We start from the raw sequence: 167,137 nt of genomic DNA, 5'->3' as shown, positions 1-167,137 counted from the left end.
TTCTCCAACTTGATAGCATGTCAGGATGAATTCCGTATTTATTCGCGACCATCTTAACTGTATCTGTGGTGTCTAACGACTCTTGAACAACTTTTATTTTAAATTCGAGGGAATGTTTACGATATGGTTTTACTTTCATGATTACTGACTCCAAAAAGGTGTCTACTTTTATGGAGTCAGATCAATCAGACGATAGATATTAGATTTCAGAGGTCAGATCATTTAGTGGTTAGAGGTTAATTTTTAGCTATTAACCACTTGCTTTATCCCACCCCAAAATAAAATCTTGTTCACCTAGCACCTAGCACCTAGCACCTAGCACCTAGCACCTAGCACCTAGCACCTAGCACCTAGCACCTAGCACCTAGCACCTAGCACCTCGCTATTAACTTCTCGTTTCTCACATCTAATGTTATATTTAATCTAATTTAAGGATTTTTATAATTTTAACTCGGAATAGTTTATGTCTAAGCTGAATGTCTTTTTAGGTAGTGCAATAGCGCTAAGCTCACCACTTGTTTATGCAGATCAAATTAACTCTCATCAATCTTTTGCTGGTTACACCGGTTTAATCAATACCCCAAATGCTGAAGTACAAAAAAAAGGATTAGTTGGTTTTGGTTATAATAATCAGCTCGATTTGAGAGGCGCAGAGTATATAGATGGCCACAACTTTATTGTAAGTGTTGGATTATTCGAAGGTTTAGAAGTGAGCGGTTTGATTGCTTCAGAGACTATGCATGATAAATTTTTTGATCCAGATACATCATGGCAGTTAAGAGACTTATCTTTTAATGCTAAGTATCAAATTCCATACATTCCAGAAGATTGGTTCAATTTAGCTGTTGGTACTAAAGATGTTGGGGGAGACGTTAATCAATATGAGACATATTATGCTGTGGCATCAAAAGAATTATGGAACTTTAGATTTTCTGCAGGTATCGCAAAAAGCAAACGTCCTCATGGCGAGATGGATGGCGTATTTGGTGGTATAGAGTATCAAGTTTTTGATTGGTTTAGTTTGCAAGCAGAGCATGATGCAGAGGCATTTAATGCCGGTGCTAAAGTGACTATTCCTAAAAAGTGGCTGTATGATATTGGTGAAATAACCTTTACTAGCCGCTTTTATAGTAATACAGATTACTCAGAACAAGACACCTATTGGGGCGTTAACTTTAGTATGCCGCTTTCGAGTGAAGATAAACAAAATTATAAAAAAGTTGAAGCAGCCCCTTATGTAGCCCCGGTTGCTACAAAGCCAATAGCTAAAATCAATGACCATGGCATTGGTTTTATTCAAACAGCTATGGCGCCAGAATTGGCTGAACAAGCAAAAGCTCTCACGGCTACAAGTTTAAAAAAATCACCCATACAAACTTCGCAAAAACTTTCAAGCTCAAGCTTAAATAGCCAAGTAATCGAATTAAAAGAAGCGTTAATAAACGATGGCTTTGAAAATGTAGTGGTTGGCTACAACCTCAATACCGTATTCGTAAACTTTGAAAACTCGGTATTTAACCGTAACGACATCGATGCCATTGGTGTTGTACTTGGCCGTATTGCTGAAAGTGTAACTAACGAAAGTACGCACTTTAACGTACAGCTTTCTAAAACAGATATTCCTTTAATTGCAATTCAGGGCAAGGTTGATAATTATCGCTTATTTATCGAAAAAGGTGTAAGCCCTGATTTAAATGTACAGCAGGGCAAAGCGAGTATTCCTGAAGGTGTAGTATGGGCCGGTAAGGCAGAGGCTAGCCCTTACTTTAAACCGCGCTTAACTTTAAGCCCAGCTTTATCTAATACTTATGCAACAGAGTTTGGAGTATTTGACTACTCTGTAGGCTTGCGTGCCGAGCTTGACGTGCCGCTTTGGCAAGGTGGTGGCATAAAAGTTACCGGCCAAACTATTTTAGATGAAAGCAGTGACTTTGAAGATAACGGTGTATTTGATAATTACAGCCTAGATGAAGGTATTGTAAATGCAATGCTGCACCAAACCTTTGCACTGCCGTATGGCTTTTATAACCAAACGCAGATCGGTTTTTTTAAAGACTACTTTGATTACAAAGCTATTATTAACGAAACGGCTTGGTTAAGCCCTGAGGGTCGCCATAAAGTAAGTGCTAAAATCGCTTATTTTGATTATGCAGATTACCGCGCATCACGTGAGTACGAAACACTTACATACCAGTACAACTGGGTAGAGCAAGATATCACCCTACATGCTACGGCTGGTAAGTATTTTTATGGTGACAGTGGTGTAAAACTTGAAAGTCGCTTTTGGTTTGGTGATAGCTACATAGCTGTATTCTATGAAAATACCGATGCTCAAAAAGCAGGGGTTGGCTTGAGTATCCCACTTACACCTCGCAAAGATATGAAAGTCACACCGTTTGGCCAGTTAAAAGGCCGCGATATATGGCGTATTGGCTTATCAACACAAATAGGCACGTATAATACTCTTGTATTTAACCAAGGTTACGCTCCTTCTACACAAGTCTCTTTAGACAATACAATGTTTAAACGTGGTCGTTTAACTTCGAGCTATATTTATAGCAACCTAGCGCGAATGAAAGAAGCGTATGAGAGTTATAAATAGTAGCGACTCGCAGTAGCGGGGGCGAGAAGCGAAAAACGAGAATCGAGAAGCGAGAAGCGAGAAGCGAGATTCGAAATACGAGATACTAGATTCGAGATTCGAGTCAGATACTGATGCCAAGGAGTGGCTATGTACTACGAGAGATTAGATGTATGGAAAAGATCTTTTCAATTAAGTCTTTTAGTTTATAGAAGTTTTTATTTACTCAAAGATTTTAGTTTAAAAGATCAAATGTGTCGCTGCTCGGTTTCAATTCCAAGTAACATCGCTGAAGGGTATGAGCGCTTTTCTAAAAAAGAAAGAGCTCATTTCCTTTTTATAGCTAAAGGCTCCGTCGGTGAACTCAAAACACAAGTTATGCTTGCTTTTGAGTTGGGTTACTTGCATAAGGAAAACTACTTACTCATAACAAATGAGTGTGAAGAAATTGGTAAAATGCTAGGTAAATTAATGTACTTACATAAAAATAATTAATTTACCCTTGTATACTCGCAACTCGCAACTCGCAACTCGCAACTCGCAACTCGCAACTCGCAACTCGCAACTCGCAACTCGCAACTCGCAACTCGCAACTCGCAACTCACTAACCACTAACCACTATTTCTACTCTTTCGCCTAACTCAGCTTTAAGCTTTTCTGCTAGTGCTTGTTTGGCTTGCTTATCGCCGTGGACGATTTTGATTAAACTTGGCTTTTTGCGCATACCGGTGACAAATCTGGTTAATCCTTTTTGATCTGCATGGGCGCTGTAGCCGCTGATGGTATGAATTTGCGCTTTAATCATTACTTTTTGATTATCGATAAATACATAGCCGCCGCGTGGGCCGTATTTTTGAATTTCTCGGCCTAATGTTCCTTGCCCTTGGTAGCCAACAAAAATGACATCGGTTGTTTTGTCGGGCAAAAACCGCTCTAGGTAATTAACTATTCTGCCGCCATTACACATACCGCTAGCAGCAATGATTATTGCTGGCTGTTGTTTAGAGGTTAAAAAGTTAATCAGGGCAAGATGTTCTTGGTGGCTATCAATAGTGTGTAGTTGGTTGAAGTCGAGCGGGTGGCGACCTTGTTTTACGCGTTTTTTTGCTTCGTTATCCCACAGCGCTTTAAAGTGTAAATATTCATTTGTGAAATTAGCAGCCATTGGCGAATCTACAATAATTTGCAGTTTATGCCACATAGAGCGTTTGCTTGCAGAGTGAATAAGCTGTTCAAACTCATAGAGTAGCTCTTGAGTTCGGCCAATGCTAAAAGCGGGTATAAGTACCACGCCATTATCACTTATGGCACGTTCTATAACCTTTTTAAGTATGGCTACACGCTCTTTACGACCTTGATGGTTTTTATCACCATAGGTTGACTCAATAACTAATGTATCGGCGCGGTAAGGCGGTTTTGGCGTTGGTAATAATGGCGTGTTAGGTGCACCTAAATCACCAGAAAATACCACTCTATGCGTATTTGGCTTTTTACCTAGCTCAATTTCAACATAGGCAGAGCCTAAAATGTGCCCGGCGCGTTGCAGGCGAATTTTATATAAGGGTTTTTGATTGCTTGAGGCTACTTTTTCGCGGTTAAAGCCCATTCCTACGGGAATGCAGTACCATGTGTTGAAATCAAGAGAGACAATCTGTTGTTTTAGTAACTTTAAGCAGGTGCGGAGCATTGCTTCATCGCGAGTTACACCCACTTTTAAGGCATCTTCAATCACCATAGGCAATAGCTTGGCGGTGGCAACCGAGGTAAAAATAGGCCCCTTGAAACCTGCAGCAAGTAAGTAGGGTATGCGACCAACATGATCTATATGGCAATGTGTAACAATCAGCGCTTTTACCGTTGATATATCAAACTCAATAGCTAGGTCTTGTTTACTATCTTCTCCTTGAAATAGCCCACAATCAACAAGTACAGAATTTGTGTCATCAATAAATAGCTGGTGGCAAGACCCTGTTACGCCTTTCACCGCTCCGTGGTGTTTTATATGCATAATAATCTCCTGATTTTAAGGCTAGATATTATTTAAGTGGTTAGATTTTAGAAGTTAGATATCAGTTGATCGAGAGGATGGTTTTATTTTTTGTGTAATTAAACAAAGAACTTGCTACACATGAAATGTATTTTACTTTGTACTAACCACTAACCACTAACCACTAACCACTAACCACTAACCACTAACCACTAACCACTAACCACTAACCACTAACCACTAACCACTAACCACTGTATTTTTACCCTTTATTTATCTCTAATATCGCTTTTAACGTATGTTCCTTTTCAAGAATATCGCGATATAAAGCAAACTGGTTGCGTGCGCGTTCTAGGTTATGGTTTGCATGTTTGGTGGCAAAGTAATTATCGCCATCAATAAAGTCTGTTAAAAAGCGCAGGCCAATCATAAAGGTCATGACCTTGGTACCTAACCAAAAGCTTTCTTTTTCGGCGTCGGTGATCACATCTTGTAGTGGTTCAACATAACCTTTAACGATGGCGGCGAAGATTTCTTCACGAACACGCACATTACTTAGGTTGGTAGAGTCTTCTTGCTCAGGTGAGCAGAAGGTACGCACCATATCGCCAAAATCAAATAACCAATAACCAGGCATACAGGTATCTAGGTCGATGACTGCTTTTGCATCATCAGATTGCGTGCAAAATAGCATGTTGTTGATTTTTGTGTCGTTATGGCATGGCCTTAAAGGAATGTTTCCTTCAAGTTGTTTTAACTCATCAACTAAAGATTGTTGAGCTAAACAAAAGTCGATGTCGTCTTGGCAAAGGGCCACACGATTTACAGGATCTTTTTCGATTACCTCTTTAAAGGCGTCAAAGCGCATCGCTAAGTTATGAAAATCTGGGATCACATGATGCAGCTGATCAGCCTGAAAATCTTGTAGTGCTAGCGCGAATTGTCCAAATGCATTGGCTGCAGTTTGTGCTTGCGAGATAGTTGCTACTACATCTTCACTATAACTGCCGCCAATAAATTCGAGTGCACGCCAAACACCTTGATCGCATTCAACTAAAAAGTCGCTTTCGATAGTTGGAACATGACGAATAATTTCGAGGTTGTATTCACCATTGTCGTGTTTTTCACTAAGGTGCTGCTCAATTAGTCGTGCATTTTCAACTAGGTGCTCAGGATTAGGAAACACATCGGTATTTAACTTTTGCACAACCAAGGCGTTTTCTTCTGATTTAAGTAACATGGTTGTGTTGATGTGGCCATTGCCAATTGGCTTTAGCGTTACGTTATCTGTGCTTAAGCCAAAGTGCTCAGAAAGATAAGTTGCAACAGGATTCGACTTCATTAATTTTCCATTACTTATTTTTTGCAAGAAGAGGCAAGGGTTAATCGTTTTGCTTACGACGTAACTGACATAAAGTGTGTGCTATTGCATCCAATTCAGCTTTGTAGGTCACGCCATACCATGGCTCTTGTGCAGTATAAACGGTTACAGCTTGGCGGTTATCTTGAATCGCGAGTTGTATCTCATTTGGTAAATAATACTCTTTCGTGACACCGTTGTCAGTATTTTCTAAAAACTCAATAAAACCTGTTTCTAAGTCATTAAATAAACTAGGTGTTATTCCCCAAAAGCTCATAGAACCTAGGGCATCATCGGCAATTTGTAATCTCTCACCATGTGGATTGTTGCCTTTTAAAACATTATTTTCGAGTTTAATATCTAGGTACTCGACCACATCGGTTAAATGCTGGTGGCTATCAACAGAGCATACACCACGATTTACACCACCTTCTTCGGATAGGGTATCTTTTATTGGGTAGCCTACCATCGCCCAATTGCTATGCTGTTTGAAGTGCTCACTAACAATTGCATAAGAGGACTCGCCATAATAATCATCGGCGGTAATGACAATAGCAGGGTTATTTACATAGGGTTTTGCGCAAAGTAATGCATGACCTGTACCCCATGGTTTTAGGCGTTCAGCGGCTAGGTGCTCATAGCCATTTGGCACAGCACTAATTTCTTGCTCGACTAGAATTACTTCGAGCGACTCAGGTAGGCGCGGTAAAATCGTCGCTTCAAACTCAGCACGAATTTTTTTATTAATGATGATCACCGCTTGGCTCACACCCGCTTTAACCGCATCATGAATACTAAGCTCCATGATGGTACAGCCCAGCCCTGGTATTTCGGCAATTTGTTTGTTTCCGCCAAAGCGGCTACCCAGCCCGCCAGCCAATACAATTAAAGTAAGAGAGTGTTGAGTCATCGTGCAAGTTAAATAAAAAACAAAGGAAAAGTGTACCAGAAACAATCACGGGGGAGGAAGAGAAGCTTAAAGCTATAAGCTGTAAGTTTTGAGTTGAGCGTTATTGTTTGTAGGCCTTACCCAAAGGCCTAACTCGTAGGAGGTACTTTAGTGCCGAAAATTTAAGGAGCCATCAGCTTTCAGGCGTCAGTTTTGAGCCGAACGGTGTTGTTTGTTGGTTATTTAATGATTTCCGGTTTGGTGTTGAATGTTAGACGCGCCAAGCAAGCGTGACGCCTACGATAACTCGCACCTCGCACCTCGCACCTCGTATCTCGTATCTCGTATCTCGTCCCTCGAACCTAATAGCTTCATATTTACGTAGGTGGTATATTCTCTTTGTGGTGATTAACCTTTTTAGGTAGACGATTAATGGCAAAAGATAGATACGCGCCAAAAGCTGTTGGCGATATTATGGCGGGCTTGAGTGGTCGCTTGGCATCTTATGCTGGTAAAACCCAAGGCTTGTCTTCTCAACAAACGATTCTTGATGACTTTTTAGGTGAAACGCTTTCGAAAAAATGCCGAGTAAGTAATTACCGTGATGGTACTTTGATGATCGAAGCGGTTTCGGCACCGATTGCACTGCGTTTAAATTACTTAAAAATGGATATGCTCTCGCATTTTCGTGCCGCTGGCATGGTAGAGCTTGGGCAAATTAAAATTACCGCAAACCCACAAGCAACTCAGCGCTTATCGGCAACAAATAAGCCAGAACAAAAGCCGGTTTCTAAACGTCAAATGAGTGAACAAACAGCCGATTACCTCAGCGCCATCGCCGCAGACGCCCCTCCATCTTTAAAAGCCAAGTTAGAACGTTTAGCACAACATGGGCGCAAAAATAAATAAAGTCGTCAGTTTTTAGCCGAGCGGTGTGGTTTATGAGCCTACCCCGTAGGAGGTACTTTAGTGCCGAAATTTAAGGAGCCGTCAGCTTTCAGCCGTCAGACGTCAGCCGAACTGTGGGGGGGGGATGGTGTTGAGTTTTCCTCAGCAATAAAACTCTGTAGGAGGCGTTTTAACGCCGAATATCTTTGTTTTATTCACGGCTAAAGCCGCTCCTACGTTCTGATGAAGGCGTGAAATTTATTTCGCGCGGAGGTTTTATAACAGGAGATAAACTTCAGAAGTCGGATTTTTAGTAGTTAGAATTCAGAAATTAGATATCAGTTGATCTAGAGGGTGGTTTTATTTTTTGTGTAATTAAACAAAGAACTTGCTACACATGAATTGTATTTTACTTTGCACTAACCACTAACCACTAACCACTAACCACTAACCACTAACCACTAACCTGCTTTTTTCTTCCCTGATCTTGATTTTATTTCGATTGTCGCCATATCTATTCAGTAATCTTGTTTTCACCCTTTATATGGAGTTAGATCAAAGATTATGGCTGATTTTTAAATTTTCTTGCTGAAAATCCATATCTTCATAAACAGAAGGTTTGATGTTGCGCAGACTCTGGTATGATAGCGCACGAAATAAGCGGTGTTTTGAACAGCGTACTGATAAATTGTTAATTAATATGCCCTACATCATGAGCATAAGCGCATATTAATTATCAATTGAAGAAAGTGGGTTAGCTAATGACTAGCTAACAAAGAATACATTGTAACGGTTTTATCATGATATCTAATTTATTTACCAAGATTTTTGGTAGTCGCAATGACCGCACTATTAAAAACCTAAGAAAGACGGTCGCTCTAATTAATGCGCTTGAAAAGCAATTAGAAGCGCTTTCTGATGAAGATTTAAAAGCAAAAACAGCTGAATTTAGAGAGCGTTACGATAACGGACAAAGCCTAGATGACATTTTACCAGAAGCATTTGCTGTGGTACGTGAAGCATCTAAGCGTGTAAACGGCATGCGTCACTTCGACGTACAGCTACTTGGTGGTATGGTTTTACATCAAGGTCGCATTGCAGAAATGCGTACCGGTGAAGGTAAAACACTAACAGCAACATTACCTGCATACCTTCGTGGTTTAACAGGTAAAGGTGTTCACGTAATTACCGTGAACGACTACCTTGCAAAACGTGACGCCGAAACTAACCGCCCATTATTTGAGTTCTTAGGCCTAACAGTAGGCTGTAACGTACCAGGCATGATGCCGCAGCAAAAGAAAATCGCTTACGCTGCCGACATCACTTACGGTACTAATAACGAATTTGGCTTTGATTATCTGCGCGATAACATGGCATTTAGCATTGAAGAGCGTGTACAACGCCCACTTTACTACGCCGTAGTGGATGAGGTGGATTCAATCCTAATCGATGAAGCGCGTACGCCGCTTATTATCTCAGGCCCAGCTGAAGATAGCTCTGAACTTTACATCGAAATCAACAAAATTGTGCCTGATCTAGAGCTACAAGAAAAAGAAGATGAAGAAGGCGTTGAAGGTGACGGCGATTACACTATCGATGAAAAGTCTAAGCAAGTTCACCTTACAGAGCGCGGCCAAGTTAAAGTTGAAGAGCTACTAATTGAGCGCGGCTTAATTCAAGAAGGTGATTCACTTTACTCAGCTTCAAGCATAACATTATTAAGCCATGTGTATGCGGCACTTCGTGCTCACAAGCTTTATCAAAAAGACGTTGACTACGTTGTTAAAGAAAACGAAGTTATCATCGTTGATGAGCACACAGGCCGTACAATGGAAGGTCGTCGTTGGTCAGAAGGTTTACACCAAGCTGTTGAAGCAAAAGAAGGTGTACGCATTCAAAACGAAAACCAAACATTGGCATCAATCACATTCCAAAACTACTTCCGTTTATACGACACACTAGCGGGTATGACAGGTACAGCAGACACAGAAGCGTTTGAGTTCCAGTCTATCTATGGCCTAGACACTGTAGTAATGCCAACTAACAAACCGATGATCCGTGACGATCGTGCAGACCTTGTATACCTAACGCAAGAAGAAAAGTACGAAGCAATTCTTGCTGATATCAAAGATTGTCAAGAACGTGGTCAACCGGTACTCGTTGGTACTATTTCTATCGAAAGTTCTGAGTACTTATCGCAGTTCTTACGTAAAGAAAAAATTAAGCACAACGTACTTAATGCTAAGTTCCACGCACAAGAAGCAGATATTGTTGCCGATGCCGGTTTACCTGGCACAGTAACCATTGCAACTAACATGGCTGGTCGTGGTACCGATATCGTGTTAGGTGGTAACTGGAACAGCGAAGTTGAAAAGCTAGAAAACCCAACTGATGAACAAATCAAAGCGATTAAAGATGAGTGGCAAAAACGTCACGATGCAGTAATCGAAGCGGGTGGTCTACACATTATTGGTACTGAGCGTCACGAATCTCGTCGTATCGATAACCAGCTACGTGGTCGTTCTGGTCGTCAAGGTGATGCGGGTTCAAGCCGTTTCTACTTATCAATGGACGACGCGCTAATGCGTATCTTCGCTGGTGAGCGCATGACTAACATGATGCGTAAACTAGGTATGCAACGCGGTGAAGCAATTGAGCACCCTTGGGTTAACCGCGCAATCGAAAACGCACAACGTAAAGTTGAAGCACGTAACTTCGACGTTCGTAAGCAATTACTTGAGTACGATGACGTAGCAAACGACCAACGTCGTGTTGTTTACTCGCAACGTAACGAGCTACTTGAAGAAGGCGATATTTCAGAAACTATCACTGCAATTCGCGGCGATGTGCTAAATGGTGTGATTGACCAATTCATTGCACCGCAAAGCCTTGCTGAGATGTGGGATATCCCAGGTCTTGAAGAACGCTTAAAACAAGATTTCTTAATCGAGCTGCCAATTTCACAATGGCTAGCTGACGATAGCAAACTATACGAAGAGAAACTTCGTGAGCGTATCGAAGAAGCGGTTGAGCAAGCATACAAGCAAAAAGAAGAGATGGTAGGCGAGTCTGTACTACGTCAATTCGAAAAAGCGATTATGCTACAAAGCCTAGACCAACATTGGAAAGATCACTTAGCTGCGATGGACCACCTTCGTCAAGGTATCCACTTACGTGGTTACGCACAGAAGAATCCTAAGCAAGAGTACAAGCGCGAGTCGTTCGAGCTATTCTCTGAAATGCTAGAGAACTTAAAAGTCGACGTTGTGGGTATTTTAAGTAAAGTACAAGTTCGCGCTGAAGAAGATGTTGAGAAAGTTGAAGAGCAACATCGTCGTAGCGAAAATGCACCACGTGAATACCAACACGAAGAAGCTGAGCATATCGGTGGCGAAACACCAGAAGGTGCTGTAGTAACACAACGTGCAGAGCCAAAAGTAGGCCGTAACGAGCCGTGCCCTTGTGGTTCAGGTAATAAATATAAGCAGTGTTGCGGTAAATTAAAATAACCAAAACACGGTGATAAAAAGCGACGCTTGCGTCGCTTTTTTTATGATTAAGGAAACAACAAATGACTAAAAAAGTAGTGCATGTTGCTGTTGGCGTTATTTATAAAGATCAGCAGTTATTTATTTGTAAGCGCCCAGATGACAAACACCAAGGCGGCTTATGGGAATTCCCAGGCGGCAAAGTAGAGCTGGGCGAAAGCGTATTTGCTGCGCTACAGCGCGAGCTGTTAGAAGAAGTAAACCTAACCGTAAACGCCAGTGAAGAGCTGATGGTTATCGAACATGACTATGGCGATAAATGCGTACGTTTAGATGTCCACATTGTTGATGATTTCACAGGCACAGCTCATGGCGCTGAAGGCCAACAAGGTAAATGGGTCGCACTTAGCGAGCTTGATGATTACAGCTTCCCAGCCGCGAATGTTGAGATTATCGAAAAGATAAAACAGAGGTATGAGCTGTAAGCTTTAAGCTATAAGTTTCTAGCCGAGTGGCATTGTTTGCGGGTTCTTTATTAATTTGCAGACTTGGTGATGAATGTAAGACGCGCCAAGCAAGCGTGACGCCTACGCTGATGTAGGCGTGAAATTTATTTCGCGCGCTGGTTATATAATAGAGGTTAGTTTTTAGTAGTTAGATTTCAGAAGTCAGATCAGATCAAGAGGGTGGTTTTATTTTTTGTGTAATTAAACCAAAGAACTTGCTACACATGAATTGTATTTTACTTTGTTCTAACCACTAACCACTAACCACTAACCACTTAATCTCCCCCTCCCATCGCTCAAAAATGCGGCTTATCTTGTTTTGATAAGAATTGTTACATATTCGGTTTTATTGTTTTGCTTGAGCGGTTTATTATGGTGAAAGCGAAAAACTAATGATTAATTATGTTTGCTAGTTTTTCGATAAATACATCAAAAAATAATTAGTACGGGACTCCCATGAAAAACGTAACACTTACCGCGGCAAGTATTGCACTAGCCCTCGGTCTTGTTGGTTGTGGTGAAAAAGAACAAGAAACTAAAGCACCAGCAACTGCGACCGTAACTGAAGCAAAAGCTCCTTTAAATTCAGGCATTGAATTGGCGAACATGGACAAGTCTGTTCGCGCACAAGATGACTTTTACTATCACGTAAACGGCGAATGGTTAGAGAAAACAGAAATTCCAGGTGATAAATCAAACTACGGTTCATTCACTCAGCTTTACGATGATTCGCAAAAAGCGATGAAAGAAGTACTAGAAAAAGCAGCGGCTAATAAAGACGTTAAGCCAGGCTCTGATGAAGCTAAACTAGCTGCATTCTACAACAGCTACATGGACGAAGCAGGCCGTGAAGCGGCAGGTATCAAGCCATTAACACCAGTGCTAGAAAGCGTTGATGCAGTTAAGAACAAGTCAGATCTTGTTGCTTTAATGGCTGAACTTCGCATTAAAGGCGGTAGCTTACCGTTTGGTTGGTACGTAAACAACGACGCGAAAAACTCTAGCGAAAACGCGATGTATGTTTATCAGTCTGGTCTAGGTTTACCAGATCGCGACTACTACCTAAAAGATGAAGAAAAATTCACAAAAATTCGTGAAGCTTACCAAGCATACGTAACAGCTATCTTAAGCAAAGCCGGTGTAGCAGATGCAGAGTCTGCGGCTAAAGCAATTATTGATCTTGAAATAAGCATTGCTGATGCGCAGTGGAGCCGTGTTGAGAGCCGTGATGCGACTAAATCTTACAATAAGATGAGCGTTGCAGATGCTAACAAACTTACTGGCGACTTTGATTTTACAGCTTACCTTGATGCATCTGGTATCAAAACTGAAGATGTAATCATTCGCCAACCTAGCTACTTAGAAAAATTCGCAGGTATCTACAACGATACAGACTTAGCAACGTGGCAGAACTACCTTAAGTTCCACTTTGTTAGTAACTACGCTCGCTTATTAGATAAAGAGCTAGTAGATCTTAACTTTGATTTCTACAGCACAACACTTCGTGGTGTAACAGAGCAATCTCCACTTTGGAAAAAAGCGGTTGATGCATCAAATGGTGTATTAGGCGAAATTCTAGGTAAAGTATACGTTAAAGAAAACTTCCCACCTGAAGCAAAAGCGCGCATGGAAGAGTTAGTAGATAACGTAATCAAAGGTTATGCAGTTGCGATTGAAAACCTTGAGTGGATGAGCCCAGAAACAAAAATTGCTGCTAAAGAAAAGCTTGATAAGTTCACACCAAAAATTGGTTACCCAGATAAATGGAAAGACTACTCAGCACTTGAAGTGAAAGGTGATGACTTAGTAGGTAACTACATTCGCCACAGCGAGTGGGAATATGCCGATATGACTGCAAAACTAGGTAAGCCAGTTGACCGTTCTGAGTGGCACATGACACCACAAACAGTAAACGCTTACTACAACCCAGTGAACAACGAAATCGTATTCCCAGCGGCTATCTTACAACCGCCATTCTTCAACCTTGAAGCTGATGATGCCGTTAACTACGGTGCAATCGGTGCGGTAATCGGCCACGAATTAGGTCACGGCTTTGATGACCAAGGTGCGAAGTATGATGGTGATGGTAACTTACGTAACTGGTGGAGCGAATCAGACCTTAAACAGTTTGAAGAGCGCACAGGTCAGTTAGTTGCTCAATATAACGAGTACAAACCATTTGAAGATGCAAGCGTCAATGGTCAGCTTACATTAGGTGAAAACATTGGTGATTTAGGCGGCTTAACTGTTGCTTACACTGCTTATCAATTATCACTTGGTGATGAAAAAGCACCTATCATTGATGGTTACACAGGTGATCAGCGTTTCTTCATGGGTTGGTCGCAAATTTGGCGTCGCAAATATCGTGACGAAGAGTTACGTAACCGCCTAATGACAGACCCTCATTCACCAAGCCATTACCGTGTAATCGGTATTCTTTCAAACATGCCAGAATTCTATCAGGCATTTGATGTGAAAGAAGGCGACAAGATGTATATCAAACCAGAAGATCGCGTAAAAATCTGGTAATTGATTATCGATTTTAAAAAGGCTCTGAGTGAACGCTCAGAGCCTTTTTTGTTTGAAGCTGTCAGCTTTGACGTAGGAGGCGCTTTAACGCCGAAATAATAGATGGTTGTTGTGTGCGATGTTCACGGCTAAAGCCGTTCCTACGGGATTGTAGGAGGTGTTTTAACGCCGAAATTATAGATAATTGTTGTGCGTGATGTTTACGGCTAAACCCGTTCATACGGGGTTGTAGGAGGTGTTTTAACGCCGAAATGATATGGTGATAATTGTGCGTGATGTTCACGGCTAAAGCCGTTCCTACGGGGTTGTAGGAGGCGTTTTAACGCCGAAATTATAGATAATTGTTGTGCGTGATGTTCACGGCTAAAGCCGTTCCTACGGGATTGTAGGAGGTGTTTTAACGCCGAAATATTTAGGTGATTATTATACGTGATGTTCACGGCTAAAGCCGTTCCTACGGGGTTGTAGGAGGCGTTTTAACGCCGAACATGTTTATCTTTTTCCCAGCTAAAGCGGTTCATACGAGGGTTTAACTTGATTCTTATACGTCTTTGTCTAGATTTAAAATAATAAATGGAGGGTTATGGATGACCGCACATTATCAAAATCTAAGAAAGCATAGGGTATCAATCCCATTTCATTATTACTCTGTCACCACTTCAACGCTTGATAGAAACTGTTATTTCTCTGACTTTAATAATGCACGAGTTTTAATTAACACTCTAAAGGCTATTGAAGAAATTAAAGCTAAAACTATCTGTTTTGTGGTAATGCCTGATCACCTACACTGGTTATTTCAATTACAAGATAAAGTACCTTTAGCTCGATTGATTCAAGAGGTCAAAGGGAAGAGTTCATATCTCATAAACAAGGCAACATGCTCTAAACGAAAAATTTGGCAGCCAGGATATTATGATTCCTTAATAAGGAACGAAGAACATTTACTTGGAGTATCGAGGTACATCATCGCAAACCCATTGAGGGCTGGAATTGTTAAAAGTGTGCGTGATTACCCTTTTTGGGATTGTATCTATCTATAGGTAAACTCTTCACGGCTAAAGCCGTTCCTACGAGGTTGTAGGAGGCGTTTTAACGCCGAAATATTTAGGTGATTATTGTACGTGATGTTCACGGCTAAAGCCGTTCCTACGAGGTTGTAGGAGGCGTTTTAACGCCGAAATATTCAGGTGATTATTGAGCGTGATGTTCACGGTTAAAGCCGTTCCTACGGGGTTGTAGGTGGGTTTTTAGACCGTAATGGTAGATGATTGTTGTGCGTGATGTTCACGGCTAAAGCCGTTCCTACGGGGTTGTAGGAGGTGTTTTAACGCCGAAATGATTATTAAAAAGCCGCAAAATATTCATTAAGCGGCTTTCTGTATATAAATCAAAGCATAATCGCATCTTTTAGATACTGGAATAACTCTTTGTAATTTTTGGCTGGCTTTTCTGCTTTCACTTCTTTTGCGGCGCTGCGCACTAATTGGCGCATTTTTTGGCGCTCAAGAGAAGGGTATTGATCAATTGTTGAATTGATCAGGTCGTCACCTTGTTTAATCAAATCATCGCGCAGGGTTTCGATTTTGTTCATCAAAACGTCGGCTTGATTGTTTTTGTTAAGCATGATGTCGATCATCGCTTGGATTTCATCAACGTTTTCTGTGGTACGTAATACTTTTGCGATGTAGTTTAAGTTACGACGGTAAGCATCGCTCTTATCACTTACTTTATCAGAAACAACTAACGCTTCTTTTAAATCGTGATTAAGCGGTAAACGATCGCGTTGCTTTTTCGGCATTTTTGCAATTTCAGCACCCAGACCATGATATTGCATGGCTTCACGTTTTAATTCGCTTTTTGATACGTAAATAATTTCTTCTTCGATAAGTGGCTTTTTCTTCTTCGCCATAAGGATGCTCATTCAGTAAACTTAACTATTCGCTATTATACGCCATTTAGTTAATGATTAATATTAGCTGATGCAGGTCTCGCAGTGTGTTAGCATTCGTTACACTATAAAAAATATCAGAACCTAGGACACACAAGATGAAAGATCCTATTTATCAACACATTTCTGAAGTGAAAGACGCTGTAAGCGAAGTACTGGAGCATGCAAAAAAATTGGGTGCAACAGCAGCAGAAGCGGCGATGTCGAGCACGTCAGGTTTGTCTGTCAGCACGCGCATGGGCGAAGTTGAAACAATAGAGTTTAACCAAGACGGTGGCTTAGGTATCAGTGTTTATGTGGGTAATAACAAAGGCTCTGCTTCAACAGCCGATTTAAACCCTAAAACATTACGTACAGTGGTCGAAAAAGCCATTGATATTGCAAAGTTCACCTCTGACGACCCATTCAATGGTATCGCTGATAAGGAGTTACTTGAATTTGCACCGCAAGATTTAGATTTATACCACCCGTGGGAAGTTAGCCCTGAGCAAGGTGTGGAGTTTTGTCATCAAGCAGAGCAAGCGGCGTTAAATGCCGATGAGCGCATTGTAAATTCAGATGGTGCGAGTTTTTCATCTCACCAAGGTTTACGTGTTTATGGTAACAGCCATGGCATGATTGCAGGTTACCCGCGTACGCGTCACAGCATTAGCACGATGGTGATTGGTAAAGAAGGCGAGCAAATGCAGCGCGACTCGGCTTATACCATCGCACGCCATAAAGATGATTTAAACGACGCTGCAAAAGTAGGCCTCGAAGCAGCAACCGAAACCTTGGCTAAACTTAACAGCCAAAAGCTCGGTACCATGAAAGTGCCAGTGATTTTTAGAGCTGATATTGCGAACTCATTATTCGGCCATTTAGTGTCGGCGATTGGTGGCGGTGCGCTTTATCGTAAGTCGAGCTTCTTGCTTGATAGCTTAGGCACTAAAGTATTCAGCGATTGTGTGAATATCTCTGAGCGCCCACATTTATTAAAAGGTTTAGCGTCTTCGCCGTTTGATGCTGAAGGTTTAAAAACCGTAGATCGTGAAATTATTCAAGGCGGTGAACTACAAACTTACCTATTAGCAAGCTATGCAGCACGCAAACTGTCTATGGCACCAACGGGTCATGCTGGTGGTATTCATAACTGGCTAGTTGAACAAACCCATGCCGATTTAAAAGCACTTTTAAAAACCATGGGCACAGGCTTATTAGTAACTGAGCTTATGGGCCAAGGTGTGAACACGGTAACCGGTGACTACTCACGTGGTGCAGCGGGTTTTTGGGTTGAGAATGGCGAAATCCAATACCCAGTCAGTGAAATCACGATTGCTGGTAACTTAAAAGATATGTTTAAGGCCGTTGTGGGCTTAGGTGGAGACATCGAGCGCCGTGGCGGTATTCAAACAGGCTCTGTATTGATTGAACAAATGCAGGTTGCTGGTAGTTAATTCATAAATAACGAATCATTTTTTAAAAGCCTCACTTTAGTGGGGCTTTTTTATTTGAAAAAGTACTTTACCTAAACTTAACTTGAGGTTTTATCTTGGTGGCAGTTTAAAAATAAAAAGGAAAACTACCATGTATTTAGAGCACGTAAACCTTGTTGTTAGTAATGTTGATGCCATGCTGCACTTTTATAAAGCAGCATTCCCGCACTGGCGTGTGCGTAGTCAAGGCGATAGCAAATGGTCGGGCAAACCGCGCAAGTGGCTGCACTTTGGTGATGATTACCAATATCTTGCATTAAGCGATAATGGTGAAGCTGAAAACCGTGATTTAGCAGGCCACCAAGTAGGCCTTGCTCATTTTGCTTATGTGACAAACGATATTAATGCTGTAGTTGAGCGTCTTGTTTCGGCTGGTTATGAAATTGATAAACACGGCCCAGAAAACCCCTATCGTAAAAATGTATATTTCATCGACCCCGCAGGTTTTGAAGTTGAGTTTGTAGAGTATTTTAGTGATATCCCGAGTGAGAGGAATAATGACTTGTAGCTAGAGCTGTCAGCTTTGCAGTTTTGAGCCGAATTGCGTTGTTTTTTGGTCAGGCATTGATTGATGGAATTGTGTTGTATGTAAGACGCGCCAAGCAAGCGTGACGCCTACGGTTGATGTAGGCGTGAAATTTATTTCGCGCGTTATCTTATTATATTGCGCGATATAAAATCGCGGCTACGGTAACTAGCACCTAGCACCTAGCACCTAGCACCTAGCACCTAGCACCTAGCACCTAGCACCTAGCACCTCGCAACTTTACTGCACCTTATTCATCTCCTTCCAACTGGCTTTTAGGCTGTTGGCAAAGCTGATGAACTTTTCTTTCATGGTACGTTTAACTGAAATCTCGACTGAGCCTAGCCATACATTACCTTCAATAGTGATGGTTGGGCCTTGGCCTTTATTTAAGGCAACTGATTTATTCTCTACGCTGCCAATTACGCTAAATAATTTAGATACCACATTAACATGTTCTGGCACGTAGATTTCGTCGTTACCTAAAATACAGTTCACATAAATGGTGACGTGCTGATGTTGGAAAATTGCTTCGCTAAAGTCGAGTTCGATTGAACCTAGGCAGTTTGTTAGGTGAATTTCTTTTGGTACTACCCATTGGCCGCTGCGCTCATTTGAACCCAAAATACTCCTAAGCTGCAGGCTTTCGTTGTCGCTGCTGTTGCTGTAGTGAGGTTTAAATTGCGCATGCTTATGCGATTTGTAATCAATATCTGCTTTTAGTTCTAAATCAGCAACCAGTTCAACCAGTACTTCGTTGCTAGTGGCTGCCATTGCTTGGTCTAGTCGGCGTTCAAATGCTTCGGCTGAAATAACAGCATGACTGTAGTTATAAATGAGTTGATCAATAACTTCTTCTCTTACTTGATCGATTGGGCGATCTTCAAGTTTAACGGCCATGGTAGTTCCCTGTTGTGATTTTAAAGGTGATTTTTTAGTTATTAATTACGAAGCAAGCCTTAGGCCAAAGTTTATTTTTATATAAATCAATGGTTTGTATTTTTGTGCTAATAAGCAACTTAGTTAAATTAACCACAGATTAATAAAATCAGCAACTAAATGGTTATTTTTGCAACATCGTGAACTTCTTACCGAGCAGCTTGTAAATCTTTACCTAAATGAATATAAATAGCCGCTGAATAAGCTATTAACTTACTGAAAGTAAACAAGTAAATAGTTGGCATTATAGTCGCATTAGTAAAAGTGTCTTTAATCAAAAGGAGAAAGATTATGAACACTTTTAACAAATCTATGATTGCCGCTTTAGTAATTGGTGCAACTAGCATGTCAGCTCAGGCAAGCAGCTGGGAAAATGAAAGTAAAGATGCTTGGATTGATGGTAAGGCAGAAACTGTGCTTCTTATGAACACAAACCTTAACAACTTTGACATCAACACTGATGTAACGAATGGCAAGGTTGTACTTACAGGTAAAGTTGATAGCGAATTAGATAAAGAGCTTGCTGAAGAGCTAGTTCTTAGCCTAGACGGTGTTAGCTCTGTTGATAACGAACTAACTGTTGTTAAAAACATGAAAGCTAAGCACATGAAATCAGACAAAGCTGATTCAGCAGAAAGCGACTTAACCGACGCAAAAATTAGTACTGTGATCACGACACGTTATTTATTTAGCTCAGAAGTAGGTGGTACAGACATCGATGTTGATACTGACATGGGTGTGGTAACGCTAAAAGGTACTGTTGAGTCTGATGCGGAAAAGCAATTAGCGGTAAGCATTGCTGAAAATGCTGAAGATGTTCGCAAAGTAATCGATGAATTAACGATTGTTGCTGAATAATAGCAAGCCCTATATAGCCCAGCTTTGGCTGGGCTTATCTTTTTCAAGGAGTGAGTCATGGATTTAATACGTATTATTTTATCGGTTTTAATTCCACCTCTCGGCGTATTTTTACAGGTAGGTTTAGGTGCGCAGTTCTGGATTAATATTCTTTTAACCTTATTAGGGTACATTCCAGGTTTGATTCATGCTGTGTATATCATCGCTAAGCGATAATCACCGCATTAATCTACAAGGATGGGTAATGGAGCACAGCATGGAGCTGCTGTAGGAGTAACGGACGATAAACCGCAAGGAGTTTACAGTATGGATAATGTAACTACGCACAAAGGACAGCAAGGAAGTAACAAGGCGTTATGGAGTAGCGCACAATGGCAACGCTTTATGGATAAAGTGAATGGAGATGACAGCAAGGAATAAGCTTAGGCAGGAGCCAAACAGGATGAAGCTAGCGTAAGGAGGAGACTATATGGAACAAGTACAAACGCAACCAACACAAGGATTGACCGACAAAGGAGTTGCTTTATGGAATAAGCAACAGTGGCACGAATTTATGGAACACGCGAAAGCGGTTGCGCCACGACTAACAGGGAAGGCTGACGATAAAAACCCGATGTCATCTTCAGGTGACATCGGGTTTTTAACTACTTCAGCAATTTATCTTTATAACTTAAATTGATTCACCGTCTTATTTAAAGCGGCTGCCAATTCATTCAAATCACGTGCTTCATCCGCCAATTCATGGGCATGATCCGCAGTGCTATTCACTAAGTGATTAATTGCTGCCAAGCTATTGTTGATATCTTCTGCAACCACAGTTTGCTGCTCAGTCGAAGTCGCAATTTGATGACTTTGATCTTGCACATTTGTCACAGATTGCGCGATATCTTGTAGAGCTTGCAATACAATTTGTGTTTGCTCAACTGAGCCTTCAGCACGCTCTTGACCTTGTTGCATCATAGTCGATGCTTGTTGGGCAATTTGCTGTAAACGGCTGATCATGTTGCGAATATCATCAGTAGATTCTTGCGTTCTGCTTGCCAGTGAACGAACTTCATCAGCAACAACCGCGAAACCTCGGCCTTGCTCACCCGCGCGGGCTGCTTCAATTGCCGCGTTCAGTGCCAGTAAGTTAGTTTGCTCAGCAATTGAGTTGATAACATCAACTACCGCACCGATATTGCCACTTTCTTGTTCAAGACCCGCAACCACTTTAGACGCTTCACCAATATGGCTTGCAAGGGCGGTCATGACTGACTGAGCTTGAGTAGAACGTTTCGTACCGTCAACGGTAATGGTTTGTACTTCTTCAGCGGCATTATTAGTGTGCTGGGCATTACGCGAGATTTCCATCACTGTAGACGCCATTTCGGTTACCGCCGCACTAACACTATCAACTTGCTGCTTTTCTTGCTGAATTTCATCGTTGGTTTTTTGCGATACAATTTTCAACTGGCTTGCAGCTTGGCTTAGTTGCTCAGCCTGCGCAGCAGTATTAAGCATCATTGCACGAAGTTTATCGATGAAGGTATTCATGTGATGAGCAAGTTGGCCCACTTCATCATTACTCTTGATTTCGATTTTCTGTGTTAAATCGCCATCACCTGATGCGATATCACGCATGATGTAAGTTAGCTTAGTCAGCGGCTTGGTGATCATTTGCGTGGCCCAGAAGATCATCGCAATGATAATCGCAAGAATAATGATCACTGAGGTTGTGGTTGTCATCACTGCATCATTTACTGGTTCATCAATCATACTTGTTGGAATTAAAATACCCACGTACCAATCAAGGTAAGGGGTTTCTAGCTCAAGGCGGTTGTATACAACGTAATATTGCTCACCTTTGAAAGTAACAAAGCTGCTGCCATCTTTTTGGCTTTTCATCGCGCGGTTTAATTCGCTAAAGCCTGATGTGTCGCTAAATTGTTTTTCGAGGGCATCTAGGCCTTCTTTGCCATTTGGACCTTCGTCAGTCACAGATAGCTTGTGGCCAGTGCGCTTAGATAAGTGCACTACCTTTTGATTGCCATCAAGTAAGAAACCAAAGCCTTGGCCATTAAAGCGAATTTCTTCAACCATGTCGTTGATGTTGTTTAGCTGTAAATCAACACCACCAAAACCAACAAGTTTATTTTGTTTGTTATAAACAGGCTGTTGTACAACTGCAGAGGCATTACCTGTGGTTAAATCCACAGAAATTGGGCCTACATAGAGTTTGTTGATCTTTAAAGCATCTTGCCACCAACCACGTTTGTAAGCGTAGTAAGGTTGGCCGTTATAATGAGTGGTTCGCTCGTTTTCTTTAAAGTACTCACCTGTTGTTGCAGATGCAAAGAAGGCAGATAAGATGTTGTCATCGTTGCCACTGATACGCACAAAATCTTGATTAACACTGTCGTATCCAGGTTGGTTATCAAGGCTTTGATCACGTTCAGTCCAATTGTCGAACCAATTCACTAAATGCGGATTTGTAATGAAGGTTTGAACCACTTTACCGTATTTGGCAAAGTAACCTTGCATTGAAAGTCGTTCACTCTGTAAATAGCTGTCGGCTTCGCGTTGAATAGCTTGGCGCGATAGGTCAGCAATATGGCTAACAAAAAAACTAGACGCGATGATCAGTAGTACACTTATCGTCCCGCCGATGAGTAGTAATATTTTTTTACGTAAAGAGAGGTTATTTAACATAGATGCACGTGTTTTTATTATCGGGTAGAGTTATCTATCTAATCATATTTGCACCCAAATCGCTATACCGTTAAGCGAACGTTAATAATAAATACTGTGAGGTTGTTGGATAAATGAGTAATGAAAATAATAAACTGGTCGTTTTAGGTGCAGGTTGGCTTGGCAGTGCGCTTTGTGTTGAGGCAAAATCATTAGCATGGCAAGTGCTGGGTACACACCGTAGTAGCGAGCACGAACATGACTTTCAGCGCCAGTTTGCGCTTGAAGGCGATGTGCTCAAACACGATGTTTCACTTGAAGATGCATGGTGGGTTTGTGCAATTCCACCGCGTAGTCGCAGCTCAGAAAGTAATTATTTAGCCACTTTGCAAGCAGGACTTGAGCTTGCCAAGCAACTAAATTGTAAAGGCTTTATTTTATGTTCTTCGACGGGTGTTTACCCTGCTGATAATGGTCATTATGACGAAAGTACAGTAATTAATTGCCAATCAGCGCGCCAGCAACTGCTATTTGATGCTGAGCAGTTAGCGCTAAATGCCGGTGGTAAAGTATTGCGTTTGGCGGGCCTTGTTGGTCCTGGGCGCGACCCGGGTAAGTTTGTTGCAGGTAAAGAGCTTTCTAGCTCAAGTCAGCAAGTGGTAAACATGGTTCAGCAACAAGATGTGATAGCGGCGATTTTTTCTGTAATTGAAAACTGGTCAAGCGCGAGCAGCATTTATAATGTGGTCAATCCGGCGCATCCTACAAAAGCAGATTATTACCAGCAAAAATGTACTGAGCAAGGCAATCAGCCTCCAACATTTACTAGCCATGATAAAGGCGAGCGTCTCATTAATGGCTCGGCGATTGAGTCACTTAATTTTCGATACCAAATGCCTATTTAGTTATTTTTTAAAAGTTAGGTGGCCGCCTAGTCGGTATTTACTGCCCGGTGAGACTAAGCGCGCAAAACTAACAATACCTTGCGATGACCAGGTTCGGCGGATCACTTGTAAGCATGGCTCTTCGTTGTACAGGTTGAGCCATTCACACATTTCTTGATTGGGCATTATCGCTTCAACCGTGTGGCGAGCCTCAGTGAGCGGGGCGTTTTGCGATAAGTATTCATGGGGTGTTAGGCTGTGAAAATCTTGTTGTAAGTAGTCTTTAGCAAGAGCGGGGTTCACAAAGCGTTCTTCAACTTGCAGAGGTTGCTCGTTTTCATTGTGCACAATTACACTTCTATAAACATGGCTGTCGACCTCGACACCCAAAGCAATCGCGATGGGGGCAATAGCGCTGATTGATTCCATCACTAAAATCGTACAACTGTAATTACTGTTTCGCGCTCTAACTTCATCGGCAATGTTTTTGATTTCTAGTAACGAAGATTGTGATTTGAAGCTGGCAACAAAAGTACCTTGGCCTTGGCTGCGGGTTAAGATACCGGCATCGGTTAACTCACTGAGTGCACGCCTAGCCGTCATACGGCTTACTTGAAATTGACTGGTAAGTTCGTTTTCTGAAGGGACACGGTCGTTTTCTTGCCATTCTCCCGATTGAATGTTTTTCAGAATAAACTCTTTAATTTGCGCAAACTTAGGGACACTCATTTTGGGATGTATATGTAGTAAGTAAATAGTATGTTTGAAGGTGACATAATTCCCTTGTATATACAAGGTGAGTTGATAAACTTTAAGCAAATTTAAATTTAGGCTCATACTGAGCCTTTAGCAAGCATCAAGATAGGTGAAAAATGCACACAACCAACAATGATCAAGCGCTCTGGGATTTACTGATCACAGATGCCAATATCGCCACAATGGATCCTGCTGTTGATGCACCATACGGCGCCATTGAAAATGCAGCGATTGCCGTTAAAGATGGCAAAATTGCCTGGTTAGGTGCACAAACCGATTTACCTAAATTTGACGCGTTAGCAACGCCAACTGTATCTGCAAAAGGGCAGTGGTTAACACCAGGGTTGATTGATTGTCACACTCACTTAGTGTTTGCCGGTAGCCGCGCAGAAGAGTTCGAGCAGCGTTTGCAAGGTGTTAGCTACGAACAAATCGCTGCAAACGGTGGCGGTATTGCAAGCACCGTACGTGCAACTCGCGAAGCCGACCACGAAACACTGTTTGTTAGTGCTAAAGAGCGCTTAAATGCTTTATACGCAGAAGGCGTGACGACGGTAGAGGTTAAATCTGGCTATGGTCTTGATTGCGAAAACGAAATTAAACTTCTCGAAGTAGCTCGTTTACTCGGTGAGAATCACCCGGTTGATGTTAAAACCACGTTTTTAGGTGCTCATGCATTACCGCCTGAATATAAAGGCCGTAGTGATGAATACATAGAGCTTGTTTGCGGTGAGATGCTTGACCGTGTTGTTGAAGCTGATTTAGCTGATGCCGTTGATGCTTTTTGTGAAAACGTAGGCTTTAGCAACGAGCAAACTCGCCGTGTGTTTGAAGCGGCTAAAAAGCACAACTTACCGGTTAAGTTGCACGCTGAGCAGTTATCTAATCAACATGGTGCAGAGCTTGTTGCCGAATTTAATGGCTTATCGGCAGATCATATTGAACACTTAGATGAAGCTGGCATTCAAGCAATGGCCAAAGCGGGCACTGCAGCGGTATTGTTGCCAGGTGCATTTTACTTTTTACGCGAAACAAAGTATCCGCCAATTGAACTACTGCAGCAGTACCAAGTTCCGATCGCCATTTCAACAGACTTCAACCCTGGAACTTCACCATTATGTTCATTGCATTTAATGATGAATATGGCGTGCACTATTTTCCGTATGACACCAGAGCAAGCATTAGCTGGCGTAACACGAAACGCTGCGGGTGCGTTAGGTCTTGACGATCGTGGTGTGTTAAAAGTGGGGGCTCGTGCTGATATTGCTCATTGGCAAATATCCCACCCAGCACAATTAAGTTACCAATTCGGCGTAAATAAACTGTTAAATCTGTGGATTTTGGGTAGACTTAGTTAGATAAGTTTTATTACGCAGTTTGGATTAGATGTCATTGATTTTTAGTTTAGCGAGTAGTAGCACGCAACTCGTAAATTTAACAAGTGATGTAGTGCCAGTGTTTTTAGCTGGTAGCGTTTTTATGGCAATGATCTGTGCCCTGTGCGTAACCCAAAACCCTATTTTAAGACTAAGCCTAGTCGTTAATGGCGTACTAGGTTTAGCTATTTTAAGCTTAGGATTACCTTGGCTGGTGATCTTACTTGCTTTAGCTTTATCTTTTCATTTATGGCAAGCATTTCGCACCACTAATTGGCTTGCCATAATATTGAGTGTCTCTGCCGCAATTTCGTTCGCGGTTTTATACTCAGCCCACCTATTACTCGACACAGCCTTATACTGGCTTGTTTTCTCGGTAGTTATTTTATCTATTTCAGGCTTTTTTAATTACGAAGAGCCCGAAGAAGATGAGCAGGTTGAAGTAGAACCGCTCCATAACGATGATTTAGATGCTGCTCCACTTACTGGTTTACCAGACCGTAATGCACTTAGAAATAGCTTTGTGGCATGGACTGAAGAGCACTCAGCAAACTGTGCATTAGTGATGATCCGCCTTGAAGGCTTTAACGATGTTAACCAGCATATTGGTCGTGACTTTGGTGATTTATTATTAGCGCAATCGGCCACACGTATTAAACAGCAGCTCAGTGTTGATGCTGTGCTAAGTATGGTAAGTAACACCGTAAATACTGAAAAATTAGCGCATTTAGGGGGCTTAAACTTTGCGTTTATTTGCTCTCTTGAAGAGCAAAAGCATCTTCATGAGCAGCTGATCAGCCAAATTAGGCAAGTCACATTAAAGCCATTCAACGTTGCTAATTGTACGATTGAAGTAAAAGTGCGCGCCAGTTACGTGAACTGTGACGAACCAGAATACAGCTTCGAGAACTTAATTTCATTTGCCAACCTTGCCCTTGACTCTAACCCAGATCGAGAAATTGTGCCTTATCACCCGCAAATGATGATCGAGCAACTAGAGCAACAAGCACGCCTACGCGAATTAGCTCACTTAGATTTTGCCAGCGAACTTGAGCTTTATTTTCAGCCGGTTATTCGTAATAGCGACGAGCAAATTGAGTTTTTAGAATTGCTGCTACGTTGGCAGCATCCAAAACAAGGCATTCTTTCGGCTAACAAATTTATTGATGATATTCGTGTCGCTGGCCTAAGTTACCCTGTAGCAGCGTATGTTATTGAGCGAGCGGCTGAGCTTGCCATGGCGCTTCGTATGGAAGGCATTGAACTGCCACTTAGTATTAACGTGTTTGGTCCAGAAATGCTGCACGAAGAGTTCATTGAATTTGTTGACCGCATTATGACTGAACACCGCTTAGAGCCGGGCGATTTAATCATTGAATGCCCGCTCGATCTATTTATGAGCTTAGATGACCAAGGTAAAGCTATGGTCGCAAGGCTAAATAGTATTGGTATTAAGCTGTGTATTGATGGCTTTGGTGACACGCCAATTTGGCTTGCTAAGCTGCCTAATCTTAATGTTGAGTATATTAAAGTGGCTGCTTCACTAACTGCTGATTTTGCCCATCAAAGCCAAGTTCGTAGCCTAGTCTCTGGCATGGTGGATATGCATAATCAAAATAATGCCAAGGTGATTTGTGAAGGGGTAGAAACCCTAGAGCAACTTAAGTTTGTTAAGTCGTTGAATACCTACGCCGCCCAGGGTTATTACTTTAATTACCCGCTTAGCAGCGTAGGCATGATGTCGTGGTTAAAACAGTGGCGGTTAGAGCATCAGGGGTAAGTTAAAGCCGTCAGCCGTCAGCCGTCAGCTATCAGATTGAACGTTAACGAGTTGCTTGACTCGTTACATCGCGTTTTATCTCGAATCTTGCTTCTAATTTAAGGGTCGCGGCATAAAGCCGCTGCTACAGGTAGGCGTGAAACTTGTTTCGCGCGTCTGACCGCTGAAGGCTGAGAACTGACCGCTCCCATGTGTTGAATATCGCTACGTTCGACCCGACCCCACAAAAACCAGTCGTTACATCGCTTCTTTCTAACTTACCTCTCTCGCCTGCAAATACGCATTCACTAGGGCAGTGATTATTTGGCCTGCGTCATTCATGCCTGCTTCTAAACCAACCGGGTGTTGTGATGGTGCGCCTTCGCATAAGTGAAGGTAGCGAGCAGTTGTTTGGCTAGCTGCTAAATGCACAAAATGTTCTGCATCACTTACACTAAAGCCACAGTTGGTGTAAGCACTAACCGGCATTAGTGAGATGCTGTCTAGGTCGACTTCGACTCCAAGCGGTGCATTATCAAACTGCGCTAATGCGTGATTACATGCCGAAGATAAATCGACTTTACGACGTACTTGAATATCTTGGTAACTATCAAACGTGAAGTTTGCGCTTGTCAGGGCATCCATAATCGCTTGGTTATTTTTAAATTCGTGTAATCCCATCACATGATAGTCAGCAAGGTGATTTTCGCTGTACGCATATCTAAAACCATTACCGCTATGACGGCCTTCACACTCTCTGAAATCAGCATGAGGGTCTAAGTTGATAGCGTTGACTGGTTTACCATATTGCTTACTAAGGGCACGTAAAATACCTAAGCAGTTGTTATGGCCGCCACCGATTACAATTGGCTCAAGGCCAGCTGCAAAAATCATTGCAAGCACTTGCTCAACGCGGGTGTCTATATCAGCGCATAATTCACGTAGTTTGGCTAAGTCAGCGTCATTTTTATTATCAAGGTCAGCAGCCTGTTGGTTTAAGTCATCAAGGGCAACTTCGCCGAGTAGCAACACACGCTCATGATTTAAAAACTGATTATGAGTTTGGTTTAAAAAGCGTTTTAAAAATGCTTGCCACGCTTGCCCTGAGCCACCGTTACCTAAGTTAGCGCGAGGGCCAATATCTTCACATACGCCAACTAAAACATAGCGAATACCGAAGTGTTTTGCATCGATGAGTGCTTGTGGGGCGTTAACTTGAGTGTCGAGAAGGGCAAGGGCTTGCCAAGCTTTAAGTTCGTTAGCGCGGCGGACACATAAGTGCTTTACCGCCGCTTCATCATAAATTTTAAGGTAGTTTGTCACCGAGATTAGTCTTCTATTATTTCTAACTCTAATTCTTCAGCAGATAATATAATACCGGTGCTATCAGCGTAAACAAAGTCGTCATCAAAGAAAGAAACGCCTGCGAAGTTAACGCCTATGCCGTCTTCACCTGCACCTTCACTATCGGCAGCAACAGGAATAGAGGCAATTGCTTGAATGCCTAAGTCTAGCTCTTCAAGTTCATCAACATGACGAATTGCACCGTAAACAATAATGCCTTGCCAGTTGTTTTCTAATGCGATTTCAGCCAGCTCAATATCAATTAGGGCGCGTCGGGTAGAACCACCACCATCAATCAATAACACGCTGTCGGTGCCATCGGTTGATAAAATTTCGCGGATCAGCTCGTTATTTTCAAAGCATTTAACGGTTTTTACTCGACCACTAAAGCTTGGGCGTCCACCAAAATTGATAAACATTGGTTCGAGCACATCAACCACATCTGCAAAGTGGTCGCATAAATCAGAAGTGCTGTAATCCATTTTTTCATCCTCTAAAGAGACTGTCTGTTTAGTACTCAGTATACCCTGATACAACTCAATAACAACGACTTAATAGCGGATTATTGGTTTAAATCAAAGGAATTTCGCCATCGCAACATTAGTGTCTCAAAAGCGTCACCTAATTGTTATTTTTAGCGCCTAAGCTGAGATGAGTATAAAAATTAGACGCAAAGTATGACAAGGAGCTCACCATGGCAAACAACATACTTACTAAATTGGCAAAAGTGGATGAACAGCTGTTTTTGAGTGTATTCAATGACGCTTCGCCAATTTGGCTTAGAAGATCAGCGCTCGGGTTTTCGAAAAGCGGCGATGGCGGGCTATACGTGGTGTTGTTTCTTGGCTTTTGGTGGTTCACCGAGCAGCTGCACTTTCAACAACTGGCGATGAGTATATTGGTGGGCTTTGCCATTGAGCGGCCTATTTACTTTTTAGCTAAAAAGCGCATCGCGCGGGTTAGACCCTGCGACTGTTTAGTGCAAGGCGCGTATTTGGTGCCGAGCGACCAATTTAGCTTACCGTCGGGGCATAGTGCAGGGGCATTCGTGGTAGCGACGATTTTGACTATCTATTTTCCGGAATTTGCTGTGCTGTGGCTGATGTGGGCATCAGGGGTGGCGGCATCGAGAGTGATTATTGGTGTGCATTACCCCGCTGATGTGGTGATTGGTGCAGTGATGGGTTCAAGTTGTGCAGTATTAGCTGTAATGGTGGTGGGATCTATATGAGAATTTTGTACGGTATTCAAGGCACGGGTAATGGCCATATTACTCGAGCACGAGTAATGGCAACGACCTTTAAAGCATTAGGAGTGAATGTTGACTATGTGTTTTCAGGTCGTAAGGAGCAAGACTACTTTGATATGGATGACTTTGCCGATTACCGAGCTTTTCGAGGTTTGTCGTTTACCAGTAAGTCGGGGCAAGTTGATAGCTTTAAAACGTTGAAAAATGCGCGCCCTTTGCAGCTTATTAAAGATATAAAAAATCTTGATTTACGTCACTATGACTTGGTGTTTAATGACTTTGAGCCAATCACAGCATGGGCTGCTAAACAGCAAGGTATCCCAGTTATAGGCATGAGCCATCAAGCGGCGTTTTTATCTGATAAAGTGCCGATGTTTGGCCGAGCTTTTTTTCGTCGTGCCCTAATCCGTAATTATGCGCCAGCGAGTGTTTATTTAGGGGTGCATTGGCAGCCTTATGCAGAAAACATCATTCCGCCATTTATTGCAAGTCATCATCATGATAACCCGGTGATGGTCGAAAATAAGGTGTTGGTGTATCTACCTTTTGAGAATCTAGACAGTGTGGTCGACTACCTCAAAGACTTTCCTGAGCGTGAGTTTTACTGTTATCACCCAGATGCGCAGGACTGTTCAATCGGTAATATTCACCTTCGAGCGCCGTCACGCGTTGGGTTTTTAAATGATTTGGCCAATGCTGGAGGTGTAATTGGTAACGCCGGATTTGAACTTGCAAGTGAAGCGTTACAATTAGGTAAAAAGCTATTGCTAAAACCACTTGGAAAACAATTTGAGCAGGGGATTAATGCACAGACGCTATTGTCGATGGGTGCAGCCCATGTGATGAGCTATTTAAACCCCAATGCGATGGATGATTGGTTGCAATCGCCACAGAACAAAAAACTGAATTTTCCGAGTGATCCAGCACCTTTGGTTGATTGGTTGCAAAAAAAACAATGGGAAAAGCTGGATAAATTGCATAAACATCTATGGCAACAGGTTGATTTAGAACAAAAACTGATTGTTTAAAAGTACCTTATATTGGAAAATGCGCGGCAAGTTTAACCACTTTTTATTAGCTGCTTTAAATAGTTTAGCTATACTTTAACTGCATGTTTCTATAAGGCACTTTGAATGAATGTATTACAAAACTTAACTATTAAGCGTCGTTTACAGTTAAACGCGCTCGTTGTTGGTCTTGCAATGATTGTGATGCTGTGTGTAATTATCTTTGAGTCGCGCATGATGCTAAAGCTCAACGAAACAATTCAAAATGCGGAGGAGCTCGACATTCATGAACTTGCGATGCGTAAACATGAAAAAAACTTTTTGTTTTACAAAGATGTCGATAGCCTCGAGCTTTTTGAAAAAGAGTATTCGCAGCTAAAAAATAAAATGGCGCGACTAGATGAGTTAGTGAAAGATTTGTCGATGGACTCATCTAAGCTAAATGAATTTAGACGTCTTGCGAAAACTTATTACGATGACTTCAATGAAGTTGTGGTACTACAAAAGAAAATAGGTTTACACCCTAAAGATGCACTTTATGGTGATTTACGTGGTGCGGTGCATCAAGTAGAAACATTATTAAGTGAGCGAGAAAACTATAAATTACTGGCTTTAATGCTACAGCTTCGCCGTGCAGAAAAAGACTTTATGCTGCGCTTTGATTTAAAGTATATGGGCAAGTTTGATGATTTAGTTGCTAGCTTTAGATCAGAGATTAAAAACGCAGGGTTCGATGCAAATTACGAAAACCAATTGCTTAGTTTGCTTGCGACTTATCAAAGTAAATTTAAAGCCTTAGTTGATGCACAAGTTACCTTGGGCCTTGATTTAGAATCAGGGGCTCTCGGTGAGATGAAACGCAGTGTTGAGCTTAGTGATGCTATTGTTAATCAGTTAACTACACAAACTAAAGAGTTTGTAGAATCGAGTGCTGCTAGTGCACAGTTGATTGCCATTCTTGTGTTTATAATTGCGAGCATTTTAGTGATGTTATTAGTTTACTTTACTAGCCGCTCAATTATTCAGCCTATCGAACGTGTGTACCACACGATTAACGAGATTCGTCGCAATAACGACTTAAGCATGTCGATTACTCAATCAGGTAAAGATGAAATCACCACAATGACGGTCGACTTTAATAGTTTGATCAGTGATTTTAAAAAGTTAATTTACGAGGTAAATACAGCGTTAAGTACTCTTAACGTGGCAACAGAACATTTATCTGAAACGACAGCAGCAACTAGCTCAGGTATGCAAGAGCAGCTTCACGAAGCTGATATGGTTGCCACAGCAGCCACCGAAATGCAGGCGACGATTCAAGATATCTCACACAATACTGAAGCTGCAGCGAAAAAAGCTGAGTCGACTAACTTAAGCGCACAACAAGGCCGCTCTGAGGTTGAATCTACTGTGGTGCAAATAAATCACTTATCTGATTCACTCGGTAATGCGTCAAGCGTGGTTTCGCAGTTAGAAAAAGACGCTGAAACCATTGGCTCTGTACTTGATGTTATTCGTGGCATTGCTGAGCAAACAAACTTACTGGCACTCAATGCGGCAATTGAAGCGGCGCGTGCTGGTGAACAAGGCCGTGGCTTTGCGGTAGTCGCAGATGAAGTTCGCTCACTTGCGCAGCGTACCCAAGATTCAACACAAGAGATCGAGAGCATTATTTCGACCTTACAAGGGCGTACGCAAGAAGTGGTGAGCATTATGCAGCAATGTCGTACGCAAGGTGGCGAAAGTGCAGCACAGGCAAGTAAAGCCGGTGAGTTACTACGCTCAATCACCGAAGATGTACAAACCATAATGGATATGAGTACTCACATTGCCACCGCAATTGATGAGCAAAGCCAAGTGGCTTCTGAGGTGAATAAAAACGTGGTACGTATTCGTGATATCGCTCAAGAAGCATCGGGTCACGCGGCGACTAATGCGCAAACCAGCGAAGAGGTGTCTGAGCAAGCACGTGTGCTCTACCAGGCAATCGATAAGTTTAAAGTTTAATAATTACTTTATACTTTATAATATAAAAAAAGCGCGGTGACGGTGTTGTCATCGCGCTTTTTTATTGTTTGGGTGTGTATACCGCGACAAGGTTAATACCAGTCCGCTTAATTAAGTAGTCTATTTTGAGGCAATAAAACCTCGTTGATAACAAGGCAAAAATTTCGTTATTTAGTTGTTCTAAATGAGAAATTTTTAACGCAGTTAGCGACAGGTTTAATCCCTCAAAATGATTAAGTATTATTGCGGGTTGGTATTAAGGCACAAACTTAATAGGCACGCTGTCTTTGCTTGCTTCGTGTTCAGAGACTCTTGTTTGGTATTGCTGCCAAAGCTCATCATGGTTAGCTTGCAGCTCACTTAAATAGTGCCAGCTGAATAAACCGCTATTATGATTATCGCTAAACACCAGTCGAATCGCATAATGACCAACCGGCTCAATCTTGCTAATTCCTACTCGTTGCTTACCAAGTACTAGTTTCATAGGTTCATTGCCATGACCTTGTACTTCAGCAGAAGGTGAGTGAACACGCAAAAATTCAGCACTAAATTGAGCAATAGTCTGGTCATCAAAATGAACATCTAATACTTTGCTAACGCTGTGATAATGCACTTTAGTGACTTCTTTCATGTGAGCCTCGAATCTACGATTTATAAACTAAAAAGCCTCCAACAGGAGGCTTTTAATTATAACGCTAATTTGTTGATTAAAGAATGAAGCGACTTAAGTCTTCATCTTCAACAAGTGCACCTAAATGCTGCTCAACGTAATTGGCATCAATTGTTAGTGTTGAACCTGCTTTTTCTGAAGCATCAAATGAAATTTCTTCCATTAGTTTTTCCATCACTGTGTGCAAGCGACGGGCACCGATGTTTTCGGTTTTCTCATTTACTTGCCAAGCTGCTTTTGCGATACGTTCAATGGCATCATCAGTAAACTCAACGTCAACTTGCTCTGTTTTTAACAGCTCACGTTGTTGCTCAGTTAATGAAGCATGAGGCTCAGTTAAGATACGTTTAAAGTCATCAGCACTTAGCGCTTCAAGCTCAACGCGAATTGGTAAACGGCCTTGCAGCTCTGGGATCATGTCTGATGGTTTAGACATTTGGAATGCGCCAGATGCGATAAATAACATGTGGTCAGTTTTAACCATGCCATGTTTAGTGCTTACTGTTGAACCTTCGATTAATGGTAGTAAGTCGCGCTGTACACCTTCGCGGCTAACATCTGGGCCAGATGCTTCACCACGTTTACAGATTTTATCGATCTCATCGATAAACACGATACCGTTTTGTTCAACTGCGAAGATAGCTTGCTCTTTTAACTCTTCAGGGTTAACAAGTTTTGCTGCTTCTTCTTCAACTAATAGCTTGAACGCTTCTTTGATTTTTAGCTTACGGTTGCTGCGCTTATCGCCACCCATGTTTTGGAACATGCTCTGAAGCTGGTTGGTCATTTCTTCCATACCAGGAGGAGCCATGATCTCAACATTTGGCTGAGCTTGTGCAACATCGATATCAATTTCTTTATCGTCTAACTGACCTTCACGTAATTTTTTACGGAAAGATTGGCGAGTAGAAGAGTTCTCTTCTGTTTTTGACTCACCAAAGGTATCGCGTGCTGGTGGTAAAAGAGCATCTAAAATACGCTCTTCTGCCGCTTCTTCAGCGCGATGTTTGAATTTTTTGGTTTGCTGTTCACGCGTCATTTTAATTGAGATATCAACTAAATCACGGATGATCGTTTCAACTTCTTTACCAACATAGCCCACTTCGGTGAACTTTGTTGCTTCAACTTTAATAAAAGGCGCATTAGCAAGTTTAGCTAGGCGGCGAGCAATTTCAGTTTTACCCACACCTGTTGGGCCAATCATTAAAATGTTTTTTGGTGTTACTTCACTACGTAAATCATCGCTCAGTTGCATACGGCGCCAGCGGTTACGTAGCGCGATTGAAACTGCTTTTTTAGCTTTAGCTTGGCCAATAATATGTTGATCAAGCTCGTGAACGATTTCTCTTGGCGTCATCTCAGACATGGCAGTTCCTATTACAATTCTTCAATAGTTTGGAAATTATTCGTGAATACGCAGATGTTGCCTGCAATAGTAAGGCTTTTCTCTACAATGTCACGTGCACTTAGGTCGGTGTTTTCTAGTAGCGCTGTGGCTGCTGATTGCGCGAAGTTACCACCACTGCCAATCGCAATTAGGTCGTTTTCTGGCTGCACAACATCACCGTTACCTGTGATAATTAATGAAGCAGTTTCGTCTGCAACTGCTAATAGTGCTTCGAGCTTTCTAAGTGCACGATCACTACGCCAATCTTTGGCCATTTCTACGGCAGCTTTGGTTAAGTTGCCTTGGTGCATTTCTAGTTTGCTTTCAAATCGTTCGAAAAGGGTGAAGGCATCAGCTGTACCGCCAGCGAAACCAGCGATTACTTTGCCATTATAAAGACGTCGAACTTTGCGGGCGTTGCCCTTCATTACGGTGTTACCAAGTGAAACTTGGCCGTCGCCACCAATAACGACCTTGTCGTCGCGGCGTACACTTACAATAGTGGTCATGATTATTCCTCATCATCGAGCGGCAAGGCCGCTCGTAAAAAGCGATTGATGAGGTGTTTATATGGGTGAATGAACTAAAATCAAGTCCAAAGCCAAATTCCGCAGCCCATTATTTTGATGCGTTTAAGTTTATTCTTGTCACTTTCGGCTAAACGTTTGGTTTCGTATGGGCCTAAGCGCACTTTATACCAAACACCATTGCTGCCTTGTGTTTTCTTAACTTCGGCCACTAAGCCGGCAAAAGCGATTTTAGCTTTTAATGTTTGTGCTTGCTCTAATGTTCTAAAAGAGCCGCATTGCATTACATATGGACCTTTTTGTTCAATCTCTTTTACTTCAACCTGAACTTCGTGCTCTTTAATTTCTTTGATAAATTCAGGTGTCTTAGGTGGTGGAATAACTACTTCTTCTTTTTTAGTCGGGTTTGCTTGCTGCTCTACTAACTCAGGATCAGCATTATGTTTGATATACCATAGGCCGTAACCAAACCCGCCTACTAAGATAAGCGCAATTAAAACAAGAATAATAGGGAAGGGCTTTTTCGCCGGGGCTTGTTTTTTATTATTTCGATTTGCTGGTTTTTTATTTATGTAATCGTGTTGTGCCATGACTCTTAATTGGCCTTTAAATCATATCTATAGGATCAACATCTAAGCTCCAACGCACCTTTTGCGCTAATTTACTGGTACTTATATAGTCGACCATTTGCGCTAAATATTGGTGTAAGTGGGAGCGTTCCTGCGCCTGAATATGTAACTGAAAGCGATATTTACCTGCTACACGTTCCAGTGGTGCAGGTATCGGACCGAGCAATTGTATACCAGATACGTTCTGGACAGGAACCAAATCAGTTAAAAAATCCATCACTTGATTTATGTTATGTCCTTCGGCACGAACCATAGCCATATTTGTGATTGGCGGAAGCTGTGCGTCTTCTCGCTCTGTCAGTGCGTAACGGGCAAAATCTTGGTAACCATTATTAACTAAGTCTTGCAGTAGCGGGTGCTCAGGAAAGTGAGTTTGCAATAATACTTGCCCAGGTTCACCACTGCGACCAGCACGGCCTGCCACTTGCGTAACAAGTTGCGCTAAATGCTCTGTGGCGCGAAAGTCACACGAATATAATCCACTGTCGACATCTAGGATTAAAACAAGGCTAACATCGGCAAAGTGGTGGCCTTTTGCCAACATTTGCGTGCCAACTAAGATACGCGCACCGCCTTGGTTAATATCATCAAGGGCTTTTTCTAAGCTGCCTTTACGACGTGTTGAATCTCGGTCAATACGACTAATCGGAATGTCAGGGAAGGTTTGTGTTAAAAATTCTTCGATTTGTTCAGTGCCTTTGCCATTTGGAAAAATCTGCGTGCTGCCGCAATCGGGGCATTGATGGGGCACCTGATGTTGTTCACCACAGTGGTGACAAATCATCTGGCCAATGGCTTTATGAAAGGTTGCACTGGTGCTACAACGTGAGCACTCACTTAGCCAACCACACTCATGGCATATAAGGGTAGGCGAAAAACCACGACGGTTTAAAAACACCATCACTTGCTTGCCACGTTCTAAATGCTGGCGCATATAGGCAAGGCTAGCATGGGCAATCCCCGCCTGCTCAGGCTGACCTTTCATGTCCATTAATTGGAACTGGTTATCAGCACTGGTTTGGGCGCGTTCAGTGAGGCTCAACAGCTGATATTTGTTATTAATTGCTTTATGTAAGGTCTCAAGTGCTGGTGTGGCACTACCTAAAACCAGCGGAATATTATGCTGGTATGCCCTATAAGCGGCTAAATCTCTAGCATGATAGCGCAATGTATCTTGTTGTTTAAACGAGCTGTCGTGCTCTTCATCAACGATGATCATGCCAAGAGATAAAAAGGGTAAGAAAATACTCGAACGTGTGCCGATCACTATAGCGCAGCTGCCTTTTTCACAAAAACGCCAAGTTTGTAAGCGTTCGTTATCTGTCAGTGCTGAGTGCCATAGCATAATTGGTGTATCAGGAAAGCGACGACGAAAACGGTTGACTGTTTGAGGTGTTAAGCCAATTTCAGGCACTAATACTAAGGCTTGCTGACCTTTTTTTAGCACTTCTTCTAGGCATTGCAAATACACTTCGGTTTTACCACTTCCGGTAACTCCTTCAAGCAAAAAGCTGGTAAAGCCACAAGCTTGGTTAATGCTGGTGCAGGCAACTGCTTGCTCTTTATTAAGCACCGGCTTGCTACCAACAGTCGGCGCGCGTTGCTGCCATTGGTTATCATGTTCAATAAACTGAGTGATCAGTTCTTTATCGAGCAGACTGTCGATGGTTTTTTTGGTAAATCCGAGTGCTTTTAATTCTGTAACTGATGATTTGCCCGATTCGGCTAGCTGCTTTAATAAATTTAACTGGGTTTTTGCTTTCAGCGACGGCAGCTTTGCACCTTTATCGGTCAGCTCAACCATGTTAATGCTGGTTTTATCTGGGCATTCGCCTTGCCTTAATGCAGCCGGAAGTGCCGTATGAATGGTCTCGCCCAATGGGTAACAGTAGTAGCGTGCTGTGAATTTTAGTAATGCTAAATGTTGCTCAGATAAAACAGGCGTGTCGTCTATAACATCAATAATCGGCTTGATTTTGTCAGCAGGAACATCGGTTGATGTTTTAAGAGCCAAGACCACGGCAACCTTTTTTTGACTACCAAATGGCACGCGAACCCGCATACCAGGCTTTAACTCAGGGCTATGCAGCAGCTGTTCAACTTTATAATCGAAGGTACGCTGTAAAGGGACTTTTATGGCAACTTCTACAAAGTGCATAACAACTCAACTGAAACAAAGATAGAAAGATAATGTACTAAAATTACTGTTAAAAACCTACCAACAAATACTGAACAACAGCCCACTTGATTATTTTTTTAGCGAAAGATGCATTTAAAGCTTGTCGCAAGGTCACTTGAGCTATAAAATACGCGGCCTATTAATTGTATTAACTGCGTATGGTGCCAGACTTCGGGTTTGGAGAGCGATACGGCCTTAACTAGAGGTTCCCTATGAAAGAAGGTATTCACCCTAAGTACGAAGCTATCACTGCAACTTGTTCATGTGGTAACAAATTCGAAACTAGCTCAACTCTTTGTAAAGACATCCACTTAGACGTATGTTCTGAGTGTCACCCGTTTTACACTGGTAAGCAAAAGATTTTAGACACTGGCGGCCGTGTTGATCGTTTCAACAAGCGCTTCGGTGCACTTAGCAGCAAGAAGTAATCTCTGCTGTTTAGTTAAAAAAAGCACCTTAGGGTGCTTTTTTTATGCCTAAAATTCACAAAACTCATTATTAACACTGCCACTTACTTATCATCTTCACTTATGTATCTTGCATAACTATTTCTGGTTGTTATGCCCATTATGTCGCTAATTTTGCAGACAAAGTGCCATCCCTTGGCTATATTCTTTTTTTGTATAAACTTTCATAAAAGTTATTAAAAATAATAAATTTAAATAACTTTGTGAGTAAATGCTGTGAACTTCGTTGAAATGGCTATTTTGGGCTAATTTCGGCTAATTGCAGTGTACGTGCGTATAAAATACAAAAACACGTGCTTAAAAGGTCATAAATAGGTGAATTTTTATGTCTGATTAATCGCAACTATGCGCAGAAATTGTTGGGAAATCCTTTAAAATTAAGCGATATAGCATATAACAGGATAGACCTGATAATACTTGGAATTTTTATACATTACAGGTATCGTACTGATGCAAGCTCTCTCACTTTTTAACTTTTTGCAGGATACTATCGCGTTATGTCAGATTTTCGTGAACAAGCATTACATTACCACGCTCACCCCGTTCCAGGTAAAATTAGTGTTGAACTAACCAAGCCAGCCGAAACGGTTAACGATCTCGCTTTAGCTTATAGCCCAGGTGTGGCTGAACCAGTCCGTGAAATTGCTGCTGATCCAGCAAATGCCTATAAATACACAGGCAAAGGTAACATGGTTGCGGTTATTTCAAACGGTACCGCAATTTTAGGTTTAGGTAACTTAGGTCCGCTTGCATCAAAACCTGTAATGGAAGGTAAAGCGTTACTATTCAAACGTTTTGCTGGCCTTGACTCAATTGATATTGAAGTTAAACACCGCACAACAGAAGATTTCATTAATACGGTTGCTAACATCGCTGATACGTTTGGTGGTATCAACCTTGAAGACATTAAAGCGCCAGAGTGTTTTGAAATCGAAAAAGCGCTTATCGAGCGCTGTGATATTCCAGTTTTCCACGATGACCAACATGGTACAGCTATTGTGACTGCTGCTGGTATGCTTAACGCTCTTGAAGTGCAAGGTAAAGACATCGAAGATGCCATCATCGTATGTTTAGGTGCCGGTGCTGCTGCTGTTGCTTGTATGGAGCTTTTAATTAAATGTGGCGCACTACGTGAACATATTTATATGCTTGACCGTAAAGGTGTGATCCATACACGTCGTGATGACTTAAACGAGTATAAGCAATTATTTGCTAACAATACCGATAAGCGTACATTACAAGATGTTATTGCTGATGCTGACGTATTCGTTGGTGTATCAGGTCCTAACCTATTAGCTGCAGATGATCTTAAGCTGATGGCAGATAAGCCAGTCGTGTTTGCATGCTCAAACCCAGACCCTGAGATTGCTCCAGAAGTTGCACACAGTGCGCGTAAAGATTTAATTATGGCAACGGGTCGTTCAGATTTCCCTAACCAAGTAAATAACGTGCTTTGTTTCCCATTCATTTTCCGTGGTGCGTTAGATGTTCGTGCAACGGCAATTAATGATGAAATGAAAATTGCTGCAGTTCACGCGATTCGTGGTATCGCGAAAGAGCCTGTACCAAGTGAAGTATTAAAAGCGGCTGGTGTTGAGTCACTTGAGTTTGGTGCCGAGTACATCATTCCTAAGCCAATGGACCCGCGTTTATTACCACGTATTGCACGTGCTGTTGCTGAAGCAGCAGTAGAGTCGGGCGTGGCGCAAATCGACATGCCAGAAGATTACATGCGTTAAATTTAATTAGTTATAACGCGCAATAAAAAACTCAGCCTAGGCTGAGTTTTTTTATATCTGCGATTATCGGCGGTGATCCGATGGCCGAAATACTTATTCTGAATCAAGTACTGGGATATCTAACCCCATTTCTTGCATAATTTTTTTAACTTCTTCAGGTACCTTTTCAGGGTTGTCTTTACGTAGGTCGTCATCATTTGGTAATGGTTGACCTGTAAAAGCATGTAAGAAAGCTTCACACAATAACTCACTGTTCGTCGCATGACGCAGGTTATTGATCTGGCGGCGTGTACGCTCGTCAGTTAATACTTTTAATACGTTAAGTGGGATCGATACGGTAATCTTTTTTACTTGTTCTGATTTTTTACCGTGTTCTGCATATGGGTGAATGTATTCACCGTTCCATTTAGCCATAAGTTGTTTCGTTGCCTCGGTTGTCAGTGATTTACGCCTTATTCACAGCGCAAGATGCGGAAATTCTATCTCTTTAAAAAAGATAGTCAAATACTAGTTATTTAGCCATCTAGTGGTGTAAATGTATAAACTTCTATGTGTGAGCCATAAATGCTTTGACTTCTCATATTTGATCATCTAACCTTTTAGACGTCTAAACATCCAATTTAAGAATAGGTGATGAAATGAGCGAAAAAAATAAAGCGACGATTGCTGTTCGTCACGGCATCGAAGCCGATAAACATCATGGTGCGGTTGTACCACCAATTTACTTATCAACCACCTATTCGTTTGCTGATTTTGATACTAAGCGCCAGTATGACTATGGTCGCAGCGGTAATCCAAATCGCGATATCTTAGCTGAAACCTTAGCAGAGCTTGAAGGTGGTGCTAGAGGTATTATAACTGCAACAGGTATGTCTGCAGTGCATTTAGCCACTCAGCTATTAAACAGTGACGATACGTTAGTGATCCCACATGACTGTTATGGCGGTAGTTATCGTTTATTCACCTCGCTTGAAAAACGTGGCCTGTTAAAACTAAAAGTTTTGGATTTAACTAAAACTGAAAATCTCCAAGAAATTTTAGCGATTAAACCTAAGTTGATTTGGATTGAAACGCCAAGTAACCCAATCTTGCGTTTAACAGATATTAAAGCAATCACTAGCATTGCTAAGCAGTGCGGTGCTTTGGTTGCGGCTGACAACACCTTCTTATCACCTGCATTACAAAACCCAATTGAGTTTGGTGTTGATATTGTTGTGCACTCAACCACTAAATACATCAATGGTCACTCTGATGTAGTGGGCGGTGCAGTGATTGCTGCAACACAAGAGCTAGGCGATGAGCTTGCTTGGTGGGCGAATAATATCGGTATTACTGGTGCACCATTTGACAGCTACTTAACGCTTCGTGGTTTACGTACTTTAAATGTACGTTTAAAGCAGCACCAAGAAAATGCCTTTGCCATTGCTGAGTATTTAGAGAGTTCACCTTATGTAAGCCAAGTTTACTACCCAGGCCTTGCTTCTCACCCACAACATGAGCTTGCTAAAGCACAGCAACGTGGTTTTGGTGGCATGGTGAGCTTTGATATTAAAGGCGACATTAACGATGCTGCTACGTTTTTAACTAGCCTTAAAGATTTTAGCCTTGCTGAGTCGTTAGGTGGGGTAGAAAGCTTGATTTGTCACCCTGCAACAATGACCCACGCAGGCATGGAGCCTAAAGCGCGCCTTGAAGCCGGTGTGGGCGATACGTTGATCCGTATTTCTGTAGGCATTGAAGACGTAAAAGATCTCATTGCAGATTTAGACCGTGTTTTCAATTTAGTAAAACCAGGTCAAGGCCAGCAAGTTACAAAAGCTGAAGCTAAGCAAACACAGCAAGATACACAGCAAAACGCGTCATTTAAGTTAACGCCAGCACATACGGCATTGTGGTAGAAGAAATGGTAAATATTGTTCATAAATTTGGTGGCTCAAGCTTAAGCTCGGCAGATCGTTACCATGCGGTAGCGAACATTGTTCTTGCTAATACTGAGCAGGGCGATTGCGTAGTTGTGTCGGCATCGGGTAAAACAACCGATACCTTAGTAAAGCTTTGGCAAAGTTACCAGCAGCAAGATAGCCAGGCTGTTAGCGATATTCTATTGCTTATTGATAACAATCAACGGGCTTTAATTGAGCAGCTACTTACAGGTCAGAATAAACAACAGGCTTTGGCACAGTTAAAAGATGAACTTGCCGTATTAAATGAATTAATTAGTCAGCAGCAGTTACTTGAAGCACCTTTACTTGCTCATGGTGAAGTGTGGTCGGCGCGGTTATTGGCCGCTTACCTAAATCAGTTAGGTGTTGATGCGCAAGATGTTGATGCAAGGCAGTTATTTACTCTAAATGATGGTCAGCTTTTACATCAAAAAAACCAACAGCAATGCAGTGATGCGATTAGCAGAAAACATATCAACGTAGTAACGGGTTTTATAGCTGCAGATTGCCAAGGTAATACGGTGACATTAGGCCGCAATGGCAGTGATTACAGTGCCACCTTGTTAGCGAGTTATACTTTTGCTAAGCAAGTGTCTATCTGGACAGACACACAAGGTGTATTTAGTACTGACCCTCGTAAAGTTAAAAATGCAGTTAAGTATGCCAAGGTGTGCCGCGAGCAAGCTAACTTATTAGCGCGTTTAGGTAACCCAGTATTGCATGCAAAAACCTTGTCGCCGTTAAAAGACACAGAAATTAAATTGGTGGTAAGAAGTAGTTTTGATTGTGATGCAACGCCAACCGAAGTAGTAAAAGAAGGTTACAGTAAAGCAAAGCGTTTTATTACTACCTTGGATAACATCGATTTATTACGGGTTGATAAACTAAGCAGTGGTGAAGTCGGTGAACTTAGTCAGTTAATTCAACACAGCCTGCACCACTTTACTAAAGATGGCGATACTTACTTATTAGTGCCAGGTCAAAGCACTCATCAAGTTGTAAGCCATTTAGCGGGCCGTGCAAATATTGTCGAGTCTAATTTAAGTGGTTGTGCAGTGGTTGCACCGACGGCTGATGTAATAGCGCTGACAGAGCAAGCGACAGCACTTTTAAAAGAGCAAAGCATTCATCCGCGTTTTGTACAACAAGACGATAACTATGTGTTGATCTTAAACGATCAGGCAATTGATAGTGATGTTTTAACCCTTCTACATGACAAGCTGGTAAACAAAGGTCAAGAGCTGGCTATTATTGTTGCTGGCCTTGGTAATGTAGGCGAAGTGTTCTTATCGCAACTACAAGCTCAGTTTGCTCGTTTATCTGCTCAGTACAAAGTAAAAGTAGTAGCTCTTTTACGCTCTAAACAAATGCTTTTTAGTGCCAGTGGTTTAAATACCGAAACATGGCAAGAGCAGTGGCACAATGAAGCGCAAAGCTACGATAAAGCTGAACTATTAGCACGTATCAATGAGCTAGATTATGAGCACAAAGTGGTGATTGATATCACTGCCAGTGAGGCTTTTAGCCAGTTGTATCCTGATTTTGTAGAGCTTAACTGTCATTTGATCAGTGCAAACAAATATGCGGGCACTGCAGAAAATAGCTGGTATCAAAACCTACGCACTAATTTGGCTGAGCGAAACTTGTTGTGGCGTTATAACACCAGTGTGGGCGCAGGATTACCGATTAACTTTGCTTTAGCTGATTTACAAAATAGCGGTGACAGTATTAACCGTATTGAAGGGGTATTCTCGGGTACTTTATCGTGGTTATGTAGCAGTTACGATGGTAGCGTGCCGTTTTCAGATTTAGTGCTTCAAGCTCAGCAAATGGGCTATACAGAGCCAGATCCTCGTGAAGATTTATCTGGACGTGATATGCAGCGTAAACTGCTAATTTTAGCGCGTGATCTAGGCCTAGATTTAGAGCTAGATGATATTGCTTTAACACCTCTGATGCCTGAACAGCTTGCAGTAGGAAGCTGGCAAGATTTTCTTGCAAACAAACAGCTACTCGATGAATTTATGACAGAAAAAGCAGCCCAAGCTGCGGCAGAAGACAAAGTGGTGCGCTACACCGGTGCTATCACACTCGTTGATGGTAAGATTCAGGCTCAAGTTGGTTTAGTCAATGTTGGCAAAGATGATGTATTAGCAAGCCTTAAACCGGGCGATAACATCTTTGTGATCAATTCGCAGTGGTATACAGATAATGCATTGGTGATCCAAGGCCCAGGAGCGGGTAAAGAAGTCACTGCCGCTGGGGTGCACTCAGACCTATATTGGCTGGTAAATAACCTAAAGTAATTTTGCTGATCTTAGTTTAAATAGCTAAGCAAAAAGCGCCCCAAGGGCGCTTTTTTATTGTTTCAAAATAGCAATTCACTTATTTAGAACAACTCTTCCTCTGTGCTGAGCTTTTCTTCAAATACGTCTGTTGGTTGATCAAGTACGTACTTGGTTGGTGCTGTTCCTTTAATGAAGTACTCAAAACGACTGGTATAGTCATTCTTATGGCTTAAAAGACCTGTTGCTAAGTCGATACGAACCGATACCAAACCTTCAGGAGGCTCAATAGGTGATTCAGGCATGCCATCAAGGGCTGCACGCATAAAGTCGACCCATGCAGGTTGCGCGGTTTTAGCACCAGATTCTGCACCAGAGATTTGTGACTTATCAAGGTTACTATTGTAGGTCGAGCGGCCAAGGGCTTTTCCTGGGTTATCAAAACCAACCCATACCGAGGTCATCACATTGCGGTTAAAGCCACTGAACCAGGTATCAACCGAGTCATTGGTGGTACCTGTTTTACCTGCTAGATCACGACGGTCAAGCGCCTGTGCACGCCAGCCTGTTCCACTCCAGCCGGTTTTGTGAGTCCAGCTGCCACCACCCCAAATTGCGCTATGCATAGCTTGTGAAATTAAGAATGCATTTTGCTTTGAAATGATACGCGGAGCACAACGTGGCGTGCTCACACTTTGTGCTTGATCCAATTGGTTATCATCTAATGATGCAAACTCTGGTGTAACAACTTGCTCTGGTTCATCACAGGCCAGTTCTGGCTCTGCTTTGAATAACACATTACCAGCAGAATCCTGAATTTCAGAAATAAAGTAAGGGGTAATTAAGTGGCCGCCATTGGCGAAAGTACTCATCCCGCGAGCTAGTTCAAGAGGAGTGATTGAGGCACTACCCAGGGCTAATGACTCGCTACGATTAATATCGCTATTTGAAAAGCCAAACTTAAGTAAGTGATCTGCAGTGCGTTCAAGGCCAACACCCCGTAACAGACGCACAGAAATTACGTTTTTCGATTGAGCTAATGCACGGCGAATACGGATTGGGCCATTATAAACAGCAGGGCTGTTCTTAGGTCGCCATGCCACACCTTGGCTTTTATCCCATTGGTTGATTGGCGCATCGTTAAGAATTGAAGCGAGTGTGTAGCCGTTTTCAAGTGCTGCTGAATAAATAAATGGCTTGATGTTTGAACCAACTTGGCGCTTTGCTTGAACTGCGCGATTGTATTGGCTTTGTTCAAAGCTGTAACCACCGACAATGGCTTTAATACGACCATCTTGTGGGTCGAGTGAAACAAGAGCGCTAGATGCTTCTGGCACTTGGCTAAGAATGTAGCTTTCATCTGCATTTTTACGCAGCCAAATTTGCGCTCCCGCTGATAAAATTTCAGTAGCCGTTTTTGGTGCGAAACTTTGACGGTAACGGGTAATATATTTGCGTGCCCATTTTAGACCATCCCACTCGACTGTCACTTGTTCGCCGCTTTTTAATAGCACATCAATTGATTGCTCAGCGACATTAGTTACAACACCAGCTAATAATGGACCAAACTCTTTGACATCTTTTAATTTAGATAAGATCTCTTCTTGGCTAAGTGGACTTTCGTTTTCACTGTCCCATAACTGAGCCGTCGCACCACGGTAGCCATGACGCATGTCGTAAGCGTGTAGGTTATCAACAATGGCATCTTGTGCAGCTTGCTGAATATTTGAATCAACACTGGTGTAAACTTTGAAACCAGTATTGTAAGCACGCTCATGACCATAGCGCTCAACCATTTCAGCACGCACCATCTCAGAGATATAAGGGGCGTACACTTCAATTTCTGCACCATGGAATTTAGCTGTAATTGGCGCATTGATAGCCTCTTCGTATTCATCCTGTGTAATATACTTTTCGGTATACATACGGCCTAGTACAACGTTGCGACGTGCCTTTGCGCGTACTGGGTTGCGAATAGGGTTAAGGGCTGAAGGAGCTTTAGGTAAGCCAGCGATCATCGCCATTTGCGCTAAAGTAAGCTCATTGAGGTCTTTGCCGTAGTAAACTTGTGCTGCTGCACCAATACCAAAAGCTCGGTTACCTAATTCAATTTTATTTAAATATAATTCGAGGATTTCGTCTTTACTTAATATACTTTCAATATGTAAAGCGATGAAGATCTCTTTGACCTTACGAATGTATGCTTTTTCTCTAGTTAAGAAGAAGTTACGGGCAAGCTGCATGGTTATAGTACTTGCGCCTTGTTTCTTTTCGCCTGTAGATATGAGTACAATGGCTGAACGTACGATACCAATTGGATCAATACCAATATGCTCGTAAAAACGGTTATCTTCTGTTGCTAAAATTGCATCGATTAATGGTTGGGGGATTTGATCTATTGTAACGGGAATGCGGCGTTTTTCACCGAATTGGTTAATCAATAATCCATCACGTGAGAATACCTGCATAGGTGTCTGTAATTGAACGTCTTTTAGAACCTGTACGCTAGGAATATCAGGTTTAACGTAATAGTATAGACCAACTAAAGTGATTAGTCCTAAAAATGAGCAGATGATAATAAATTGTAAAGTTCGCTTTAATAAAATCACTTATATTTTCCCTAAATGGACTCCCAATTAGAATCGGAGACTGCTAGTATATATTGATTAAAAAATGAATAATATTTTTTCAGATAAAAATTATAACTTGTTTATTATTAAAACAAAGGCCAAGTTGCAAACATGCTAAGTCAGCTATTTAAAAAGCCTTCATCTATGATGGTAGGAATCGACATCGGATCGCACTGTATAAAAGCAGTGTTGTTGCAAGAGACAGACGCAGGTTTGCGGCTTGAAGCGTTAGCTATTGAACCTATGCCTAAAGGCGCTATGTCTGAGCGTTCTATTCAAGACATAGAGGCGATAGGTAATGTTATCGCTAAACTAAAAAGAAAAATTCCTAAATCAGTGCAAACCGCAGCAGTAGCTGTTTCAGGTCAAACTGTAATTACGAAAGTGATTTTTATGGATGTATCATTAACAGATGCTGAATTAGAGTCACAAATTGCCATCGAAGCTGATAGTTTAATCCCATACCCACTTGATGAAGTAAATATCGATTTTGAAAAACTTGCCATCAATGAAGCTGATCCAAGTAAAGTGAATGTTCTGCTCTCTGCTGCGCGAACTGAAAGTGTGCAAGCGCGAGTTGGTGCTCTTGAAACAGCCAACTTAAAAGCTGCGGTTGTCGATGTAGAAACTTATGCGCTAAGTCGAGCAATGGATGTGTATTATCAACAATTACCTAGTGATGCATACAATAAATGTGTCGCTGTGGTTGATATTGGTGCTGTGCTGATGCTTGTTAGCGTTGTACAAGAAGGTGAAACAATTTACACCCGTGACCAAGTATTTGGTGGCGACCAGTATACCAATAGCATTGTTGCGTATTACAACAAAAGCTTTGATGAAGCTGAAATTGGTAAAACTACAGGTGACTTACCACCAAATTATACCTTCGAAGTTTTAGCCCCATTCCAAACTTCATTGTTACAACAAGTTCGTCGAGCAGTGCAGATGTTCTTAACAACCAGTGGTAAAGATCAAGTTGATTACATTGTTCTGACTGGCGGCACAGCCATGATCGAAGGCTTAGATAGGCTCCTAATTGAAGAGCTAGGCATTCACACCGTTGTTGCTGAACCATTTGCTAACATTGAAATTTCGCCAAAGATTGATCGCAATATGCTGCAGCGTCACCGCACTCAATTTGCGATAGCCACAGGATTGGCATTAAGGAGCTTTTCATCATGCCACATATAAATCTGCTGCCTTGGCGCGAACAACAAAGAAAAGACTCACAAAATAAGTTTGTCACTGTGTTGTTTGGTGTTGTTGTCGTTAGCTTCTTAAGTATGTATTTACTAAGTTCTTTTTATGGCGGATTACGCGATGGGCAAAATGTAAAAAATAACTTTTTGAATACAGAAATCGCTTTATTGAACCAACGTATTCGTGAAATTAACGAACTTGATAAGAAAAAAGAAAACTTACAACAGCGTATGCGTCTAATCGAAGAGCTACAAAGTAACCGTAACCTAGGTACACAAATCATGGATGAAGTCGCCAAGATTGTTCCTGCTGGGGTTTATTTAACGAAACTTGAACGTCGTGATGACCGCATTCATGTAATTGGTCGCAGTGAATCAAATAACCGTTTATCTACCATGCTGCGTCAAGTTCAAAGCTCGTATTTATTAGAACGACCTATTATGCAAGGTATTGTCGCAGGTGAACAAACCTCAAGATTATTGAGTGACTTTAATATGGATTTTTACGTTAAACCATTTGATCAGATAGGTGAGGCACGCAATGAACCTTGATATCAAAGCGTTAACTGACATAGATTGGAATGAAATTGAGCTTGAAAACATGGGCGATTGGCCTATTGCTGTTAAAGCTCTGTGCTGTGCGTTTGTGGCTGCGCTGGTTTTATACTTTAGTTACAGCTTATTAGTTTCTGACGAAATCGCCAGTTATCACAGTGCCGTAGCCAAAGAAACCGAGCTACGTCAAACATACAAAGCAAAATATGCTATTGCGAGTAATTTAGAGATTTATCGCCAGCAAATGGTTGAGATGGAAGATAAGTTCTCGCAGCTTTTAAAACGCTTACCAACCTCGAACGAGACACCTGGTTTGTTAGACGACTTATCTTACGTTGGTACTACTAGTGGTTTGACGTTTTTGAAAATTGGCTGGTTACCTGAAGTTGAAAAAGAGTTTTATACAGAGCTGCCAATTAAAATTGAAGTCGTCGGGACGTACCATGAATTTGGTGAATTTGTTGGTAAAGTTGCTCAGTTACCGCGAATTGTAAGTTTGCATGACTTTACAATCCAAACTCTCGGCAATAATGAACTCACTTTTAGTGTTGTTGCTAAGACTTATCGTTATGAAGGGGGCACTAAAAAATGAAAAAGCTTCCCTTAATTATTGCGATGACACTTGTACTTAGCGCGTGTAATGATGATACTTCAGAACAAAAAGAGTTTATTGATCAAGTTAAAGCAAGTACAACACCTAAAGTTGAACCGATTCCTGAGATCACTAAGTTCGAGCACTTTGCTTATAATGCCGGAAAATTACGTAGTCCATTTGTGGCGCCTAAACCGGAAATTATTCAGAGCAATTTAGTGCAAGTTAAAAACTGCTTACACCCAGACCCTGATCGTGTTCGTCAACCACTTGAAAAGTACCCGCTAGATAACCTTGTTATGCAAGGAACTATTGGCCGTGTTGGTAATACGTGGGCGCTGATAAAAGCAGCAGACGATACGCTTTATCGAGTTACTGTAGGTAATTATATTGGTTTGTATCATGGTGAAATTAAACAAGTGCACGACAATTATATAGAATTATTAGAATTAATCCCGGATGGGGCTGGTTGTTGGAAAGAGCGCCTGACTAAGCTGGAAATGTTAGAGGCGGAAACAAATGGTGCAAGTTAATCTTATGAAAGGTAAAAAGAAGATGCATAAAGGAATGGCTTGGTTAAAACACATGCATAAATTCATGTTAGCTGCATTAGCCTTAATTTTGACGCAGACAGCAATCGCTGCCCCTTTACTGTATGACGTACGTTATAACCCGCTAATGAAAGGCGAAACACAATTACAGCTAGTATTTGATGAAGCGCTGACATTTGAACCAAAAGTTCAGGTGTATAACGCCCCAGCTCGTATTGAAATGCTTTTCAGCAATGTAGGTGTTGATAATGAAGTGCGTGATGTGCCTGTTAACCAAGCAGGTATCCAGCATGTAACCAGTACTTTGACCGCAGACGGTTTAAAAGTTGTTGTAACGTTAGATAAGCTAAAAATTTATAAAACAATGGCGAAAGACAATATCGTTACTTTGCATGTTTCAGATAACCCAATCGCAACGGATGATTCCGCGGATGGACTGACAGCGTCTAGCAACTTTATTAATACAGTACAGTCGATTGATTTTCGCCGTGGTGAGAAGGGCGAAGCACGTCTTTTAGTTTTCTTACAAGATACGCAAGCAGCAATTGATGTTCATGAGAGTGGCGGCAAAATTATTGCTGAGTTCCACCACACTGATATTTTAGACGACTTATTGTATCAATTAGATGTGATGGATTTTGGTACGGTTGTCAGTAACATCGAAACCTTCAAAGAAGGTAATATGACGCGCATTGTGGTTGAACCAAATGCAGCATTTAAGTTTACTCACCAACAAATTGAAAATATCTTTACGCTAACTGTTGAAAAAGATGATACACAGCGTGCCTACCTCGAAGGCGGTATTGAATATCAAGGTCGCCCAATGAGCCTTAACTTCCAAGATATTCCAATTCGCTCTGTGCTACAGATTATTGCGGGCTATAATGAGTTTAACTTAGTAACCAGTGACTCAGTTACAGGCAATATTACATTGCGTTTAGATGGTGTTCCTTGGGATCAGGCACTTGATGTTGTGCTTAAAATTAAAGGTCTTGATAAGCGCATGGACGGTACTATTTTGATGGTTGCACCATCAGAAGAGCTTGCCGCACGTGAAGCTAAAGAGCTTAAGGCAAAACAGCAAGTTGAGGATTTAGAGCCACTTTACAGTGAATATATCCGCCTTAACTATGCTAAAGCTGAAGAGTTTGCTGACTTATTGAAAACAGACACCAACAGCATTATTTCTGCGCGAGGCAGTGTGTCTGTTGATAAACGTACTAATACCTTACTTATCAAAGATACAGCGAAAAGCATCGAAAGCGTGCGCCGTATGGTGGAAACCTTAGATATTCCTGTTAAGCAAGTGGTGATTGAATCACGCATGGTAACAGTGAATGATAACGTGCAAGAAGACTTAGGTGTGCGCTGGGGTATCAGCGATGTAGGTAGCGACGGTGCTATCTCTGGCACATTAGAGGGCGCTGGTGGCATGTTTGGTGCTGGCTCTTACGATAATATCCCAAGTATTTCTGACCGCTTAAATGTTAACTTACCGGTTTCTAGCCCTGCGGGTAGTATTGGTGTTCAAGTAGCTAAATTAGCTAACGGCACAATATTAGACTTAGAGTTAAGTGCCCTTGAAGAAGAGAACCGTGGTGAGATTATCGCAAGTCCTCGTATTACGACGGCCAACCAGCAAAAAGCACGTATTGAGCAAGGTACTGAGATCCCTTACGTTGAAGCAGCGTCAAGTGGTGCAACGACAGTAACCTTCAAAAAAGCAGTATTGAGCTTAGAAGTAACGCCACATATCACCCCTGATAACAAAGTGATTTTAGACCTAGTTATTACGCAAGATACACGTGGTGATACGGTACAAACACCAACGGGTTCTGCTGTGGCAATTAATACCCAAGAGATCCAAACTCAGGTATTAGTAGAAAACGGCCAAACTGTGGTGCTTGGTGGTATCTTCCAACAGCAAATCGTTAACTCAACTAAGAAAGTACCTCTGTTAGGTGATATTCCATACCTTGGTGCGTTGTTCAAAAGTACGAGTGAATTTAACGAGAAGAAAGAGCTGTTAATCTTTGTAACGCCAAAAATTCAAATCGAATAAGTGATTTTTTCTTAAGCAACGAGCAATTAGCATGTTTAATTGCTCGTTATCTGGCTTTTTATGCTAATTGACTTGAAATACCCAAGCAATTACTGAGATAATCCCCTCCTTAATTTTGGGGCCAGGTCGTTAGGCGGGGTTTTATTTCAAATTTTAGAGTTCGTTTGTACTAAAAAGATATGGCTGAGAAACGTAATATATTTCTAGTGGGCCCTATGGGGGCTGGCAAAAGCACAATTGGTCGTCACATTGCTGACCAATTACACCTTGAATTTTTCGATTCAGATCAAGAGATCGAGCGTCGTACTGGAGCAGACATTGCTTGGGTATTCGATCTTGAGGGTGAAGAGGGCTTTCGACTTCGTGAAGAAACTGTAATTTCAGACCTAACTGAGATGCAAGGTATTGTTCTTGCAACTGGCGGTGGTTCTGTGATCAGTAAAGAAGTGCGTAACAAGCTATCTGCTCGCGGTATCGTTGTATACCTAGAGACACCAATCGAAAAGCAAGTTGCACGCACGCAGCGCGACAAGCGTCGCCCATTATTGCAAACAGAAGAAGCACCGCGTGATGTATTAGAACGCTTAGCTGAAGAACGCGAACCGTTATACAAAGAAGTTGCTGATTTTGTTGTCCGCACTGATGAGCAAAGCGCGAAAGTTGTTGCTAATCAAATCATCGAGAAATTAGATTTTTAAAAACCAATAATAAAAAGGAAACTAGCTATGCTTGAATTAACAGTTAATTTGGACGAGCGAAGTTATCCTATTTATATTGGTCAATCTGCTCTTAAAGAGACTGGTCGGCTACGCGAGCACATCGGCGATTGTCGACCTATCATTATCACCAACGACACCATTGCACCTTTATATCTTGATGATGTAATGACGTCGTTGGCTGATCTTAACCCGTTATCTTTTACCATCCCTGATGGCGAACAATATAAATCACTTGAGTGGTTTGAAAAGATATCGGCGTTCTTACTTGAACATAACTGTGGTCGTGATACTTGCCTTATTGCCTTAGGTGGCGGTGTAGTGGGTGATCTCACTGGTTTTGTTGCTGCATGTTATCAGCGTGGCGTGCCTTTTATTCAAGTACCAACTACCTTGCTTTCGCAAGTGGACTCATCGGTTGGTGGTAAAACGGCAGTAAACCATCCACTTGGTAAAAACATGATTGGTGCGTTTTACCAACCACAAGCCGTGTTTATCGATACGCAATCACTTCATACTTTACCTGAGCGTGAATTCGCAGCAGGTATGGCTGAAGTAATTAAATACGGCCTCATTTACGACACCGAATTATTTGCCTACCTAGAGCAAAATATCGCTAACCTTAAATCACTTGATGAGCAAACATTACAGCATGTGATTTACCGTTGTTGTGAAATCAAAGCCTTGATTGTTGCACAAGATGAAAAAGAAGCAGGGTTACGCGCCTTACTTAACCTAGGGCACACCTTTGGTCATGCTATCGAAGCACAAATGGGTTACGGTAATTGGCTACACGGCGAAGCCGTTGCCGCAGGTATGGTGCTGGCAGCACGCCTTGCACATACCCGTGATGACTTAACTGCTGCAGAAGTTGAACGCATTGTTAAATTGATTGCTGAGTATGATTTACCAGTCGATATTCCTGCAGAAATGACAAGCGAGCAGTTTTTAACGCATATGCGTAAAGATAAGAAAAACAAAAAAGGCACTATTCGCTTTATTCTTCCTACCCAATTTGGTCAATGTGCGCTGGTAAGTGATGTTACTGATCAGCAGGTTTGTGATTTAATAGCGCGCTAATGCAATCGCAAATATTGCCTAGCCGTGCTGCGCTAGTTGATCGAATCGCTCTGCAGTTTGAATATGGGCAAAATCTAATTTGCTTACTTGGCCCGTCAGGCCTTGGTAAAAGCTATTTATTAGAAACCTTCATTACTGATAAATACCTCGACTTTAATAAAGCGTTTGTTCAGTTGTCGGGAAAAATGACTGATCAGCAGTTTATGACTGAACTGTTAGAACAAAGCTTTAGCAACCCGCTAATTGATCATTCTTTAAGTTTGTCTGAAAACTTCTATCAACTCTACAAGCAACAGCCTTGTGGTGATTGTTTATGGGTGATTGATGGAGGGCGTCATTTATCTGAAGAGCTAATTCAGCAATTAGAAATTCTTGCCAAGCAAAGCCCGAGCACGTTATACATATTGATTGCATCACAATCGGTCGGCCAGTTTAGCCAAGCGGTCGAAATTCACCTTGAAGCGCTTAACTTGAGCGAAAGTAAGCAACTTATGCGTTGGTTTTTCGATAACCTCCCTGTTGAAGAAGACCCAGTTTTTCGCACCTTTTTACAAGAAGCGCATGGTAACCCTGCCTTATTGCTAGCTTGGCAGCCTGAACAGCAAACTGCGGATATTCGCGCACCCGAGAAAAGCTATAAACTGCTTTATTTAATTTTGCTCTTAATCACAACCATGCTGTTGATCATTGGCTTTTTATATAAAGCAGATATGACCGCGTGGTGGAAAGCACATTACCAACAAGATACAACAAGCTCTGTGGCAACAGCACTGCCTGCAGAAGCAGTAATAAATAGTCCTGTAGCAAGCAAAGAGCCAGTTCCAGAACAATCTCAAGATGAGCTTCAAGCCCAGCAGCCAGTTGCGACTAATGACAACACGACTCAGGCAGCCGAGATGCCAGTTGATGGCTCTGACAGTAAAGACCATGACAATGAAAGTCATAACAATAACGTGGCTGCGATTGTTGATAGCCTTTTGCCAGCAGAGCCAGTTACAAAAGAGACTGAGCAACCAATGGCAGATGAAGTTGTAGCAGCCATCATCAGCGATGCTGAGCAAGCTGAGTCTGCAATTGAAGCAGAGCAGCCATTAGCAGGGAATGCGTGGTATTTGTCTCAGCCAGACGACAATTTTGTAATCCAATTACTAGCGGTTACTAAGCAAGAGATCAGTGATAAGTTTATTAATGAAAATGGCTTGCAAGAGCAGGTAAATACTTACCAAAGCTTACGGAGCGGTAAGCCGTGGTGGATTGTCACTTATGGCAGTTATGCCACACTGAATGATGCTAAGAAGGGCGTAACAACACTTTCTGATAATGTGCGTAAAAATCAGCCGTTTTATAAAAAAATAAGTAAAATTAAACAAGAAATCGCTTCACTAAATCAGTAAATTAAAACTGATTAGTGTAAAATCGCGCAACACCGAATTGAAGTTAAGAGCAGATGCAGCAAAAGACCAGAGCCTTCCTTAAATGGGCGGGTGGAAAATACAGCCTAGTTGAAGATATTCGTACCCGCTTAAAGCAAGCGAGTATGGATGCTGACACCTTAGTTGAACCTTTCGTTGGTGCTGGCTCTGTATTCCTAAATACTGATTTTAAGCATTATATTTTAAATGATATTAATGCGGATCTGATCAACCTGTACACCGAGCTAAAGCGCACGCCTGACGAATTTATTAGCGATGCAAAAAAACTATTTGTAGAGCTCAATAACCATCCTGAAGCCTATTATGAGTACCGTGTTCAGTTTAATCAGAGTAGCGATGTGTATGAGCGCGCAATTTTATTCTTATACATGAATCGTCATGGTTATAACGGTTTGTGCCGCTACAATCTTAAAGGTATTTTTAACGTTCCTTTTGGTAAATATAAGCGCCCGTATTTTCCTGAAAAAGAAATGCACTTCTTTGCTCAAAAAGCCCAGCAAGCCACCTTTACGTGTTTAGGCTATGATGAGGTCTTTAAGCTTATTCCTAATAACGCGGTTGTGTATTGCGATCCACCTTATGTGCCTTTGAGTAAAACAGCTTCATTTACTTCTTACGCTAAAGGCGGTTTCAATTTAGATGATCAAGCTAACTTGGCGAATTTAGCTGAGCAGGCTGCATTCGAAAATAACACGCCGGTACTTATTTCTAACCACGATACGGTGTGGACTCGTAAGATCTACAGCCAAGCATCACTGGATGAAATTCAGGTAAAGCGCACGATTAGCCCGAAGGGCGGTTCACGCAATAAAGTGAATGAGCTAATGGCTATGTATTTAGCACCAAAGAAACGGTGAAATAAATCGCTGCTACAAACAGGCTGAATAAAACGAGGGCAATGACGATAATAGTACTGAGCGAATGCTCTTTAAAGTCAGCTTGACGCTTATTTTCTGATTGCACACCAAAAAATGCCGCAAAGACACTTTGTAATGCACTAATGAATTTGTTCATGCGATTTAGAACTTAGAACCTAAACCGCTAACTTTCTTTGACTCTTCACTACTTGTTAATAACTCAAGTAAATCAAGATAATGGAACTGAGCGCTGCGGCTATCACCCGTTAACCAAGAAAACCATCCTGTTTCTTGTTCTGCTTTCATACATTGAGCAGAAGATGATGATGTGTTAAGCGTATTGCATGAGCAGCCAGACGCCGCTGCTAAAAAGTCGTCTTCATCAGCAGATGAAAAAGATACAAACGCAGCAACCGTAAGTGCGGACGCGATTAAGATCCCTATTTTAAAAGCACGCATGAGAATAACCCTTGTTTGTGTTATTTAGACAAGCATACATAACAATTGCTCAAATAACAAACTTAATTACGGCTGAATTAAATAAAAATTTAATAAAATTAGTCTTTTAAAGTAAATTTTATGTTTATATTTTGTTTCATTTAAATGCATTTATGCAAGCAGCTGAATAGAACGATTGTTCAATTTTTGATTAAATTTACATTAATTCAATAAGCTAAAAGGATTAGCCTTGAGTAATAGCGTTTTAACAGTTAGCTGTGGTGTTTTAATCAGCTGTCGATTGGGTTACATTATGCGCTCTTCTTGCAGTCGCAAATTATGATGGAATCTCTCATGTTGGAAACATTACAAAAGTATTTAATAGCCCCTTCTATTTTATCTGCTGACTTTGCCCGTTTAGGTGAAGATGTTGATCGTGTACTCGCAAGTGGGGCAGATGTTGTACATTTTGATGTGATGGATAACCATTATGTGCCAAACCTAACCTTTGGCCCAATGATTTGTAAAGCACTGCGCGATTACGGTATTACAGCCCCGATAGATGTGCATCTTATGGTTAAGCCTGTCGATCGCCTAATTCCCGACTTTGCTGAAGCAGGCGCTTCTATTATTAGCTTTCATCCAGAAGCTAGCGAACATATTGACCGTACCTTGCAACTTATAAAAGACAGTGGTTGCCAAGCAGGGCTTGTATTTAATCCTGCAACCAGCCTTAGCTACCTTGAGCACGTGCTCGATAAAGTTGATGTAGTGCTATTAATGTCGGTTAACCCTGGCTTTGGCGGCCAAAGCTTTATTCCTCATACCCTAGAAAAACTTCGTCAAGCGCGTAAAATTATTGATGACTCAGGTCGCAATATTCGTTTAGAAGTTGATGGTGGCGTTGGTGTTGATAACATTGCTGAAATTGCAGAAGCGGGCGCTGATATGTTTGTTTCAGGCTCAGCGATTTTCAATCAACCAGATTACAAAGCTGTTATCGATGCGATGCGCAGCGAGCTTGCAAAGGTTGAGTCATGAAATACGATGCGGCATTTTTCGATTTAGATGGCACCTTAGTCGACAGTGTTTACGATTTATACATTGCGATGAATCTGACTCTTACTGACCTCGCATTTCCGGTTGTTACACAAAAGCTAGTTGAGAGCTGGGTAGGTAATGGCATAGAAACACTTGTAAAGCGTGGTTTGAGTGGCGATATGCAAATCAGTGAGCATTTAGATGAAGCCCTTACTGAGCGTGCAATTAATTTGTTTTATCAGCACTATGACCAAGTTGTAGGTGACTACAGTGCGCTTTATCAACATGTAGAAACCGGGCTTGCTGCACTTGCTGGTATTCCTAAAGTGGTGATCACCAATAAGGCACGTCGTTTTACCGAAAAGCTACTTGATAAGCTTTCACTGACTAGTCATTTTCAGTTGATTGTATGTGGTGATGATATGGCAAAGAAACCATCACCTGAGCCTTTACTATTTGCTTGTCAGCAATTAGATGTCAGCCCAGCCAAAGCGGTTATGATAGGCGACTCAAAAAGTGATATTTTGGCAGCAAAAGCTGCTAAGGTTGACGTTGTCGCACTCGGTTATGGCTATAACCAAGGTGAAAACCTCACTGATTTCAATCCAGAGTACCTCTGCGAGAATTTCTTAGATATAATACCCGTTCTTACCCAAAGGTAAGTGCATTTTAATTTCGTCTTTTTAGTTTAGTAAAAATATAAAGGAACATCATGAGTAAACCAGTAGTGTTAAGTGGCATTCAGCCAACCGGTGGTATGACAATAGGCAACTATGTTGGCGCTATTAACCAGTGGCTTAAGCTACAGGAAGACCACGAAAGTTTCTTTATGTTAGTAGATTTACACGCCATTACTGTACGCCAAGATCCTGAGCAGCTACGCTCGCGCGTGCTGGACGGTATTGCGCTTTATGCTGCATGCGGTATCGACCCTGAGAAAGCTGCGTTATTCGTACAATCTCAAGTGCCAGAACATGCACAGCTTAGTTGGGTTTTAAACTGTTACGCGCAAATGGGTGAGCTTAACCGTATGACGCAGTTTAAAGATAAGTCTTCTAAGCATGCTAATAATGTTAATGTGGGCTTATTCTCTTACCCTGTACTGCAAGCTGCAGACATCTTGTTATACCAAGCAGATCAAGTGCCAGTGGGTGAAGATCAAAAGCAACACCTTGAATTGACACGTGATATCGCAACACGTTTTAACAACCTATACGGTGACGTGTTCAAATTACCTGAGCCTTACATTCCTGAGTTTGGCGCGCGTGTAATGAGCTTACAAGATCCGCTGAAGAAAATGTCTAAATCAGATGAAAATCCAAACGGTTACATCATGTTATTAGATGAGCCGAAGAAGATTGAAAAGAAACTGAAAAAAGCAGTAACCGATTCAGACGAACAAGCTCGTATCTACTTTGATCGTGAAGAAAAACCAGGTGTATCTAACCTACTTACTTTATTATCAGTTGCAACTAAGCGCTCAATTGAAGACTTAGTGCCTGAATATGAAGACAAAATGTATGGTCACCTGAAAAAAGACACTGCAGCAGCTGTTGTTAATATGATTGAGCCAATCCAAACACGCTTTAAAGAAATTCGCGAAGATCAGTCACTACTTGATAGCATTATGAAGTCAGGTGCTGAAAAAGCGAGTATCCGTGCTGAAAAAACATTAAAAGCAGTCTACGATGCGGTAGGTTTTATTCCTCGCCCGTAAGCTTGCACAAATTATTGAAATAAAAATACCGCTTTAAAGCGGTATTTTTTTTATTAAAAACTCAGCACAATTAAAACAGTAAACAAGCAGATAAGTGCGGCAGCGGTTTTGTCTGTTTTTTCCATTTTCTTACTCCTCATCAGCGCTCAACTGTGCAATCACGTAGCCTTTACTTTCTAACAAGGCTAATAGGCTATCTTCACCGGCCAAATGAGCAGCGCCAACAAGTACCAACTCTTTTTGCTGATCAGTAAAGTAATCCTCAATATGATTAAGCCAATTCAAATTACGTTGCTTAATGAGTATTTGGTAGGTGAGGGGATCATGTTGTTTTAATGGCATGATAGTTAGCTCATTCATTGCCTGCATATCGCCATTGCGCCATGCATCAAGCATTGCACTGTAAAGCGCTTGGTAACTTGATACTTGAGCTAACTGTGACTGAATAAAGGCATCTTCGTCTTGGCTGCCTAACTGCTTAAAAAGGTGTAATTGAAATGCCAAGGTCTCAAGATAAGCTAATTCTTTGCTGTCTTGTTGGGCTCGCTTTGCGAAATAGCTATCAACTCCTTCACCGAAAAGCTGTTGTTTTTGTAGCTCTAGCGACATCATCAGCAAGCTCACCATAAAAGGGCGAAAGCTGTCGAGTTCGCTAAGTTGCATATCGTATTGAGTAAGCTGTGCTTCTAATTGTTTTTTTACTGTTGCAGAGAGCTTACTACTTAATGTTTCACCAGTTTCGTAACTCAGTGCTTTAAGCATAGTAAGTTGTGCTGAGCTATTACTTGGCGCTGGCATATCGGCTTCAAGTACTAGGGTATCGGCTTGTTTATAAGCTTGATTAAATTCGGCCGGTAGCGGTAGTTCCTTGGGCGGTAAAACATGAATTGACCCCGCAATGTATATAAATTCATCACCTTTACTTACCTGCCAAACGGCACTTTTTGCAGTACAAATACTCGTTGTTAACAAGCATGATGCAGCAATTGTTGAGAGCAGTAATTGAGTTAGTTGTTTCATTCTTTTAGCCAGTTAATTGAAAAAGCTTGCCCAATGTTCTGGGCAAGCAGAGCATTACTTGTTGAGCTTAAGCTCAATTTGGTGATCTATTTTATTGTTCATTTGCTCAATAGAGGCTTCGATAGATGTCTCTAATTGCTGGTTTAGTTTTTGATTACCTTCTTCGCTATTAAGCAAGGTATTAGGTGCTGTAATAACGATTGCACTTACTGCTAGTATCGACATCATTTTTAAAACTGAATTGCTCATAATGTAATTCCCTTAATTGGTTTATTGGTTATATCAACGAAGCAAAGTTGGTTGGTAGCCCGTTGATGGAAACTACAATAGCGAGGAAAGTTGATAGAGTCGCTTATCTAGTTCTAAGCGATTTATATATAAGGTTTTAAAATATTAATTTATTTATTTTCAATATCTTAAGTGTAATCCTTATGAGAGGGAATAAGGTTTTAAATCATTTTATTTTTGTGTTTTTGCCTATTGATGATAATTTGAATCTAGCAAATAGGAACTTGGAGGTTTTGTTATGGGCTTTAAAGTAAAACATTATGCGGCTAAAACAGTGGCTGCGAATAGCTCATTGGAATGGGAGCTAATTTTAACCGAACTGATTATTGGTAGCCTTTGCGCTGCATTCGCTAAGATCGGCTATGATGCTGCTATGTTACTTATTTTTATACCTAATTTAGTAATCGCCTTAGTTTGCTTTGGTTTTATTGGGCTTTCGGTATTTCATTTTATAAGAGAAAAACGCAGTAAACCAAGCGAGTAGTGTTGATTGCTACGCTATTTTTCTACTGGGGTAACACCTGGCGAGTCACACGCAATCACTTCAAATCGATAGCCATATTCGGCATGGTGATCTGGGGTCACTTGCACTATTTCATAATCATTCAGCTCAACGGCTTTACTGTTTTTTGCTTTTAAACAGCGTGAATAGCTATCGGCTTCAAAGCTGTAAGCAAACATCGCAATTAAACGTTTGCTACGCTCAAAGTAACCTTTGGTATCTAGAAACTGACGAAGGTTTTCGGCGGTTTCGCTGTCACCTTCTATATTGACGTCTTGGCTTGGAGCAAAGCTTTCTTCACTACTAGGAAGTTGTTGCTCGAGCTTCTCACCGAGTTGTTCGACTGCTTTTTGCTGTTCTTCACCAGATTCTTTGGCAATAACTTTGCTATCCAAAAAGGTGCTAACCATATTGTCGAGTACTTCTTCAGGAGGCTGATCGTCGATAAACGAAATCAGGTTAATAAATACCACTGATGCTAAAACAAAGCGTACGATGGCAGTTAACAGTGGTGAGTAGCTTTGGCTTATAAATTTAATTCGCTCAGAGCCAAAGGGTTTTATCAGTAATAAAACAAAAATATAGAAAGGTAAAAAAAGTTGAAATAACAGTAAAGTACCTAGGGTTATTCCCATTGCCCAAGGTGGTAAATATAACAGGGTGGCAAAGTTATGAGTGTAGTTAAAATGACTAGCTGAGACATGAGTTACATCATTAACAATGCCGCTTGCACCGGCCAACACAAAATTAGCGATACTGGCGTAGAAGATTAAGATCAGTGCTTTGCCGGCAAGCGAGTGCCAAAGTTGGTTAAACTTGGGCCAAAATTCAATAACAAGCGCAATAATGGTGATGGTGGCACTTAACCAGCCCGATTGCAGAACAATCAGGCTGCTTAATGCTAAAAGATAGAGCTTTTGTGCGGTACTTAAGTTAAACCAAATGGCTTGTAATCGTTCAACCAGCCTCGTTTTATGAGGCTGCCAGCTACGTTGCTGTTGTTGAAACTGTTTATTAGCGCGCCATTTTGCAATTTTTAAATACCTACGCACGCAATATCCTTTTTATAGTAGTGGTTTTAAGTACCTTCCTGTGTGCGAGCGCTCACACTCGGCAACGTCTTCAGGTGTACCTGAAATTAAAATTTCACCACCGCCTGAGCCACCTTCTGGGCCTAAATCGACAATCCAGTCTGCGGTTTTGATCACATCAAGGTTATGCTCAATAACAACTATGGTATTACCGTGATCGCGTAAGCGGTGAAGTACTACTAATAATTGCTGAATATCAGCAAAGTGTAAACCCGTAGTTGGTTCATCAAGGATATATAAGGTTTTACCGGTATCGCGTTTTGAAAGTTCACGAGCTAGTTTCACACGCTGTGCTTCACCACCAGAGAGGGTAGTAGCAGCTTGACCTAAGCGAATATACGACAAGCCTACATCCATTAAGGTTTGCAGTTTACGTGCAATAGCCGGAATTTTATCAAAGTAGTCACGGGCATCTTCTACGGTCATTTCGAGTACTTGGTGAATGTTTTTACCTTTGTATTGTACTTCGAGGGTTTCACGGTTGTAGCGCTGACCTTTACATACATCACAAGGTACATATACATCAGGTAAAAAGTGCATTTCTACCTTGATTACGCCATCACCTTGGCAAGCCTCACAACGACCACCTTTAACGTTAAAGCTAAAGCGACCGACCTTATAGCCACGTGAACGGGCTTCTTGAGTACCCGCAAATAGCTCTCGAATACCGGTAAAAATGCCAGTGTAAGTTGCAGGGTTTGAACGTGGAGTACGGCCAATCGGGCTTTGGTCAATATCAATCACTTTATCAAAATGATCTAGGCCTTGAATTGACTTATACGGAGCCGCTTCTGCGGTAGTTGCGCCATTTAATTCTGTATGAGCCAGCTTAAATAAAGTGTCATTGATAAGCGTCGATTTACCTGAGCCTGATACACCTGTGATACAGGTCATTAAGCCAAATGGAATACGTAAATCAACGTTCTTTAAGTTGTTACCTGTGGCACCAAATAACTCAAGCCATTTGTCGGTAGTTTGATGGCGAGCCTCTGGTACTTCAATTTTCTTTTCGCCAGAGAGGTACTGACCTGTGATTGAATCTTTGCTAGCTAGAATATCGTCATGAGTACCTTGTGCAATAACATGGCCGCCATGAACACCGGCACCCGGGCCGATATCGATGATATGGTCTGCAGCGCGAATGGCATCTTCGTCATGCTCAACCACAATGACCGTGTTGCCTAAATCGCGTAAGTGAATAAGGGTTTTTAGTAGGCGGTCGTTATCGCGTTGGTGCAAACCAATTGAAGGCTCATCCAGTACGTACATAACACCAACAAGACCTGCACCAATTTGACTTGCTAAACGAATACGCTGCGCTTCACCACCAGACAGGGTATCAGCACTTCGCTCAAGCGATAAATAATTAAGGCCTACATTAATTAAGAAAGATAAACGGTCACGAATTTCTTTAAGAATTTTTTCGGCAATTTGTGCGCGTTGACCGGTTAGGTTCAAACCATCAAAAAATGCCATGCTTTCGCCAATACTCATCGTGGTGATAGCTGGTAGGTTTGTTTGGCCAATAAATACGTGGCGAGCTTCTTCACGTAGGCGCGAGCCATGGCAGCTCGGACACGCTTGGCTTGTTTGGTATTTAGCAAGCTCTTCGCGAACAGAGTTTGACTCAGTTTCGCGATAGCGGCGATTCATATTATTTAAAACGCCTTCAAACTCATGGTTACGCGTAATTAAGTCGCCACGGTCATTGCGGTAATTAAAGGCAATTTTAGTTTTACCTGAACCTTCAAGAATCACCTTTTGCGCATCTTTTCCAAGCTCTTGGAAAGGCACTTCTAGGTCAAACTTATAATGTTCTGCGACAGCTTGCAGCATTTGGAAGTAATAAAAGCTGCGTTTGTCCCAGCCTTTAATTGCACCACCCGATAAGCTTAGCTCTGGATTTTGCACAACACGATTTGGATCAAAATACTGACGCACACCTAAACCATCACAGCTTTGACACGCACCCGCCGGGTTATTGAACGAGAATAAACGCGGCTCAAGTTCACTCATGGCATAGCCACAAGTAGGGCAGGCAAAATTAGCAGAAAACAGCATGTCTTCATTGAGTGAATCGTCCATTGCTGCTACATGGGCAATACCACCTGATAGCTCAAGGGCTGTTTCGAATGATTCAGCTAAGCGCTGTTGTTGGCCATCTTTAACTTTAAAGCGGTCAACCACGACCTCGATAGTATGCTTTTTATGAAGCTCAAGGGTCGGTGGATCTGATAAGTCACATACTTCGCCATCGATACGGGCGCGAATAAAACCTTGGCTTGCGAGTTGCTCAAGTAGCTTAACATGCTCACCTTTACGATCTTTTACCACAGGTGCTAATAGCATTAGCTTACTACCTTCTGGTAGAGCTAAAACCGTGTCGACCATTTGGCTGATAGTTTGTGCTGCTAGCGGTAAGTCGTGAGTAGGACAGCGTGGCTCACCTACACGGGCAAATAATAAACGAAGGTAATCGTAAATCTCGGTAATAGTACCGACCGTTGAACGCGGGTTATGTGACGTTGATTTCTGTTCGATAGAGATAGCTGGCGATAAACCTTCGATGTGATCAACATCGGGTTTTTCCATTAGCGATAAGAACTGTCTTGCATACGCTGACAGTGATTCAACATAACGACGTTGCCCTTCTGCATACAAAGTATCAAACGCTAAAGACGATTTCCCTGAACCAGATAGGCCAGTGATAACTATCAGCTTATCACGGGGAATGGTTAGGCTGATGTCTTTTAAATTGTGCGTACGGGCGCCTCGGACTTCAATGTTTTCCATGCTATCTCGTTTTATTACCTAATTATTTTTTCAGTATCTCATAATACGCGATAAGATTAATCCTTGATCAAAGAAAAAATCATCACTTACAGGTGATTATTTAGTTTTCGCTTGTGGTAGAATCCACGCTCAAATTTTAATAGACAGCAAGATCAGTAATTCATGACAGCATCTTCACTCAACTCTCGAGAAAAACGCGCAGCCGTTTCGTTGGCGAGCGTCTTTGCATTCCGTATGCTTGGCCTATTTATGCTGATGCCAGTATTGGCGATTTATGGTCAGCAATTAGAAGGGTTTTCGCCGCTTTGGATTGGCTTTGCTATTGGTGCTTATGGTTTAACGCAAGCCGTGCTGCAAATCCCTATGGGTTGGTTGTCTGATAAAATTGGTCGTAAAAAAGTGATTATTGGTGGCCTTTGTGTGTTTGCACTTGGCTCTGTTATTGCTGCAACCGCTGAGTCTGTGCAAATGGTTACGCTTGGGCGTGCACTACAAGGCATGGGGGCGATTGCCAGTGCCTTATTGGCGCTTGCTTCTGATTTAAGCCGTGATGAACAGCGTCCGAAAGTTATGGCCGTTATTGGTATGTGTATTGGTATGAGCTTTGCCGTTGCTATGCTACTAGGGCCAATTGTTGCTGCATCGTGGGGAGTTGCTGGGGTATTTTGGCTTACTGCAGGACTGGCCATTTTAGGTATTTTAATCGTGTTGTTTTTGGTGCCAAATGCTGTCAATAAGGCGCCAAAAGGTGACACACTTGCTACCCTTGATGATATTAAGCAACTGATTAAACATCCACAATTAGCACGCCTTGATTTTGGCGTGATGCTGCTTCATCTTACATTAACTACCGTATTTGTAGCCTTACCTGGCCAGCTGATAAAAGATGGCTTAGTCGCAGACCATCATTGGTATTTATATATCCCTGTGCTGTTTTTAGCGTTTTTCTTGATGGCACCAATGATGATTGTGGCGATTCGTAAAGAAAAAGAAAAACAAGCCTTTATTGGCTCAATCGCGCTGCTTGTTTTAAGTATGCTAGCGATGTCGTTATGGGTTGATTCGGTGATTGGCATCGGTATTTGTATGTTGGTTTACTTTATTGCTTTTAACTTTTTAGAAGCAACCATGCCTGCACTTGTTTCGCGTATTGCCCCTGCAAACCAGAAAGGTTCTGCGATGGGAGTATTTTCATCTACGCAGTTTTTTGGTGCCTTTTTAGGTGGTTTATTAGGGGGTTACGTTGCTCAAGCATTAAGTGCGCAAGCAGTGTTTGCGGCGGCGGCACTTGTTGGGGTAATATGGCTTATCCTTGCTTGGAATATGCAAGTCCCACCAAGAAGTAAAATAATTAGCTTAATGACTGAATTAAGTTCAGAGCAGCAGGCACAAGCGCTTGCTTCTCGTCTTGTTGCTTTACCGGGCGTAATTGAAGCAACGGTTGTCTGTGATGAAAATCGCAGCTATTTAAAGATTAATGATAAAGAATTTGACCTAGACCAAGCACGCAAAGTGGCTGGTTTAATCTAACGTTTTATAGGAGAAGTTCCATGGCACGCGGTGTGAACAAAGTTATCTTGGTTGGTAATTTAGGCCAAGATCCAGAAGTACGTTATATGCCTAATGGCAATGGCGTAGCGAATATCAGCATTGCTACGACAGATAGCTGGAAAGATAAAAACACAGGGCAAATGCAAGAGCGTACTGAATGGCACCGTGTCGTGTTGTTTGGCAAACTAGCAGAAGTTGCTGGTGAGTACCTTCGTAAAGGTTCACAAGTGTACATTGAAGGTCGTTTACAAACGCGTAAATGGACTGACCAATCAGGCCAAGAAAAATACACTACAGAAATCGTGGTAGACATGGGCGGTCAAATGCAAATGTTAGGCGGTCGTGGTGAGCAGCAAGGTGGTGGCTATCAAGGTGGTCAATCACAAGGCGGTTACCAAGGTGGTCAACAACAAGGTGGCGGTTACGGCGGTGGTGCACAGCAATCACAAAGTAATAATAGCTATGCTCCACAGCAACAGTCTGCGCCAGCACAGCAGCAACAGCGTCCACAACAGCAATCTGCACCACAACAACAAAGCAATAACCAATATGGTGGCGGTTATGGTCAGCAGCAAAGCAGCGCACCTCAACAAGGCGGTTTTGCTCCTAAACCACAAAATGCACCACAAGGCGGCGCATCAAACCCAATGGAACCACCAATCGACTTTGATGACGATATTCCGTTCTAGCCCTTACTAAAGAGAGTATTTTGTTAAAGCTTGCTCTTTAATTAAGTAAAATCAATGTATAAAAGAAAAGTTTGCATGACTATTTAAAATAGTTTGTAAACTTTTTTTTTATTAGAGCGAAGTTTTATACATACCAAGAGTTCTGTTAATTCTTAGGGTGTTTATTCCAAATACCTTAAATCAAAAAGCCAAGTTATTTGTTTCAGCTATTCTAAAAATTAGTTGAGTCACAAACCATTAGCTGGATAACTCCAGAAATGATTATATTTCCTTTAATTGTGCTTAATATTGAAATAGAGGGTTATCCTCTTTGACTTCAATTCGAACGCTAAATATAGAGTGATCATACATTGTAATTACTGATAGTTTTAGTTTATCGTCACCTTTTACACTATTATTAGTATGAGTAACTGAGATAGAATATTTTAAAAACCAGAAGGTGCAACCCTCTATTCTGAAAATAGATTTGGGGTAGCCAAAGGATTGTTAGAAGGTATTGCTTCACATATGCTAGTGAACTAGAGAGTGTCCTAAATTTATGAAAGCTATTACTTTTTGAAGCGTTATTCCATCTTGTAGGTAGACCGCTTTCCTGTATCTGTTTCAATTATAAAACTGTCAGGGCATAAATCAGTAAAGTTTATGTAAGTCTTCACCCCAAAGTGAGGGCTTCCTTATGAAAAATAAGCAAGCCTCGATCGTAATGGGTGAAATATTACATATTGTACCTACTAAGCTTAGCTTCTTTGAGTTTTCACCCCAAAGTGAACGGTTTTTTGTTTGAAAAGCAGTCAAATTGCGATCGTAATAGGGGGAATTATTACAGATTGTACCTACTAAGCTTAGTTTCTTTGAGTTTTCACCCCAAAGTGAACGGTTTTATGTTCAAAAAGCAATCAAAGTGCGATCGTAATGGGGAGAATTATTAAAAATTGTATCTACTGAGCTTCGTTTTTGAGTTTTCACCCCAAAGTGAACGGTTTTGTGTTTAAAAAGTGAACAAAGCGCGATCGTAATGGGGGGAATTATTAAAAACTGTACCTACTGAGCTTCGTTTTTTGAGTTTTCACCCCAAAGTGAACGGTTTTCTGTTTAAAAAGAAATCAAAATGCGATCGTAATGGGGTCAATTATTACATATTGTATTACTGAGCTTCGTTTCTTTTAGTTTTCACCCCAAAGTGAACGGTTCTCTGTTTGAAAAGTAATCAAAGTGCGATCCTAATGGGGGGCATTATTACATATTGTATTACTGAACTTAGTTTCTTTGAGTTTTCACCCCAAAGTGAACGGTTTTCTGTTCGAAAAGCAATCAAACTGCGATCATAATGGGGTGAATTATTACATAGTGTACTTCTAAGCTTGATTTCTTTGAAACCTCCCCCAGAAGTGAGTTAGTTTGCGTCTAAAAAGCAACCAGAGTGAGATCATAATGGGGGGAAGTTAGGTGTTGATGTAGGAGGTTAAGAGCGCACTGATGTGAATAAGTCTTAACTTGATCTGTAAGATTCGATTAACAGGTTTAAATCAAATCTGACAGTCGCATATGTGCCAGAAGCGGACCTTCACACGTAACTCGTTTGTGCCCCTTTTCGAGTTAGCAAATTGGTTTTGCCCCAAAACGAGCTAACGAAAATGCTTAAAAATCAATTAATAATAGCCCAGGTAAGCGGCTTCTAAACGTGTAAAAAATATAATTGCTTATTAAGGCTAATTTAGGTGTAATGAATACATAAAAAGCGCTGAGCAATGCAGGGAAAGCTTACATAACACTCGTTAAGCTGATTAAATTAGCTAGGCAAGTGAGAGCCACCAAAAAGCGAATCCCCATAGCATAAACAACACCAACTCTGACACACCGAGCAGGTAGCGGCTCAGTCCAACAAGCGATTATGCAACACAAACTGCGTGTCGCATAAATACTAAAATGTTAGATGAGCCCGACAGTAGAATCATCGAGAAGGGAAAGGGAAGAGAGATGACCAACATCGTTTCAAAAAATACTCATACAGAGTTAATTGATCCGCAAGCCCAGCGGGTTGTGGACTTTCTAGAGCAAATAGGACTTCCTGCTGACAACATCATAGCGGAACAGTCCGAGCGTTCAATTATTGGGCAGAACCTTCCTGCTTATATCGAGTCTTTGCCTCCTGAAGTAAAAAGAGATGCACGCTACCTCTCCAAATTTGTTGTGGGAGCGGGGTTTGGCCTTTTTGACTATTCCTTGAATGCCATATGGAATGAAGTGGTTTTAGATTTGCGTAAAAAGGCAATAACTTATGGAATCGATATTTTCTTCGATTCTGCTGTTGGCGGAGGTAAAAACAGGGAGTTCTATAAAACCGAAGATGATCTTGGCTCTTTGAAAGATGCAGTTCTTCTTGATACTTGCCGGAAACTAGAGCTAATTTCTGATACTACCTATAAAAAGCTTAAGCATATATTGGATATGAGAAATGATATTGGCATCTCTCATCCAACAAATTACACGATTAACGCTTTTGAATTGCTGGGCTGGCTGCAAACCTGCATACAGGACGTTTTAAATGATCGGCCTACTGAAGCAGCGTTACAAGTCCAGGCTTTTATCAAAAATCTTAAATCTCACAATGCACCAATCGATGCGGCTACGCATCGCCAGATTGAAACCAAAATATCTGAGCTACCTAGTCATCACCTTGCAAGTATTCTCAGAACCACGTTTGGTATTTATGTTGCTCCGGAAACTGATCCACAGGTTAGGAAAAATATATCTGTTATAGCGCCAGCTATCTGGGCAAATTGTGTAGATGAGCCAAAGTATAAACTTGGGATTATCCTAGAGGGCTACAACACAAATCTTCATCGTGAAAAATACGGTCTTGGGGAGCAATTCTTTCAAGTCGTAGGTGGAAATCCGTTTAGATCACCTAATGAAAGAGCTATAAACGTAGATACGCTGCTTGATCAGCTTCTTGAAAAACATGATGGATGGGACAACTTTCATCATGAGGCGCCAGTCGCTGATTCGGTTGCATCTTATATACAAGAACAGAATGATATTCTTCCAAACAATGCTGAAAAGTTAGTCAAAGTCATCATGATGTGCAGAATTGGTCGAGGTGTCACCTACTGCAGCGGCGTTTCGCCTAGAGGTAAAGATTACTATGACCATATATTATCTCAGCTTGGGGACAAATACGCTCCTCACGCCATGGCAATTCTCACGCATTATGAAATACAGCGTAAGTTAGGCTCTTCGGTTTGCAGAATTCAGGCAAAGCAAGCATTGGAAATTATTAAGCAAAGTGTAGTAAATGCTCGACTAATTGAATGCTTGGACTATTTGATTTCAAAAATAGAAAACAACGGGAAATGCGTTCTGGATAGCGAATTCAAAAAGCTTTCAGCGCAATATATCAGCTGGTAATCATCTAACAAGCGCAAGCACTCGGAAAAACTACGCTGCGCTTCGTTTTCCGGTGTTGCGGGCGTTATGTTTTTAATTAAGTACTCCGTGCTGTAAAGTGCTGTTCAGTTATTAAATTTGAGGTTCTTCATTATGAGTGACGATAAAGGTTTTGGCTCTTTGGCTTGGCAAGCATATAAAAAGTATTCTGGGCTTGGTCCTATACTAGATTTAGCTGAAGCTTCTGCTAAGTCAGCGGCAGCGGCGATGGAGTCAAATGATGAAAATGAGCTTGGGCATGAAGCTATCAAACAAGAACTTCAAGCTCGAATTAATCAAGCAAATGCTCGAACTCAGCAAGAAATAGCTATTGCTCGTCGTATAGAGGAGGCTGATGAAGTTGAGATCGAAGAGTATTATGGGGTTGATGCGTCAGGTAATGTAGGGCTAAACGCAAAAGATGACTCAATATCATTAGGTTTGTCAGGAGAGGGGCGTAAAGTCACAAAACGTGTATATAAATTCAAGCGTACAGCAAACTCCTCAATAGATAAGTTTGAGTCTCAAGACTAAACATAACAAAGCGTTTAAGATAGATTCCCAACGCATGGCATTTTTCATTCCATCGTTGGGTTTTGTGTTTACGGTGGTATGGTTAGTGGTGGCGTTGCCACGACTTAACGCGGCGTTACCAAATAAATACTCTAAAACGTCTTTGTCCAGAAACGAGCTAGGACGACTGTCCGCTCCTCACTCGCGTAGCTGCCTGTCAGATAAGATGTAAATTAATTCATCAAAACTGTGAGAGCAGGTATAAGCTACTACAACTGATGTATAGTCAGTATCGCCTGAGACTTTAAAGAATATATAGTTTGTTCTATTAATTCTCTACCACGGATTGAGCCTATAAATGAACGAGGTGTTTGATCATTAAACTGTGTATGCACTTTATCTAACCACTCGTTCCATTCTTTCAAATCAGCAAAATACTCCATAGCTATTGTTGTTAACCTTGCGATTTCAACTGCATTTTCGGATAGTTGTTTATTCAGTCGAGCATCGCTATTAGAAATCAACTTTCTTTTTGTCGTATTTAAAGCTCTCGTTATTAGATCAATATCGCATTCTATCGCATTAGCAAATTTAAATAGATCATTAGTTGTGACGCCCATGTGTATGAAATTAATCACTTCAAGAGGGCTTGATTTTTTTGTCACTCTTGCATTTGATATGACTTTCATGAAGTCGTAATTACTAATTTTAGATTTACGGTTTGTCATTTTTACGGATCTCATATGTGGGCACTTTGTGGTTAAAATATAGGCTCACACTTTAAAATTTCAATAAGTATATTGTCACTAAAAATAAACTACGGCAATGATGTGGGGATTTATTTTTCTCTAACGCTTTATTTTATTATTCTTTTTTGTTATTTGCTTTTTCTCTTTAATAGCTGAGTGTTATTAATGAGCGTTTTTTGTATTTATAACATTTAAAGATATGTTTTGTATCAATGGTTTAATGTTGTTAATAATATCTTTTTTTTGCATTAATTATAATCCTTTTTTTAGGTGTTTAAAATGTGATTTTTATGTGTTGAATAAATCGTAAAATGCATTACTGTATAAAAAGAAAATGTAAATTTAAAAGGAGTAGACCATGTTGAAGAAAATAGAGTTAAGTACAAAAAAAGCATTATAAATTGTATGAAATCAAAACTATCTGTTGCTGCAAATGGAGAGAGGTTAGCTATCTTGTTAGAAGCTAATGGATTGCCATTGCTTTATCCAAATTTATTTATTACAGCAATATACAGAAATGATGATCAGTCATCAGGTTCTTGTAAAAAAGCACTGGAGCACATTACATATTTTTACGAAATAATCAAAGGCCTTAAAATTGATATTGAAAGAAGGTGCGAGAGCGGAAGCTTCTTATCACTGCAAGAAATAAAAAAAATTTCTTACTTCGCTGGCATCACTCAAAAAGCTGCTAGAGCAAAGTTAATAAATGAAAGCAGCACTATTTCTATAAATTCTCACAAACCTAAACTGTTAGAAACAGCCAGACATGTAATTAGAGTTGAAAAGCAAGAAGATACAGTATCTTGGCAAACTAGATACAATAGACTTACTGTTTTCGGGAGATATGTTAATTGGCTTGAGAAGTATCATTACCCTTACCAAGGCAATGAAAGTGAAGAGTATTTCTTTGATGAACGACCGGGAAAGAGTGAAGGGTTAACTTACTGTGAGATTCACGAACAACTGTCATTTAAGTCCCTGAATAAAGATCAGAGAAATATATTTTTAGATAGAATTCGACCAGACTACCCGGACTCACCTTGGAATAATGAAGGTGTACGATATCGCAATTACGCGTTAGCAATGACTTTATATGTTTTGGGGATAAGAATTGGTGAGTCGCTTAATATCAAGTTAGAAGATTTGATTGTAAGAAAAGGTAAAAATTATTTACTAGTAAAACGAAACGCTGGTGATTTAGATGATCCACGTATAAAGCAGCCAAAAGTTAAAACAAATAGTCGAGCATTAGCTCTTTCACCTCAGCTTAAAAGCATATTAGACACTTACATTCTTGAACATCGTTCATACGTTCAAGGTGCAGCTCATTGTCCTTTTTTATTCATGTCACATAGAACAAGAAATAATGAAGTTTTACCTCTCTCTATTAGTGGTGCTGAAAAAGTATTTAGAGAGTTTGCTCAGGTAATGGGTTTTCATCTATATCCGCATTGTTTGAGACATACATGGAATGACAGATACAGTGAATCAGCAGATAAGTTGATTGCGCAAGGTAAAACGACTGAAGAAAAAACAGAAGCTGATCGATGCCATTTAATGGGCTGGGCCAAAGGTTCGACAATGTCACTTGTATATTCTTCTCGTTATGACACAAAGAGAACTATGCAACATGCATTACATCTTCAAGATGAAGATTTTGAATTAAAAGAGAGCATCGCTTACGACAATGATGTGCCAATGTAATAATAGGTGAGGCTGATATGGGACAGGAAAAATTACCTCATAGTTTTGATAGCTGGTCAAAACAAGAAACTAAATATGATGAAGACTGCCTGAGAACATCATTTGCTGGATTCGAATTTAGTATTTTAGAATCTAAATGGGTTTTAGACTCTGAAACAACAATAAATGTTACATTTGTCCAAAGCTTTCCCCCGGAATACAGAAAAGCAATATTAGAGACATTGACTTATTTTGCTGAATATCGCTCAGCTAAATACACTTCTTCAATGTCATTTCTTCTCCGTAAATATATAAAGGGCAGTACTTCTTTGTGTTTGAATGGATTATTAAGTTTTAAAGTTGGCTGTCCAGAGCGAAGTAAAAATGATTACCTTAGCCGGTTGAGGTGCTTCTTTAGACAAGCAGAATATCTTGGCTTTGATGTGCCGAGAGAATTTATGAAAGAAATTAATTCATGGGTGCTCGCAGGATCAGAAAAAGGCATCCCTGTCTTAACACAAGATCCTGAAACAGGCCCGTTCAGTGAGTTAGAGTTTCGAGCAATTAAGTCAAATTTAGATCATAAATATGCTGAAGGAGTTATTTCAGATAGAGAATATTCTCTTGCGCAACTGTTTGCAGCCACTTTTCGACGACCTATTAATTTAAAGCAATTGAAAGTTAAAGACCTTATTACTAGCTCAAAAGCGCTAATCACTAAACAACCGATCTATCAACTAAATATTCCGAGGGCAAAAGGGAAAGGAAGGAAATTCCGAAGCCAATTCAAAGCTTTCGCATTAGTTCAAAGTATTGGTCAAGTAATTTGTCAGCATATTGAAACAGCTACTAAAGAGTTGGAAAAAAAGATAGGTAGAGAGCTACTACTTGAAGAAGTCAAAGAACTACCAATGTTTTTTAACGAGCAAGTTGCAGAGGAGCTTAAATCGCTAAAAGGTAATCAGGTGATGGCATATTTAAGCTCAGAGTTACCACACATGAAACGAAGTGACTTAACATTTGAACTCAGAACTACAATTGAGCGCCTTAGAATTATCTCTGAGCGAACAGGTCAGCCACTGAAAGTGAGTGGATATCGGTTTCGATATTCCGGAGGAACCAGAGCAGCAGAAGCTGGAGCTGGCTTGGTAACAATTGCTGAATTATTAGACCATACTGACACCCAGCATGCTGGGGTCTATATTGCCAACTCTTCCGAGTTAGGTGAGCAAATCTCAAAAATAATGAATAACCCTTTAGCTCGCTATGCTAGTGCATTTTTAGGTAAAGTAGTAACTAATGAACAAGAGGCATGTAAAGAAAATCCAAATGCTTCACGGATTCCGTGTAGGGATAAAGAATGTGATGTAGGCAGCTGTGGTAGCAGTAGCTTTTGTACTGATTATGCGCCAGTTGCTTGTTATTTGTGCCCCAAGTTCAGGCCTTGGAGAGATGCACCACATCACCTTGTTTTGAGTTGGTTGATAGAAGAAAGAGAAAGACTTTCAAATACCGTTGATGGCGCAAAAGTAGCAGCAATAAACGACAGTGCCATACTAGCTGTCGCACAAGTTATCAAAATATGCGAAGAGGAAAAAGGTAATGGTTGAAGACAACATATTGCTTTTCATTCCTAAGCATGAAAATGAGTATCGAAAGAATATTACAGACTTTGTTGAGCTTGTTACAAAGGCTCCCGAACCAAATGAAGAAATGGATTATCAATCATTTTATTGGCCCAAAATTGGGAATTTTACAAAGTTAGGTGTTGGCAGTAAAAATCGTGAAACAGAAAACAGGTTGCACGAATCTATAGTGCCATTTGCTAAGGCCTACATCAAATATCAGCAGATTAAAAGTGGAGCTTCAATGTATGCACATCTTTACGCGATACGATCTATTGAAGCTGCATGCATAAAGACCTATCAGACAGTCAATATTGAAAAACTACTACCAAAAGATTTTGATAATGCTGCGCGGGAGGCGAAGAATAAACTAGGTGAAGGCGCAGCTTACCAAGCAGCAATAAAACTCAATACTTTGAGGGTTTTTCTGATAGAGCATAAGATGATCAGACCCTTTGATTGGAAAAGCCCTTTTAGCAAACCTAGGGATAAAAAAGAGCAAACTGGTGAAGCTGGTCAAGCTTATCGTGAACATAAGATGCCGGACGAAGATGCGATAATGGGGATGGCTGAAATATTTTCCAAAGATGTATTGCAATTATCACAGAGAGATATCTTTACGACATCAACTTTTAGCTTGTTAATGTCAGCACCAGAAAGAGGCTCTGAACCACTTTATTTAAAAGCAGATTGCCTCGATATTCGTAGTAAAAAAAGCGAGTCAAAATACAGCCGTCATAGTAATGCAACTCTACCTCAAGCCGACGGTTCTGAGTTATTGATTAGTGATAAAGCAAAGATGGCAGAGAATGAGGCACAGACAGAAGAGCAAATCGGAATCCGTTGGTTCTCGGGGAAAGGATATGGCCACGAAAACAAGTGGATTCCTAGTGTTATGAATCTTGTTGTAAAAACAGCGGTTTCAAGACTACAAAAACTTTCTGATGGAGCAAGAGCCTTTGCAAAACTACTTGAAGAGTCTGACTGTTTTCCAAGGCATTCTTTGTGTCCAAATGTAGATGAAAATGTGTTATTAACCAAAGATCAAGCTATAGCAGCATTGGGGTTAGATACTTCTCACCTTGATAAAAAACAGTCGCAAACCTCTGGTAATCAATTATTAAGAAGAAAAGGTATTGAACGAAAAGATTATGTCGTGACGTTAAATGATTTGAATAAAATTGTACGTGACAATTTGCCCTCTGGTTGGCCATACATTCCTTTTAAAAAAGGTAAGGGCAAAGTAAAAATTAAATGGTCAGAGTCTCTCTATGCTGCTTTTGCAAATCAATACGATAAAGCAAGAGCCACTATCTATACAGAATTATGGATCCCTGATATCACAACACTTAATGAGGATCTAAAACCTACAAAGAAAAAAAATAGGACTACAGGAGAGCTATCGACAGGAACTCAATCTGTGTTTGTTAGGCATGATATAAAGGGTGTTGAATTGAGAACTCATCAACCTCGACACTTGTTAGATACAATTGCTTCTGTCAATGGCATGAGCGATACACTTCGCTCAAAATGGGCCGGGAGGGCTGATCCAAAACATAACAGATATTACGATCACACTACAGAAGAAGAGTATAATCACGATTGGTTAGAAGAGCAGTCTTCTCAAAATATTGTTAAGTCAGATGAATTAAGAGCATTGTTCAAAGTTCAAATTGCTCGAGGGGATAGTAGAACTTTACAAGAGTATAATACCCTTACAAGCCTTGCAATTCATGTTACTGAATTTGGAGAGTGTAAGCATTCGTATATTGATCAACCATGCCTCAAGCACCGAGATTGTATCAATTGTAATGAACATATCTGTGAAAAAGGCAATAAAGAGAAGTTGGCACGCCTTGAGGCAAAGCTAAAACGAGAAAGAGTTCTGCTGAAAGGAGATAAAAAAGCTGTTGATGAAAATGTTAATGGTGCTTTGCAATGGTATGAAAGAAGGCTTATAACAGTTACAAGATGTGAAGAACTAATAAAGTGGCTAAAAGACCCGAGCGTCAAGAGTGGGGATAGAATCAAACTATCCGATGTTGAGGACATTTCTCATCTAGATAGAGCTCTAGATGCAAACGGTAAAAAGCGGCTTCCTAAAATTGAAAATTTTAAAAGACTGCTTGCTGCCCAAGAAGAAGTAGCTGCTGTAGAGCTCATAAGCGTTGAAGAAATGTTATCTGAAAAATCATCACAAAAAACAGGGGAGCAAGAGAATGACCCAAATGATGAGCTGAAGTTTAATGATTTCATATTGGATGATCTATAAGCATGGCTAAGCATCTTACTGATGGTGATATTAAGAATATTGTTGAACACTTAGATGAGTGGGATCTTACCGTAAGGCTGACGTGGGACAAATTATGTAAAGAACTCCACAGCTCATTAGATATCAGTCATACAAGACAAACTTTACAAAAATATTCACGAATCAAAGAGGCGTATAAGAGTGTAAAGAAGCATGCATCAGGTAAAAAGCCTAGAAAGAAGAGAGCGTTACCAAGCTCACTGGCTGTAGCTGCTGTAAAGATAGAAAAGTTGGAAAGGGAGAATCAACGCCTCAATAAGGAAAATGATAGGTTGTTAGAACAGTTCTTGGTCTGGCAGTACAACGCACACATCCATGGTATGAAGTTGGCTCAACTCAATCAGCCATTACCGGAAAAACTAAATAACTAAGCAAAAGCAGTGTAAATAAAATGACCGTTTTATTTGCACCCAGCCAACTACACACCCAATACTATAATTTGCTTGTTTTAAGGTAAACAACCCGTAAAGTAATCTATGTAAAGTAAACCTACCTTTATTTTAGGATTTCGATGAAAATCGGCTATGCAAGAGTAAGCACTGACGAACAATCTGAAAGCGCTCAGTTAGATGCTTTGAAGGCGGCAGGTTGTGAGCGAATTTTTCAAGAAAAATGTAGTGGAAAATCAAAACAACGCCCGGAACTTGAACGTATGATTGATACGATAAGAGCTGATGATGTTGTTATAGTGCAACGCCTTGATAGACTTGGGCGAAGCCTGAAGGACTTAATCGAACTACTTGATGGTTTTAATTCTGAGCAAGTGCAGTTTATTAGTCTTAATGAAAACATTGATACCAGAACTGCTGTTGGCGAATTAGCGTTTCACATGATTGGCTCTATTGCTCAATTTGAGCGTAGGCTAATATCAGAGCGAACTAAGGCAGGTTTAGAAGCTGCAAGAGCTAGAGGCCGTAAAGGTGGCAGAAAACAAAAGCTAACTGCTTCTGATATCAAGAAGGCACAAGCCATGCTGCTTGATCCAGATATGACCAAAGCAGAAGTGGCAAAGCATTTTGATGTAAGCAGGCCAACATTAAATAAATCCCTTAAAGCATACACTTTGCGATAAAATGTAAAGAAGTTCATAAGATTAATGAAGGTTATCAAATAGGCTTTTACCTCTTCGATATGGAATCTTAATGAGTGTTTGTGTAAATTAACAGTTAAATCTACATCCATAAAAATAAGTTAGGAATAGGACTTCAATAATATGATAAACGGTATTAACTTCACCCATTACAGGAAGCTACAGGAATTAGAGCTAAAATTCACAAGTGGAGTCAATGCAATATCGGGGGAAAATGGGACATGTAAAAGTTCTATTTTACATATTATTGGTAATTCCTATCAAAGAATTAAGCAAACTAATCCAAATGTAGATACTAAACTTCTTAATGTTATTAAAAATATTAATCAAACAGTAAACCCTAAAATTGAGTCACTAACGAAAGGCGACAAACAGTACAACGACCCAGCTAAAGGGATAAAAGGTAAACTTTACACTGTAAAATATGATGATTATGAATGTGATTTTAGAAGACATAATGCAAAACAAGGTGAGAGTAGATATAGGTTAATTCCGACATATCCCCAAGGACAAAAACAAAGTTTGGAAGAGAGAGCTGTAATATATCTAGGTTTAACCAGAATAGTGCCAGTTGGGGAATTAGAAGATAGTACAAAAAATATTAAGAATAACTTGCCAAGTCAATATCAAGAAGAATTGGTTGAACTGTATAGTAAACTAATAGGTATTAATATTGATAATTTAGGTACTGAAAAAACAAATGATATAAAAGTTAGAAGTAATTTCACTACAACACATGAGGGAATTGATTCAAATACAATTTCAGCGGGTGAAGACAATGTATTCATAATTTTAACAGCTCTTACTTGTTTGAAATGGTTATTTGAAACGACGGAGCATGGCAGTACACTTTTAATAGACGAAATTGATGCAACTCTACATCCGTCTCTTCAATATAAACTTGTTTCAATTATAGAAGAATACTCTCTGAATTATAACATCCAAGTTTTCTTCACTACCCATAGTCTTTACCTTTTAGAAAAACTCTTAAAGAGGAAGCAGAATGTTCTGTATTTAACGAATAGTGCTGGCAACAAGGTTAGGCTTATGGAAGATCCTGATATCTACCGCATTAATATGTTTTTGAAAAGTGAGTTACGAAAAGAAGCACTTTCAGATAAAAAGATAGCTATCTTTACTGAAGATGCAGAAGCTAGAATTCTATTAACGGAAATATTTAATAATTTGGCTGAACATTGTGGTGATTTTGCAAAGATACAGCATTACTTTCATCTTGTTGATATTAATTTAGGCTCTGATAGCTTAAGAGATCTTTTTAAAGACAGGTTTCTTAATAAGACAACCCTTAAATCAATATGCATACTAGATGGTGATAAAACGGACACTGCTAATAACAAGGATGGCAGAATTTTATCTTTACCAGAAGAAGGTTCCCCGGAGCAAATCGTATTCAAACATCTAGTAAAGATGAGCGAAGATCCAATACTAACAGGAGATTTTTGGGAACAGCATCAGGTTGAGATGGAAGGGTTTAGCTTTACTTGGCTTCAGAATGAAGAGTTAATTAGCAAAGCTAATGCATTGCTTGCCTCTTATGATCGGGAAAAAGCAAAAAAACTTTTTAATCAATATTTGGACTTTTTTATTCTTATATTCCGACATTGGTTGATTAATAACCGAGAAACTCCCATCTATAGAAAATTTCTTAGAGCACTGAATATAGCTTTTAAAGCAACTGCGACTGAAAATGGCATAAATCCTCATCTTTGGAATCTGGGCAATGTTCGCAGTCAATGATAAAATAGTCGATGCGACTATCTTCAATTTAACTAAGGAAAACAGTGTCTATTTATAACTCACCTTTACGCTACCCAGGTGGTAAGACTAAGTTGGTCGCTTATGTCTTAGAGACACTTGAGATAAATGAATTGATAGGTGGTACTTACGTTGAGCCGTTTGCTGGCGGTGCTGGCATTGCTTGGTATTTGTTGCTCAATGATAAAGTTAAACATGTATGTATAAATGATATTAACCCTTCTATTTACGCTTTTTGGCATTGCGTTCTGCACTCTACAGAAGAGTTAACCCAACGTATCATCGATACCCCAGTGACAATTGAGGAATGGTTTAAGCAAAAGCAAGTTCAAGAGTGTGGTGAGGACTCTTCAATATTGGATTTAGGGTTTTCTACTTTTTTCCTAAATCGCACTAATCGCTCGGGTATTATTAAAGGTGGGGTTATGGGAGGAAAAAACCAAGATGGTAAATACAAATTAGATTGTCGATATAACAAAGAAAAATTAATCCAGCAAATAGAGTCAATTTCATCACTTAGTGATAAAGTTACATTAACAAAAAAAGATGCCAGAGAATTTCTGATTGAAGATATTAAAAAAATAGAAGGAAAATGTTTAATTAATATTGACCCACCTTATTATTTAAAAGGAAAAGGGTTATATCAAAATTTCTTTGAACATCATGACCATTGTGAACTTTGTGATGTAATTCGAACTTTAAATCGTCCTTGGATTGTTACTTACGATAATGCTCCTGAGATTAATGAAATCTATAGAGATCTCAAGCCTTCATCTTTTGATTTAACTTATACAGCTCAAGTCAAAAGGAAAGGAAGTGAAGTGATAATCTACTCACCAAGGCTTAATAAGAGTCCTCTAAATCCAAACATATCACTAAAAGAACTAAAAAAAGTAAAGCGTCTTCAGGCTTAAGTTATCAATATAGAGACTTAAATGCTCTAACTGTACCGAGTCTAGACACTAAATTGCTTCCTTGCTCGCCATAAAGAGTTTTGCCTTCTTAAGATAAATTAGTGTCCGCATACGCTCAATTATTGTCCTAAATAAGTTTAAAATAGGTTGTAACTTTACAGGAAATTTTACAAATATATGTTGATTTATATTAGGTTTCTAATTTAAGTTCTTGTTTTTATTTGGTAATTATCAAAGTTTACATTACTTATTACTATCCTTCTTAAGAGAAACCGTTCTAATTGCTGATATAGCAGAACTGTGTAATTAGTTTTTAAGAAGCCCTGCAATAGCGGGGCTTTTTTATTTGCGAAAGTTAATGCTTTACCTAAAGCAAGTTGATAGGCCGAATTGGCTATATTCAAAAGCTGGTCTAAGTTTATAGAACCTTAATTCCACAACTTTATTATTAACTATGCAGCTTTTAAGGAAGATTAGTTTTCAACAGGCGCTTGCAGCGGTTATCGCTTTTGCTTTGGTTGTGATGTTTGCAGCGTCTTATACTGTTATCAATGAGTCGCTTGTTAGAAAAAGCACAGTTGAGAAAGATGCTGTATATATACGTGAAGCTTTAATGATTGATGAGATAGCTCACGAAACGGCTGTTGAACGAGGCTTAACGGCGGGCCTAATTGGCTCTGGCTATAGTCAAAATAAAGACCGTGTTGCACAGCAGCGTGTAGTGGTCGACAAAGCATTTGATAAATTTGCCCGTTACACTCAACAGCATAAGGTTTCATCAACACTATTCAATGCGGTGTTAGCAAAACATAAGAAAATCACAGAGCTGAGAGAGAATGTCGACAAGAAGCAAGGCAAACAAGCGTTTGTGGTTTATTCTGATTCAAACAAGTTTATGCTCGATGTTGCCAACAGACGAGTCTCACAGGTCAAACAAAGTGAGGCAATCGCTTCAGGTCTTGCAATAGTCGAAATGTCTTTATTGAAGGAAAGGCTTGGGCAAGTAAGAGGTAAAGTGAATGGTGTCTTATCTTCCAAGTCTATTTCTGAGAGTAATCAAGTCTTAGTCAGTAGCTATTTTCACAATATTGAAGAAACCTTGTTTTTGCTTTCTTTAACACTTACAGGTGATGCTGATAAAAAGTGGCTAGCAGAATTGACCAACTCGCAAACTTATCAAGATGTAAAAAGCATCGTAGAAAAGCTAAATCAAGAAAGTGGTGAGTTATCTTTAAGCTATCCAACACCATCAGATTGGTTTGCTCAGTCCACTGAGCTAATAGGCAAGGTCCGTAAGCATATTCTAAATAAGCAGCAAGCTTTAGAGTCGCTGATTGAGCAAAGTCGCAGCAGTGCAAATGCTAAGGTTTATGCCACAAGTGCCTTTGTCATTATTCTTATAGGTTTGTTCTTTGCGTTTGGGTTATTCGTTATTAAGTCGCTGGCGAGAAAAGTAACTAGGGTTAGAGATGTGATTAGCACTATTGCTACCAGCCATGATTTAGCGGTGAGAATTAACGATGATTCTAGTGATGAAATTGGTGCAATCTCCAGAAGCGTTGATGAGCTCGTCGATGCGCTTACCGATTTAATTAGGCAAGTTCAGCAAGCAAATAACACCAGCGAATCCAGTGTTCGGTCATTAATCACATTTGCTAAAGAGCTATCTGAGCGTGTTGAAAATATTAATTCAACGACCGCAACATTGCATGATAATTTCTCTAGGCTTTATAGCCAAATTGAGCAAATAGCAGTATCTGCAGAAGAAAGCTCTAAAAACACCATTAAGGCGAATGATCTATCTGCAAGTACTAAACAAATTATTGGTAGGAATAAAGCAAGTATTAGCTCGTTGTCAGAGTTAATCCAGCAAGCCCATGAACAATCAGATGCCCTAAGTGCTAAAACAAACAGTATTCAATCTGTACTCGATACGATTTCGAGCATTGCAGAGCAAACTAATTTACTTGCATTGAATGCGGCAATAGAAGCTGCTCGGGCAGGGGAGCAAGGCCGTGGCTTTGCCGTTGTAGCCGATGAGGTTCGTGGTTTAGCTACACGTAGCCAAGACTCTACATCTGAAATATCTTCAGTACTTGATGATATAAAACAGCAGGTTCAGCAGTTGCAGGTGTATATGGAAAATACCTCTGACTCAACGCAAATGGTCAGTGATAATAGTGAACAAGCGTTATCGAATATAGATACCTTAACAGCGAATATTGCTGATGTGAGTAGCCAAACAAATACGGTATCTGATGCAATTGAATCGCAAAGTCAGCTTGCTGAAGAAGCGAGCAAAGCAAGCGAAAATATCACTTCAAACATGCATGATGTTCAAAACGAGTTAGCGTTACTTGAGAAGTTAATTACAGATTTAGAAAATGCACAGCAAAGAACATCCGATGCCCTAAATGTGTTTAAAGTTGATTAGCAACTGTGTTGATTTGGAGAAGCTTTAGCACTGCAAACTTTCTTACTACTCTTTAAGTAGCAGTTTGTCGGTTACAAAATAATTCTCATTAACTGTTTTTGCTAGGTGTTTAAAATTAAAAAACTTTTGACAGCGCTGGTTCTAGGATATTTCTGATATTGCTTTAAATCGCCCCGCAGCCTTGTATTTATAGGGTTCTTGAACAACACTTTGTATATGTTTAAGCAACTAACCTGTGAAATGAAACGAGACTTAGCTTCACAAATAAAGCAACCGGTGGCCATCTATGTGGCGGCCGCTTTTTTGCTGTTAGTTGTTTTTAATATTTTCTTAAGTGATGTGTTGCACGACAAAGTTCATCGCACCGGTACTGAGCTTGCCAAACAAGTGTATGAATTAAACCTCGACCCGATTGCCTCGCAAGATATTATTGCTACCTTAGTTAAAAGCCAAGGCTTTGCAATGAGCGCTAGTGATGTACCACATAACTTTGCAAACTTTATCGACTTAGAGCAAGAGGTGTTTAGCTATAAAACGGTTAATTTGCGTTTATTTCATTGGCCTTCTTGGTTGGTCGAAAGTCACTTATTTATTTTCCTAAATTTAATATTACTTGGCACTGGGTATTGGGGTTTCCGCTGGTGGAAAAAAATGTTCAAGCAATTAGCAATAACAGAAAAACCGCCGAGCAAACCATTTGAACAATTAAACACTCAGGTTACAGCCAAGAAAGTTGCATCACCTAAACCTTTAGGTCATCAAGATTTAAATATTTTGTATGGTGTGCCAACAAACTATAACCATTTGTTTGCGCTATTTTTTTGGAAAAATCCTTTCCCTGCTAACCTCGACGTTGATAATTACTTTAAGTTAGTCATAGCAAAAGGGTTTGGTGAACTTGTAAATCGCTCTGTTAAATTATTGCCGTCGGGTGGTATTGCTGTGACCTTAAACAGTGTGCCTGCCACCGAGGTTGATAAATACACTAAGCGATTACATCAGGTTATATATCAAGCTTGTTTAAATTATCGTAGTGACTTGTCTCGTGCTGATATAAAAATTGGTGTGTGTAATTACCGCACTGGGGCTGATCAGGCCGTGGTTTATCAGCTTACTAAATCAGCATTAGCGCTGGCGAAACAAAGTGCTTGGCAGCACATTCATCGCTTACCCTTTGGTCATACGCAGTCAAGCATGCTCGCTGATAGTAAAGAACACCTATTTGAGTACATAAAGAAAAAACATTTTATGTTGTTTTTTCAGCCTTTGTTCGACTTACAAACCGGCGATATTTTACAGCATGAGGCGTTGATCCGTATTCGCCACAAGAGTTTAGGCTTGCTTGCGGCTCGGCATTTTATTCCTCACATGAGTAGTAAAAAAGATGTCTTGTTATTGGACCAAACTGTGATTTCTCAAGTGAAGAAAATGCTGCTGAACGAAACAGGCTCATTAACGGTGAGTATAAACTTACACGCAATGAACTGGTTTAATGACGAGTTTTGGCTGTGGTTTAAACAGCAAATGGATGGGTTTAATAGCGCAGACAAATTGCAATTTGAATTAAGCGAAGATGATTATCTAAAACAGCATAAAAAGCTCAGTGAACAGTTTGAATGTTTAGAGAAACTGTCTGCTGGTATTGTTATTGATAACGTGCGTAGTGCAGAACATATAGCAACTTATAGAGATATCAAAAATGTATGCAGTATTAAGTTAGCATTTGAACTGATACACAATATAGATACCAACACCCAACAGCAAAAAATTGTAAAGCAAATAATATCTAAGGGTACTGAGCTAAACTTTCCTGTTTATGCGGTAGGCGTAGAAACACAGAACGAACTTGCGACCTTAAAAAACCTAGGGATCATTGCGGCTCAAGGCTTTTACTTTGCTGAACCATTGCAAAAACTGGCGGATATTACACCTTACAGCTAGTCAATTAGCCCTCGATACTTAAGGCCATCTAAACCTTGTAGCCCACCAGTGTGCACTGCAATGATATGCGTTCCTTCACTAAAGTAACCTTGCTCTATTAATTGCCAAACGGCATAGAGCATTTTGCCGCTGTAGATTGGCTCAAGCGGGATTGCGTGTTGCTCACTAAAGGTTTGGCAAAATTGCCACAAGTCATCGCAAAACTTTCCGTAACCACCATCATGAAAGTCGCAAAGCAGTTGCCAGTTTTGTTGCTGATTTGCTTTATTACTTAGTTGCCTTATCTCATCAATTAAGTAGTGCGCTTGCTTTAGTACTGCGACACCTAACAGCTTTGTGTGTTGTGGTGCACCTTCGATTAAACCTGCTAGTGTGCCGCCACTACCGGTTGGGCAAACAATCACATCAGAGCTTGGTAGGCTTTGCGCTAATTCTTTACAACCTAAAAGAGCAGCTGTGTTAGTGCCGCCTTCTGGCAATATGTAGGCATTCGGAAACTGCGCTTGTAACTGTGCTAAGTAAGTGTGGTCGTGCCTTAACCGGTAAGTAATTCGATTTACTGGGTGTAAGCTCATACCGCATTGCTTTGCGTAGTTGAGTGTTGGGTTTGCTTCGTCTAATTCAGGGCCGCGAATAATGCCGTGGGTTTTAAAGCCAAATAACTTACCCGCAGTTGCCGTGGCATGAATATGATTTGAAAATGCGCCACCAAAAGTGAGTAGTTCAGATTTACCCTGTTTCTGCATTGCATCTAGGTTAAACTTTAGCTTACGCCATTTGTTGCCACTAATTTGCGGATGAATAAGATCATCTCGCTTGATGCTCAGCTGAATTTTACGTGCAGCTAATAAGGGGTGATGAATTGTTTGTACTGGTGATTCAAAAGAACTATTCACGGCATTAATTTTCGTAAAAAAACACGTCTTATTGTAGCAAAGTCGTCTTACAGATAGAAATTAGTCAATTAAACTCAAATGATTTTGTTATTTACTGGCATCAACTAAGGTAATAGATGTAAACTCAGATAATAATTGAACAAAGCTTGTGTTTTGCCTTGCAAGTACATAGCATAAGAGTTTAATTATAAAAAATAATAATGACCAAATAATTGCCGCTTTTTGGGAATGGAATATATGCGAATTGCTCCTTTATCTCTGTTAATTTCAGTTAGTTTGCTAGCAACTAGTGCATTTGCACAAGATACTGCTACGGTAACTGGCATTGAATCAGAGATCAGTAAAAAACAAGCCGAATACGATAACTCGACCTTAATCCTCGAAAAACACCTAAAAGAAGAAAGTCAGTTACAAAAACAACTCGAATTATTGCGCGCCCGCTCAACTGAGCTAGATAAAGAAAAAAACCAAGCGCTAGATGCAATGAACGAGATGTACCGCCGACTGATTGATGACCCAACTCTTGATATCAGCAATGCGCAGTCGCGCTATCAAAAAGCTGTGGTTGATCACAAACAAAACAAAGATGATATTTCGATGCAATTGGCGGCAATTGCTTCACATAGAAAAGACATTGAGCAAATTCGTGTATCAAAGCACACCCAGTTAAACACCTTAGAAAGTTTAAAAGAGCAGTTAGCAACGGCACGTGTTGAGCGTTTACGTAACGAATTCACTCGTGAAGGCACATTAGAGGTTAATCACACGATTAACTGTAAGCGCACCGAAACACTTGCTGCCTGTGAACAACGTGGTCAACAAATGGGCTTACAAAAAGCCACTAAACGTTTTGTAGACCAGATTTTTGCAAACTTAACTGAAGAGCGTTTGGTTGAGCCAAAACGTAACCTTGCTGGTGCACAAGTTAAGATTTTAAGTAGCCATGTCGTGAACAGCGCGTTCAGTGGCCAAGGTAACTATAACGTAAACTTAAGTGTGACGATGCGCGGTGATGTAAACAGCAGCCGTTTATGTAGCCTACTTAATTTAGATAATCGTTTTTGTGCTGACTATGGCACGCCACTGGCTGGTAACTTTCAGCCAAGCTACGGCACTACCTATTCAGATAGTCAGTTAACATTCAGTGACTCTCAGGATAATGGGCAGGTGGTATCAGTTTCGCGTATGAGTGAGCAACCAGTAAGCGATTATTCTGTAAAAAAGCCAATAAAGGTTGAACCATTACCTGATCTAAAAAAATCTAAAATGGTTGAATTAACACTGCGTTCAAATGTTTATGACGACGAAGTGTTTATTGATGGTGTTAGCTATGGTGCAACTAGGTTAACGACATCATTACCAAAAGGTTTTCATGATATTGAAATTCGCAAACGTGGCTACAAAAGCTATAAAGCGCGAATTGATCTGCGTAAAGCACAAACCATTAATGCAAACCTAGTTAAAGTGCCAGAGCCTGTTGTTGCTGAAGTGACTGCGGCACCAGAACAACCTGTAACAGCACCTGTTGCAAGTATTGTTAATAAAACCAGTTCTGCCAGCATTGTAGTTATTCCCGCTGGTAAATTTAAGATGGGTGACATTAACGGCAATGGTTTAGCGAATGAGCGCCCAGTGGTAGAAAAAACCATTGCTAACTCATTTGCAATGCAAAGCAAAGAAGTAAGCGTTGGTGAGTATGAGCAATTCGTTGCGAATACCGGCTATAAAACAGAAGCAGAAAAAGATCGCGGCTGTGCGTATTACTTAAATGGCGAACCAGTGTGGGAAGCAACCTTAAACTGGCGCAACCCAGGCTTTGATCAAGAAAGTGATTTTCCGGCGGTGTGTTTAACTTATAACGATGCCAAAGCATATGCTGATTGGTTATCGGGTCAAACAGGCCAGCTGTTTCGTTTACCAAATGAGGTTGAGTGGGAATACGCTGCACGTGCAGGTAAAGAAACTGAATACCCTTGGGGTAACGAAATTGGTAAAAATTTAGCGAACTGTGGCTGGTGTGGTAGCGAATGGTCAAACAAGAGCGCTGCACCAACAGGGTCGTTTTCTCCTAACGCATTTGGCCTATACGATACTGTAGGTAATGTGTGGGAATGGACAAACAAAAAGTCAGGACAGTCTGATGTGGCTGTTCGAGGCGGTGCATGGAATTTTGCTCCTAGCCTAGCACGCGTATCAACGCGCTTAATCTTAGCGCCAGATTTTCGTGCAAACTATATCGGTTTCCGTTTAGTACGCGAACGATAAGAATTTAAAAAGGAAGCAATGGATGCTTCCTTTTTTAGCATTTTAATTAAAGCAGTTGCGCTTTTTCATGATTAGCATGATAGAGTGAGAGCAGCTAGTATAAGAACGAATTTTCAAAGGTCATCCAGCCTCATGTTTAAAAAACTCCGTGGTATTTTTTCAAACGATCTATCGATCGACTTGGGTACAGCCAATACCCTAATTTATGTAAAAGAAGAAGGTATCGTATTAAACGAGCCTTCAGTTGTTGCTATTCGTCAAGAGCGTGCTGGTGGCCCTAAGAGTGTTGCATCTGTAGGTACTGAAGCTAAGCAAATGTTAGGCCGTACTCCGGGTAACATTAAAGCAATCCGTCCAATGAAAGACGGCGTTATTGCTGATTTCTATGTGACCGAAAAAATGCTGCAACACTTCATCAAGCAAGTGCATAACAACAACTTTATGCGCCCAAGCCCACGTGTACTTATTTGTGTGCCTTGTGGTGCAACGCAAGTAGAAAAACGTGCTATTCGTGAGTCTGCTATGGGTGCTGGTGCTCGTGAAGTATATCTAATCGAAGAGCCAATGGCTGCGGCTATCGGTGCAGGCTTACCAGTGTCTGAAGCAACCGGTTCAATGGTTGTTGATATCGGTGGTGGTACAACTGAAGTTGCCATTATTTCATTAAATGGTGTGGTTTACTCTTCATCTGTACGCATTGGTGGTGACAAATTTGATGAAGCTATCATCAACTATGTACGCCGTAACTTTGGTAGCTTAATTGGTGAAGCGACAGCTGAAAACATCAAGCACCAAATCGGTTCAGCTTTCAAAACAGACGAGCCAATTGAAATTGAAGTACGTGGTCGTAACCTTGCTGAAGGTGTACCGCGTTCATTCACGCTTAACTCACACGAAATCTTAGAAGCACTGCAAGAGCCATTAATGGGTATTGTGAGCGCGGTAATGGTTGCATTAGAGCAATCTCCACCAGAGCTTGCGTCTGATATCTCTGCACACGGTATGGTATTAACCGGTGGTGGTGCATTATTAAAAGACCTAGACCGTTTATTAATGGAAGAAACCGGTATTCCAGTTGTGGTTGCTGATGATCCATTAACCTGTGTTGCACGTGGCGGCGGTAAAGCACTAGAAATGATTGATATGCACGGTGGTGACGTATTTAGCTACGACTAATGAAGTTACTTTTTGGTCGTACCATCTCTTTGCAACTGCGACTTTTTGTCGCAGTGCTTTTGAGTGTCGTGCTGATCGTGGGCGATCGCTACACTCAAGGTGGTACAACAATCCGCACCAGCCTAAACACTTTAGTTAGCCCACTTATTTATCTTGCCAACTTGCCCTATGAGTTATTTAGTATTGGCGCGAAGAACCTCCATACCCGCGAACAGCTTTTAACCGAAAACGAAGCGTTAAAAAAGAAGCAGCTACTACAAAGCGAACAACTACAACAACTGTCATTTTTATCTCGTGAAAACGATAAGTTACGCGCTTTACTCGGTTCATCGGCTAAACAATCAAATCGTAAAATTATTGCACAAGTCCTCTCTGTTCATTCAAACCCGTATAGCCACCAAGTGGTTATTAACCGTGGTACAACGGATGGCTTAAGCGAAGGCCAAGCTGTGATTGACGAAATGGGTGTAGTGGGGCAAATCACTCAAGTGGGTTCAACTACCTCGCGCGTGCTACTAATGACAGATACAACCCATGCCACACCTGTGCGTATTTTACGTAACGATGTACGTACCGTGGTTGAGGGCATTGGTAAAATCAACGTGGTAAAGCTTTCGCATGTACCACATAGCCTTGATGTTCGCATTGGCGATATCTTGGTTACGTCTGGCCTTGGTGGCACCTTCCCAGAGGGATATCCGGTTGCAGTAGTGACCGAAATTAACCGTGATGAAGGGCGTCCTTTTGCGCAGGTTTATGCTGAGCCAATTGCGCAACTTGACCGTATTCGCTTATTGGTTGTGCTGTGGCGTAATCAGCAGGAGAGCATCAGCAATGAATAGTCGTCACTTTTTGCTGATTGCTATCAGTATCTTCTTTGCATTGGTAATGGCATTAATGCCGTTACCGATTTCGTTTGAACCATACCGCCCAGACTGGGTCTTAATGGTATTAATGTATTGGTCGTTAGCGGTGCCACACCGATTAAATATTGGCACAGCTTGGGTGGTTGGTTTATTAATGGACCTTGCATCAGGCTCGCCACTCGGTGTGAACTCACTGACTTATTCAGTGTGTATATTTATCACTGCGAGTAACTTCCAAAAAATTAGAAACTTTTCTTTATGGCAGCAAAGCATTTTAATTGCTTTGTTTTTAACGCTTTACCACCTCATGCAATTTTGGCTTAACCACTTTTTAATGGGCGTTTATTTTAGCCCGCATTATATGTGGCCAGTACTAACCGGCATGCTTTGTTGGTGGTGGATATTCTTAATTTTGCGTAAATATCGCCGTCATTTCAGGATTAGATAATGCAAACCGCAATTTATTTGGCGTCTGCATCACCGCGCCGAAAAGAGTTGCTCAGCCAACTTGGCGTTGAGTTTTCTCAATTTAGCGTTGATGCTGATGAAAGCCAATTCCCAAACGAAGCCCCGCGTGATTATGTAGAGCGTCTTGCTAGACTCAAGGCACAATCGGGCGTTGCTATGGGTTACACTGACCGCCCAGTACTTGGCAGCGATACCGTGGTTGTCATTGATGATACCGCACTTGGTAAGCCGCTAGACCAAGCTGATTTTACCGCTACCATGAAGCGCTTATCTGGCCGCACTCATCAAGTGATGACGGCTGTGGCAATTGCTGATAGCGAGCAAGTAAAAAGCTGCCTTGTTGTCACCGATGTTACATTTAAACCGCTCAGCGATGCTGAAATTGATGCTTATTGGCATAGTGCTGAGCCACAAGATAAAGCCGGTGGTTATGGCATACAAGGCTTAGGGGGCCGCTTTGTTAGTCATCTTTCGGGTAGCTATTTTGCGGTTGTCGGCTTACCTTTATATGAGACAGAGCAGTTATTAAACGAATTTTTAAGAGGGTAACATGAGCACCGAATTACTGATCAACGTTACACCGAGCGAAAGTCGCGTTGCGCTTATCGAAAATGGCGTACTGCAAGAAATCCAACTAGAGCGTATTGGCAACCTTGGGATCGTGGGAAACATTTACCTAGGTAAAATCAGCCGCGTACTACCGGGTATGCAGGCTGCGTTTGTCGATATTGGCTTAGAGAAAGCCGCCTTTTTACATGCATCAGACATTGTAAACAGTGCCTCAATTGTAGAAGGCGTTGATGAACAGCCAATCAAAAAAGTACAAGATATTCGTGAGCTTGTGCGCCAAGGTCAACATATCATGGTGCAAGTGGTTAAAGACCCGCTAGGAACCAAGGGCGCGCGCTTAACAACCGATATCACTATTCCTTCTCGTTATTTAGTGTTTATGCCAGATGCAACACACGTAGGTGTAAGCCAGCGCATTGAAACCGAAGAAGAACGTTCGCGTTTAAAGAAAATTGTTGCCGAATATGGTGATGATGACGGCAGCTTTATTGTTCGTACCGCAGCAGAAGGGGCGTCGGAAGCTGAGCTACGTCACGATGCGGAATTCTTAAAAAAACTGTGGCAAAAAATCGTCACTAAGCGGAAAAAAACCAGCAAAGAAAGCATCTTGCATGAAGACTTAACACTGGCGTTTCGTACTCTACGTGACTACGTAGGTGAAGACATGGAGCGTATTCGTGTTGACTCAAAATTAACCTATCAAGAGCTTAAAGAATTTACTGAAGAATTTGTGCCGCTGTTATCGGGAGCATTAGAGTACTACCCGGGTGAGCGACCTATTTTCGATTTATTCGATGTTGAAACCGAGATCCAAAAAGCGCTACATCGTAAAGTTGAGCTTAAATCGGGTGGTTATTTAATTATCGACCAAACCGAAGCGATGACAACCGTTGATGTAAATACCGGTGCGTTTGTTGGCCATCGTAACCTCGAAGAGACCATTTTTAATACTAATATCGAAGCAACCTCAGCAATTGCTCGTCAGCTACGTTTACGTAATTTAGGCGGCATTATTATCATCGACTTTATCGATATGGTTAGTGATGAGCACAAACGTCGAGTATTACATTCACTTGAGTCTGCACTTGCAAAAGATCGTGCAAAAGCCAACATAAACGGTTTATCTGCACTAGGCTTAGTAGAGATGACCCGCAAACGGACCCGCGAAAGCTTAGAGCACATTCTTTGTGATGTGTGTCCTGCGTGTTCAGGGCGCGGCTCGCAAAAAACAGTAGAAACGGTTTGCTACGAAATCTTGCGTGAAATCGTTAGGGTAAACCGTGCTTATGCAGCTGATAAGTTTATGGTTTACGCAGCTCCTTCGGTAAGCGAAGCATTGATCAACGATGAGTATCACAACCTTGCTGAGCTGGAACTATTTATCGGTAAGCAAGTCAGTATTCAAACAGAGAGTTTATATAACCAAGAACAATTCGATGTGGTAATGATGTAATGAAGGCAAAAACGGTCTGCTTTTATTGTTTACGTAAGTTATGGCAAGTATTTGCTATTACTCTCGTACTGCTGGCCGTTATTGTCTCTGTGGTAAAGTATTCACTGCCATACGCAAATGATTATAAAGATGACATTGAAGCGTTTTTGTATGAACGCTTTGATGTAAATTTAGCAATTGGCTCAATCTCAGCCAGTTGGCATGGCCAAGGTCCAGCCTTAGTCATCGAAGATATTTCCTTTGAAGATAACCAAACCTCACCGATAGCCCTCACCATTGATAAAGCGAGCCTTGAAGTTAACTTATGGGAGTCAGTAAAAACCCGTCAGCTTAAATCTAACTACTTTGTGATCAATGGTTTTCATGCTGATGTTGATTTACCCACTATGCTTGATTTGGGGAATAACCAGCAAACCAGCAACTTTGAGCAAAAAGAGCTAATTGAAGGCTTATTCCTTGGTGAAACTGGTCACTTTGCGGTGCAAGACAGTAGCCTTAATTTTACCCTCAATGATGGTAAAGAGCGCAAGCTGATCCTCGAAAATATTGTCTGGCAAAATACCCCAGAGCAACATCAAGGCTCAGGCACATTAGCGTTACCGGGAATCTCTGTTGGTAGCTTTGATGCTCGAATGGCGCTGAATGGGTCGACCCTTGAAACCATGGCTGGCGATATCTATGTGCAAGCGGCGAACGTCGATGTGTCTAAGTGGCTGGCACAATATATTAATACCGACAAGCAGCAGCTTACCTCAGACATCAATTTACAAACCTGGTTTAGTCTTGAAAAAGGCCTGATCAGCGATGTAAAAGTGCAGTGGCTACCGAGCTTTATCAATTGGCAACAAAACCAAGAAGCGCACCAAATTAGTTTAAGTGAAGGTGGTTTTCATTTATTTCCTAAGCAAAATGGCTGGCGCTTAAAAAGCACCGGGCTCACCTTTGAAAGCGACTTAAAACAATGGCCAACCTTACAGTTTGAAGCTCAACTTGGCGATAAAAGCCAAATTTGGTTAAAGCAATTTGATTTTGCATTACTGGCAAAGTTATCGCAGTTAAGTAACTTTGAAGTACTTGCCCCATTTTTAGCCCGTCAACCCAATGGTCAGTTAAGTGATGCCTATCTTGAGTTGGGTCAGCAAGATAACTGGCAACTTTGGTTTCAGGGCGAACAAATCAATTGGCTGTCGCTGCAGGGCATTCCTGGCGGTCAGGCGATTCGTGTTGATGGCTTAATTAATCAATCAGCTGGGCGAATTCAGCTATATGGCGAGAACAATCAACTGCTAACGAACGGCAGCTTTAGCCAAGATATTGCCTATAACCAATTAAATGTAGAACTAGACCTTCACCATTACGATGATGGCTGGCGTATTAGTAGCGATAATATCTGGCTTGATAACGACGAAGTGACTGTGGCTGCAGAGATGATGCTCAGCCTGACCGATGAACCGCGGTTAGATTTATATGCTGAAGCCTATGCCCCTGATGCCAATGTCGCTGGGCATTATTTCCCGTTACCTGTAATGAGCGAAAAGCTGGTTAATTACCTTAATGGCGCAATTAAGGGCGGTGAAGTCAATAAAGCTCAAGTGCTGTTCTCAGGGCCATTTAAAGGTTTCCCGTTTAAAGAGCAGCAAGGTCAATTTGAAGTGTTAGCGAATGTTGAAAACGCTAAATATAAGTTTTCACCAAGCTGGCCAGAAGTTGAAGATGCCAACGTCATTTTACATTTCGAAAATGAGCGCATGGATATCTATAGCAAGTCGGGCAAGCTGGTTAACCTCTCTCTAGGGGAGAGTGTTCATGTCAGTATTGCTGATTTAATGAATGCAGAAATCCTAAAAGTTGCCATTAATAAACGTGCCCATGGCGATAAGCTTAACCCGTTCTTTACGGCCACTCCGCTTGCTAAGCCTTTGGCGAGTGTTTTTGAAGTTGTGCAACCGCAAGGTGAAGCAACGGCCGAGGTTGAGCTGTTAGTTAATTTACGTTCGGGTCATGTTGATGCGATTGGTGAAGTTGAGTTAGCTAATATTCCAGTTTACCTTGCACAACCAGGGATCACGCTTGATCACATGACCGGTATTGTTAAGTTTAATAACGATAAAATCGACTTAAAAAATGCCAAAGCAGATTGGATGGGCATGCCACTTACAGCCAATTACAACAGTGAAAATGTGGCTGATACTTATCGTGCCGAAATTGCGGTAAAGCTGGGCCTTGAAGCTGAGCCTTTAATTGAACAAGCTCATGGTTTACTAGCCGGTTACTTAAGCGGTCAAAGTGATGTTGATATTAATGTGTCGCTTAACTTTTTACCGAATGACTTTAATTACCGCGCCGATGTGAGTGGTAATTTAGTCGGTGTGACTAGCCAGCTGCCTGCACCTTATAACAAAAGCGCAGAGCAGAAATGGCCATTAACCGCAGTGGTGCAGGGCGACCGTATTTCTAACTTGATCACTGCGAATGTTGATGAGCAGTTATTCTTTAATGCGATTTTAGATAACGGTGAAAAGAAATTTAGTAACGTCCATTTAATTTTAGGTGCGCAAGATTTAGGACTTAATCGTGAAGGTTTTGCGGTATCTATCGATTTACCAGAAACCGAAATAGTGCCTTGGTTTGGCTTGATTGACCAAATTATTGCGCTTACCAAAGTTAAGTCTGATGCGCCAAGTGTGATGCCTGCTTTCAATAACGTAACGGGTAAATTTAATAAACTGGCACTACACAATATCGACTTTAATGATTTTGAATTTCGCTTAGCACCAAAGCAATCAGATTTAGAGCTAAAGCTAAATGCCAAAGAATTACGTACCGACGCGCTTATTCCAACCAGTGAAACGCGCAGACCAATTCAAATTTTTACTGACTACCTGCGTATTAATTTTAACGAAGCCACTGAGCAAACAGAGCAAGACTCAGAACCAGAAGATTTAAGCTGGTTAACCCGAGTCCCAGCCATCGAGTTTAACTGTGAAGATTGTAAAGTGGCTGAGTATCAGCTTGATAAAATTAAAAGCAGCCTAGTTGGGGAGAATGATAAACTCTTATTTACAGAGCTGGTCATCGACAAAGGCGACCACGTATTACGTGGTAAAGGACAGTTTGCTGATGGGCAAACACGCTTTAGTGGTAACTTACAAAGTGACGATATTGGCGAGTTATTTGATGAGTTTGATATTACCACCACAGTAAAAGATTCAGATGCCAATATTAAGTTTGATCTTGCATGGCAAGGCGCACCTTATAGCTTTGATGTACCAAGTTTAGCTGGTGAGTTAGATTGGCGTTTAGGCGAAGGGCACCTTGCAGAAATAAGTGATGGTGGTGCGCGAGTATTCTCTTTACTGAGTTTAGATTCGTTAGTGCGTAAGCTGAAACTGGATTTTAGAGATGTATTCTCGAAAGGCTTTTTCTATAACAGTATGCAAGGCACCATGCAGCTAGAAAAGGGCATAGCTTACACCCAAGATACCAAGCTTGATGGTGTGCCTGCCGATTTGACGATCAAAGGCCATACAAACTTAAACACCTTTGAAATTGATTATGACCTAGCGGTTGCACCGCAGGTGACGTCGAGTATTCCAGTGATTGTGGCATGGATGGTTAACCCGGTAAGTGGTCTTGCAGCGCTGGCAATCGATAAAGTGATTCACTCGGCGCGGGTGATCTCAGAGATCAACTTTAAAGTAACAGGTAGTATGAACGATCCTGTCGTTGAAGAAGTAGATCGTAAGAGCCGTGAAGTGACGTTACCGCAAGCCGCGCAAAGTCAGCCGCAGTCGTCGACGCAACTAAAATTAAAAGATGCCGCATCTTCAGCGAGTTTAGATAACAATGAAGGTTAACCCTCATCCACAGGTTGTTGCTGTGCAAATGTGCTCAAGCATGAATGCTGAGCAAAACCTCACTTTTTTAGCAGAGACATTGAATCAGTTACCTGCAACTCGGCCATTGCTAGTGTGTTTACCCGAAAGCTTTTTGATCTTTAGTAAGCAAAGCCAAGCAAGTTATGAATTAGGTCTGCAAAGTGAGTCATATAAAGCGAAGCTTGCCGATTTATGTAAGCAACATGATATTTGGTTAGCTGCTGGAACCCTGCCTGTTTCACAGCAAAATGGTAAGTATTTAGCTGCCTCGTTTTTATTTAACAACCAAGGCGATGTGGTTGCGCAGTACAATAAAATTCACTTATTTGATGTGGATGTTGCCGACACTACGCGCAGTTACCGAGAGTCTGATGCGACGCAAGCAGGCAACGATATTGTGGTGGTCGACTCGCCATTTGGTAAAATTGGCTTAGCAGTATGTTATGATCTACGTTTTAGTGGCTTATTCACCGCCATGCAGCGCCAAGGGGCTGAGCTTATTTTAGTGCCCAGTGCCTTTACCACAGTCACCGGTGCTGCTCATTGGCATATTTTATTAGCTGCGCGTGCAATCGAAACGCAATGTTATGTGGTTGCCGCAGCACAGTGGGGCGAGCACGAGAATGGCCGCCACACTTATGGCCACAGCATTATTATTTCACCATGGGGAGAAACGCTCAGTGAGCTTGCCTCTGGTACCGGGTTTATCAGCCATGAGCTTGATTTAAACCGCTTGAATACAATTCGCCAAGACATGCCTGTGCAGTCTCAGCAACGATTTAGAGAGCATTTATTATGAACACGGTTGAACAGCATTTATTACATGACAGCCAACTTACGAGAGAAGAATTAGAAAAAACGCTCGCTTTTATTCATCAACATCAAGTTGACTATGCCGACCTGTATTTTCAATCAAGCCACCACGAATCTTGGGTGCTTGAAGACGGTTTAGTAAAAGAAGGCTCATACAACGTTGAACGTGGTGTGGGTGTGCGTGCTGTTAGCGGTGAAAAAACCGGTTTTTCATACTCAGATGCGATTAACCTTGAAGCGTTAAATAAAGCTGCAACGGCAGCGCGCAGCATTGCCAATGCTGGCGAAAACAAAACGATTCAGGTGTTCAGTGATGTAGCTGCTAAAAAGCAGTATGCGCCGCATCAACCAATTCAAAGCATGAGCAACGATGACAAAGTAAGCCTGCTACGCGAACTTGAAAACTATATTCGTCAATTAGCACCGGATGCTGAGCAAGTGATCAGTTCAATGTCGGCGGTTTATGAAGAAGTATTAATCGCTGCAAGTGATGGCACCTTTGCCACCGATATTCGCCCGCTTATTCGCTTAAACTGCTCAGTGTTACTTGAGAAGAACGGCCGTCGTGAGCGCGGTGGTGCAGGGGGCGGTGCGCGTTTAGATTATGGCTATTTTAAAGAGTTAGTCGATGGCAAACCGCGTTGGATGGAATACGCTGAAGAGGCTGTTCGCCAAGCAAAAGTAAACCTAGAAGCAATCGATGCACCTGCCGGTAGCATGGAAGTTGTGCTAGGCGCAGGTTGGCCGGGTGTGTTACTACACGAAGCGGTAGGCCATGGCCTAGAAGGTGACTTTAACCGTAAAGGCGCATCTGCGTTTAGCGGTAAAGTAGGTCAAAAGGTGGCATCTGAGCTGTGTACAGTCGTGGATGACGGCACTATTGCTGATCGCCGTGGTTCATTGAACGTGGATGATGAAGGGACACCAGCTGCGTATAACGTGCTTATTGAAAACGGTATTCTAAAAGGCTACATGCAAGATAAGCTAAATGCCCGTTTGATGGGTGTAAACCCTACTGGTAATGCGCGCCGCGAATCGTATGCTCACTTACCTATGCCGCGAATGACCAACACCTATATGTTAGGTGGCGAGCACAGCCAAGCCGATATCATCAGCTCGGTGAAAAAAGGTATCTTTGCTCCTAACTTCGGTGGTGGCCAAGTGGATATTACGTCGGGTAAGTTTGTATTTAGTGCCTCTGAAGCCTACTTAATTGAAAATGGTAAAATCACACAACCTATCAAAGGCGCAACACTGATTGGTAATGGCCCAGAAGTTATGCAGCAAATTTCGATGGTAGGTAACGACTTAGCGCTTGATAAAGGCGTTGGTGTGTGTGGTAAAGATGGCCAAAGCGTTCCTGTTGGTGTGGGTCAACCAAGCCTTAAAATTGATAACCTAACTGTGGGTGGTACGGCTTAAAACCACTTGCTCGTTCTACCTTATGGCAGGTTAAACTCTTAACCTGCCTCATTTCAGTTTGCCTACTCCTTACACAAAAACTTACATAAAAGTAGTACCAATACAGGTACTTTATAGTTAACTTATTTCTTACAGTAAAAATAAAAAAGTAAGTTTGGGGATAACGATATGAAAGTTTTTACAATTTTAATAGCGCTTCTAATGTTTACAGGCTGTGCATCACAGGCAGTAAAAGATGGCTCTGCAAATGAGGTTTACGCTGAACATGAGTGTTTAGGCGGTGAACTCGAAACTGATTATAGCTATACCATTTTTAGTACAGATGACGATGACAGCAATAAAGGTTCGGTGAAATCGACCTGTCACCCGGTTAAAACTGAAACTGAATTTGAGCGCGACTTACGTACCGGTGGTTAACATCAAATCTAAAGTGGCTTAAATTGTTTAATTAAGCCACTAATACACATACAAGTTAAATGCTAAAGAGTACTAAGCATCCATATACCTGCAGCAATCATAAATAGGTTCTCACTCAGTGAGATAAAGCCGAGCGGCACATTACTGTCGCCACCAACACAGGCGCATTTCAGCTCTCGCTTATCGATATACACAGCCTTGATAACCGATACCGCACCTATACCACCAATAAATAATGAAAATGGTGCAACAGCTAAGGCGGGTAGTTTAGCCACCATACCTAACGCTACATACGCCTCGATAAATGGGTAAACATAGGCATAGGGCACGACACGCATCGCCAGTAAGTCGTAGGTAATAAATGAGTTAGAAAAGCTGAATAAGTCTTGCAGCTTTTGTATCGCTAATACCGCCATTGATAATGCAACGAACAGCATTAGGTTCTGCATTGAAAATAAAGCCTCACCGCTGGCATAAGTAAAACCGCAGCTTAGTAGCATGGTCACTGCGAAAATCGCTAAAACAGGGGTGTAACTGGTACCTTGTTGGCCAGCCTCGGGCAGATTAAAAAAGTCGCGCAAATCATCGTAACCGCCAATGCGTTTATCATTGATAAAGGTTTGTGGTGTGGTTTTTACATCATGCTGCTGTTTGAATTCGTCAGTTTGCTCACGGCTGGTTAAGTGACGATCATCAACATCGTAACCATGACGTTCTAGTAAATCTTTTGATTTTAAACCGAATGGGCAAATATGCTCATCGGTCACCATGCGATATAAAATTGCAGACTTAGACACAGTGCCTCCTTGTAAAAAATGCCTTGAGTACTGCGTAAAAGTTGCTTAATTACACAGTAAACAAGGAAAAATTCTTGCTATAACTGGTTACTTTATTAACAGTTACAAGGTTTGTGCCAGCTTTAAGCATAAAAAAACCTTGTGGCAGCACCACAAGGTTTTAAAATTGACTCGCAACGCGATTTATCTCATCGTTACAAATTCTTCAGATCCAGTCGGGTGAATTGCCACAACAGCATCAAAGTCTGCTTTGGTTGCGCCCATCTTCATTGCAACGGCAAAACCTTGGATCATTTCATCAACGGTAAAACCAATGCCGTGTAAACCAACAACTTTTTCGTCTTCGCCTGCACACACTAGCATCATGTTACATGCTTGGCGGTGCTGAGTAACCGCTGTGTACATTGCTGCAAAGCTTGATTTATATACTTTAACGTTATCGCTGCCGTATTGATCAATCGCTTGCTGCTCTGTTAAACCAATTGTGCCAATTGGTGGATGGCTGAATACCACTGTAGGTACTAGCTCGTAATCCATTTTTAAATCATCAGGCAATTCTTTATTGAATAAACGCTCTGATAGAGTACGACCCGCTTTAACGGCTACTGGCGTAAGTTCAATACCGTTTTCGATGATATCGCCAACTGCGTATACGTTTTCAGCTGTCGTATTTTGGAATTCGTCGACTTTAACGTAACCACCTTCAGTTACTTCAACACCTGCCGCTGCAAGATTGATCTTGTCAGTTGTAGGTGTACGGCCAATTGCCCAAATAACTTCATCAACGTTTTGGCTGTGACCATTTTCAAAATGAATTGTTAAGCTACCATCGCTTTCTTTAACTACTTCTTTTGGTGTGCACTCAGTGTGAAGAGTCGGGCCTTCTTTAGCCATAATATCGACAAGCGTATCAACAATGTATGGGTCAAAAGTACGTAGTGGTTTGTTTTTACGAACAAACAGGTGTGTTTCTGTACCCAGGCTATGAAGTACACCTGCGATTTCAACGGCAATGTAACCAGCACCAACCACAGCAACACGCTTAGGCTGTGCGTCTAGCTCAAAGAAGCCATTTGAATCAATACCAAGCTCAGCGCCTGGGATGTTAGGAATAGTAGGGCGACCACCAACAGCAACAAGGATATGGTCTGCCGTGTATAGCTCACCGTTTACTTCAACTGTTTTGTTATCAACAAACTTAGCAAAGCCATTGATTACAGTTACACCATTGCTAGATAAATACTTGTTGTAACCTTGGTGAATACGGCCAATATACGCTTCGCGGCTTTCAACTAATTTAGCCCAGCTAAAGCTTTTTAATTCAACATCAAAGCCGTAGTCAGGTGCATATGCGTTAATTGCTTCAGCAATTTGTGCGCCGTGCCACATAACTTTCTTTGGAACACAACCCACGTTTACACAGGTGCCACCCATGTGTTTTGCTTCAATAAGAGCGACTTTTGCGCCACGCATTGCTGCACGGTTTGCAGAGGCAATACCGCCACTACCACCACCAATTGCAATGTAATCAAAATGCTGAGCCATAGTTTGTCCTCAAAAATAGATAATTCTTTATTAATTAATCGATTTAGTAATAAGTTGATAATAGCATAATAAAGACCAAGGTTAAGCCCCTTGTATTTCATCAATTCGCCCCAACTTCAAAATCATCTTCGCATAAAATTTGAGAACGAAAATGACAATTGCAGAAAATAACCCACTCATTGGTTTAGAAGGGCTTCCGCCGTTTTCTAAAATTAAACCAGCACACGTAGTGCCAGCATTAAAAGCAGCGATTGCTGAGTGTCGTACCAAAATAGATGAGGTACTGGCAACTAAATCATACACATGGAATGATTTGGTGCTTCCGCTTGAAGAAGCTGATGACAAGTTATCACGCTTATTTTCACCGGTATCACATATGAATTCTGTCGTTAATAACGACGAGCTACGTGAAGCCTATGAGCAATGTTTGCCGTTGTTATCTGAGTATTCAACGTTTGTTGGTCAGCATCAAGGTTTATACGATGCTTACAACGAGCTTCACAACAGTGACGAATTTAAAACACTGACGATTGCCCAGCAAAAAACCATTACTAATGCACTGCGCGATTTTGAGCTTTCAGGTATTGCTTTAAAGCCTGAGCAACAAAAGCGTTATGGCGAAATCAGTGCGCGTTTATCTGAGCTGGCCTCTAAGTTTGGTAATAATGTAATGGATGCCACACTCGCTTGGCAAAAGCACATTACAGATGAAAGCGAACTGGCTGGTTTACCAGAGTCAGCGTTAGCCCTTGGTGCTGATACAGCTAAAAGCAAAGAGCTAGATGGCTGGGTATTTACGTTAGATTTTCCATCTTACTTACCAATCATGACTTATGCTGATAACCGCGAGTTACGTGAAGAGTTTTACACTGCGTTTGTGACGCGTGCCTCTGATCAAGGCCCTAATGCCGGTGAGTTTGATAACTCTGCCATTATGAGCGAAGAGCTTGCCCTTCGTCATGAACTTGCCGAGTTACTAGGCTTTAACAGCTACGCTGATATGTCATTGGCGACTAAAATGGCAGAAACGCCAGAGCAAGTTTTCTCATTCTTAGAAGATTTAGCAGCTAAGTCTAAACCACAAGCTGAGCAAGAGCTTGCTGAGCTAACTGCCTACGCAAAAGACAAGCACGGTGTGACTGAACTTGCTGCATGGGATTACGCTTATTATGGCGAAAAACTTAAGCAAGAGAAGTATGCTATTTCTGATGAAGTACTGCGCCCATATTTTCCTGCCAATAAAGTTTTAAGTGGCTTATTCACTACTGTAAATCGTTTATTTGGTATTAGCGTAAAAGAAGTCACAGAGTTTGATACTTACCACCCTGATGTACGTTTTTTCGAAATTTACGATAGTAGCAATACTTTACGTGGCCGTTTTTATCTAGATTTATACGCCCGTGATCGCAAGCGTGGCGGCGCGTGGATGGATGACTGCATGGGTCGTAAAGTACGTGCTAACGGCGAATTACAAACCCCCGTTGCGTACTTAGTGTGTAACTTTAATAAAGCTGTGGGTGATAAGCCTGCTTTGTTTACGCATAACGAAGTGACTACCTTATTCCATGAGTTTGGTCATGGTATTCACCATATGTTGACACAAGTTGATGCTGCGCCAGTTGCAGGTATTAACGGTGTTGCATGGGATGCGGTTGAGTTACCAAGCCAGTTCCTTGAAAACTGGTGCTACGAAGAAGAAGCGCTGAGCTTTATTTCGGGTCATTACGAAACAGATGAGCCGTTACCAAAAGAGTTATTAGATAAACTCCTAGCTGCGAAGAACTTCCAATCAGGTATGCAAATGCTGCGTCAGCTTGAGTTCTCGTTGTTTGATTTTACTATTCACCATACTTACAAAGCGGGTGAGCCATGTAACATTCAAGCAACTCTTGATGATGTACGCAGTAAAACGGCCGTTGTTAAAGCGCCTGCATTTAACCGCTTTCAGCATGGCTTTAGCCACATTTTTGCGGGCGGTTACAGCGCAGGTTATTACTCTTACAAGTGGGCTGAAGTACTTTCGGCCGATGCGTTTTCTAAATTTGAAGAAGAAGGCATCTTTAACCCAGCCACGGGCGAAGCTTTCTTAAAGAACATTTTAGAAAAAGGGGGCAGTGAAGAGCCAATGGAGCTATTTAAAAAGTTCCGTGGACGCGAACCACAAGTTGATGCACTACTTAGACACAGCGGCATTGCTGCATAATAAAGTTTGTTGATCTAAAGCGCCGTAAGGCGCTTTTTTTATTAATATTTCTTCGCAAAATCACGCTCTCGTACTATCCTTCTTAAAAAAGAGTTTATAGGAATTAAGCATGTCAAAACTTGTATTAGCCATTGATGATGATAAATATATCCATCATGTGATTGAGGAATCGCTATCAGGCTTTTGCACACTGATCCATGCTAAAAATGGCGACGAAGGATTAAGACAGGCGTTAAAGTACAACCCTGACATCATTTTACTTGATATCGAAATGCCGGGTAAAACGGGCTTTGAGGTATGTAACGAATTAAAAGCAAACCCGCAAACAAAAGACACGCCTGTGATGTTTTTATCGGGTAAAGCTGACCTACCAGACCGTGTAAAAGGTTATAACGCAGGTGCTGCTGACTACATTGTAAAACCATTTAATGCTGAAGAACTCATGGCACGTATTCGCGTGTTATATCAATATCGTCAGCACTCTAAAAAGCTTAAAAGTGATGTAGAGCGAGCGCAAATCACTGCCGAAATCGCGATGACAGATTCAGGCGATATGGGTCGTATAATGCGCTACGTTGGGCAAAGCTATCATGCACACGATATCAAAGCGTTATCTGAGCATATGTTTGAGTTTTTTAATCCGATGGAGCTCGATGTCGTACTGGCGTTTTGGTATCAAGATGTAGGCATATTTTGTAGTGCTGAGGGCGGGGTGTGTCCACTTGAGCAAGAGCTACTCGAAAAACACCGTGATGCAAATCGTTTTGTTGATTTTAGCCACCGCACAATTATTAATTACCCAAAAGTGTCGATGCTGGTTAAAAACATGCCGCTAGATGATGCCCAGCTTTATGGTCGTTATAAAGATTTATTCCCGCATATTCTTGAAGTGACTAACGCCAAAGTACAAGACATGGAAAACAATGAGCGGGCACTGACTCAGGCGCAGCAAATTGGTAACTCGTTTAATGAGCTATCTGATCAAATGTACCAAAACAGTGATTCGCGCGAACATGCTGTCGAGAAATTTGCCGCCCAACTTGATGAGCTAAACAAGTCTATTGAGCAAAGTGGTTTATCGGGCAGCGACGAAGTCGCATTTCACTTGCAGCAATTAAAACAAACCCAGCTGATATTTACCTCACTCAATGAAGACTTATCGTTTATAAAGTTTCAGCTAAAGCATATTATCGAATCGCGTAGTGAACTTTTAGCTAGCTTACAAAAAATGGCTGAGCCGAGTGAGACCGAAGATGTGACTTCACAAACGGATATCGAGCTATTTTAAGCCATGCTATACTGGCGCCGAATAATATAGCTCGGAGTTTTGCGTGGTAATTCATTGTCCTTTTAAAGAAATGCGTCCTTATTTAGATGCGATTGAGCAACGTTTTGGTTTGGCTAAGTGGGCTGAGCAAAATGCGGGATTTTCGCTTCATTATGACGATCAAGGCTTGAGCTTGAAGAAAAAGGACGAGCCTAAGCTTGGTGCTATTCATGTTGATTTTGTAACTGGTGCTGCAGCTCATCGACGCAAGTTTGGTGGTGGTAAAGGGCAGGCAATAGCTAAGGCTGTAGGGTTAAACAAAGGTGCCACGCCAGTTGTGCTAGATGCCACCGCAGGCCTTGGCCGCGATGGCTTTGTACTGGCATCTCTAGGCTGTAAAGTGATTTTGCATGAACGCCACCCAGTGGTAGCTGCACTATTATTTGACGGCCTAGAACGCGCCTATAACGATGCAGAAATCGGCTCTTGGATGAAAGAAAACATGAGCCTAGTGTTTGGCTCAAGCCATAATTTACTGACGCAGTGTAGTGATACCCCTGATGTTGTGTACTTAGATCCTATGTTTCCTCATCGTGAAAAATCAGCCCTCGTTAAAAAAGAAATGCGAGTATTCCAAGAGCTTGTTGGCGGAGATAGCGATGCCGATGATCTATTAGAATTTGCTTATCCGCTTGCTAGTAAGCGAGTCGTTGTGAAGCGCCCTGATTACGCCCCATTCCTAAATGACAAAACCCCGAGTATGCAAATCAAAACTAAAAAGAACCGCTTTGATGTATACGTAAAAGCTGCAATGGTCTGATACCAATCTGCAATATTAAGCGAATTGGTATTTATTTAGCCCTTTTGGATTAGTTACTCTCGCTTTACCTGTTATTTTTTACGGTTTACATCAAATTGTCATAAAAGGTTAATATTCTACGCGCGTAACGTTACTTGGGAATATCGTTTATGCGCGTGTCATCATTTACTCGGCTATTGGCCGTTTTACTCACACTCGCCAGTATCTTACTGGCAGCTACTCTGTTCTGGGCTAGTCAAACCTTACTCGGCTTAGAGCAGCAAGATAACGCTTATAATAAGCTGAAAAATACCATCATTATTGATTTAAAAAGTTACCTTGATGATTATTTAGAGCAAGGTGACAGCCAACACTTAAATAAAGCCTCAACGCTGATAAGCGATGTTAAAAAGCAGCATTTAGCTGAGCTACCTAAAGATCTAGCGGGTCAACTAAATAGCCAACTGACGGCCCTCGATAAAGACATCAACGGTAAGTATCGCGCTTTAGGTAAGCTATCGGGTAACGAAATGGCACTGCTCGATAACTCGTTAAGACAAATGGCAGGCTCTGCCTCTTCGTTAATTGGCTATGCAAGTAAAGCACAGCCGCAAACAGCGCTTGCGCTTGAATATTATCAACTTGCTGCTGACTACTACAGCGAAGTGATATCACTTGCTTTGTATACCTACAAGTTAGTGCTTAACTTTGATCAAGACACTAAAAACAGCCTTAATCAAAGTGTTGAAAACTTAAATGCCCTTGCTACTAAAATCGACAGACTCGAAAACCTAGGTGTAATGAGTGAAGTGGATGAAGACGCTTTATTTTTTGGCGAAGAAGCAGAAGATTTAGCCGGTGATATTAAAGCAGAGCTAACAAGCTGGCCTAAACGTTTCCCTCGTGATTTAGCATCAACTCTTGAGCAAGCTGAACAACGACAAACCGGCATGCAAGCACTGCGCGAACAAATTGGCGCGTTGTCTACAACGGTGCTCGGTGCAGAGCAAAAACTAAAAGATGAACAAAGCCAGCTTAAGCAACAAGTGTTTATCGTGTTTTGTGTCGCTATTGGTATGCTGGTGGTTTTAGCGGCGGGTGTGTATTTTGTACAGCGTAACCAAGTGCTTAACCCTCTGCGCCAATTGCGTGATGGCTTTGCGTTCTTGATTGAAAGTAATGAGCTTAAAAACATTGAGAGTAAAAACCCGAAAACCGAGGTTGGTGAAATTGCTCATTACTTTAATCAATTGATTGAACGCCAACGTGGTGAGGCAGAAGAGCGAGCACAAATGCTTAAGGTTATTAATGACTTTATGCTAGAGATGAGCGAGCACTTACATACCATTGCTCAGCAAACGGATGCCAGCCACTCTCAGGTTGAACAAAACCAAGGTTTACTTACTGATATTCAACACATTGGTGAGCAGGTCAATAACATTAATGGTCAAGTTGCTGATAACGCCAAACAAACCTTTGGTGCGATGGAGCAGAGCTTAGGCTTTGCCGAGAGCATGTTAACCGCAAGCTCTCGAACTGAAGAGCGCGTTGAGCAAGGTCTAGATAGCTTAAAAGAGCTATTAAAAGGCGTTGATGATGTTGGCCAAGTTATTGAGGTGATCAAAAACATTGCTGAACAAACAAACCTACTGGCATTGAATGCGGCGATTGAGTCGGCACGTGCAGGTGAGCATGGTCGAGGCTTTGCGGTTGTCGCCGACGAAGTACGAAAGCTTGCCAGACAAACGCAAGGCTCGCTTGATGATATCAATAACCAGCTAAACCGCTTAAGTGAAAACTCAACCATGGTATCAGAGCAAATTAGTGCACTGGCTACTGATGCCGAGCTGCAAACACAGAATGCTCAAGAGCTTAAACGTAACTCAGAAGGCGTTGCCGATAACGCGCAAGATGCTAACAAGGTAGCGTTTGATGCTATGGAGCTTGCTAAACAACAAAATGCCTTACTCGAAAACTTTAGCCAATCAATGCAGAGCATGAAAGGGCAGGTAAGTGAGTCAAACTCACTGGTTAGTGATATTCAGCATCGCCTACAAGAGCAAATGCACACCATTAAAACCAGCTTAGGTTTATAACCCTTCAAGGGGCGAGCAATGGTTTGCATTGTTTGCCCTTAAATCATGCGGTATTCAATTTTTTGGGTATATACTCTGTACTCTTATTTTCTTTCAAGGAATCACGATGATCGAACAAGGCCAAACTATACCTGCTGCAACCCTTAGCGAATTAACTAGCGAGGGCATGCAAACCCTATCAACAGAGGCATTATTTGCAGATAAAAAAGTGGTGCTATTTGCGGTGCCTGGTGCATTTACGCCAACCTGTTCAAATGCCCACTTACCTGAGTTTATTACGCTAGCCGATAAAATTACCGCTAAAGGCGTTGATGCAATTTACTGCGTATCGGTGAACGATGCATTTGTAATGAAAGCATGGGGTGAAGCTCATAACGCTGAGCATATTCGTATGTTAGCTGATGGTGATGCAAGCTTTACTAAAGCTCTTGGTCTAGATAAAGACACAGCTGGCTTTGGTGGCGTACGTTCAAAGCGTTATGCGATGATCGTTGAAAACCAAACGGTAACAGGGCTGTTTGTTGAACAAGACAAAGAGTTTGTAGTAAGCCGCGCTGAAGCTGTGCTCGAAAAGCTTTAATAGCAATTCGTTTTATTAATATAAATACAAAAAAGCCGGACGTAAGTCCGGCTGAAAAGTCCCAGGGGGGATACTGGGGAGATCAACTATTAAGGTTGATACTGTGCATCCAATGTTACACCAGAGAAAGTACGGTAAGCATTTAAGCTTAAGTGCCATGTACCTGCTTGTGGATTACTGAATGTACATGTTTCTGCGTTACCGTTTTTGTACGGACGACAGTCATAGCTAGATGACGTTGGTTGGCTACCAAACTTAACGAATAAGTCAGCATCACCTGTACCGCCAGACGTAGTTACTGTGAAGCTTGCCATACCTGCTGGTACTTCTAGTGTGTAATGCTTCCATTGACCAGCACTTGCAGAGATATCAGTCACTGTGCCGCCACCTGCTTGTGGTGAACCTGAGCCTGAACCACCGCCAGAAGTTGTTAAATCACCCACAAGGCTAACACCTGAGTATGCAGAGTAACCATTGAGCATCACATGGTAAGTACCTGCTGTTGGGTTATCGATAGAACATACTTCGTTGTTACCGCCTTTATACGGGCGACAATCATAGGTTGACGTTGTTGGTGCGCTACCTGCACGAACGTAAAGATCAGCATCACCTGTACCGCCACTCATTGTGAAGGTTACGTTAGTTGCACCTGTTGGAACTTCCATTGTGTAGAAAGTTTGGCTGCTAGCAGAGCCACTTAAACCTGTTAGTGCTTGGCCATCTTCTAATACATTACCCGTTGGTGGTGGCGGTGTTGTGCCTGAGGCTGCTGCAACAGCGGCTGCTGCATCAACAATACCTGTACCACAGCTTGTACATGTTGCCGGGAAAGAACGAGTTGTTGATTTTAAGATGCTTTCGATTTCATCAGGCGTTGCAGAAGGTTTGGCTTGCTTGATTAGCGCTGCTACACCCGCAACATGTGGTGCTGCCATCGATGTACCTTGCGAGTAGTGATATGAATCGCTGCTTGGGCCTGTAGAGCCTGAGTTGTGTGTTGATAACACACCTTCAGAGTCATTAGCAAAGCTTTGTGCGCCACCCGGTGCTGCAACGTCAATGTTGCTACCGTAGTTTGAGTAGTAAGCACGACCACCGTTACGGCCAACAGATGCAACGTTTACAACGCCATTACAGTTACCTGGGTTGTAGTTTGCAGAGTTATCGTTATCGTTACCTGCAGCAATTACGACTACAGAGCCGTTGTTACGCGCTTGGTTGATAGCGTTTTGTGTTGTAGAGCTACATGAACCGCTACCACCTAAACTCATGTTAATAACATCAGCAGGGTTAGCATTTGCTGGTACGCCAGAAACTGAACCACCAGAAGCCCAGATAATACCGTCAGCGATATCAGAAGTTAAACCACCACATTTACCAAGTACACGTACAGGAACAACTTTTGAGTTGTAAGCAACACCGGCAACACCTTCACCGTTGTTAGTCACTGCTGCAACAGTACCCGCAACGTGCGTACCGTGCCAGCTTGAGTTTTGCGCACCATGTGTGTAACCACATTCGTTAGCGCTGATTGCATCACCTGGATCGCGTGCATCGCTATCACGACCACCACCATCGTTAGCTACAGACACATTAGAGATCATGTCATAGCCTTGAAGGATGTTGGCATTTAAATCAACATGAGGACGGTAACCAGTATCAAGTACCGCAACAACGACACCGCTACCCGTTGCTGTATCCCAAGCTGTAGGAAGGTTAAGACCACCTGCTTGCTCGTAGTAGTGCCATTGGTCGTCATAACGTGGGTCGTTAGGCGTTGCAAATGGCTTTAACATTTGGTCGATTTCGATGTATTCAACGTTACCTGATGCAACCATCTCTTGCATGAATTCTTGTGCTTCTTGAGCAGAAAGTTTTTTATCAGCACGCATTACGTGGTGATTACTCATCGCCATTGCACGAACATATTGTGCTTTTACTTTACCTTTTTTACTGGTGAAGTTTTTAACAAAGCCTTTTGCTTTTTTGTTCATCATAGTCGGCGTTTGTTCTGCTGCCGACATTGTCATCATTTCATCACTGTTGTTTTTATACTTGATGATGAATTGTGTACCAAAGCCTTCTTGGCCTTGTAATTTCGCTGCAGTTTCCTGCATAGATGGTGACATTAGTTGGTTTGGAGTAGCCATTGCTGCCGTCGTCCCAAACAACGCAGTCAAGCTCAGTGCAATTGCGCACTTCTTCAAGTTGTTGTTAGTTGTCATAATGATCCCTAGATTGTTATGTAAATCTCCACGATATTTTTCGCGAAGGGGGACAAAGGTAAAATAAATGTAAATTTAGTTAAAATATCGTTTTATTATGGTTGTCTCTATTTTGGTTATAACTAAATGTATAGACGTCTAAACTAGTCTTTTAATGGTGTTTTTCTACGCATTTCTCATAATAAAGTTATAATTTTACGGTTTTGAGTTTTTACTTTATTTCGTTTTTTGGTTTTATCTTTTTTGTAAAAACACCTCAGTGTTAACACCGCAGCGACAATAACTTGTTATAATCAGCTAAATTTTTTTAGTGAGTATGAGTAATGACCCAAGTAGATGTAATTGTGATTGGCGCCGGTGCCGCAGGTTTGATGTGTGCTGCACAAGCAGGCTACCGTGGTCGCAATGTTACTGTGCTTGATATGGGCAAAAAGCCGGGCCGTAAGATATTAATCAGCGGCGGCGGGCGTTGTAACTTCACCAATGAAAACGCAAGCCCAGACAACTACTTGTGTGGTAATCCTCACTTTGTAAAATCGTGTTTAAGCCGTTATACCCAACATGACTTTATAGAGCTGGTGGACCGTCACGGCTTGGCCTATCACCATAAAACGCTGGGCCAGTTATTTTGTGATAACAGCGCTCAAGATATCGTCGACATTCTTTTAACTGAGTGTGAGTGGGCGGGTGTTAACATAGCGCTGCGTAACGAAGTACTCAGCGTGACAAAAACCGATGCGGGTTATGAAGTTATTACCGAGCAAGATAGCTATCAATGTGAGTCGTTAGTTGTCGCATCGGGTGGATTAACCATGCCTAAACTCGGTGCATCACCAATTGGTTATAAAATTGCCGAGCAATTTGGGTTAACAGTGCTACCAACCATGGCGGCACTAGTACCATTTACGTTACACCAGCACGATAAAGATCGCTTTGACGGGTTATCGGGGATCAGCATTCCTTGTCTGGTTACCAGTGAAGATGGCACCCAGTTTAAAGAAAACATCTTGTTTACTCACCGTGGCCTTTCGGGCCCAGCGATTTTACAAATCAGCTCTTTTTGGCGTGCAGGGCAAACTGTGTACATCAACTTGTTACCCGAGCTCGATTTAAAACAGCAGCTTGAGCAGTGGCGTCAGAGCCAAGGGCAAAAGTCACTAAAAAATACCCTTGCGACAATTTTACCAAAACGCTTTGTTGAAATGCTGCACGACACGAAAGCGATCCCAGATTGCAATGTAAACCAGCTAAGCCATGCGCAAATCGACGTGTTACATGACTATATTCACAATTGGCAAATTAAACCCAACGGCACAGAGGGTTACAGAACCGCTGAAGTAACGCTTGGCGGTGTAGACACCGACGAGTTAAGCTCAAAAACCTTCGAAGCGAAAAAGTCACCGGGCCTCTATTTCATCGGCGAAGTCACCGACGTCACCGGCTGGCTAGGCGGCTATAACTTCCAATATGCTTGGAGCTGCGGCTTTGCAGCAGGGCAGTATTGTTGATTTGAGTTGCGAGTTGCTAGGGGAAAGATGTTAGTGGTTAGGCTATAGGAGCTAGGCTCTAGGAACTAGGTTCTAGGGTAGCACTTGCTTGTAGGTCGTGCCTTAGCGCGCTAGAGTGATTTGTAATCCCAAACTGAAAAATACCAGAAGAATAGTATTTTGGTTAATAAGATATGAATCTAAGAAAAGATGAAAATAAATTAATCGGTAAGCATGTTTTTTTAAGCGGTAAAGTTGTGGCGGATAAAGTGGCACAGCGAATTGATTATTTAAAAAATAACGTAATGTTAGTCGTTGCATATTCCGATGATGGGTGGTCAACTTTACTGCGAGATCCTAATGATGGGCGACTCTGGGAGCTAATATACGACGACTCAGGCTCTCATGGCGCAGGTGCACCGAGTTTGATTCACTTAACGCTGGATAATGCGAAAAACAAATACAAATTCAAGTAAGAGAATTAATGAACAGCTAACGCTGTCGAATCAAAAGCCTCGCACTCGCGGGGCTTTGTTCTTAATAAACAGAGACTCAAAGAAGAAACTCTGTATCTTATATTTGCGCCTAGCACCTAAAGCCTAGACAACTATAATGTTACCCATTTTTTTTTTCATGCATATGATTGGTGATAAGTAGTTAAATAAAACCATTAGAGTTAAGCTAAATTATTTTCTGACGCCATGGGCGAGGTAGTGGCAAAAGAAAGACCTGACACTATGAGCTCTGGAGTAAAGTGATATGACTAATATGCTGAACGTTTATATGGATGATATAGAAGTTATTAGTGATGAAACCCCACAATCATTTGATAAGCTTAAAAAAGGTGTATTATCTGATGATAGTGAAATAAGAGAAAGATCATTTTCTAAATTGGCATGCTTTGAGTATACCGAAGAAATTAAAAGTATTTTTAACAGAGGATTATTAGATAGCGATGAACTTATTCGCTCTGATTGTATAGAATTTCTTGCTGAATTTGATTTACTTGATAATTTAGAAAAGATTTGCGAATTATTAGATGACCCAAGCTGTTATGTCGTTAATTCATGTGTAACTAGTCTGGCTGAGCTAAATTCTAAAAATGAAAAAGTTATTAAGCTTTTGATTAGTAAGTTAAAAGGTGGGCAGCTTCAGAGTGGAACTGTTTTAAGAATTCACTATGCGCTATATAAACTTGATCCAACATACTCAATTGGGAACCTATTAGTTTGCTATTCTGACTCCAGAGATTATCGAGATAGGTGCGCTATTTTAAACTTATTAGCAGAGGGAATCCGAGACGAGGATATCCCTGCGATAAAAGAGAAGCTAGATAAAATTGTAAATCCTAATGATTTTAGATCTGTACTATTTAAATATGATGAACTTTTAGATTCATTAGATTGATCAGTGATTTCAATTTAAATCTAAAGCTTCGCACTGGCAGGGTATTGTTTTTTCTAGCTGTGGTGGCTTGGATTCTGTTTTCAAGACTGGCTAAGCTGCTCAATGGAAAGAACCGCTTGCTGGCATGGGTGAGGTAGTGACAAAAAGCAAGACCTAGCCCCATGTGTTTAAAGCGCAGTAAAAGGAGCATGATTTATAATGACTGAAATTACAAAAACTCAAAGATTGGTCTGTAATGAATTTAATGCTGACTTTGTATCATCTCCCGAAGATATGAAAGTTGGGATTTCTCGTAACGTCAAGCAAGGGGTTATTCCTATTAATGGACTAAGACACTCCCCTGAAGGAGATACAACAGGTTGGTACATTTGGGGGGGAGAAGAGTTTTCTGAAGAACCTGATTTTTTCGTTCCTCTTCATGTTGCTCATTTAGGTGAGTGGTGTCCTGATATCAAAAAATTTCTTGCGCTACCTCCGGGTTATAGGTTTTTAATCGCTGGAGATTATGTTGATGTTTGGTTTGATGAGTCTTTATTAAATATTTGACGACATAGTTTGAATTCTAAGCTTCACACTCGCGGGGGCTTTTTGTTGTTTTCAACTTTGATGATATTCTCGATAGATTAATTAATTGTGTGGTATCCAATTTAAGATGAAAGGAATAACTCATCTGCTAGAAGTTCAACAGAAGTGTTGTGAACACTATAGTGCACAATATACACCAGTTGACGAGGAGCAAATGGTAGTAATATCTGACGGTGTATATGAGGGGCTGCCTTTAGAAGGAGTTCGTTACCCTTCACCGGACCATATGAGCGGTTGGTGGTTAACCACTGACGAATATAATGGAGATATTTCGAGTTTAAAAACGGTTCACTTTACTCATATTGTTGAATATAGACCTGAAGTAGCTATTTATATGGCTTTGCCACCTGGTTATAGGTTCATGCTGGGTGGAGAGCAAGAACATGTTTGGTTTGATGAAGAAGTAGCAAACGACAAATAGATAATATCTTTTTAATTCAGAGCTTCGCACTCTCGGGCTTTGTTCTTAATAAACAGTGACTCAAAGAAGAAACTCGATATCTTATATTTGCGCCTAGCACCTAGCACCTAGCACCTAGCACCTAAAACCTAGCGCTAAAAATTGTCGCCATAAATGACGACCTACATACTACCGCTCACCGCTTTTTCCCTAAGCAGCCACTTCAACACAATTACGGCCGTTACTTTTTGCTTTATACAATGCTTTGTCGGCAATGGTGAGGGTTTCTTTCACCGTTGTTGAAGCATGGCCAACGCTATGTACACCAATACTCACGGTAAACTGCACGGTTTGCACCTCATCAATGGTGATGTAGGTTTCTTGGGCTTTTTGGCGAATTCGCTCGGCAACTTGCTTGGCATCAAGTAGGTTACAATTGAGTAGTAACACGAACTCTTCGCCGCCGTAACGGCAGGCTATATCAGCAAGGCCTTGCTCTGAGGTGAGTATGTTGGCAAATGCGATAATGACTTTATCGCCAACATCGTGACCATATGTGTCGTTAATGTTTTTGAAGTGGTCGAGATCAGCAATTAGGAGGGTTAACTCTTGCTGATTGCTTGCCATAGCAGCAATGAGTTCTTCACTTTTTCTGTCAAAGTAACGGCGGTTGTAAAGGCCTGTCATAGGATCTGTATCGACTAGGCGGTTGAGCTCAGTTTGCTGTGCTTTAATTTTTTCGAGGCTCTTAATTCGATAAGAAAGAATAAACGCCATCATTAACGCTTCGAGCAAAATACCTATGCCAACACCGTGGCTATTAATCACGTTTGCGTCGCTGATCCCTTTGTAATAAAGCACCGCCAGCATATTAAAAATAACGAACATAGAGTGGCCGAGCAAAAAGTATTTTGCCAGTGTGTTACCTTTGCGCCACAGCGAAATAGATACTCCAAATGTCACCGTCATCATTAAAGCTGCCAAGCTACTGGCAGGTTTTAATGCCCCCACAATATCGAACAAGCTATAGATAAAGTCAGCAACCAGTAAGAACAAAATAATCGACAGCGCGATATGCTCTTTAGGGTAATGCTTTTTGGTTTCGAAAATGAGCATTACAAAAATCACTAAAAAGCTTGGCATGCTCAGTAAGTTAGAATTGAGCTGTAGTAGCTCGGCACTAAAAATACCAAAGAAGTTAGCAGCAACACCATAAGATAGCGCCACCCAAACCGTGCCAGAGATAAGATACAGGGCGTAAACAATGTTCTCGATTTTACGAGCCGATAAATACAAGAAGAAGTTATAAATCATTAGCGCTAACATCATCCCGACAAGTAGCGCAATGTAATTACCATTCCCGACAAGGGCTCGCTTTGAATGCTCTTCATCATAAATAGTTAATGCAAACCACTGATGTGAAAAGGTGACGCTTTTTATATAAATTGTTTTTTGCTGGTTAGGAGCAATATAAAACGAAAACACGGCACTGCCACCAAACATGTTGGCTTTAGGCCCAGTTTTATCAAGTTGAATAACTGATTGGTTTATCAGTTGTCCTGATTGTGTTTCGTAAAAGCTGACTTCTTCTAAATGATAGGCATCAGGGTTATGCACAAATAAGCGTAGGGTATCGCTGTAGCTATTTTTTATAACTATTTTTGACCACGTCGTTTTAGCGTTGGTGCCTAAAGTAAGCTCGTTTTGACTGTTGATAAAGTTTTGCTGCTGAACTTGTGAAAGAGGCATAGTGCCTGTGCTATCAATAAAATAGCTCATAGCAAATTGAGTGAGGTCAACGCTACGTTGTTCGATATTAACAATCGGGGAATTATCGGCACGGCTTTGGCTAGTTATGCTTAGGCATAATGAGTAGAAAACAAGAAGCAGTAAAAAGCGCGCAATCATCCCTAATGCCTGTGTCCAAATAAATATAATGATAAAGTTTTATTTTTAACGTAAACCGCTGCCTTGTCGAGTAAATTATCAACGAAAATAAAAAAAGCCGCTAATTTAGCGGCTTTGTTGGTTGCGAAATATGATATCAATCGACTTAAACATTTAATCCTTCTAGCGAGCTAAATAAAGCGCTAACTGCGTTATAATTTTTTTAAGTAGAATAACTACGTGTCAAAATTTACGCCTTGTTATCACTCTATTTTTCTGTCGCTATAAATGCTTAATAACTTAACACGATTGATATTGAATTAACGTAAGTCGAAACGATCTAGCGTCATCACTTTAGTCCATGCAGCTACGAAGTCATCAACGAACTTTTGTTTAGCATCGTCAGAGGCATACACTTCAGCAATTGAACGTAGCTCTGAGTTTGAACCGAAGATTAAATCTACTGGTGTTGCTGTCCACTTAAGTTTGCCTGACTTACGGTCACGGCCTTCGTAAATACCTTCTTCAGAAGACTTAGACCACTTCGTTGACATATCTAATAGGTTAACGAAGAAATCGTTGCTTAATGTGCCAGGTTTTTTCGTGAATACACCGTGTTTAGTTTGGTCAGTATTCGCGTTAAGGGCTCGCATACCACCTAGTAGTGCAGTCATTTCTGGTACTGATAAGCTTAGTAAATCAGCACGTTCAACTAACATTTCAGCCGGTGATTTCCATGCTGAGCTGTAGTAGTTACGGAACGCATCAGCTGTTGGCTCAAGTACTTCGAATGATTCAACGTCAGTCATTTCTAATGACGCGTCCATACGGCCTGGCTTGAATGGTACTGCGATAGAGAAACCCGCGTCGCTTGCTGCTTTTTCAATTGCAGCCGCACCACCAAGAACAATCATATCTGCTAGTGAAATTTCTTTACCGCCAGATGCTTTTTTGTTGAACTTAGTTTGGATTTTCTCAAGTTTGCTAAGTACTTTAGCCACTTCTTTCGGGTTGTTTACCGGCCAATCTTTTTGCGGAGCAAAGCGAATACGTGCACCGTTTGCACCACCACGCATATCTGTGTCGCGGTAGCTTGCTGCTGAAGCCCAAGCAACGCGCACTAGTTCAGATACAGATAAACCTGAATCTAAGATGCTAGCTTTAAGTGACGCGATATCTTTGCTATCAACTAGTTTGTGGTCAACCGCAGGGATGTAGTCTTGCCAAATTAATACTTCCTCTGGCACTAAGTCACCTAGGTAACGAGCACGTGGGCCCATATCGCGGTGGTTTAGTTTGAACCATGCTTTAGCAAATGCCAGTTCGAACTCTTTAGGGTCGTTTAAGAAACGCTCTGAAATCTTACGGAACTCAGGATCTGCTTTTAACGCGATATCAGTTGTGAACATGATAGGTGCATGACGCTTACCTTTAATATGCGCATCTGGCACTAGGTTAGACGCTTGACCATTTTCAGGGATCCACTGAGTCGCACCTGCAGGGCTCTTAGTTTTAACCCACTCAAAGCTGAATAAGTTTTGTAGGTAGTTGATTGACCAACGTGTTGGTGTCACTGTCCACGCACCTTCAAGACCTGAAGTGATGGTATCTTCAGAGTGACCTTTACCACATTTGTTTTTCCAACCTAAACCTTGCTCTTCGATACCTGCTGCTGCTGGCTCTTTGTCTAAACATGTCGCTTTTTTCGCACCGTGTGCTTTACCAAAGCTGTGACCACCGGCGATTAGCGCAACGATTTCTTCATCGTTCATTGCCATGCGGCCGAATGATAAACGAATGTCTTCTGCTGCTAGAAGTGGATCAGGGTTACCGTGAGGGCCTTCTGGGTTTACATAGATTAAGCCCATCTCAACTGCCGCTAATGGGCCTTTAAGTTTGCCTTTTTTATCACGACGTTCGTCAGTTAACATTTTGCCTTCAGGGCCCCAGTATACGTAATCTGGTTCCCAATCGTCTTCACGACCACCGGCATAACCGAAGGTTTTGAAGCCCATTGATTCAAGTGCAACGTTACCTGTTAACGCCATTAAGTCAGCCCAAGAAATGCTGCGACCGTATTTTTGTTTTATAGGCCAAAGTAAACGACGCGCCTTATCAAGGTTCGCGTTATCAGGCCAGCTGTTTAATGGGTCGAAACGTTGTTGACCACCGCCTGCGCCACCACGACCATCAAAAGTACGGTAAGTACCTGATGCGTGCCACGCCATACGGATGAAGAACGGACCATAGTGACCGTAGTCAGCAGGCCACCAATCTTGAGAATCAGTCAATACTTTCTCAATATCAGCTTTCACTGCGTTTAGGTCTAACTTTAAGAATTCTTTTTTGTAATCAAAGTAAGGACCCATAGGATCAGACTCTGCGCCATGGGCACGAAGTTGGCTAAGATCTAATTGCTCTGGCCACCAGAATTGGTTTGATTTGATGTCGTTTGTAGCTTGTACGCCTGTTGCCACCAACAGTGATACAGCAACAGCTACTTTAGACAAAGCTGAAGTTGATTTCTTAAACATTGTGTTGTCTCCAGTTAGAAGTTGGGTGAAATATAGTTATGTTCTGGTTAACTTTCCACTTACAAACTGGGGTTTAAATCGATTGATAAAATCGAAAAAATAGATGGTGTGATTGATTTTATAGAACAAAGCCAGCAAAAATGCTGGCTCTGGGGGAGGTGTGCAGTAAGCTTAAATTCAGCTTATTGCTTATTCTTCAATAAAGGGTATGCCATTTTTGATCCACTCAGCGGCTGGTTTGCCTTTTAAGTAGTGATCAAAATATTCCATCATGCGTACTGAAAAATCCACTTGGTTAGGGAATTTCTTCAGGTGATGTGGTTCACCTTCGTATTGTAAGAAGGTGGAATCTTTACCCGCACGACGAAGCGCTAGGTAGTACTGAACACCTTCGTGCCATGGCACAGCATCATCTTTGTCGCCAAACATAATCAGAATTGGAGTATTCACCTTATCGGCGAAGAACACTGGTGAATTTTCGATGTATAGCTCTGGCGCTTCGAATAACGTTTTACCAATGCGGCTTTGACCTGTTTCGTATTGGAATTGACGCGCAAGGCCTGATTTTAAGCGAATACCACTATAAGCACTGGTCATGTTAGATACTGGCGCACCCGATACAACCGCCTTAAACATATCTGTTTGAGTGATCATAAAGGCGCTTTGGTAGCCTGCCCATGAGTGACCTTGTAAACCAATTTTATCTGGATCAGCAATGCCTAAATCAATTAACTTTTGAGTGGCGTTGATCATCGTTTGGGTTGACGATTTACCTGGGTGACCAATTTCAAAACGGATATCAGGTAAGAAAATCGCATAACCATTTGAAGTAAACATCGGGAAGTTAGGACGATGATTTAACTCCATTTTCGGGAAGTCATACATGCGTTGGCTCATATAGCGGTAGAAGTATACAACTACTGGAACCTTATCGCCTTTTTTGTAGCCCGCAGGCTTAATTAATACGCCTTGTAAATCTTCACCATCAAACCCTTTGTAGCTAATAAGCTCAGGCTTTTGGCCCCATGCAAAGTTGCTAATTTGTGGGTTTAGGTTGGTAACACGCTGTGGCTTTTTAAAGCTAAAGTCAGTTTGGTAGTAATCAGGAAATTGCTGATATGTTTGCGCAGTAAATAGGTATTTGTCGGCATTTTTCGCCTTTTTCACCACATCATAGCGCTTTTTACCTGAAAGTACTTTGCTCACTTTATTGCTTGATAAGTCAAGTTTGGCAATTTCAGTTTGCTTATCTTGCAGGTTCTTTGCACTTAGCAATAATGTTTCGTCTTTGGCAAAGCCCACTTGGTCTTTATCAAGTTTAATAACACGATATTGGGTATTGGTTTCTTTACCTTGAGTTAAACGGGTTGCTTTTTGTGTTACGACATCAAAAGCCCAAATATCAAATTTACTGTAAACCAGTACTTGGCTGCTGTCGTTTAACCAGCCTGCAAAACCATAACCCGGCTGAGGCGATGGGTAGTCATGTTTATCATCAGCAAAAATAGCGTTAATTGCTTTAGATAATGTCGAAACCTTGTTGTTACCTAAATCTTTAAGCTGTACTTGGCTGTCTTGGAAAAATGCCGCAAATTGACCATTAGGCGCAAGGCTTGGTCTAAACGGATAGTCGCTGACAATAGCGGTTTGTTTACCGGTTTTAACATCAACACTGAAGTAATCTGCGTAAAAGCCGCCATACATAATACGTTCTAGGTAAGGTCGGTCTGAATAGCCTAATAGCGCTTCGCGATGAGTATTAAGTGAAACCTCAGGCATATTCGGCGTGCTTAACTGCACAACTTGCTGACCATTTACATGATATACCGCTTGATAGTGACGAAGCTTATTCGCTTTGTTCCATTGCTGCTCTTCGCGTGGCTTAATTTCAGCGTCTTTATTGTGCCAAACGTTTAGGCCCTTTTGGTCGCGAATGGTATCGAAATCATATAAAGAGGCTTCATCTTTGTATTCTTTTGCAACAACTTTTGCAGCGAGTTTAGGGTGGTTTTCAAAGTATAAACGAGCACCATCTTCAGACCATTTTAGCGATGCTGTTTTGCCAATAGTCCAGCTACTATCTGCAGAGTTAATGGTTGAAAGCGCCCCATTTTGTAAAAGCTGTAAGCTGTGGTCACGACGGCGTGTATCATTATTAACGTAATTACCAATTAATAGCGCTGCGGTATTGCTGTTTGGTTGCCAAGCTATTTTATTTGCCACCACACCCGGCTCATCAATCAGTACACTCGTTGCAAAGTCATTATTAAGATCAACCAATACAACTTGGTTGTCGGCACCATCACTGTAGCTTTGGCTTGCTAATAATTGCTCGCCAGTGCTACTCATTGCATAACTAAATACATTATCTACAGTGTGAGTGGTTTTGTCTTGAAGGTTAACAAGCACTAAATCAAAGCTTTTATCTTTTTTGTCTGGCTTGATTTCGCTGCTGTTTTCGTCTTTTTCTTCGCCGTCTTTTTTATCTGCTTTCTTATCTAGTCGGTAAGCAAGCCATACACCATCATCCGATAGTGCATAGTCTTTTACATCGTTAAAGGTTTGTTGCTCACCATTGTTAGTATTCACTAAAACAAGGTTGTTTTTTAGCTGGTCTTTTTTCTTGGTGGTTTCTTTTTCAAGTAGGGTAGGTACCTGAGTAAAAGCTACCCAGTTTGCTGCTTTATTAATAGTTGGGCGAGTACCGCGCTCAACGCTAGTTAGCAGGGTGTTGTTGTTTAATGTATAAACCAAACCTTGTGCATTACCGCGATAAGGGTCGGCACTAAAGCTAAGAATTTGGCCATCTTCAGAAAGTTGGGTGCCTTTTGCGTATTTAAAATCAAACACGTCTTTAAATTGCAGAGCTTCTTTCGCACTAACCTGTGCACTACCAAGGCTTGTCACCAAGGCTAAGCTCAAAAGTGATAATTGCGCTTTCATTTATCTTTCTCGTTGTTTTTAAATTGATGCACCCAGTGTAGCGTTTTTAATAAACAATTCGAGTAGATACGATAAGTGGCGTGTTTGGGGAGGTGGAAGGGGAAGTTACGAGGGGAAAGTTGCTAGGGGAAAGTTGCAAGGGGAAAGTTGCAAGGGGAAAGTTAGAAAGGGGAAAGTTAGAAAGGGGAAAGTTAGAAAGGGGAAAGTTAGAAAGGGGAAAGTTAGAAAGGGGAAAGTTAGAAAGGGGAAAGTTAGAAAGGGGAAAGTTGAAATATGGGAAAGTTGAAATATGGGAAAGTTGGAATATGGGAGTTGCTAGGCTATAAGTAGAGATATGTTTTAAATAAGGATATTTAAAATGAAATTTGAAAGCCTAGATGTTTGGAAGCGCTCTGCTACGCTAGCAATTGCAATTTTTCAACACTTTAAATCGAGTCGTGAGTATTGTTTGAAAGACCAAATTAAGCGCTCTAGTTTGTCTATTTCATCGAATATAGCAGAAGGCTATGAGCGGATGTCTTCAAAAGATTGTGTGCGTTTTCTTTACTATGCAAAAGGAAGTTGTGGTGAGCTAAGATCACAGCTCTATATATCGCTTCAGGTCGGTGAAGTTAGCACAGAGCTGGCAAATAAATGGATAATGGAAACGCAGGAATTATCAATGATGTTAGCGGGCTTAATCAGAGCAATTAATAATGCGAATCAAAGGTAGTAGTTAGAAAGGGGAAAGTTAGAAAGCAGCTTGCTAACTTTACTCTTTCCCCTAGAAGCTCGCTAACTGTTTTGAGTTAAATCTGATAGCTGACGGCTGAAGGCTGACAGCTCAAACTTTCCCCTAGCAACTCACTACAACCAAATCTTCTGTAGTTCTGGCCATTGTTTTTCAAATTGTGCACTTGGTTTTGCTTTAAAGTCGCTGCGCACGAATTGGTTCATCTTACCTTCTACATAGGCGAGTAAGAAGTTGGCTAGGGTGCTTTCGTCTGACTGGAATGCTTTACCTTCGCGAAGTTTGCGTTCGCGTAGCACTTGCTTGAACTGAGTTTCTAGCTTTTCAAATAAGCCTTGTACACGCTCACGTAAACGCTCTTGCTCACCTTGTAAGGCATCACCGGTCAAAATGCGGGTAATGCCCGGGTTTTTCTCGGCGAAGGCTAACAATAACAGCAAAATATTGTATACACGTGTTTGGCTTTCTTTCTCATTTTCTAAAATGAGGTTAATGCGTGATAACAGGGTATCTTCAATAAACTCGATTAGGCCCTCAAACATCCGTGCTTTACTCGGAAAATGACGATATAACGCAGCTTCAGACACACCTACCTCGGCCGCGAGTTTTGCGGTTGTGATACGTTGACCTGGGCTGGTTTCTAACATTTGTGCGAGTGCTTGCAGAATCTGCTCTTTGCGATTACTTCTTTTTGTCGCAGGCATGACCATTCCTTTCTTATAATTTATTACTTGCGCTGTTGGGAGTCAGACAAGCCATTTTTTGTGCAAATGAGTGGCTTATGTTAATGTTTTATTCAGTTTCTTTCCAGCATTTTTACAAACGCTTGGCAAGCTCAGTCATTACGCTCATGGCTAAATCTTTTTTACTTCCCATTGCTAAATCTAGCTGCTCATTGTGCCAGAAGAGTGTTAAAGCATTATGATCAGAATTAAAGCCAAGACCTTCTTTTGATACGTCATTTGCGCAGATCATATCGAGGTTTTTGTTCTTTAATTTACCTTGTGCATAGCTTGCAACATCTTGAGTTTCTGCCGCAAAGCCAACGGTATAAGGGCGGTTTTCGCTAAGCGCAGCGACGTTAGCGATAACATCTGGATTTTTAACTAAGGTAAGGGTTAGTTCATCACCTTGCTTTTTCATCTTTTGCTCATGAATTGCTGCTGCACGGTAATCAGCCACTGCTGCACAGCCGATAAAAGCATCCGATTGCGCGGCTAGCTTCATTGAGGCGGTAAGTAATTGCTCAGCACTTTCTATATTAGTAAGCAGGGCATTAGCAGGTGCTTTAATTGTTACGGGGCCTGAAATCAGATTTACCTTTGCACCTAGCGCAAGTGCAGCTTCTGAAAGGGCATAACCCATTTTGCCTGAGCTGTGGTTAGAGATATAACGAACAGGGTCAAGGGCTTCTCGGGTTGGTCCTGCTGTAATCGTGATGGTTTTGCCTGCAAGTAATGGCTCTACCTCAGGTTGTGTACAAAGCGCGACTAACTCATGAGGCTCTAACATGCGTCCTGCGCCTACATCACCACAGGCTTGCTCGCCTTTACCTGGGCCCCAAATAACCACACCACGCTCACTAAGTGTGGCAAGATTTGCTTGTGTAGCAGGGTGGGCATACATTTGTTGGTTCATTGCAGGTGCAACCGCCACTTTTGCTGGGGTGGCGAGTAGCAGGGTCGTCAGTAAGTCATCTGCAATACCCATGGCCATTTTGGCTAAAATATTACTGGTTGCTGGGGCGACTAAAATAAGGTCTGCCCATTTGGCAAATTCGATATGACCCATTGCAGCTTCTGCTGCTGGGTCGAGTAATGAATCAGAAACAATCTCACCGCTTACCGCTTGCATAGTTAAAGGAGTAATAAAGTGTTTGGCTGAGTCGGTCATGACGACTTTTACTTCACAGCCTTGATCTTTTAAACGGCGAACAAGTTCTGCGCATTTATAGGCTGCAATACCACCACTCATACCTAGCAGGATTTTTTTATTTACTGATTTTGTCATTACGTGAAATTTAACCTTTGTCGATATGGGCTAACGATAGCAAATCTTTACCGATAGCATGAAGTTTTCTTTTATACAGACAGGAAAAAATTGGATTTTATAGTACAGTTTAATAAGTGGAATAGTTGTTTTAAGGATGAAGCAATGCCATTAACAGATCTACCTTTATCAGCAAGGCCTCGGGAGAAGTTACTTGCCCAAGGCGCCAAAGCACTCTCAGATGCAGAGTTATTAGCAATCTTCTTACGTACCGGTGTGCCGGGCATGAATGCCATTGAGCTGGCTGAGCACCTACTCGATATAAACAGCACTTTGCACGACTTATTTAATGCATCTGAACAAGAGTTTTGTGCCCAAAAGGGTTTAGGAGCCGCTAAGTATGTGCAGCTTCAAGCGGTACTTGAGCTAAGCCGGCGCTATATGCTTGAGCAATGTAAGCGCGATGCACTATTTACTTCGCCGCAAGCTGTGTATGACTATTTAACTATTCAATTACGTGGCTTACAGCAAGAAGTATTTATGGTGCTGTACTTAGATAGTCAAAACCAGCTAATTAAAGACGAAGTACTTTTTTACGGCACTATTAATGCCGCTTCTGTTTACCCACGCGAAGTTGTTAAAGCTGCACTGCGTAATAATGCGGCGGCTCTAATACTTGCTCATAACCACCCAAGTGGGGTTGCTGAACCTAGTCAGGCCGATAAATTAATCACCACAAAATTACAGCAAGCCTTAGCCTTAATTGATATAAATGTGCTGGATCACATCATAGTGGGTGGTGAAAATTGTGTTTCGTTTGCTGAAAGAGGGCTTATATAGAGCCAACTGTATTAGAGAGTGTGTTAAAAATGAGCAGTTTAGGGCGATTTTAGAAATTAGTTTAATTTAAATGCAGTTTTTACTTTCCCTAAGGGCATTCGATCTTTATAATTAGCCGCTATCAAATTTACACATGAGCTGATTGGATAAGATCTGTTACTTGATCTTTGCCTGTATAAGCTGTATAAAGAGCGCCCTTCGATTTATCCCGGGGCACAAATACTGGCCTAAGGGAAAATTAAGCTCGAGCGAAGTTATTGGAGATATATAGACATGTCTAAAGTATGTCAAGTTACAGGTAAGCGTCCAGCGGTTGGTAACCACCGTTCACACGCGAGAAACGCGACTAAACGTCGTTTCCTACCTAACCTACAAACTCACCGTTTTTGGGTTGAAAGTGAAAAACGTTTTGTAACACTACGCACTACTACTAAAGGTATGCGTATTATCGATAAAAAAGGCATCGACGCGGTTCTTACAGAAATCCGTGCTCGTGGCGAAAAAGTTTAAGGAACTGAATCATGCGCGATAAGATCCGTTTAGTTTCAACTGCTGGTACTGGTTTTTTCTACACTACCGACAAGAACAAGCGTAACATGCCTGAAAAAATGGAAATCAAAAAATACGATCCTAAAGCTCGTAAACACGTGATTTTCAAAGAAGCTAAAATCAAGTAATTTTAGTTTTCAGAATATCAAAAACCCAGCTTCGGCTGGGTTTTTTGTTTTTAGCGTTTAGAAAATCTTAATAGAGCACAATAATCTAGCTTGGCTTGCTGTTTTATCTTGCTTAATTATCAATCTAAGCGTAAAATGCGCGCTCATTTCGGCTTATTAAATTTAATTCCTTGCCTTAAACCGACTGGCCGAAACGGTAGAAGGCTCTATTAACCGTAAGGAATATCCATGCGTCATTACGAAATCGTATTCATGGTTCACCCTGATCAGAGTGAGCAAGTACCTGGTATGATCGAACGTTATACTGGTTCTATCACTGAAGCTGGTGGTACTATCCACCGTCTTGAAGACTGGGGCCGTCGTCAATTGGCTTACCCAATCGACAAGCTTCACAAAGCTCATTATGTTCTTATGAACGTTGAAGCACCTACTGAAGTAATCAGCGAGCTAGAAACTACTTTCCGCTACAACGATGCAGTGCTTCGTAACTTAGTTATGCGTACTAAAGACGCTGTAACTGAAGCATCTCCTCTTGCGAAAGAAGAGAAGAAAGAAGCACCAGCTGCTTAATCGTTTTGAGTTCAAGCATGGCGCTTGCAGTTGAGACAAAAAGATGAGCCAACCGCTTAATCCTTATATGAATCAGCTGACATTATCTGGGGTTGTTTGTAAAACACCTAAATATAGTCAAAGCCCTGCTGGTATACCGCATTGTATTTTTGTTCTTGAACATAAATCGATGCAAGTTGAAGCAGACCTTAACCGTAATAGTTATGTCAGGCTTCAAGTTGTTGCCAGCGGCACGCCAATGCAACAACAAACTCAACAATTGCACGTTGGGCAACAAGTGCAAGTGACGGGGTTTTTAAACCGTCACGAAGGCCGAAACGGCTTAAGCCAATTGGTCTTGCATGCTCAACATATAGAAAGAATTTTTTGAGGAATTTTACTCATGGCACGTTATTTCAGACGTCGTAAGTTCTGCCGCTTCAAAGCGGAAGGCGTACAACAAATCGATTATAAAGATCTAGCTACTCTTAGAAACTATGTTACAGAAAGTGGCAAAATCGTACCTAGCCGTATCACAGGTACTAGCGCTAAATATCAGCGTCAGCTAGCAACTGCTATCAAGCGTGCTCGCTACTTAGCCCTTCTTCCATACACTGACTTACATAAGTAAGCAGCGGATTAACAGTTTTTAAAAGGTGTAGAGACATGCAAGTTATTCTACTAGACAAGATCGCAAACCTAGGTGGCCTAGGTGACCAGGTTGTAGTTAAATCTGGCTTCGCACGTAACTTCCTTTTCCCACAAGGTAAGGCAGTTCCTGCAACTAAAGCTAACATCGAAACTTTCGAAGCACGTCGTGCTGATTTAGAAGCTAAGATCGCTGAAGATCTAGCTGCTGCTCAAGCTCGCGCTGACAAGTTAGAAGCATTAGCTGAAGTTACACTAGTTTCTAAAGCTGGTGACGAAGGCAAGTTATTCGGTTCTATCGGTACTCGCGACATCGCTGAAGCTATTTCAGCTGTTGGCGTTGAAGTTGCTAAATCAGAAGTTCGTTTACCTCTAGGTACTATCCGTGAGACTGGCGAATTTGACGTAGCAATCGCAGTACACTCAGACGTATCGGCTACTATCAAAGTAATCGTTATCGCTGAAGCTTAATAGCAATATTAAGTAAAAAAGCCGCACTTAGGTGCGGCTTTTTTGTGCCTGAAATTTATGAATTGTAGCATTTTGTACCGCTATTGCTTCCTCGGTTGCCATCTAATAGTATTAGTTTCTATATTTTAAACACATAAATACCAATCCTATAATCTTACCTATTTTACAAACAGACGTTCTTTTTTCTTAATTTTCTTATTCTTATTAGTATAATCGAATGAGTAAAAGTAAATTGGTTAAAATTGACACTGACAACGCTGTCATTTATATTGTGCTGGTTAAAAAGTATTAAGGGGTTGAGGTTGAAAAGTGCATTAGTACCACATGGAATGGGTAAACAAACAGGATTTACATTAGTAGAAATTCTTATCGTGATCGCTATTTTAGGGATTCTGTATAGCGTAGCACTACCTGCTTACACTGAGCACATGCAACGTAGTCGCCGTGCTGACATTCAACAAGAGTTACTGCAATACAGCGCCAGCCTCGAACGTATTTATTCACGAAATGGCGGCTACCCTAATGCATTCGTAACCCAAAATACCGACTATTACACCTTTACCTACACAGCAACAGATAAAGTATCAGGTGCTGTAAGCGATTTTAAAAATCGTGGCTACAGTTTAAAAGCAGCTCCTAAATCGGGTTCGGCGCAAGCAGGTGATCGCTGTGGTGACTTAACCGTTAAACATGATGGTAGTTATAGCGCTTCATTTAGTGATTGCTGGGAGTAACACAATTGCGTCGAATTGCAGGGTTTACCTTAATTGAGTTAATGGTTGTGCTGAGTGTTATTGGCATTATGGCAGCCCTTGCTTTTCCGTCTTTTAGTCAGCAAATTTTGCAAGATCGCGTGGTAACTACTGCAAATCAATTAAATAGCGCCTATAAATTTGCACGCAGTGAAGCGGTCAAACGCGACAAACCTATTAACCTAGTTGTTAGTAATAATAGTTGGCAAGTGACCCTCAACGAGGGTGGGGTAGACACTGTTTTAAAAGAATTTTCGGTCACAAAAAGCGGTGTTACCGTCAATTTAGTCGCATTGGCCATTAGTGCCAGTGGCGAAGTTGATAAACAAGCTGAAATTTTAGTGAAAGATGAGCACACAAATACCACAGATTACGTGATGTGTGTGCTTAAAAGTGGCCAAAACTGGTTAGTAGAAAATTCACAGCGAGGATGTGCATGAATAAGCAGGCAGGCTTTTCATTATTAGAAGTGATGATTTCAGTGGTGATCGCTGGCATCGCATTATTAGGCTTGGCGGCAGCGCAGCTCAAATCGCTGCAATATGCAACCAATAGCTTTAATTACACCGTGTCACTTATTCAAGGGCAAAATACCATTGAGCGTTTGTGGCCGCGTATTTGTGAAATTCAAAAAACCAATACCGCACTTTTTCAAGACGCGACATTTAGAGCTTCGCTCGCGCCGCAAGTGAGTGATTATCAACTGACGATCCCAGCTACTTACAGTGATGATATGCAAGTTAATGTGGCTTGGGTCGATAAGCGCATGACAGACAATGCAGAAAATCAAATTAGTCTAAATGCCAGTTTCCCTGATTTAACGGCGGTATGTTCATGAATAAACGCGTTCAGGGTTTTACCTTAGTTGAACTGATGGTGGCATTGGCAGCAGGCGCGTTTTTATTAGCGGGAGTAAGCTTGTCTTACTCGGCGATTAAAAGCACGATTGAAGTAAGTAAAGAGCTTGAAAACGCTCAAGAAGTGATTCGCTATACCAGTAAAGTATTCAACCGCAGCATAAAGCAAACACAACTAACACCCACCATCAGTGCAGATAAAAGCACGATTACTATTACTCAGCCAAGTGGTGTCATTGCCTGTGATGGCTCTGCGACAACTGCGCAGGTGGTTGAAGTATATAGCTTAAATGGTAGCAGCTTAATGTGTTCTCTCGATGGTGCTGCCTCAGAGCGATTACTGACAGGTATCGAAGCTTTGTCATTTGATATCGCCGGTGAGCTTGTAACCGTTACTGTAAAGCCAAATGATTTACCTGCTCAGTTTGGCAATGGCATTAATATTGATATTGCGTTAACCAATGCAATATTAGTCAAAGCATACGGAGCTGGCAGTGTATAACAAGCAAAATGGTTTCACCTTAATTACAGTGTTGATCTTAACCAGTATGGCCAGCATCGTGGTGCTTAGTTCGCTACGTGAAAACGTTGTTCAAGAACGCTTAAGTGGTAACTTCCAAAAGAAATTAAACAGCCGCTTATTGGCAGAAAAAGGTGTATTTGAGCAAGCTAAGTTATTGCAACAAACCTTGAATGAGGAAGGTGTATTAGCGGTTGAAGATTTGATCAGTAAAACCAGTAATGCATCGGGCTCTGGTGTTATCGCTGATGATGCCATTTTTAATGCCAGTTTAAGTCAAAATGCTGCCGGTGAGCTTGAAATTGCAAGCTTAGGGCAACGATTTGATGGTGACGCACAAAGTAACTTAGTCGCCCGTTTTGCAGTACAAGGCGTGAAAGGCAGCTCTATTTTCACTAATGCGATGGTGGGCTGTAAAGGGGTTAACTTGTCGGGTAGTGGTAGTATCGACAGCTATGATTCGAGCAAAGGCACCTACGAAGAAACCAAGTCGAATGATGGTGATGTTTCAACGATTGCTGGTGATTCAGATGTGGTGCTATCGGGTCATTCACCGATAAAGGGCGATGTAAAAGCGACCGGGGTTATCTACTTAAATGGTTCATCACCAATTATTGGTAATATCCATTCAAATACCGGTGTTTATATTTCTCCTGGCAGTGGTTTACGTGTTGACGGTAATGTTTATACCCGAGGTTATTATACTCATCGTGGCGGAACTGTTTCGGGCGTTGTGCGAGCGAATGGTGATGCAAAAATGCAGTGGTCTACATTCATCACTAATAGCCAAGACGAAGCTCTGGATATTATGTATGGCGGCTCAGGCGATTTTAAAGACACCTACAATAATCAACAAGATGGTGTGCACTACAGTGATAGCAAGTTTAATGTAAACCCGAATGTTGAGCCGATAACTGTTGCTGACCCAACAGCCCCTGATTATGACCCAACAAATCCAGACACCAGCTGCGACCCGTTAATTTTGCCAGAGAAAATGACAGACATCACAGACCAAGTGAGCAGTTATAGTTCTGTTTCGATTGGTCCTACGCAACAATTTAAACTTAATACTGAAAAGGGCTTTTTTAGTAGCGGTGGTAGCCAAGTTATTTTGCCAAACCTTGCCGATGTTTTCTTGTTTAACTCTAAAGCGCAAAACCAAGCTAATGGCAGTAACAGTAAAGAGTATATCTTTGCACTTGATAGGCTCAAAATGACCAGTGACGGCAAAATGGAAGTTTCTGGTGGTGATGTTATTTTACTGATTGATGGAGACTTTTCGATGGAAGGGGACACCAGCTTAACAATCAAAAAAGACAGTAGCTTAACAGTGTTATTAACCGGAAAAGTAAATATTGGTGCAGGCGCAAAAGTCATTACTGAGCAGGAAGGATTAACCACCAGTGGCCATCCGTCGTTATCATTTTATTCATCATTTAATGGTGTAAATGGCGTGCAATTTAGTGGTGCTGCGAATTTATATGCGGCTATTTATGCACCTTTGACAACAGTGAAGCTATCGGGCAGTGGCGAGCTGTTTGGTAGTGTACGTGGCTCAACAATTACTGCATCAGGGGGCAGTGGTGCTCACTATGATGCGGGTTTATTACAAGTACAAAATGGTGGCTCGCCTGCTTCTTCGGCACGCATCGTATTTTTAGGTTGGAGCTACAAAACCACAGAAACAACTGAAGAAGAAAGCGAAGCATCACCTGCCGAATAACATAAATCCCCAAATAAAATTGTGTAAGCTCAATTATTTGTAGCTTACACAAAAAAAATTAATTTCATTTAAACCTTTTGAATCCCTCCTTACGTCTAATACACTAAATTCACAACAATAATCATAAAGGACAACATCCAGGATGTTGATAGATGCAGAACAAGCGTTCGCCCAGCAAAGTGAGCATGCCTTGATAGAGCGCGTAAAAAGCGGTGATCAAGCTGCCTATGCAACACTTTATGAGTTGCATGTGAAGCGGGTTTATAGCCTTTGTTTAAGATTGCTTGCAGACAAAGAGCACGCCGAAGATGCAACACAAGAAGTGTTTGTACAGTTGTGGCACAAAATCGCTAACTTTGATGGACGCTCACAATTTTCGACTTGGTTACATAGTGTTACCAGCAATATTGCGATTAGCTACATTCGCAAACATAAAAGCTGGTTTCAAAAAGTAGTGAGTTTTGAACAAAGCGGTATGGATGAGCAAAGCGCAGCAGATTGCGATGGCTTTAACGGCCTCGATAAATTAGTACTGAGACTACCTGAGCGAGCGCGTATGGTGTTTGTACTTCATGCAATTGAAGGTTATCGCCATGAAGAAATAGCAAGCATGCTTGATATGGCGGTCGGTTCAAGTAAATCGCAATTTCACCGTGCAAGGCAGTTATTAAAAGAGTGGTATGAAAATGAGTAAGCCAGAATTTGAACAATTTTTAAATGACTCGCTTAACCATAAGCAAGATATTAGCCCAGACAAAGATCTCTGGCCCGGTGTTGAGCGAGCAATTGCAACAGGGCAACCAGAGCAAACTGAGAAGCCAAACCATGGCTGGAATAAACTCGCTGCAGTTGCCGCTTGTTGTATTGCCGCACTATTGACCGTACAGCTTTTTGTTGGCCAAGGTGAGCCAAATAGCATGATGGCAATGAGCGACTATTTTACCAAGCAAAAGCAAGGTTTGTTGGTGCAGTATCAAAATCAACCTGCGTTAACCGATAACTGGCAGCAACAACTAAAAGAGTTAGAAGAAGCCGAAAGTGCCATTAAGCAAGCACTTGAGAATGAACCTGAAAACCCAGCTTTATTACAAATGCTGTCGCAGGTTTATCAGCAACAACTGGACTTAATTAACAAGGTGCATGCACCGAAGTGGCAAACGATTTAGGAGTGACAATTATGAAATTACTAGCCTTAACTTTAGGATTACTGCCACTGATGGCAATGGCGGGACAAACCATTAATGAGCAAATTGATGTACCTGCAAATAAACGCATTTTTATTGAAAACCAACGTGGTGATGTACGCATTGAAGGGTGGGATAAACCACAACTTAAAATCGAAGGTGAGCTTGACGATAAGGCACAAGGTTATCGTTTAGAGGTTGAAGGCAGCCGTGTTGAATTTATCGTAAAAATGCCGCGTAATTTAGGTGGCTGGAATAGCGGTGACGGTTCTCGTTTAACCATTTACATGCCAAAAAGTAGTGAGCTTGAATTTGCCGGAGTGAATGTCACAGTTAGTGCTAAAGAGCTTGAAGCAGGTGCAGAGATTGATACCGTCAATGGTGATATCACAGTGCAAGATATTCGCGGCAACATGAGCTTTGAAACGGTTAATGGTGATGTGAATGCTCATGATTTAAACGGTGATATTCGCTTTGAAACAGTCAATGGTGAAATTAACGATAAAAACTCGCAAGGTGCTTTACGCTTTACCGCGGTGAATGGCGACATTAAGTCAAAAACCAAAGCACAAGATGTTCGCCTTGAAAATGTAAACGGTGATATCGACTTTGCATTTGATGCAATTAAAAAACTGCGCATCAATACCGTAAATGGTGAAGCTGAAGTTCACATCAATAAGCTGCTTGAAGATGCTAATATTCGTTTTGAATCAGTCAGTGGTGACGCAGAGTTTTACTTCCCTGCAGATGTATCGGCAAAGTTTGAAATTGAAGCTCATGCTAACGGTAAAATCGTTAATGAGCTTAGTGATGACAGAGCAACGAAGGCGAAATACGGCCCATCTAGCGACTTAGAATTTAGTATTAACGGTGGTGATGCTGATATCGAAATGGATACGATTAGCGGACGCATTGAACTTCGTAAACAGAAATAACGATTAGGGTTACAAAAAAGCGGGAAGACTTCCCGCTTATACCAATCGTGTTAAGTTATTGGTCTTAAATAGCGACAGATAAATGAAGTGATAACAAGGCAGAAATTTTGACATGTAGTTACTCTACTTTAGACATTTCTAACGCAGTTAGCGCTTTATTTAGCACGCTAGAATGACCAAATATTTAAGTCGATTGGTATTTACTATTTGCACAGCCTTAGCAAGTCGATAGAATAGAGCCATTCAATTTTAGTTTTGTGATGTTATGGCCAAACCAGATAAGCAAGTCGATACGTTAAAAGTCCCTCCCCATTCAATAGAAGCTGAGCAATCTGTTTTAGGTGGTTTAATGCTTGATAATCAAGCGTTTGACCGTGTTGCTGAGTTAGTGGTTGCGCAGGATTTTTATACCCGAACCCATAAGCTGATTTTTGAAGCGATGGTGAATCTTGCTGAAGGCGGTGATCCAATCGATTTGATCACTATTTCTGAGAGCTTAGAGAAAAATAATCAGTTAAGTAGTGTTGGTGGCTTTGCTTACCTTGCTGAAATTGCCAAGAACACGCCAAGTGCGGCGAACATTGATGCCTACGCGAATATCGTGCGAGAGCGCGCTGTTATTCGTGAAATGATTGGTGTTGCGAACGAAATAGCAGAAGCTGGTTTTAGCCCAGAAGGGCGTACTAGTCATGACTTGCTTGATTTTGCTGAAAGTAAAGTATTCAAAATTGCTGAGCAGCGTAGTAAAAGCACCGAAGGCCCACAAAACTTACACAGTATCTTAGAAAAAACTGTTGATAAGATTGAAGAGCTTTATCAGTCGCCACAAGATGGTGTGACGGGTGTAAGTACCGGCTATGCTGACCTAGATAAAATGACGGCGGGTATGCAGCCTTCTGACCTTATCATTGTGGCGGCACGTCCATCGATGGGTAAAACAACCTTTGCGATGAACTTAGCCGAACACGCAGCTATGACACAAGATAAGCCTGTACTTATTTACTCACTAGAGATGCCTTCAGAGCAAATCATGATGAGGATGCTGGCATCGCTAGGCCGTATTAACCAAACTAAAGTTCGTACCGGTCAGCTAGATGATGACGATTGGGCGCGTCTGTCGTCAACCATGGGCTTGTTGATGGAAAAAGGTAAGATGTATGTTGATGATGCATCGGGCCTAACACCAACAGATGTGCGTTCGCGTGCACGCCGTATTGCCCGCGACCATGGCGGTATTAGTATGATCATGGTCGACTACTTGCAGTTAATGCGTGTGCCAAGTTTGTCGGATAACCGTACCTTAGAGATCGCTGAAATCTCTCGTTCATTAAAAGCACTGGCAAAAGAACTGCAGTGTCCGGTTATTGCACTATCGCAGCTTAACCGTACCCTAGAGCAACGTGCCGATAAACGCCCAATCAACTCCGACTTACGTGAATCAGGCTCAATCGAGCAGGATGCCGACTTAATCATGTTTATTTACCGTGATGAAGTGTATAACGAAGACAGTACTGAAAAAGGCGTAGCCGAAATCATCATAGGTAAGCAACGTAACGGTCCTATCGGTAAAGTACGTTTAACCTTCCAAGGTCAATTCTCGCGTTTTGATAACTACGCGGGTCCAGCTATGGACGACGAATACTAATGCGCTTAGCCATTGCCGAAATCAACCTAAAAGCACTTGCTCATAATTTAGCACAAGTGAAGCGCTTTGCGCCTGGTTGTAAAGTAATGGCGGTGCTTAAAGCCAATGCTTATGGCCATGGCTTAGTTAAAATTGCTCAATACCTAAATGATGCCGATGCATTTGCGGTTGCTCGAATAGACGAAGCGTTAGCGCTACGTGCAGGTGGACTGACAAAACCGATTGTATTACTTGAAGGTTTTTTTCATAAAGATGATTTACCTATCTTGCTTGCCAATAACTTTCAAACCATTATTCACGATGAAAACCAGCTTGCAACGCTTGAAAATACAAGCCTTGATGCACCAATTGCGTGTTGGTTAAAGGTGAATACGGGTATGCATCGATTGGGTATTGCGCCATCGCAATTTGAGTCTTTCTACAGTCGCTTAAAAGCAAGCCCGAATGCCCGCGATGACATTAAGTTAATGACGCATTTTTCGTGCGCAGATGACATCAATGATGAAAAAACCGCTCAGCAAATTGCCTTATTTGATTCTTTGGCAGATGGCAAAAGTGAGCAGCATTGCCTTGCAAACTCTGCTGGCATTATTGCTTGGCCAAAAGGTCATGGCGAGTGGGTGCGCCCTGGCTTGATGCTTTATGGCGTATCGCCAATGCTTAATGGCGTAGGGCAACAGCACGGACTAGAGCCTGTTATGCGTTTAACAACGCGAGTTATCGCGATACGCGATGTTGATGCCAATCAATGTGTAGGTTATGGCGGACGCTGGCATAGCGATAAACCGACTAAGCTTGCGGTGGTTGCGATGGGCTATGGCGATGGTTATCCACGTCATGCTGAGCAGGGCACACCTGTGGTTATAAAATCACAACGCTATGGTATTGTTGGCAGTGTAGCGATGGACATGATCACGGTGGATATTGGTGATAACCGCGACAAAATCAAAGTTGGTGACGAGGTGATTATGTGGGGGCCAGAACTTCCCGTTGAAGAGATTGCCCAGTGCGCAACAACCATTCCTTACGAGTTACTGTGTAATATCACCCCACGTGTGAGCTACGAGTATCAAGAGTAACTTTGTTACTCTTTAATAAAATACACGTCACTGAAACCCATTCGTGCGAATTCTTGGTCACGAAAGTTACGTACTGCCGCAGAGCCTTTTGAAGTCATTTCGACTTGCTGTTCCATCTTTAAATAATTGGTTAAATCAATGCCTTCAGCCGCCGCAATAGCATGGTACATATCGCGGTATTTATCTTTTGCAAAATTGATTTCGCGAGGCTGATTTTTAAATTTGTAAGTGATGCGGCGTGCCATAATGAATCCTCAATGTTTATCGGGGCTGATTTTACACTAAAAAATAACCATAGCCATGACTTGTTAGTATAAGCGGGTTACAATGCAATACTTTTCAAAGACTCGGTAAATCATAATGAAACTTTCAGTAGAGATCAGTAAGTACCCACTACATCAAGACTACATTCCGTTTATCAAAGGTTTTATTGACCGTGTAAACAGTTACGAAGGTCTTAAAGTGATCACCAACACTTTATCTACTCAGATTTTCGGTGACTATGATTTAGTGATGTCTGTACTTAATACTGAAATCAAACGTTCTTATGAAGAGTTTGGTAAGGCTATTTTCGTCTGTAAATTCTTACATGGTGACTTGTCGCCTAGCGAAGACTAAAACCTAAAGTAGCGCGTGTTATGGAATTTTTAAGCGAAACCTTCTCTGGCTTTACTGCCATGTCGCATTGGGAATATATTGCCGTTGCCTTATCGATGGCGTATTTACTGTTAGCGATTAAAGAAAGCTTATGGTGTTGGCCAGCCGCGTTTGTGAGCACCTTTATTTATACCGTAATGTACTGGAATGGCGCACTGTTGATGGAGTCGCTACTTAATTTTTACTACATGTATATGGCGGTATATGGTTGGGTGGTTTGGCGCAGGGGCATGAACAATAAAGATCATCTGCCCATTATTTCATGGTCGTTAAAGCGCCATGCGGTGATTTTGCTTGCCACCTCACTGGCTTCAGTTGCCATTGGTTTTGTGATGACCAATTACACGCACGCTGATTTTGCTTATTTAGACAGCTTTACCACCTGTTTTGCAGTGGTGACAACCTACCTTGTTGCCAAGAAGGTACTGGAAAACTGGTTGTACTGGATTGTGATTGATGCAGCATCTATGTATCTATACTTTGAAAAAGGGTATTACCCAACCTTAGTTCTTTTCGTGTTTTACACCATTATGGCCGCGTGGGGCTTTAAAACCTGGTATGAAGAATACGAGCAGCATCAGGCTAAGCCGCTTGCACAGCTATAGATGAAAACTGAGCAACAAATTCACGCGCTTTTTACGCGCTTCAACTCACGTTTAGTTATCACCTCAATCAGCCCGCTGGTTGAGGGGCTAAGCAATGATAACTACCTAGTTAAAACAGCAAGCCAAGATTTTTTGGTTAAGCACTATCGCGACCACTGGCCGGCGATTGGTCTTGCAGCGCAAGCGCATTTTGCAAAGCAAAGCTGCTGCCCAGCCCCACTTTGGTTAGAACAAGCAACCGACACGGCTATTTTCGAGTACGTGGCAGGTAGCATTGCCAGCGGTGAATTTTGTAGTAGCTTATTACCCGATTTAGTGAATTTACACCGCTACCCTGTGCTTACTGAGCCTATGGATATAGCTTACGAAATTAACTACTACCAGCAAACAGAGCGTTACCAGCAACATGCTGAGCTAATTAAACAGTCACTGGCTTATATTGCTTCAGCGCCTAAAGACATGGGTTTTTGTCATAATGATTTAGTGAAAGAAAATATCATTGTGAATGAGACGGGGATGTTTTTAATCGACTTTGAGTATGCCAAAAGCAACGATGTTTACTTTGACTTAGCTGCGCTGGTGGTGAGCTTTGCGTTAAATGACGAGCAGCAACTGGCGTTACTTAAACGATACCAAGCGCTAGTGTGCGAACATCACGAGTTTTACTTATCAGTTGAAAAGCTCGCGGCATTTCATGCGCTGTTTTTGCTTTTATGTATTTGTTGGTACGAACAACGTGGTGCGATGGATAAAGTGGCGCCCCTGCTAATACAGCTTAACCACTTCATAGAAAAAGCTAAAAATTAAAGACCGCCAATTCGCTCGGCAAGTTCTTTATATTTTTTTACGTCTTCTGGATCAAACAAAGGTTCACCTTTGTCATCTTGTGATTTCGAGATCAGTAAATGCTCGCGAGCAAGACGTTTTACGCGTTCGACTTTTACACCTAAAAACTCCGCGACTTGCTCTGTAGACATTAAACTCATGATCAAATTCCCCTTACATGGCAAGACTGCCACCTTGTTATTAATTTTATTAAGTATACGTTAATACCTTGGTTCTGCACGAAAGTGAAGTGTTTTAATGCAAATTGCTGAATTTATGTGCATATAAAGGCCTCGATGCTAGCATTTAGCACAAGATGCCATTATCATTGCCGGGTTGTCATGCTGATATCGCGAGTCAGTGTTGACGACGACAAATGTGCTCTCGTGGTGAAATGGATATCACGTGGCCCTCCGGAGGCTAAGTTGCAGGTTCGATCCCTGCCGAGAGCGCCATTTGCTCTTCACTTTAATATCTTCTAAGCTCGATTAACTCCTCAAACAATTCCAAAAAGCTAATGACTTATCAACCTATCGCTTGTGGCGACTACGATAAATATGAATTATGGTGCATGCATAAATCTCTATTACGCATTACCTTAGTATCTGGTGAGCAGTTAGAAGGAAAAGCAGAGACCCTCAAAATACTCAACTCCGATGGTGAGCACCTGATTTTGGCAACAAAAAAAGGCGAACATGCCGTCCGCCTTGATTTAATTAAAAAGGTTGTTGCGTTATAGCCACTTTTTATTTTTAAAGTAAATGCCAATCCCAACGGTTAGTACCACCAAGAAGATAATAAACAAGCTAAATGCGTAAGGGCTTTCAGTGCCCGGAATACCGCCTACGTTTACACCTAGTAAGCCAGTTAAAAAGCCAAGTGGTAAAAACAGTGCTGCAACCACCGACATCACATACATGCGTTGGTTTAGTTGCTCAGATACTTGGCTTGTTATTGCTTGTTGAATAATTTGCGCGCGCTCAATTGAGCTATCTAGCTCTTCTAAATAACGGATCAACATATTGGTTGTTTCGTTTAAGCGTGCCTTATCGTCTTCATCTAACCACTTATATTTGTTGTTTAACAAAGTAATAAGCGCTTCTTTTTGTGGCCTTAAATAACGTTTTAACGCGATTGTTTGGCGGCGAATTTGCGCTAATGATTGATGATCAAAGCCCTTGCTTGGTTCATCAATTTCATCTTCAAAACCATCGAGAGTGTCATCTAAACTGTCGATAACAGCTTGCATACGCGACGTTAAGTTTTGCGCCAATTGGCAAACTAACTCAGAGATTGAGCAAGGACCATTGCTGCCATCGAACGACTCAACAACATCTTGCACCGATAATAAACGGCGCTTACGGGTTGTGATCACAATGTTTTCGTTAATAAATAAGCGTAACGAGACCATGTCTTCTGGGCTTTGCGCAGGGTTTAGATTAACGCCACGCAAAAACAGCATATTACCATTAGTGACTTTGCTTAAACGCGGACGTGTTTCATCGGCAATTAGGGACTCAAGCTCGAAATCAGTTAATAAATTACTTTTCTCAAGCCACTTAACGGCTTCAGCTTGGCTGTAGTCCATGTGCACCCAAAGTTTTCCGTGTTCGGGTTGCCAATTTTGCAGCTCAGTACTATTTTCAATAGCACGTGCACCGCCTTGTTCGTCTAAAATTAAGACATGAAGTAACCCATTGATCATATTGAACTCTCGTTTTACAAATAGAGGGGTATAGTTGATTATAGTTTAGGCTACGTCAATTAAATCGACTTATCGAGTGGATAAATATATTTCGTTGGTGTTTCTAGCTCTGTAGCGTATAAGACACTTTTTTAAAGAGGGCACATTAATGAGCGCAAAAATTATTGTTGGCTGGCGAGAATGGCTTGGCCTGCCTGAACTGGGAATCGATAAAATCAAAGCAAAAGTTGATACCGGAGCAAGAACTTCATGTATTCATGCTTTTGACATTGAGGAATTTTCAGAAAATGGCGAAGCATGGGTGAAATTTACTACCCATCCTCTACAAGACGATGTAGAAACAACGGTAGAGTGTCGCGCCAAAGTAGTTGAGCGTAAGTATGTGACCAGTTCAAGCGGTCAGCGTGAGCTACGCTACTTTATTGAAACAAAATTAGTCGCAGGAACCCAAAGCTGGCCTGTAAGGGTGACTTTAAGTAACCGTTCAACAATGAAGTTTAGAATGTTGTTAGGGCGTACAGCAATGGAAAATCGCATAGTCGTTGATCCGGCTTTATCTCATTTATTATAGGAAAAGGACTTATCACACGTTGCTACGTGTATGAGTTTATCAGTTAAGGTTTTTAACTTATGAAACTTGGTATTTTATCTCGCAACCAAAATTTGTATTCAACACGTCGCTTAATTGAAGCCGCAGAGCAGCGTGGTCATGAAGTGAAAGTAATTGATGCACTTCGTTGTTATATGAACATCAATTCAGAGCAGCCAGAAATCCATTACCGAGGTGAAAATTTAAAAGATTTTGATGCTATCGTGCCGCGTATTGGTTCGTCAGTAACTTTCTACGGCTGTGCGGTATTACGTCAGTTTGAAATGATGGGTGTATACCCTGTCAATGAATCTGTGGCAATCACTCGCTCGCGCGACAAGTTACGTTCACTACAGCTACTTTCGCGTAAAGGTGTAGGTATGCCAGTGACAGGCTTTGCAAGTAAACCAGATGACGTAAAAGATTTATTAAGTATGGTTGGTGGCACGCCAGTCGTTATTAAGCTACTTGAAGGTACCCAAGGTATCGGTGTGGTATTAGCTGAAACACGCAAAGCTGCAGAAAGTGTAATCGAAGCATTTATGGGCTTAAAAGCCAATATCATGGTGCAAGAGTACATTAAAGAAGCGGGTGGTGCTGATATTCGCTGCTTTGTATTAGGCGATAAAGTAATTGCTGCGATGAAGCGTCAAGCGCAAGAGGGTGAATTCCGTTCTAACTTGCACCGTGGTGGTAGTGCGACTTTGGTTCGTATTACTCCAGAAGAAAGAAAAACAGCTGTTGCAGCAGCTAAAGCGATGGGTTTAAACGTAGCAGGTGTTGATTTACTTCGCTCTGCACGTGGTCCATTGGTGATGGAAGTAAACTCATCACCTGGTCTTGAAGGTATTGAAGTTGCAACCGGTAAAGACATTGCAGGCATGATTATTGAGTTTATTGAAAAAACAGCGGCATCAAAGAAAACAGCAACTCGTGGTAAAGGTTAAGTAATATAAGCGCTCTATTAAAAGGAAAAGTGCGTGGCTAAGGTTAAGAAAAATACACCGTTTTCAATTTTAGGCGATACGGTGGGTGTTGGCGAACGTAAAACATTTGCGATTGAAGCTGCCAAGCTTTACACCCACTCGCCGTTAAATATTCCAATTGAAGTCGTCAATGGTGTGCAGCAAGGGCCTGTATTAATGGTATGTGCTGCAATTCACGGTGATGAGCTCAATGGTGTTGAGGTTGTTAGGCAGTTGCTTGCTAAAATCGATCCAGAGCAATTGCGCGGTACTATTATTGCGGTACCGATTGTGAATGTGTTTGGTTTTATTCATAAGTCACGCTACTTACCAGACCGCCGTGACATGAACCGCAGTTTTCCGGGCTCAACTCGTGGCTCGTTAGCTGGGCGAATGGCGAATGCGTTTTTTACTCAAGTGGCAATGCATTGTACGCATATTATTGATTTACACACAGGGGCAATTCACCGAACTAACTTGCCGCAAATTCGCGCTAATTTGAGTGATCCTGCAACAGCAGCCATGGCAAAAGCGTTTGGTACCCCAGCAGTGATTGATGCGTCGCTTCGCAATGGTTCATTACGCAGTGAAGCGGCAAATTTAGGAATACCCGTTATTACCTATGAAGGCGGCGAAGCGCTTCGCTTTGATCCAATTGCCATTGCAGCAGGTGTACAAGGTGTTGACTATGTGATGCGCCATTTAAAAATGGTGCGTGGTAAGCGCGCGAAAAAGCTACCGGAGCCGATAATTGCAAGCTCGACGAGTTGGATACGCGCCGAAGCAGACGGTATTGTTCGTGCACAAGTATCACTTGGTGAGCGAGTAATGAAAGGGCAGGTTCTAGCTTATATAAGTAGCCCACTTGGTGATGCTGAACTTGAGCTACTCGCGCCGCGCAGTGGTATTGTAATTGGTCAGCAGACTATGCCGCTGGTTAACGAGGGGGATGCTGTATTCCATCTTGCTTACTTTGCTCACGCAAACAGCCTAGTTGAACAACAACTCGAAAACTTTATTGATGAAATAAGTGATATTGAAGACGAGTTAAAAACCGCAGATTTAAATAACTAATACCCTATTCTGTAATTCAAAAAGCCAAACTATTTGTTTGGCTTTTTGTATCCGGCTGCCCTGATCTATTACTTGACCTTAGAGCAAGTACAAGGTTTATAGTTTTTTTACTTACTTAATTGTCGTAAGAATGACTAAAGGATCAAAGATGAAAAAGTTTCTATTTTACACAGGCTTATTCACGCTTGCTATTTCACTTACGCACGGCTTTTTTACAGAGCTAAGTGTTGCTCATATCGTGTTATTTCACCCTTTAGTCATTTTATTTAGTTTTATATTAATCGCCTATGGAAGCAGAAAAAGAACACCTATTTAGCAAGCGTCTCGTTAACTTTAAGCAGTTACTTTTTTGGGCCTAAAATACGTTTTATGGTTGGCGCTTTAGTTGCCGTAGGTGGATTCTTTAATACCATCACTGGGCGGGTAACAAAGATGTTGTTTGGGTAAATCACTTTGTGACCATCAACATGCTCAAGTACGACATTCATTAAGCCCATTTCGATAATGCGGCCTTCTAAGAAGTTTGCACCGTCAATCACTCTCACCCAAAAGCCAACACGGCAGTCGTTTTGAATAAACATCAACAAGAAAGCTGTTAGGTTACTTAGTAACGACCAGGCGGCAAAAAGCGCGACACCTAACATGGCAAAAATAGATGAGCCAAGTACTAATAAGCCGCGTAGCTCTATCCCCCAAAAGACTAACACTAAGCACAGCATAACAATGGCAAGAATGATATTGAGCAACAGCTCAGCGCGGTATTCGCGATGCGGATCTGCCTTGCCTTTAATTGCTTTTAATAGCAGCTTTTTGGTGGTTTTACGCAGTAGCGGGTAGAGCAAAACCGCGATAACAGTCACGATTAAATGATATTGCTCGTTAAAGAATTCGACGAAGTCCAAAAGGGTTCCTAAGTTAATATTTTACATTTTGATTTTAGCTTTTTAGCTTAACAATACCACTACTTTAAAAGGTATTTTTAACCGTTACTAGCCATTGCACTGAGTCAATATCGTCATCTTGTTTGTTAATTGGTGCGGCAATATCTAGGTGGATAACCGTACCTGCATTGGCACGGCTTGGCGCTAAACGCAGGCCCACACCCACATTTTGTAGAACGTTACCATTGGCACCATTATCTTTGTCGTTATACCAAGCTCTACCAATATCATAAAACGCGGCACCACCGACTTTAAATAATTGCAGTAAGTCATATTCCCAGTAGTAGCGTTTTTCTAGAGTCACTAAAAAGCTGCGGTCGCCTACTTGGTAGTCAAGCGGGTAACCACGTAGGCCATTTTCACCACCAATAGTGAGTTGTTTATCAGCAGTGAGGTTTTCAGCATATTGTAAGCGTACTTTGGCGTACCAGCTTTGTCTTAGTGTGGTATTGAGATAATACTGTAGCTGCGTGCTGGCAAACAGGTTTTCAACATCATCGGTTTCTTCATTCCAGTAGCCATCAAGGTCTGCTTTAAAGCGCCATAACTGGTTATCTCCAGAGTAATGTGCTTTTGATAAAGATAACGAATAAATAGTACGGCTGGCATCGTCGCTAAAATCATCACTCGAATAACCGAGTAAGGCATGGATATTCCAACCAAGGTTTAAATCTTCAGTGCGGTAGATGCTATCGAAGTTTCTAACCTTAACGTAGTGATCTTCAAACCATTGGCCACTAACATAAGGGTAACTCAGCGTTCTATCTTCAGCGATAGGAAAGCGCGTAAATGGCGTTTCTCTAAAGGTTTCTTCTCGGTTCTCGATGCCAAGCTTAATACGCTGGGTCCAACTATTACCAAGTTGTGATGAATGACCAAAGTAAGCGCGGTTTAATAAGGTTTTTTGTTCAAACTCACTAACTACATCGCCGCGATAGTAAAGTGACTCTCGGCGTTGATCAGAGTAACTTGTAACACCGTAGCTGTAGGGCGTATCAATCGAGAAAAACGGGTAACTTACATCGAGATAATGACGTTTACCGTCATCGTTATCTGAGTATTCTAAGCGGCCTTGATAGCGGCTAGAGAATATATGCGGATCGTCATACACAAACAGGTAGCCAGTACGGTCAGCATCACGGGTACGACTAAACGACACTCGTTTACCCCAGCCTAAAAAGTTAGATTCGCGAAAGCCAATGCTTGATTCATTCTCACCACCACTGCGGCTAAAGCTTATTTCAGGTAATAAGGTCCATAGATCGCGCGTAATGACTTTTACATGTACGTTGCCGTCACAATCGAGCTTTGCGTTGATACGCGCATCATACAAGTAGCCTTGTTTACGCAGTAATCGCTCTGACTCTAGCAATTTACGTGGATTGTAAACATCACCTTCTTCAAACAATAAAACACTGTGTATTACATTAGGCTCAGTAGTCATGTGAGCGCGATTGGCAAAGCGGAATAAAAAGTTATTTTCTTCTTCAAGCTCAGTGTTAAAGACGTTCAGCTGTTCAAGTTCAATAGAGACTATTTTACGGTTATTAGCGGCATCGGGTAGTGGATTATCAGCATCAAGCTGGCGGCGTAAGTTATTATCTTGTGATTTAAGCGTACGTTGGTTTTGACAATAATTACTATCGTCAGTGAATAACTGCTCTGCATGAACATTGGCTGCTATGCAGATTGGTAATAGTGTTATTAACCTAGCAACAAAGTGCGACTGCTTAAATCCCATTTACACCCTTAGTTGAGTATGTCCTGTGCAACTACTACATACTAAGCGTGGGTAAAAGTCTAGCTTATTATTGTAATTGCGTGACTAAATACTGATGAAGTTGTGGCAATGCAGCACTGGCTTCTATGCCCTCAGCATTGATCCAAATACTTTCACTGTAATGTTCAAAGTTTAGATTAAAACTATGATCTGTAAAGTGAAAGCGTAATTGATGACGATCAGCACCGGCATCAAAGTCGGCGGTTGTTATGGCTGGAGCGTGTAAGAAAAGGGTTGCCCAAAGTTCAAAGTCTTCATCGTGGGGAAGCTCACTCGACGTTATGAGAATAATCTCATGCTCGGCATCATAGGTTAGTTCAGTCATAGCAGTCCTAATTGGTGGCAAGGTAGTCGCGAATGGTATTTAAAAACGGTGCGCCGTACTTATTGAGCTTAGTGAAACCAACACCTGACACCTTTAAAAACTCACTGTCGTTGGTTGGCATTAACTGCGCCATTTCAGCGAGGGTTTTATCATTGAATACCACATAAGGCGGTACATCATCGGCATCGGCCAGTTCTTTACGTAAGGCACGTAATTTCGCAAATAGCTTTTTATCGTAATTAAACTGAGCGAGTTTATCTTGGTAAACGTGCTTAGCTTGTAAGCGAGGCTCAGCAAGTTGCAATGCATATTCACTTTTAAGTACCGCACGGGCGGCTTCGGTTAAGCGTAATGACGAGCCTTGGGTAATATCTTGGCTTAATAACCCTTGATGGATAAGCTGCCTTAAAATACTTAGCCAGAATTCCACGCTGTGCTCTTTACCGATGCCATAGGTGCTTAGCTGGTGGTGATTGTTATCTCGAATGCGGCTAGTGTTTGCACCGCGAAGTAACTCAACGATATAGCCTATACCAAAACGTTGCTCAGCACGGTACACACACGACAAGGCTTGTTGCGCGACAAGTGTGCCATCAAAGCTAGTAGGTGGGTTTAAGCAAATATCACAGTTACCACAGGTTTCGCGTTTATATTCGCTAAAATAATTGAGCAAGATTTGTCTGCGGCATGTTTGTGCTTCGGCGAAGCTTGCCATAGCATTAAAGCGCTGTTCTTCAACACGACGACGATGCTCGTCTTCAATATCTTCAAAAAAGCGGCGTACGCGGCCTATGTCTGCAGGATCAAAATACATAATTGCTTCTGCAGCCAAGCCATCTCGACCTGCACGACCGGTTTCTTGGTAGTAAGCCTCGATGCTTTTTGGAATATCGTAATGGACCACAAAACGTACGTTTGGTTTATTAATCCCCATGCCAAAGGCGACAGTCGCAACCACAATTTGAATATCGTCACGGGCAAAGCCAGATTGCACAAATTGGCGTTGCTCGTTACTCATTCCCGCATGGTAGGCTGCGGCATTGAACCCGGCGTCAGCAAGTTTTTCGGCTACATCATCAACCCGCTTGCGGCTGGTGCAGTAAATAATGCCACTCTGGTTTTGCTGCTCTTTTAAATATCGAAGCAGTTGCACCATAGGTTTGAATTTTTCTTCTATGGTGTAACGAATGTTAGGTCTATCGAAGCTACCAGTGTGCACGTAAGGGTGGTTAAGCTGAAGCTGTTCAATAATATCGTAACGAGTTGCTTTATCTGCCGTTGCTGTAAGCGCCATCATGGGCACATGCATAAAGCGTTGCTTTAACTCGTTGAGCCGACAGTAATGCGGCCTAAAGTCATGCCCCCAATGCGACACACAGTGAGCTTCATCAATCGCAAAAAGTGCGAGTTTTAGATTACTCAAGCGTTCTAAAAATTCGTGTTGCAGTACTTTTTCTGGTGCAACATATAACAGCTTAATTTGCCCATAGTGTAATTGCTGATAGACAGCTTGTTGCTCTTCAAAAGGCAGGCTGTTATTGATGTATGCCGCTTGCACGCCGAGCGCTCTTAATTGGGCAACTTGGTCTTGCATCAAGGAAATAAGCGGTGAGATAACCACAGTCACACCATCAAGGATCAATGCAGGTACTTGATAGCATAAAGATTTGCCTCCACCCGTTGGTAGAAGTACAAGCGAGTCTTGTCCGTCTAGCGCTGCGGCTATAATCGCTTCTTGGCCATCACGAAAGTCCTTGTAACCAAACACTTGTTTGAGTACGGCTTGTGGTGATCTAACGGGTGTGTTGGACATTGCGGTATTGGTATTCATCGCCGAGCATTTTAGTGGTTTTTTATAGCGATGTCTTTAGCAATATACCCAAACGACCTCAAAATGCAGAATTCAGCGTTTCACAGGTGCTTAATATCAAGGGGTTACTTTGCAACAATGGCAGTCCCTTTTAAGAAGTAAATACATGGGTTTATTTAGCGCGTTTAGGTTGCGTCACTGCTTAGGGGGCGTAAAATAGCGTTTTTAAACTATAAAGCCAAACTTATGCCTACCAACATTGAGCAGCGAAAAGGCGTTATTTTCGCTTGTTTAGCCTTTTTTATGTGGGGTCTTGCGCCCATTTACTTTAAGTTTTTACAGCAAATTTCTGCTTTTGAAATCTTAATGCACCGTGTTATTTGGTCAGTGTTATTTTTACTTCTTATTATTGCAGCTCGTCATCAATGGCAGCGTATTCGTGTTGTACTCGGACAACCTAAATTACTTTTGATGTTGGTAATAACAGCAAGTTTACTTGGCTTTAACTGGGGGTTATTTATTTGGGCAGTGAACAATAATCACATGCTCGATGCCAGTTTAGGTTATTACATCAACCCACTACTAAACGTGTTGCTTGGTATGTTGTTTTTAGGTGAGCGACTGCGTAAATGGCAAGGCGTTGCGGTAGGCCTAGCGCTTTGTGGTGTGTTGCTACAGCTTGTGAGTTTTGGTTCATTCCCTGTAGTTGCTTTTTCGCTAGCTGGTTCGTTTGCTATTTATGGTCTATTACGTAAAAAGTTACCAATCGAATCATTGCCAGGGTTATTGCTCGAAGCACTTATTTTATTGCCTGTTGCACTTATTTACTGGTGGTTGATGGCGCCATCAGCAAGCTCTGATTTAACTGCAAACGATTGGCACATTAATTTGTTACTCATTAGTGCCGGTGTGGTGACAACCTTACCGCTGTTATGTTTTACTGGTGCAGCAAAGCGTCTGCAGTACAGTACACTTGGTTTTTTCCAATACATTGGTCCAAGTTTAATGTTTATGCTTGCCGTGGCGTTTTACGGTGAGGTATTTGATGCCGAACGTGTGGTGACATTTGCATGTATTTGGAGCGCTTTGGCATTATTCAGCTGGGATTCGTATCGCCAAAGTCGTAAGCAACGCAAAGCGCAATTAGAGGCGGTAACTAAGCCTGTGTAGGCTTAGCTTACTAATTTGTTACGCCCAGTTTCTTTTGCTTGATAAAGCTTTAAATCGGCCTGTTTTATTAGTTCATCTAAACTATAAACAGGCCCATTATGAAACCCAATCGATAGCGTAAACTTGATTCGATCTTTACTGAACTCAGGGCTGTGCTTTTCAACAAACAAGCGGAATTTCTCTAAACGTTGCAGAGATTCTTGTGGGTCTTGATCAGCAAAATAGACTGCAAACTCTTCACCACCAAAGCGGCCTACTAAGTTATCTTCAAAATACTTTGCCATACATTGCGATAGGCCCTTTAATACGTCATCGCCGGCATCATGACCATAGTTATCGTTAATTGATTTAAAGTGGTCAATATCAATCATGGCTAAAGACACTGAGTTTTCTGCTAGTTTTGCAGCTTTTAGATGGCTGTTTGCTTCACCAAAGAAATAGCGGCGATTAGGCAGTTTTGTGAGGTAATCAGTGTTTGCTTGTAAACGAATCGTTTTAATGTTTTCAAGCATGTCGACGTTTTGGCTGAGCCGACAATAAAACTCTTCATTGTTGAATGGCTTGCGAAGGTAATCGTCTGCGCCAGATTTTAAAAAGCGCGTCGAAAGGTGCAAAGTATCGAGTGCAGATATGCCAATCACGGCTTTTTCATCGTTAGAATATAAACGGCGAATTTCAACACAGAGCTCATCCCCATTCATATTCGGCATTTCATTATCGGTAATGATCACCGATATTTTTGGGTTTTCAGCCAGTACTTTTAAAGCATCAACACCATCAACAGCTTCGAGTGTTTGGTATTTATGACGGGTTAATAAGTTGCAAATATGGTGGCGTGTTGCTGCTGAATCATCGACTACTAATACAAATATTTGCTCATTACGAGGCAAGCGAGCCAGTTGTTTTTCTAGGTATTGATAGGCTTGTTTATTTTCTTTGGTGATGTAATCAATGATGGGGTGTTTTTCAACGATATTGCGTGTTGTTTCGTCAAGGTTGCCAGTCATTACAATGGTCGGGATATCGGCTTCGATGGTGCAAGGAACTGCTTCACCGTTTGGCGCATCAGGCAGAATAAAGTCTACTACGGCACAAAAGTAACTGTGCTTGTTAATAAGCTCTTTTGCCTCAGCTAGGTTACCTGCAATGTCGGCTTCATAGCCAACTTTTTGCGCGATGTGCTTTTGCACCCGCGCAATGGTTGGCGTATCTTCAATTATTAATATTCTTCGAGTCACAGCTTGCCTTGTAATAACTTATTGGCGAAACAAAAGTTATTACAAGTTTTAACCCTAAATGGGTAAAAAAGCAAATCGTTATAAGCTGTCTGACTCAGAATAATATTCAACACTTTGTGGTGTTGAGGTCGCAATGCGAGAGCGCCCAAATAACGTGTGAAACTTGGTTTTACAGGTTGTTTGCTTAAGGTATTTGATCCAAGCGCGCTCAATTGCATTGGTCGCTTCAAGGTTACCGGTAACAACTTGAACAAATTGAGTTTGAAATTCATTTTGTGGTTCTATGGTTTTGTTGTATAAACCCTTTAGAACAACACCATGCTGCTCAAGAATGTCGGCTTCTAGCAAAGTGAAGTGACCACTACGACCAAAACCGCGTGGGAAATTTTGATCATCATAGAATTGACGTTGGCTTGCAAATGCCTGACGAAGTGATGAAATGTCATTGCTCATGGCTTTATCCTCATGCCCTAATTTCTTGCTGGAGTATGGATCAAGTTGTCGATTTTATTAAACAAATTATTTTTATCGTAAGGGTAAAAAATGGATATCGATTTATTGAAGACTTTTGTTGAAGTGGTTCGTACGCGCCATTTCGGTAAAGCAGCTGAAAATTTATATATTACACAGTCTGCGGTGAGTTTTCGGATCCGACAATTAGAGCAAGGTTTAGGCGTTAACTTATTTATTCGTCAACGAAACAACATACAGTTAACGGCGCCGGGTGAGCGACTACTGCCACACGCACAAATGATCATTACGGGTATGCAGCGCGCAAAAGTTGATGTGGCACTTGCAGATAATATGCATAAGCAAATTAGCTTAGCGGGAACACCTAATATTTGGGATGCATTTTTACAGTTTGGTATTACTAATATTGTTTCTGCTATGCCGGGTGTGTCGTTAGTTGCTGAAGTTAAAGCACAGCAAGAGAGTACTCGCTTATTATTGGAACGTACATTAGATTTGGCGGTGTTGTTTGATCCCCCTAAAGTAGATGAACTGGTTGTACAGCGAATTTGTGAGCTACCTATTATTCCTGTGAGCGCCTTTGAAACTGCAAATAGTGAAAACTTTTTCGATAACCAATATGTTTATGTCGACTGGGGTACCACCTTTTCTTTATGGCATGCTCGTGAGTTTAACGGCCACGCTCCTCCTTATTTCAGAACCAGTACAGGTCGTATTGCGCTTGATTTAATTTTGAAATGCGGTGGTAGCGCGTTTATTCCTCAGTTATTAGTTGAAGAGCAGCTTGAATCTGGTGAGCTGTATCATGTTGAAGATGTTGCGCATACCTCGCGTGATGTGTTTGTTGCTTACCACAGAGATAATGAGCAAATCCCTTTATTAGAGAAGTTAGTGACCTTATTAACTGAACTACAAATAAAAGCTTAAAATTAATTTAATTTAGCTTTCATAAAAAATTAATGCTGCAACAGTAAGTTACGTTTTTATTTCAAAAATAATTACATTTTATGAAGCTAAATTGACGATTTTATTTCAATTGTCATCTTTCTGTCATTTTTCGCTGTCACACTGCGCGCATTGAAACACAACATGTGTTTTTTGTTGCGATTATTGAGGAAACGACATGAAATTTGCAAAGTCTAGCTTATTCCTAGCTTTATTTGGTGGTTTATCTTTTTCTGCATTAGCTGATGTAGATGTATATGGTAAAGCAAACGTGACTGTTCAATCATCAGATGATGGCGAAGGGTCTTTCACTGAAATTAAAAGCAATAACTCACGTTTTGGCTTAAAAGGTTCAGAAAAAATTTCTGAAGGCTTAGAAGCGGTTTATAAATTTGAGTTTGGTGTAGACGTATCTGACGCTGATTCTAAAGGCGACAATGACGATAACATCACTGCGCGTAACCAATACGTGGGTGTTAAAGGTAGCTTTGGTCAAGTTGTTATCGGTCGTAACGATACAGCAATGAAGCAGTCTCAAGGTAAAGTTGATTTATTCAATGACCTTGAAGGTGATATCAAGAACGCATTTAAAGGTGAAAACCGTTTAGGCGACACAATTTCTTATGCTTCTAAAGACTTCAGTGGCTTCAAAGTATTAGCAACTTATGTAGCTGAAGATGATGTAGATGCTGATAACGGTTACTCAGTAGCGTTAACTTACGGCGATGCAAAACTTAAAGAAAGCAAACTTTATGCATCAGTTGCAGCTGACAGCGAAGTAAAAGGCTACGACATTGTTCGTGCAACAGTACAAGGTAAACTAGGTGACTTCAAACTAGGTGCTATGTACCAAACACAAGAAAAAGTGGATGGTAGTGCAGAAGCTGATGGTTACTTAGTAAATGCTGCTTACCAAATGAATAGCAACACGTTCAAAGTACAGTACCAAGTAATTGACTTTGATGAAGGCGACAAGAAAACAGCTATTTCTGCAGGTGTTGATCACAAGCTTAGCAAAAACACCAAAGTATTTGGTTTCTACTCAACGTTTGATACAGACAATCAAGTTGACCAAGACTACCTAGGTGTTGGTATTGAATACAAGTTCTAATCCAACCTTTGGATAACTCCCTAACTTGTCAGCCCAGCTAATTAGCTGGGCTTTTTTTGTTTTAGCAGAAAATTTATAAAGCAGATAGCGCTTTGATTTGCGATCAAGCTTGCGCGTAGTTTGATTTGCCAGCAAGCCAACGTTGAATCAATTTATCGGTAAGCTCTGGGTAGTCGTTCAAAATTTTGAAGGCAATGGGTCTTACATGATCGAGTGTTTGTTTATCGCGGTTAAGATCGGCAATTTTAAACTCAGCTAGGCCTGTTTGTTTGGTACCAAGTACTTCACCAGGGCCACGAATTTCGAGATCTCGCTCAGCGATAACAAAGCCATCATTACTTTCACGCAGCACACCTAAACGTTTTTGCGCTGTAGCTGATAATGGCGCATGATAGAGTAAAACACAGTGTGATGCCGTAGCCCCACGACCAACACGGCCGCGCAGCTGGTGGAGTTGTGCAAGCCCTAACCGTTCAGGGTTTTCAATAATGATAAGGCTGGCATTAGGCACATCAACACCTACTTCAATCACCGTTGTGGCAACGAGTACATGAATATTGCCCGCTTTAAACTCACTCATAATGGCTTGTTTTTCGGCGGCTTTCATACGGCCATGCACTAAGCCAACGCTTAGCTCTGGCAATGCCGCTTTTAATTGCTCTGCGCTATCTTCCGCTGCTTGGCATTGCAGTACTTCAGATTCATCAATCAGAGTGCAAACCCAATACACTTGACGACCCTGCTCTGTACACGCTGTTCTCACACGTTGAATAATTTCGTCTCGGCGTGCATCAGGAATAGCCACCGTTGTAATAGGCGTTCTACCGGGTGGTAACTCATCAATCACTGAGGTTTCTAAGTCAGCGTAGGCTGTCATTGCTAGCGTTCGCGGGATAGGTGTTGCAGTCATCACTAATTGGTGCGGGAAACAGTCACCAAAGCGGCCTTTTTCGCGCAGTGATAAGCGCTGATGAACACCAAAGCGGTGTTGCTCATCAATAATAATTAATACGAGATTATTAAACTCAACCTGCTCTTGGAATAACGCATGGGTGCCAACAATCATTTGTGCTTCCCCAGAGGCGATTTTTTCCAAAGTCGCTGCGCGCTCCTTACCTTTACTTTTGCCACCTAACCAAGCGACTTCAACGCCGAGTTGATTAAACCATTGGCTAAAGTTGATGCCATGTTGCTCTGATAAAATTTCTGTCGGTGCCATTAGCGCTACTTGATAGCCTTCGCTGATAGCGGTGAGCGCACTGAGTGCTGCTACTAAGGTTTTACCAGAGCCGACATCGCCTTGCACTAGGCGCATCATCGGAAACGGGTGTTGTAAGTCACCTTTGATTTCAGCCACCACACGACTTTGCGCGTTGGTTGGGCTAAAGGCTAAATTAGCTAAAAACTGCTGCTCAAGTTGATTATGAGGCTTTAATGATACCGCTTTTACCGTTTGCCCTTTTTGGCGTAGCTTTAAAAGACTTAAGTTTTGCGCAAGCAGCTCTTCAAACACTAGCCGTTGTTGGGCAGGGTGCATACCTTGTTCAAGGGCAGTTAAATCAACATCATTTTGTGGGCGATGTAAGGTCATAAGTGCATCGGCTAAACGCATTCCGGTCGGTTGAAACTGTTCTGGCAGTAACTCTTCAACAGGGTACTTAGTTAATAGTGCGAGTGCTTGATCGCTAAGTGCACGAATAGATAACTGTTTTAGCCCTTCGGTAACAGGATAAACCGGCGTAAGCGTGGTGTTCGTTGGTTGCTCAGAAGGGGTATCCGATAAGCTGTATTCCGGATGTGTCATTTCAAAGCCAACACGACCACGGCGGATCTCACCAAAGCAGCGAATGATTTTACCAGTACTTAAGGCGTTTTTTTGAGCTGCGCTAAAGTTAAAAAACCTGAGCGTTAAGCGGCCCGTGCCATCATTTACTTGGCAAACCAGCATGCGCCTTTTTCCAAAAGTAATTTGGCTGGTTTCAATGGTGGCTTCAACACTTACATGGCTATGCGGTTGAAGTTCGCTGATTGGGTGAATGCGGGTGCGGTCTTCATAGCGATGAGGCAAATGAAACAGCATGTCTTGCACCGTATGAATATTTAGCTTAGCAAGGCGCTCGGCCATTTTCGGACCGACGCCTTTTAATTCTGTAATTGGGTATAACGCTAAGCTAGGATGACTCAAAGGTGACTCAAATTATTAATTAGTAGACTGTTTTTCAGTTTACTTGCACTCGTTAGTGGCTTCAAGCGGTTGCGTGTGTTTTAAAATGTTCCAGAACGTTTCATCAGCAACAATTTCACCATTTTCATCAAGCTCAGGGTACGGCAGCTCTTTTTCGCGACATTGTTCGGCAATGATAGGGTGGCAGCCTTCAAACAAGATGCGGTGCTTAATTTTCGCATCAAGCATATCGCGGTTGTAAAGTCCGGCTTCTTCACGTTGGCGTTGTGCTTCAAATAGAATAAGTGCAGCAGCAACAGATACATTAAGAGATTGCACCATTCCTTGCATTGGGATGATGATGTTTTTATCAGCATGAGCGAGGGCGCGTGGTGAAATACCATCACGTTCTTGGCCAACAATAACAGCCGTCGGTTTGGTGTAATCAATTTCACGAAAGTCGACTGCGTCGTCGCTGAGATGAGTTGCTAAAATTTGTACTTCAGGATTTTGTGCACGCATCATGGCAACTGCTTCATCGATATTGCGATGCAAGTGAGTTTCTAGCCAGTTTTTACTACCACCTGAGGTATTGTTAGTTAACCATTTTTGATTCTCTGGCCATACAGCATGTACGTGATGGCAGCCAGTCGCGTCAGCTGTGCGGGCAATGGCCGATAAATTATGATGCTTATGTACTTCTTCTAAACAAACCGTTAGGTCCGTTTGGCGGCGGTCTAACACGCGCTTAACACGCTCAAAGCGAGTTGTATCCATAGTTGTGTGCTCGTTGACGGATTCTAATTGGCGCTGATTATACCCTAGGGAACAACAGCACGGCTAATTGGGTTTTGTAATGAGATCAGCGTTTCTGTTGATTGAATTGCTTCGATGGCTTGAATTTTGTTAATTAACACATCTTGTAGATGATCAATTGAGCGTGCCATCACTTTGATAAATATACTGTAATTACCTGTGGTGTAATAGGCTTCTACGACTTCTTCTAGCTCTTTTAAATGCAGTAAAGTTTGTGGGTAATCACGGGCATTGTTGAGGTTAATACCAATAAAACAGCAAACATCGTAACCAAGCTGTTTGGCATCAATACTGACTTGGGTGCCTGTAATAATTCCCGCTTGTTTCATCTTTTCGACCCGAACATGAATAGTTCCGGCACTGACTGCAAAGCGTTTAGCGAGTTCTGCATACGCTGTTCGCGCATTTTCCATTAAAGCATTAAGGATGTTTTTATCGAGATTATCGATTTGATAATTTTCCATGGTATTTATTAGTGTTAATTATTGAATCAATAAATATTATAGCATTATTTTTATGAAAATTTCAATGTTAAGTTATTTTTATTGCGGGTTATTGAAAATTATCTTTGCTTAGTTGAGGATTGTTTTAACAGGAGGGGCCAAGCAGCGGGTTTCTCTAATTAAGCAAGTAACAATAACTGGGAATGAGGCCAATTATTATGAGTTCACACTACCTGCAGCAACAGCAGCAAATTAGTAAAGTAAAACAGTTTTTTTCAAGCCAATTAGAACAACAATTAGGGTTAGTTGAAGTACAAGCACCGATCTTGGCAAAAGTAGGCGATGGTATTCAAGATAACTTAAGCGGTACTGAAAATGCTGTATCGGTAGCAGTGAAAACAATTCCGGGTAGCCAATTTGAAGTAGTCCATTCATTAGCTAAGTGGAAACGCAAAACCTTGGCTGATTACGATTTTTCGGTAGGTGAGGGGCTCTATACGCACATGAAGGCGCTTCGCCCGGATGAAGAATCTTTAAGCCCAATTCACTCGGTATATGTTGACCAATGGGACTGGGAAAAAGTGATTTGCGAGAGCACTGAACGTACCTTAGACAAGCTAAAAGAAACCGTGACATCACTTTATCAGGCGATTAAAGCAACCGAACGCTTTGTCGCAAGCGAGTTTGATTTAACGCCGTTTTTGCCAGAGCAAATCACCTTTGTACACAGTGAACAGCTACGTCAGATGTATCCTGACTTTACAGCGAAACAACGTGAAAAAGCGGTAGCACAAGAATACGGTGCGGTATTTTTAATTGGTATAGGCGGCACACTTGCAGATGGCAAAATTCATGACGTACGCGCACCGGATTATGACGATTGGTCAACACAAACCTGTAGTAAATTTGCAGGCTTAAACGGTGATATTTTAGTTTGGAACCCTGTGCTTGAAGATGCATTTGAAATCTCTTCAATGGGCATTCGTGTAAGCCCTGATGCTTTAGCTACACAATTAGCGATTACAGGCGACCAAGCTCGCCTAGAGTTTGATTGGCATAAACAGCTACTGGCGAAAAAGTTTCCGCAAACAATAGGTGGTGGAATAGGCCAATCACGACTCGCTATGTTGCTGTTACAAAAACAGCATATCGGGCAAGTACAAGTTGGTGTTTGGCCTGAGCAGCTAAAACAGCAAGTGGAAGGAATTCTTTAAAGAGTAATGACCCTGGTAAAAAGAGGCTTTAAGCCTCTTTTTTATTAACTGGTTTTAAACTCTACCTCAACCTTGTTTTCTTCAAGCTTTACCTTACAGGGTGGGTATTGGCGGTTAGTGAGTAGAACTTTTTCGAAAATATGAATTTCGACGCCAGAATGCAGTTTTTTATTAACGACTAATTGCGCATCTTCCAGTAAATCATGCAGGTGATGCTCTAAGCTTGATAGCTTTTTCTCAAGCATTTCAGCTTGCTCGCAATAGTGCATTTGTGTTGCACCAATCTTTGCGAGTAACTGCTTTTTCTTTTCGGCGTCTTTTACTTGATCTGCTTTTTCGATAGCTTCTTGCAAAGTATCAAGTTGTGAATCTGTTTGTGCTAAATCTTTTAAACACTGATCTGTTTGCGCGGTGACATCAGCACCTGAAGCCGCTAAGTGAATAACCATTTTAGCGCCAGATTCATTGCCTATTTCGCCGGCAATTAACATTTGTGCGTCTAAGATCTCTCCGCCGAATAGCTTGCCTTGCGGATTATCCTCTTGGCCTATTTGCAACAGCTTAGTGGCTTTCATTGTGCAATGGCTGGCTTGGCGTTCAATGAGGATATTATTGGCTTCAAGGTAGCAGTATTGACCGTGTGATAAGTGAATGTCACCTTGGCTGATAATATTACATGATAACTTTTTATCTTCGAGCTGGTGACCAATTACACCTTGTTTTATAGTGATATCGCCAGCCGCTGATAAATGGCCAGACTCCACTGTGCCCATCACTGTGATATCGCCTTTGGCATTAATACGCATGCCTGGTTCAACGTTATGAGTCACAATAACGCTACCTTCAAAATCTACGTGGCCACTTTTTACGTTTACATCGGCAATAGTAAAAATATCATCGACACGCATACCGTTGGCAATATCCACTGGTACACCAGCGATCACAGAAATTAGCTCAAGCGGGTTATTTTTTGATATTTCGGTGCCTTCACCTGCGACTAGTTTGGTGTTTTCCCCCGGTTTTGCAGGAAGTACATCACCAGTAACAGTAAAGCCTTCTTTGCCTGGAGTAGCAGGAATTTGTTTTATAAGTAATACACCTGGTTCGACACTGGCGAGCTTGCCAAAGTCACGCATATCGGCTGTGCCGTCTTCACGTAGCTTAGGTGTTTTTAAGCGGTCTTTTAAGGTCTCTACCTGTGGTACGAACTTGGATGGTTGACCATCAATCGGTAAACGACCTTTTGCGAGCACACCTTTAGCAACTTCACCCGCAGGTAACTCAAACTGTTGCTGTAATAACTTTTCTAAGAAAGCTTGCTTATAACCGCGGGCGACACCTGCTTTGATAAGCTCTTTTTTGGCATCGTCAAGCGTCATGACTTTGCCACCTTCAGCTAAAGTCAGCTCGCCTGTAGCCAGCATTTTGTCATCACTCAGGGTAACAACTAGGCTCGCATCATGTTTAGAGGCAACTACAAGCATGCGCTCATTTGAATCGCTTTTGAAGAAATTATTGATAGCTTCATGATCCACTCTGCATTCGCAAAATGGTGACTTTTCTAATGCTTCGATAATAAACGCAGCACTAGGAGGCGAGTTTTCATGAACATCTAATAAAACGTTGCCGTTGTGAGCGAGCTTAAACACCTGGAGATCCTTTTTTACTACATTAGCTAAAGGTTTTACTTGTTATAACAACAGAGTGCTAGAGATTTGCTAATGAGTCAAGAATTTCGGGTGAGGGAAGTAAGAACTTTTTCTAAAAAAGTGCCAGCAACTTTGCGTTGCTGGCAGGGCTGATTAGTTTGTTGAAGGTAGCTCCATGATACCGTCAATTTCAACTTGCACGCCTTTTGGTAGTGCACGTACGCCAATTGCGGCACGTGCAGGGTATGGTTGCTTAAAGTACTGGCTCATCACTTCGTTAACAATCGCAAAGTTAGATAAGTCAGTTAAAAAGATATTCACTTTTACCATGTCTTGAATTTGACCACCCGCAGCTTGGCAAACAGCTGTTAGGTTTTTGAATACTTGGTGAGTTTGCTCAGTAAAGTCTTCAGAGATCACTTCCATTGTTTCTGGTACAAGTGGGATTTGACCTGATAAATAAACAGCCGTGCCTACTTTAACTGCTTGGCTGTAAGTACCGATTGCTGCAGGCGCATTATCAGTAGAAATAAAAGATTTGTTCATGATTATCCTTGTTACTTTTTACGATAGACTCTTTGCACATCAGGCATAACGCGAATGCGGCGCATAATGTTAGCAACATGAACGCGGTTTTTAACCGTGATACCTAAATCTATCATGTATAAATTACTTTCTTTTTCGTCAGTCGCTATTTCAACAATGTTGGCTTGGGTTGAGGCAACAACATTGGTTAATTTAGCCAGTGCACCTTGGTGATTGATAATCTCAATACGCAGGGCTGCAATATATTCTTTCTCTGGGTTATCGTCCCATTTTACAACTAAGTATTTTGAGCGTTCTTTTTCCCAACCACGAATGTTTTTACATTCTTGGCGGTGAACTGTAAGGCCCTTACCTTGGCTGATATAAGCTGTAATAGCATCACCTGGGACTGGTCGGCAGCATTTAGAGTAATTAACTAACATGCCTTCAGTACCGATGATGGTTGCTTTTGCTTTTTGTGCTAGGTCGTCTAGGTCGTCTGCATCAACTTGCATCAAGCGTTTTGCTATAAGCACACTCATTAGATTGCCTGAGCCTATTTCGACTAATAGCTCAAGTACGGTATTTAGTTCATGCTCTTGAAGTACACGGCGAATGTTTTCATCTGGAATATCATCCAGTTTGGTTTCACCTAGCGCTGAGTCAAGTAAACGTCGACCGAGTAGCATGGCTTCTTCATGCTGTTGGCTCTTCAGGTAATTGCGAATACCTAAACGTGCTTTTCCTGTTACAACAAAGTTTAACCAAGTGGCATTAGGGTGCGCTCCAGAGCTGGTAATGATTTCGACCGTTTGCCCTGTATCAAGCGCTTTGCTTAGCGGGTGAGGTTTACGGTTAACGCGTGCACCCACACAGGTATTACCTACATCAGTATGAACTGCATAGGCAAAGTCGACTGCTGTCGCACCCATAGGAAGCTCAACAATGCGGCCATCTGGCGTGAATACATAAATCTCTTCAGGGAACAGCTCTGTTTTAACGTTTTCAACAAACTCAAATGATGAGCCCGCACTTTGCTGAAGCTCCAGTAAGCTTTGCATCCATTGGCGAGCACGTTGTTGTGCTGTGTGGCCTGCGTTATCACCGGCTTTTTTATACATCCAGTGAGCAGCAACCCCTTTATCTGCCATATGATCCATATCGTGGGTACGGATTTGAATCTCAACAGGAATACCGTGAGGACCAACTAATGAGGTATGAAGTGATTGATAACCGTTGGTTTTTGGTACAGCAATATAATCTTTAAAGCGTGTTTCGATTGGTTTGTAAAGGTTATGCGCTACACCTAATACGCGGTAACAGGTATCCATATTATCAACATTGATACGGAACGCGTAGATATCCATCACCTCGTTAAACGACAGCTCTTTATTAAGCATTTTTTTGTAAATGCTATAAAGGTGTTTTTCGCGACCAGATATAGTTGCTTCGATGCCAGACTCTTCTAAACGTGCTTCAAGCTCAGTTTTAATATTGCTGATAACTTCTTTACGATTACCACGTGCTTTGACCACTTCTGATCTTAATGCGCGGTGACGCATCGGGTATAACGCTTGAAAGCCTAAATCTTCTAATTCATTTTTTATATCATGAATACCTAAACGATTCGCAATTGGCGCATAAATCTCTAGGGTTTCACGGGCAATACGACGGCGTTTATCAGGACGAAGTGCGCCTAGGGTACGCATGTTGTGAGTACGGTCAGCCAGTTTGATTAAGATCACGCGAATATCTTGAGTCATCGCCATGATCATTTTGCGGTAGTTTTCAGCTTGGAATTCTTTTTTATCTTTAAAGCTGAGTTTATCTAGCTTGCTCACCCCTTCAACAAGCTCTGCAACGGTGTCGCCAAAAATTTCAGCTAAGTCTTGTTGGCTGAAGTCAGTGTCTTCAATCACGTCATGCATCAGGGCTGCCATCAGCGTTTCGTGGTCTAAGTGCATGCCAGCAAGTATTTGTGTCACTTCGACAGGGTGGGTGATATAAGGCTCGCCACTTGAGCGAGTTTGGCCCTCGTGGGCTTCGCGAGCGACCACGTATGCTTTTTGTACCAGCTCAATCTCAGCAGGTGGTAAGTATTCGGATATTTTCTTTTTGAGGCCTTCGAATAGATACAAAGTCACACTCCAATGCGCAAATGAAGTAAATCGGTAACGGTATGAATAGAATATACGATGAAAAGAAGGGCTTGCCAACGGCTAGTGTAGAAATACTAGCCGTATAGCTAAATCAAAGCGGGGAGCTTGATTACTGGTTGCCACCTACGATAGCAGCCACAGCAGCCATTTCTGCTGCTTCTTGATGTTGTTGTTCTTCACGATCAATCACGTCCATAGAAGAGCTATCTACTAACCCTTTCTCAATTTCACGTAAAGCAATAACCGTTGGTTTGTCATTTTCAGCATCAACGAGTGGATCTTTACCACCAACCGCGATTTGGCGGGCACGACGAGCCGCAACTAAAATTAAGTCAAAACGATTACCAATTGCATCTACTGCATCTTCAACAGTTACGCGAGCCATCTTAGCACTCCAAATAAATTCTTAAGCAAAGGCGTAGTTTACTGTACCAAGTTAAATTCGCCAATAGCTTGTGGTTAATTTTTATCTTATTCTTAAAAAAGTATTACTTAAGTAAGTTCTCTAATAACGCCTGATGGCGCACAGTTTGGCTTTTTAACGATAAACGTTTAGCCATAACGATAGTTTCGATTTCTGAAAGTGCAGTATCAAAATCATCGTTAACAACAACATAATCATACTCATTATAGTGTGATGTTTCTGATTGTGCTTTTGCCATTCTCCCTGCGATTATCTCAGCAGAGTCTTGACCACGGTTATTTAGGCGTGATTCAAGTTCTTCTTTTGATGGTGGAAGAATAAAGATAGTCTCAACATCATCAACTAATTTGCGGATTTGCTGAGCACCTTGCCAATCGATATCTAAAAATACGTCAATACCTGCTGCAAGTTGGCTTTCGATTGCTTGCTTAGACGTACCATAGTAGTTATCAAACACTTGCGCCCATTCAAAAAAGTCATTTTTCTCAATTAGCGCTTTGAACTCATCTACAGAAACAAAATGATAGTGCACACCGTTTTCTTCACCCGGACGAGGTGAGCGAGTGGTGTGCGAAACCGATACCTTCATATCGCTGTGTTTCTTTAATAAAGCACCAATTAAGCTTGATTTACCAGCCCCTGATGGAGCTGACAAGATAAATAAATTTCCGCGAGTTTGCGCCATGATCTGTCTCTAATAAAAAATAAACAGGCTCGGACTATCGCTAATCCAAGCCTTTAATTGAACTATTGTACTTTATTTCGCTAAAAGTGCTCAAGTTTGCCTGCTTTTAGACTTTTCAAAACAAAAGACCCAGCAGGTGCTGGGTCTTATAAAAATGCTGTAAAGCGTGCTTATTCAATGTTTTGAATTTGTTCGCGCATCTGCTCGATTAACACTTTTAGTTCTACCGCAGCGTTTGTAATGTCACTGTTGATAGACTTTGATGCTAACGTGTTTGCTTCACGGTTAAACTCTTGCATCATAAAGTCGAGGCGTCGGCCACATGCGCCGCCTTTAGTTAAGATTTTTTTGGTTTCTTTAACATGCGACTTTAAGCGATCTAGTTCTTCAGCAACATCTTGTTTTTGTGCAAGGTAAATAAGCTCTTGTTCAAGTCGAGACTCGTCGATGTCTGTTTTTAGTTCTTCTAGCTTTTGGTTTAGTTTTTCGCGCTGCCATTTAGCAATTTCAGGTAAGTGGCCTTCAACAATGGTTACTTGCTCTAAAATAGCATCAAGGCGAGTAGCTATCATTTCTTGTAAGTTTGCGCCTTCATCGCCGCGAGCTTGTTTAAAATCTTCAATTACTTGGTCAAACCCTGCAATTAGCGCAGAGTTTACGCTATCCATATCGAGCTCTTCGGCTTCCATAACGCCAGGCCAACGTAAAATATCAACAGGATTTATGTCACCATTGCTTTGGTTTTGCACCCATTGTGCGCTTTTAATTAATTGCTCAGCGAGTGATTCGTTAATTGTTAACTCACCAACATGCGCTGGATTTGCAGCAAACTTTAAGAAAACTTCAACCTTACCGCGTTGTAAATGTTTACGTAAACGCTCACGAATAACTGGTTCCATGCCACGAAATTGCTCAGGTGCGCGGATAAAAGTTTCAAGGTAACGTTGGTTTACTGAACGAATTTCCCAAGTGCCAGTGCCCCATTCGCCTTTAATTTCGCGGCGCGCATAAGCTGTCATGCTGTGGATCATGGATGATTTCCTAGTGTTATTAAATTTACAAAGTTGACTGATTATACCGAATCAGCTTTTAACCTCTAGCGTAAATTTTCTGAAATGTGCTTTTCTGATGCAGTTAATTATGTAAATGAACATGGCATCTGGCACCACATCGACTTATAATGTGGCAAATTCAGAATTAAGGGGATCGTTAATGCGTCCAAGCGAAAGAACACCTAACCAAATTAGACCGGTTACATTCACACGTAATTACACTATGCATGCTGAAGGTTCAGTATTAGTAGAGTTTGGAAATACTAAAGTTTTGTGTACAGCAACTGTTGAAGCTGGTGTACCACGCTTTATGAAAGGCCAAGGTAAAGGTTGGGTTACGGCTGAATACGGTATGTTACCTCGTTCAACACATACTCGTAATGGCCGTGAAGCATCGCGCGGTAAGCAGGGCGGTCGTACAATGGAAATTCAACGCTTAATCGCACGTGCACTTCGTGCCGCGGTTGACTTAAAGGCGTTAGGTGAAAACACCATTACTATCGATTGTGATGTTATTCAAGCTGATGGCGGTACACGTACAGCATCAATCAGTGGCGCGTGCGTTGCATTAGTTGATGCGCTTACTTACATGCGTAGTAAAGGTATGATCAATTCAAACCCACTTAAGCATATGATTGCGGCAATTTCAGTTGGTGTATATAAAGGTCAACCAATTAGTGACCTTGAGTACCTAGAAGATTCTGAAGCCGAAACAGATATGAACGTGATCTTGACCGAAACTGGCAAAATCATTGAAATTCAAGGTACAGCTGAAGGCGAACCTTTCTCATTCGACGAACTTGATGAGCTACTTACATTAGCTAAGCACTCAATTCGTGAAATTATCGACGTTCAAAAGCAAGCATTAGCTTAATAAAGAAGTAGGTTTATTAGTTATGAAAGATTATCAAAAAGAGTTTATTGAATTCGCACTTGAAAAGCAGGTGCTTAAATTTGGTGAGTTTACTTTAAAGTCTGGCCGCACTAGTCCTTATTTCTTCAATGCTGGTTTATTTAATACCGGTCGTGACCTTGCACGCTTGGGTCGCTTTTACGCTGCAGCACTTGAAGATGCGGGCATTGATTACGATGTATTATTCGGCCCTGCTTATAAAGGCATTCCAATCGCAACAACGACAGCGGTTGCTTTAGCTGATCATCACGACAAAGATGTACCTTACTGTTTTAACCGTAAAGAGAAAAAAGCACACGGTGAAGGTGGTACATTAGTAGGTTCTGAACTTAAAGGTAAGATCATGTTAGTCGATGACGTGATCACTGCAGGTACAGCTATTCGTGAGTCTATGGAAATCATTGCAGATAATGGTGCAGACTTAAGTGGTGTTTTAATTGCACTTGACCGCCAAGAGAAAGGTAAAGCTGAGTTATCTGCTATTCAAGAAGTCGAGCGTGACTTTGGCACTAAAGTTATCTCGATTGTAAAACTAGCTGACTTAATTAGTTACCTAGAAGCCAAAGGTACAATGGATGAGCATTTAGCTGCAGTAAAAGCATACCGTGATCAATACGGCATTGCTTAACACCTAAAAATGCGAACAATTTAAAGGCCCAGCTATATTGCTGGGCTTTTTTGTTTTTAGAGTATTGTACTTTTATGGCCTTAAATACGGTTAAAAAGTTACTGAAGCGTTAATAAAGTTTCTCTTTTGTGGTGTTTAGACTAAAAAGGATACAAAAGGCAGTTTTTTTAAAGTTTTCTCAAAAAAGTGCTTGCGTTAATTCGCTGCATCCCTATAATGCGCATCCACCGACACGGCGGACTGCTTACAAAAAAGCAAAACGACGAGTTGGTTGAGTCAAGTAAGACTGAGTTTTGAAAAAATAAACTTTTCTCAAAATTAAGTGTTGACAAAAATGACGGCTTGCGTAGAATGCACAGCCCTTGAGACGCAAAAGTATCTCAAACGTTCTTTAACAATATAAAGCAATCATCTGTGTGGGCACTCGTACAGGTTGAGTTCTAACAGCAGATTCTAGTTCGCTAGATGACGCAAACAAATTTAGAGTCTCAAATGTAACTGAGTGACTATATAGTCAATTCGTTTTGATTTTACTTTTTTAAAAAGTAGAAACA

151 protein-coding genes and 1 tRNA gene are annotated in these 167,137 nt (G+C 41.5%); 101 read left to right on the top strand and 51 right to left on the bottom strand.

Annotation, left to right across the window (positions count from 1 at the left end):
- A partial coding sequence (locus AUR67_RS21525) for a transposase (RefSeq protein WP_152996459.1) occupies nt 1-139 on the bottom strand: 139 nt, incomplete at its 3' end.
- A 324-nt stretch (nt 140-463) separates the two neighbouring features.
- Here AUR67_RS21525 and AUR67_RS01810 point away from each other — a divergent pair.
- Nucleotides 464-2,602, top strand: coding sequence for a YjbH domain-containing protein (locus AUR67_RS01810; RefSeq protein ID WP_058583876.1), 2,139 nt, complete (start codon nt 464-466; stop codon nt 2,600-2,602).
- 129 nt (nt 2,603-2,731) lie between these two features.
- Nucleotides 2,732-3,076, top strand: coding sequence for a four helix bundle protein (locus AUR67_RS01805; protein WP_058583875.1), 345 nt, complete (start codon nt 2,732-2,734; stop codon nt 3,074-3,076).
- A gap of 109 nt (nt 3,077-3,185) precedes the next feature.
- On the opposite strand, the gene AUR67_RS01800 is transcribed toward AUR67_RS01805, so the two are convergent.
- From AUR67_RS01800 to AUR67_RS01790, 3 genes are all read right to left on the bottom strand, one after another.
- The gene (locus AUR67_RS01800; RefSeq protein WP_058583874.1) at nt 3,186-4,589 is read right to left on the bottom strand and encodes an MBL fold metallo-hydrolase RNA specificity domain-containing protein; all 1,404 of its coding nucleotides are present in this window, start codon (nt 4,587-4,589) and stop codon (nt 3,186-3,188) included.
- 241 nt (nt 4,590-4,830) lie between these two features.
- Nucleotides 4,831-5,910, bottom strand: coding sequence for a phosphotransferase enzyme family protein (locus AUR67_RS01795; RefSeq protein WP_058583873.1), 1,080 nt, complete (start codon nt 5,908-5,910; stop codon nt 4,831-4,833).
- A 40-nt stretch (nt 5,911-5,950) separates the two neighbouring features.
- Entirely contained in the window at nt 5,951-6,838 is an 888-nt protein-coding gene (locus AUR67_RS01790) for an NTP transferase domain-containing protein (protein WP_058583872.1), read from the bottom strand.
- 411 nt (nt 6,839-7,249) lie between these two features.
- Between AUR67_RS01790 and AUR67_RS01785 the strand changes: the two genes are divergently transcribed.
- From AUR67_RS01785 to AUR67_RS01765, 5 genes are all read left to right on the top strand, one after another.
- Entirely contained in the window at nt 7,250-7,726 is a 477-nt protein-coding gene (locus AUR67_RS01785; RefSeq protein ID WP_055199376.1) for a DUF721 domain-containing protein, read from the top strand.
- A 779-nt stretch (nt 7,727-8,505) separates the two neighbouring features.
- Nucleotides 8,506-11,214 (top strand): preprotein translocase subunit SecA, encoded by a 2,709-nt coding sequence (gene secA / locus AUR67_RS01780; RefSeq protein ID WP_058583871.1) that lies wholly within the window; start codon nt 8,506-8,508, stop codon nt 11,212-11,214.
- A 62-nt stretch (nt 11,215-11,276) separates the two neighbouring features.
- Entirely contained in the window at nt 11,277-11,678 is a 402-nt protein-coding gene (mutT, locus tag AUR67_RS01775) for an 8-oxo-dGTP diphosphatase MutT (RefSeq protein ID WP_058583870.1), read from the top strand.
- A 477-nt stretch (nt 11,679-12,155) separates the two neighbouring features.
- A complete protein-coding gene (locus tag AUR67_RS01770) occupies nt 12,156-14,228 on the top strand; it encodes a M13 family metallopeptidase (protein WP_058583869.1) in 2,073 nt (690 codons plus the stop codon).
- A gap of 587 nt (nt 14,229-14,815) precedes the next feature.
- Entirely contained in the window at nt 14,816-15,268 is a 453-nt protein-coding gene (locus AUR67_RS01765; RefSeq protein ID WP_058583868.1) for an REP-associated tyrosine transposase, read from the top strand.
- Between the two features lie 347 nt (nt 15,269-15,615).
- Here the strand turns inward: AUR67_RS01765 and yjgA are convergent, their stop codons facing one another.
- Nucleotides 15,616-16,137, bottom strand: coding sequence for a ribosome biogenesis factor YjgA (gene yjgA / locus AUR67_RS01760; RefSeq protein ID WP_058583884.1), 522 nt, complete (start codon nt 16,135-16,137; stop codon nt 15,616-15,618).
- A 137-nt stretch (nt 16,138-16,274) separates the two neighbouring features.
- Here yjgA and pmbA point away from each other — a divergent pair, with 137 nt between their 5' ends.
- Both pmbA and AUR67_RS01750 read left to right on the top strand, forming a co-directional pair.
- Nucleotides 16,275-17,612 (top strand): metalloprotease PmbA, encoded by a 1,338-nt coding sequence (pmbA, locus tag AUR67_RS01755; protein WP_055021365.1) that lies wholly within the window; start codon nt 16,275-16,277, stop codon nt 17,610-17,612.
- Between the two features lie 130 nt (nt 17,613-17,742).
- Nucleotides 17,743-18,159, top strand: coding sequence for a VOC family protein (locus tag AUR67_RS01750; RefSeq protein ID WP_054563313.1), 417 nt, complete (start codon nt 17,743-17,745; stop codon nt 18,157-18,159).
- A 258-nt stretch (nt 18,160-18,417) separates the two neighbouring features.
- Here the strand turns inward: AUR67_RS01750 and AUR67_RS01745 are convergent, their stop codons facing one another.
- The gene (locus AUR67_RS01745) at nt 18,418-19,077 is read right to left on the bottom strand and encodes a LiaF domain-containing protein (protein WP_058583867.1); all 660 of its coding nucleotides are present in this window, start codon (nt 19,075-19,077) and stop codon (nt 18,418-18,420) included.
- A gap of 330 nt (nt 19,078-19,407) precedes the next feature.
- Between AUR67_RS01745 and AUR67_RS01740 the strand changes: the two genes are divergently transcribed.
- From AUR67_RS01740 to AUR67_RS01730, 3 genes are all read left to right on the top strand, one after another.
- Complete coding sequence (locus tag AUR67_RS01740) at nt 19,408-19,974, top strand: BON domain-containing protein (RefSeq protein WP_058583866.1); 567 nt, start codon at nt 19,408-19,410, stop codon at nt 19,972-19,974.
- 57 nt (nt 19,975-20,031) lie between these two features.
- The gene (locus AUR67_RS20850; protein ID WP_064971745.1) at nt 20,032-20,190 is read left to right on the top strand and encodes a YqaE/Pmp3 family membrane protein; all 159 of its coding nucleotides are present in this window, start codon (nt 20,032-20,034) and stop codon (nt 20,188-20,190) included.
- A 253-nt stretch (nt 20,191-20,443) separates the two neighbouring features.
- Nucleotides 20,444-20,653 carry a hypothetical protein gene (locus AUR67_RS01730; RefSeq protein WP_058583864.1) on the top strand — a complete coding sequence of 70 codons (210 nt, stop codon included), beginning with the start codon at nt 20,444-20,446 and terminating at the stop codon, nt 20,651-20,653.
- Here AUR67_RS01730 and AUR67_RS01725 read toward each other — a convergent pair.
- Nucleotides 20,638-22,665, bottom strand: a complete 2,028-nt coding sequence (locus AUR67_RS01725; RefSeq protein ID WP_058583863.1) for a methyl-accepting chemotaxis protein — start codon at nt 22,663-22,665, stop codon at nt 20,638-20,640. The two genes, AUR67_RS01730 and AUR67_RS01725, sit on opposite strands and share 16 nt — an antisense overlap.
- Nucleotides 22,666-22,778: 113 nt before the next feature.
- Between AUR67_RS01725 and AUR67_RS01720 the strand changes: the two genes are divergently transcribed.
- A complete protein-coding gene (locus tag AUR67_RS01720; RefSeq protein WP_058583862.1) occupies nt 22,779-23,549 on the top strand; it encodes an NAD-dependent epimerase/dehydratase family protein in 771 nt (256 codons plus the stop codon).
- Here the strand turns inward: AUR67_RS01720 and hutC are convergent, their stop codons facing one another.
- Nucleotides 23,550-24,257, bottom strand: a complete 708-nt coding sequence (gene hutC / locus AUR67_RS01715) for a histidine utilization repressor (protein ID WP_058583861.1) — start codon at nt 24,255-24,257, stop codon at nt 23,550-23,552.
- Nucleotides 24,258-24,400: 143 nt separating this feature from the next.
- Between hutC and hutI the strand changes: the two genes are divergently transcribed.
- Both hutI and AUR67_RS01705 read left to right on the top strand, forming a co-directional pair.
- Nucleotides 24,401-25,642, top strand: coding sequence for an imidazolonepropionase (gene hutI, locus AUR67_RS01710; RefSeq protein WP_058583860.1), 1,242 nt, complete (start codon nt 24,401-24,403; stop codon nt 25,640-25,642).
- Between the two features lie 121 nt (nt 25,643-25,763).
- Complete coding sequence (locus AUR67_RS01705) at nt 25,764-27,440, top strand: GGDEF domain-containing phosphodiesterase (protein ID WP_058583883.1); 1,677 nt, start codon at nt 25,764-25,766, stop codon at nt 27,438-27,440.
- 252 nt (nt 27,441-27,692) lie between these two features.
- Here AUR67_RS01705 and AUR67_RS01700 read toward each other — a convergent pair whose 3' ends face one another.
- Nucleotides 27,693-28,742, bottom strand: coding sequence for a formimidoylglutamase (locus AUR67_RS01700; protein WP_058583859.1), 1,050 nt, complete (start codon nt 28,740-28,742; stop codon nt 27,693-27,695).
- Between the two features lie 5 nt (nt 28,743-28,747).
- Nucleotides 28,748-29,245: a ribonuclease E activity regulator RraA gene (gene rraA / locus AUR67_RS01695; protein WP_054552822.1), complete on the bottom strand. Its 498-nt coding sequence runs from the start codon at nt 29,243-29,245 to the stop codon at nt 28,748-28,750.
- Between the two features lie 212 nt (nt 29,246-29,457).
- On the opposite strand from rraA, the gene AUR67_RS01690 reads away from it, so the two are divergent.
- The 3 genes from AUR67_RS01690 to AUR67_RS01680 all read left to right on the top strand — a co-directional run bounded on the left by AUR67_RS01690 (nt 29,458) and on the right by AUR67_RS01680 (nt 33,026).
- Entirely contained in the window at nt 29,458-29,994 is a 537-nt protein-coding gene (locus tag AUR67_RS01690) for a phosphatase PAP2 family protein (protein ID WP_058583858.1), read from the top strand.
- Entirely contained in the window at nt 29,991-31,040 is a 1,050-nt protein-coding gene (locus AUR67_RS01685) for an MJ1255/VC2487 family glycosyltransferase (protein ID WP_058583857.1), read from the top strand. The genes AUR67_RS01690 and AUR67_RS01685 overlap by 4 nt, the downstream gene beginning before the upstream one ends.
- Nucleotides 31,041-31,145: 105 nt before the next feature.
- Nucleotides 31,146-33,026: a methyl-accepting chemotaxis protein gene (locus tag AUR67_RS01680; RefSeq protein WP_058583856.1), complete on the top strand. Its 1,881-nt coding sequence runs from the start codon at nt 31,146-31,148 to the stop codon at nt 33,024-33,026.
- Nucleotides 33,027-33,282: 256 nt separating this feature from the next.
- On the opposite strand, the gene AUR67_RS01675 is transcribed toward AUR67_RS01680, so the two are convergent.
- The 5 genes from AUR67_RS01675 to priA all read right to left on the bottom strand — a co-directional run bounded on the left by AUR67_RS01675 (nt 33,283) and on the right by priA (nt 38,397).
- Nucleotides 33,283-33,657, bottom strand: a complete 375-nt coding sequence (locus AUR67_RS01675; RefSeq protein WP_058583855.1) for a gamma-butyrobetaine hydroxylase-like domain-containing protein — start codon at nt 33,655-33,657, stop codon at nt 33,283-33,285.
- Nucleotides 33,658-33,733: 76 nt separating this feature from the next.
- Nucleotides 33,734-35,062, bottom strand: coding sequence for an HslU--HslV peptidase ATPase subunit (gene hslU, locus AUR67_RS01670; protein ID WP_054563327.1), 1,329 nt, complete (start codon nt 35,060-35,062; stop codon nt 33,734-33,736).
- Nucleotides 35,063-35,073: 11 nt separating this feature from the next.
- Nucleotides 35,074-35,592 carry an ATP-dependent protease subunit HslV gene (gene hslV / locus AUR67_RS01665; RefSeq protein ID WP_054552816.1) on the bottom strand — a complete coding sequence of 173 codons (519 nt, stop codon included), beginning with the start codon at nt 35,590-35,592 and terminating at the stop codon, nt 35,074-35,076.
- A gap of 80 nt (nt 35,593-35,672) precedes the next feature.
- A complete protein-coding gene (locus AUR67_RS01660; protein ID WP_054563328.1) occupies nt 35,673-36,200 on the bottom strand; it encodes an SPOR domain-containing protein in 528 nt (175 codons plus the stop codon).
- 16 nt (nt 36,201-36,216) lie between these two features.
- A complete protein-coding gene (gene priA, locus AUR67_RS01655; protein ID WP_058583854.1) occupies nt 36,217-38,397 on the bottom strand; it encodes a primosomal protein N' in 2,181 nt (726 codons plus the stop codon).
- Between the two features lie 233 nt (nt 38,398-38,630).
- Between priA and rpmE the strand changes: the two genes are divergently transcribed.
- Both rpmE and AUR67_RS01645 read left to right on the top strand, forming a co-directional pair.
- On the top strand, nt 38,631-38,846 hold the full coding sequence (gene rpmE, locus AUR67_RS01650; protein WP_036973208.1) for a 50S ribosomal protein L31: 216 nt from the start codon (nt 38,631-38,633) through the stop codon (nt 38,844-38,846).
- A 536-nt stretch (nt 38,847-39,382) separates the two neighbouring features.
- Entirely contained in the window at nt 39,383-40,624 is a 1,242-nt protein-coding gene (locus AUR67_RS01645; protein ID WP_058583853.1) for a malic enzyme-like NAD(P)-binding protein, read from the top strand.
- A 93-nt stretch (nt 40,625-40,717) separates the two neighbouring features.
- On the opposite strand, the gene metJ is transcribed toward AUR67_RS01645, so the two are convergent.
- The gene (metJ, locus tag AUR67_RS01640) at nt 40,718-41,038 is read right to left on the bottom strand and encodes a met regulon transcriptional regulator MetJ (RefSeq protein ID WP_054563330.1); all 321 of its coding nucleotides are present in this window, start codon (nt 41,036-41,038) and stop codon (nt 40,718-40,720) included.
- Nucleotides 41,039-41,262: 224 nt separating this feature from the next.
- On the opposite strand from metJ, the gene metB reads away from it, so the two are divergent.
- Both metB and metL read left to right on the top strand, forming a co-directional pair.
- On the top strand, nt 41,263-42,522 hold the full coding sequence (gene metB, locus AUR67_RS01635) for a cystathionine gamma-synthase (protein ID WP_058583852.1): 1,260 nt from the start codon (nt 41,263-41,265) through the stop codon (nt 42,520-42,522).
- Nucleotides 42,523-42,527: 5 nt separating this feature from the next.
- Nucleotides 42,528-44,873: a bifunctional aspartate kinase/homoserine dehydrogenase II gene (metL, locus tag AUR67_RS01630; RefSeq protein ID WP_058583851.1), complete on the top strand. Its 2,346-nt coding sequence runs from the start codon at nt 42,528-42,530 to the stop codon at nt 44,871-44,873.
- Between the two features lie 83 nt (nt 44,874-44,956).
- Here metL and AUR67_RS01625 read toward each other — a convergent pair whose 3' ends face one another.
- The gene (locus AUR67_RS01625; protein WP_058583850.1) at nt 44,957-47,461 is read right to left on the bottom strand and encodes a penicillin-binding protein 1A; all 2,505 of its coding nucleotides are present in this window, start codon (nt 47,459-47,461) and stop codon (nt 44,957-44,959) included.
- A gap of 132 nt (nt 47,462-47,593) precedes the next feature.
- Here AUR67_RS01625 and AUR67_RS01620 point away from each other — a divergent pair, with 132 nt between their 5' ends.
- From AUR67_RS01620 to AUR67_RS01580, 9 genes are all read left to right on the top strand, one after another.
- On the top strand, nt 47,594-48,673 hold the full coding sequence (locus tag AUR67_RS01620; protein ID WP_054563334.1) for a pilus assembly protein PilM: 1,080 nt from the start codon (nt 47,594-47,596) through the stop codon (nt 48,671-48,673).
- Entirely contained in the window at nt 48,661-49,233 is a 573-nt protein-coding gene (locus AUR67_RS01615) for a PilN domain-containing protein (RefSeq protein WP_055197505.1), read from the top strand. The genes AUR67_RS01620 and AUR67_RS01615 overlap by 13 nt, the downstream gene beginning before the upstream one ends.
- Nucleotides 49,223-49,828 carry a type 4a pilus biogenesis protein PilO gene (locus tag AUR67_RS01610; protein ID WP_054563336.1) on the top strand — a complete coding sequence of 202 codons (606 nt, stop codon included), beginning with the start codon at nt 49,223-49,225 and terminating at the stop codon, nt 49,826-49,828. The genes AUR67_RS01615 and AUR67_RS01610 overlap by 11 nt, the downstream gene beginning before the upstream one ends.
- The gene (locus tag AUR67_RS01605; RefSeq protein ID WP_054563337.1) at nt 49,825-50,361 is read left to right on the top strand and encodes a pilus assembly protein PilP; all 537 of its coding nucleotides are present in this window, start codon (nt 49,825-49,827) and stop codon (nt 50,359-50,361) included. Before AUR67_RS01610 ends, AUR67_RS01605 begins: the two co-directional genes overlap by 4 nt.
- The gene (locus AUR67_RS01600; protein WP_082665544.1) at nt 50,348-52,441 is read left to right on the top strand and encodes a type IV pilus secretin PilQ; all 2,094 of its coding nucleotides are present in this window, start codon (nt 50,348-50,350) and stop codon (nt 52,439-52,441) included. Before AUR67_RS01605 ends, AUR67_RS01600 begins: the two co-directional genes overlap by 14 nt.
- Before the next feature lie 179 nt (nt 52,442-52,620).
- Entirely contained in the window at nt 52,621-53,139 is a 519-nt protein-coding gene (gene aroK / locus AUR67_RS01595) for a shikimate kinase AroK (RefSeq protein WP_036973192.1), read from the top strand.
- A 27-nt stretch (nt 53,140-53,166) separates the two neighbouring features.
- Entirely contained in the window at nt 53,167-54,237 is a 1,071-nt protein-coding gene (aroB, locus tag AUR67_RS01590) for a 3-dehydroquinate synthase (protein ID WP_058583849.1), read from the top strand.
- Nucleotides 54,237-55,631 carry an SPOR domain-containing protein gene (locus tag AUR67_RS01585; RefSeq protein ID WP_058583848.1) on the top strand — a complete coding sequence of 465 codons (1,395 nt, stop codon included), beginning with the start codon at nt 54,237-54,239 and terminating at the stop codon, nt 55,629-55,631. Before aroB ends, AUR67_RS01585 begins: the two co-directional genes overlap by 1 nt.
- 53 nt (nt 55,632-55,684) lie before the next feature.
- A complete protein-coding gene (locus AUR67_RS01580) occupies nt 55,685-56,527 on the top strand; it encodes a Dam family site-specific DNA-(adenine-N6)-methyltransferase (protein WP_058583847.1) in 843 nt (280 codons plus the stop codon).
- On the opposite strand, the gene AUR67_RS01575 is transcribed toward AUR67_RS01580, so the two are convergent.
- Both AUR67_RS01575 and AUR67_RS01570 read right to left on the bottom strand, forming a co-directional pair.
- The gene (locus tag AUR67_RS01575) at nt 56,499-56,684 is read right to left on the bottom strand and encodes a DUF2970 domain-containing protein (RefSeq protein WP_054563341.1); all 186 of its coding nucleotides are present in this window, start codon (nt 56,682-56,684) and stop codon (nt 56,499-56,501) included. The two genes, AUR67_RS01580 and AUR67_RS01575, sit on opposite strands and share 29 nt — an antisense overlap.
- Nucleotides 56,685-56,689: 5 nt before the next feature.
- The gene (locus AUR67_RS01570) at nt 56,690-56,986 is read right to left on the bottom strand and encodes a hypothetical protein (RefSeq protein ID WP_058583846.1); all 297 of its coding nucleotides are present in this window, start codon (nt 56,984-56,986) and stop codon (nt 56,690-56,692) included.
- Between the two features lie 333 nt (nt 56,987-57,319).
- Here AUR67_RS01570 and rpe point away from each other — a divergent pair, with 333 nt between their 5' ends.
- The 3 genes from rpe to trpS are packed head-to-tail and all read left to right on the top strand — an operon-like array spanning nt 57,320 to nt 59,723.
- On the top strand, nt 57,320-58,006 hold the full coding sequence (gene rpe / locus AUR67_RS01565; RefSeq protein WP_054563342.1) for a ribulose-phosphate 3-epimerase: 687 nt from the start codon (nt 57,320-57,322) through the stop codon (nt 58,004-58,006).
- Nucleotides 58,003-58,668: a phosphoglycolate phosphatase gene (locus AUR67_RS01560; RefSeq protein ID WP_058583845.1), complete on the top strand. Its 666-nt coding sequence runs from the start codon at nt 58,003-58,005 to the stop codon at nt 58,666-58,668. Before rpe ends, AUR67_RS01560 begins: the two co-directional genes overlap by 4 nt.
- Before the next feature lie 50 nt (nt 58,669-58,718).
- A complete protein-coding gene (gene trpS / locus AUR67_RS01555) occupies nt 58,719-59,723 on the top strand; it encodes a tryptophan--tRNA ligase (protein WP_058583844.1) in 1,005 nt (334 codons plus the stop codon).
- A gap of 129 nt (nt 59,724-59,852) precedes the next feature.
- Here the strand turns inward: trpS and AUR67_RS01550 are convergent, their stop codons facing one another.
- On the bottom strand, nt 59,853-60,743 hold the full coding sequence (locus AUR67_RS01550) for a TraB/GumN family protein (RefSeq protein WP_058583843.1): 891 nt from the start codon (nt 60,741-60,743) through the stop codon (nt 59,853-59,855).
- A 54-nt stretch (nt 60,744-60,797) separates the two neighbouring features.
- Nucleotides 60,798-60,992, bottom strand: coding sequence for a hypothetical protein (locus AUR67_RS01545; protein WP_058583842.1), 195 nt, complete (start codon nt 60,990-60,992; stop codon nt 60,798-60,800).
- Between the two features lie 277 nt (nt 60,993-61,269).
- Here AUR67_RS01545 and AUR67_RS01540 point away from each other — a divergent pair, with 277 nt between their 5' ends.
- Nucleotides 61,270-61,515 carry a hypothetical protein gene (locus AUR67_RS01540; protein ID WP_058583841.1) on the top strand — a complete coding sequence of 82 codons (246 nt, stop codon included), beginning with the start codon at nt 61,270-61,272 and terminating at the stop codon, nt 61,513-61,515.
- A gap of 14 nt (nt 61,516-61,529) precedes the next feature.
- On the opposite strand, the gene AUR67_RS01535 is transcribed toward AUR67_RS01540, so the two are convergent.
- Together AUR67_RS01535 and uvrA are read right to left on the bottom strand one after the other, a co-directional pair.
- Nucleotides 61,530-62,585, bottom strand: a complete 1,056-nt coding sequence (locus AUR67_RS01535; protein WP_058583840.1) for a hypothetical protein — start codon at nt 62,583-62,585, stop codon at nt 61,530-61,532.
- A gap of 12 nt (nt 62,586-62,597) precedes the next feature.
- Entirely contained in the window at nt 62,598-65,417 is a 2,820-nt protein-coding gene (gene uvrA, locus AUR67_RS01530) for an excinuclease ABC subunit UvrA (RefSeq protein WP_058583839.1), read from the bottom strand.
- Between the two features lie 162 nt (nt 65,418-65,579).
- On the opposite strand from uvrA, the gene AUR67_RS01525 reads away from it, so the two are divergent.
- The 4 genes from AUR67_RS01525 to AUR67_RS01510 all read left to right on the top strand — a co-directional run bounded on the left by AUR67_RS01525 (nt 65,580) and on the right by AUR67_RS01510 (nt 71,617).
- On the top strand, nt 65,580-66,947 hold the full coding sequence (locus tag AUR67_RS01525; RefSeq protein WP_054552792.1) for an MFS transporter: 1,368 nt from the start codon (nt 65,580-65,582) through the stop codon (nt 66,945-66,947).
- 20 nt (nt 66,948-66,967) lie between these two features.
- Nucleotides 66,968-67,657 (top strand): single-stranded DNA-binding protein, encoded by a 690-nt coding sequence (gene ssb, locus AUR67_RS01520; RefSeq protein WP_054563349.1) that lies wholly within the window; start codon nt 66,968-66,970, stop codon nt 67,655-67,657.
- 1,977 nt (nt 67,658-69,634) lie between these two features.
- On the top strand, nt 69,635-71,065 hold the full coding sequence (locus tag AUR67_RS01515) for a hypothetical protein (protein WP_058583881.1): 1,431 nt from the start codon (nt 69,635-69,637) through the stop codon (nt 71,063-71,065).
- A gap of 132 nt (nt 71,066-71,197) precedes the next feature.
- On the top strand, nt 71,198-71,617 hold the full coding sequence (locus AUR67_RS01510) for a hypothetical protein (RefSeq protein WP_058583838.1): 420 nt from the start codon (nt 71,198-71,200) through the stop codon (nt 71,615-71,617).
- 248 nt (nt 71,618-71,865) lie between these two features.
- On the opposite strand, the gene AUR67_RS01505 is transcribed toward AUR67_RS01510, so the two are convergent.
- Nucleotides 71,866-72,324 carry a hypothetical protein gene (locus tag AUR67_RS01505; protein ID WP_152996458.1) on the bottom strand — a complete coding sequence of 153 codons (459 nt, stop codon included), beginning with the start codon at nt 72,322-72,324 and terminating at the stop codon, nt 71,866-71,868.
- A gap of 426 nt (nt 72,325-72,750) precedes the next feature.
- On the opposite strand from AUR67_RS01505, the gene AUR67_RS01500 reads away from it, so the two are divergent.
- The 9 genes from AUR67_RS01500 (at nt 72,751) to AUR67_RS01460 (ending at nt 86,122) form a co-directional block, all read left to right on the top strand.
- A complete protein-coding gene (locus AUR67_RS01500; RefSeq protein ID WP_058583836.1) occupies nt 72,751-74,052 on the top strand; it encodes a site-specific integrase in 1,302 nt (433 codons plus the stop codon).
- A 17-nt stretch (nt 74,053-74,069) separates the two neighbouring features.
- The gene (locus AUR67_RS01495; protein ID WP_082665543.1) at nt 74,070-75,641 is read left to right on the top strand and encodes a site-specific integrase; all 1,572 of its coding nucleotides are present in this window, start codon (nt 74,070-74,072) and stop codon (nt 75,639-75,641) included.
- Nucleotides 75,634-77,928, top strand: a complete 2,295-nt coding sequence (locus AUR67_RS01490) for a hypothetical protein (RefSeq protein WP_058583835.1) — start codon at nt 75,634-75,636, stop codon at nt 77,926-77,928. The genes AUR67_RS01495 and AUR67_RS01490 overlap by 8 nt, the downstream gene beginning before the upstream one ends.
- Before the next feature lie 2 nt (nt 77,929-77,930).
- On the top strand, nt 77,931-78,338 hold the full coding sequence (locus AUR67_RS01485; RefSeq protein ID WP_058583834.1) for a hypothetical protein: 408 nt from the start codon (nt 77,931-77,933) through the stop codon (nt 78,336-78,338).
- A gap of 140 nt (nt 78,339-78,478) precedes the next feature.
- Nucleotides 78,479-79,039: a recombinase family protein gene (locus AUR67_RS01480; RefSeq protein WP_058583833.1), complete on the top strand. Its 561-nt coding sequence runs from the start codon at nt 78,479-78,481 to the stop codon at nt 79,037-79,039.
- 141 nt (nt 79,040-79,180) lie between these two features.
- Nucleotides 79,181-80,815: an ATP-dependent nuclease gene (locus AUR67_RS01475; RefSeq protein WP_058583832.1), complete on the top strand. Its 1,635-nt coding sequence runs from the start codon at nt 79,181-79,183 to the stop codon at nt 80,813-80,815.
- Between the two features lie 44 nt (nt 80,816-80,859).
- Entirely contained in the window at nt 80,860-81,747 is an 888-nt protein-coding gene (locus AUR67_RS01470; protein WP_235591775.1) for a DNA adenine methylase, read from the top strand.
- Nucleotides 81,748-82,201: 454 nt separating this feature from the next.
- Nucleotides 82,202-84,181, top strand: a complete 1,980-nt coding sequence (locus tag AUR67_RS01465) for a methyl-accepting chemotaxis protein (RefSeq protein ID WP_058583831.1) — start codon at nt 82,202-82,204, stop codon at nt 84,179-84,181.
- Between the two features lie 216 nt (nt 84,182-84,397).
- Nucleotides 84,398-86,122, top strand: a complete 1,725-nt coding sequence (locus AUR67_RS01460; protein WP_058583830.1) for an EAL domain-containing protein — start codon at nt 84,398-84,400, stop codon at nt 86,120-86,122.
- Here AUR67_RS01460 and AUR67_RS01455 read toward each other — a convergent pair.
- Complete coding sequence (locus AUR67_RS01455; RefSeq protein WP_058583829.1) at nt 86,119-87,018, bottom strand: 1-aminocyclopropane-1-carboxylate deaminase/D-cysteine desulfhydrase; 900 nt, start codon at nt 87,016-87,018, stop codon at nt 86,119-86,121. The two genes, AUR67_RS01460 and AUR67_RS01455, sit on opposite strands and share 4 nt — an antisense overlap.
- A gap of 237 nt (nt 87,019-87,255) precedes the next feature.
- On the opposite strand from AUR67_RS01455, the gene AUR67_RS01450 reads away from it, so the two are divergent.
- The 10 genes from AUR67_RS01450 (at nt 87,256) to AUR67_RS01405 (ending at nt 100,346) form a co-directional block, all read left to right on the top strand.
- On the top strand, nt 87,256-89,283 hold the full coding sequence (locus AUR67_RS01450) for an SUMF1/EgtB/PvdO family nonheme iron enzyme (RefSeq protein ID WP_054563353.1): 2,028 nt from the start codon (nt 87,256-87,258) through the stop codon (nt 89,281-89,283).
- A gap of 132 nt (nt 89,284-89,415) precedes the next feature.
- Entirely contained in the window at nt 89,416-90,459 is a 1,044-nt protein-coding gene (locus AUR67_RS01445; protein ID WP_054552787.1) for a rod shape-determining protein, read from the top strand.
- Nucleotides 90,459-91,301 (top strand): rod shape-determining protein MreC, encoded by an 843-nt coding sequence (gene mreC / locus AUR67_RS01440; RefSeq protein WP_054563354.1) that lies wholly within the window; start codon nt 90,459-90,461, stop codon nt 91,299-91,301. The genes AUR67_RS01445 and mreC overlap by 1 nt, the downstream gene beginning before the upstream one ends.
- A complete protein-coding gene (mreD, locus tag AUR67_RS01435) occupies nt 91,294-91,773 on the top strand; it encodes a rod shape-determining protein MreD (RefSeq protein WP_058583828.1) in 480 nt (159 codons plus the stop codon). Before mreC ends, mreD begins: the two co-directional genes overlap by 8 nt.
- The gene (locus tag AUR67_RS01430; RefSeq protein WP_058583827.1) at nt 91,773-92,342 is read left to right on the top strand and encodes a Maf family protein; all 570 of its coding nucleotides are present in this window, start codon (nt 91,773-91,775) and stop codon (nt 92,340-92,342) included. Before mreD ends, AUR67_RS01430 begins: the two co-directional genes overlap by 1 nt.
- A gap of 1 nt (nt 92,343) precedes the next feature.
- The gene (rng, locus tag AUR67_RS01425) at nt 92,344-93,816 is read left to right on the top strand and encodes a ribonuclease G (RefSeq protein ID WP_054563357.1); all 1,473 of its coding nucleotides are present in this window, start codon (nt 92,344-92,346) and stop codon (nt 93,814-93,816) included.
- Nucleotides 93,816-97,673 (top strand): YhdP family protein, encoded by a 3,858-nt coding sequence (locus AUR67_RS01420; RefSeq protein WP_058583826.1) that lies wholly within the window; start codon nt 93,816-93,818, stop codon nt 97,671-97,673. The genes rng and AUR67_RS01420 overlap by 1 nt, the downstream gene beginning before the upstream one ends.
- Nucleotides 97,663-98,493 carry a carbon-nitrogen hydrolase family protein gene (locus AUR67_RS01415; RefSeq protein WP_058583825.1) on the top strand — a complete coding sequence of 277 codons (831 nt, stop codon included), beginning with the start codon at nt 97,663-97,665 and terminating at the stop codon, nt 98,491-98,493. Before AUR67_RS01420 ends, AUR67_RS01415 begins: the two co-directional genes overlap by 11 nt.
- Nucleotides 98,490-99,929, top strand: a complete 1,440-nt coding sequence (tldD, locus tag AUR67_RS01410; protein ID WP_058583824.1) for a metalloprotease TldD — start codon at nt 98,490-98,492, stop codon at nt 99,927-99,929. Before AUR67_RS01415 ends, tldD begins: the two co-directional genes overlap by 4 nt.
- 168 nt (nt 99,930-100,097) lie before the next feature.
- Entirely contained in the window at nt 100,098-100,346 is a 249-nt protein-coding gene (locus AUR67_RS01405) for a hypothetical protein (RefSeq protein WP_058583823.1), read from the top strand.
- 62 nt (nt 100,347-100,408) lie between these two features.
- On the opposite strand, the gene AUR67_RS01400 is transcribed toward AUR67_RS01405, so the two are convergent.
- Both AUR67_RS01400 and gorA read right to left on the bottom strand, forming a co-directional pair.
- Nucleotides 100,409-101,143 carry a MauE/DoxX family redox-associated membrane protein gene (locus AUR67_RS01400; RefSeq protein WP_058583822.1) on the bottom strand — a complete coding sequence of 245 codons (735 nt, stop codon included), beginning with the start codon at nt 101,141-101,143 and terminating at the stop codon, nt 100,409-100,411.
- Between the two features lie 183 nt (nt 101,144-101,326).
- Entirely contained in the window at nt 101,327-102,688 is a 1,362-nt protein-coding gene (gorA, locus tag AUR67_RS01395; RefSeq protein WP_054563362.1) for a glutathione-disulfide reductase, read from the bottom strand.
- Nucleotides 102,689-102,839: 151 nt separating this feature from the next.
- On the opposite strand from gorA, the gene prlC reads away from it, so the two are divergent.
- The 5 genes from prlC to AUR67_RS01370 all read left to right on the top strand — a co-directional run bounded on the left by prlC (nt 102,840) and on the right by AUR67_RS01370 (nt 109,633).
- Entirely contained in the window at nt 102,840-104,891 is a 2,052-nt protein-coding gene (gene prlC, locus AUR67_RS01390; RefSeq protein WP_058583821.1) for an oligopeptidase A, read from the top strand.
- Between the two features lie 109 nt (nt 104,892-105,000).
- Nucleotides 105,001-106,179, top strand: a complete 1,179-nt coding sequence (locus tag AUR67_RS01385; RefSeq protein ID WP_058583820.1) for a two-component system response regulator — start codon at nt 105,001-105,003, stop codon at nt 106,177-106,179.
- A 43-nt stretch (nt 106,180-106,222) separates the two neighbouring features.
- Nucleotides 106,223-106,978: a class I SAM-dependent methyltransferase gene (locus AUR67_RS01380; RefSeq protein WP_058583819.1), complete on the top strand. Its 756-nt coding sequence runs from the start codon at nt 106,223-106,225 to the stop codon at nt 106,976-106,978.
- Between the two features lie 149 nt (nt 106,979-107,127).
- Nucleotides 107,128-109,053, top strand: coding sequence for a methyl-accepting chemotaxis protein (locus tag AUR67_RS01375; RefSeq protein WP_058583818.1), 1,926 nt, complete (start codon nt 107,128-107,130; stop codon nt 109,051-109,053).
- 106 nt (nt 109,054-109,159) lie between these two features.
- Nucleotides 109,160-109,633, top strand: coding sequence for a peroxiredoxin (locus tag AUR67_RS01370; RefSeq protein ID WP_058583817.1), 474 nt, complete (start codon nt 109,160-109,162; stop codon nt 109,631-109,633).
- Between the two features lie 89 nt (nt 109,634-109,722).
- Here AUR67_RS01370 and AUR67_RS01365 read toward each other — a convergent pair whose 3' ends face one another.
- Nucleotides 109,723-111,858 (bottom strand): S8 family peptidase, encoded by a 2,136-nt coding sequence (locus tag AUR67_RS01365; RefSeq protein ID WP_058583816.1) that lies wholly within the window; start codon nt 111,856-111,858, stop codon nt 109,723-109,725.
- 323 nt (nt 111,859-112,181) lie between these two features.
- Between AUR67_RS01365 and AUR67_RS01360 the strand changes: the two genes are divergently transcribed.
- From AUR67_RS01360 to AUR67_RS01340, 5 genes are all read left to right on the top strand, one after another.
- Nucleotides 112,182-113,366: an NAD(P)/FAD-dependent oxidoreductase gene (locus AUR67_RS01360; RefSeq protein ID WP_058583815.1), complete on the top strand. Its 1,185-nt coding sequence runs from the start codon at nt 112,182-112,184 to the stop codon at nt 113,364-113,366.
- 173 nt (nt 113,367-113,539) lie between these two features.
- Nucleotides 113,540-113,821: an Imm27 family immunity protein gene (locus AUR67_RS01355; RefSeq protein ID WP_058583814.1), complete on the top strand. Its 282-nt coding sequence runs from the start codon at nt 113,540-113,542 to the stop codon at nt 113,819-113,821.
- Nucleotides 113,822-114,104: 283 nt separating this feature from the next.
- The gene (locus AUR67_RS01350; RefSeq protein ID WP_152996457.1) at nt 114,105-114,752 is read left to right on the top strand and encodes a HEAT repeat domain-containing protein; all 648 of its coding nucleotides are present in this window, start codon (nt 114,105-114,107) and stop codon (nt 114,750-114,752) included.
- A gap of 198 nt (nt 114,753-114,950) precedes the next feature.
- Complete coding sequence (locus tag AUR67_RS01345; RefSeq protein ID WP_058583812.1) at nt 114,951-115,298, top strand: hypothetical protein; 348 nt, start codon at nt 114,951-114,953, stop codon at nt 115,296-115,298.
- 193 nt (nt 115,299-115,491) lie between these two features.
- Nucleotides 115,492-115,758 carry a hypothetical protein gene (locus AUR67_RS01340; protein WP_235591774.1) on the top strand — a complete coding sequence of 89 codons (267 nt, stop codon included), beginning with the start codon at nt 115,492-115,494 and terminating at the stop codon, nt 115,756-115,758.
- A gap of 189 nt (nt 115,759-115,947) precedes the next feature.
- Here AUR67_RS01340 and AUR67_RS01335 read toward each other — a convergent pair whose 3' ends face one another.
- From AUR67_RS01335 to AUR67_RS01325, 3 genes are all read right to left on the bottom strand, one after another.
- Nucleotides 115,948-117,645, bottom strand: coding sequence for a diguanylate cyclase (locus AUR67_RS01335; protein ID WP_058583810.1), 1,698 nt, complete (start codon nt 117,643-117,645; stop codon nt 115,948-115,950).
- A gap of 299 nt (nt 117,646-117,944) precedes the next feature.
- Nucleotides 117,945-120,158, bottom strand: coding sequence for a catalase/peroxidase HPI (katG, locus tag AUR67_RS01330; RefSeq protein ID WP_058583809.1), 2,214 nt, complete (start codon nt 120,156-120,158; stop codon nt 117,945-117,947).
- Between the two features lie 189 nt (nt 120,159-120,347).
- Nucleotides 120,348-123,101: an alpha/beta hydrolase family protein gene (locus AUR67_RS01325; protein ID WP_058583808.1), complete on the bottom strand. Its 2,754-nt coding sequence runs from the start codon at nt 123,099-123,101 to the stop codon at nt 120,348-120,350.
- Nucleotides 123,102-123,459: 358 nt separating this feature from the next.
- Here AUR67_RS01325 and AUR67_RS01315 point away from each other — a divergent pair, with 358 nt between their 5' ends.
- Nucleotides 123,460-123,813 (top strand): four helix bundle protein, encoded by a 354-nt coding sequence (locus tag AUR67_RS01315; protein ID WP_058583806.1) that lies wholly within the window; start codon nt 123,460-123,462, stop codon nt 123,811-123,813.
- 134 nt (nt 123,814-123,947) lie between these two features.
- Here AUR67_RS01315 and slmA read toward each other — a convergent pair whose 3' ends face one another.
- Nucleotides 123,948-124,535: a nucleoid occlusion factor SlmA gene (slmA, locus tag AUR67_RS01310; RefSeq protein WP_054554189.1), complete on the bottom strand. Its 588-nt coding sequence runs from the start codon at nt 124,533-124,535 to the stop codon at nt 123,948-123,950.
- A 112-nt stretch (nt 124,536-124,647) separates the two neighbouring features.
- The gene (gene coaBC / locus AUR67_RS01305; RefSeq protein ID WP_058583805.1) at nt 124,648-125,841 is read right to left on the bottom strand and encodes a bifunctional phosphopantothenoylcysteine decarboxylase/phosphopantothenate--cysteine ligase CoaBC; all 1,194 of its coding nucleotides are present in this window, start codon (nt 125,839-125,841) and stop codon (nt 124,648-124,650) included.
- Between the two features lie 144 nt (nt 125,842-125,985).
- Between coaBC and radC the strand changes: the two genes are divergently transcribed.
- From radC to alr, 17 genes are all read left to right on the top strand, one after another.
- A complete protein-coding gene (gene radC, locus AUR67_RS01300; protein WP_058583804.1) occupies nt 125,986-126,660 on the top strand; it encodes a RadC family protein in 675 nt (224 codons plus the stop codon).
- Nucleotides 126,661-126,933: 273 nt separating this feature from the next.
- The gene (rpmB, locus tag AUR67_RS01295; protein ID WP_036973115.1) at nt 126,934-127,170 is read left to right on the top strand and encodes a 50S ribosomal protein L28; all 237 of its coding nucleotides are present in this window, start codon (nt 126,934-126,936) and stop codon (nt 127,168-127,170) included.
- A gap of 11 nt (nt 127,171-127,181) precedes the next feature.
- Nucleotides 127,182-127,337 carry a 50S ribosomal protein L33 gene (gene rpmG / locus AUR67_RS01290; RefSeq protein WP_022946036.1) on the top strand — a complete coding sequence of 52 codons (156 nt, stop codon included), beginning with the start codon at nt 127,182-127,184 and terminating at the stop codon, nt 127,335-127,337.
- A 228-nt stretch (nt 127,338-127,565) separates the two neighbouring features.
- On the top strand, nt 127,566-127,907 hold the full coding sequence (rpsF, locus tag AUR67_RS01285) for a 30S ribosomal protein S6 (protein ID WP_036973113.1): 342 nt from the start codon (nt 127,566-127,568) through the stop codon (nt 127,905-127,907).
- A gap of 67 nt (nt 127,908-127,974) precedes the next feature.
- Nucleotides 127,975-128,277: a primosomal replication protein N gene (priB, locus tag AUR67_RS01280; protein ID WP_036973732.1), complete on the top strand. Its 303-nt coding sequence runs from the start codon at nt 127,975-127,977 to the stop codon at nt 128,275-128,277.
- Nucleotides 128,278-128,289: 12 nt separating this feature from the next.
- Nucleotides 128,290-128,517: a 30S ribosomal protein S18 gene (rpsR, locus tag AUR67_RS01275; protein WP_002962753.1), complete on the top strand. Its 228-nt coding sequence runs from the start codon at nt 128,290-128,292 to the stop codon at nt 128,515-128,517.
- Between the two features lie 35 nt (nt 128,518-128,552).
- Complete coding sequence (gene rplI / locus AUR67_RS01270) at nt 128,553-129,005, top strand: 50S ribosomal protein L9 (protein ID WP_054554192.1); 453 nt, start codon at nt 128,553-128,555, stop codon at nt 129,003-129,005.
- A gap of 302 nt (nt 129,006-129,307) precedes the next feature.
- On the top strand, nt 129,308-129,739 hold the full coding sequence (locus AUR67_RS01265) for a type IV pilin protein (protein ID WP_321166298.1): 432 nt from the start codon (nt 129,308-129,310) through the stop codon (nt 129,737-129,739).
- Between the two features lie 5 nt (nt 129,740-129,744).
- On the top strand, nt 129,745-130,197 hold the full coding sequence (locus AUR67_RS01260) for a GspH/FimT family pseudopilin (RefSeq protein WP_058583802.1): 453 nt from the start codon (nt 129,745-129,747) through the stop codon (nt 130,195-130,197).
- On the top strand, nt 130,194-130,595 hold the full coding sequence (locus AUR67_RS01255; protein ID WP_054563395.1) for a prepilin-type N-terminal cleavage/methylation domain-containing protein: 402 nt from the start codon (nt 130,194-130,196) through the stop codon (nt 130,593-130,595). Before AUR67_RS01260 ends, AUR67_RS01255 begins: the two co-directional genes overlap by 4 nt.
- Nucleotides 130,592-131,116 (top strand): prepilin-type N-terminal cleavage/methylation domain-containing protein, encoded by a 525-nt coding sequence (locus AUR67_RS01250; protein ID WP_152996456.1) that lies wholly within the window; start codon nt 130,592-130,594, stop codon nt 131,114-131,116. The genes AUR67_RS01255 and AUR67_RS01250 overlap by 4 nt, the downstream gene beginning before the upstream one ends.
- Complete coding sequence (locus AUR67_RS01245; protein ID WP_235591773.1) at nt 131,109-132,857, top strand: PilX N-terminal domain-containing pilus assembly protein; 1,749 nt, start codon at nt 131,109-131,111, stop codon at nt 132,855-132,857. The genes AUR67_RS01250 and AUR67_RS01245 overlap by 8 nt, the downstream gene beginning before the upstream one ends.
- A gap of 142 nt (nt 132,858-132,999) precedes the next feature.
- Nucleotides 133,000-133,551, top strand: a complete 552-nt coding sequence (locus tag AUR67_RS01240; protein WP_054554197.1) for an RNA polymerase sigma factor — start codon at nt 133,000-133,002, stop codon at nt 133,549-133,551.
- On the top strand, nt 133,538-134,023 hold the full coding sequence (locus AUR67_RS01235; RefSeq protein WP_082389308.1) for a hypothetical protein: 486 nt from the start codon (nt 133,538-133,540) through the stop codon (nt 134,021-134,023). Before AUR67_RS01240 ends, AUR67_RS01235 begins: the two co-directional genes overlap by 14 nt.
- An 11-nt stretch (nt 134,024-134,034) precedes the next feature.
- Nucleotides 134,035-134,976 carry a DUF4097 family beta strand repeat-containing protein gene (locus tag AUR67_RS01230; protein ID WP_058583800.1) on the top strand — a complete coding sequence of 314 codons (942 nt, stop codon included), beginning with the start codon at nt 134,035-134,037 and terminating at the stop codon, nt 134,974-134,976.
- Between the two features lie 265 nt (nt 134,977-135,241).
- Nucleotides 135,242-136,621 (top strand): replicative DNA helicase, encoded by a 1,380-nt coding sequence (dnaB, locus tag AUR67_RS01225; protein WP_058583799.1) that lies wholly within the window; start codon nt 135,242-135,244, stop codon nt 136,619-136,621.
- The gene (gene alr, locus AUR67_RS01220; RefSeq protein WP_058583798.1) at nt 136,621-137,700 is read left to right on the top strand and encodes an alanine racemase; all 1,080 of its coding nucleotides are present in this window, start codon (nt 136,621-136,623) and stop codon (nt 137,698-137,700) included. The genes dnaB and alr overlap by 1 nt, the downstream gene beginning before the upstream one ends.
- 5 nt (nt 137,701-137,705) lie before the next feature.
- Here alr and AUR67_RS01215 read toward each other — a convergent pair whose 3' ends face one another.
- Nucleotides 137,706-137,945 carry a DUF2960 domain-containing protein gene (locus tag AUR67_RS01215; protein WP_054554201.1) on the bottom strand — a complete coding sequence of 80 codons (240 nt, stop codon included), beginning with the start codon at nt 137,943-137,945 and terminating at the stop codon, nt 137,706-137,708.
- 115 nt (nt 137,946-138,060) lie between these two features.
- Here AUR67_RS01215 and AUR67_RS01210 point away from each other — a divergent pair, with 115 nt between their 5' ends.
- From AUR67_RS01210 to AUR67_RS01200, 3 genes are read left to right on the top strand one after another with little or no spacing between them, the layout of a single operon-like run.
- A complete protein-coding gene (locus AUR67_RS01210) occupies nt 138,061-138,318 on the top strand; it encodes a YkoF family thiamine/hydroxymethylpyrimidine-binding protein (protein ID WP_054563401.1) in 258 nt (85 codons plus the stop codon).
- Between the two features lie 20 nt (nt 138,319-138,338).
- The gene (gene pnuC, locus AUR67_RS01205) at nt 138,339-138,962 is read left to right on the top strand and encodes a nicotinamide riboside transporter PnuC (RefSeq protein ID WP_058583797.1); all 624 of its coding nucleotides are present in this window, start codon (nt 138,339-138,341) and stop codon (nt 138,960-138,962) included.
- The gene (locus AUR67_RS01200; RefSeq protein WP_058583796.1) at nt 138,963-139,769 is read left to right on the top strand and encodes a phosphotransferase family protein; all 807 of its coding nucleotides are present in this window, start codon (nt 138,963-138,965) and stop codon (nt 139,767-139,769) included. It begins immediately after the preceding gene.
- Here AUR67_RS01200 and AUR67_RS01195 read toward each other — a convergent pair.
- Nucleotides 139,766-139,948, bottom strand: a complete 183-nt coding sequence (locus AUR67_RS01195) for a helix-turn-helix domain-containing protein (RefSeq protein ID WP_054563404.1) — start codon at nt 139,946-139,948, stop codon at nt 139,766-139,768. The two genes, AUR67_RS01200 and AUR67_RS01195, sit on opposite strands and share 4 nt — an antisense overlap.
- Before the next feature lie 219 nt (nt 139,949-140,167).
- Between AUR67_RS01195 and AUR67_RS01190 the strand changes: the two genes are divergently transcribed.
- A tRNA-Arg gene (locus tag AUR67_RS01190) sits at nt 140,168-140,242 on the top strand.
- A gap of 62 nt (nt 140,243-140,304) precedes the next feature.
- Nucleotides 140,305-140,526 carry a Rho-binding antiterminator gene (locus tag AUR67_RS01185; protein ID WP_058583795.1) on the top strand — a complete coding sequence of 74 codons (222 nt, stop codon included), beginning with the start codon at nt 140,305-140,307 and terminating at the stop codon, nt 140,524-140,526.
- Here the strand turns inward: AUR67_RS01185 and zntB are convergent.
- Nucleotides 140,521-141,492: a zinc transporter ZntB gene (zntB, locus tag AUR67_RS01180; RefSeq protein ID WP_058583794.1), complete on the bottom strand. Its 972-nt coding sequence runs from the start codon at nt 141,490-141,492 to the stop codon at nt 140,521-140,523. The genes AUR67_RS01185 and zntB overlap by 6 nt on opposite strands.
- Before the next feature lie 148 nt (nt 141,493-141,640).
- On the opposite strand from zntB, the gene AUR67_RS01175 reads away from it, so the two are divergent.
- The 4 genes from AUR67_RS01175 (at nt 141,641) to AUR67_RS21100 (ending at nt 144,436) form a co-directional block, all read left to right on the top strand.
- Nucleotides 141,641-142,063, top strand: a complete 423-nt coding sequence (locus AUR67_RS01175) for an ATP-dependent zinc protease (RefSeq protein ID WP_058583793.1) — start codon at nt 141,641-141,643, stop codon at nt 142,061-142,063.
- A gap of 59 nt (nt 142,064-142,122) precedes the next feature.
- Complete coding sequence (rimK, locus tag AUR67_RS01170) at nt 142,123-143,028, top strand: 30S ribosomal protein S6--L-glutamate ligase (RefSeq protein ID WP_058583792.1); 906 nt, start codon at nt 142,123-142,125, stop codon at nt 143,026-143,028.
- Between the two features lie 33 nt (nt 143,029-143,061).
- Entirely contained in the window at nt 143,062-144,120 is a 1,059-nt protein-coding gene (locus AUR67_RS01165) for a succinylglutamate desuccinylase/aspartoacylase family protein (RefSeq protein WP_058583791.1), read from the top strand.
- A gap of 148 nt (nt 144,121-144,268) precedes the next feature.
- Nucleotides 144,269-144,436, top strand: coding sequence for a hypothetical protein (locus AUR67_RS21100; RefSeq protein ID WP_161936920.1), 168 nt, complete (start codon nt 144,269-144,271; stop codon nt 144,434-144,436).
- Nucleotides 144,437-144,461: 25 nt separating this feature from the next.
- Here AUR67_RS21100 and AUR67_RS01160 read toward each other — a convergent pair whose 3' ends face one another.
- The 4 genes from AUR67_RS01160 to recQ form a co-directional block, all read right to left on the bottom strand.
- Complete coding sequence (locus tag AUR67_RS01160) at nt 144,462-145,022, bottom strand: mechanosensitive ion channel domain-containing protein (protein ID WP_095209703.1); 561 nt, start codon at nt 145,020-145,022, stop codon at nt 144,462-144,464.
- A 64-nt stretch (nt 145,023-145,086) separates the two neighbouring features.
- Complete coding sequence (locus AUR67_RS01155) at nt 145,087-146,802, bottom strand: BamA/TamA family outer membrane protein (RefSeq protein WP_082665542.1); 1,716 nt, start codon at nt 146,800-146,802, stop codon at nt 145,087-145,089.
- Between the two features lie 67 nt (nt 146,803-146,869).
- Nucleotides 146,870-147,166, bottom strand: coding sequence for a DUF3630 family protein (locus tag AUR67_RS01150; RefSeq protein WP_058583790.1), 297 nt, complete (start codon nt 147,164-147,166; stop codon nt 146,870-146,872).
- A gap of 7 nt (nt 147,167-147,173) precedes the next feature.
- The gene (gene recQ, locus AUR67_RS01145; protein WP_058583789.1) at nt 147,174-148,997 is read right to left on the bottom strand and encodes a DNA helicase RecQ; all 1,824 of its coding nucleotides are present in this window, start codon (nt 148,995-148,997) and stop codon (nt 147,174-147,176) included.
- A gap of 225 nt (nt 148,998-149,222) precedes the next feature.
- Between recQ and rarD the strand changes: the two genes are divergently transcribed.
- Entirely contained in the window at nt 149,223-150,146 is a 924-nt protein-coding gene (gene rarD / locus AUR67_RS01140; RefSeq protein ID WP_055021905.1) for an EamA family transporter RarD, read from the top strand.
- Between the two features lie 2 nt (nt 150,147-150,148).
- Here rarD and AUR67_RS01135 read toward each other — a convergent pair whose 3' ends face one another.
- Nucleotides 150,149-151,384 carry a diguanylate cyclase gene (locus tag AUR67_RS01135; protein WP_058583788.1) on the bottom strand — a complete coding sequence of 412 codons (1,236 nt, stop codon included), beginning with the start codon at nt 151,382-151,384 and terminating at the stop codon, nt 150,149-150,151.
- A gap of 78 nt (nt 151,385-151,462) precedes the next feature.
- Nucleotides 151,463-151,837 carry a DUF413 domain-containing protein gene (locus AUR67_RS01130; RefSeq protein ID WP_058583787.1) on the bottom strand — a complete coding sequence of 125 codons (375 nt, stop codon included), beginning with the start codon at nt 151,835-151,837 and terminating at the stop codon, nt 151,463-151,465.
- Nucleotides 151,838-151,927: 90 nt separating this feature from the next.
- Between AUR67_RS01130 and AUR67_RS01125 the strand changes: the two genes are divergently transcribed.
- A complete protein-coding gene (locus AUR67_RS01125) occupies nt 151,928-152,782 on the top strand; it encodes a LysR family transcriptional regulator (RefSeq protein ID WP_058583786.1) in 855 nt (284 codons plus the stop codon).
- A 196-nt stretch (nt 152,783-152,978) separates the two neighbouring features.
- On the top strand, nt 152,979-153,911 hold the full coding sequence (locus AUR67_RS01120; RefSeq protein WP_054563416.1) for a porin: 933 nt from the start codon (nt 152,979-152,981) through the stop codon (nt 153,909-153,911).
- 103 nt (nt 153,912-154,014) lie between these two features.
- Here AUR67_RS01120 and recG read toward each other — a convergent pair whose 3' ends face one another.
- From recG to asnC, 3 genes are read right to left on the bottom strand one after another with little or no spacing between them, the layout of a single operon-like run.
- A complete protein-coding gene (gene recG, locus AUR67_RS01115) occupies nt 154,015-156,096 on the bottom strand; it encodes an ATP-dependent DNA helicase RecG (protein WP_058583785.1) in 2,082 nt (693 codons plus the stop codon).
- Between the two features lie 39 nt (nt 156,097-156,135).
- Nucleotides 156,136-156,852: a tRNA (guanosine(18)-2'-O)-methyltransferase TrmH gene (trmH, locus tag AUR67_RS01110; protein WP_055197629.1), complete on the bottom strand. Its 717-nt coding sequence runs from the start codon at nt 156,850-156,852 to the stop codon at nt 156,136-156,138.
- Nucleotides 156,853-156,896: 44 nt separating this feature from the next.
- Nucleotides 156,897-157,355, bottom strand: a complete 459-nt coding sequence (asnC, locus tag AUR67_RS01105) for a transcriptional regulator AsnC (protein WP_054554220.1) — start codon at nt 157,353-157,355, stop codon at nt 156,897-156,899.
- Between the two features lie 197 nt (nt 157,356-157,552).
- Between asnC and asnA the strand changes: the two genes are divergently transcribed.
- Nucleotides 157,553-158,548 (top strand): aspartate--ammonia ligase, encoded by a 996-nt coding sequence (gene asnA, locus AUR67_RS01100; RefSeq protein WP_054563419.1) that lies wholly within the window; start codon nt 157,553-157,555, stop codon nt 158,546-158,548.
- Nucleotides 158,549-158,592: 44 nt separating this feature from the next.
- Here the strand turns inward: asnA and AUR67_RS01095 are convergent, their stop codons facing one another.
- The 6 genes from AUR67_RS01095 to AUR67_RS01070 all read right to left on the bottom strand — a co-directional run bounded on the left by AUR67_RS01095 (nt 158,593) and on the right by AUR67_RS01070 (nt 165,021).
- The gene (locus tag AUR67_RS01095; RefSeq protein ID WP_058583784.1) at nt 158,593-160,197 is read right to left on the bottom strand and encodes a DUF342 domain-containing protein; all 1,605 of its coding nucleotides are present in this window, start codon (nt 160,195-160,197) and stop codon (nt 158,593-158,595) included.
- Nucleotides 160,198-160,350: 153 nt separating this feature from the next.
- Nucleotides 160,351-160,743, bottom strand: coding sequence for a RidA family protein (locus AUR67_RS01090; RefSeq protein WP_054554223.1), 393 nt, complete (start codon nt 160,741-160,743; stop codon nt 160,351-160,353).
- An 11-nt stretch (nt 160,744-160,754) separates the two neighbouring features.
- Nucleotides 160,755-162,860, bottom strand: coding sequence for a bifunctional GTP diphosphokinase/guanosine-3',5'-bis pyrophosphate 3'-pyrophosphohydrolase (gene spoT / locus AUR67_RS01085; protein ID WP_058583783.1), 2,106 nt, complete (start codon nt 162,858-162,860; stop codon nt 160,755-160,757).
- Between the two features lie 130 nt (nt 162,861-162,990).
- A complete protein-coding gene (rpoZ, locus tag AUR67_RS01080) occupies nt 162,991-163,266 on the bottom strand; it encodes a DNA-directed RNA polymerase subunit omega (RefSeq protein WP_058583782.1) in 276 nt (91 codons plus the stop codon).
- Between the two features lie 103 nt (nt 163,267-163,369).
- Nucleotides 163,370-163,990 (bottom strand): guanylate kinase, encoded by a 621-nt coding sequence (gene gmk, locus AUR67_RS01075; protein WP_058583781.1) that lies wholly within the window; start codon nt 163,988-163,990, stop codon nt 163,370-163,372.
- Nucleotides 163,991-164,160: 170 nt separating this feature from the next.
- Entirely contained in the window at nt 164,161-165,021 is an 861-nt protein-coding gene (locus AUR67_RS01070) for a YicC/YloC family endoribonuclease (protein WP_058583780.1), read from the bottom strand.
- Between the two features lie 181 nt (nt 165,022-165,202).
- Here AUR67_RS01070 and rph point away from each other — a divergent pair, with 181 nt between their 5' ends.
- Both rph and pyrE read left to right on the top strand, forming a co-directional pair.
- A complete protein-coding gene (gene rph / locus AUR67_RS01065) occupies nt 165,203-165,916 on the top strand; it encodes a ribonuclease PH (RefSeq protein ID WP_054554228.1) in 714 nt (237 codons plus the stop codon).
- 22 nt (nt 165,917-165,938) lie between these two features.
- On the top strand, nt 165,939-166,583 hold the full coding sequence (pyrE, locus tag AUR67_RS01060; RefSeq protein WP_054554229.1) for an orotate phosphoribosyltransferase: 645 nt from the start codon (nt 165,939-165,941) through the stop codon (nt 166,581-166,583).
- Nucleotides 166,584-167,137: the final 554 nt, after the last annotated feature.

Source organism: Pseudoalteromonas sp. XI10, from assembly GCF_001469895.1.
Classification (GTDB): Bacteria; Pseudomonadota; Gammaproteobacteria; order Enterobacterales; family Alteromonadaceae; genus Pseudoalteromonas.
This window is presented reverse-complemented; position numbering and strand designations above follow the sequence as displayed.

Coding starts and splice junctions, on each gene's coding strand:
- AUR67_RS01810 (WP_058583876.1), top strand. CDS start 464: ATGTCTAAGCTGAATGTCTTTTTAGGTAGTGCAATAGCGCTAAGCTCA.
- AUR67_RS01805 (WP_058583875.1), top strand. CDS start 2,732: ATGTACTACGAGAGATTAGATGTATGGAAAAGATCTTTTCAATTAAGT.
- AUR67_RS01800 (WP_058583874.1), bottom strand. CDS start 4,589: ATGCATATAAAACACCACGGAGCGGTGAAAGGCGTAACAGGGTCTTGC.
- AUR67_RS01795 (WP_058583873.1), bottom strand. CDS start 5,910: ATGAAGTCGAATCCTGTTGCAACTTATCTTTCTGAGCACTTTGGCTTA.
- AUR67_RS01790 (WP_058583872.1), bottom strand. CDS start 6,838: ATGACTCAACACTCTCTTACTTTAATTGTATTGGCTGGCGGGCTGGGT.
- AUR67_RS01785 (WP_055199376.1), top strand. CDS start 7,250: ATGGCAAAAGATAGATACGCGCCAAAAGCTGTTGGCGATATTATGGCG.
- secA (WP_058583871.1), top strand. CDS start 8,506: ATGATATCTAATTTATTTACCAAGATTTTTGGTAGTCGCAATGACCGC.
- mutT (WP_058583870.1), top strand. CDS start 11,277: ATGACTAAAAAAGTAGTGCATGTTGCTGTTGGCGTTATTTATAAAGAT.
- AUR67_RS01770 (WP_058583869.1), top strand. CDS start 12,156: ATGAAAAACGTAACACTTACCGCGGCAAGTATTGCACTAGCCCTCGGT.
- AUR67_RS01765 (WP_058583868.1), top strand. CDS start 14,816: ATGACCGCACATTATCAAAATCTAAGAAAGCATAGGGTATCAATCCCA.
- yjgA (WP_058583884.1), bottom strand. CDS start 16,137: ATGGCGAAGAAGAAAAAGCCACTTATCGAAGAAGAAATTATTTACGTA.
- pmbA (WP_055021365.1), top strand. CDS start 16,275: ATGAAAGATCCTATTTATCAACACATTTCTGAAGTGAAAGACGCTGTA.
- AUR67_RS01750 (WP_054563313.1), top strand. CDS start 17,743: ATGTATTTAGAGCACGTAAACCTTGTTGTTAGTAATGTTGATGCCATG.
- AUR67_RS01745 (WP_058583867.1), bottom strand. CDS start 19,077: ATGGCCGTTAAACTTGAAGATCGCCCAATCGATCAAGTAAGAGAAGAA.
- AUR67_RS01740 (WP_058583866.1), top strand. CDS start 19,408: ATGAACACTTTTAACAAATCTATGATTGCCGCTTTAGTAATTGGTGCA.
- AUR67_RS20850 (WP_064971745.1), top strand. CDS start 20,032: ATGGATTTAATACGTATTATTTTATCGGTTTTAATTCCACCTCTCGGC.
- AUR67_RS01730 (WP_058583864.1), top strand. CDS start 20,444: ATGGAACAAGTACAAACGCAACCAACACAAGGATTGACCGACAAAGGA.
- AUR67_RS01725 (WP_058583863.1), bottom strand. CDS start 22,665: ATGTTAAATAACCTCTCTTTACGTAAAAAAATATTACTACTCATCGGC.
- AUR67_RS01720 (WP_058583862.1), top strand. CDS start 22,779: ATGAGTAATGAAAATAATAAACTGGTCGTTTTAGGTGCAGGTTGGCTT.
- hutC (WP_058583861.1), bottom strand. CDS start 24,257: ATGAGTGTCCCTAAGTTTGCGCAAATTAAAGAGTTTATTCTGAAAAAC.
- hutI (WP_058583860.1), top strand. CDS start 24,401: ATGCACACAACCAACAATGATCAAGCGCTCTGGGATTTACTGATCACA.
- AUR67_RS01705 (WP_058583883.1), top strand. CDS start 25,764: ATGGCAATGATCTGTGCCCTGTGCGTAACCCAAAACCCTATTTTAAGA.
- rraA (WP_054552822.1), bottom strand. CDS start 29,245: ATGGATTACAGCACTTCTGATTTATGCGACCACTTTGCAGATGTGGTT.
- AUR67_RS01690 (WP_058583858.1), top strand. CDS start 29,458: ATGGCAAACAACATACTTACTAAATTGGCAAAAGTGGATGAACAGCTG.
- AUR67_RS01685 (WP_058583857.1), top strand. CDS start 29,991: ATGAGAATTTTGTACGGTATTCAAGGCACGGGTAATGGCCATATTACT.
- AUR67_RS01680 (WP_058583856.1), top strand. CDS start 31,146: ATGAATGTATTACAAAACTTAACTATTAAGCGTCGTTTACAGTTAAAC.
- AUR67_RS01675 (WP_058583855.1), bottom strand. CDS start 33,657: ATGAAAGAAGTCACTAAAGTGCATTATCACAGCGTTAGCAAAGTATTA.
- hslU (WP_054563327.1), bottom strand. CDS start 35,062: ATGTCTGAGATGACGCCAAGAGAAATCGTTCACGAGCTTGATCAACAT.
- hslV (WP_054552816.1), bottom strand. CDS start 35,592: ATGACCACTATTGTAAGTGTACGCCGCGACGACAAGGTCGTTATTGGT.
- AUR67_RS01660 (WP_054563328.1), bottom strand. CDS start 36,200: ATGGCACAACACGATTACATAAATAAAAAACCAGCAAATCGAAATAAT.
- priA (WP_058583854.1), bottom strand. CDS start 38,397: ATGCACTTTGTAGAAGTTGCCATAAAAGTCCCTTTACAGCGTACCTTC.
- rpmE (WP_036973208.1), top strand. CDS start 38,631: ATGAAAGAAGGTATTCACCCTAAGTACGAAGCTATCACTGCAACTTGT.
- AUR67_RS01645 (WP_058583853.1), top strand. CDS start 39,383: ATGTCAGATTTTCGTGAACAAGCATTACATTACCACGCTCACCCCGTT.
- metJ (WP_054563330.1), bottom strand. CDS start 41,038: ATGGCTAAATGGAACGGTGAATACATTCACCCATATGCAGAACACGGT.
- metB (WP_058583852.1), top strand. CDS start 41,263: ATGAGCGAAAAAAATAAAGCGACGATTGCTGTTCGTCACGGCATCGAA.
- metL (WP_058583851.1), top strand. CDS start 42,528: ATGGTAAATATTGTTCATAAATTTGGTGGCTCAAGCTTAAGCTCGGCA.
- AUR67_RS01620 (WP_054563334.1), top strand. CDS start 47,594: ATGCTAAGTCAGCTATTTAAAAAGCCTTCATCTATGATGGTAGGAATC.
- AUR67_RS01615 (WP_055197505.1), top strand. CDS start 48,661: ATGCCACATATAAATCTGCTGCCTTGGCGCGAACAACAAAGAAAAGAC.
- AUR67_RS01610 (WP_054563336.1), top strand. CDS start 49,223: ATGAACCTTGATATCAAAGCGTTAACTGACATAGATTGGAATGAAATT.
- AUR67_RS01605 (WP_054563337.1), top strand. CDS start 49,825: ATGAAAAAGCTTCCCTTAATTATTGCGATGACACTTGTACTTAGCGCG.
- AUR67_RS01600 (WP_082665544.1), top strand. CDS start 50,348: ATGGTGCAAGTTAATCTTATGAAAGGTAAAAAGAAGATGCATAAAGGA.
- aroK (WP_036973192.1), top strand. CDS start 52,621: ATGGCTGAGAAACGTAATATATTTCTAGTGGGCCCTATGGGGGCTGGC.
- aroB (WP_058583849.1), top strand. CDS start 53,167: ATGCTTGAATTAACAGTTAATTTGGACGAGCGAAGTTATCCTATTTAT.
- AUR67_RS01585 (WP_058583848.1), top strand. CDS start 54,237: ATGCAATCGCAAATATTGCCTAGCCGTGCTGCGCTAGTTGATCGAATC.
- AUR67_RS01580 (WP_058583847.1), top strand. CDS start 55,685: ATGCAGCAAAAGACCAGAGCCTTCCTTAAATGGGCGGGTGGAAAATAC.
- AUR67_RS01575 (WP_054563341.1), bottom strand. CDS start 56,684: ATGAACAAATTCATTAGTGCATTACAAAGTGTCTTTGCGGCATTTTTT.
- AUR67_RS01570 (WP_058583846.1), bottom strand. CDS start 56,986: ATGCGTGCTTTTAAAATAGGGATCTTAATCGCGTCCGCACTTACGGTT.
- rpe (WP_054563342.1), top strand. CDS start 57,320: ATGTTGGAAACATTACAAAAGTATTTAATAGCCCCTTCTATTTTATCT.
- AUR67_RS01560 (WP_058583845.1), top strand. CDS start 58,003: ATGAAATACGATGCGGCATTTTTCGATTTAGATGGCACCTTAGTCGAC.
- trpS (WP_058583844.1), top strand. CDS start 58,719: ATGAGTAAACCAGTAGTGTTAAGTGGCATTCAGCCAACCGGTGGTATG.
- AUR67_RS01550 (WP_058583843.1), bottom strand. CDS start 60,743: ATGAAACAACTAACTCAATTACTGCTCTCAACAATTGCTGCATCATGC.
- AUR67_RS01545 (WP_058583842.1), bottom strand. CDS start 60,992: ATGAGCAATTCAGTTTTAAAAATGATGTCGATACTAGCAGTAAGTGCA.
- AUR67_RS01540 (WP_058583841.1), top strand. CDS start 61,270: ATGGGCTTTAAAGTAAAACATTATGCGGCTAAAACAGTGGCTGCGAAT.
- uvrA (WP_058583839.1), bottom strand. CDS start 65,417: ATGGAAAACATTGAAGTCCGAGGCGCCCGTACGCACAATTTAAAAGAC.
- AUR67_RS01525 (WP_054552792.1), top strand. CDS start 65,580: ATGACAGCATCTTCACTCAACTCTCGAGAAAAACGCGCAGCCGTTTCG.
- ssb (WP_054563349.1), top strand. CDS start 66,968: ATGGCACGCGGTGTGAACAAAGTTATCTTGGTTGGTAATTTAGGCCAA.
- AUR67_RS01515 (WP_058583881.1), top strand. CDS start 69,635: ATGACCAACATCGTTTCAAAAAATACTCATACAGAGTTAATTGATCCG.
- AUR67_RS01510 (WP_058583838.1), top strand. CDS start 71,198: ATGAGTGACGATAAAGGTTTTGGCTCTTTGGCTTGGCAAGCATATAAA.
- AUR67_RS01505 (WP_152996458.1), bottom strand. CDS start 72,324: ATGACAAACCGTAAATCTAAAATTAGTAATTACGACTTCATGAAAGTC.
- AUR67_RS01500 (WP_058583836.1), top strand. CDS start 72,751: ATGAAATCAAAACTATCTGTTGCTGCAAATGGAGAGAGGTTAGCTATC.
- AUR67_RS01495 (WP_082665543.1), top strand. CDS start 74,070: ATGGGACAGGAAAAATTACCTCATAGTTTTGATAGCTGGTCAAAACAA.
- AUR67_RS01490 (WP_058583835.1), top strand. CDS start 75,634: ATGGTTGAAGACAACATATTGCTTTTCATTCCTAAGCATGAAAATGAG.
- AUR67_RS01485 (WP_058583834.1), top strand. CDS start 77,931: ATGGCTAAGCATCTTACTGATGGTGATATTAAGAATATTGTTGAACAC.
- AUR67_RS01480 (WP_058583833.1), top strand. CDS start 78,479: ATGAAAATCGGCTATGCAAGAGTAAGCACTGACGAACAATCTGAAAGC.
- AUR67_RS01475 (WP_058583832.1), top strand. CDS start 79,181: ATGATAAACGGTATTAACTTCACCCATTACAGGAAGCTACAGGAATTA.
- AUR67_RS01465 (WP_058583831.1), top strand. CDS start 82,202: ATGCAGCTTTTAAGGAAGATTAGTTTTCAACAGGCGCTTGCAGCGGTT.
- AUR67_RS01460 (WP_058583830.1), top strand. CDS start 84,398: ATGTTTAAGCAACTAACCTGTGAAATGAAACGAGACTTAGCTTCACAA.
- AUR67_RS01450 (WP_054563353.1), top strand. CDS start 87,256: ATGCGAATTGCTCCTTTATCTCTGTTAATTTCAGTTAGTTTGCTAGCA.
- AUR67_RS01445 (WP_054552787.1), top strand. CDS start 89,416: ATGTTTAAAAAACTCCGTGGTATTTTTTCAAACGATCTATCGATCGAC.
- mreC (WP_054563354.1), top strand. CDS start 90,459: ATGAAGTTACTTTTTGGTCGTACCATCTCTTTGCAACTGCGACTTTTT.
- mreD (WP_058583828.1), top strand. CDS start 91,294: ATGAATAGTCGTCACTTTTTGCTGATTGCTATCAGTATCTTCTTTGCA.
- AUR67_RS01430 (WP_058583827.1), top strand. CDS start 91,773: ATGCAAACCGCAATTTATTTGGCGTCTGCATCACCGCGCCGAAAAGAG.
- rng (WP_054563357.1), top strand. CDS start 92,344: ATGAGCACCGAATTACTGATCAACGTTACACCGAGCGAAAGTCGCGTT.
- AUR67_RS01420 (WP_058583826.1), top strand. CDS start 93,816: ATGAAGGCAAAAACGGTCTGCTTTTATTGTTTACGTAAGTTATGGCAA.
- AUR67_RS01415 (WP_058583825.1), top strand. CDS start 97,663: ATGAAGGTTAACCCTCATCCACAGGTTGTTGCTGTGCAAATGTGCTCA.
- tldD (WP_058583824.1), top strand. CDS start 98,490: ATGAACACGGTTGAACAGCATTTATTACATGACAGCCAACTTACGAGA.
- AUR67_RS01405 (WP_058583823.1), top strand. CDS start 100,098: ATGAAAGTTTTTACAATTTTAATAGCGCTTCTAATGTTTACAGGCTGT.
- gorA (WP_054563362.1), bottom strand. CDS start 102,688: ATGGCTCAGCATTTTGATTACATTGCAATTGGTGGTGGTAGTGGCGGT.
- prlC (WP_058583821.1), top strand. CDS start 102,840: ATGACAATTGCAGAAAATAACCCACTCATTGGTTTAGAAGGGCTTCCG.
- AUR67_RS01385 (WP_058583820.1), top strand. CDS start 105,001: ATGTCAAAACTTGTATTAGCCATTGATGATGATAAATATATCCATCAT.
- AUR67_RS01375 (WP_058583818.1), top strand. CDS start 107,128: ATGCGCGTGTCATCATTTACTCGGCTATTGGCCGTTTTACTCACACTC.
- AUR67_RS01370 (WP_058583817.1), top strand. CDS start 109,160: ATGATCGAACAAGGCCAAACTATACCTGCTGCAACCCTTAGCGAATTA.
- AUR67_RS01365 (WP_058583816.1), bottom strand. CDS start 111,858: ATGACAACTAACAACAACTTGAAGAAGTGCGCAATTGCACTGAGCTTG.
- AUR67_RS01360 (WP_058583815.1), top strand. CDS start 112,182: ATGACCCAAGTAGATGTAATTGTGATTGGCGCCGGTGCCGCAGGTTTG.
- AUR67_RS01355 (WP_058583814.1), top strand. CDS start 113,540: ATGAATCTAAGAAAAGATGAAAATAAATTAATCGGTAAGCATGTTTTT.
- AUR67_RS01350 (WP_152996457.1), top strand. CDS start 114,105: ATGACTAATATGCTGAACGTTTATATGGATGATATAGAAGTTATTAGT.
- AUR67_RS01345 (WP_058583812.1), top strand. CDS start 114,951: ATGACTGAAATTACAAAAACTCAAAGATTGGTCTGTAATGAATTTAAT.
- AUR67_RS01340 (WP_235591774.1), top strand. CDS start 115,492: ATGGTAGTAATATCTGACGGTGTATATGAGGGGCTGCCTTTAGAAGGA.
- AUR67_RS01335 (WP_058583810.1), bottom strand. CDS start 117,645: ATGATTGCGCGCTTTTTACTGCTTCTTGTTTTCTACTCATTATGCCTA.
- katG (WP_058583809.1), bottom strand. CDS start 120,158: ATGTTTAAGAAATCAACTTCAGCTTTGTCTAAAGTAGCTGTTGCTGTA.
- AUR67_RS01325 (WP_058583808.1), bottom strand. CDS start 123,101: ATGAAAGCGCAATTATCACTTTTGAGCTTAGCCTTGGTGACAAGCCTT.
- AUR67_RS01315 (WP_058583806.1), top strand. CDS start 123,460: ATGAAATTTGAAAGCCTAGATGTTTGGAAGCGCTCTGCTACGCTAGCA.
- slmA (WP_054554189.1), bottom strand. CDS start 124,535: ATGCCTGCGACAAAAAGAAGTAATCGCAAAGAGCAGATTCTGCAAGCA.
- coaBC (WP_058583805.1), bottom strand. CDS start 125,841: ATGACAAAATCAGTAAATAAAAAAATCCTGCTAGGTATGAGTGGTGGT.
- radC (WP_058583804.1), top strand. CDS start 125,986: ATGCCATTAACAGATCTACCTTTATCAGCAAGGCCTCGGGAGAAGTTA.
- rpmB (WP_036973115.1), top strand. CDS start 126,934: ATGTCTAAAGTATGTCAAGTTACAGGTAAGCGTCCAGCGGTTGGTAAC.
- rpmG (WP_022946036.1), top strand. CDS start 127,182: ATGCGCGATAAGATCCGTTTAGTTTCAACTGCTGGTACTGGTTTTTTC.
- rpsF (WP_036973113.1), top strand. CDS start 127,566: ATGCGTCATTACGAAATCGTATTCATGGTTCACCCTGATCAGAGTGAG.
- priB (WP_036973732.1), top strand. CDS start 127,975: ATGAATCAGCTGACATTATCTGGGGTTGTTTGTAAAACACCTAAATAT.
- rpsR (WP_002962753.1), top strand. CDS start 128,290: ATGGCACGTTATTTCAGACGTCGTAAGTTCTGCCGCTTCAAAGCGGAA.
- rplI (WP_054554192.1), top strand. CDS start 128,553: ATGCAAGTTATTCTACTAGACAAGATCGCAAACCTAGGTGGCCTAGGT.
- AUR67_RS01255 (WP_054563395.1), top strand. CDS start 130,194: ATGAATAAGCAGGCAGGCTTTTCATTATTAGAAGTGATGATTTCAGTG.
- AUR67_RS01250 (WP_152996456.1), top strand. CDS start 130,592: ATGAATAAACGCGTTCAGGGTTTTACCTTAGTTGAACTGATGGTGGCA.
- AUR67_RS01240 (WP_054554197.1), top strand. CDS start 133,000: ATGTTGATAGATGCAGAACAAGCGTTCGCCCAGCAAAGTGAGCATGCC.
- AUR67_RS01235 (WP_082389308.1), top strand. CDS start 133,538: ATGAAAATGAGTAAGCCAGAATTTGAACAATTTTTAAATGACTCGCTT.
- AUR67_RS01230 (WP_058583800.1), top strand. CDS start 134,035: ATGAAATTACTAGCCTTAACTTTAGGATTACTGCCACTGATGGCAATG.
- dnaB (WP_058583799.1), top strand. CDS start 135,242: ATGGCCAAACCAGATAAGCAAGTCGATACGTTAAAAGTCCCTCCCCAT.
- alr (WP_058583798.1), top strand. CDS start 136,621: ATGCGCTTAGCCATTGCCGAAATCAACCTAAAAGCACTTGCTCATAAT.
- AUR67_RS01215 (WP_054554201.1), bottom strand. CDS start 137,945: ATGGCACGCCGCATCACTTACAAATTTAAAAATCAGCCTCGCGAAATC.
- AUR67_RS01210 (WP_054563401.1), top strand. CDS start 138,061: ATGAAACTTTCAGTAGAGATCAGTAAGTACCCACTACATCAAGACTAC.
- pnuC (WP_058583797.1), top strand. CDS start 138,339: ATGGAATTTTTAAGCGAAACCTTCTCTGGCTTTACTGCCATGTCGCAT.
- AUR67_RS01200 (WP_058583796.1), top strand. CDS start 138,963: ATGAAAACTGAGCAACAAATTCACGCGCTTTTTACGCGCTTCAACTCA.
- AUR67_RS01195 (WP_054563404.1), bottom strand. CDS start 139,948: ATGAGTTTAATGTCTACAGAGCAAGTCGCGGAGTTTTTAGGTGTAAAA.
- AUR67_RS01185 (WP_058583795.1), top strand. CDS start 140,305: ATGACTTATCAACCTATCGCTTGTGGCGACTACGATAAATATGAATTA.
- zntB (WP_058583794.1), bottom strand. CDS start 141,492: ATGATCAATGGGTTACTTCATGTCTTAATTTTAGACGAACAAGGCGGT.
- AUR67_RS01175 (WP_058583793.1), top strand. CDS start 141,641: ATGAGCGCAAAAATTATTGTTGGCTGGCGAGAATGGCTTGGCCTGCCT.
- rimK (WP_058583792.1), top strand. CDS start 142,123: ATGAAACTTGGTATTTTATCTCGCAACCAAAATTTGTATTCAACACGT.
- AUR67_RS21100 (WP_161936920.1), top strand. CDS start 144,269: ATGAAAAAGTTTCTATTTTACACAGGCTTATTCACGCTTGCTATTTCA.
- AUR67_RS01155 (WP_082665542.1), bottom strand. CDS start 146,802: ATGGGATTTAAGCAGTCGCACTTTGTTGCTAGGTTAATAACACTATTA.
- AUR67_RS01150 (WP_058583790.1), bottom strand. CDS start 147,166: ATGACTGAACTAACCTATGATGCCGAGCATGAGATTATTCTCATAACG.
- recQ (WP_058583789.1), bottom strand. CDS start 148,997: ATGAATACCAATACCGCAATGTCCAACACACCCGTTAGATCACCACAA.
- rarD (WP_055021905.1), top strand. CDS start 149,223: ATGCCTACCAACATTGAGCAGCGAAAAGGCGTTATTTTCGCTTGTTTA.
- AUR67_RS01130 (WP_058583787.1), bottom strand. CDS start 151,837: ATGAGCAATGACATTTCATCACTTCGTCAGGCATTTGCAAGCCAACGT.
- AUR67_RS01125 (WP_058583786.1), top strand. CDS start 151,928: ATGGATATCGATTTATTGAAGACTTTTGTTGAAGTGGTTCGTACGCGC.
- AUR67_RS01120 (WP_054563416.1), top strand. CDS start 152,979: ATGAAATTTGCAAAGTCTAGCTTATTCCTAGCTTTATTTGGTGGTTTA.
- trmH (WP_055197629.1), bottom strand. CDS start 156,852: ATGGATACAACTCGCTTTGAGCGTGTTAAGCGCGTGTTAGACCGCCGC.
- asnC (WP_054554220.1), bottom strand. CDS start 157,355: ATGGAAAATTATCAAATCGATAATCTCGATAAAAACATCCTTAATGCT.
- asnA (WP_054563419.1), top strand. CDS start 157,553: ATGAGTTCACACTACCTGCAGCAACAGCAGCAAATTAGTAAAGTAAAA.
- AUR67_RS01090 (WP_054554223.1), bottom strand. CDS start 160,743: ATGAACAAATCTTTTATTTCTACTGATAATGCGCCTGCAGCAATCGGT.
- rpoZ (WP_058583782.1), bottom strand. CDS start 163,266: ATGGCTCGCGTAACTGTTGAAGATGCAGTAGATGCAATTGGTAATCGT.
- gmk (WP_058583781.1), bottom strand. CDS start 163,990: ATGGCGCAAACTCGCGGAAATTTATTTATCTTGTCAGCTCCATCAGGG.
- AUR67_RS01070 (WP_058583780.1), bottom strand. CDS start 165,021: ATGATCCACAGCATGACAGCTTATGCGCGCCGCGAAATTAAAGGCGAA.
- rph (WP_054554228.1), top strand. CDS start 165,203: ATGCGTCCAAGCGAAAGAACACCTAACCAAATTAGACCGGTTACATTC.
- pyrE (WP_054554229.1), top strand. CDS start 165,939: ATGAAAGATTATCAAAAAGAGTTTATTGAATTCGCACTTGAAAAGCAG.